Raw genomic sequence first — 187,601 nt, forward strand, 5'->3', positions numbered from 1 at the left:
AACCACCCAACATAATAACGCGGGGTGGAGCAGCCCGGTAGCTCGTCAGGCTCATAACCTGAAGGCCGCAGGTTCAAATCCTGCCCCCGCAACCAGTTCGAACCAAAGGCCCCAGCAAACTCAATGAGTTGCTGAGGTCTTGTTTTTTATGACTCATTGCGATCCAGCAAAATCAATCACTTAGCATCGCAGGTTCAAATCAGGTGGCTTGCCCCCCTGCAACCATTATGCGGTGAGGAAAGCCGCTACCGCCAAGTCGGGCCGATCTTATCCGAAAGCTCGAGGCGTTAGCCAAAAAGCCGACGGCCTCGTTTCCGGCCACTCCAATCGGATGGAAGGAACCACGACGTTTCGGAGCAGCCGTAGTGCTAATCGGAGTGCGATGCCGGACGTCTAGTAGGGATTTTCCTGCGGCCCGCTGGCAGAGAGCTGTTTCCGCTCCGCGCCGGCAGCGGACATTGGGCTTGCGCACTATCGCCTTGCAGTTCGTAGGCCTGCGGGGTACTGCATTATCTGCAATTGCGCACCGGCATCGCCACGGCGGGGCGGCCTGGACGATCTATCGGGAGTATCATCGCAGCTGCATGATGGCGCGGGAAGGCGCTCAGATCGCCGACAACGTCCAGGCGTATTGGTACTTCCCGTATTCGGTGCTGGTGACGCCGTTGCGCGTCGTGGCCGGGAAGCTTTCCGGCGGCGTCACTACAGTGACCCTGAGGACCTTCGTCTCGCCCGGCTTCAGGAGCCCGGCATGGACCGCCGCGGCGCCGATGATCGAATCGCTGCTATAGATGTCGGTGCCCCAGAGTTGGCCTTCGGTGACGCCGGTGACGCGGAAGTAGTAGGTCGCGCCGACGCTCTCGCAGAGACCGTGCATGTTGGCCGGTGCGTCGGAGGCGACGCAATTCTGCTCGAGCAGCTTCCTGAGCTGCCGGCGCGAGAGCTTCCCGCGCTGGTCGAAATAGGCGACGAGCTCCTGCACGACCTTCATGACGAGGCTCCCGTTTCGAGCGTGACGACGCGGCCATAAGGCGGCTGGAACGAGGGCGAGGCTTTCGGCAGCGCCCACAGCACCGCATAGGGCGGCGGCTCCTGCGGATAGTCGATCTCGCCGTCGGTGATATCACCGCCGCGGTGATGCGCGCATCCTCGGCAAGCGCGGCCATAGCCGCTGATCCCGTATCCGGCGAGCGCCGAGGGCGAGAGCGTCTCGCCGGAGGTCACCGTGGTGTCGCACTGGATCACCCGGATCTCGTCGACCCCGGCCATGTCGCAGAAATCGGCGATGGCACCAAGCGCCCGCGGCACCTCGTCGCTCATCGAGGCGCTTGTGTCGAGGATCACGCTGAGCCGCCAGGAATGGCGCTTGCGCCCGGGCATCACGACCTCGCCATGGCCGGCGCCGCGGCGCGAGGCGCGCTGGTAGGTCCGCTCGCCGGGCGCCGCGCCTTCGAGCCAGGCTTGCAGCGCGATCTGCCAGGGCGTGCGCGAGAGGCCGCGATCGGGCCGGACATGGCGCTGCTGCGAGCCGCTGCCGGTGCCCTGCCCCCTGAGCGCGCCCATCGCCTTGGCGAGGATCATGCCCTTCGCCGCAAGGTCCCGGATCGCGCGCTCGCGCGCGGCGTCGAGTGCATCGCCCGTGCTGCCGGCGGGCGCCTGCCGCGCCGCGCCCAGCACCTGCTCGACCGTGACGGGCCCTCCCAGACCTGGGTTCGGGTCTGCATGGAGGTGCCGTTGCGGCGCATCTCGAGGACGATCTCCTCGGCCGATTTCAGCCGGGCGCCTTGCATGTCGAGCCCGCCGGCCGGGATTGCGGTCAGTCCCAGTGCATGGCGCAGCATGTCGTTGATGATGTAGTCATGGGCGTAGTTGAATTCGAGCGTCGCGCTGCTGCGCGCCCGGTCATGGGTGCGCAGCGCCAGATGCAGCAGCTCGTGGGCGAGGACGAAGACGAGGTCCTCGGTCGAGAGCCGGGCGCTGAAGGCCGGATTGGCCGGCAGCCGGCCGGAGGCGAAGACACCCATGGTCGACACGCGCTCGTCGATCTCGAGCCGGACCGCGGCGGCGAGTCCGCTAAGATGCGGGAACGGGGCCGTGACGAGCCTCAGTCCGTTCAGGATCCGCGCCCGGATCTCCCTGTGATCGGAGCGGGTTCCGGGCGCCGTGCTCATGCAGCCGCGACCTTGCGCAGGAGCGCCAGCATCGCCGGCTCGGCCCCGAGCGCGCCCCAGATCCCGACCATGTCGGTGAGGACGAGAAGCTGGTGCTCATGCGAGAGCGCGCGCAGGAAACGGTTGACGGCCTGCGGCTTCAGGCCCGCCGCCTTGCCGTCGCGGACATGCTGGCGGATGCAGTCGAGCACGAACTAGCGGGCGGAATCGCCCTTGGGCAGCAGTTCGGGCCGCCGCAGATAGTCGTCGAGCGGGTGCAGGGCGCCGATCGCATCCTCGGCCAGCGCGCAGAACACGACCACATCCTCGGGCGAGAGCCGGCCGAAGGCGAGCGCCCGGCGGTTCTCGTTGGTAAGCAGGCCCGAGCGCTGGGCGAGATCGAGCGCGCGCGAAAGCAACGCCCGGGCGCGCGGCGTCGAGAACGGTACCGGATCGGCCGGGACCGGCCGCATCAGCGCATCGGGAATGGTCGAGACGAAGCTGCGGATCTCAGGCCGGATCCCTGCGCGCTCAGCCCAGGCGAGCCATTCGCCGGCATCGACCCGCAATTGCAGGATGGTGACGCGGTTGACCAGCGCCGAGCTCATCGCCCGGATAGCGCCCGGTCCTGGAGCCGGTTGCCGGCGGCGACGACCCAAGTGCCCTTCGGCAGGGCATGCTCGCCGAGGCGCCGCTCCAGCAGCAGCGAATAGAACGCCTTCTGCACGTCGGGCGCGCAGGCCGGCAATTCGTCGAGGAAGAGGCAGAAGGGCTCCGGCCTCTCCGGCAGGAGCACGCGCGGCGGGCAGAAGACCGAGCGCTCGCCGACGATGCGCGGAATGCCGCTGACATCCTCAGGCGCGATCTGGGTGCCGAGCAGCGAGCGGCAGGGCAGCCCGGCCTCGCGCGCCGCCTCGTAGACCAGCTCGGACTTGCCGAGGCCGGGCGGAGAGAGCAGCAGGAAGCTCTGCTCATGCGCCATGCACCGGATGAGCTGCTTGGCCTGCCGCAGCGTGACGATCTCGTCGAACGCCGAACCAACCCCTTCCATCGACCTCTCTCCCCGAGATGCAACAGCGCATGCCGTCGCGGGATCGATGTAAGATCGACGGGGAAAACCGCGCCAGACCCGGCGGGAATCATTATTTTTTCGTCATGAGCCGCCTGTTCCGGCGCGGTTCAGAAACGAGCTGCCAGAAGACAGGAAGTTGCAGGGCGTAGGCTCTCGTCTTCGCAGAAAATTGCGTCGGCGACAGGTGGCGTCAGACGAAAGTCTATGGCCAGATCAGCGCGATCAGCCTGATGAAGAAGACCAGCACGAAGGCGACGACCACCGTGGCCACGATCCTGTGCTCTCAATTTAATCGCGGAACTTGGTGTTCGGGACATGACGGGAGGGGCGCTATCGCTCGATCCAAGCCCAACAATCGCTGACACTCGGTCGAGGGGCCGGATTAATGGCCGAGCTGCCCGAAGCCGCACGTTCAGATCTACAGAACTCCACCTCCGCGCAGCGCCAGAGCCGGACTTTAAGGCCCTACCGCAAAGCGGACTTTCAGAGCCCAACGGTCTGACGCGCCGCTGCGCGACGGCATGATTAGACGCTCGCGAAATCGGCCCGAAACGACGCCACGGAGAGCCGGCAGCAGAGCCTTCTCCATCTCTCGTATAGGTCGATGCATAGACCCTAGGCGTCTAGATTTTCGCAGTCATAACAATGAGCGGCACACGAAATAGCTGCCAGACCGCCTGGGGGATTAATGAGCTTGTTCGAGGACTGGAAGGGGAGGCTCACGCTGCCGCCCCTACATGGACTTCGGGTAAAGATCGGCCGCAATGCCGTCCGGCAGCTCGTGTTCCGCGGGGCCACAACTCGCGCTCGCATCTTCCTTAACGACACGCCGGGTCACGATCTAATCAAGACAGAACTTAAACCGCCTTACGGCCAGCTTCATATCCGCCGCAAAGGCGCTAAGCGCCGCATGATGGATCTGCCGGCGCTAACGGCCAATCTAGCACGTGATGAAGCCCTTCCCGAGACACTGACCTTGCAATGGGATGTGGTCGAACCGCTCACCCAGCGCGTCGACACGCCGGAGAAGCTTCTGGCTACTTGGGAGAACCAATTCAGTTTTCGCTTAGAAGGTCAGAGTGACGAGCCAGGGCTACGTCTTCCGCAGATCGGCGCCCTCCATGCCATCGCAGCGCACTTCGCGGTGGGTGACAAGTACGAGCCAGCGACGGTCGTCCTGCCAACGGGCACCGGCAAGACCGAAACCATGCTTGCCGCCCAAGTCTACCTGCGTCCCGCACGCACACTCGTGCTGGTGTCGGGCGTGCCCCTTCGTGATCAGATCGAGGAGAAGTTCGCAACCCTCGGCTACCTGCCCGCGGCGCAGGCGATTCCAGGCGAATTATCGGGACCGAGAGTGGCGCTCATCTCGGGCGGCATCCGCAGCGTCGACGAGGCCGAAGAGCTTCTGAAAAATGCGAACATCATCATCGCGCTGCCGAATTCACTGGAGGCGTCCGACGCCGACGCCGTTGCGGAGCTCACCTCCGGATGCTCGCATCTCTTCGTCGATGAGGCGCACCACATCACCGCTCGGACCTGGCGTTCGGTCCGCGATCGATTCAGCGGCGGGAAAGTCATCCAGTTCACTGCGACGCCGTTCCGCCGGTACGACCAGCGCGTAGATGGCAAGATCATCTTCAACTACAAACTCGGGGACGCCCAGCGCGCCGGCTATTACATGAAGATCAACCTCAGGACGGTCGAGGAGTATGGCGACCAGGAGGCGCGCGACGAGGTCGTCGCGCGCGCGGCTGTCGAGGCCCTGCGTCGGGACGTCAATGAGCGGAAGCTCGACCACATCTTGATGGCGCGCACCGAAACGCAGGCGCGCGCCGACGCTCTCGCCGAGATTTACGAACGGCTCGGCCCCGAATTCGTGCCGGTGACGGTTTATTCCGACCGGCCGGACAGCCAGAACCGCGCGGCGTTGGCGGCGCTCCGCGACCGCAAGAGTACGGGCTCGCGCATCGTCATTTGCGTCAACATGCTCGGGGAAGGTTTCGACTTCGCGCAGCTTAAGCTCGCGGCGCTACATGATACGCACAAGTCTCTCGCCATCACGCTCCAATTCATCGGCCGCTTCACGCGCAAAGGCCCTGAGGACGTAGGTGAAGCGACCGTGGTCACGAATATCGCTGACCCTGAGGCCGAGAAGAAGCTCGCCACGCTATACGCCGAGGGCGCGGATTGGGGCCTACTGATCCGCCGTCTTAGCGAGGAGCGCATTGACGACGAGCTCCGGCTGCAGAACGTCATCGAACAACTAAAGCAGAACGGCACGCTCGCTGCGGAGCTCTCGCTCTGGAATCTCCGCCCGGCTATCTCGACCCAGTTCTATAGGACGAAGTGCAAAAACTGGACGCCGCTCGAATACGCCGGCGTCCTGCCGGCCGGTGCCGAGACTTGGTATGCTCTCGACGACAAGGACAAACTCCTGGTGGCGGTTGTCGCACAGACCGAAGAGGTCAATTGGGGCGATTACCAGAACGTCGTGAACACCCTCTACGACTTCGTCATCGTCCGTTGGGACGAGGCTGAAGACGTGCTGTCCATCTACGCCGGCGACTACGACCGGATGCGCACCGAGCGAATGGCGAAGGCGGTCGCTGGCGATGGCGTCGAGCTTTTCAGCGGCGACGCCATCTTCAACATTCTGAACGGCGTGGAGCTGCCGCTCGTGAAGAATCTCGGTTCACGCCGCGTTGGCGCGATCAGCTTCACGACCTACTTCGGGACGAACGTCACCGAAGGCCTGGGGCACATCGACAAGTCCGAAGCCGAGCTCAACAATATTGCCTGTGTCGGGTACGACGATGGCGACCGCGTCCTTTGGGGCGGTGCCAAACGTCGGGGCAAGGTGTGGCAGCAGCGCAAGTCGGGTTCGGTCGCTGATTGGGTGGCCTGGACGAAGTCGACTTGGGACAAGGTCACGTCCGACGACGACGTGAAGAACATCATCAAAGGCTTCCTTAAGCCTATCAAGCTGACGGCTCCCCACGCGTCCCATGCTATTTCTGCCGAATGGGGCGAGCAGGCACAGCAGAACCAAAGCGAAAGGCAATCCATCTTCTTCGGCGGGACCGAGAAGCTGCTTTACGAGGTCGATGTCGGCATCGACTCGATCGAGGCTGGCGGCACGATCAACATCAGCTTCGGAGCCGAGGATGCGCAGACAATCTATCAGCTCAAAATTTCGGAGAGCCTTCCCGGTGGGTACGCCTATGAGCGCAAATCCGGTCCTGCCGTTATGTTCAAGCGCGTGACCAGAGAAGCTGAACCGCTGGAAGTCTACCTCCAGCGCGATCCGGTCGTTATCCGCTACGCGGACGGCACGCACTCGTACAATTGCTATCACATCCCGACGAACCTTGAGGCGGGTGCCTATCCCAAGGACCAGTTGGAGGCCTGGGACTTCAAGGGCGTGCCGCTCAACAAGGAGTTGATTGGCAAGGCCGGTGACACGGCGACCATCCAGTACCGCGCCTTCCAGCATGTGCGTGACGAGTACGACCTGGTTTTCAACGATGACGGTATGGCTGAGGCCGGCGACCTCGTGTGCCTGAAGGACGTCGATGAGAACACCATCAAGTTAACGCTGGTCCACTGCAAAGGTGCCATCGGCGGCCGCATCTCCGCCCTCATTGATAACTTCTACTTCCTCTGCGGCCAGGCTCAGAAGTGCATCACTAAAAAGCACCGGGGAATCGAACGCCTCGTCAGGGATCTCAAGCGGCGCGAGGCGCAATGGACGGTGACAGAGCACACCCGTTTCCTCAAGGGCTGGCAGCGCGAACTCTCGTATTTCAAGGAGAAGGCTCGCAAATCGCGCGTCGAGTTCGAGGTCATCCTCGTGCAGCCAGGCGCCCACGCCGATACCGTGACTGTTCCCATTCTCCAGCTGCCGGCGACGACGGAACTCTTCTTGAAGAAGACCACGGACGCCAAATTCCGGGTCGTCCTAAATGCGGCTAGGGCCGAGTAATGGGGCGACAGGCCCCTGGTTCCAGTAGCCGCCATTGAGCTCCTGCCCGAGAGCGAACGTCCAATCAGGGCTTCATGATGGCTGCGCAGTCAGCTAAATTCCGAGCGCAGTTCCCGGGCTCGGCGCCGCCGCACCCGTGCGGATCAACCCGCTTAGCAGTGCCTCATGTTGTCGAAATGGCTGGCTCTCCGACCATCTTGCGTGCATCGAATTTCATCGTCCCCCAACGACCTCGGCTATCTGCCCTTCGCCCGATCCGGCGGACAACTGCTCCCACACTTCGTCAGCCGGCCCCGCGATTTGCATCTATGACCTAGCTTTGACCCCCTGTCACCGAGCCCTGAACCCCATCCGTTGAACGTTGCTGATCACGCATGCCTAGGCTCTTTCTGGACCTTGAAGCGCAGAGGCGTGAGGCGCGCCGCGTTTACATTGCGGCAAGAATGTTCAAGATGGACATCAAGAAAATCAAGCAATTCTTCAGCGATCTCTACGACTCGTGCTTGGGCGGGAACCGAGCGGTGATGATAAGCTTCGTTTCGAGCTAATCGAACTCGTTTGAATAGTTCTCCGAATTCTGTTTTAGTTAGGCGACCATGTGGCCGGTACATATGCCCGGAGTGAAAGGAGTCGATCATGTCGCCCCAGTGCTGCTCAATTAAACTGCCTACAGTTGCCATGGTTCCTGAAGAAATTACATCGTAGCCAGTATTCGGCGAAGGAGCACCTGCATCGCGAACGCTGCATAAAACGCGGCTAACGGTGCGCAGGGTGCTTCTCGCGACCGGTTGACCGTTAAGGGTCCGCAACAGCAGAGGATCAGACGAATTGCGAACCGCTCGATCGATAGGCCGCCACCAATCATCAGCACCGTAGATCGCTGCTAGGCGGCCGGCGACGAATGCTCGAAAGCTCGATTCAAAGACAAAGAATATGGGAAATAATCTCGAAATTTCTGCAAGCTTTCGTGCGTAAACTGCAAAAACTACCGATCTGAGATCAAGGCCTGTCTGGCCGCGAATTCCGGACCCTCTGATTTCCCGAAGAGAATCATAAATTAACTCTAAGCTCGATCTCGACAGATCCGCCTCAAATAGTTCGATCTGCGCCCTCGTCGGTTGAACGCCAAGCCCGTAGGCAAACAAGGCAGTTAGGTTTTGCCGATCGGGTATCGTCAATTTGCGTCTCCATGTTGGAGGTTGACAGAAAACTCGGCCAGCCCCAAAATTCCGGCACCTCGTCGGTGATGCCCCTTTCTGGGGCTGTGCTGCGCAGAGCAGACGCCGATGGGGTTCACTGCTTAGAGCGCGTGCGTACTGACCGTGAGGGCTTTGGAGGCTTCAGCACGAACCGCGCCACCATCGATTTGAACTCGTTTTCGACAAATGTCGGATCCGTGATTTTGACGCCGCGCTCTCGGCGCAGCGGGCGGTTCGGATCCCCCCTGAACGAAAGCCAGTTGAAGCTGGTAAGAACTGCAAAGTCCATGTCCTTAATGAGCACCTTCTCGTGGGTGTCGCCAATCCGCAAGAGTTGAAAATTCGGGTACCTGGTCGCGAGTTCTGCAAGACTTGGGGGGACTGTCTTTACGCTCTTGCTGTCATCGTCAAAACCATAGCCCAGATAGAAGGTCACTGGGACCTTCAGCATCGCCTCAATTGCGTTAAGCATTGGCGCATCGATAACCTGGGTCGTGATCCAAGGGCAGATGATTATCAGTGTTTCGCGAGCCGTTGCTATTGCTTCGCGCAAAAGGGGAGCGTGATCGAGCGGGCCGAGTACCGTCAAGGTGTCGGCCGGCGGTTCGGACAAGATCGTGCCAGGCAGCGAAAGACGGCGGCGGCCTGATTGAGGCTGCTCGGGCGTCGAGCGTCGTTCCAATTTGGCGACTCGTCTTGCGAACGAATTGGCGCCGAGGAGTTCGCTCTTCGAGAGCTCCGCGAGCAACCGAGTTTTCTTCGGTCCTTCTGCCAGTGCGAAAGCTTGGGTGTGCTCGTCCAGCAGCTTGGTTTGGTCTGCAAACAGCAGCTCGATCTCGTCGCCGCCCTTTGATCGGTAGACCAAAGCCGTGGCCGGCAAATGAAGGCGAAGCCGCCGATCAATCGACTTGATTGATAATAAGTCGCGACGAGGCTCGCTCGTGCGTTCGCTTCTAAACAGACGCGCCGCTGCGGTCACATCGATGTCTTCAACCTCGATGCGCATTGCCGGAAGCGCAGGAATTTCCTTCAAGCCCAAATCTGCAGCTCGCCGACCCGCAAGAAGCTGCGTCGTGGGAGGGGCGATCGGCTTACGCGTCAGCCCATCGAAATAGATGGGCAGCGTTTGCTGCTCAGGGAGAATCTGCTCAAGAGACTCAACGGTCCGCTTGCCTCGACGGGTCAGAGCAAAGCATAGCTCGTCACTTTGAGGCCGCGGTAAAAGAGTTAACTCCTCAGCGGCATGGAGCGAACGCAATACCTCCTCGACCATGCGGGCCGGAATGCCGAGGCAAGCCGAAATCTGGCTTGGAGTGTCAAGCTCCAAGCGCACGCAACGCAGCACGAACTCGTAGATTGGCGGGAGCGGCGTGTGCAGCAACAGAGATGCCACGATATAGACTTTATAGACAGGCAGCCCCACCTCGGCGAAATCAAGCAGATCAAAGCCCGGCCTGTCCGCGTGATACCGAGCAGTTTCTTCTGGAGTCATTCTCGAATCTCGACCGTAGTACAATCTGGATTATTATTAATTCGATTAATTACTTTTCTGAACGGATTATCCCCCTTAATTTCTCTACAGAACTTCTGATCGCCAACGATCAACAGCCCATCGCGCCCGCGAGAAAGCGCTACATTCAGGCGCGGAAATTCTGACAGGAATCCTAAATTGCCGTCAGGATTTGATCGAGTGACGGAGTAGACTGCCAGGTCAGCTTGCCGTCCCTGGAACGCATCGACAGTGTTGAGAATAATCTCGATATGAGACCATTTTGGCGAGCGAGGATTAAGGGTGCGCTCCAAGAGGCTCCTTTGACCCGCATAGCCTGTTAACACCGCCACTTTCAGACGCGGTTTGTCCGCTCGTTTCTTATCCCGACTGACCCTGCGGTTTATTTCCTTTAAGCGGTCCCGAATGATCTCGCACTCAAGGCGGTTTGAGACTGCATCGTCGCTTTCATCTTCCGAGCGTCGCGGGTGGCGCGATGTGTCGAGCCAAGTGACGGGCCGCGGCAGATTGGGCTCGAAATTGTACCCTCTATCGCTTCGCGCGCATTCTAACGCCTGATCTTCGTAGAAGCAGCTTTCGATGAGGTCGTTGATCGGCTGGATCATGCGGTGCTGAATGCTCAGATTCCACACGCATGCTTGCGGGAGACGGCGTTCCATGTAGGTGAACAGAGATTCTGCAACCTCCTCGCGTCGGAGATCATAGCGATCCAATAGTTCCCTGGACCTCAGAGCCTCGTCCTGGAACGGGGGCAACTGCTTGCTATCGCCGACGAGTAGCCAGCGCTTGGCGCGGGCTAACGGCACAAGGACTTCGGTTGGCGTTGCCTTCGAAGCTTCGTCAACGATGCAGAGGTCGTAATCGCTGGCCGCACGCGGACCAGCGATGCCGACGCAGGTCCCCGCTACGACGTCCGCCATTGAAAGAAACGGCCCTTCGAAGTGGTCCTGCCTACCAAAACGCGCCGTCCAGTCAGCACCTAGTGCAATCAGGTCCTTGAGTCGACGCGCCTCCTCCGAGTCCCCAAGGTAGTCGGCTATGAAGCCCTCTAGCTCCCTGCCTTCCATAAGCGCGAGCTCTTCGCACTCGCCGCCTAAAGCGGTCAATTGGCTCTTTATACTGTTCTGCTCGTCGCGAGCACTTCTACGGGCTTCCTGAAGGCGCGAGAGATCGAGTCTCCTTTGGTTAGCGCTGCCGGCGATGTCGAGATCAACGAGCGCATCAGCTACGTCTGCTTCAGGCTGCCCATCGCGCTTGAGGCTTGCTTCTAGCGCCGCCACGTCGATCGAAATTTTTCTCAGTAGCAACTGGGACGCGTGAAGCTGCTCCAGCGAGACCCCGATGACAACGTTGCGGTGATCGATACCCAGGCTGTGGGCCTGCGCGCGGGCGAACTCGTCGACCCGTGCTTTCACTTCCGAGGTCCATACTTCGAGTCGGCGCCCGAGCCGAAACTCCCCGACGGACGCTGCAATCCGCTCGTCACTGGTTCCAAGCCGCACGACCTCCAAAGAACGCGGAGCGACAGACCGCAGTTCGGCGAGGCGCTCGATGGCGTTATCGACGGCCACGTTAGTCTGGGAGGTCATGAGGATACGCGCGTCCGGTTTGCGCGCGATCGTCTGGAGAATGAGTTCGGCGATAAAGGTTGTTTTCCCCGTTCCCGGGGGGCCGCGCAGCAGCATCACTTCGGACGTTCCGAGCGCTGCCTGTACGGCCGCTCTTTTGTCCCCATCCAGCAGCTTATCGGGGTCGGCTCTATCGTGAAAGAAAAACGGGACCTCAACAGGTTCCGGGACAGTAGCTGAGCCGGGATCGATCAAAATGTCAGCCAAACGTACAGGGTTCACGGCTCTTTGTTGAAACGCATCGAGCGCCCGCTGCTGCCTTCGCAGCGACTCGCTTGTTGCGCCAACGCTGAACACGATCTCGCCGACGCGCCGCAGCCGTTCCGTGTCGCCAGCGCTGACGAGGAATGTCGCTCGGCGATCATCGATGGTTTCGAGGTGTCCCGTCAGCAACGAGCCGTCGTCAAGCCGAACCTGCCGCGGTTCCTCCAGCACATTTGGCGGAACTGGCCCGACATGGTGAAAAATGACGCGCCGTCCACTCCCATCGACGGCGTAGTCATTATACCGGATAGGCCGCTCCCGGGCCGCTTCAACATCCTGTTTGGCCTGCAAAATGCGAGTCCACGCGTCGAACAGTCGCCTGCCGGCATCCGCTCCAGCGTTGTCCTCAAGTTCTGCAATGTGGTTTCGGATCAGCAACTGGAGATCGGCAATTCCCTGCCGATCCGCCCGCTGCCCTAGCGAAGCGAAACGAAAAGATATTGGCAACACCAGCGCCGTCTCACGTTGCCGCTCCATCAAGCCATGGGGAAGTTGACGCGCGCCAAGGAGCACGAGGCGATCTTGGCCCCTCGCCTCCACCTTCGCATGATAGCTATTGCTCAGTCCAAGCAGCAGAAGGTTGGTCGAAGGATCGATCGACCCGGTCTGACTGTCCAAGCTCGGCATGAGCTTGAGCCCGCAAATGGTGCTCAGATCTTCAAGAACAGCCTCTTCAACCGCCGACCGTTCGGCGAGACCGAATGTGCGCGCAATCGAATCGAATTTGGTGGCCGCTAGCTCCAACTGGCAGGTTAGGAGAGCTTTTGCTGGCTTGCGGGCCGACCGGCGAGGAGTGAGCATGCGGAGCAATTCTTCCGCTGTCGCCGGTCTCTCATCGGGGTCGTCTGCCAAAGCGGCCAGAATTGCTTGACGAATCTCTGGCTCGAACATGTCTGAGGTGGATGCAAAAGCACCGACTTCCTCGTAGGTCGTAAGCGGCATCGGTGAAGCACACCACAAGAACGTGGTCGCCAATGCAAAGACGTCTCGGGTGAAGCTCCCCGAACCGTCGTCTACTTCTTTCGGAGTAAAGGGCGGACTGACAAACTGGCGAACAGTTTGCTCGGAGCGCAGGAACCGTCGTAGCTTAGAGATGCCGAAATCAGCAATTTTTGGAACGCCCGCTCCATCGAAAAGGATGTTGCGTGGAGCGATATCTCGATGAACAATATTCTTAGCGTGAGCTGCCGCCGTTGCCTCCGACAGCGGACGCCCGATCTCATCCCAATAGTCCGGCCAATAGAACGAGTTCGTCTTCGATTTCCAGGCCACCAGATCCGAAGCCATCCACTCCAAAACGATGTATTTCTCAGAGGCGGCCGTGACGCCGGACCCGAGCATCCGCACAATGTTGGGGTGCAGCAACTCGCCCAACGCCAGCGTTTCACGTCGAAACGCCTCGTCAATAAAGGTCGATGGCTGAACGGACGTATCCAGCAGCTTAATCGCAACCTTACTGCCGTCTCGCACGTCAACCGCTGGAAAAACCAGCGCTGTGCTCCCCTTGGCCGGCGGCTGTTGAAGGACGACGTAGCCGTCGACGGCAGGCATCAAGTCAGGCCTCTCATACTCGTGCTTCAACCGCCAGTAGCGGGCGCTTGAATTGTCGCAAAACAACCCGCGATTTGTACCCTGAGAACGTGATTCGCTTCAACGAAGAACCTCAACGCCTGGTTGAAAATTGCCGATGCGACCCATGCCTAGGAGCTTGGCGGGCATCAGCCACGGCCTCTGCGTAAACTGGTCATATCTGGCAGTAGAGGCTATGGCTGGACAAAGCCGGATCGGCACCAGCCTTGGGGCCTCGTGGATGATCATCAGGGAGTATGCAGCCTGCACCGAGTGCGAATCGCCGCATATGCTGCGCATCGGCATCGGACATGAGCCCGTCGAAGCTCACCAGTTTTCCTGCACGGGCTGCGGCCTTGAGATGGGCATCCGCCTTGAGACGGGCGTTGGCATGACCTTCGGGCCAAACGCCAAGAAAATCGAGTCGGACGACTCTGCCGCAGTCGTGAACCTCCATCCGTCATTCGTCTTCGCGAAGGAAGAGCTCGGAAGCGCTGACGCCTTTCCGAGCATAGATTTCGGGAGGGACATGATCCGGGCCCTCAAAGATGCGCGGGAAAAGGCCGGACTCCCTCACGATCTGCCCAAGCTCGCGGCCGACCAAATGCGCCCCGCGCCCATCACCGAGGAATGGGAGCATCTTCGCGCGGCATGGTCGTTAAGTCGAAACGAAAAGTACGATCTTGCCGGCAAGCGCCTCGCCGGATTCATCCCCAACGCTGGCTATCTCGAACCACCTGAGACGCTGGAGGATTGGGTATTCCAATTCGCCGGAATTCTGACACAGCCGCATTTTGAGCAACTCTTCGAGCGGCTCTTCCAGCCGCTGAAAATCGCCAAGGGCAAAGACGACTTCGGGCGCTTCGTTGCGCACTACGGAAAACTGATGAGCGCCGCGCACGCTCGGCGCTACTTCGAGGCATGCAAGGCCTATCTGAACGCGTTTACGGAATTCTCGCGGGTTCACCACCTCGTGACGACGAACATCCAAATCGGCGAAAACCACGCTGCAGCGTCGACCAACTTCGACGCGACCCGCATGATTTATGGCAACCTCTTCGAGGCCTTCGGCGACAACGTTGAAGTACTGGTGGCACTCAACAACCTGATCGAGGACCGGCCGTTCGATCAGCTTCGCAACATCACCTTGGCCGCGTACCAACACAGCGACAAAGCCGGGCGCTGCAAGGCGATTGCCGAAAACGCGGATATGGCGGCCGTCTGCATCGAGTTCGATAACCAGATGCGGAACGCCTCGCACCATGGGGGCATGGCTTTCGACCGAGCGACGGGCACCATCGAATATCGTTCCGGCAAAGGCGGCCAGGGCGACGTCCGGACGATGAGCTACGCGGTCTATCTCGCGCGCTCATCGCAGCTTTTCATTCAGCTCATGCTTCTGTTCCGACTGGAGATCCTGTTGGCGCGCGAATTTGGGGCTCGGCTGCCTCTCTGAGAGCTCGCGACCTGAGCGTTTGCCCTGAAGCGGATGTTCCAGACGTCGGGAAAGGGCCAACTTTCGACATTCGGCATCCAGCAAAGCGCGACCGGGAACACTGCTTCAAGCAATGAGGCGATGCCGCTACGCCGCCTCCCAAACGCGATTGAGGATTTGCGCGGCAAGCGCTGCCTTATCCTGCGGCAGGAAGCGACCATAGTGCTTGGCCACCATATCGGGCGTGTCTTGGATCGCGTAGCTCGCCTGCTCATAGGAGCCGGTCTGCTTCAGAATATGAGTGGCGAGCACGTCGCGGACATTGTGCGGCCCGTGCGGCAGAAGACCCTTGATGGCGCCGCGCCCCGTATAGGGGTTGTGGATGCCGTACCGCTGGATGGCGAGACGCCAAGCTTCATAGAAGGTGTTCTGGCAATAGGCCGCGTCCTTGCTGGTGAGCTTCACCGTCTTCACGAACAGCGTTCCAGGATCGGCGGCGTTCTTGAGCAGCGTTCTCCGGTGCCGGTCGATATAGGCATCGAGATAGTGGTAGAGCCCACCGAGATCCGGCAGGATCAGCCGGAATGGCTTGCTGCTGAAGAAGGATGAGTTGGCATTCTTGAACGCAACCGCGGGATGAATACCTCCCAGCCGTGGTCACGCTCGCTCCAGCGCAGTTCGCCGCGCTTCAGTTCCGTGAGGCGACGTTCCGAGCTCGGAATGTGTCCGCGAGGACAAACGAGAAGCTGGCGCAGATTCTTCTGGCGTAGCCCGAGATGCAGGCCGAGCCGGAGCATCAGGAACGCCCTCACGGTCTCGGCGGCAGCGCGCGAATAGCGCTTCTCGTCCGGCATGAGACGGATGATCTCCTCGGTGATCTTCCGGTACTCGCCCACGGGGCTGTCGGCCTCCAGCACCACCATGATCGGCTCGAACGGATCGCGGTGGATCCGGGCCACGCGCTGCACCTCGCGTGCACGGGAACGGCCATGCTTGTGCATCTGCTCGCAAGCGTCGGGCCAGTTGGCTCGGACAGTGGCGATGTCGCGCTCGGTGACAAGATTAGGGATCGGCCTGATCCGCTCGGCGAACTGCGGATTTTGGCGCAACCAGCCCGTATCCACGCGGGTCAGAGTGACGGCGACACGTAGCATGTCGACTTCCCAAGCCGTGTAGAAACCGCGCCGGCGTTCACGCCACTGGATGTACCAATCCCAGACGACCGGGAAGACCAGAAGGCCGAAGGTCAGGCATTCCAATGGAACGCCGAAGCCATGAACGGCCCCGCTCGGCGCCGCCGCCAGGGCGCCGAACATCAGGCCCAGATGCTCGATCCTCTGCGAGGCGGTTTCCTCGCCCCATACGCCGTTGCGTTGATAGCCGAACGCGGTCAGCGTCGAGGTCTTGAAGCGAACGAGATCGGCCATCTCTTGCGCAAGCTGAGGCGGTGTATCGACGGCGGCCGCCGCTAGGTCAGGATCGGGCAAGGCACTATCGTCATCGCGGCAAGGGCGGTAGAGACCGCGCGGACGCACGGGTTCGCAGAGCAGGCCAGGAAAGCGGATCGAATAACGCTGCTTCATCGCCGCCGCTTGAAAGCGGCGATATTCGGTGGAGCCCGAGATGACCGCCTTCCGCACCCATTCGAGGATCTCCTCGCGCTCCCGTAGCGTACGGCGGTCGAAATCCGCCGGCAGATGCCAGGCGAGCCGCCGCCGCTCGGCGCGGCTGACGCCGGAAATCATTCCCATCGAGGTGCAGCGATTCGTGAGGGGAAGCTTCGCCTGAAAATAGCCCACCGTGAGCCGATAGCGTTTCGCGATGTGATCGAGCACCTCCAGGCTATGCGCCGCTCGAGGCACCTTGAGACCACGCCTCCACATCCGGATCGTGGTCGCGTCCACATGACTCGTGACAGATGCAAGGGCCTTAGCCAGGTGTTTCGAACTGTCGCCATGCCGACGCATATGAAGATCGAGCGCATCAGCGAAGGACACGGGATCGGTCCACGGCTTGCCGTCATCTTCGGGAAACGCGACAATCGGTTTGGCGCGAGGGCCGCGCCTGCGCGGCGGCGGAGCAGGCTTTTCATCCACGAGAGCCGGCGCCGTACTGGAAACAATGTTGGGCGTCCGACGCGTCGCGACACGCTTCGGCTTTATCCGGGCCGAGCCACCTTGCCGGGCAACCTCTCGGCTGAGCGCATCTAGGCCAGGTTCAAGAACCCCAGTTGCCCGCTTCAGGCCAGCATGATCGATCCCACAGGTGCCAGCGATTGTGATCCAGTCATAGTCGCCTCCAGCCTTTGGTGGTGGGATGTGCGCGGCCAAGAGGCCGAGCAGATAGGTCTGAAAACGGTCGGTGTCGCGGGGCGACAGGACGGTAGTGGCGCGCTGCTGGCAGAACTTCACCGGCATGCGCGAGAAACTCGAACGAGGCATATTCGGCGGACTACACGCAATGAGAAGGAACGAATCGATCCTGGATCGGGGCAGCTTTTCTCAGACTAATAAGGTTAGGAGAAAAGCCCCTTATCGATGAAGCGGGATGGCATGTATTGCGTTTGGCGCTACGCAGACGCTACTTTGATCATAAAGAGATGAGGGGAACCTTTACCACCGAACGCGAGGAATACTCGATCTCAATGCTCCTGCCCGTTGCGGACGCAGCGATGATTGATCACGCGGCCACACTGTGCGGCTGGTCGCGAGCAGACTTCGTGCGTGACGCTGCCGTGCGTGCAGCCGAGGAAGTCGTAATGGGCCATCGTCCAATCTGCATGGGCCCCGAAGGCTTTGCCGATTTCGTGCAGATCTTGTCGGCGCAGGCTACTCCGGTCGCCGAAATGGTGGAAGTGGTCAAACCGTCTGCGCCGTGGGAGCCTGGCTATGTCCGAAAAGATGACATTGGACAGCAATAGCTTCTACGCAGCACTGCGAAACAGTCCCCAGCGGGACGCTGTAGGCATCTGCGACAAGAGGGGATAATCTCTTGAATAATAACGCAAGTAAAGATGGTTGCGCGCCCCCGCAACCAAAAAACACAATAATATCAAACTCTTAACCCGCCACACAGGCGGGTTTTTGCGTTTATAACCCCACTGCCACCCAATCCCAAATTCTCCGTTCAATACCGAACACTTACAAACAATCCCCCAAACCGTACCATTCCGTACAAATTCCTCCGTGGCACACGCGCGGCACATGAAACAGAACAAATAATCATAGAACATTCCTCGTATGAGCTCTCAGGATGACTTGATTTACGATGTCCTCGTGAGTGCAGGAGCAGTCATCGCTTTTGCCCGGTGCGACGCGATTGTGACCGCGCCGGCATCAGCATACGGGTTGTAATCGACACGCCATACAGGCGCGCAACGCCCGCGAGGCGGCGGACCTCCAATATCCGTTCGCTGCCGCACTCTCGCCCCACATCAAACCGCTTGACCTTGACGCCGAGTAACGGGCGGCACTGGTCGCATTCCTGAAAAGGCTCTGACTGTCGTCGGTGCTATGATCCGTTCATGCATCCAATGCGGCAGGCCAGTGAACCCTCTGCAATGTCGAGATTCCGGGCCGCTCCAGAGCCACACCACAGTTCGTCACCAGCTTAACAGGCTCGACTTGGAACTCGTGGCTGATTCAACGTTGCGTTCAAGCCATTTGCGATATGGTCTTGCGGAACCTCGACAAAGACAGCGCGAACAGAACACATCCGATGATCAGCAGCGCGAGGAACGAGGTCCAGACGACGTCCAACCCTGCGCCGCGAAAAAGGATGGCTTGACCGATGGTGACGAAATGCGTCGTCGGCGCCAGCAACATAACATCCTGCACAAATTCCGGCATGGACTCGCGTGGCGTCATACCGCCGGAGAGCATTTGCAGCGGCATCAGGGTGAGCATCAATAGCAGCCCGAATTGCGGCATGCTGCGCGCCAGCGTCGCCATGTAAATGCCGAAAGACGTCATCGCAAATATGCACAGTGCCGCGCCAGCCATGAATAACACGATGGAACCCTGGGTCGGCACCTGCAACAAACCTCGGACGACGAAGAAAAGCGACAACGCGGAAGCCAGCAATACAACCAAACCCATCGACAGGATCTTTGAGATCATGATTTCAGCCGGCGTCACGGGCATCACCAGCAGATGTTCGATGGTGCCGTGCTCACGCTCGCGTATAAGCGCAGCGCCAGTCAAAATAATCGCGAGCATCGCCACTGAATTGATGATTTCCGCGACGCTGCCGAACCACGATTGCTCCAGCGTGGGATTGAAACGCGACCGTAGCGACAGCTTGGCTGGCAGGTCTGTAGCGGCCCGGTTGCGATTCATGAACTCGTTGATTTCGTCCATGACGATCTGCTGAATATAACCGTTGCCCGTAAAGGCCTGGCTCATGCGCGTGGCGTCGATGTTGAGCTGAATTTCCGGTTGCCTGCCGGCCAGCACGTCACTCTGAAAATCGGGCGGAATATTGAGAGCGAAGGTGAACTCGCCGTTATCCATCCCGGAGTCCATTTCACTCCGGGTGATGATTTTCGGACGCGTGAAATAGGGCGGATAGAAAGCCGAAACGATACGCGCCGACAAAGGAGACTGGTCCTCGTCGACAATGCCGATGGGCGCATTGTGCAGCGTTTCCGGCATGGCCGTGGCCGCCGTATAGACCGAGGCCGTAAACACATACACAATCAACAGCAGCAGCATGGGATCGCGCGCCAGGCTCCACAGCTCCTTGCGCCCCAAACGCAGGATGTTCATAAGGCTGCGCATATCAGCTCTCCTGCTTCTTCAAAAACAAGATGGCAGCGCCAAGAATCACGGGTATCGCGATCACCAATGGCCAGATCGCGCCGTGCAGGTCGCTCATGGTCAACGCCTTGCTGAACACGCCGCGGCTGATCGAGAACATATAGGTCGCGGGGTATATTTCGCCGATCATACGGCCAGCCCCTTCCAGTGAGCTGACCGGATTTGTCAGCCCGGCGAACTGGCCCGCGGGCAGAAGCGTGCCGACCATTGCGAAGAACATGGCGGCCGTCTGGCTGCTGGTGACCGTGGAGGCCAGCAGCCCCATGCCCGTGGAGATGATGCAGAACAGCGCAGTAGCCAATAACAGGGTCGGAAAACTGCCGGTGACAGGCACACCAAAAACCGTAACCGCCAGCAGGCTCATGCAGAGAAAGTTGACCATGGCCAGTCCCACATAAGGCAGCTGCTTGCCGAGCAGGAACTCGGCACGGGTTACCGGAGTGACGTAAAGATTGATGATGGAACCGAGTTCTTTCTCACGCACCACTGACAGAGCGGTCAGCATCGCGGGCAGCATCAGCAACAGCATGGGTATCACGGCCGGCACCATGGCCTTGATGCTTTCGATATCCGGATTGTAACGGTATCGGCTTTGGATCGTGGCGTAAGCAACTGCGGGTGCATCCGCCTGCCGGCTCGCCTGCTGGTTCAGCCAGTGCTGATGAATGCCCTCGACATAGCCTCGCACGGTTTCCGCGCGTGTTGGCATGGAACCGTCGATCCACGCGCCGATCTCGACCGTGCGGCCACGCATCAGGTCACGTCCAAAGCCGGCGGGAATTTCCACCGCCAGCGCCAGTTCGCCGCTGCGCATGCGCCGGTCCAGATCATCGTAATCGGATATCGGAGGCTGCTCGATGAAATAGTGCGAGCCCGCCAGATCAAGCGCGTAGTTTCGGCTGAGGCTGCTCTGGTCACGGTCAAGTACCGCGAAACGCAAGTCCTCGACATCCAGTGTGATGCCAAACCCCATCACGAACATCAGGATAAGCGACCCTGCGAGCGCCAATGTCGCGCGCACCGGGTCACGCTGCAACTCCAGCGCCTCACGCCATGAATAGCTCAACAGGCGCTGCGGACTGAACCATCGATGCGCCGCAGCGGAATGGGGCTGCGTATCCGGCAGCGCCGCAGCTGTTTCCCCGTCGCTGGCCGCGGTGTCACCGCCAGCTTCGACCAGATAGCCAATGAACGCTTCCTCAAGGCTCGCCGCGCCGCGCTTTTCCACCAGCCTGGCAGGCGCATCACTATCGAGCACCTTGCCCGCATGCATCATCGACATGCGGTCGCAGCGCGCCGCCTCGTTCATGAAATGGGTGGAGATGAAGATGGTGACCCGATCCCGCCGCGACAGCTCCACCAGCAAGCGCCAGAAACCGTCACGCGCAACCGGGTCCACGCCCGACGTCGGCTCATCCAGAATCAGCAGGTCCGGCTTGTGCACCATCGCGACAGCCAGCGACAGGCGTTGGCGCATGCCAAGCGGAATGCTATCGGGCAGGCTTTCCAGCACATCCCCAAGGCCAAAGCGCTCGACCATCTCATTGACGCGTGCATCGACCTCGTCCGCGGGCACGTGGAAGAGCTGCGCATGCAACACCAGATTCTGGTGAACCGTCAGTTCGCTGTAGAGCGAAAACGCCTGCGACATGTATCCCACGCGGCGGCGGGTATCGATATCCTTCGGGTCGACCTCCTTGCCGAAAAGCCAAGCCTGCCCTTCCGTGGCGGGCAAAAGGCCGGTCAGCATCTTCATGGTGGTGGACTTGCCGCACCCGTTGGAGCCGAGAAAACCGAAGATTTCACCGCGACGGATACGAAAAGAAACATTGTCGACCGCGGTGAAATCACCAAACCGCATGGTGAGGTTCTGCGCCTCTATCGCGATATCATTCTCATCGCCATCCAGCGGCGGAATCTCAACAGATGCGTAGCCTTGCGTCTTGTCCTCCGGCAGCAGGCGGATGAAGGCATCTTCAAGGTTTGTGCTTCCCGTGCGCTCAAGCAGCTCCTGCGGCGTGCCCGTTGCCAGAACATGGCCGTCATCCATCGCGACGAGCCAGTCGAACCGTTGCGCCTCGTCCATATAGGCGGTGGCCACGATCACGCTCATACCGGGCCGGCCGGCGCGGATCTGGTCGACCAGATCCCAGAACTGCGCGCGCGCCAACGGGTCGACGCCGGTGGTCGGTTCGTCGAGGATCAGAAAGTCGGGATCGTGGATCAAGGCGCAGCAGAGACCGAGCTTCTGCTTCATTCCGCCAGAAAGTTTGCCCGCCGGCCGATCCAGAAACGGATGCAGCCCCGTGCTACGCGTGAGATGATCGATGCGCTGGCGCCGCTCGTCGGCACCCTGACCGAACAGGCGTGCAAAGAATTGCAGGTTTTCTTCCACGGAAAGGGTTGGATAGAGGTTTTTTCCCAGCCCCTGCGGCATATAGGCAATTCGCGGGCACGTCCTGTCCCGGTGGACGGAATCGGCCATGTCACCGCCGAGTACCTCAACCCTACCCTGCTGAATGTGACGAGCGCCCGCGACGAGGCTCAACAGGGTGGATTTGCCGACGCCATCGGGGCCGATAAGCCCAACGACAATGCCCGAGGGTATATCGAGATCGATAGAAGCAAGCGCACAGGTCTTGCCGTAATTGATGGTGACGCCCGCCAGACGAGCGACTGGAGAACGAGCGGCCGGAGACGCCTCGGGCTTTGTGCTCGTGTTCCCCGGCGATGCGTCGGTCATTGCGCCAGCCCCTGCGTCAGGCTCTCTGGCCACTCAACACCCGGCTGCGTCCGGACATAAGCCATGCCCGGCAGGCCGGTTTTCACGTGCTCGATATGACGGCGCAACAACTCCGGCACGATTTTCGCCTTGACCCGGAACACAAGCTTCTGGCGCTCTTCTTCGGTCTCAACGGTTTTCGGCGTGAACTGGGCAACATCCGCAATGAAAGTTGCCTTTGCCGGAATGACCAGCTCGGGGGCCGCATCAAGCACAAGGCGGACATCCGAACCAATCGGAACACGACCGGCTGCGGACGTCGGCAAAAAGAAAGTCATGTAAACATCGCTAAGATCGACAAGACTGAGGACACGGCCACCGGAGGCCAAAACCTCCCCCGGCTGCGAAATGCGGTATTGCACACGCCCATCCCGTGGAGACACCAGAACACTGTCATCGATATCCGCCGTGATGCTTTCGATGGCGGCCTGCTGTGCGACGACAGCCGCTTCGGCATCGATGATCTGCGCCTTGGCGGCGCTGATCGCCGCCTCAGACGCCGACAGCGATGCTTTGGCTGCTGAAACAGCCGCGCGGGCTCCGCGCGCCGATGCCCTGTCGTCGTCAAGCGTCTGTTGAGAGGTAGAGTTGCTCTTGATCAGATGTTCGGAGCGCGCAAGCTTGCGATCCGCCGCATCCAGTTCCGCCTCACGCTGTTCGATGATTGCAGCAGCAGTTTCACGTTCAGCCTCGCGTTGTGTGAGAACGCTTTTCGCCGTATCCACGCTGACAATTGCGCGCTGAAGCTGGGCCTCGGCCTGCCGGCGCTGCGCTTCAAGCTGCGCGGTATCGATGCGCGCCAGAACCTGCCCAGCAGTGATGAAGTCCCCCTCATCGACGAGGATTTCCTTGATCCGCCCGGCAGTCTTGGCCGAAACATCGATCTCGGTCGCCTCAATCCGCCCGTTTCCTCCAACAATCCCGTCCGGCAAGCCGGGGTTCTGATAGCGTTTCCACGCATAGTAACCGCCAACAGCGATGGCAAAGCCAATGCCGACAATGATCCAGCCTCTCATCGAACGTGCCATTTCTTTCACCGCTCTCGTTGCGATCGACAATGTCTTGATTCTATTGACCCAGAGCATCCACTCATGGGTGACTGCTTGTCGCTTGACTTGTCAGATGGATGTGCCGCGACTGTCTGTTCCGGTTTAGGATCCAGCGCTCTCATCGCCGGCTGCCGATGTCTTCTCCGCGTGCGCGGCGGCCACGTGAAATACGTCGATCATCTTGCCGAGGTTCATATTCCGCTCATCCAAGGACAGGCCATCAAGTGTGCCGATGAGAGAAATCACCTCAGCCGCCTTGCGAATTGCGGCTGGTTCGGCGCGGGAAAGCAGCACGGGCAAAGCGGCGATGGCCGCGTCCGCGTCAAGCTTCATCAGCGCGCTCTGGCGGCGGACAACGTCCCGGAATGCTTCCGGGGATAGGTGCGCGAGGCTCGGCGCAAGCTCCACAGCCAGATTAAACTGTCGTTCATCGACGCGTGGGTGAGAACGGGCGACATAGGCCAGCGCGCGAATGCCAGCTTCGAGCAAGCCGCCCTGCTCAAACTCGCCTCTCAAACGCAACAGCTCCTGCTCAACCAGCGCGCGGTGCTCCGGCGCCGTGCCGGGCAAGGGCCGGACCGGCTTTCCGGGATAAGCATCGAGACCCGACAGCGCCGATAACAATGAAGAGCTGTATGCCCATTCGAAATAGCGTTCATAGGCCGCATCGCGGACGTCACGCCAGGCATCCAGAGCCCACACGATCGCCCGTGACACATCTTCCTGAGCTTTCAAAAACGGGTTCTCGGAGGCAACGGGCATGCGCTGCTCTCGAATAACAGCGGCAGCGCCTTCAACGGCCGAAGCAAGCAGGCTGCCGCTGGACCAGTGCTCGTAGGATATCCGCAAAGGGTGGAGACGACGCAAGACATCGGCGGATTGGGGTGTCACCACAGCCCGCACCCAAGGCTGAACGAAATTGCGATAAAGCCCGACATGGATATCCGAGAGATGGGCCACGGCAGCAAAACGCCGGTCGCTTTCCGGCTCGTTCCGCACGATCTGACGGACATCGGCAAGTTCACGCCGCTCTATGGCCATGACATACTCGTCATTGACAAGATCAGCCCTGGCCATGCTGTCATCCTTGTCACTGATAACAGCTTGATAGAGCCCTGCCGGCATCAAGTTTATGAGTTCGATATTGGTTGCGAACTTGCGATGTTCCTTACGGCCGACGGCGCCCGAGACGAAAATGCCGAGATGACCGATGCTCTCGTGCATCGCATAAACGATTGTCTGATTATGGGTGAGAATTTCCGTATCGGATTGGTAAAGGTCGGAGATCCACCCAAGCGCCTGTGGCGGCGGTGTAATATTATCGCCGCGTGAGCAAAAGACGACAATCGGCGAACGGATATTCCTGAAATCAAGACGTATCCCATCCGAGGTGACAATCTCGGCGGATGAAAGGCGATTCCCGACAAAAAGCTCGTCAACGATGTATTGCATCTCCACATCGTTCAGAAGTACGTACCCACCCCAGTATTTCTCGAATCCAAGATAGCGCTCTGCCTCAGTGTCGATGTTGGCATACAGGTTGTAGCTTTTCTTCCATAAGGTATTGGCCGGATCGAGATTTTCGAAGTTCTGCACCAGCGTAGCACCGTCGAACTGACCATTCCCTAGATCGTTGGTCAGTGCTGTCATCCAGGTTCCACCGAGCAGCCCACCAGCGTAGCGCATCGGGTTCTTGCCCGGCCAGCCCGCCCAATACGACAGAGGCGCACCGGCGACGATAATCGGTCCGAACAACTCGGGGCGCAGCGCCGCCGTCATCAGAACCTGCCACCCAGCCTGGCAGTTTCCGATCACCGCAGGCTTCTCGCATTCGGGATGGAGCGCAATCACTCGCTCAAGAAAGGCAGCCTCCGCATGGATGACATCTTCCACTGTCTGCCCCGGCTCGGGATTTGGCGTAAAGCCGATGAAGTAGCACGGGTGCCCTGCCTCAAGAGCTGCGCCAATTTCACTATCAGCCTTAAATCCACCAATTCCCGGGCCATGACCCGCACGTGGGTCGACGATAACGAAAGGCCGCTTTTCCGGATCCACGGGGCGATTTTCAGGTGGAATGATGCGGAGCAGCCCATAATTCACGGGGCGTGGAAGATCGCGGCCATCCATGACGAATTCCGATGGGAAACTCAGCACGTTCGGAGCGGTTTCACTCATATGCGCGCGATATTGGTCGCCGCGCTGCCGCCTGACATCCGCGAAAAGCATCATCCGCTGCCACACATCTATTGTGTAATCGAATGCAGCTCCAAAACTGACAGTTGATTTTTTGATGATCTCGTCAGGTGTATATGGCGATAGATTACTCATGATAGCCGTTCCTATCAGTTGAGATATTTCAATGAGTTGAGTTTCTTGTCTTATGAGCTTTTGAAGCCAATACTCTGCGGAATATCAGCGCAAACTTCCTGTAACGCGACCAGCAACCGCGACACACGGCAAGGAGGAATTCCGGGACGCGCACGGTTCTTCAGGATGCGCGCCCCGGTGATGTCCGGTCGTGAGGGGCGATACCGGACATCTTCCCCTCCCTCACCCGTATAGCTCCGGGGAGGAATCGATAAATCTCTTACATTGAAGAAGCCGGACCGCCATCGATCATAATGAACGGTCTCTCAAATAATAAATCCAGCGTATACCCAACGAGTAAAACTTAAAATTTACTCGAGAGACGATACGCCATCTATATTATTTGAAACGGACTTCAACGCCACTGCTTACCAAACATCACGTCAACAGACCCGCTGGCTCGGACATTGCCCCCGCCCAACCATTGACAGGATGAAGAGGTCGAAAGTGCAAAAAGACAACACACGCCAACAAATCTGGTGATCGATTTCGACATGAATGGTCCTCGATTGACATTTCTCCTTATGCATATATACAATCACCCTGTTTGTAAATAGATGCGGGCACAAATTCCGTCATCCTCCGCAAGATGCTGTAAAGCGAGGAAAATACGGGAAAATGCCGACATCTTCCGGCGGGGGCACCGCGTTCAGGAGAGAAAAATGAAACGCATGAGCATTGTCAGAAAGATGCTGCTGGGAGGCGCCGCCTCTGTGGGTATCCTCGCATCAGGCGCGGCCTTCGCAGCAGACCTTCCCAGCCGCCAGATCGAGCCGGTTGCTCCGATCACGGCTCCCGTTTTCAGCTGGACCGGCTTTTACGTTGGTGTCAACGCTGGTTACGCGTGGAACACCAATGACGACAATGGCACCTTCGTCAACGGCGGCTATTACAAGTCGAACAATGATGATGGCGGGTTCACCGGCGGTGGTCAGATCGGCTATAACTATCAGATCGACCAGTTCGTCATCGGTGTTGAGGCCGATATCAACTACGCCGACCTGAAGGGCGACAGCAACAACGCATGGAGCTACACCGGCGCTGCTTCAACGTCGAATGGCATTGAATGGTTCGGCACAGTTCGCGCCCGTGTTGGTTTTGCCATTGACCGCGCGCTCATCTACGGCACCGGCGGTTTCGCTTATGGCGGCGGCGGAAACGACAACGGCTTCGTTTATAATGGCATCTACTACTCGCAAGACAGCGACACGCGGACCGGCTGGACGATCGGTGCCGGTGTCGAATATGCCTTTACGGATAACATCACGGCACGCGTCGAAGGTCTTTACGTCAACCTCGGCAAGGAAGATCAGAATTACTTCGTGCCGACCGTTTACAATAAGCGCAAGGACACCGAATTCGGCGTCATCCGTGCAGGCTTGAACTACAAGTTCAACACGTTCTGAGCCTACAGTAACACCAATCTGATCAGGAAACGCCCATGAACTCCCCCTCCGGCTCCACCGGAGGGGTTTTTAGGCGGTCATGATGATTTAAGGATTGAATAGCCAGCTGGGCGCTCCTGATGAATAGTTGCGCTTCTGGATTGTTTCAGGGGTGCTGGCCTTGTTTGCCTCTACCCTGGCAAACAACTTCTGGAACCGCGCCAGCCGTATTGCGCTGAACTGCGCCGGTGCGGCAATCGAGGCTCCCGTCCTCCAGCATGGGTCGCACAAAGATCTCCGCAAGACAGGCAATGCCGAGTCGGCCCGCAGCCGCCTCCGCCATCAATTCACTGTCGTCCAGAGTCAGGGCGCCGGGCACGTCGATTGCCATTTCCTCGCCATGGCGGGTGAATTCCCAGCGATAGCGTTTCCCACTCGGCAGGCGCTGGTGGATGCAGCGATGTCGGTAAAGATCCTGTGAGGCGTCTGCGGTGATCGCATCTGTCCAGATAGGCAGGGGAAGCAACCGCAAGAAAGCGGATGTCGCCACCCATCCTGACGACCAACATATCCTGCGGAATGGCTTCGGCGAGCCGCACGCCGGCATCGAAGCCCGCCTCGACGATATCGACAAACCTGCCATCGCAGACGATATCGAACTCGACATCCGGATATTGGGTCAGGAACCGGGGCGCGATCTCGCGAAGCATTAAGGATGCCGCGCCCTTGTTGGCATTGATCCGCAGCCTTCCCGCCGCAAGGTCGTTGAGGCTCGGACGATCCATTGGTGAATGTCTATCGCAATACTATGCAGTATTAAACCTATTATATCATCAATTTGTGCCTCCTACATTGATCATGTCAATTGCAGGAGAGTCTCATGAGCAAAACCTGGCTCATCACCGGCGCGTCTTTGGGATATAAACCCTGGTGTTTTGTATCGCCCTTTTTGCGATGGATCATTGACTTGCCAAGGCGGACATGAATTTTGATGTATAAAGATGCATTTCATGTTCATCTTTATAATAAGTCCAATATAACAAGGAGCTTGGCTGGCGATGACAGGAAGTAACAGGAGCTTGGTCAGGAGGGCGGCGCCTGTTGCGGCGGCGTTTTTGCTATCGACTGTCAGTCATGCGGCGCTGGCGCAATCGGCCTCTCCCGGCACGGTGCTGGAGCTGGATCCGGTCGTCGTTGAAGCGTCCCGTTCGGGTGCCGAGTTCGAAGCGCTGCAAGAGCGGCTCAATGCCATTGCCGGCGGTGTATCGCTTGTGGACGTCAACGCTATCGGGCCGACAGCCAACCTGACGATGGCGCGGGCGCTGGAGAGCGTGCCGGGTGTCATCGTGCAGAACTTCTTCGGCGGCAACGATCAGCCCCGCATTCAGATACGCGGTTCCGGGTTGCAGCAAAACCCCGTCGAGCGCGGCATCCTGATGTTGCAGGACGGGTTGCCCCTTAACCGCGCGGACGGGTCTTACATCGTTGGCTTCGCCGATCCGCAGCAGGCAAGCGCCATCGAGGTGTTTCGCGGGTATACGGCCAACCGGCTGGGCGCGACGGTGCTGGGCGGCGCTGTCAACTTCATCTCGCCCACTGGTATCAGCGCGCCGGGAACCAGCATTTCCGCCAGCGGCGGTAGCTTCGGCCAGGTGAATGTGGCGGGCCGCACCGGCTTCAGCGGCGAGAAGTATGACGGGCTGTTGCAGGCCGATTTCAGCAGCAGGGACGGTTTCCGCGATTACAACAGCTCACGCCGCGTAGTGGTTGGCGGCAATGTCGGTTTCTCGTGGTCGGAGAACGTCAAGACGCGCGTCTTCGCCAGCTATCGCGATCTCGCCTTCGACGTGGCCGGGCCATTGCCGTGGGATGCGCTGAAGGCGCGCCCGTCGCAGAACTGGAACGGCCCTATCGTGACGCCTTCCGGGGCCATCTATCCCGGCCCCAACGTTCATCGTGACAGGCCGCGCCGCGAAGCAAGTCAGTTCCTCGTCGGTTCGCGCACGACGGCGACATTCGGCTCTCACATCCTCGACGGCGCCATCGGCTATACCTACACGGACGATACGTTCCGATTCCCGATTTCGTCCGGCGTGCGTACCACCAAGGGCGGCGATGTGACGTTGCTGGGGCGTTATGCCTACAAGCCCGATGCCGCCCGGCCCCTGCCACTGTTCGAAACGACGGCGCTCTACACGATCGGCTCGGCTGATCGCGGCAATTATCTCAATATCGCCGGACAGCAGGGGCCTCAGTTCGGCCAGAGCGACCTTGACGCCTCGACGCTGTCGCTGCACGCCGGTTTTCATATTCCGCTGTGGGAGAAGTTCACGCTGTCGCCGGCGATTTCCTACTCCCATGCATCCCGCAAGAACACCGACAACTGGACGGCTGCGACGCGCCCGACGGTGGCTTTCGCGCCCGCGCGGCCATGGAACCTGCTGCCAAACGGGGCGGTGCCAACGCAGAGTACCAGCTATAACCGCTCCTATGACGGGTGGAGCCCGAGCCTCGGCCTGACCTATCAGCCGACCGAAAACCACACCCTGTTCGCCGCCGTCAGCCGCAGCTTCGAGCCGCCGAGCCATGAAGACCTGCTTGCCACCGTCAACGGCACGCCCAACAGCTCGCCCGGCCGGCCCAACCCCGCAAGCCCGCTGCTTGCGTCCGCCGCGTTCGTAACGCCCAATCTCGACGCGCAGACGGCAACCACCATCGAGGCCGGCTGGCGTGGCCGCTACGGCAATTTCTCCTGGGATGCCGCTACCTACTACTCGTGGGTGGACAACGAGCTTCTCAATCTCAGAGATGCGACCGGCGCGTCAATCGGCGCGATCAACGCCGACAAGACGACGCATTTCGGCGTTGAGTTGGGCGCGGGCGCAAAGCTGTGGGATCGCTGGTCCGGGCGGGTTGCCTACACTTATCAGGATTTCCGCTTCGACAACGATCCCCTGCGCGGCGACAATCAACTGGCCGGCGCGCCGCGTCATTTCGTAACCGCCGCGTTGCAGTTCCAGGCCACGGATGCGTGGACGCTTCAGGGTTCGGTGCGCTGGTCCCCGGCGCGCACGCCCGTAGATAACATGAACACCCTTTATGCCGACTCATGGGTGGTCGTCGATTTACGCACCGAATATCGCATCAACGACACCTTCACGGTGTTTGGCGAGGTCACGAACGTATTCGACGAAACCTATGCCGGTTCCACCGTCATCGTCGACCAGGCGCGTGCCGATCAGTCGGCATTCCTGCCTGGCGACGGGCGCGGATTCTATGCCGGCGTCAAGGCCAGCTTCTGACGGGCTTGCGCAGGATAAGGAGATAATCATGGTCAGTCGCCGCTCATTTGTTGCAGGTCTGGCGCTTGCGGGTTTGTCTGCGGGCACATCCTTCCGTCCGCTTGCGGCGCGCGCCGCTGCGCCGCTGGTACTCTGGGGGCCGCCTGCCGCGCCATCCATCGTGCTGGCTCAGGCTGTGGCCAGCGGCGCGCTGAAGCATATTGCGCCCGAGGCATCTTTCAGAACGTGGAAGAACCCCGATGAACTGCGGGCTGGCATCAGCTCCGGCACGTTCGGCGCCACCGTCGTCCCGACATATGTCGCTGCCAACCTCTACAACCGCGGGCTTGGTGTGCGGCTGGTCAACGTGCTCACGAACGGTCTGCTGTTCGTGGTCGCGCCCTCCGGCACGGTCACCGACATCGCCAGCCTGCGCGGGCGCAAGGTGGCGGTGCCATTCCGCAACGATATGCCGGATCTGATCTTCCGCCGCCTGCTCGTTTCGGCGAAACTCGCGACCTCCGATCTCGATATCGATTATTCGGGCTCGCCGTCTGAGGCCATGCAGATGCTGCTGACCGGGCGCGTCGATGCGGCCTTCCTGACGGAACCGCTGGCGACCGCCGCCATCCTTCGCGCCTCCGTGGCGGGAAAGAAGCTTGAGCGGGCCGTCAGCGCACAGGAGGTGTGGAAGACCATTACGGGCACGTCCGTCATCCCGCAGGCCGGGCTTGCGGTGACGGAAAAACTCAGCGCGGATCTTGGCGCCGATGGGCTGGCGGCGCTACAGACCGCGCTTGAGCAGGCTCTTGCGCAGGTGCAGAAAGATCCGGCGGCGGCGGCCGCTGCCGTGTCCCAGACGCTCGAACTGCCCGCACCTGTCATCGCGCAGGCGATTCCGTTCAGCAACCTCGTCGTCAACCGCGCAAGCGCGGAAAAGCCGGCATTGACCACGCTGTTCGAGGCGCTGGCGCAGGAAGATCCGCGCATTATCGGTGGAAAGTTGCCTGATGACGGTTTCTTCGCCCTCTGAGGGGGGAGGCGTTCCGGCATCTCGCCCGGATGCGCCCGGCAGGCTCGCGTCTGCCGGACGTATGCTTGTCGATGCCGCCGAATGGTTCGGTCGCTACATCTGGAGCGGATGGGTGGGACTTGCCGGCCTGCTCTGCCTCGCAGCCGCCTGGCAGGCCGGACACGAGATCTACGGCTCGTTCATTCTGCCTGCGCCGCTGGAAACAATTCAGGTGCTGCTCGGCCTGCTGCAAGGGCCGGAACTCGCGCGCGCGGCTTCCGAAACCGCATGGCGCGCGTTGACGGGGTTTCTGCTCGCGGCAGGCATCGGCACGCTGGCCGGGGCTATTGCGGGCTATTCGTTTGCGGCCATGCGCATCATGCGGCCCATCGTCACCGTCATCCTCGGTGTCCCGCCGATTGCGTGGATCGTGCTCGCCCTGATCTGGTTCGGGTCGAGCGGCGGTGCCGCCGTGCTGACGGTCGTGCTCGCCTCGTTCCCTATTTCGTTTGCGGGAGCGCTTGAGGGCGTCGCCACCCGTGACAGGGCTCTCGACGCGATGGCGCGTTCGTTCGGAGCCTCCGCGTTGACGCGCTTTCGCTCCGTCACCCTGCCGCATCTGCTGTCTTATCTGTTCCCGGCGTGGACGACCACCATCGGCAGTGCGTGGAAGGTAACGGTGATGGCGGAGTTGCTGTCCAACAGCGGCGGCATTGGCGGCGAACTCGCGACCGCACGGGCGCTGTTCGATATTCCGCTCGTCATGGCATGGATCGTTCTCGTGGTCGCCTTTGCGCTGATCAGCGAATACGGCGTGCTCAATCCGATACGCGAGATGACCGAGCGCTGGCGCAGCGCCGGGCTGCCGTGGGGTGTGAAAAGATGATGCCGCATGAAAAGGCGAAGCTCGTGTTGCAGGACGTCGGGCATTCGTGGCTGGGGCGCACGGTCTTCGAGGGGTTCGATCTCGTGCTGCGGCCGGGAGAAGTGGTGGCGCTCGTCGGGCCGTCCGGCTGCGGTAAGACCACGATCCTCCAGATTGCGGCCGGTCTCGTCGAGCCGTTGCGGGGCAGGGTATATCGCAACTATCGCCGCCACGCTGTTGTGTTTCAGGAGCCGCGGCTGCTGCCATGGCTCACAACGCGAGACAACATCGCCTACGGATTGAAGGTCTCCGGCTGCGCGGCCTCCCGCCGCCATGCCATCGCTGCGGCGCGGGCACTGGAGGTGGGGTTGGATCCGGAGGATCTGACCAAATACCCGGTTGAGCTGTCCGGCGGTATGCGCCAGCGGGCCGCCGTGGCGCGGGCGCTGGCGGTGGAGCCGGATGTCGTGTTCTTCGACGAACCGTTTACCGCCGTCGATGTCGGGCTGCGACGGGTGTTACAGGATCTCGTGATCGCAGCGGCGGCACGAGCGCATTTTTCAGCGTTGTTCGTCACGCACGATCTCGCGGAGGCCGTGCGGGTGGCGCATCGCCTCATCGTGCTGTCGGCCATTGACGGGCGCGTGGTTGACCAGCGCATCATCGCCGGAGAGCCGGGAACGCGCGACAATCGCGCCATATTCGATATCGTCGAGAGCTGGTCGCATGAGGCCGTCTTCGCGGAGTTGTTCGACGCCGACCGGCGGGTGAGCGCATGAGCGGCTGTCACCACGCGCCGTCGCCCGCCGATTTGCCTCCGGTGCTGTCGGAGGGGTTGCGGCTGTTCTTTCCGGTCACGGCGCTGCATGGCGCGTTGTGGCCGGTTGTGTGGGTCGTGCTTTACGGTCTCGACCTGCCTTTTTCAGGCAGCATTCCATCCAGTCAATGGCACGCGCACGAGATGATCTATGGCACGTATGCCATGGCTCTGGCGGGCTTTTTAACGTCCGCCATGCCGGAGTGGACGGATACGCCGCCTCGTCGCGGCAAGGCGCTGTTGCTGCTGCTGTTTCTCTGGTTGCCGGGTCGTCTAGTCGGCCTCGTCGGTGCGGATGTGCTTTCGCCGCTTGCCGGGGTGACCGACACGGCCTTTCTGTGCGTGCTCGGCTGGTATGTGGCGCGGCCATTGCTGCTTCGCCGCACCACGCGCAACAGCTCGTTTCTTGTCTGGACGGCGCTTTTCGCCATCACCGAAGTCGCCATCCGCACAGCGTGGTTTCTGGAGGATTTCGACCTGTCGCATAGCCTGCTGATCGCGGCGGTGTGCATCTTCATGATATTTTTCGCCCTGTCCGTGGCGCGGATCGGCGTGGTGGTCATCAATCGCACGCTCGACCCCACCCGCGAGACGACGCCGTATCGCCCCCATCCGGGGCGGCAAAATCTGGCGGCGGGACTAGTGGCTCTCTACGCGGTGTCCATGCTGGCTTTTCCGGAATCGCTCGCACCGGCCTTCCTGGCGCTCGCCGCCGGGGCGGCGTTCATGGACAGGCTGACCGAATGGTTCATCGGCCGGGCGCTGTTTCAAACGCAGGTGCTGGTGCTCGCTCTGGCCAATCTGTTCGCAGGCGCCGGCTTTTTCGTGCTGGGGCTTGGTTCGCTTGGCATCGCCGCCGGCGACGTGGTGTTCATGCCGTCCACAGGTCTGCATCTGTTGTCGCTTGGCGCGCTCGGCATGGCCATCATGGCGGTGTTCATTATAGCAGGGTTGTTTCACACGGGCCGCGATCTGCTGCTGCCGTGGCAGGCGCACGCCGCCGTTGCAACGATGGCCGCCGCCGCTCTCGTGCGGACACTGCCGGAACTCGGCATCGCGACGTTTCTGTTCGGCGTGCATTACGTGCTCGGCGCGTTGCTGTGGGCGGCGGCTTTCGCATTGTGGCTCCACGCCTTCTGGCCGATGATGAAAACGCCGTCTGTCAATTAGGTTGCAAAAAGGAACTCTGACGCAATTTCAATGACATCGGGGTGCTCCGATGATACGCGCTCTTCGCCCGAAGGGGCGTGCAGGCTGAAGCGCAGCCTGCACGCCAACGGCTTCATGACTTGGGTGTGATGCGGGTCACTGAGCCGGTCGGGTCTTTATCTCCTGCCGCGCCATAGAGTGTCACGACGTAGACCGCGCCATCGGGGCCGACTGCGACGTGGTTCGGCAGATCGCCCGCCGGCAGGTTGGCAACGAGTTTGCCGTCGGCATCCAGAACCGCCACGGTGCCGCCGGCGCGGGTCGCGGCGTAGGCCTGCTTGGTGACTGGATCCCAGGCAACGCTGACAGCGCCTGCACCGACGTAGGTATCTGCCAGAACCTTGCCTGCGTCGTCGAGCAGGATCACGTTGTTTGAATCCTGTCCTGACAGCCAGACGCGGCTGGTATCGGGATCGAGCGCGATACCCGATCCGCCTGAAAGCCCCGGTACGCGGATAGTGGTGTTCTTGCCGGTTTGAAGGTCGATCCAGCCGTACCAGGGTGTGTCACGGCTGACGGAGTAAAGCCGGTTTGCCTCTGGATCGAGCACGAGCGAGACGGTGCTGAAAAGCTCCCGGCCGCGATTGGCATCGTAAGCCAGCGTGCCGACATGTTCGAGCTTTTCGGTGTCATATACCTCGACCTTGTTGGTCAAAGCAGCATTGACGTAAGCGCGGTTGGTGGCCGGGTTGATTACCACGTCGCGCGGATGGACGACGCTACCTTCCTCGAAGACCTTGACCGGCTCCAGCGTTCCGGCATCGTAGACGGTGACAGTCTCGTTCAGCGTATTCGTGGTCCAGACGCGGTTGTGCTCATCATCGACCTGAACGCCGAACACGTCGATCACGCCATCCTTTTTATCGGCAGAAGCGGGGATATTGGCCTCGGCCTCGACCTGAAGCGTTTTGGCGTCGAGGCGCAGCAGGCGGCTTTCTTCCTTTGTGCCGCGCGCCGAGGCGACATAGAGCTTGCCGTCCTTCGATACCGCTGACTGATAGGCGCGTTCGCCCACCTTGGCGGATGTCTTGTCGAAGGCTTCGGCATTGGAGGCGGGAACGACCCTGGACAACTTGAGATTGACCAACTGCACGCCAGCAGGATTGTTCGAGATTACCGTGAGCGGATGATTACCCGTTTCCGCATTTGCTGGTACCTTGAACGGGATCGAAACCGTGCCCTTTTCGCTTACGGTGACTGGTTCCGTCGTCAGAACTTCCGTTCCGCGTAACACCGTGATCGTGGAGCCTGGCTTGGCATTGCGGACAAGAAGTTGGGTCTCATCACCCGGCTGCACCGGCGCTTCGCGTGAGCCTGCCCGCAGGGAGCCGCCGATTGCGTCGGGAGACGCAACCCATGCGCCTTGCGCATAAGCGATACTGGAACCTACAATCGCCAGCGAGGAACTGAGCAGTAAAGTTTTCAGCAGAGAATAACGCATTTCTAGCCCCATCATATGCAGTTTGAATCGTGCGCTTGGGAGTGCGGAGTCAATCATGCAAATTATTGAAATAAAATCAACTATTAATACTAATTGTCATGAAATATTCAATATATTATCAAATAAATTTATAATAAATACAATATATAATTATTAAATTTTTGATGAAACTGTTCGTATTATTTCTAATGATTATTTGATACTTATTCCGAACCTCGGCGGTGATCCGTTCCAACCGCGCGGTATCTTCGTAGAAGCCGCCGCGATCCTCCATGAACAGGTCGCGGATGGCCAGAACCAAGCGGAGGCCGGGCATATGGACTGGATCAGATATGCGAAACAGGACGATCAGCGATCGAGGCATCCTGACCGTGAAAGTTTTCGGCAAGATTCTCGCCGTCGGACACTGCCATTTATCGGTTGGCGAAATACCGCGCCGGAGTCTCGCCCAGCGCCTTTTTGAACATGACGATGAAGGAAGTGACGGTCTCATAGCCGAGCAGGTTTGAGACCTGCTGGACGCTCGCACCACCCGCGAGTTCGCGCAGCGCCACGACGAGGTGTAGTTGCTGGCGCCATCTTCCGAAGGGTAGGCCAGTTTCCTGAACCATCAGCCGCGCCAGCGAGCGTTCGCCAAGAGCCAGGCGTGCCGCCCATTCGGCCAGTGTGGAGCGATCGGCCGGATCGACGGTCAACGCCTCGGCAATGCGCAGGATTTTCGGATGATCCGATACCGGGAGCTTCAACTGCTCCTTGGGCATGAGGGCCAGTTCGTCGAGCAGAACGCAGACCAGCCGCCCCGTATGGCTGTTGCGGGCATAGTCGGCTGGCCTTGTAGCAAGATGGCCGATCATTTCGCGGACCATCGGCGAGATCGCCAAGGTGCAGCAATGCCGCGGCAACGCGGCTTCACCCGGCTCGACAAACAAGAATGCCAAGCGAGCGTTAACCGTTGCCCGGTTGCTGTGCATCACGCCTCCTGGCACCCAGACGCCGCAATGGGGCGGCACGATCCACATGCCGTTCGCCGCGGTGCAGGTCACGGCGCCGTGCAGAGCAAGGATGAGCTGACCCTTTCGATGCCGATGCGCCGGTATCTCCACCTCGTAGTTCGAGAAGTCGAGACGCAACGCAACCGCAGGGCTGCGGGAAGCATCGGGATCGAAGTCGTCTGTGGCGAGGCAGCTGTAATCCATGCGAGATGGCCTCCACTTTTGGCATGATGCAAATATTTTTTGTCAATATATTGAAATCCAAAGTCAAGGCGATCCGGTATGAACAGAGAACCCTCCATCGTTACCCATGGCATCTTATGAGAAAGCGTTCTTTCAGCCTGTCCCATCCACTTTGGCTCATTACCGGCATCCTGCTGATCGCCGCCTCTTTGCGTGCGCCTATCACCGGAATTGCGCCGCTGCTCGGCATGATTCGCGCTGATTTCGCCCTTGGAACGGTGGAAATAGGCGCTCTGACGACTTTGCCGCTGCTGGCCTTCGCCTTCGCATCGCCCTTCTGCGTATTGCTCGCCCGCGAATACGGCCTTGAACGAAGCCTGTTTCTTGCGCTGATAGTGATCGGAGGCGGTGTGCTTTTTCGATCCATGGGCGCGGTCTGGATGCTGTTCATCGGCTCCGCGATCATCGGCATCGGCATCGCCATCGCCAACGTCCTCCTGCCGGCGTTGCTCAAACGCGACTTTCCCGACCATATTGCCAGCCTGACCGGGGCCTATGCGCTGGTGGCCGGTCTGGTGGCGGCCCTGACTTCGGCTCTCGCGGTGCCGATCGCGAAGCTGCCGTCCTCGGGATGGAATTGGTCTCTTGCGGCCTTCATCGTCCTGCCTGTTGTCGCGATAATCGTCTGGATACCGCAGTTGCTGAACCGCAGCAGGCCGCCCGCCGAAACGGCGACGCCGCCGCACAGCGGGCCAATCTGGCATTCACCCTTGGCCTGGCAAGTCACGCTTTTCTTCGGCCTCAACTCGCTGATTTATTATTCAGTGGTAACCTGGTTGCCTGCAATGCTCACGGAAAGCGGCTATTCGGCGGAAGCCGCGGGGGCGCTTCATGGCGTCTCCCAGCTCGCCACCGCGGTTCCGGGTTTGGTGATTGCGCCTTTGATACAGCGCTTCAAGGATCAGCGTGGCATCGCCTGCGCTACCTCACTGATCGTGGCGATTTCCCTGCTCGGCTTGCTGGTCGCGCCCCGATGGGCATTGATCTGGGCGGCTTTGTTCGGTTTCGGAACCGGAGCAACCTTCATTCTGGCTCTGTCCTTTGTCAGCTTACGTGCGGCGACTGTGCGCCAGGCCGGCGCCTTGTCCGGCATGGCGCAGAGTGTCGGCTATACGATGGCCGCTGCCGCGCCGCCGCTGCTTGGGCTTGTCCACGACATGTCGAGTAGCTGGACGGTGCCACTCTGCCTTTGTGTGGCGCTATGCTGCGCGATGGCCGGCTTCGGCGCTTATGCGGGCCGGGCGGCTCATATCGATAACTTCAACAGTATAATTTGAGGAGCATCATTCATGTCTGAAAAAGTTGCACTCGTCACCGCAGGAGGAAGCGGTATCGGAGCCGCCACTGCCCGTCGTCTGTCCGCCGATGGATATAGGATCGCCATTCTGTCGTCTTCCGGCAAGGGAAAGGCGCTGGCGGAGGAACTGGGCGGCTTCGGCGTTACGGGGTCGAACCAGTCGAATGACGACAATCGCCGTCTTGTCGACGGTGCGATGGAACGCTGGGGGCGGATCGATGTGCTGGTGAACAGCGCCGGCCACGGCCCGAGAAAGCCGCTGATGGAGTTGACCGACGCGGATTGGCATACCGGCATCGATACCTATCTCATGAACGTTATCCGCCCGACCCGGTTTGTGACACCGCTGATGCAGGCGCGGAAGTCGGGCGTGATCGTCAATGTCTCATCCGCGTGGACATTCGAGCCGAGCCCGATGTTTCCCGTTTCGGCCGTGGCGCGGGCGGGCCTTGCGGCGTTCACCAAGATTTTCACGGATACCTATGCCGGCAACAACATCCGCATGAACAACGTTCTGCCCGGATGGATCGACAGCCTTCCGGCGACCGAAGAACGACGCCAGAGCGTGCCGTTGGAGCGTTACGGTACAGCCGATGAAGTGGCCGCCACCATTGCCTTTCTTACGTCGGAAGGAGCAGCCTACATCACCGGGCAGAATATCCGGATCGATGGAGGTTTGACACGTTCAGTCTGATTACGCGATCAAGCCTGTCCGTTGCCGCATGCTTTGAGCTGCTGCCGGTTTTGAGGACACCGGGTTATCCGCGGCCATCAAGCTGGTGCGACGCGCGCGGGCAACGGGCAGCACCGCACCGGCGAAGATCGGCGGATGCCGCAAGCCGCTGCTGGCCGATCATGGGGGTCTGTTGCGCGGACTGACCACGACGCGCAAAGAGATCACGTTGGCCGAGATCCGGGAGGAACTGGTCGCACGTGGCATCCCGCCAGTTTCGCTGTCGACGATCTGGTCGACGCTCAGGAGGCTCGGCCTGTCTCACAGAAAAGAGCATTTGGCACTGCTTTTCTTTATTCTGAATAATTTTAATCTTGCGCATTAAATAGTTTGATTGTCACCACATATTAGCCTTAGCCCAAGCTTCATGACAACTTGGTTCGGCTGGCATCACCTGCTTTGTGAAGCTCCCTTCCATGGTCAATATCGCATGATGAGATAGATCCGCTTCATGCAGATAAATATCAAATTTCAGCATATGATAGATGAAATGTATTTTTATAATTATTTTAAACAGGATGTTTTTTAAATGAAATAAATAGAATAGTATTTGTTTTCTTATGTTGCATTTAAACACTGTTATTCATCTATATCCGATGATAAAAATCCCCAATAATCTTATGATGGTGACGGAGGTGGGGATGAGTGGGGTCTCTGGATCGAGGTCGGATTTGCGCTTAGCATGGCAATTGCTTCTTACTGCAAGCATGGTCGCCTTCGCATCTCACGCCGCAGCACAGCAGACAGAACGCACGCAGCTTGATGCAAATGGATCTGTTGTGCTCGATACGATCGTCGTGGAGGACACGCGGGAAACGGCGACCGGCCCTGTCAACGGATATATCGCCGGGCGCTCCGCAACCGCGACGAAAACCGACACACCGCTGATCGAGACCCCGCGTTCCGTGAGCGTGATTCCGCGTGAGCAGATTGTCGATCAAGGCGCACAGAGCGTCGCGCAGGCGCTGCGCTATTCGGCCGGCGTCGTCTCGGAGACGCGGCCCACGAACGGGCGCTACGACAGTGTCTTCATGCGCGGCTTCGGCGGTGGCGGCACGCAGGCCGCCTACATCAACTATCTCGATGGGTTGAAATTGCAGCGCGGCATTTCCTATGCAATCCCCTCTACTGAGGTCTACGGGCTGGAGCGCATCGAAATCTTGCGCGGCCCTGCATCGGTTCTGTTCGGGCAAGTCAACCCCGGCGGCATCGTGAACCAGGTCAGCAAGCGCCCGCGTGCAACGCCGCACGGAGAAATCCAGGTTCAAGGCGGCACGTGGAACCGGGTACAGGGAGCCTTCGATATTGGCGGCCCGGTCGACCCGGAGAAAACACTGCTTTACCGCGTGGTGGGCCTTGCGCGGACATCGGATACGCAGGTTGACTTCACCAAGGAAGAGCGCATCTACATCGCGCCGTCAGTGACATGGCAGCCCACGGAAGCAACCTCGCTGACCATTCTGTCCAGCTATCAGCGCGACCCGGAAACCGGCTTCTATGGTGGCCTGCCTGCCGCCGGCACGCGGTTGCCCAATCCCAATGGGCGGATTCCGAGTTCCTTCTTCCCCGGCGACCCCATCTTCGAGGGCTTCAGCCGCAACACCGCCCAGATCGGGTATGAGTTCTCGCACCGCTTCAACGAGACCTGGGCAGTGCGCCAGAATGCCCGCTTCCAGCACATTGAATCCAAGTTCACGACTGTAGCGGCGGCGAGCCTCGCCAGCAATCTGCGCACCATCATGCGCCGGCCCGCATACTCACGCGAGCGCACGAACGGCTTTGTCCTCGACAACCAGGTCGAGGCGCGCTTCAACACTGGCGCCCTGCAGCATACGGCGATGGTTGGTTTCGATTATCAGTATAACTGGGCGAACAGGTCCCTCAGTTCGGGCGGAACGGCATCGCCGATCAACTTCACCAACCCAATTTACTTCCAGCCGGTTACAATAGCTGGCCTCAACTACACGGATCGCGAGCAGAATTTCGCCGGCCTCTATGCGCAGGACCAGATCCGGCTTGACAAGTGGGCTTTCCTGCTCGGCATACGGCAAGACTGGGTGGAAACGCGCCAGCGCACGCAGGCAAGCCCCGGCAGTTCCGTCTTCAACCACACGAAGGCAACCGACGATGCATTCAGCGGCAATGCCGGCGTCGTCTATCTGTTCGATAACGGACTTGCCCCCTATGCCAGCTTCTCGACCTCGTTCGAGCCTGTCAGCGGCACGGATTATTACGGCGGCACCTTCGATCCATCCGAAGGCGAGCAATACGAGATCGGTTTGAAGTACCAGCCGACCGGCTTCAACAGCTTTATCCAGTTTTCAGCCTTCAACCTGACGCAGACCAATGTCCTGACCTCCGATCCCATCAACCCCAACTTCAGCGTGCAGACCGGCGAAATCCGCTCGCGCGGGTTCGAGGCCGAGGCCCGCATCAACCTGTTCGACGGCCTCAACGTGATCGCCGCCTATACGTTCGTCGACGCCAAGGTCACCAAGGATAACAACCTCAACACCGTCGGCCGCACCCCTGTTGGCGTGCCCAAGCACTCGGCGTCACTCTGGGGGCACTACACCCTGTCCCAGGGGCCGCTGCGGGGCCTGTCGCTTGGCGCGGGCGTTCGTTACATCGGCGTGACGCCCGGTGACAGCACCGGATGGTTCTCGGTCACCGGCTATCCGCCCGTGCGCGCCACCGTGCCTGCTTACACGCTGGTCGATGCCATGCTCTCCTACGACCTTGGGGCGCGGTTCGATGAGTTGAAGGGCTTCAACGTCGCGGTGAACGCCAATAACCTGTTCGACAAGGAATACGTCTCGGGCTGCTACGCCGTGAACAACGGCTGCGTCTACGGCCCGCGCCGCACCATTCTCGGCACCTTGTCCTACCGCTGGTAGCGTGATCAATGATCGCTTCGGATGTCGTGCTGGTCATCGCGCTGGCGGTGTTTATCGTCGCGTGGTGGATACCGGCCATACCGGCGCGCAGATCCGTGCTTCTGATCTGCGCGCTGGCCGCTTTGGCCGCAGGCGTTTGGGGCTTCCTTGACCATCGATGGCAGGCGGCCGCGGGCGCAATAGCGGCGCTATCCTTCCTGCTGGCGCTTTTCCTGACGCGCGGACGCAAGCAAGGCGTTCCCTTTGTATCGGGGCCGCTGCTGACGCTTCTGGCTGCCGCCGCCGTGGCAGTGCTGGCGATATTCCCGGTTGCTCCCCTGCCAAAGCCCACCGGGCCGCATGCGGTCGGCGTGCGCACATTCGAGCTGGCCGATGCCAGTCGCCCCGGCCTCTTCTCGGCACAGCCGAAGGAACCTCGACGTTTGCTGGTGCGGGTCTGGTACCCCGCCACGCCGGCAGAGGACGCACGGCCGATGCGCTACTTCTCTCCCACAGAAGCGCGCACCACGGCGCACGGGCTGGGCGGGCTGATCAATTTCGGGCCGCTGCTGAGCCACCTCAAGCATGTTCGCACCAACGGCTATGAGGATGCGCCCCTGTTGCCGGCCCCGGACAAACGTTCCGTGGTGGTCTACAGCCACGGTTACATGTCCTTCCTTGGGCAGAATACCGCGCTGATGGAAGACCTCGCCAGCCATGGCTATATCGTCTATTCCATCCAGCATACCTACGATGCGTCCGACACCGTGTTTCCGAACGGCGACATCGCGCCAATGGACGCTCAACTCAAGCGCAGCCATGACGACGAGCGTCCGGCAGGCATGAGCGTCCTTCTCACCGGCAAAACCCTCGACGAGCGCCTCGCGGGGCATTTGCTTCTACCGCAACAAGATGCGCGGCTGGTTATGCAAAGCGGGCCGGCCTGGGTCGCGGATCGGCAATTCCTGCTCGACAGGCTGGCAGACGGGACCGTGCCGGAAGCCGTCGTCGAGATCGCCGCCGCAGGCGATGTCTCGAAAACCGGGCAGATCGGCATGTCCTTCGGCGGGTCGGCAACAGGCGGCTTTTGCGCGGTCGATACGCGTTGCGCCGCCGGCGTAAACCTCGATGGCCTCAGCTATCACCTGCAAACGCTCGGCACGCAAATGCCCGTCCCTTTCCTCATGCTGCATTCCGACTTAGAGAGGTTCCGCCGCGTTATCGGCGAAGATGCGCCCGAGGCAGCCCACAGCTTCAACCAGTTCTCCTACGAGCGCTTCGAGGAAACCGGGCAGTCGGATGAGGTTTATCGCTTCCAGGTCAAGGATGCGTTGCACATGGGGTTTTCAGACTTCACCCTGTTCATCCGGCAGCCTTTGGGCGACGTCTTCCTCGGCAAGGTGCCGGCCGAAACGATGATAGCCCTGCAGAACGATGTGGTGCGCGACTTCTTCGATCGGTATATCCGGGGCGAGGCCAACGGTTTTCCCGAGGAAGTGCAAACCGCCTATGGCGACCGGCTGATACCGATCGACAACGCCGATGTCCGCCTGTGGTGGACCGGCAAAACGCCTGAAGCACGCATGCAGATCCTGAAAGACATTGAGGCAGCTCGGACAGAGGCAGTCCCCTCAGGTGCCGGACGGAATTAGTCAGAGCGTTTTGAGAAATGCGACCAGCGCGGCCCGTTCTTCGGCGTCGAGATCAAGCGGTTTGATGTAGGGCGAGAGTGCGGCAGCGAACGGATATTGGGAGTCCGCCGCCTCGCGGGCGTTGCGCGCCCACACCTCTCCCCCGCCGCATGCGTAGAAGTGAACAATGCCTTCCAGCGTCTCGATGAGGCCGTTGTGCATACAGGGAGCCGTTTTGCCGACGTGGCGCAGGCTTGGCGTCTGGAAGCGGCCAATGTCCTCCGGTTTGCCGGTGATCCTGTAGCGACCGAGATTCTCTGCCGGTTCACGAAACGAGGACAGACGCAGGTTGTGGAAGAGATCGTCCGTCAGCCGGGGGCCTGAGTGACAATTCGCGCATTCGAAACATCAGAAGGGTAAGGTTTGCGAGCTGTCGTCATCTCGCAAAGTTCGGAAATATTGGTTTACAGATCCCTAACATCCTCTAGACGAATCCATGCGGCGGCGCGTCAAGCGCATGTTCTGGGGGCACCCTGTGATCGTGATGCCCCGCGTCGAGGGATCGAGCCTCAGCGATGCCAAGCGCGTGATGTCAATAATTGTTAATCGATAGAGTGGTTATTTTTTTTGATATAAAATCTATAATCATAATCACGAAAAATCATTGTGATGATGTCGAATATATTATGTTTGGGCGGTTGTTTTCAAATCTCTGTCACACCTGATGCATAGTAGATTTGCTGATCGAGAGCGGCTTGCTGCCGGATCGGATGTGTTTCCTAAAGTTCATCCGATATGCCGGCTCAATAAACTCGAATGAAAAATGACCGTGCGTGCGTCGGATATCCCTCGGGATCATGCCGCGTGCCCGGGGTTTTATTTTTTCTATGTGTGATCATACATCCTTTATTGGGAAATCGACACAGCATTCAGGTGAGGAGCGAGACACAATGACAGCATTCATGTTTTCGAAGCACAGCGCACTGCGCCATCTTCTTGCCGGAGTTGCATTCTCTGCGGCGATGGGCATGGCCGTTGCACAGGCGGATGACATCACGGTCTATACATCCTATGAAGAGGATGAAATCGCAGCTTTCCTCAAGCGCGCCAAAGAAGATCTGCCGGATCTGAACGTCAACGTGCTCCGCCTGTCGACCGGCGACCTGCATGCGCGCATCCTGGCTGAAGCCGACAACCCGCAGCACGATGTGATCTGGGGTTGGGCCGTCACCTCCATGATCGATCCGCGCATCGGTGAGTTGATCGAGGTCTACGAGCCGGCCAATATCGAGCGCGTTCCCGCCAAGTTTCGCGACAAGGATGGTAAGTGGTTTGCGACCACCGGCTACATGGCGGCCTTCTGCGTCAACAAGGAAGTGTTGGAGAAGAAGGGCTTGCCCATGCCGACTTCGTGGGAAGATCTGCTCAACCCCGTCTACAAGGGCGAGGTCGTGATGCCGAATCCGGCCAGCTCCGGCACGGGTTACCTGATGGTCTCCTCTATTCTTCAGGAAAAGGGTGAGGAAGAAGGCTGGAAGTTCCTCCAAGGCCTGGACAAGAACATCGCCCAGTACATCAAGAGCGGTTCGCGTCCCTGCAATGCGGCCAGCGAGGGTGAGTTCGCGATCGGCGCATCCTTCGCCCTGCGCGCGATCAAGAACATCCAGAGCGGCTATCCGGTCGCCATGGTGATCCCGGCTGAGGGCGCTGGCAACGAGCTTGAGGCCAATGCGCTCGTGGCCGCATCGAAAAACAAGGATGCCGCCAAGCGCTTCCTGGACTGGACCATCTCCGACAACGCCGTCAAAGGTTACTATGACTGGAAGGAGATCGTCACGGTGACCGGCGGCTCCATGCCGGAGAACTTCAAGGAAGCCGGCCTGCCGGAAGACATTTCGTCCGTATTGTGGGACATGGATTTTGCATGGTCGGCTGAAAATCGTCAGCGCATTCTCGAGCGCTGGCAGCGTGAACTGGAGCGCTGATAGCGCGCCTGACAGTCCCCCGCCCGGTGCCCGCACAGGGCGGGGGATACTCGACCATGTTCAGTTGATTTTTGAGTGAATTCTTGTCGATCGGATGGTTCCGTCTGGTCGGAAAACGCTCCAGGGATTTTCCGGTGACGCTCGTTATTTCTCATGTAACCAAGCGCTTCGGTCAGATGGTGGCGCTGGACGATATTTCGTTGAGCATCGACAGCGGGGAGTTCATTTGCTTCCTGGGACCGTCCGGCTGCGGCAAGACCACGCTTTTGCGGGTGATTGCGGGGCTTGAACAGGTAGAGCAGGGCTCCGTGCTGTTCGAGGGGCGTGACCTTGCCGAAATCCCGGCGCGCAAACGCAACTTTGGCGTGGTATTCCAATCGTATTCGCTTTTTCCCAATATGAGCGCTGCTCGCAACGTTGGCTATGGACTGGAATGTCATGGTTGGCCGCGCGCGGAGATCGATGCGCGCGTGCAGGAAATGCTGCGCGTTGTCGCGCTCTCCGAACATGCGCGCAAGCTGCCCTCGCAGCTTTCAGGCGGACAGCAGCAGCGTGTTGCGCTGGCTCGCGCGCTCGCCACCAACCCCCGGATGCTGCTGCTGGACGAGCCGCTTTCCGCTCTCGATGCCAAGGTGCGCAAAAATCTGCGCATCGAGATCCGCGAGTTGCAAAGGCGCCTCGGCATTACGACGATCATGGTCACCCACGATCAGGAGGAGGCGCTTGCGATGGCCGACCGTATCGTCGTCATCGAAGCAGGTCGCATCGTGCAGGTCGGCAACGCCCATCAGCTTTATGAGCGCCCGGCGTCGCGCTTCGTGGCGGAGTTCATCGGTCGCATGAACGTGCTGCCTGTTTCTGCCGCAGCCGGCAAAATTTTGCTTGCCGGATATCCCGTCGGTTGCGAGGAGCGCACGGCCGGTGAGGCGCCGCGCCTGATCGGTATCCGGCCTGAGAATGTATGCGTGGTGACCGAAGAGGCTACGGACGCAAATGGCGCCATCCCGGCGCGTATTCGCAGCACCGTTTATCTGGGTAATATCGCCGAGATCGTTCTGTCGGTTGGTAAGGGGCATGAGCAGGAAATCGTTGCCGAAGTGCCGGGTCACGCGTTGCGCGCGATTTCCGAAGCGCCGTCCATCGCTGTCCGGTTGCCGGCCGATGCCGTGAAAGTGCTTGAATGATGAGCGCGATCGTAACAACAGACCTGCCGCGCGGAAAAGTCAGCAACAGGATCAGGCTTGGTGTCCTTCTGCCGACGATCATCGTCGGCATCCCGCTGATTGTGTTTGTTCTCTACCCGCTGGTGCAGATACTTGGCCGTTCCTTTTCCACCCGCGATGGCTTTGGATTCGGCAATTACGCCGCAATGCTCGGCAACGAACGGTTCGTGCGCATCACCTATAATTCCGTCGACATGACGCTGACGAGCACGGTGCTGGCTGTCGTCCTGGCATACGTCTTTGCCTATGCGATCCAACGCTCGACGCTTCCGGCGCGGGGGCTTTTCCGAATGATCGCGGTGCTCCCCCTGTTTGCGCCCTCGCTGGTGCAGGCGCAGGGGCTCGTGCTGCTGTTCGGGCGCAACGGCATTATCAACCGCACTTTCGGGCTCGGCATTGATATTTACGGCTATTGGGGCATCGTGATCGCATCGGTGCTTTATGTCTTTCCCTATGCCTTCCTGATCCTCTCGGCCGCGCTGGCCGTCGCGGATGCACGGCTTTATGAAAGCGCGCAGATGCTGGGGGCGTCGAAATGGCGCGCGTTCCGCACGGTCACGCTGCCGGCGACGCGATATGGCATCGCGGCAGCGGTGTTCGTTTGTTTCACGCTGGTGATCACCGATTTCGGCAATCCGATGGTGATTGGCGGCGACTATACCGTGCTGGCGTCGGAGGTGTACAATCAGGTCATCGGGCAGGCGAACTTCGAGATGGGCAGCGTCATCGGCATGGTCCTGCTTATTCCGGCTGCCATCGCGGCGATCACGGAAAAGTACATCAGCGCCCGGCAGCATGCGCTCATCAGCGAACAGTCCAAACCGCTGATACCCCGGCCGGACCGCACCCGGGATACTCTGCTGGGGTTGGTTGTCGGTATGATTTCGGTGGCTATCGTTGCCGTGATGGCCGTGGTGGTGTTCGCCAGTTTCGTGCATCTGTGGCCGTATCGCATGGACTTTTCGCTGCGCCACTACGCCTTTGACGTGCAGAATGGCATCCAGCCGTTATGGAACTCCATCTGGATATCGCTCATGGCGGCTGGCGTCGGCGTTGTCGTGGTGACGGCTGCCGCCTATGTCGTCGAGAAATTTGCCTCGCCCGCGACGCGGCTTCTGTATTTCCTTGCCATCCTGCCAGCGGCTGTGCCGGGCATGGTGCTGGGACTTGGCTACATTCTGGCGTTCAACAATCCATCAAACCCTGTCTACGCCATCTATGGCACGCTGTTCATCATTGCGGTCGCCAATGTCTATTACTACCATGCACAGGGCTTTCTCATCTCCAGCACCAGTATGAAGCAGATCAGTAATCGCTTCGACGAGGCATCGGCGACACTCGGCGGCGGTCGTTTTCACACCTTTGTCAAGGTGACGTTGCCGCTGATGCTGCCTACGATCGTGGGCGTAGCGGTGTTTTTCTTCATGCGTTCGATGGTGACGCTCTCAGCCGTGATCTTCCTTGTCACACCTCATACGCAGGTGGCCGCTGTGTCCGTTCTTTATCTTCAGGATCGCGGAGCGACCAATCAGGCTGCGGCATTCTCGGTCTGCATCGTGGCTACCGTGGTGGTGGCTCTGCTTGCCGCCCGCTTGCTGCTGAACATCTTCGGCTATCGCAAGATGCCGCTGATCCGCTGAAACAGCCGGCGCGCGTCCGCCTGAGCCTACCTCACCTCCGACACCGTGTTCGGCGTCAAGGAAGCCTTCGTTGCACCTTTCCAGAAGGGAGCGCCCCTTGACGCTGTCGCTGGCCTGACCAGGGGATATGAATTTTGGTGTTCCATCCGCCTCTGGATTTGCCGATGGCCTACGGCCCTCTTTTTTGAGAGCCCCGTAGCGTCGGGGTGTACCTTGATGTGGGTGCTGTCCAGACCAGGGCACTCGACGCGGATGACAATCAGGCACTGGTGCTGAAGCGATTCAAAAATCCGGTCGAGAATTCCCTTTTCGGCCCATCGGCGAAGCCGCATCTAGATGGTGTGCCAATTGCCGTACTCTTTCGGCAGGCGGTGCCACTTGCAGCCATTCTCCGCAATATAGAGCAAGGCATCAAGCAAGCGCCTGCTATCGATTTTCACGTTGCAGCGCTGCAGCGGCAGGAACTGAGACAGCACCGCATATTGAGCATCCGTCAGTTTTGTTCAAAATGATAGCCGGCGCATTACGCTCACCATTGCCACAGGGCCGTGATCGGCAGGGCATATAGTTTTTCGCCGAAGGGGGTGATCCTGTCATGATCATGCAGCACGACCCCTCGCACGAACCTGTCGCCTGGCGCTTCCTGCAACTGGCGCAAGCCGCGGAAGTCCTGGGCGCGCACGGTGGCGGAGGTCTTGACTTCAACCCCGACCACACGTCCGCGGCGGTCTTCCAGAACGATATCAACCTCGTCCCGATCCTTGGTGCGATAGTGTGAGAATGCCGCCCGCGTTCCCGACCAGGAGGCCAGCTTGAGCAGTTCGGAAAAAATGAAGCTCTCCAGCAAAGCGCCGAAGTGCGTGCGATCGGCCCTGATATTGTCATTGTCTGTGCCGCGCAGAGCAGCGAGCAGGCCGCTATCCAGAAAATGCAGCTTCGGCGTCTTGATCAGCCGGCTCAGCCGGTTTGATGACCACGGGGGAAGGGTGTGCACCAAATAAAGCCGTTCGAGGATGGCACATATTTCTGTGCGGTCACATTCGACAGCCCGAGCGCCGCTCCGAATCTCGAATAGTTCACCAACTTGCCCGGCGTGCTCGGCCAGAACGTTGAGCAATTGTGGCATCCGCTCCAACTGGTCGATGTTGGCGATGTCCCTGACGTCGCGATTGAGAATGAGAGCCACGTAATCCTCAAGCCATCTCTGTCGCCGCGGCAAGCTGGCGCGGCGCAGGGCCTCGGGATAGCCACCGCTGAGAACGATGGAAATCAAATCCTCTCCGGTCTGCGCATCGCCTGAAAATATCGGAAGAGACGCTTCGAACAGGCGATCCAGAAATGCTCCCTTTCCTTGCCGGATTTCCGACTGCGCCAAAGGTAGCAGCGGGATGATGGCCATGCGCCCGGCGAGGGAATCGGCAATGACCGGAATGGTCGCCAGATTAGCGGAGCCGGTCAGCAGAAACCGCCCCGGCCGCTGATCCCGATCGATGCTTTCCTTGATGACCAGCATCAACTCCGGCACACGCTGGATCTCGTCAATGATCGCCGTATCGAAGCCGCGAACGAAGCCGACGGGATCTGTGTGCGCCGCTTCGAGTGTGCCGATGTCGTCGAGGGTCACATAAGGACGTCCCTCATGTGCAAGTTGCCTGGCAAGTGTTGTCTTGCCGGCCTGACGCGGCCCGGCGATCAGCACAACGCGCGTATCCGCCATCGCTCCGTCGACGTGCGGTCGGATTTTTCGCTCGATCAGTGGGTGGGCAGAAATCGTGGCCGTGCTTATCCGACGGTTATTAATAGATATACCATCTGATTTAAAGTTATACGTCGTCCAATTTATGCTTCATGCTCGATCCTCCTCACATTAAAGCGAGTTTGGTCTTCACGGAAAGCACAACGAGCCTCAATCTATATAATGGATGGGAGCGTCCTGTACGCAACTAGATAAAATTGTATCCAATATCTGGTCGGCACACAAATGGCACATGAGATAGTGTCGTTTATTGAAAAATAAGGGAAAAATATTCGTTTCCTTCAGGCTCATAACCTGAAGGCCGCAGGTTCAAATCCTGCTCCACAACCAAAAATATGCAATGATGTCAGTATGATAAAGCCTCCTCCGGGAGGATTTCCGCGTTCTACAACAAACCCGTGGAAGCGCACTGGAAGCACCAGAAAGAAAGCCATGGCGAAGTAAAGCCGGATAGGCACGGTTACACTTTGGCTCTGATTGTGATAAAAATGATACAACAATACAAGCGCGCCAAGCTGGAAGCACACTGAAATTGGGGCGGTAAGCTGTTCACGAAATAGACGGCGGCTTGACGTGCAGCGTGCTGGCGATATCAACCTGGGCCGCGCCGACGATCGGGCGTAGTTCGCGCAGGCTCTCGACCTCTTGCTTCAGTTCCTGATATCGTTCTTCGATCATTTCCTGACGTTCGGGCGGAAGGTCGGCGATAATCTCATTCAAAGTTCGGCCCATGTCACTACTCTCCGTATGATCGTGCTTTCTGGAAACCTTTCGAAGGAGGAGATTCCTTTGCAAGGCGTCAATGAGCCCAATAAGCCGTACAAGCTACATAGCCTCCATGTTATATTGCCGTCAACAGGCGGTCTGCCGTCTGCACTTATCGGCAGCCGTTAGGTACCCTTAGCCACAAGCTGAAACTGGTGATTGGCGACAAAGCGCCTCGAAACCCATATCGGTCCTGCTCGCCAAACATGCAGAGCGGTGCGCTCCGCGCTCCCAAATGCGTCGTCAGAAAAGCGGCTGTCCTTCGCAAAAAGCCGATATCTATTAGACGTATCTGAGGATCAACCAATTTCTTCGACGTACGTGTTCGAATCCCACCAGATCCGCCAAACCCGCCGATTTCCCTCTATGGCCCGATATTGCCGCCGATCACCGCACACCACCATGCGGCATAGCGAACCGCCGATTCCACGCTATTGCCCGATATTTCCATGCCCCAGGCCGGTAGTCCGGCAGCTTTGGGGCGCATTGCTGCCAAGCTCGTTGCCCCGATGGACGGCAGCTTTCCCAACGTAGTCGCCAAGACCTGTCAATCCGGTTTCCACCCCATCGCAGCCGTTGTCAGGCGAATTGCTCATGGGACATCTTGGCGCAATTGATTGGCTGTCACGTCACTGTCGGTTGATGCGCTCTTGTTCAACGGCCTGTTCGAGAATTCGCCGGTAGCCGATCTTCGTCATCCACTGCGCGCGCGCAAGATGGCTCTCCCAGCATCTGCGGGATCGCATTTCCTCGGCATCCGGGTCGCGGTGCAGGACGATCCGAGTCACCTCGGTCCAGTCCGCGCCTTCCGCATTGGTGTATCGACCCAGTGAAACTCTGCTCATGCTACAAGGGAGAAGGTAGCGATGAGTGTAACTATGGACGACAGCATCAAACGCTGGACGGCGAAGCGCAAAACCGCGCTGGTGATCGAAATCATTCAGGGCAAGACCACGGTGGCTGAGGCCAGCCGGTCCTTCGAGCTGTCGCCCGCCGAGATTGAGGGGTGGGTTGAAGACGCCAAGCGGGGAATGGAGAATTCTCTGCGGGCGAACCCGCTCGACATCCGCGAGCAATATGAGAAGCAGCTGAAGGATCTTCAGGAGGCCTATGGCGAAGCCATGCTGGAGCTGCGCGCACGAAAAAAATTCCAGGCCCTGATGGATGCTCTGGATCATTTGTCGTCCGCCGCATCCAGCAGGGCCTTCTCGCTGAGGGCATCAAGGTGCCCCTGACCAAGCTTTGTGCCTGGTTTGGGGTGTCGCGCCGGACGGTGTATTACCGGCCAACCAAGGCGGCTGCGAAGGTCGATCCGCGCTTTTCTGAGCCGATCAAGGCCATGATCGAGCAGGAACCGTCCTTTGGCTACAGGACCGTGGCCTAGCTTCTGGGGTTCAATAAAAACACGGTTCAACGGATCTTTCAGCTCAAGGGCTGGCAGGTGCGCAAATGACCCATCGGGATGCGGCCGCGGATTGAGGCGATCCCGTCCGTAGCCAAAGCTCCCAATGAGCGCTGGTCGACCGACATGTGCCGGATCTGGGCCGGGCGGGATGGCTGGACCACACTGGCCCTGGTCATCGATTGCCATACCCGCGAGTTGTTGGGGTGGCATCTGTCGCGCTCCGGCAAGGCCACGACCGCAGCCAGTGCGTTGGAGCATGCGCTGATTACCCGGTTCGGCACTTTGGGTCGGGTGCCGAAGGAGTTCCTGCTGAGGTCGGACAACGGGCTCGTTTTTACCAGCCGAAAGTTCACAGCGCTGGTCCGAAGCTACGGCCTGAAGCAGGAGTTTATCACACCCCACTGCCCGCAACAGAATGGCATGGTGGAGCGCGTGATCCGGACATTGAAAAAGCAATGCGTCCATCGCCAACGCTTCGACAGCATCCAGCATGCAACACGCGCTATCGGTGACTGGATCAGCTTTTACAACAACCGCCGCCCTCACCAGGCGCTTGCCATGCGCACACCTGCCGAGGCATTCAAATTAGCAGCTTAACCTGAGCAGATTCCGCTGGGTCATTACAATCATGCTTTTTTAAGAATCCGCAGTTCCAGCGCCTGTTCGGCGACGACTTCCTTGAGATCATGAGCCTCTCTGCGCAGCACTTTTACCTCGTCGCTGGTGGCGGCACGGGCCGTGTCGCCAGTCAGCCGCTTCTTGCCGGCTTCAAGGAATTCCTTCGACCAGTTGTAATAAAGGCTCTCGGCGATCCCCTCGCGCTGGCACAGCGCGGCGATCGATTCCTCGCCACGCAGGCCTTCCAGCACAATGCGGATCTTCTCCTCCGCGCCATACTGCTTGCGGGTCGCTCGGCGGATGTCCTTGATGACCTGTTCCGCAGGTGCTTTCCCTGTCCCGGATTTCTGTCTCATCTTTGCACCTTTGAAAGGCTACGATGAACCAGAAATCCTCCGTTCTCAGTTAAGCCACTTTGGTCCAATCAGAGCTGACGACGGACAAGCTACTATGAAGGCCCCTTATCCAATGGCGACCCCATTGCAGCCTGGGCTTCCTCTGCCTTTGCCGGCCCGCGCAGGAAACGTGCCACAAGGACGGCAACGACGACACCAATTGCCGATCCTAACGGGTACACCCAATAAGTCGAAAGATCCCCGCGGGCAAGATTGGGGCCGAAGGCTCGTGCCGGATTGAACGCGGCGCCGTCATAAGGCCCACCCATCGTTCCCGCGGCCATGACATAGGCCCCTACCGCGATCGGAATGGCGGAGCCGACCAGCTTTGGGCCATCGGCCATGCTGAGCACCACCAGCACCATGCCGAAAGTGAGGATCGCCTCCAGTATGACCGCTCCCCACAACTGCCCGGGCTGGGGGATTGTTGCGGCGAGATTGCCGCCATAGCCAAACAGCTCCGCCGCCGTGAGAGACCCGGCCGAAGCGGCAATGAACTGGACGACGAAATAGGCTAGAGTCATCGGCCAGGTCATATCGCCGCGCAGGGTAAACCCGAGCGTCATCGCCGGATTGAAATGCGCGGAGATATCTCCCAGGCAATAGACTGCCGCGACTAGCCACAGGGCGGACACCGCGGACAGGATGAAAGCAAACTGGTAGGGAGCCAATTCCGCTCCGCCGTTGGCAGCAAGAACCGCCGCTCCGCCAGAAAGAACGAAGGTCAAGCCGAAGCTGCCGATGAACTCGGCAACCAGCCGACGTGCCCGGTGATTGTCACTCTTCCAGTCGGCGGTAAACCGCGGCCCAACTTGCGAAGCGAGTGCGAAGCGGCCATAGGCCGCTTCATTGTCGTTATTGACGTTCATGTTGACAGACTCCTCGTCGCTGAGATTACGCCACGTAGGGAGAAACCATCTTCTTCGGATCGACGACCTTGTCGAATTCTGTCTCCGTGACGAAGCCAAGCTTGAGTGCGGCTTCCTTCAGCGTCAAATCGTTGTCCAGGGCGTAGTGGGCGATCTTCGAAGCCTTGTCATAGCCGATCACCGGCGACAGCGCCGTAACCAGCATCAGCGAACGCTCGACATATTCCTCGATCTTCTTGAGATTGGGCGTGGTGCCCTCGATGAGGAATTTTCGGAAATTGGTGGTGCTGTCCGTTATCAGCCGGATCGAATGCGTGATGTTGTAGATGATCAGCGGCTTGTACACGTTCATTTCGAGATAGCCGCTGGCGCCGCCAAAATTCACGGCAACGTCATTCGCGAACACCTGAGTGGCGACCATGGCCAGCGCCTCGCACTGGGTGGGATTGACCTTTCCGGGCATGATCGACGAGCCGGGCTCATTTGCCGGAATGGATAGCTCGGCGAAGCCGGCACGCGGTCCGCACGACATGAGGCGGATGTCGTTGGCGATCTTGAACAGCGAAACAGCCAGCGTCTTCAGGGCGCCGGAGAGGCTCACCAAGGCGTTGTGCGCGCTCTGCACAGTGAACTTGTTAGGCGCGGTGACGAAGGGCAAGCCGGTCAGCGTGGCGATTTCGGCCGCCGAAGCCTCCGCGAAGCCCGGTGCGGAATTCAGGCCGGTGCCGACCGCCGTGCCGCCGAGGGCAAGACGGTAGACCCCTTTGAGAGCGGCGTCGATGGTGTCGAGATCGTCGGTCAGCAGGCCGGCATAACCGGACCATTCCTGGCCGAGCGTCAGCGGCGTGGCGTCCTGCATGTGCGTACGGCCGATCTTGACGATGTCCTTCCATTCCTCGGCCTTGGCGGCAATGGCATCGCGCAGCGCGGTGACGGCTGGAACGAGATCCTTCGTCACACCGATGGCGGCCGCGATATACATGGCCGACGGGAAGGAATCGTTCGATGACTGTGCCATGTTGACGTCGTCATTGGGATGCACGGGCGTCTTGCTGCCGAGCGCCGTGCCGGCAAGCTGGCAACAGCGGTTGGAGATGACCTCGTTGACATTCATGTTGAACTGCGTACCGCTGCCCGTCATCCAGACGTGAAGCGGGAACATGTCGCGATGCTGTCCGGCAAGGATTTCGTCGCAGACAGTCACGATCAGCTTGAACTTCTCATCCGCGAGGCGACCATCCTTATGATTGGCGATCGCCGCCCCTTTTTTCAGGTAAGCATAGGAATCAATCATTTCACGCGGGATCAGATCTGGTCCGATCGAGAAATGCTCCAGAGAACGCTGTGTCTGCGCACCCCAAAGTTTATCCGCAGGAACATTCACCGTGCCGAGACTGTCAGACTCGGAGCGAAAATCTACCATTTCAGCTATCCTCATAGATTAGTCACCTCGCATTCATTAGAAATGCGAGGGTATTCGATTGATAAAAATGGACGCAAGCATCCATTGCGCGATAGAAAGTTTATTAGTCCAATGCTAATACAATTATATTACATTGCATAGCTAAGGAAATATATTGATAAACATCATATATATATTTGTAAAAAATACCGTGGCTGCGTTTCCGAAGAGATGCAGCCACAGCAACCGCTCATTGCTGGCGGATCAAACCGCTTCGACCGGCAGGTAAACCGGCCACCACTGGGTCTCGCGCACGGCCTCAACGGGATCGTCGATCTTGGCCTCGGCAATACCCTGGTTGATGGCAGTGCGCACGATTTCCACGGCCACGGCGCTTGACGTGGTGCGCAGGTCAGCGTTGGAGGGCAGCAGCGAAGCACCGAGCGTGTCATCTGTCGCCTGTCCGGCCACAGCCTTGGCTGCTGCGAACAGGATTTCGTCGGTGACGATCTTGGCGCGGGCGGTGATGACACCAAGGCCGACACCCGGATAGAGTGCGGCGTTGTTCGCCTGCGCGATCTTGTACGTCACGCCTTTGTACTCGACGTCATCGAATGGCGCGCCGGTAGCGACGAGCACCTTGCCGTCGGTCCACTCGATGAGGTGGGCAGGCGTCGCCTCATGCAGAGCGGTCGGGTTCGACAGCGGGAAGATGATCGGGCGCTCGACATGAGAGGCGAGGTTGCGCACGATCTCTTCCGTGAACGAGCCGGGCTTGGTGGAGGTGCCGATGAGAATTGTCGGCTTGATCGCATCGACCGTTGTGGCGAGGTCGATGATACCGTTCGTCAGCTTCTCGCGCAGGGCCGCCAGTTCGGGCCAGCGCGTCTCGGCGTTCGGATCGGTTTCCACCCGTGTGCGCTTGAGATCGGCCACTTCGGCATGCGGACGGGCGTAGGGCAGTTGATAATCCAGCAGGCCATCCTTGAGATCGTCGGTTAGCAGGCCGGGCTCATCGACGAGCCAGATGCGGCGGGTGGCTTCTTCCTTCGACAGGCCCTGGCTGGCGATGTGGTCGCGGATCTGGTCGGCGATGCCGGCACCGGCCGTGCCGGCACCGTAGACGACGACGCGCTGCTCAGCCCACGGTGTGCCGCTGCGCCGCACGGCATTGAGCAGCGCGGCAACCACGATGGCGCCGGTGCCCTGCTCATCGTCGTTGAACGTGGGGATGGTGCCGCGATAACGGTTGATGATGCGGCGTGCATTGGTCGAACCGAAGTCTTCCCAGTGCAGCAGCGCCTTCGGGAACAGTTTGCGCGCCGCCGTCACATAGGCATCGATGAAATCGTCATAGGCCTTGCCGCGAGTGCGTCCGTGACGATAGCCGAGATACAACGGATCGTTCAGCAATTTCTCGTTGTCGGTGCCGACATCCAGAATTACGGGAACGACGCGATATGGGCTTATGCCGGCCGCGGCCGTGTAAACCGCAAGCTTGCCGATCGCGATGTCGACGCCGTTGGTGCCCCAGTCGCCAATGCCGAGAATGGCTTCAGCGTCGGAAGCGACCAGAAGGTCGATATCGCCCGGTCCGGCACCGAAGTTCGCCAGCTTCTGCTCTACCGTCTCGGGCTCATTGATGGAGAGATAAATGCCGCGCGGCCGTGTGAACACTTCACTGTAATGCTCAATGGCTTCACCCACCACCGGATCGTAAACCACCGGCAGAATCTCGAGCAGGTGTTCCTGAAGCAGCGCATAGAACAGTGTCACGTTGTTGTCGTGCAGACGCCACAGGTAGATGTGCTTGTCGAGATCCGTCGGCGCTTCATGATAAGCAGCATAGGCCCGTTCAAGCTGCGGCGCGAGGTCTTCGGTCACGACCGGCGGCAGCAGGCCGTCGATCTGAAGGGCCTGGCGTTCAGCCTTCGTAAAAGCCGTGCCCTTGTTGAGCCCTGGGTCCCGAAGAACCTCATATCCCCGCGCAGTCGTCTGGATCTTGCGATCCGCACCAGCGCCCACAATCTGAAACTTTCTGGCAACCATCTGATTCTCCATCGATATTAACAGGGACAACATGCTCCTGAGCGGACAGGCTTTCGGAGCAGGGAATTGCGCGGATCGGAACCCGGCGCAATAAAACGAAATGAACGCTGTCAGGGCAGACGGGCCGGTCGATGCGGAGCCTGCCCCGGTTCAAGCGTCGGCCAGGCTCAACGAGCGGACCCGTTTGCACACACGACGAACTCGCTGGTCCACTGCGTGATCTACAGGCCAGCACGCGCATATCATCGAGCGACTTCCGCCACGCTGTCGTGACCGAAGCATTTCAACGCATTAGATCCGCCCTCACTGTTCCGCGGCCATGCGTTGGCGGCGGCAAGTTTCGAGACCTTGATCCAGCTGATTCAATCTGTCTCATAGCGCGAAACGACAATGTTCGTTTCACTGGATGATTTCTCGGAAATGCAACCATCACCTGCCATAAACATGCCACCAGCGATCTCGAAATAATTTAATGCATAAGGCAATATAAATAATAGTAATATTTCATGTAAAATTATATTTGATTGAAGTTTTTGTTAATAAAATTAATTCATTTTTTTATAAATTACTCAAATAAATTGCCGTTCAAGATAATGGGCGTCGCGGATAGTGGGTGAAATCAATGCTGTTGGCGTGAGGCATCATCCAGCTTGGGCTGTTACTCGTCAGTTTTTGAAGGAGCGGGGTCGTCTTTTACAGCCGCGATCTGCTTAGCGGCCCCCTTCAGGACCGAGATAAAAGCATCCACCGCTTCATCAGTGTCCTCCAGTCTACCGTCGAGAACGTAGTGAAGTTTACCGAGTAGAGGCAGCCCAAAGTCCTCGGATATTTCCGTGAGTCCGGGCGTACTAAAGCTGCGACCAATAGCCATAATGCCGAAACCTGCCTGTGCTCCAGCCAGCAGACCAAGCAGATTGCTGCTCTCTGCCACAGTCACCCAGCCACGCCCCGCCGCGCGGAGCGATCCTTCCGCAATACTCCTTGTAATACTGGGATTCAAATAGGAGACGAGTGGCACCAACTCCCCGTCCTTCAGAAGTTCAGCGGCCCAACCGACCCATATCAGCTCCTCTTCCCAGAGCAATTCGCTGTTAAGCTGGTCGCCATGGCTTTTGCCCAGAATGATATCGACTTCGTGCGAGCGAAGGATGTCATGAAGATGTTCATTACGGCCAGTGATCAATCGCATGCCGAAGTGGGGGAACTGCGCCCGGAACAGTCCCAGCACTTGCGGCAGTTTCGTTGTAGCGAATTCATCTTCCACACCTACCCTGAGCGTGCCTTTCATCGATGGGCGCATCAGAGAAAGACGTGCATTCTCGGCAATGGAAAGAATGGATCGAGCATATATCAGCATAGCCTCCCCATCAGGCGTGAGATTGACCTGACGTGTGGTGCGGAAAATAAGTCGGCGCCCAACTCGCTTTTCAAGACGAGCGATCCTCTGACTGATTGTAGACTGAGAACATTCGAGAACCTCGGATGCAACACTGAAACTGCGTTTTGTCGCAACAACATCAAACGTTTTGAGCTCATCTGTGTCGACTATGCTGAACTGCTCCAACATCTGTCTCTAAACCTCCGATAGAGCATCAATTTTTACGTTTATACCACAAGATCAAAATTTTTAAATGGCTTTCTGCGGAACTTATCTAATTATCTATGAGGAAAATAAATTAATTACAAAGTCAGATATCTAATTTTTGTGAAAAATAATTTTATTTCTATAATGCAACATTTTATGCTGACCATCTGTATTTTGTACCGTTAGATACTGTTCCAATTCTGTCGCAGCACGGGCAAAGGGCTTAGAACCCCTAACAAAACCATTTATTAACCATCTCTGAGCGATTTCTCCAGAATGGCCAAGAAAGTGCTTCCTGATGAATTTTGGGCGGAAATTGTATCGCTGATGCCGGTCGAGGTGGCGCGGCCGAAAGGCGGCGGGCCCCGCGTCGGCAACCGCGAGGCGTTGCTGGGTATACTGTTTGTGCTCTATACGGGCATCCCTTGGGAACGCTTGCCCTGTGAGGTTGCCGGGTGCTCGGGCATGACCTGCTGGCGCAATGGCAGGGTATCGGCCTTTGGGATCGCCAGCAGCGGCATATGCTCGACCGGCATTCCTCTCGCCGTTATCCTGACAGGGGCCAACCGGCATGACATCATTGCGCTGACTGATGTCGTCGATGCCGTCCATCCGGTTGAAGGCAAGCGAGGAAGACCTCGCAAACACCCCGGCAAGCTCCATGCTGACGAGGGGTATGAATTCGTCCGATGCCGGCGGGATCTGCGCAAGGGGGCATTGCGCCTCGCATCGCAAGGCGCGGCGTCGAAAGTTCGACCAAGCTGGGCAAACATCGTTGGGTGGTTGAACGCACATTCGCGTGGATCAACCAATTCCGCCGCTTGACCATCCGATACGAAAGCCATGCCGATCTCTACCGCGCATTCCTCGTCATCGCCGCAACAATCATATGTTTCAGGGCCATAAACAGGTTTTGTTAGCTGGGGTACGCTCGTCGCATCGTCGGCTGGCGGGTGAGCAGGACGGCGCATGCGAGCTTCGTCCTCGATGCTCTTGAACAAGCGCTGCATGAACGACGGCCCGCTCATCGCGGCGGTCTGGTTCATCATTCGGACCGTGGGTCGCAATATGTCAGCATCCGCTACACCAAGCGTCTGGCCGAGGCCGGCATCGAGCCCTCCATCGGCAGTGTCGGAGATGCCTACGACAACGCTCTCGCCGAGACGATCAACGGCCTCTACAAGGCTGAGGTTATTCATCGGCGCGGACCATGGCGAAACTTCGAGGCAGTCGAGTTCGCCACGCTGACCTGGGTCGACTGGTTCAACAATCGCCGGCTGCTCGAGCCCATCGGCAATATCCCGCCGGCCGAAGCCGAGGAACGACACTACGCCATGCTGGAGCAGCCAGACATGGCAGCGTGACTTAACCAAATGGCCTCCGGCAAACCCGGGGCGGCTCAAATTTGAAAAGTGGATGGTGACAAGCTCCCCCAGCATATTGGGCGAGCTGCGGTCCGAATGACGAGCGCAGCCGGGTGCGGCTTCCGGCGGCCGGACGCATGCAAGCAGTTGCCTAAGCGCTCAAGATTGGCCCTGGATGAAATTGAGTGCAGTACATTAATTTACAATATAAATATGGTTATCTTCGGGGTCAGGATCGGCGCTGATGTTGCCCCATCCGGAAATGAGAATTAATGAATAAAATAAGATACCTGAAGTAATTACTCCGTAGGGTCAACCTTGGGCGCTTATTCACAGCAGCCGCCTGAATCGCCTCGGCCATGTGGCCGACTTCAGCTCTGTCTCCGACATCGGTAGGGTGACGTGCATGGCGAGCATATGGTTGTCCTCTCGAAAGGGTTGCCTTTTAGTATCGAAATCGATACTGTTAAATCGAATTAAAGTACCTAAATGAGGTGTGCCAGATGAACGTCGTTACCGTCTCCGAGATCAAGCGTCGCGGCATGGCGGCCATCGAGGAGGGCTTGCAGCACGGCCCAGTGCGGATCATCAAGCGCAATAAATCGGCTGCGGTTGTGCTGTCTGAGGAAGAGTATCTGCGCCTGACCGGGGAGCAACCGCAAGTCCGTCCGGGCATGACGGCGATGCAATGGCTGCTGTCGCAGCGTGCCGCCGGCACGCGGGACAAGGCGGAAATCGATGCCTCGGTGGCCGACGAGCGCAACTGGTGATCGCATTCTTCGATGCCAACGCCCTGATCTATCTGATCGATGGCTGCGAACCGTTCGCCGGCCGCGTGCGAAGCCAACTCGCCGCGCTTTCGCAGGCACATCCCGATGTCGGAGCCGCGGTCAGCCGGCTCTCCTGGCTGGAATGTCGTGTGGGACCGATGAAGCACAATCACGCCGCCGCATTGGCCCTGTTCGATGCGTTCTTTGCCCGGCCAGACCTCGTATGGGTGGAACTGAACCGCGACGTTGTGGAACTGGCCACCGTCATCCGCGTGCGGCACGGCCTGCGCACACCGGACGCTCTGCAGGCCGCGAGTTGTCTGCAGTTAGGTCCCGATCACGTATTGCTGACGGGCGATGCCGCGTTCCAGCGCGTACAGGGACTCAACGTGTTGCTCCTCGCTTGAAACTGCGCGAGCCCAGTCGCATGGTGTCTTTTGCTGTCAGGAAGGCGCATTGGTGTAGGGTGGGAAGTATCAAATCGCCACCTCCAGCGAATGTCGGTCTCGGTGGTTGCGTGCCCCCGCAACCAAAAATCACAAACAAACACAATAGCTTAAAGCCTCCTTCGGGAGGCTTTCTGCGTTTATAACCCCACAGCCACCCAATCCAAAATTCTCCGTTCAATACCAGTAACTTACAAATAATCCGCCAAACCGTACCATTCCGTACAAATTCCTCCGTGGCACACGCACGGCACATGAAACAGAACAAATAATCATAAAACGTTCCTCGTATGAGCTCTCAGGATGACTTGATTTACGGCCTCCTCATGAGCAGGAGCGATCATCACCTTTGCCCGGCGCGACGCGATTGTGACCGCGCAGGCATCAGCATACGGGTTGTAATCGACACGCCATACACACAAGGGGAGGGTGCAGCCTCTCCGGCGGCTGACCTACTGCTCGCATACGACCAAAGCTGAAAATGATTTCGCTCGGTCCGCAATGTCTGGCGGCTTGAGCGTCGCGGCAACGGGGGGCGCCGATTTTAAGCTGAATGCCTTGGGCTTCCAGGAAGCCCTGTACGACACTTGCTTTGATGGCGAAGTTTACATTTTGCGCCAGATCATCTGTAGCCGCTGCTACTTTCAGGGCATTCAGCTTTGAAACTACCACACCCACCACATTACCGGCATCATCAAGCAGTGGCCCGCCGCTATTTCCGGGTTGAACTGGTGCAGAAATCTGAAGCATACGGTTGTCGTCTCGCAAGCCGGCAAGCGCCGTCACGCTGCCTTGCGTGAAGTTGCCGCTCGATGTGAGAATACCCGTCAAAGGGTAACCGAACACTGCCGCATATTCGCGCATCCTCACCCCCGGGGCGGAACGCAGCGACTGCGGGAGCGGGGTGATCTGTAGCGAGCAAGGCAAGATCGTTTATCGTATCACGGGACAGGATCCGGCCCTTTCGTGGAAGGTCTTGCGCGTAGCGCACGATTATCTTCTCGCATGCATCGCCGACATGCGCATTGGTGACCTGTTGTCCCTCTTCAGAAACGTAAAAACCTGTGCCGGTAGATGTTTGCCCCGGTGGGTCGGCGTATTGAGGCAACGCTGAAGAACAAATTCCTATCGCGCATTTCCGCCGGTCAGTCACCCTGAACTTGTTGACAGCCTTCAAATAGATGTGAATCTTACGTTGCGTAGAGATCACAATCTTGAAAGTAGTTCCTGATGCCCGGTCGCATGAAAACTGGCAAGTTTGTTGAACGTTCTGGCCTCACCCCACGCACCATCGATCATTATGAGAATCTGGGGCTCCTGAAACTCGCCGATCGCAAGGAGCATGCTCATCGCCACTATGATGAGGCTGTCCTTGAGCGGGTGAAGACGATTACCGCGTTGACGCAAATTGGCCTCAGTCTCTCGCAGGTCGGCGACGTCATCGATCTGTATTGCGAGGACCCCGCGACGATCGCGAGTCGGGACAAGATATTGGCAACCCTTGCGGAACATCTGGTCAAGGTCGATTCGCAGCTTGTCAATCTTTGCACATTCCGTGACAAGATTCAGTCCAGGATAACCGAGGTGGGGATGTTGAACCCGGCAGTGCCACAGGAAGGATGAGACGCGGCAGGAGCGCCCATGCTGCACTATCTCTTTGATTTCCGCATATTGTCAAACGGGCCATAGCGTGGTCGGCGGCCTGTTCCTCGCCGGTTGCAGCGGTGAGGTTGGCTTGATGCGCTATGTTTCTGTGAACCGCATGGAATGTAATAAGCAGTAGTAAAAGAAGATACATATTAAAATAAAAATATATTCAATAAACCACATAAAAAAATATAGAAATAAAAAACAAAAGTGTGAAACAAAACACAAAACCCCATAATAAAAAACAAGCAATAATACGGTAAAGGCAAGCGAGCAATCGACAGCGCTGTGCCGGCTGCCGGCCGTGGAAATCCGCGTGATGGGGCGCGGGACCGCGATAGCGGCGCGGCCGGCAGGCCGTGCGCCCCGGATATTCACCTGTACCGGGAGAGCAGGCGAGGGGAGAGCTCCTTCAATCCGGCGGTGTCTCCTGCTGCCCTGTCTCTCCCCTTCATCACCCAACCGCATTCGCGCTTTGCCGCGGCGATCGACACGATGCGTCCGTTTCCGTTTGCAGCGGAGGCGCCGCACTGCGCCATCGTCTGTAGCAAGGTCTTTTTTAGAGAGCTTCACATTGTCCATTCTTCCATCACTACTCAACACGCCCGCACCGCAGCCGCTGATTGACGGGCGTTCGCTCGCCGCCGATCCACTCGAATCCGGTCGGCCCGTTGTGCTGCCGCTCCATGCACTGTTGCAGCGCATGGATGGCGCCATACGCGCCATGACGGCCGACATTGATCCGGCCGGCGTCTGGATTACCGCCGAGGTCGCGAAACTGAACACGCGTCATGCAGGTGGCTTCTGGTTCGCCGAACTGGCCGATCCCGTGCCGGGAAAAAATCATCCGGCCTGCCTCTCCGTCCGGATCAGCCCCCAGCTCATTGAGAAGGTTTCGCTGTTGGCGGGAATCACGGTCACGCCGGATCTCATCGACGGTCAGGCCATGACCATGCGGATAGGCCTGCGCCTCCATCCGCGTCACGGACTTTCGGCGCAGGCCCTGGAGATCGATCCGGCTATGACGCCGAGCTTGCGCGCCGCGGCACAGGAAAAACTTCGACAGGAGTTGAGCGCGTGCGGCCTGTACGATCTTCAGCGGGCTCTGCCGACACCGGGCGACATCGTCCATCTTGCGGTCATCTGCCCCGATGGCTCCGCCGCGCGCGGTGATGTCGAGGCGGTACTGGCGCCACTCGTCGAGAAGCGGCTGCTGATGCTTGACTGGCACAAAATCAAATTCGAGGGTCCGGCCGCTCTGCCGGCAGCCTCGTCACGGCGCTTGAGGGTATCGCCCGACAGCATTGGCGTCCGCGCGCAGACGCAACTCTGATCGTGCGTGGTGGTGGCAGCGCAGCTGCCATTGCCACGATCGAAACGCGCGCTGTCGCCGAAGCAGTTGCTCGCATGCCGATGCCTGTAGTGCTCGGAATCGGTCACGCCGCGGACCGCGGTATCCTGGCCGAAATCGCCTGGCAGGCATGCAGTACACCCACGAGCGCGGCGACCGCCGTGCGGGATCTCATTGTCGGTGCGGCAATTGCGGCACGTAACCATGCCTGCTCCATCGCTGCCCTCTGCCGCCAGCGTATAGCGGCGCAGGAGATGGCGTGCCGGACTGCCGCCAATACGATCCGGAGAACCACGTACCGGACGCTCGGTGAGCAGACGACGCAGCTTGCCAGCCGCGATCACGACCTTGATACCGTGGTCGCCCGCGTTGACGAAAGGCTGTGCGGATTCGACGCCGATATCGCGCGAATGGTGGGCGACCTGCGCGCGCATGCCGACGGCGCGACAGGCGTATTCTCGCGGCATCTGAAAGAACTCGATCGGACGATGCAGGTCATCCGGGAGCAGGGCGCAATACAGCTTCTGACGGCGGAGCGTGATGTCGCCCGGTATGCAGCGGAGCTCGCACAGGCCCGGCTATCCCGGGCGCAACTGCCTGTGCCTCATGTTTTTCCTGCCGAGGATGTCCCGATCATTGTCAAGGCGCTGGACGGTGAGATCGTCACGAGCGCTTACCGGGCCCGTGATCGACCGCTGACGCTGCAATTCCACGATGGCCAGATCCCGGTCTGGCTCCATCCGGCGGCGACCATCCAGCCGATCGTCGAATCATCTGTCACTGCATCGTGATCCGTTTTCCCACATCCATCACCACCAACATCCACCCGATTGCATACCAACCTCAATAAGGATTTTCCATGTCATTCACCAACACTATCGAAGTCACTTCATCTCCGGACTTTTCCTCCTACGCTGCCGCCTATGCCGCTCTCGAACAGTGCCTTGCCCGCATGAGCCGTGCCGGGCCGCGTGACCTCGAGGAAATGGAGTGCATCATTCGCGACGCGGGCCGAGCCGTTGCATTCTGCCGCACGCGCATCGAGGAAATTCGCTCCGTTTGCAGCCAGAACCTCGCGGAGCTGCCGTGGCCATGATGACGAGTTTTTGGACGGTGCGTCACTTTCCCACCCGCCTGGAGGATGGTTTCGGCCCGGCCCCTGAGGGCTCGGTCAGAAGGTCCGGTGAACCCGCGCCAGTCACCCGGACGAAGCCGGATGAAGCAGACCCCGGGGCCGCCTTCGAACTGGCGGCACTCGAGGAGCCATCAGCGGAAGAGATGGAGGATATTCTCGACGCGATCCCTGTGTCCGACAAGGAACCGGAGGCGGGGCAGGAGCCATCTCCATCCATATTTCCGGAGCGGTCCGTCGCGGGACCTGCCATCAAGCTCTTCGACCCCGCCTCCGTGTACGTGGTCGGTGGCGGTGATGAGAATCCCTTCGAGGAAGGAGGGGGTGAGCGCGGCGCCTTGCTCAAGGCCATGGCGACGGACGCGGCAGCCGGATACAGGGCGCTCGTCGTGCCGCAGGCGCAGCAGGTGGCAGCCCTGCATGCGCTTGAGGCGACGGCGCCCCAGCTCGCATCGGTCATTTCGATTGTCGCGGATGCAGCCGAAGCCGCCCTGCGGCCGGCGGTCGGCTTTGCCTGCCCGCCGCTGTTCATCGCCGGACCGCCCGGCGTCGGAAAGACGCGTCTCATCAGAATGTCCGACGATTCTGTCCGACAGGAAACCCTGCAGTAGCCAGAAAATCCGTCAGCTCCTCTCGGACAACCTCCAGCCTCAAACGTCCAGAACAATCGTCCAGAATCGCCACGCCAGATGCCCCGCTATTCGGAAAAATATATACTGATAAATTACTTCAGGTAAAACTTTTCAAGTCGCTCATATGGCGGAAAATGCGCTTCTCACAAAATTTTACATGAAAAATTAAGTTTATGATAATATAAAAAATATATTGTTCGGATTGTTTTGTAATCATTTGCATGAAATACATATTCGGTCCCACGAGAGGGACTGTGGTCGCTGCCGGGGCACCAGCGCGCCGGCAGCCCAAAGGGCACCGTCGCACGACCCTGGCGGGCCGTGGCTGGAACAAAAGTGGCGACGGGTAAAACCACGCCGCCGGAGGGGTTCCGATCCCTTACTGGGTCCGGACAACCCCGTCCAACGAGGCAAAGTAAAAGGCATTATGTTCAGGGCTCTCCTTGCCGAGAGATCAGTCTGACAAAGTCGGTACCACCATGGCAGCGCCTTGGACGGACCGTAACGCAACAGGCGGTGACGTCACACGAGACACTTCCCGGACGAAGCCGAAACAGACCAGTGATCCTGACCGATGTTCATGTGTGAGATGCATAGATAAATGATCTGGCCGCCACATCATTCTATCGCTGACGCTTCCGCTCCGCTGTTTCTGCCCCCATTTCATCTGCACATTTTCGGCAAGAACCCGACTTTCAGGAACTGGCGGAATCGCATTTTCCGCCCGCTGTCGATCAGCCGAAACTGAGAAAGTTGTGCCGATTGCGATGACCATTTTACCCGCGATCAAGCGGCTTATTGTCGAGTCAGTGCGGCGGTACTTCATACATTTGAATCGATATTCCGCATTCTGAGCTTCAAAAATGACGTCGGAAAATATCATGATCCGGACAAAAAAGCGGATCCGACAGGCTGCATCAGAAAACGTAACTGGGGCCAATTTTGCGCAATGCAATCTCTTTCTCGTCTGTGATTCCGTCCTCCACCGAAAAGCCGAGATTCCAAAAAACGGAAACGTCCGATTCAAAATTTGAATCGAACTCGCTGCCACACCGAAAGTGGTGATTCCCCGATCCCCGAGCACACCCGATCCCATGCCGCAATCATGCCGCCACCACCACCAAGGCGATGCGGAAGGTCGCCAAAAAAGGCCGCGGTGACCACCTCCACGGATGAGAAAAAGCTGACAAACTGGGGAATTTTAATCCGGCACTTCTGGGGAAATTGTAAGCGGTATTGATAGATGTCGATTGCTTCTTAAGAAAAATCAAAGGCTTCAGATCCGTCGCAGCCCTATACCACAAGCGAGATGATAGATTTCTCGCTTCCGTACAACTCGCTTCAATCCGAATCTGGTTGCGAAATTATGAGTCGGTCGCCTAATCTATTCTGGAAGACACTATCCGTGGCACGTCAGATTGCATGCGGCAGAATAAGTGTGAGCTTTTTGGGATGGATCCTAATATCCAGGGGCAGATCCCCAAGCACTTCGCCGTCGATTTGCACGGGTACGAGTCCGTCTCCGCCAATCTTTACCCAGGCAGCGGTTTCCAGCGTTACACCCGGACCAAAACGCAGGCCGCCTATGGCAAGAGTGGAGAGTTGGGTGAGCCGCATCAGGGGGCCGCTGCCTTTCATGCTCAGGACCTGGAACCGCGCTTCGTTGAGATCGGCCGTTGGCGCCAGCATCAGGTTCGCCGCATAGCGCTTTGTTCTGGTGACGATGATCCAGCGCGCCTGCGTCAACCCCCGCTCGGTCTCCATCTGCAGCAGTCTGTCACGATGTGACACGAGCGCACGCAACGTTGGCCCCACCAGTCCCAGCCACCCTAGGCTCCGCATGCCTTTCAATTCGAACTGCCGCACAGCCTCGGCGTCGAATCCGATCCCCACTACGAAAAGGAATGGCCGCCCGTTGACTTCTCCAACCGGGATCGTCCGTTCGCAGCCTCGCAGAAGCGTACTGGCCAACGCCTCCGGCGAGCGCGGTAGACCGATCTCGCGAGAAAAGACGTTGGCCGTACCGACGGGAATGATGCCCATCGGTGTGCTCTGGCCCAGGACACCCTCGGCCACGTCGTGCACGGTCCCGTCGCCTCCCACCGCTACGATCGCATGAAAGCGCCCGCTTTTCGCTGCTGCTTCCGCCGCTATCATGCCTTCGCCGCGACGCGCTGTCTCCGTGACCTCGATGTCGCTGCAAGAGCGCTTGAGACGGGACAAAACGGCGTCGTAGAGACGGCGTGTCTGTGACCCGGCGTTGGGGTTGTGGATGATGCAGAACCGTGTGCGCATATGCTATTGGAAATTTAGCCGTCCTTGCGGGCAGGCGGTTTCAGCGGCAATTGGGGTCTGTTCCCTTCGGTAATGCCGAAACCGATCAGCAGCCAAAATCCGCCGACAAGAAATCCGCCCAGGACATCCGTGAGGTAGTGGACGCCGAGATACATCCGGCTAAAGCCAATCAACACTATCAGAACGGTTGCGCAATAGACAACCTCGAACCTTTCGCGGAACTCGGGCATGGCGCGGGCGATGGCATAGGCGATGAACCCATAGACTGCCATCGCCGCCGTTGCGTGCCCGCTTGGAAACGACCAGCCGGTCGCGTTGATGTCGAATATCATCTCGGGGCGGTGGCGTCCGCTGAGAAGCTTGCCGATCGTCGTCGTGGAAACGGCGCCAAGGCATGTCACCCAAAGGGAAACAATGATGTAGGTTCCTCTTTGCGGCCAGAGAAAGCCTGTCGCGACGATGACCGCTGCGACGACGGTCGGGGTGCTGCCAAGATTGGTGATCCAGAGAAAAATGGAAACAAGCGGCTCAACCCGCCACGGATTCAGCGCGGCATTGATCGTGTTGTCGCTGCGAATGATCCCCTGCGCCTCAAGAACGTCCTCAGTCAGCCCGCTGAAGAGTGCGAAGAGATAAAGCGCTGCAAGAACCATCAGGGTCAAGGGCAAGCCGGTGGGCCGACGGGGATCGACTCGCCGTGCAATCAATGCGAAGAGCGTCGGATAACGTTCGGCCAATCGTGAAAGAAGGAGCCGCAGCCGCGTCAATGCGTGCGAGCCGGCCAGAGCGGGCGGGATGTCCGGAGTCATGCCGGCGATGAAAAGTGCGGCCTTGCGTGCCATCGCGCGAAGTACAAAGATGGTGGTCAAGGCGAGGATGATTGTCACGATGATCATGACTGGCCCGGAATTAGAGGCGTGTATGTGCATCGTATATCCGCGCGGGACATCGATGAAGGATTAGTAATTCCGCCACAGCCGGCTGTGGCGGAGGCGCTGAGGCTGTCGTTTGCAAGCAAAGGAGTGGAGCATGTATTCGGTCCGTGAAGTGATGACATGCTCTATTCTCTTGCGATCAGGCGGTCGAGGCGCAGCCGGTGCCGCTCGTCGGTGATCGCGGCGATGCAGAGCTGGGTGGCGGCAATGACGCCGATGGTGCCCGCACCTGCCAGAAGAAACATAAGCAGGATCTGGTATTTCGCGGCATCCAGCGGGTCCATGCCCGCCAGGACCTGACCCGTCATGATGCCGGGCAGGATGATAATGCCGGCGCCGGCCATCTGGTTGATGACCGGAATAAGACCATTGCGTGTGGCCGAAACCCGTACTTCTCCGAGAGCCAGAAAGCGATCGGCTCCCAGTGACAGACGTGCTTCGATGGCGCGTTTCTCCCGCTGAATGGACGTCAGCATCGCGTTCAGGGCAAGGCTCGTACCGTTCATGACATTGCCCAGAATGATGCCCAGCAGCGGGATGGTATGTCGTGGATCGAGCCAGGCGGCCTCCCGCAAGGCTGTCGTCAACGCGAGTCCGGTGACGAATATGGTTGCGATGGTGATAGGCAGGCCGCCGAGTCCGAAACGTCTCCATCCCCTAAAGCGGAATTGTTGTCGCGAGTAGACCTCATAGGTTGCCGCGACGATCATCGCGGCCAGGATGAACAGGGTCACCGTCGGCGACGAAGCCGCAAACACGTAACGTAACATAAGCCCTACCAGAAGCAGTTGGGCAACCATTCGCAAGGCGGAGACCGCCAGCGAGCTATGAATGTTGAGCGCCAGGACGATCGAGAGTCCTGAAGCGATTATCAGACTGAGAGCAGCGAGCAGCAGGTCTGTGACGGAGAGGTTGACCGGCGTCACGGGTTGGCCTCGGCCAGTCCTGTGCGCGAGAGAACATAATGGCGATCCGCGATGCGCGCGACCTGTGCCGGATCGTGCGACACGATGAGCAACCCCGTTCCCTCCTGCTTCACGCGCATAAGAAGCTCTTCGACCTGAAGCGTGGATTCTGGATCAAGCGCTGATGTCGGCTCGTCGAGAAGCAGGAAACGCGGTCGCTGGATCAACGCTCGCACGAGCGACAGCCGCTGGCGCTCGCCGCTCGACACATTGTCGGGGACGGCCTTCATCAGCGATTCGGACATGCCGAGTTCCGCAAGCAGGCGCCGCGCGGCCTCGGGGTCCGCCATGTGGGCGGAAACAGGGGATGTCCACCACCCGGAATCGGCGGCGACATAGGTCACCAGCCGCCGCCAGCGGTTGGCCGGCATCGTCTCCCGCACCAGCTCCGCGATGCGGGCGGTTCCCGTTCCGGGATCGAGGTCCGCGATCAGGCGGAGCAGCGCGCTCTTGCCGCTGCCCGACGGGCCGGAGAGGGCAACGCAGCTTCCCGCCGCGACAGTCAGACTGAACGCAGGATGGCCGCTGCCGCGCGACAGGTTCTCTGCAACCAGAGGCTGCGCCGCAGCAAGCCTTTCCGGCGAATTCGGGACGTCTCGGCCCACCGCATGTAGCATTTGCTTATTATGTGCTCGTAATGCAGCAAACACTACCAGATGGCCCCGGGCCGCGCAAGCGGCCGGTTTTCATGCGGTGGGGGCGGCCGTCTCCCGCCGCTCTATCCGTCCCACCCGGGAGAGCACCACGACGGGCAATATGCCGATCGCCACGATCAGCAGGGCGGCAATCGATGCTTCCTCATAAGTGCCCCGCGCGGCCTCGCCGTAGAGATGCGTCGCCAGGGTCTCGAAGTTCAGCGGGCGCAGCAGCAGCGTCGCGGGCAGTTCCTTCATGCAGTCGACGAAGATCAGCAGTCCCGCGGAAACGAGCGCCGGCTTCGATAGCGGCAGGTGGATCCTGCGGAACACTCCTGCGGATGTCTGCCCGAGCATGCGGGCGGCATGATCCAGCGACGGCGAGATGCGGCTGAACCCCGCCTCGATGCCCCCTGTCGCGATTGCCATGAAGCGGACGCAGTAGGCCAGAACGATCGCGCTGCCGGAGCCAAGCAGCAGGAGGCCCACCGACACGCCCAGATACCGCTCCGCGCCCGAGGAGAGCAGGCGGTCGAACGCGCCGACCGGCATCAGCAGGCCGAGCGCGAGCACCGTTCCCGGAACCGCGTAGCCCACCGTGGAGATCCGTGCGGCGATTGCGGTCTGCCGTCCCGGACAGGTTCGCGCCGCATAGGCGACGACGAGGCCGCAAAGCAGGATCACAACGGTCGCGATGGTCGACACGGTGATGGTGTTGACGACCTCGCCGAGCAGCCTGTCCGAAAGCCCGGCGAACCGGTATCGCTTGTAGGCTTCCGCGCACAGATAGACGGCGGGCGCGACAAATCCCAGCACGATCGGCGTGATGCACAGCACGAACGCTCCCGCCGCGCGGTAGCCGGTCAGCCGGGAGGGCGTCATCGCGCGCGGGCGCTGCGCCGTCGCCGTGTAGCGCTGGTTGCGGCGCGCGTGGCGCTCGATCAGCACGAGGCCGATCACCAGAACCAGCATCGCCAGCGAGATCTGCGCCGCGCCCGGCATGTCAGAGCGGCTGACCCAGGACGTGTAGATGGAAACGGTGAGGGTCTTGACGCCCAGAAACTCGGAAGCGCCGATATCGTTCAATGTTTCCATCAGCGCCAGGCTGACGCCGACCGCGATGGCGGGGCGCGCCAGCGGCAGGGCCACGCGCCGGAACACGTCGTGACGGCGGTTGCCCAGGGTGCGCGACACCTCGACCAGATTGGCTGCCTGTGTCAGGAACATCGAGCGCGTGGTCAGATAGACGTAAGGATAGAGCACCAGCCCGAGCAGAAAGATGCACCCCCACATCGATCTGATGTCCGGAAGGCGGAACTCGCGGGGGCTGGAATAGCCGAGCAGATGCCGCAACGCGCCCTGAACCGCGCCGACGGGATGTAGAATATCGAGGTAGGCATAGGCGATGATGTAGGTGGGAACCGCAAGCGGCAGCAGCAGGCCCCATTCGAGAAATCGCCGGCCCGGAAACGTGTAGGCGGTCACGATCCACGCCGTGGTCGTGCCGATCAGCGTGGTCAGCATGCCGACGCCGAGCAGCAGAAGCAGCGTCTCCCTGAGCGCCGTCGGCAACACGTAGCGCAGCATGTGCGGCCACAGCCCGGCGCTGCCCTCGAACGCGGTCAGGATCAACGCCGCAACCGGAAGGCAGACGAAAGCGGCGATCGTCAATGCCGCAAGGCGCCACCGCAATCCGGAAAGGCGCCGCGAAACAGTTCTCATGGGATGGGAGACCAATGCGATTGTAACCGGCGGGAGCGGTTGCCGGCCGAGCCGGCCGGCAACCGCAACTTGTCCGTATCAGTTGTCGAATCCGACCTTCTCGGCCAGCTCGCTGGCCTTCTTGCGGAAGCTGACGCCCTTGGCCAGATCGATCGTGTCGGGCTTGAGCACGCCGTATTGTGCGATCAGGGGCGCGACGGTCGCCTTGGCGTTGACCGGGTACTCGAAGTTCGCCTCGGCATAGATCTTCTGCGCGTCGTCGGACACGAGGTATTCGAGCAGCTTGACGGCCTCGGCCTTGTTCGGCGCATGACGCGCGACCGCCGCGCCGGTGATGTTTACCTGCGTGCCGCCACCCTCGAAGGTGGGCAGGACCATCTTGATCGCCTTCGCCCATTCTTCCTGCTCGGGGCCGCCCTTGCCGCTGCCCATCAGGCCGATGTAGTAGGAATTGGCCACGCCGATGTCGCACAGACCGCCCAGGATGTCGCGCGCGACGTCGCGATCGCCGCCGCCGGCCTTGCGGGCCAGATTGGCCTTCAGCCCCTCAAGCCACTTCTCGGCCGCCTCCTCGCCGTGGTGGGCGATGTAGGACCCGATCAGGGCGATGTTGTAGGGGTGCTGGCCGGCGCGGATGCAGATCTCGCCCTTCCATTCCGGATCGGCGAGCTGTTCGTAGGTGATCTCCTTCAGATCGACGTTCTTGTCCGCGTAAACGGCGCGGGCGCGCAGCGACAGCGCGAACCAGTTGCCATTCGCGTCGCGCAGGGAGGCGGGGATCGTCTCCGTCAGCACGGCGGAGTCGACGCCCTGCGTCAGTCCCTTTTCCACGAGATCGATCAGATTGCCGGCATCGACCGTCATCAGCACGTCGGCGGGCGATTTGTCGCCTTCCGACGTGACGCGTTCGGTGAGGCCGTCCTTGAGGAAGATCGTGTTGACCTTGATGTCGGTCGCCTTGGTGAAGGCGTCGAGCAGCGGCTGGATCAGGCCCGGCTCGCGGGTGGTGTAGAGGTTGAGCTCCGCAGCCATGGCACCGGACGGGCCGGCCAGAACCGCAAGAAGCGAACCCGCCAGCACGGCCTTCAACGTCAACTTGTTTTTCATACTTGACTCCATCTCACGGGGCGTCTAAATAGAACTATAATGATTACAATCTAGATCGTCGATCTGATCGATGAGACGGAATAACGACATCCGGCCGTAGCAGTAAACGGCTTTGTTTGCTGTTGGCATGTGCGTGAGATTTACTGTATCAAATCACAGCGCAACCTGTTGCGTGTGCAGTGAATTTCCATCTATATTGCAATAGTTCAAAAAATTAGTACCTGCTCGGGAGCGACGGAGACGCGCGCCGTATCGCCTTTGCGCAGGCGGCTGCGGTCGGTGGAGCGGACCCTCAGCGGCTCCGCCAGCGCTGCTACAGTGATGGATGTTTGCTCGATCTCGCCGATCAGTTCGCAATCCACCACCGTACATTCCACACCGTCCCCCTCACAATTCACGCGCAGGCATTGGGGGCGGATGTAGACCGTGGCCTGCTCGCCGTCGGCGAAGCCGGGAGCCGCGAATCGCCCGAAAGGCGTTTCCGCGTAGCCGCTGCGGCAGGCGGTGCGTACCTTGTTGAAGGAGCAGAAGAATTCCGCGGCGTAAGGGCAGGACGGGCGCTCGTAGAGCTCGGCGCCGGCGCCGGACTGGACGATCCGGCCCGCCCGCATCAGCACGACCACGTCGCCGGCGGACAGCGCTTCCTCGGGATCATGCGTGACCATGATGACGGTCGTGCCGAGCTCCCGCAGCAGGTCGATGGTCTCGGAGCGGATAACGTGGCGCAACTCCCGGTCGAGGTTGGAGAACGGCTCGTCCATCAGCATGATCCCGGGCTGCGGCGCAAGGGCGCGGGCAAGCGCCACTCTCTGCTGCTCTCCGCCCGACAGCATGTGGGGGAACCGCTTCGCCAAGTGCCCCAGACCCAGCCGCTCGATGATTTCATCGCACCGCTCGCGCGCCACGCGCCGGCCGAGCCGCTTCAGGCCGAACAGGATATTATCCGTGACGCTCAGGTGCGGGAACAGCGCGTAGTCTTGAAACATGAAGCCGATATTGCGGTTTTCGGGCTCGACGTGGCTGGCGGCGCCGGAAACCTCCCGGCCGTCGAGCAGCACGCGGCCGTGGTCGGGCCACTCAATCCCCGCTATGACGCGCAGCAGGGACGACTTGCCGCATCCCGAATGCCCCACGAGGCAGACGACCGTGCCGCGCTCCACGGCGAGCGAAACGTCGTCGAGCGCCTGCACATTGCCGAAGCGGCGGGATATGCCGTCGAGTTCGAGATGACGGTCGCTTTTCATCAGCTGGATGTTCATCGGTTTTCGTCCGGGAGTTTTCTTTGGTGGGGTGATCGTTTCTGGGCGCGCGTTGCCTTGCGCAGGCGTTCAAGCTCGCTCAGCGTATATACGGCCGTCTCCGAATCCGAGGTCGCGAGGCCGAGCAAAAGCATTTCCAGACACAGGACGGTGACGCCGTGCAGCGCAATGCGCTCGCTCTGGCCGCGCGGAACGGCCAATACGACATCCGCGCGCCGGGCGAGGGGCGTTTCAGCCGCGTCCGAAACAAGCACCACCGGTATCCGCCGCCGGCGCGCCTCGGCAAGCGCGACTTCCGCTTCGAGGTAGGGTTCGCCGTAAGCCAGCATCAGCAGGGCGTCGCGCGATTTCAGATCGAGGAGCTGGTCGGCAAGTCCCGCGCCGGTGCGGTCGAGCACAGCCTGGCTCTTGCCCTTGCGCCGCAACCGGGCTGCGAAATAGGCGGCGATATGGGCCGTCGGCCCAATACCGAACAGCACGATACGGTCCGCCGTATGCAGGATGTTCAGCGCCGCCAGCACACTGGCCCGAAATGCGGGCTGGTTCAGCACGTCGAGCCCCGTGGCGAAAACGTCGAGCACCGTGTCCAGCGCCGTCTCGACGCTTTCCGACGTCTCGGCCAGCGTGCGCCGCAGGTTGTCGACGGGCGCGTTACGCTTGCCGTAAGATGCCGAGATCTCGTTCCGCAAATCGTGCAGCCCGTCGAATCCCAGAGCCTGTACGGCGCGGATGACCGTCGCGTCCGACGTACCGATTTCCCGCGCGAGATCAACGGCCGACGAGGTCAGCACCGTCAGCCGGTTGGCGTCGATAAATGCCGCTACGCGCTTGAACGTCGGCGAAAGGCTCTCGCGACGACGCGCAAGACGGTCGCTGAACACATCCCGTTTCCGGGCGCGTGAGGTACCTAGCCTTGAGGACATGAGCGCCTTCTGAGATGACCATCATTTTTGTAGTGTTTGTTACATTCAATCAGCCAGAAAGTAAACACTACGTGATCTCTATCGGGTGTTGCCGGTCGGTTCGTGCGTCGGTTGAGGATTGGCTTGATCGTCGTCGCCTGCGAGCATGTGATTATTTTCGAATAGATGACTTTAGAAATATAGGTATCTGGGGGCGCTCTACGTCGGCATGGCGCACTCGAGTAAGCATGTTTCTGAAGCTTTACTGCTACATCCAACTGTGTTGCCGTTTCCTTGGATAGGCATGCGGCATGATCATCACAAAAATCCAGGGAAGAGAATCAATATGAGGTTGAGGCGGGTCTCGATCGGACCAGCAATCGCCATGCTGGCGACGTTGCCGTTCGCGTCCGCAACAGGCGGATATTCCAATGAAAACGTGGAAATGGCCGGATCGGACACCCCAGCGTTGTGGCCCCATGGTTGAGGGGCACAAGTCTATTCATCATCGCGCCCACCTCCAATTGTGGAGAGCCTCATATGATCGAGGTGTCCCTCGATGGTTTCGACAAGGCGTTTGGGCGCGTGATTCAGCTCGATAGATGAACAGAGGAGGCGATATGAACTCACTTATCGAATCCACCGAGCAAGGACGAGGCGCCCGTACTGCCTCACGTCGACTGTTGCTTGTCCGCAGGCGCAAGCTGGCCAGCTTGCGCAAGGAAGTCGGCAAGCTTCATGATGCTGGCTATTCCACCTCGATGATTGCGCATGCTCTTGACATTTCTCCACGGGAGGCAATTGCCTTCTGCCCGAAGCCCTCGAAAAAAATTCTAGAGATTAAGCGCCTTCGCGACCAATCGGGCCAGTGGAAGAAACTTCCAGACCGCGCGATCAGGATTCTTATTCGAGGGCGGTATGCATATCTCGGAGGAAATACGGATGAGGCACGTGCCCGCGCACTTTCAAGGATCGCGGCGGCATACACGAAGGCTGAGTTGCTGGCGGAGCCGGGGATCGGGCATTCCTCCGCGACACAGATCGAGCTATGGCTTGAGCACATCGGGCTCCACCTGAAAACAGATACCCACGCTGATACTATGTCGACAACGTACACTTTCCGCTGATGAGTCAGTGCTTCGCGTCGCATCCGAACGATCGCCGTCCTGATCACTCTGGCCCTGCATACGGGCGGATTCGCTTGGATTTCGCATTGATGACAGCGGCAACATGCCCACGGCGCGCCTCGCTCTGTCGTCGGGTTTTCCCAAACTCGATGCCGAAGTGCCCAACATAAGTGCGTCGCGCAACGCCGGCTCCGGCGCTACATCGGATGCCAACAGGACGATCACAGCCCCGGGCAGTTCACCGGCAGGTGAACGCAGAGACGCGGGAAACAAGAGGTGAGAGGATCTGACTCGTATGAAAGCAGCCAGAATGCCGCGCAATATCATGCTCGCCGAGCCGCTATCAGCGGTTGTCGCCCTCGCTGCTCTGGCTCTACTGCCCGAGGTTGTTCCACCCATGCAGGAGCAACAAATGCCCTACAAAGCGGAGACCCTCGTGGCTGAAAGGTCCCTTCCGAACGGCGCCTCCTCTATCAACGAGACCTATGGTGACTGGATCGTCAACTGCAGCATCGTCGAGAACAAGAAGGTATGCGTTTTCAGCCAGACGCATACCAGCAACCAGAACGGAAAGCGTGTATTTGCGATCGAGTTGCAGCCTCCAGCCGACGGCAGGACGAACAGTGTCATCCTGTTGCCGTTCGGGCTCCGGCTCGATGACGGCGTGATGCTGAAGATAGACGAACAGACGCTGGAACTCGATGCACGCTTCTCGACCTGCATTCCGGTCGGCTGCCTTGTCCCCATCGCATTTCCTGCAGCTGATACGGAGGCGATGAAGAGGGGCGAAAAGCTGGTTGTCACCGCGAACAGCTCTGATGGGGGAGTATCCCGGACATTCACCATTTCGCTCAACGGATTTGCCGCCGCCGTGAACAGGATCACGGAATTGGCGAAATAACGGCTATATTAGCGAGCCGCACCTGGAGTAGGACAGGAGAACAGCAAGAAAAGATACGTCAGTAGAAAACGGGGGAAGGGGCCTGGTGGGAGAAACAATTGGAACTGCGCCAGCTTCGTTGCATCGTGGCAAGCGCCCGCAACCGCCGCTTCAGAGCAGACGTGAGCGGCATGCTTGCCGGCGAGGAAGTGACCTACCACTGAACTTTCATCCGGCAGCGATCAGAGTCTCGGCGGTTTTGGATACGCCAAATGGCGCGGTTGCGGCGATGATCCCGGCATAGTCTGCCGGGGTCTTGTATCCGAGCAACGAGTACGGTCGGAAATGGTTGTAATCGTCAGCCCATTCGGCAATGGCGCTGCGGGCATGATCGAGGCCGAAGAACAGGCTTTCGTTCAAGAGTTCGTCACGCATGCGGCCATTGAAGGATTCGACATAGCCGTTCTGCATCGGTTTTCCCGGCGCGATGTAGTGCCACTCGACCTTATGATCCTTCGACCAAGCCAGGATCGCGTTCGACGTGAACTCCGTGCCGTGGTCGGAGACGATCATGCCGGGCTTGCCTCGCCGCTCGAGGAGCGCGGTAAGTTCCCGCGCGACGCGACGCCTGGAGATCGAGGTATCAGGGATCGCCGCCTGGCATTCGCGCGTAACGTCATCGACGATGTTGAGCACGCGAAACCGTCTTCCACAGGCAAACTGGTCGTGGACGAAATCCAGCGACCATCGGGCATTGGCCTTAGCCTCATGGTGGTCGACGAGACCGGGTTTTTGAAGAAAGGCGAACAGTCTGTCGGGGTTGCGCGGCAGTATTCGGGCACGGCTGGCCGCATCGAGAACAGCCAGATCGGCGTGTTCCTGGCCTATGCGAGCCGGTTCGGTCAGACGCTGATCGACCGGCGGCTCTACCTGCCTCGGACCTGGGCCGATGACAACGACAGGCGCGTGAAGGCGCATGTTCCCGAAGACATCGCCTTTGCCACCAAGATCGCGCTTGCCCATGACATGATCTCTGCCGCGCTCGATGCGCGGGTTCCCTGCCGGTGGGTGCTGGCGGATGCGCTTTACGGTGGCGACTACGGTCTGCGGGGTATGCTGGAAGAGCGCCGCCAGCCCTACGTGCTGGCGGTGCGTTCCAACCATCATCTGCGCTTCCTCACCCGTGAGGGACTGGTCATGACCGATCCGAAGGCCATTGCCGATGAACTGCCGGCGCAGGAATGGGCGATGATTGCTGCCGGAGAGGGTGCCAAGGGGCTGCGGCTCTACGACTGGGCGCGTTTGCGATTGCCATGGATCACCGATGAGGGCTTCGAGCGTTGGCTGCTGATCCGCCGCAACCGGAAGGAGCCGGACAAGCGAGCCTATTATTTGGTCTTCGCGCCACAGGATACGTCGCTTGCGGAACTCGCCGGCGCGGCTGACTTGCGCTGGACGATCGAGGAATGCTTCGAGCGCGCCAAAGACGAGCTTGGCCTCGATCACTGCGAGGCGCGTTCCTGGCATGGCTGACACCGGCACATGAGCCTTGTCATGGCCGCGCAGGCCTTCCTGGCAAAGCTTTCCGCCGACCTGAGGCGTTCCGCTTCCGACGGCCGGGCTTCAGGCAAACCGAACGAAAAGAGTCCAATGGCCGCAACGACCGCCTGACGGCCATGGATGCTCTTCTGCCGAGCGTGCCTGAAATCCGCTACCTCCTGTCCAGACTGCTGCTCAGACCCCCAATCAGCAAGGCATTTGTCTTCGCATGGTCACTCTGGAGACGGCAACATCAGTGCTGTGCCGCCCTCGCTCACTATCGAAAACAGAATAATACGCAACTGTAGTAATAGGATACTATAGCGTAGAAAGGGATGGTCCGTAATTTTGGAGTTTATCGCCGGCTGGAGATGGACAGGGACAAGATCGATGACGTGATTCTCGCGCTGCTCTACCTGACGCTCGCCCGCGATGGCCGCGCGTGGAAGGGCTTCAACTGGAACTCCATGAACCGGCTGCACGAAAAGGGCTTCATCGGCGATCCGGTCAACAGGGTGAAATCCTTCTGGCTCAACGAAGAAGGCATCGCACCCTCGGAGAAGCTTTTCCGCGAGATGTTTTCTATTGACAGTGGAAGGCCGACCGCATCTGGATCGTGTGGGTGACATGATTCGACCCTCATTTCGGCCGTTGACCAGCAGCGATCACTTCAGCCCAGAGCTAACGTTATGCAGGCCTTTCGATAGCGCCAGTTCGATAGCGCCAGCTTGTCGAAGGCCTCGCCTATCCATCGTCGGGCACGATCATCTGAGCAACATCTCTGATGATGCCACGCCGTTCATCCGCCATGGCTTGCCGATGGACCTGTCGTGCCCGAAGGGATAAACTTCCATCGCTGCCAAACGCTTACGATTCCTGGTGTGCGTTCTTGATTACACCTCCTTTCATTGACTTTATCATCTGCCGCCCGTCACCTGATAGCTTCTGAACCACGTCCTCAATCGTTCCCCCTTCAGCCACTATCTCTTGTACACGGGGATGCTGCGCCACCAGTCTCGTCAGTTCGGGAGCAAGTTCAGGATATTTGGTTAGGTGCTTTACCAGCGCCTCGGTGAGCACGGCGCGATAGCCCGCTGAGTCTGGATTGGCTGACAACATCTGCAGTTGAACGGAAGGGTCGGTATTCTGGTCACGAGGTGATGTGAGGCAGGCCCATATCTTCTGGACTTGCTCCCAGGCACTCTCGCCGGCTTTCTCCGCAAATTTCTTCCCGCCCTCGACAAGATAAGGGGCGAAGGGCGCGGCAATGGTCACAATCGTTGCAGCCAGATGATCTACTGCTATTGCCATTTTCTTACTCCTGCAAATCAAGATTAGCACGATAGAGGTTAAGAGAGAAAAGTCGCGGCCAGCAGCTCTCTTCCTTCCTCTAACGGCCTCACCAACGCCTGTAAACTTCCAGAATTCGATCTACCGATAAAAGAGGCTGGATCATGCTGCTCAAGTCCGCAACCGTTAAACTTTGACAGCCTAGAGAAAACCGGATTGTTTCAATTTAAGAAAATAAAATTATAAAATAAATAAAAAAGATAGCGACATCCGCGTGATGAATCATTAAAAATTTAACAATTAAATGAAATTCATTTCAAAATTCAAAATAGATGCACTAAGTTGTTTTCTTCCTATGTGCACACTGGATGTCAATTTTCTTATTCTATTGATTTTTCGCAGAATCTTGGATCTTGGCTTTTTGTAAACTTGCAGTGCGTAGGATATTTCACTTATTAATTCATCCAATTCAGATCTCACACAAGAGTCCAATCCAGAGCAGAAAACCGATAAATTGTTAGATAAATTTAACAACGAATCCGATATGTCGTCGTATGTTTTATCTTCTTCCATCCTTATAATTTTTTGTCTTACTCCAGTAATGGATCCGAAAATCGCAATTATATATTGATTTATACTCTTGTTGCGCTCGTTCTCCTCTTGCGCCTTTTTTTCCTCAGCTAGACGTTTCTCCAGGATTTTGACAATATTACGACGGGAAACTGTTGATTCAACATAAGCCTCGATCTTTTGGATCTCTGCTGGCAGCATCATATCAACAGCCCGAGACGCCATCGAAGCAAGATCGACCCCTGAATGCCCGGCAGCGGTTATCTTTAGCGTAGCAAGACTGCGACCGTTTCGTGTTGCGTATTGAGTAAAACGATCAACATCGACCTCAATATCTATTGCATCGGCAAGGCGTGGGACCCGCCGCGCCATCACTCTAAATGCGGCTTGTAAACAGTGCGAGTTACTAAGATACATCCGCAGTGCCCGCGCCGTAATCTTCAAAGATCGGTCGGAGTTGGCTCTGACTATCAACCAAACAGAATAACTTTGACGACTCTGGCCAAAAAATAGCTGAAGCCCATCCATTTTAATCGGAACAGCGGTCATCTGCCGGGTGAGTTCGCCCGTCCGACCAGATTTCCCTTCGAGAATCAAAATCGGGCTGGAGCTAAATACCGCTGTACGATGCCCGTAACGGTGAAATATCTCTTTCGTAGTCCGCGATTGAATAATTCCACCAATTCTCTCTGATATCTCAACTAACGACGTCAATTCTCTGACTGGTTTTGTCTGCTCTATGCGACACGAGTCAAACACATCATCAATAAAATCAAGCGATAGAAAAGGCTGGGATGGAACTACGACGTTCAACTCAACGCGGCCAGTCACCGAGTCGATCTTGCAGTAACGGACAGCCTTCGTAGCGTAACCATCAGGACTCAAAAGCTTAATGATACGATGCAGAGAATAATAGTGTCCATCGCCGCCGGCTGGCATGTAATGACCCAGCCACCGTTTTCGTGCTAAGCCTGCCGACCTCAGATACGGTAATGAACGACCGCGAACGCTTTCTCCATGGAGCGTACTTAAGTCTACTTCAATCCTGCCGAGGCCACCATTCAAGAATGGTCGCATGTCGGAAACTGGAAGAATAAACGATGCTAGCAATGCGGGCGTCCTGACAAGCAACCAGGACGCCCAATGTGCCGTAGCAGACGCTCTGCCATTGAGCTACTCTCCCATATTGAGCGGGAGAGACAGGGATTGAACCTGCGGCCTTCTGCTCTCTCGGTACAATCGCGTTAGCGAGCCAGTCGTGGTCATTTGCCGCGATCTGACAGCAGCAATGTTGCTTTAAAGAAGAGACGCAGTCAACTGGCAAGTTGTGACTGAATGCCGGTTTGCTGGTAACCATCAATGCTTGATGTGGCCCTGGGTTGTGAGTTATCTTTCGGGTCGACAGCCACTGCCGGTCAAACACGCCGCCTAACGTCTGCTTTTCGGATGTTCACATAAAAGCAGTCAAACCGCTCACCACCCCTTAATAGCCAAAGTGTTCAAGAGACGCCGTGGTGCAACTGATTGGTGATCATGTCACTTTCGGTAGAGACGTTCTTCCTCTATGGCCTGTTCCAATATCCGCCGATAACCGACCTTCGTTATCCATTTTGCCCGGGCGAGGTGGCTTTCCCAGCAGCGACGCGTGCGCACGACATCTGAAACCGGATCGCAGTGTAAGACGATCCGCGCAACTTCAGTCCAGTCGGCATTATCGGCCTGGGCGTCGAGCAGGCGCAGATAGGTCACGAAATGCTCCTCGTCGTAGATGGTGATATCGGGGCCGCTCAACGCTTCGTCATCAACATCGGGATCGATGTTTGGGCCCGACACGCATCGGTTCATTCCCCTGTTGGTCGGGATGGTGCCGGCGGTACGCCCCCGCAAACCATCCTTGTTACCCTGGTGATCGGGGAGTTCGAAACCGCTGTTACACGGCCCCATGGCCTTTAGCTCGGAAAGCCTGTTGTATACGCCACAGGCTCCCCGACCACAGGTTAAGAACTTAGGGCTCCGCCCTCGGCGCACTTCAAGAGGCTTACGCCCGGCTTCCTCCACGCGCGAGCGCGCTCCGTGCAGCCGGTTCCCCGCGAAGCCTCCTTCCGTTTGCACACCCGCTGCTCGCCGCGAGGCAGGGTTTCAGACGCGTCCAGAAGGGCAGTCGAAACCCATGCCAGACGAAAGGAACGAGCCATGACCGGCAACGCAAACACCCCCCGCAACGTGATCCTCAACGCCGACTGCATCGAGGCGATGCGGTCTTTCGACCGGGGGGCGGTCGATTTCATCCTGACCGACCCGCCCTATGTGACAACTTCCGCGACCGGCAGGGCCGCACCGTTGCCAATGACGACAACGGCCGCTGGCTTCGCCCGGCCTTCAACCAGATGCACCGGGTTTTGAAGGATGGCGGCTTTGCCGTTTCCTTCTATGGCTGGAACAAGGTCGATCTGTTCATGGATGCATGGAAGGCGGCAGGCTTCAGGGTGACAGCCGGCCTCATCGTCTATCCAAGGTCCGCTTCAGTCATTAAAGCATTTCCAAACAAAGCGGATACCGCTTTGCTTGGAAGCGCGTAAAACCAGTAAGATAGAGCAATTCCCAATCTCACGCCGAGAACGGGTCTTTGTCGAGCGCCTTTTTGGTGGCATCGAGGTACGAGTTCATCCACGCCAACCACGTATTGGTCGCGAAGTCGTAGAGCGGCTCGACGGTCTCGGCACTTCGTGCGCGGAACTGGTAGTAGAATTTAACAAGCGTGCGCGGCCCCACAGGGCGGAACAAAAATTGGTTGACGGCTAAATCAGCCAGCTCATTTAGCTCCCATGAAAAGTCGGTGAGTTGGTAGTCGAAAACATATGGTCGTTGGAAGAAGTTAATTTGTTCGCGGGCACTCTTGTCACCAAAATGCACGGTCCTAAACGCGCCGGGTTGGCCCCACGGACCTTGATGCACCTCATAGCCGGTAACCGCCGGCTCTCCTTTCAAGAACTTGGTAATTACATCTTCCGCGACAGTAAAATCGAACACGCGCTCGATACTGTTCTCGACTGTCGCACTGACAGCGCATACAACATTGCGATTGACTCCTGCATCGACAAGTAGCTGACTCATATTTTCATCCTTTCTTCATTCCTGGTTCGGCTAGAGCATTTTGAGGCGACCCAGGTCGGAGTGCTTGGTGCCGCCCTCCTCGATGTCCTCGCTCAGCGCAGCCCATTCGTTGATCCAAACCAGACCCGCCTCGACCTTCGGCGCGATGCGGAGCGCTTTGCCGATGTCACGCGTCCAGATACTGGGTGCTGGCTGGTACTGGCTTTCATCAGTAGCTCTTTGGATTTCATGTTGAGAAATTGGGAGCGCCCTCGGGCAGCGCCGGGGGATTAGCGAGTGCGGTCAGGCGCGCAGCCGGGCTGAGATGCGCTCTGCGATCATGATCGTGGTCACGTTAGTCGGCACTGATGGCACGTCGGGGATGATCGACGCGTCGACAACGTGGAGCCCGGTGACACCGCGGACCTTGCCCCATGCATCGACGACTGCCGATGGATCGCCGTCGCGTCCCATCGGCACGGTCGAGGTCGGATGCGCGTAGGTCTGGACGTTGGCCCGCAGGAACTCTCGCAGCTGCGCTTCTGCGTTCGGAACCTTGGGCGTGATGTCGGCCGCGACCATGCCAGCGAAAGGCTCGCTCTCTCCGATCGCCTCCGCAAGCCGAACGACATCAACCATGCGATCAAGGTCGCGAGGATCGTCAAGGAAGTTGTAATGGATGCGCGGTGCGGCCCGTGGATCCTTCGATGAGAGCCGGAAAGAGCCCACTGAATGCGGCAGCACGACGGCTGAAGCGAGCACGATGGCGCCGCCAGTGGGGCTATTTCTTCCGTCGAAAAAGTGCGTCGCGGAGATCTGGAGGTCGAGATCCCCATCGGCGGCTGCCTTGGACCCGGTCCATGCAAGCGCTCCGGCGGCGGGCGTCATGGACTTATATTCGTCTTTGAGCGCGTAGACGTGATAGTAGATCGGGTGATCCTGAAGCCTCTCTCCGACAGGAAGATCCACTACCACCGGGATGTTCAGTTCGCGCAGGTGAGCCGATGGCCCGATCCCCGAGCGTATCAGGATCGCTGCACTGCCAAAAGTGCCGGAAGAAAGGATGACCTCGCCTCCCGATAAAACTTCGCCCGATACGAGCCGAACACCGGCGATGCGCTTGCCTTCGATCACCAGCCGATCAACCTCGGTGCCGGGTCGGATCTCCAGGTTGGGGCGCGCACGCACCTCGTCCGTGAGATAAACGATACCAGTGTTCATCCGCACGCCGTCCACGACGTTAAGGGAATAGGGTCCAGCTCCGTCTGCGGCGTCGCTATTGAAGTCCTCAACCGCAGCCAGACCATTGGTGCGGGATGCTTCCACGAAGGCCCGCGACGACGGCGAAAGTTCGTCCATCAATCGCTTGCGGATCGGAAGGGGTCCATTGCGCCCATGCCAGTGCGCGTCGCCCGTGGGCGTGTTCTCCAGTGCCTTGTAGGTCGACAGCACCTCGTCGAATGACCATCCTTGGATCCCGCGCGCGGTCCAGCGCGCGAAGTCGGACGGTCGGGCACGGATCGCGACCGTGCCGTTGACCGCAGAACTGCCGCCAATCACCTTACCGCGCGGGGTCGAGATATCGTGCCCGAGCTTCTGCTTGTCGTCGCTAACGTATTTCCAGTCGAAGTCGGGAGTGCCGACGATGCCAGCGTCGGTCAGGCTGGAGGGATAGGTATTCGGTGTGAAGTTTGAGCCTGCCTCAACGAGCAACACCCGCCGTGAAGGATCTTCGCTCAAGCGGGCGGCGAGAACGGCTCCGGCGGATCCCCCACCAACGATGATGACCGCCGGCCTCTGATTAGTGCTGCCTGCACGTGCGCTACTCAATGCCTCTGGCGTATCTTCAGCGGATAAATGCGTTTCCTTCGTCCAGCTCATGATGTCTCCCTGTCGAAGCAACCGGGCCGCATTCTAAAGAGTGACCGGAAGCCGCAGAGGCAAGATGCAGCTTTGCCATCATCCCAGAAAGACGGTCATTTTCAAACGTTGCGTCCAATGGTATGGACGAAGAACGACTATTCGGGATGGAAGGTTTGTTGCAGCCTTGGATGTTTAAGAAATCTGGCAAGGACAATGATCTCTAATTAACCGGATATGATACATGCGTAATTTAAACGACTTCCTTCTATTCGTGCAGGTTGTTGAAAGAGGTGGATTTACTGCTGCGAGTCGCGCTCTCAAAATCCCGAAGTCGACGCTCAGTCATCGGGTAATGCATCTCGAAACTGAACTTGGAGTACGCCTGCTAACGCGATCGTCTCGCTATGTTGGACTGACCGATGTTGGTCGGGATTTCTATCGTCATGCGGTTGCGATGCTGCGCGAGGCTGAAATGGCGGAGACTGTGGTTCGTCAACGAATTTCTGAACCAATTGGGGTGGTGCGGTGCACGGCATCTATCGCAACAACGCAGTTTGCGCTGGCCTCTATCATCACAGATTTTTTGTTGAAGTTTCCGAAAGTCGATATTGTCTGCCATTCAACAAACAGGGACGTCGACATCGTAAGCGAAAACTTCGATGTCGCTGTCCGGGCACACTCCGATCCGCTCCCAGATTCGAACCTGGTGCAGCGATCGCTCGTGACTATGGAGTGGCATCTGTTCGGTGGAACGACCTACCTTGAGCGCTATGGAGAGCCAACCACGCCGCACGATTTACAAGCACATTCTGCTTTGTTGATGTCGCGTTCTTCTGCCCCGGCGGCTTGGCACCTTCGTCATGTACGGGATGCACGTGCTGAGTACAGTGCTCCGATATCACCGAGAATCGCAAGCAACGACATGTTGAGCCTTCAGAGGGCCGCCATCATGGGCTTAGGCATCGTTGCGCTACCAAGCTACGTGTGCCATGAGGCGGTGCAGTCAGGAACACTGCGCCGCGTTTTACCTGAATGGACGGCCGGTGTCGGAAGTATGACCGCGCTTTTCCCTTCCCGCCAAGGATTACTGCCGTCTGTGCGCGCGTTTCTCGATCATCTGATTGCGGAGGTTCCGAAGCTTGCCTTAGATAATACGGGAGCCCAAAAATTCATTTCCAACGCAATGAGCACTAACTAGAGCACGCCCACTTAAAACCGTGGCGCTTGCGGCTTTTTAATCAGCCGCAACACTGGCAATTTGCGTATCGTTACTGGATGCGGAAGTTGGCTTTTAGCACGAGGGCTGCCGTTGTGTTATGAATTCATTGAAATCATAACTATCTTCTATTCAAATGGATGTTGCAGCAGCCTTGCGCGCTTTCGTGCGCACCGTCGAACGAGGTTCAGTTGCGGCAGCAGCCCGTGATTTGGCCATTTCTCAGCCGGCGGTGACCAAACTTCTTCGTAATCTGGAGCGTCATGTGAGCGCGCGCCCGTTGGAGCGCGCGTCGCGCATTGTCCGACCGACACCACAGGGTCTGGCGCTTTACGATGCCAGCCGTGAAGCGCCTGCACGGTGACCTGTCACTGACTTTTCATCCAGCGGCGATGAGAGTTTCGTCCGTTTTTGCTACGCCGTTGGGGGCCGGTTGCGGTGATCGTCTTGGCGAAGTCCGCCGGGAAACGTTGTTCTTGAGGCCGAGCATCGTGCGTCGATTTTTCTGGCGTGATTGCGGAGATGCTGATCATCGGCAAGTGTTGAATCATCGTCAAGTATTGAATTTCGAGTATTGCTTTCTTATAATGCAGGGAATAAGTATTTTCGCTGATTGTCATATTTGGGAAAGAGTTTTGCGCAAGGATACAGGCCGCCAATTCGGATGGAAACATGATTCAATTCTATTATGCCCATTCGGGTCAGAGGGCAGATAAAAGTGACTGGCAAAGTCTGAAGGACCATTCATTGGCTGTCGCTGACCTTGCCGCCCAACTGGCCAGACCCTTGGGGCTTGAGAACGCAGCCCGTTTGGCTGGCCTGCTGCACGATCTGGGCAAGTATACTTCCGCCTTCCAGCGGCGCCTTGAAGGCGAGGCGGAAAGGGTCGACCACTCGACGGCCGGAGCGCAGGCTGTCTTATCGCTTGTGTCCGGGCGGGAGCGAAGCATGGCAGAATTGGTCGCATACGCCATTGCCGGTCATCATGCGGGGCTGCCAGACCGGCGGGGTGACGCATATGGCACGTTGAACGATCGTCTCGAAAAAAACATGGCTCTCGTTGATGCGGTCTGGGAAGAGGAACTGGCTGCCAATCCTGTGGAGCTCGTTCCGGCGTTTTTCTCACGCGTCCGCAACCCGCATGCGGCGTTCCAGATTTCGGTCATGGGACGGATGATCTTTTCCTGCCTCGTCGATGCCGATTTCAAGGATACCGAAGCGTTTTACACGGTGCTGGAGGGCCGGCAGGTTGAACGCGATTGGGAGGATCTTCAAGCCCTGCTGCCCGATTTTCGTGATGCGTTCAACGTGTTCATGCAGGGCAAGAAACGTGATACGCCGCTCAATCAGTTGCGTGGCGATATTCTTGAGCATGTGCGCGGCCGGGCTGTCGAAGGGCCAGGGCTTTTCACTCTGACGGTGCCGACAGGTGGCGGCAAAACGCTGGCGTCACTTGCTTTCGCGCTCGACCATGCGCGGATCCATGGTCATACGCGTATTATCTACGCCATTCCCTTCACCTCGATCATCGACCAGACGGCGGCGATTTTTCGCGCCATTCTCGGCGCCGAGCATGTGCTGGAACATCATTCAGCCATTGACGAGGAAAGGTTTGCTATCGGCAGGCTGCCGCAGCAGCGGGACAAGCTAAAGCTCGCCATGGAGGACTGGGCCGCGCCGGTGGTGGTGACGACCAATGTCCAATTGTTCGAGAGCCTGTTCGCGGCGCGCCCGTCGCGAGCGCGGAAACTGCACAACATTGCCAACAGCGTCATCATCCTCGACGAGGCGCAGACGATTCCGCGCCATCTGCTCAAGCCCTGCATGCGGATGCTGAACGAACTGGCGCTGAATTACGGCTGTACCATCGTGCTTTGTACCGCAACGCAGCCTGCTCTCGATGGCCGCAGTCTTTCTGGGGGTCTGCCACTGGAGGGCAGGGAACTCGCGCCCGATCCCGAAGGGCTGGCGGGCAAACTCCGCCGGGCGCGTATCCGGCACGCAGGCGATATGGATAACGACGCCCTTGTTCGGGCTCTCCGGGACGAGCCGCAGGCGCTCGTCATCGTCAACAGCCGCAGGCACGCGCTGGAACTCTACAGGCAAGCCGGGTCAGCGGGGATCGCCGGGCTGATGCATCTGACAACGCGCCAGTGCGCCGCTCACCGCCGCCGCATTCTGGATGATGTGCGGGAGCGATTGAAGAGTGCAGAGCCGATAAGGGTCATTGCGACGAGCCTGATCGAGGCCGGTGTCGATGTTGATTTCCCCAGGGTATGGCGTGCCGAAGCGGGCCTCGACCAGATCGTTCAGGCAGCGGGGCGTTGCAACCGGGAGGGCAGGCGCCCGGCGGCGGAAAGTATCGTCACGGTGTTCCGTGCGCCCGATTATCCCCCGCCGGCGGAGATCGCAGGGCTGATCGGCGATATGCAGCGTATTCTGCCACAACATCCGGAGTTGCTTTCTCTCGATGCCATGCAAGCTTATTTCAGAGAAGTTTACTGGCGGATGGGGGAAGACGGGCTGGATGAAAAGAAAATCTGTGAGCGTTTCAGAATCGCGCGCAGCGGAACGGATTTTGCCTATCGTTCGGCAGCAGCGGATTTCCGTATGATCGAAAGCGGCATGGAGCCAGTCATCGTGCCGCTGGATGAAAAAGCGCGCGAGGCTGTCGCCCGGCTCGGTGTGGAGAAGATTTCCTCCGGCGCCATCGCGCGTCAGTTGCAGGGCTATGTCGTGCAGGTGCCGCCGAAGGCACGCGCATTGCTGATTGCCAACGGGCAGGCCGGTTTCGTCAATCCGGAGTTACGCGGGGATCAGTTCGCGGTGCTGCGCAATATGAGCCTTTACGAGGAAGACGTGGGCCTGATCTGGGAGGACGCCGATTATCTGGCGGTGGAGGATCTGATCGTTTGATCGCAAGTGAGCAGCGGCTTGCTTCGAGGTGCCGTCATGGCTTGCATGAAGATCGTTTACAAGGTGACTTGGCCCAACGGGAAAATTTACGTGGGCAGTGATCTGACAGATTCCATTGCGTATTTCGGCAGCCCGCAGGCGTTATTGATTGAGGCGGATTTCCCGACACGTGCGTCGCGCCGGAGGATGTCCGTTTGTCGAGAGATCCTGTGGGAGTCTGATAAAGCAACCGACGCCGAGGTTCGACGGAAGGAAAGGGAGTTCATCCGGCTTCTGGGGGGCCAATGATCCGTCTGTTGGATACAATAAATTGCCGAGATACGTTCTTGTTGACGATAAGGTAAAATAGCGGGGGAGGGGGTATTGGCATATGGCATCAGGCTTGCAGTATCAGGCGATCACGCTTGCTTTACCAGGCCAGAACTTAAAGTAGAGCGCGTCAGTTATGATCTTATAACTCCTTCCGCTGCCAGAGGAATTCTGGAGGCGGTTCACTGGAGGCCGTCAATAAGATGGGTCATTGACGCGATTCACATTCTCAGGCCCATCAAGTTTCAATCCATTCGCCGTAATGAAGTCGGGCATAAGGCGCCGGCGGGCAAGGTCAGGTCGGCCATGAATCGTGGCAGCCTCGATGGCCTGCAACTGCTGGTTGATGAAGATCGCCAGCAGCGGGCGTCAACCGTGCTGGTCGATGTTGCCTATGTCATTGAGGCGCATTTCGTGCTGACCGACAAGGCCGGGCCGGATGATACGGAAGGCAAACATCTCGATATCTTCAATCGGCGTGCGACGCGGGGGCAGTGCTTCAATCAGCCATGTCTCGGCACCCGTGAGTTCGCAGCCCGTTTTTCCCTGCTGCCTGCCGGCGACCCCTTGCCGAAGGCGATTGATGAAACCCGTGATCTCGGTCTCATGTTGTGGGACATTGATCATGAGGCGCCGGGCCGTCCATCGCTGTTCTTCCGGGCGAAGCTGGAAAACGGCATCGTCAGGGTGCCTGCACCCGGCTCGCCGGAGATTTTACGATGAGCGTCCTGACCTCTCTTGTCAAAGCTTATGACAGGCTGCCGGATGCGCCGCCCTACGGATTTTCGGCGGAAAAGATCGGCTTTCTGGTTTCTCTCAACAGCGATGGGTCAGTCGCCCATGTCATCGACCTTCGGGCTGGATCGGGCAGGAAGAGGCAGCCGCGTCAGCTTCTCGTGCCGCAACCCGTGAAGCGCACGGCCGGCATCGCGCCGAATTTCCTGTGGGACAAGACCTCCTACGTTCTGGGCATAACGGCCAGCGAAGGAAAGCGCACCGCCGACGAACACGCTGCTTTCGTCGCCAGACACCTTGAGGCGCTTGAAGGGACGGAAGATGAGGGCTTGAAGGCGTTCCGGCTTTTTCTGCAATCCTGGAATCCGGAACAGTTCAGCCTGCCACTCTGGCCGGAAGAGATGAAGGACCAGAATGTCGTCTTCGCGCTGGAAAGCGAGCGTCGGCGGGACATCCGCATTCACGACCGTCCGGCAGCGTGCGACCTCTGGCGGTCTTTGTCGGGAGCGAACGTCCGGGAAGCGAAAATCTGTCTCGTGAGCGGCAGTCCGGGGCCGGTGGCGCGGCTGCATCCATCCATCAAGGGCGTCTGGGGGGCACAGTCGTCCGGGGCGGCGCTCGTCTCCTTCAACCTTGACGCTTTTACCTCCTACGGGCACGAGCAAGGCGACAATGCCCCCGTGTCAGAGGCATCAGCCTTCGCCTATACGACGGTGCTCAATCGCTTTCTGGCGCGTGACAGCCGGCATCGGGTGCAGATCGGCGATGCTTCGACAGTCTTCTGGGCGACATCACCGGATGACGGCGAGGCGGCAGAGGCGGCGGCGGAGGAAGCGGAAAGCCTGTTCGCGCAATTCGTCAGCGCAGCCGACGATGCGGCTGTCCACACGGACACCATCGGCGATCACCTCAAGCGTATCCGCAACGGCGAACCGCTCGAAAACATCGAGCCAAAGTTGGCCAAGGGGGTGCGCTTCAATGTACTGGGCCTTGCCCCGAATGCCGCGCGCCTGTCCGTCCGTTTCCATTATGAGGACGATTTCGGCATGCTGACGAAGCACTATCAGCGATACCTTGCCGACATGCGCATCGTACCGCCCCCGCGTGAGCCCTACGCGGGCCTTTGGCGCTATCTGTCGGAACTCGCCGTGCAGCGCAAGCGCGAGAACGTGCCGCCCAATCTGGCAGGCGAGTGGATGCGCGCCATTCTGACGGGTGCGCCTTATCCGTTGACCCTTCTGTCCACCACGCTCATGCGCATCCGCGCCGACGGTGACATCAGTGCTTATCGCGTCAGCATGCTGAAAGCGGTTCTGGTGCGCAACTTCCCCAAGAAAGAGAAGGAGGCGCCAGTGGCGCTCGACCCGACAAACCAAAATCGAGGTTATCTGCTGGGACGGCTTTTCGCCACCTACGAGCAGATCCAGCGGGCGGCGCTTGGCAAGAACGTCAACGCCACCATCAAGGACAAATTTTACGGCTCGGCCTCTGCCCAGCCGCGCAAGGTGTTTCCCATTCTGGACAGCGGTTCCGCCAATCACCTGTCGAAGTTGGGCAAGCTGAAGCCGGGATGGCGGGTCAACCTGGAGCGAACGGTCGGTGACATCATGGGACAAATGAAGCCGGGCAACGACCCGTTTCCCACCTCATTGCCGCCCGAAGACCAAGCCCTGTTCGGCCTTGGTTACTACCACCAGCGCAATGAATTTTTCAGCAAAACCGGCGACGCCACCGAAACCGCCGCAGAATCCGCAGAGGCCGCGCAATGACCGTTATCGCCAACCGCTATGATTTCGCGCTCATCTTCGATGTCGTCAATGGCAACCCGAACGGCGATCCGGACGCCGGCAATCTGCCCCGCATCGATCCCGAAACCAGCAAGGGACTGGTCACGGATGTCAGCCTGAAACGCAAGATCCGCAACTACGTCGAACTGGCGAAGACCGGGGAGGACGGTTTCCATATCTATGTCGAGGAAGGCTCCATCCTCAACGACAAACACCGGCAAGCCTACCGGGCATTGCGGCCCGGTGATGCGAAGGTGGACAAGGACGCGAAGCTCAATCCAAAGGACGATGCGGAAGCGAAAAAGCTGCGCGATTTCATGTGCCTGAATTTTTTCGACGTGCGCACGTTCGGCGCAGTGATGTCCACCGGCGTCAACTGCGGGCAGGTGAAGGGGCCGGTGCAGATGACCTTCGCCCGCTCCGTGGAGCCGATCATGCCGCTGGAAATCTCTATCACCCGCATGGCCGCCACCACCCCGGCCGAACAGAAGCAGCGAGTGGAGGGCAGCGAGGAAGGCCCGGAGCGCGTCGACAACCGCACCATGGGCCGCAAATATGTCGTGCCTTACGGCCTGTATGTGGCGCATGGTTTCATCTCGGCCAAGTTCGCGGAACGCACCGGCTTTTCCGAGGCCGATCTCGATCTGCTGTTCGAGGCGCTTGCCAATATGTTCGAGCATGACCGCTCGGCCGCGCGCGGTGAAATGGCGACGCGCCGGCTCATCGTGTTCAAGCACGCCAATGCGCTCGGCAATGCGCCCGCGCACGCCTTGTTCGACCGTATCGAGATCGGCCGCAACGTGGATGGTGCGTTCAAGGCGATCGACAAGAAGCTGGACAACCAGCCGCCCGCCCGTGCGTTTTCCGACTATGTCGTCCGCATTGATCGCGATAATCTGCCGGCCGGAGTTGAAATCATCGAGAAACTGTGACTGCGGCCGTGCCCGTGGCGGCGCATGATGCGGGTGAGGGCGAGCCCATTCCGCTTTCCGCCCTCCAGCATGCGGTTTATTGTCTGCGGCAGGCGGCGCTCATTCATCTGGAGAGGCTGTGGGCCGACAACCGCTTCACGGCGGAGGGCGACATTCTGCACGCCGTGGCGGACAAGGGCGGCTCCCGCAAGCGAAGCAGGAGGGGACGCGCGTCTGCGCGCCGTGGCCAAGGCCTGTCGGGACTATGGACAGCGTGTACAATACTCTGTCTTCGAAATAGAGGTTGATCCTGCTCAATGGACAAAACTGAAAGCACGGCTTGAGAGCGTCATCAAACCGGAACTCGACAGTCTGCGCTACTATTATCTAGGTTCCAACTGGCGGCGAAAGGTGGAACACATCGGCGCAAAACCCGCGACCGACCTCGGCGGAACCCTGATTGTCTGAATAGGGGAACGGGCGCAGTGCGAACCCTAAGGGTGCCGCATAATGCCGGGATGTTCGCGCAGCATGCAACATATTGAAATTCTGTCTATTTTCAGATTCGGTATCGGCAATCCTTCATTGGACGCCAACAATAATGACAGGATCGCGCCACGGGCGACTGTTTCTTTGCGCAAACAATCTGCTAATGCATATGCCGTCGCTCCCCGCGTGGGAGCGTGGGTAGAAACCTCGATCCGCCGTATTGGGGCGTCGAGGATTACTAGTCGCTCCCCGCGTGGGAGCGTGGGTAGAAACCATGCGGACGGCGGCGGCAAACCGCCGGCGGTGTAGGTCGCTCCCCGCGTGGGAGCGTGGGTAGAAACTCTTTACCGACCATCTCGTCGGCATAGCCGTCCGAGGGTCGCTCCCCGCGTGGGAGCGTGGGTAGAAACATTGAGGAAGACGCCATCAATGTGGCTGAGCGTGAGTCGCTCCCCGCGTGGGCGTGTGTAGAAACAGAAACCACAATCGCTGGCGGAATGTATGACGACGAGGGGGGCTCCCCTGCGCTCGTATTCGGCGATAAACTTCCCGCCGATGCTCACGAGCATAACGGCGTCTGTTTCGCTAATGATACCGCAAGGATTCTGGCACTGCTGGCCGGCGCTTCGGCGTCGACCGGCGAGTGTTTGCCGGGAATGGAATTATTCCATCACGAGGCCGCCATCGACGTGCAGCGTCTGGCCGGTCACAAAACCACTCCATTCGCTGGCGAGGAACAGCACCGCGCCGGCGACATCGTTCGGGGTTGCCAGACGGCGCAGAGGTGTCTGGGCGATCAGGGTTTCACGCACGTCTTCCTTCGTTGCCGCACTCGAGTCTGTGGGATGCACGAGGCCGGGGGCGACGCAGTTCACCCGGATGCCCTGCGGGCCAAGTTCCCCCGCAAGATTGCGGCTGAACCCGATCAGCGCCGCCTTCGCCGTGGTATAGTCGTGGTACGGAATACTTGGCTGCGCAACCAGATCACTTACGATATTGACGATGCTCGCGCCTTGCCCCCGGTCGAGCAGCGGCAGCATCGCCCGGCACACGGCATAAGCCGCGCCGACCGCGCCGTCGAACTGCGCACGGTAAGCGCCCCATGAAATTTCGGGAAAACGCTGACGCTGTTCGGGATCGAAACGGTAGGGCGCGAAGGCATTGTTCACCACCACGTCCAGCCGCCCGATATCCTGCCCGATCCTCTCCGCCATCGCAGCAACGGCTTGCGAGTCGGTCACGTCGGCAGCGATAGCGATTGCCTCGCCACCGGCCTTCCGGCAGGCGTCCACAACGGACAGTGCGGCTGCTTCACTCGTCCTGTAATTGACGATGATCAGCCCGCCCTCAGCCGCGAAAGCCTTCGCAATCGCCGCGCCGATCCCACGGCTCGCCCCGGTGACGAGGATGACCTTGTCGCGGAACTTCAACTTCATTGCGCGCCATCTTTGGCAGGGATCAGGTCGGTTTTGACGATATCGTTCATGTCGAGGCTGCGCCCCATCAGCCCAAGCTCGTGGAAGGTGTCGGCACCCTTTTGGATGACATCCGGATCGAACGCACCCAGCCCCTCGCTGTCCGTCGTCGGCGAGACGCTGGCGAGATTGCGCAGTTTGATGATGTCGAGATTCACCGCCTCATCCCGGCCGTTGATCGCACGCGTCACGGCAAGGCGGGCCGCTTCCTCCGGAGACGCGATCATCCATGCCGCCGAGTCGCGGTATGCCGCAAGGAAACGGCGGAGCAACGGCTTTTTGGCCTCGTAAACCTCACGCGTGACGACGAAAATATCGCTCGGCAGGTTAAGGTGATCGCGCACCTCGATAACGTCGACGTCCGCCAGCCCTCTTTCGCGCGCGACGAGAAGCCCCGTATCCGTCGCGGCTGTCGCATCCACCTGGCCCTGAATCAGCGGGGCGAAGTTAAGCAGGCCGGTGACTTCGATGGTAACGTCATCCTCGCTCAGCCCGACCTGATGCAGCAGCACCTGCAAATTCTGCCGGGTACCGCTGGAAAGGCTGTAAACGCCGATCCGCTTGCCCTTGAGGTCTGCCGCCGTGCGGATGCCGGCGCTCTTGGGCGCAACGACGTTGAAGACATTCTGCGGATAGATATTGTAGATCGCCACCAGATCAGCGCCCTTGTCGAGCGCAAGATAGAGCGAGGCGGGATCGGTGAAGGCGATATCGGCCTGCCCGGCGAGCATGTTCTGGATCGCAGAGCCGCCCCCCGTGCCGGGCACATAATCGAGCGCGATGCCCTGCGCGGCGAAGAAGCCCTTGTCGGGTTCCGCAAGCAGGTTAGTGATCTCGCTTATCGGCTGGCTCCAGCCGGCGACAGTCACCTTATCGGCCGGTTGCGCCGATGCCGGCGTGGCGGCACCGAACGCCGCAGCCAGCAGAGCACAGCCAAGGGCGGCCATAACGGGGAATTGACGCAACATGACGACACTGCCTTTCGCGGTTGAGCCATTGATTGTCTAAGCTTGCGGATATCGCCTCAGAACGATCCGCTGCAGCAGGCACACGGCCTGATAAAGCACGATGCCGAGCGCCGTAATCACCACGAAGAGCGCAAAGATCAGGCTCGTATCCATGATGCTCTGCGCGGCCATGATACTGGCGCCGAGGCCAGCGCGCCCGCCGATGAATTCACCCACCACCGCGCCAACCAGCGCCAGAACCGCCGCAATACGCAGGCCCGCCATCATGACGGGAAGAGCGCCGGGCAGTTTCAGGCGCAGCAGCGTCTGTGCACGGCTTGCGCCCAGCATGCGGAACAGTTCCTTTTTCGATGGCTCGGTGCTCTCAAGGCCCGTCAGCGTGTTTTCGAGCAGCGGAAAGAAACAGATCAGCGCCGTGATGACGATGGTTGGCGTCAGGCCAAAGCCGAACCACACGATGAAGAGCGGCCCCAATGCCAGCTTCGGCACCACCTGACTGGCAAGGATATACGGCCCCAGAAGTTGCCGCAGAAAAGCGCTTTCACTGAGCAGGATGCCACCGGCAATGCCCACCAGCGCGCCAACGACAAGGCCCAGAACAGCCTCTATCGCAGTGACGCCAAGATGAGGCCACAGCCGCCCGGATACGATTTCGCTCCACAATGTCGCCAGCACGGATGACGGAGGCGGCAGCACGAGCGCCGGCACAGAACTCACCCGGCAGAAAACTTCCCAGACAGCGAGAAGCGCCGCGAAAAACAGCAGCGAGGATATCCGCGCCTTCATCCTGCGTGCCTCCGGGAGGCGTGTGGGCCGGCAGCCACGTCCATAACCTCGCGGACCTGACGGCAGAGTTCGCCGAACCCGGGCGCATAGCGCATATCGCGATGGCGCGGACGCGGCAGCGCAACATCGCGCGTATCGATCAGGCGGCCAGCCGACATCACCGAGATTTTGTCACCGAGATAGACGGCCTCCGCAATATCATGCGTGACGAACAGCACAGTCATGCCCGTGCGTGTGCAAAGCCGCAGCAGATCGTCCTGCAAGTCTTCGCGCGTGAGCGCATCAAGCGCCGCGAAAGGCTCATCGAGGAGCAGGAGCACAGGATCGCCAATCAGCGCCCGGGCCACGGCAACGCGGCTGCGCTGCCCGCCCGAAAGCTCGAAAGGCCGATGCCGTGCATAATCGGAAAGGCCAACCCGTTCCAGAAGATCAGCCGCGGCAGCGCGGTCCCCGGCGCCGGGTCGCCGCTTCAGCGTAATCGGCAGAAGAACGTTGTCGAGCACGGTCAGCCAGTCGAGCAGGGTCGGCGTCTGGAAGACGAAGCTGATATGCTGGCCGGGCTGCCGCAGCGCCTCGCCGCCGATACTGACGCTCCCGTCATCGGGAAGAACAAGTCCGGCTGCGAGCTTCAGCAGGGTTGTCTTGCCGCAGCCGCTGCGCCCCAACAGGCAATGGATCTCACCACGCTGTACGGTCAGGTCGACGCCATCGACGATCGCAGGACCGTCGCCGTAGCGATAATGGACGTCGTCGATTGCAACGAAGGGCCGCAAGGCCGGATCAGTCGACATAGGGCGCAAACCCTTCCGCCGCCAGTTCCGCCCCGCGTTCGATCTCCGTCATGGTGACGAGGTCGAGCAGGCTGAAGCGGCCGTCATGATGCCATCCGGCTTCCGGAGAGGTCATGCCGCCGAGGGCCGCGACACGCGTCACACCCACGGCACCAAGCAGCGCCGCCAGACGATGCAGCCGCTCCGGCGAGGCGGCGACACCGGCGGTTTGAAGGAAATGGCGGAACCGGCCCACCAACGCCGGCACCTCCTCAAGACTGTCCACCGCGACGAGTTTCAGCGTGCGATAAAGCCCGCTGGGATGCAGTGGCTCCGGACTTTCAACGTGAACGATGCTCCACGGATCGCCTGGCCCGCCGAGCACGGTAGCGGCTCCGTCCAGAGCTTGAAGCTCCTGCGCGTTGCGCCAGGCCGCGACCGCACCGGCGTCACCGGCGGATAGGCGGCGGCGCGGATGTCTGCTGGCCGCCGCCGCGAGTTCATGACCGAGATGACGCGCGAAACCGGCTGGCGAGACCGGCCCACCGCGCTCGACAAAAATCATCTGCGGTGAATAGCAACCTTGCTGCTCATAGCGGATAACATCACAGGCCGCGAGCCGCGCCACTGCCGCAGCCTTGCGGCTGTCCAGCGCCTCACGGCCGATCATGCCAAAGCCGATCTTGTGGCCATGCGGCAGGAAGCGGGTCGTGACGGGCAGCCTGGCGCGCAACCCGGCAAGCGTGGCGTTGCTGCCGTAAGCCATCACGGTGTCGGCTTCATGGAGAAAGATATCCGCTGCGGCGGCGTCCCCGCCCTTCCACCAGACGATGGCAAGGCACGCGCCGATTTCAGGGTCGATCTCCGCCAGAAGACTCGCGAACCAGCCAGCCATGAGCGGCTCTGCGGAGGCGAGCTTGCCAACGCTGCCGGCTTTGACGAGCAGCCCGCAGATCAGGCTCCACAGCGACAGGCCGGGCACGTTGCCGGCCCAGACATGCAGCAGCAATTCCGGGCCATATGCCCGCACGAAACCACCCTTGGGCGTTGGCTCAAACGCATCGAGCACACCCGGATTGCCGAAATCCTCGGCCAGAAAGCGCTTGAGCTGCGGCAGACGGAAGGTCTTGAGATAGCTGGTCAGCCCAAGTCTCACCGTTTCGGGATCGTAGCCTGTGACGACGGGCAGCAGCCTCTCGGCCTCGCGGCGCAATGGATGGTCCCGGTCGAGCAGGCGGGCGATTGCCGCGTCGATGGCGGCGGCGATGCGCGCCACCTCCATCGTCTTCAGACGGGCGCCGGCATGGGCGCGAATGTCTGCGCACAGTGCCCGTGCCTGCGCCTCGTGAAGCACCGGCAGCATGACCTTTACGCTTTCGCCCCAAGCCGAAAAGGTCGCCTCGCGCCACTCCACGTCATCACGGGACAAGCCCGGAAGGTGCCCGGCGAACACCTTCACGCGCCCTGTCCCTTCGCTGCGGCGATGAACTCGGCCACGGCCACGGAACAGCCGTGAGCGGCTGCCTCGTCGACCCGCCCCAGCAGGTGGAAGCCACCGGGCACGATGCGCCCGGCGTCCTCCGTCAGCAGAGCCGCGACCGCGTTGAAATGCGCGAGGTCGTGATGCACGATGACACCAATCTCACCTTCCGGCACATCTTCGCCGGACAGCGGATCGACGACCCGGGTGCGCATCCAGTGCGGGCCAGATTTCACGGAGGGGCAGACTGCGTTGCCGTCATCGTAGAGCTGCGAGCTGAGTTCGGTCATGCCATACATGTTGATGCACGCCGAGCGCGGAACGCCGAACGCGGCCGAAAGCCCATCATAGAAATCATCCAGCGCGAGAGCGCGCGACTGGCCCTTGTAGCCGCCGGTATCGAGAATCCGGCTGCCTTCCGGCAGCGAGAAACGCCGTCCCTGCGCCGCGAGGGCATCCAGAAGCGGGACAAAGGCGTAGCTTGCGCCAAGCAACGCATAGGGCTCGCCTTGCGCTTGCGCCCGCTCCAGAGCGGCAAAAAGGCGGTCGGTATCCAGCCCGTCCGCGCCGATGTAAATCGCGCTGTCCTGCGTGCCGCATTCGCGCAGCGCTAATGCCAGATAGTGCGCCAGCGACGAGTTCGGTATCGCGGTTTCATCGGGAAAGAGGATGCCCATGCGGATGCGCTCGCGACCACGCATGAAACGCTGGCGGAAATGCACCAGCATCGAGGCGTCGTACACGGCAAGCGTCGGATGATAGCTGCGGCCACTCACGCCCTGCGTTGTGCCGCTGGTCATGAAAACGCGCTCCGCCGCTTCTGCCGGACAGCAGCTCAGGGTCAGCTCCTTGAAGGCGTTGATAGGCACGGCCGGGATATCGCGCCAGCGCCGCACCGTCAGCGGGGTGCGTCCACGGCGCACGGCGAATTTGCGGTAGGGCTCATTCAACCGGAACTGGTAGGCGAAAATTTTCAGCGCCAACGCTTCGAAGGCCGCCTCATCGGCATCAGACAGGTCGATAAAGGCGAGAAGCTCCCTGATGATTTCATCCTGCATCCACGCGGTTCCTGTCCATTCGCTCGCCGGCGATGCCGGAAGAGAGGGGATCACGGATGCAAACGACGGGGGAAGGAACGAGGTGCGCGTGCCGCCTGTTGCCCATCCCTACGCCGGTACGATCCGGATCAGGTTCATAGGGTCACTGCGTTGTCGGACGGGTCCAGACCGGCAGAATCTCAGCCTCCTAGCGAGGCCCCCCTTGGGAGATGGCTATCCTTCGCAGACCCCGCTCGGCGTTGTCAAGCCATCCGCAACGCGCGCGTAAACGACCAGCCTGAGGTGCTGCCCTCCATCGACGGTGAGGGACGTGTGCTCGAACGTCACCGCCTGTCCATCGACGCACAGCACGCGGCTGCCCGTGCAAGGCGCATGCACATCCTGACTGCGCCACCAGCGCTTGAATTCCGGCGATATCCCCTCCAGTTCCGCGACCAGTGCCTTGGCGTCGGCATCGTCGCGGGCGGCGGCGAAATCGCGCCGGAAGCTTGCCAGCATGGCCGTGGCCTGATCCTCCCAACCGACGAGCGCCGCGCGGATGGCCGGATCGGTGAACAAAAGCCACAGCAGATTACGACGGCCTGAACCACGCCGCCCAAAGCCGAACAGCGCATCGGCCGGGCCGTTGAAGGCCAGCACATCCCAGCGCAGATTGATGATGTAGGCAGCGTGGGGGGCCAGATCCTCAACCAGCCGCGCGGCCAGCGATGGCACCGTGCAGAAAGTCTTGCCCGGCTCGGCTGGCAGGCGCTCGTGAGCCAGCAGGAACATATGCCGCCGTTCCGCCGCATCCAGCTTGAGAACGCGGGCGAGATTGTCGAGGAAGTCCGCTGAAACGCCGATCTCCCGCCCCTGCTCCAGCCAAGTGTACCAGGTGACGCCAACGCCCGCGAGCGCCGCTACTTCCTCACGCCGCAGGCCGGGGGTGCGCCGCCGCCGGCCGCTGGGCAAGCCGATATCTTCGGGTTTCAGGCGTTCACGGCGGCTGCGCAGAAAGTCAGCCAGTTCGGAGCGCGTGCGTTCGAGGGTGCGCATGGTTCAGCCTATGACAAAAAGCAATAGCATAAGAAGTTAAATTGTAACCGGATGAAGCTCATGGAAAACGTACTGCGTCGCCATCGAAGGACGCAAGATGAATTCCGAAACCTGCACCGCCGAAACGCTATCTCCCCCACCGTCGCAGGCCACCCGCCGCCCTCCGTGGCTGGGGCTGTCTGTCCTGCTGCTTGCGGGATTCGTGACGATTTTCGACCTTTTCGTGGTCAATGTCGCAATCCCCTCCATGCAGACCGAACTTGGGGCGAGCCTGTCGCAGATCGGCTTCATCGTGGCCGGTTATGAACTGGCTTTCGGCGTGCTGCTGGTCACGGGCGGGCGGCTCGGCGACCTTTATGGGCGGCGGCGTCTCTTCATTGTCGGCATGGCAGGTTTTACCATTGCCTCGCTTTTTTGCGGCATTGCACCGACCGTCGAGGTTCTGATCGGCGCGCGCGTGGCACAGGGGCTGGCGGCGGCGCTGCTGTTTCCACAGGTCTATGCGTCGATCCGTGTGAATTTCTCCGGCGACGACAGCCAGCGCGCTTTTGGCTTCCTCGGCATGACACTGGGGCTGGCGGCCATCGCGGGGCAGATCCTCGGCGGTTTTCTCGTGGAGGCAGACATTCTGGGTCTTGGCTGGCGAACGATCTTCCTCATCAATGTTCCGATCGGCCTTTTCGCGATTGCCGTCGCGCGGTTCATTCCGGAGACACTCGCGCCCGAGCGACCGGCGCTGGACTGGCCGGGGGTTGCGCTGGTCAGCCTTGGCCTCACCCTGTTGCTCGTGCCACTGGTCGAGGCACCAACCCACGGGTGGCAAATCTGGAGTTTTCTGGCGCTCGCCGGCGCAGCAATACTGCTCGTTGCCTTCTATCGCCAACAGGAACGTCGCCGCAAAACCGGCCACCAGCCGCTGGTTGATATGGCGCTGATGCGCCAGCCGCGCTTTGCGCAGGGCGGCTTGCTCGTGATGTTGATCTACTCGACGGCATCCTCCTTCTTTCTGTGTTTCGCGCTGCTGGCGCAGACAGGTTTTGGCCTCAGCCCGTTCGAGGCCGGCAGCGTCTTCGTGCCGTGCTCGGTCGCCTTCGTAATTTTCTCGCTCGCTGCGCCGCGCCTCGTCACGCGCTTTGGAACCCCTGCCATCGCTGTGGCGGCGTTGGTCTACGCAATCGCGTATGCCGCGCTGATCGGGCAGGTCTGGATTGCCGGAGCGGATCTGATCGTCGCGGGTCTCATCCCGGCGCTGATTGTCATCGGCGGCGCACAGGCGATGATCATGACACCGCTGCTCAACCTCGTGCTTGGCTTCGTGGCGGAACGGCAAGCCGGCATGGCGTCCGGGGTTATTTCCACGCTCCAGCAGATCGGCGCGGCGCTTGGCGTGGCGGCGGTCGGTATCCTGTTCGGCCTGGCGCTGGCGGCGGAAGCCGACGGACATGCCGCGCTTTACGCATGGGCGTTTGTCTCAGGGATGAGCTACAACGTCATCGCCGCCGTGATCGCGGCCATCCTGCTGCTCCGGCTGACGGTCTACGAACGCCGGATGAGCCCATGATGCGAGCCGGACAGCGCCCCTTCATGGGTGTGCTTCGCTACCACGCGTGGCTTCCTGCCGGCCAATCAATGAAGGCCCGCACGCTAATGCGCCACGATCTAAGCCTGAGCATCCAAAATAGTGGAAGCATAATTACAAAAATTAATAATATATAAAATAGTTAATAATTAGATAATATCGCACACGTCTCTCCAGTCATACTTTATCCTGCGCTTAACCAATCAGTAACCATACCTCTGGCAAAGATTAACCCGACAGAAACCATGTGACGCGAAATACCCGCCTTGTTCCCGAGGTTTCGGCTCTGCCGGTCCGGGGGCAGAAAGCGTCTCATCGGAGCTGTCGGTGAACATCAATGGCGCTTCCGCAACAGCAGCGCCTGAACAGCCGAGGCGATAGATGGACAAGGCCCGGATTGCCAATCTCTCCCACCAGTCCCTGCTGGCGAGGCTCTGGGTTACACTCCCTGCTGCAACACTGATGGCAGCGGTTTGCCTGTTGCCTGCGCCGGCCGGCGCACAGATGGATCAGGAAGCCGGACGGCAAAGGAATGGGACGGAAGTCCTTGATCTGCCACTTTCCGGCCCGGCTTATGCCATCGCGCGCGAGGCTTATGCGGCATACGATGCGAAAGATTATGCGACCGCTATTGCAAAGGTTCGCGAAGCTATCCGGCAGCGGCCTGATGTCGATAGCCTGAAGGTCCTGCTTCTGGAGGCCATTGAGGCATCCGGTCAATTGCAGGAGGCTGAGAGAGAGGCCCAAAAACTTCTCGCCGAGGGAAACAGGTCGCCGCAAATCATTCATCAGATGTCGCGCATCAAAAGTGCGCTCGCGCAGAAAGCGGCCGAAAGTGTATATGCCGCTCTCGAAAAGAACGATTTTGAGGTTGCGATCAGTCAAGCGCAGGAGGCCGTGCGCCTGAACCCGGATCAGAATACCTTCCGCCATCTGCTGATCCTGGCGCAATTACGTGCTCGCAGGTTCGCGGAGGCGGAAACATCCGCAAGCGATGCTCTGGCTTCCGATTCAGAGGATGCAATCGCCGCGACGTTCCGAGCCGTTTCACGTCTCAACGAATCCAATGGCCAGAACAAACAACAGGCCATCGCAGATTTTGAACGCGCGCTGGCGCAAGACAGGATCGCCGAAACCGAGAAAAATGAAATTCGGCTCATCGCTGCCGACTATCTGATAGCCATCGGAGAATTTGCACGCGCGGAAAACGTACTTTCCGACTTCAGCGGTGACAGGAAGCAAAAGGACGCGCGAATTGCGCGGATCGCCGAACACAAGCGGTCGCATTCATCACTTCCAAGCTCGGTATCTCGTGTGCCTGTGCCAAAGCTGGAGTGCCGCGAGACGCCATATGATAGCGTATGCTTCATCTTGCCCGGCCTGCCAGGCGCCGACGCAGGCTTTCCGGCCGCCGCGGAAGCATATCAGGCAGCCAGCACGGGCAATTATAGTCTTGCGATTGCGAAAATTCGGGAAGCCATACGGCTTTCCCCTGAAAATGAGGATTACAGGACAGCCGAAAAGAACATGCTCGCGGCGCAGAAAGCGGGAGTATCGTTCGGCGGGCCAGCGGCAGTCGCCGCCGGACAAGCTTATGATCTGCAGCGCCGAGGCGATTTCGCGGGAGCCATCAGGCATGCTCGCGAAGCAGTCGCGCTGGCTCCAAGGCAGCAGCAGCTTCGCGCCCTGCTTGTCAATCTGCTCATTTCAGCAGGGCGAGAAGCGGAAGCAATTCGTGAAATCAACACGACCTTCGCGCAGCTCGGCACTGACGCGCAGCTCCTGCAACAACGCGGCTACCTTTTATTACAGGCGAATGAGCCCGCGCGAGCGGTCGATGACTTTGCCAATGCTCTTCCTCTCGTAAAGTCTCCGAGTGAAAGGCGAACGTTGCTGCTCGCCATGGCGGATGCGGCAACCGCGGCAGATCAGCCGGAGCGGGCGCTTGACGCCCTGTCCCTGCTTGGGACCAGCGGCAGTTTCGATGTAGCCTACAGGCGCGGCAACATCCTGCGGGGGCTTGAAAGATACGACGAGGCGCTTGCCGCGTTCACGCAGGCCGTCACCTCCGCGCCCACGGCGGAAGACAGGGCGCGGGCGAAAGCTGCCCAGATCAGCGCCTATGTCAGCCTCGGACAGCAGTCCGTCGCCAGGCAGTTGTTCGAAACAGCGAAGCAAACCGGCGAGTTGAATGCGCTTCCGGCGCTCGATGTTGCCTATCTCGCTCTGCGGGTCGGCGATCCGGTGGCAGCCAGTCAGCAATTTACGCTGGTGCAGAAACGCGGAGAGTTGCGAGGACTTGCCTTGGTGGACGCAGCCTATGCAGCGCGGCAGGTTTTCGACAACGATCTGGCAGTCGAACTGCTGAAATCGGCCATCGATACCATTGGCCCGACGCTGGAACCGCAATATCTGTGGGGACTGCGCCGCGAGGTGGCCGATCTCACGCGCACCTGGGGGGCTTACACCAGCGTTACCTACGGCGCCGTAGGCAGCGGTGCTTTCTCGCCGCAAACATCGTCCGGTTCCACGACCCAGACCGGCACGGAGATTTATTGGCGGCCGCCCGTGATCGGCAACCGGAATGGCTCCACGCTGGACTTCTTCATGCGTAATTTCACGACACTGCACGATGATCTCGGCGGACCTGTCGGGTTTCGCACGATGCAAGGCTCCTTCGGCGTTCGCTGGAAGCCACTGCAGAATTATAATGTCATTGTAGAAGCGGCACGCCTGTTCCGGATTGGTAGTGACAGCCGTGAAGATACAATGGTCCGCGCGGCCTATTTCGACGGCCGGGGCGGTGACCTGCGAATGGACGTGCCTTCATGGTGGCTCTGGCAGGTATCGGGAGAAGTGGGGCATTATTTCGATATTGACCAGACCTTCGCCACACTCGACGCCAAGCTCGGGCGCAGCTTCCGGCTTGACAGCATCAGCGATCGGTTGATGATTACGCCGTTCGTTGGCGTAACCGCCAACTTCGACAACCTGCTCGATACGAAATGGGCAGCCGGGGCCGGACCCGGCATCAATGCCCGGTACTGGTTCCGCGAGGACAAGTACAATGCACCCAGATCTTACGTGGATCTCAATGTCCAGTACAGGTTCAAACTGCTGGAAGACGATCGCGCCCAAGGGTTGTTCGCCAGTCTCACCCTGGCCTACTGATCGCAGATGGCGGGTTGCCGCGACATCTTCCGCCACCGTGCATCGCAAGGGTAGGGTGGCGGCATGATAACAATATTTTGTACTTCCCCGGATCAGGAACGACTCCTGTTGCTATCGAGCGTGTAGCGGATAGTTCCATCATCCCTGACACGGGCGCTGAGGTGATTAGCTCGGATGGGGCAATCGAATCGGGCGCTCTATACGCCGTAGAAAGGGGCTTGATCTGCTATTTCAGGGCGCTTCAACGTCTGTTCACGCCTCAATTTCTATTGTCATCTGATTTTGCGCACTACACGCTTCGCGTCGAAAAATGTGGTTCGCCACCGCGCCATCCCTGTGAGAAAAGGGTGGGACAAAAGGCGCTTCCTGGCGCTAAAAAATCAATAAAATCAATCAGTTGTTTTGGCGGAAGAGGTGGGATTCGAACCCACGAACGAGTTGCCCCGTTGCTGGTTTTCAAGACCAGTGCCTTCAACCACTCGGCCACTCTTCCATATGTTCTCACAGCCAAGACTTTTTCGCTTCGTTGGGCGGATGAGCCTTAGCAGAGTTTTGCTCAATTAGCCTGCGCCAGCGGAAATGGCAAGTCGGCAATCTGGCTGTTTCTATTGCACGCCTTTCCATGAACAGAAAATACCGTCCGTCGCCATCGCAAACCCGATGCGGGACGTAGAGGTGCCTGTCATCAGGCGGACATTATATGGTCTGCTGGCGGCGGATGGTGCATCGCTAACTTGCGAAGATCGGCGCTGAGTTCATGGCGGGCTTCGGCCTGCTGTTGCGGGTTGCGGAGGCGGAGAATGTAGGCCGGGTGCCACGATATCAGAACCGGGCCGCCATGCAGGCCGGTCTCAATGGTTCCGCGCCGGGCGGCAAGGGCGCGGTCGTCGCCCGTCAATGCGAATGCGGCCGATGCTCCGAGGGCGATGGTCATACGTGGCCGGATGAAAGAGAGTTCCAGACCAAGCCACCATCGGCAGCGGTCGATCTCGCCCTTATCCGGGTTTTTGTGCAGGCGCTGCTTGCCTCTTGGGGTGAATTTAAAGTGCTTGACGGCATTCGTCATCCATACGCTGGCGGGCTCGTTGCCGGTCTCGGCCATGATCGTTCGCAGCAATTGTCCGGCGGGACCGATGAAAGGGCGCCCCTCCAGATCCTCACGGTCGCCGGGCTGTTCGCCAACGATCATAGATTGAGCATGCGGCGTGCCCTCTCCCCAAACGGTTTGCGTTGCCGCCTCGCACAGATTGCAACGGCGACATTGCAGGGCAGCTTCACGAGCTTCACCCAGCGTGGTGGGGATGTCGTCGGCCTGCGGCATGGCTGCGCGGTAACGGGCCGTAACGGTTGCAGCGCCGGTGCGAGGTTTGGTGGCGCCTGCCTCGCGCATGCGGGCGACACGCGCTTCAGCATCTGCAAGCATATCGGGAATCAGTCGGGTTTCAGGCAGATTCTTCCAATACTTCTTCGGCATTTCTGAACGCATGGCATTCAGCTTGATCCGGGCCGGGTTGAAAATGTTGGTGAAGTAAGTCGCCCATAAAGCTTCGGAGGCATCTTCCGGCAGGTCGGGTCGTGCACTTCCGGGAGCGAAACTCAGGCGGCCATCCTCGAAACGGGCCGTCAGCCGCGGCGTGGCGATGAGCCAGTCCATGTCGCCGAACCGCTTGACGAAAAAGGCGCTGCCCGGCTCCAGCGTATGATGCTCCGGCTCGAACCATGCGGCGAAACTGCGCCGTTGCCCTCCCGGCAATTCGCGAAATCGCACGAACGCGTGCATTTTATGGATATCGCGCCCAACCGATTTCGCCATGAGATACAACTTACGGCCCAGCGGATCGGCTTGCGATAGCGGATCTCCCTTCTGGCGGTCGAGACGCCACAATGCTTCATAGAGCATGGCGAAACGATCCGGCGAGGCATGCCAGATCACCGAGCCTGCCAATTTGAGAAAGGCCGGCGGCACACGCGCCTCATGCGGTCCGCTGCTGTCCGGCAAGGGGCCGGCAGCGAACAGACTGCCTTCGCCGTTCCAGTCGATGTCGCCGGGGGCGATGCGGTGGCTGATGGCGCGCCGGGCGGCGTCGCGCCATGCGCTCAAAGTATTCCGCTCCGGCAGGGTGATGCTGTAGGTCACAGCAAACTCAATTGCTCGGGCGGGGGCGCGAAGCGGGCGCGCAGGTTGGTGCTGTCGATGAGGCCGCGCGGCGTCCAGCCCGGCAGGCTGACGAACGGCCGAGCCTTTTTCATCAACGCCCCCATGTGCGTCAGATCCTCGAACCGCAAAGTCCGATCCCGGCGGGCGGCGATGATCTTGTCGACGATACGCACGCCGAAACCGGGCACCCGCAGCAGCATTTCACGCGACGCACGGTTCACATCCAGCGGAAACTGCCCCCGGTGCTGCAAGGCCCATGCGAGTTTCGGGTCAATGTCCAGATCGAGGTGGCCTTTCTGTGTGCCTGTGGCGATTTCAGCCGCGCTGAAGCCGTAAAAACGTAGCAGCCAGTCTGCCTGATAAAGCCTGTGCTCGCGCATCAACGGCGGTTTCACCAGCGGCAGCGCCGCGGAAGCGTCAGGTATGGGGCTGAACGCCGAATAATATACCCGACGCAGCCGGTAGCCGGTGTAAAGACGCGTCGCGCTGGAGAGAATGGCGACATCATCAGCGCCATCCGCGCCGACGATCATCTGCGTGCTCTGCCCCGCCGGGGCAAAGCGCTGGGCCTTGCGGCCGGTGTGGGTCTTGTCTTTCGCGGCCTCTCCCTCCAGCCGCACCTGGGCCATGACGGTGCGGATGGTTTCCGGCCGCTTCTCGGGGGCGAACTTGCGCACGCTGCCATCCAGCGGCAGCTCGACGTTGATCGACAGCCGATCCGCCCACAGACCTGCCTCGCGGATCAACTCCGGCGCGGCGTCGGGAATGGTCTTCAGATGAATATAGCCGCGAAAGTTGTGCGTCTCGCGCAGGGTTCTTGCGATGCGGACCATGTCGCTCATGGTCTGGTCCGGCGAACGAATAATGCCCGAGGACAGGAACAGGCCTTCGATATAGTTGCGCCGATAGAACTCCAGCGTCAGCGTCACCACCTCGTCGACGGAAAAGCGCGCCCGCTCGACGTTGCTGCTGACCCGATTGATGCAATAAGCGCAATCGAAGATGCAGAAATTCGTCATCAGGATTTTCAGCAGCGATATGCACCGCCCGTCTGGCGTATAAGCATGGCATATGCCGCTGCCGCCGGACGAGCCCAACCCGCCTTGCTTCGAATCCCGCTTTTCTCCCCCGCTGGAAGCGCAGGAGGCGTCATATTTCGCCGCGTCCGACAGGATGGCGAGCTTTTGCTGAAGTGTCATCCGGCTCATGGATGAAACTTACATGTTCATGATATGTTCGTCAACGGCGAGCCGCCGACACTCTATATTTCCATATCCGTGGCGGCGGCAATCTCGTGAATGCCGCCGCCACGATATAGGCGATTACGGCGCGAATCTCGCCTCGATGAGGTCGATGTCGTCCACCAGTTTGCGCGCGGCATCTTCCGGCAGTTCCTTGGCGCGGACGAGACGGAACACTTCCTCGCGCTCGGCCTTGACAGCGCTTGCCAGCAAAACGCGCATCAATTCGCGCGAGCCGGATCGCGGCTGGAACTCGCCGAAATCGCTGGTCTTCTCGTCGATGCGGTTTCGGTAGAAATCGAGGATCAGTCTGGTTTGGCGTTGCAGGGCCGTTTCGTCCACGTCCTCGCGGATCTCAAGCGCGCGTTTTTCCGTGGCGACGATCGCCGCCTGCGCCGAAAGCACCAGCGCCCGGTCGATCTGCTGTTCGTGGTCCTCGCCCTCGTCCATGCGCAGGCCCTTGAGGGCAACAGGCAGGCCAACGCTGGCCACGATCAGCGACACCAGAATAACCCCCGCCGCGAGCAGGATGGCGAGATCACGGGCGGGAAACTCCGAACCATCGGTCATGACCAGTGGCAACGTCATGATGCCGGCCAGCGTCACCGTGCCCCGGGCGCCGGCGAGCGTGATCACGGATGTCAGACGGAAGGTCTGCAACCGCGTATCGCCATGCATTTCCTTGCGGAAGGTGAGCAGCAGCGAGATCTTCACCCAGATGAACCGGGCTGCCGCGAGAAAGGCGCTGATCGCCAGCACGTAAACGACGATCCACAGCGGGTTACCGTGGCCGGTTTCGACGACGAGATCGGAAGCGCCGTCAATGAGCCGAGGCAACTGTTCACCGAGAATGACGAAGGTCGCGCCACTGGCGGCGAAGTAGATGGTTTCCCACACGGCCTTGCGGTCGATGCGCGTGACGGCAAGGTCGGTATCGTTCCGCTCGGCGACGCTCATCGCGATGCCCGACGCTACGGCGGCCAGAATGCCCGAGGCCTCGATGTGCTCGGCAATGATATAGGCCACGAAGGGCGTGAGAATGCTGGTCAGGATGCGCGCGGGGCCGTGGTATCCCAGCCGGCGGCTGATCTGGCTCTTCAGCGCGGTGATGACAAACGTCATGGCGACGCCAGTCACAATGCCGCCTAGCGCCAGCCAGCCGAAGGTTTCGGACGCGCTGAAAAACGAGAAGCTGCCCGTCAGCACCGCGGCGACGGCGAACTTCATCGCTACGAGGCCGGAAGCGTCGTTGAGCAGGGATTCGCCTTCCAGAATATGCATGATGCGCTTTGGCACCGGCGTTCTGGCGGCAATGGCGGATACCGCAACGGGATCGGTGGGGGAAATGATCGCCGCCAGCGCAAAGGCGACACCCAGCGGAATGGCCGGCACCATCCAGTGGATGAACAGCCCCGCACCGAGCACCGTCACGACCACAAGGCCGATGGCCAAAGACAGCACGGTTGGACTGTCCCGCAATAATTCATCGTTGGGAATGCGCCATCCGTCGAGAAACAGCAGGGGCGGAATGAAGATGATGAAGAAGATATGCGGCTCTATCTCGATGTCGTAGGACGTGGTCAGGCTGATCAGCACGCCCAGCGCCGTCTGGATGAGCGGCGCAGGAACGGGCAGCGGCAATATGCGCTCTATGACGGTGCCAAAGGCGATGGCCGCAAGAACGATGAGCGTTACGGTGAAAGTTTCCATCGGTGTGCCTGTTGTCGGTCGATCTCTCAGAAGGCGACAGACCCCGTCCGCGTTTCGTTCAGAACGCAGACGGGGTCCAGGTTTTTGATTGTGAGCCCGCGATCCGATTCCATCGGCGCGTGAACTTTCTTATTAGCGATGCGGAGCACTATCCAAAAGTCACGCGCCGGACGGGTGGCCGGCGCGTCATTATCGGCGATGATTGCAATCCGCTGCGGTTTTACGCGTTGTTGTGGGTCAACTCGAAGGTGTGATGTGCGATCATCAGTTCCTCGTTGGTCGGGATGACGAGCACTTTCACCTTGCTGTCGGGTGTCGATATCTCGATGTTGTTGGCGTTGTTGGCCGCGCTGTCAATCTTCAGACCAAGCCATTCCAGCTTTTCGACAACCGCCGCGCGGACAATCGACGAGTTTTCTCCGATGCCGGCGGTAAATACCAGCGCATCCAGCCCGCCGAGCAAGGCGGTGTAGGCGCCGATGGTCTTGACGAGGACATAGACGAAATAGTCCACGGCCAGCTTGGCATTCGGGTCCGCACTCGCCTGCAACTCCTGCATGTCGCCGGAAATGCCGGAGAGACCGAGAAGCCCGCCGTCGGCGTAGAGCGCCTTTTCAAGGCTCTCGATGTCGTAGGCGCCAGAGCGGACGAGGTAGAACAGCACGTCCGCCGGCACGTCGCCGGAGCGCGTGGACATGGGCAGGCCCGTGAGGCCGGCGAAAGCCATCGAGGTTTCGATGCTCTTGCCGTCCAAAATTGCGCAGACCGAAGCGCCGCCGCCCAGATGCCCGACGATCACCCGGCGCGCATCCGGGGCATGCTTCGGCACCTGCCGATGGATGTAGTCATAGGAGATGCCATGATAGCCCCAGTGGCGCACGCCGGTATCGCGGGCTTTCTTGGGCAGGGCATAGATCTGCGCCACTTCCGGCATGGTGCGGTGGAAGGACGAGTCGAACACCGCCACCTGCGGCAGGCCGGGAAAGACTTCCGCGACTGCGCGCGCGCCCAGCACTTCATAAGCCTGATGCGAAGGCTCCATGCGCTTGAGATCGTCGAGATAGTCGATGATCTCAGCCGTCAGCACGGTGGGCTGGGCAAAGCGCGTGCCGCCCAGCACCACACGGTGACCGGCAGCCTTCACCTCGATCTGCTTCTCGTGCCCTTTCAGCCAGTCGATGATGAAGGTCAGTGCCTTCTTGTGGTCCATCGGCTGGTGGTCGCCCCATTCCTTGGCGTCGATCGGCTTGCCGTCGGCGGTCTTGGCGATGAAGTGCGGCTGCGTCGACATGTTATCGATGCCGCCGGTAATGATGAGGGGCAGCGTCTTGTCGGCATCCAGCTCGTAGATGCCGAACTTCAGGCTGGTGGATCCGGAGTTGATAACGATAATGGCGTCGGTCATCACAGGCTCCATGCATTCCGGGCGCGCTCAGGTGGCGCTTGGCCCGGACAGGATTTCGGGAGGGAAGCCGGCGCACGATGACGGGCGCCGGCAGTCGTTGCTTGGTTTGCTGTCGTTGTTTGGTTTGGCGTGCGGTCAGCCTGCCGCGGTCGGCAGGATGGCTTCCGGATTACGGGCCAGCGCGTCGGCATAGAGCGCGGCTACCGCAGCGGAGAAGCGGCGGGCTACCGCCGTGTCGGCGCGGCTGGTCAGGATGATCGGCACGCGTGCGCCGACGACAAGGCCAGCCGTCTGCGAATCCGCCATGAAGACGAGGTTCTTGTAGACGAGGTTGCCGGCGTCGATGTTCGGCACCAGAATGATGTCCGCCTGCCCGGCGACCGGCGAGACGATGTGCTTGATCTTCGCCGCTTCGGCGTCGACGGCAGCGTCGAGATCGAGCGGACCATCGACGATGCCGCCGACGATCTGGCGACGATCGGACATCTTGGCCAGCACCGCTGCATCGACGGTGGTGGGCATGCGGGTGCGCACCAGTTCCACAGCGGCAACCACGGCCACCTTCGGCACCTCGACGCCCAGCGCGATGGCAAGGCCGATGGCGTTCTGGACGATATCGGCCTTCTGGTCGGTATCCGGCGTGATGTTGAGCGCCACATCGGTAACGATCACCCGCCGCGCATAGGTCGGCACGGAAACCACCGCCGCATGGCTCAACAGGCGGCCGGTGCGCAGGTTGCTCTCCTTCTGCAGCACGGCATGCAGCAGTACATCGGTGTGCAGGCTGCCCTTCATCAACGCGCCGACCTCACTCTTGCCGGCAGCCAGCGCCGCCTTGGCGGCAGAGTCGGCCTCGTCCTCGGTGGAGACGATCTTCGCGCCGGAGATGTCGAGTTTCGCATCGGCGGCGAGCTTGCGGATATCGGCTTCGGGGCCGAACAGCACCGGCACGATAAGGCCGGCAGCGGCGGCGTCCAGCGCGCCTTCGAGCGCATCGGCGCTCAACGGATGCACGACGGCGGTGGGAATGGGCTTGAGGCCCCGCGCGCGCTCCAGCAAAGCATCGAGGCGGTGGTCGGCGTAATCGACCTTGATGCTGGTCGCAGGCGCTGTGACCAGCACGGTGCCTTCGGCAATGACCTTGTCCCCGACCACGGCTTTGGCGTCGAGCAATGCGGTCTTGTCGGCGGGCTGCACCTCACGCACGGTCAGGGTGGCGACGAGCTCGCCTTCCGCCGGCAGGTCATCCTTCACGTCCAGCGAGAGCGAGCGGATCTGGCTGCCGGGGCCGGGCAGCGACGTGCCCACGAGGGCGGCGAATACGGATGTTATGATCCCCGTGGGGGCCTGCCCGGCGGGTTCGCCGGCTGCGAGGCTGGCGTCGCCGAAGGCGTTGGCCCATGCGCGGGCGTCTGCAGCCTGAAGGATACGGGTTGAAGAGGCGGTGTCTCCGGGCCGCAGTTCCTCAAGCGTTTTGTTCGCGATTGTCGGCATCGAACGTGTCTCCTTGGTCTATCGGTGGCGTGCGGACGCAATGCGGCATGCCACGCGGGCAGCCGATCAATGCGGAACGCAGTCCACGCCGAAAAAAAGGGAGGGCCGGAAAGGCCCTCCCTCGACTGTCACATCAGGAAGCCACGATCGGCTTGGTGATGCTGTTGGCCTCACGGCTGTCGGCGATCTTGAAGTACGCCAGCTTGATCCAGTCCAGAACCACCATCCAGACAAGGACGTAGATCCAGACGAGGCCGATGAACTGCCATGGCAGCGGCGGAACCAGGCCAACGCCGAAGAGGCAGATCAGGATAGCGACGATCTGCGTGCCCACGATGGCGAGGAACAGCGGCTTGCTCGGATACGGCGGGCGGAACAGCGAGTGACGCGTGCGCACGACGAAGAGCAGCAGGTGACCGCCAGCGGCGAGCTGCAGGAACAGCATCGTCTGCAGGTGCGGGAAGTCGAGATGCAGCCAGCTCTGAAGCCCGGCATCCTGAATCCAGTACTGGGCGATGACCACGAGGCCGAAGCTCTGGATCAGCGCGAAGAGACCCATGACCGACGAGAACACGACAATGCGGTGCATGTTCCATTTGACGGGTTTCTTCGATGGTTCGACGTTATCGTAGGCGATGGTCATGATCGGGATATCGTCCAGCAGCGCCAGAACGACGATCATGATGGCGGTGAGCGGCTGGAAGTCGAACACGATGTAGGCCAGCACCACGACGAACATGATGCAGATGGTCATCGCGATACGATAATAGACGTAGCTGGTGATGCGCTCGAAGATCGCACGCGACTCGTTGATCGCGTTGACGATGGTCGACAGGCCGGGCGCGGTGAGGATGAGCGCCGCAGCGCTGCGTGCCGCATCCGTGGCGCCGCTGACGGCCACGCCGCAGTCGGCCTGCTTGAGGGCCGGGGCGTCGTTCACGCCGTCGCCGGTCATGGCGACGATGTGGCCGCGCTCCTGAAGCGCCTTCACGATCTCGAACTTGTTCTCCGGGAACACACGGCCGAAACCGTCCGCCTGCTCCACGGCGCGAGCCGCGTCGATCGGGATGTGATCCGGATCGACATTCTTGCCGAACACGTCCGAAGCCACCAGCAGATGCGTACCAAGGCCAAGCTGCTGCGAGATCTCGCTGCCGATGGCGATATCGTCGCCAGTGACCATCTTCACGCTGAGGCCGAGTTCCTTGGCCTGGGCGATGGTGGTCTTGGCGTCCGGGCGCGGCGGATCGAGCAGGGTCAGGAGGCCCAGCAGCTTCCACGTCTTGCCCTCGTCATCAGAGCGGGCGACGCCCAGTGCACGGGTACCGTGGCGGGCAAGATCATCGACATCGCCGAAGTATGTCTTGGCATCGCCCTCAGTGGCCCCTTCCTGAAGACCTGCCAGCGCCGCGATCACCTGCGGAGCGCCCTTGGCAAACTGGATCTGCTTGCCGTCCGGGCCGGTGACGATGCCAACGGTCTTCTTGTTGACCGGGTCGAAGGGGATGAAGTCAACCTGCTTGTACTGGTCGAGAACCTTGCGATCCTTCAAGCCCTTGAACACCGCCTGATCGATGGCGTCGGTGCTCTGGCTCTGGGTCGCGAGAGCCGCGCCGACGATCAGCTCATCCGCCGTCGAGCCCGAGAAGAGGATCGGCTGCTGGAGCGCAAGCTGGTTCAGGGTGAGCGTGCCGGTCTTGTCCGAGCACAGAACGTCGACGCCAGCCAGCTCCTCGATAGCGGAGAGACGCGACACGATAGCCTTCTGACGCGACAGCGCCAGCGCGCCCAGCGCCATCGTGACCGACATGACCGCCGGCAGAGCGACGGGCACGGAGGCCACCAGAAGCACGAGCACGAACTGGGCGATCTCGCCCGCTTCCGACCAGTGCCAGCCGCCGGGGCCGGTGATGTCGCGGCCGACCTGCGTGCCGATCAGGATGATGGCGAGCAGAATGGCGAGCAGGATGAGGAAGTCGCCGATGCGGGTAACGGCCTGCTCCGCGTGTGACTTCGCGCCGGCGGATGCCACCAGATTGGCCGTGCGGCCGAAGAAGGTGTTGTTGCCTGTCGCGGTCACGACGCCGGTCATCGAACCCTGACGGGCGATGGAGCCGGAATAGCCGCTGTCGCCGATTTTTTTCGAGACAGGCAGGGACTCGCCGGTGAGCGCCGCCTGATCGACGGACAGATATTTTCCGTCGAAAAGAATGAGATCTGCCGGCAAAATTTCACCGCCGGAGACGGTCACGATATCGCCGGGGACGAGATCGGCGGCATCCGCCTCAACCCATTTCCCGTCTCGAAGCACATGGGCCTTGAGGGCGAGACCCTTCTTCAGTGCCGCGAGCGCGCTGGCCGCCTTGTTGTCCTGCCAGAAGCCGACCGCCGCATTATAAAGCAGCAGCGCGGTCACGACGATGAAGTCGGGCCAGTCCTGCCGCAGCAGCGAAATGATGGCCGCAGCCTCAATCATCCACGCGATCGGGCTCCAGAAGTAGCCGAGAAGCTTTTTCCAGCGGCTTTCCTCATGGGCCTGAATGGCATTGGGGCCATACTTCGTCAGACGCTGTTTGGCGTCAGCCGAGGTCAGGCCCTTGTCGGACGATTGCAGGGTCTTGAACGTGTTGGCAATACCTGCTGCGTCCAGCGTCGTGCTCTTCTTGGTCGCGGACGCATCCGTACTGGAAGCGGCCGCGGCCCCGGAGCCGGCTGGCAGTGTAGCTGATGTCGTAGACGACATTGAAAAGACCTCCAGTCTGTAAAATGGCGAGGCTGCCCGATCTTCCCCCACGCTGAAAAGTTGCCCGGCGCGGGGGTATCTCGAGACAGCTTCGCGGTGTCGGCGATTGCTTCAACGAAGCGGAAGAATGCGCCCGATGGTATTCAACCGGCGAGCGCATCGGATTTATTCGGCAACAGGCGTGCTCGTCGTAATGGCCTTGCGGGTGCCGTCAGTTACTTTGGCGGAGGCCTTGCCGGTCAGGGCCGGCACTGGTTTCGTCTGTTCGGCGGTATCCGGCTCGTCCGCGACCTTGAGCACCTGGGCGACATGGTCGAGGCGCTGTTCTTCCGGCCCGGTCAGCACGCCGTTGGCACCCACGATCTCGATCGTGTCCTTGATCAGGTTCTCGCGCGCGGCTGCGTCGGACACCAGCTCGGGAAGAGCATTGATTGCCTGATCGTGAGCCGGGTCCAGCATCAGCACGTCAAACTGCGCGCCGACGAGTTCCTTGTACTTGTCGAGGTTGAGATGCGTCAGGCTCCGGCCCAGTTCATTAAGGGCCAGCAGCGTCCTGTCGTTGAACCTGTGATGGGCCAGCGCCACGTAGAGCACCGAGCGCACCAGCGCCTCGTCGTAACCGCCGACCGATATACGGGCGGTGACGGCTTCGGCCTGACGCTTGCGCTGTTCCCGCTTCTCCGGGCTGACGGGCGGGAGCTGGCGAACCGGCTCGCCATCGTTCAGGCCCAGCAAGCCCTGCACCACCGGGTTGCCGTAGAAATTGAAGAACGATTGTTCGATCAGCTTGTCGCGCGCGTCGCCGATGGCTGACAATGTGGCGTTGATCTGGTCCGAGACGTGCTTTTGCAGAACGAGATAAGGGTTGGTCTCGCTGGCCGGCCGGCGGTTTGCGCGCGCTTCCTCGGCCAGTTTGGCCACCGGCTTCATCAGCGGGTTGCCATCGGCGAAGAAGGTATAGCTGAGGCGCAGCGGGTTCGACTTCAGGATGAAATCGGAAAGTTGCGGGGTCGACAGCGTTTGCACGAACGGGCGCAGGAAAGTGCGGTAAAGCGAGTGGTTGATCTCGCTCAGACGGCGCACGGCGGCGAAAGCCTTGTCATCCTCGGGGGTGTTGCGGCCGTACGCACGCAGGTTGTCGAAGGTGCGAAGCTCGAACGATGTGTTCCATGGCAGCTTGCCGGCCTTGACCTCTTCTTCGGACGTCGGCGTAATGACCATCTCGTAGAGACCGGGCGGCAGCAGCTCGATGACATCGACGAGGCGGATCATCTCCTCGTCTTCCTTGCCGCCGACCTTGGCGGAAACGAAGATGGCAAGATGCCCGACCGTGGGGTTGACGCAGTAGACAATGGTGCGGCCTTCCGCACGCAGTTCGTCGACATCCTTGTAGAGATCGAGAATCCAGCCCAACGTCTGCGGCGGCGGGCTGATGTTGTCGCCTTCGGAGGTGAGGACGAGGATCGGCGACGTGATGTTGCGCAGATCGAACACCGTGCCGTCGTTGCCGCGCAGCTCATTGCGCGTCAGGCGGTCACCGATGAACATTTCATCCACGAGATACTGAATTTCAGAGCCGTTCAACTGGATGAAGTCGCCCCACCACTTTTCAAAGCCGAGATAGCGCTGCTGGTCGGAGTCGACATCGGCATAAACTTCATACTGCTTGCTCCACAGCCAGTTGCCGAGGTTGAGCGTGTCGAAGTTCAGGATCAGCCACGTTCCGTCGAACTTGCCGCCGGAGAGGTCGCTGACCAGTTCGGTGAGCCATGAACCACCCAGCATGCCGCCAGCGTAGCGCATGGGGTTCTTGCCATGCACGCCCTGCCAGTAGGACATCGGCGAACCGGCAACCATGCCGACGCCAAACAGGTCGGGCCGCTGAACGGCGACGAGCAACGTCTGATAGCCCGCCTGACAGTTACCGATCGCAAGCGGCTTGGGAGCATCGGGATGACGTGCCACCACGTGCTCGAAGAACTTGACCTGGCCTTCGACCACGTCGAGGAAAGTCTGGCCGGGTTCCGGCTGGGCGGCAAAGCCGATGAAATACACTGCATGGCCATGCTCGAAAGCTTCGCCGATCTCGCTGACCGACTTGAAGCCGCCGATGCCCGGTCCCTGACCCGCGCGGGGATCGACAATCACAACCGGACGCTTCGCCGGATCGATGATAGTGCCTTCCGGCGGAATGATGCGCGACAACGAGAAGTTGATCGGGCGCTCAAGCGACCGGCCGCTCAGGATGATCTCATGATCGTAGATCAGCACTGTCGCAAGCGGGCTGGACGTGATCTTTTCCTGCTCGTTACCGCGCTCGCGCAGGGTTTCGAGGAAGAGAACGGTGCGCTGCCAGGCATCAACCAGGTACTCCGGCAACGGTGCGGAAGATGCGGACGGACCAGGCCACTGCGGCGCCTCGCTCCCCCACGATGCAAGCGGAGCGGGCAGAGGCCAGAGAGATTGATTGGTGAATGGAGATGACGTGGTATTGGCAGACATTACGATCTTCCTCGCGGTAAGGAGATGATAATTTTACTTGATATAGATCAAGTTATCATAGGTAGCTGACAAACGATGATCGATTATTAGTATTTTTGGGAATTTTAGGTTTTTACATCGCGTGTTGTCAACTCAATACATTGTATTAATTAAATGCTTTGCCGGAAAATAAAATGCAATTCAAGCTCAGTTCCGGCAAAAGAACAGATGAACGGGCTGGTAAAATTATTTTTTGGATAAAATATCTGTTTTATATCAATAGCATAAATCATTATGGCAGTCTCTCTGCCTGCCGCGACCATCAGGCGCGATACCTCATGAAATCAGTTTTCATTACAATAAAATAACTCAAGACAATGAAATTATATTTTCTTGATTTGAATATATCGTCGACCAAATAGACTTTAGATCATAAATCCAGCGCCAGCTCACGCTGCGCGCCTTGTCGGAACCGCCATAAAATAAAAAAGAGCATAATCCTTTTGAGTCGGATTATGCTCTTTGTGCTTGTTCAGTTTTCACGCAAGTATCGAAAGTCGACTCGGGTTTTGCCCTTCAGGTTCAGCCGACGCGGCCGAGGCGGTGGTAGAGGTGGGAGTATTTCGAGGCCTCGGGCGTATCCCGGATTTCCTTCAGGTAGTGGGCGATGGCCGTGCGGATCAGGTCGAAATCTTCCTGGGAGAACACCGCACGCGAGCGCTGGGGCTGCTGGATCGGGTGGAGTTGGTCTTCTTCCTGGTGATGCGGTTCGGTCATGATCGTTTTCCTCTCTCTCTGGTCTGGTGGAGTGGGCGTTGGCCGCCCACCCTTATATTATTAATAGCAAGTGATGTCTGTTTGTTTCAGGCCGAGAACTGGTTCATCGTGTTGTGTTTTCCGCCGGCCTTGAGAGCAGCTTCGCCGGAGAAGTATTCCTTGTGGTCGTCGCCGAGGTCGGAGCCAGCCATGTTCTGGTGCTTCACTGCGGCGATGCCCTGACGGATCTCCTTGCGCTGGACGTTGGCGACGTAGCCAAGCATGCCCTGTTCGCCGAAGTATTCCTTCGCGAGATTGTCGGTGGACAGAGCCGCCGTGTGGTAGGTCGGCAGGGTGATGAGATGGTGGAAGATGCCGGCGCGCTTTGAAGCGTCGCGCTGGAACGTCCTGATCTTCTCATCGGCTTCCGCCGCCAGTTCGCTGTCGTCGTAATCGGCGCTCATAAGCTTGGCCCGGTCGTAAGCGGACACGTCTTTGCCGGCTTCCTTCCAGGTGTCGAACACCTGCTGGCGGAAGTTGAGCGTCCAGTTGAACGACGGCGAGTTGTTGTACACCAGCTTGGCGTCCGGAATGACCTCGCGGATGCGGTCCACCATGCTGGCGATCTGCTCGACGTGCGGCTTTTCGGTCTCGATCCAGAGCAGGTCCGCGCCGTTGCGAAGGGCGTTGATGCAGTCCAGCACGCAACGATCCGCACCCGTGCCTTCACGGAACTGGAAGAGGTTGGAGCGCAGCCGCTTGGGGCGGAGCACCTTGTTTCCACGCGTGATCAGCACTTCGCCGTTGATGTGCTGGCCATCCGTCACTTCTTCCGCATCGAGGAAGGCGTTGTACTGGTCGCCGATGTCCCCTTCCGCAGCGCTGAAAGCGATCTGCTTGGTGAGACCCGCGCCGAGCGAGTCGGTGCGCGCCACGATGATGCCGTCATCCACCCCAAGTTCGAGGAAGGCGTGCCGCAGGGCGCGGATCTTCGCCACGAACTCTTCGTGCGGAACCGTGACCTTGCCGTCCTGATGGCCGCACTGCTTCTCGTCGGACACCTGGTTTTCGATCTGCAAGGCGCACGCGCCGGCTTCGATCATCTTCTTGGCGAGAAGGTAGGTCGCCTCCGGGTTGCCGAAACCGGCATCGATATCGGCGATGATCGGCACGACGTGCGTCTGATAGTTGTCCACCTGTGCGATCAGTTCACGCTCGCGGTTGTGGTCGCCGGCGTCGCGTGCCGCGTCGATCTCGCGGAACAGCATGCCGAGTTCACGGGCGTCTGCCTGACGCAGGAAGGTGTACAGCTCCTCGATCAGGGCCGGCACGCTGGTCTTCTCGTGCATGGACTGATCGGGAAGCGGGCCGAACTCGGACCGCAGGGCCGCGATCATCCAGCCCGACAGATAGAGGTAGCGGCGCTCGGTGGTGCCGAAGTGCTTCTTGATGGCGATCAGCTTCTGCTGACCGATGAAGCCGTGCCAGCAACCCAGGGACTGGGTGTACTTGGCCGGGTCGTTATCGTAAGCGGCAATATCCTTGCGCATGATTTCCGCCGTGTAGCGGGCGATGTCGAGGCCCGTACGGAAGCGGTTCTGGAGGCGGGTCCGTGCGACGGCCTCGGGCGTCACGCCGGTCCAGTTCGGGTGGGTTTCGATCAGCTTTGCAGCTTCCTGGATTGCGGTTTGGTATGACATTTTTCCCTGCCAGCGATGTTTGGTTGCGCTATGGGAATAGAGATACAGCGGCCCGAAGCCCTTGCTAAGAGGCTTCCGTGTCATATTGTCAAACTTTACAAAAATCCATTGTAATGTTGTAATGACTTATGGAGAAGCACGGCGTCTATCTGGGGCCACGGCTCCGCCGGCTGCGTCGGGATCTGGGTCTGACCCAGGCCAACATGGCGGCGGATCTCGATATATCCCCGTCCTACATCGCGCTGATGGAGCGCAACCAGCGGCCGGTCACGGCCGAAACGCTGCTGCGTCTGGCCAAAGCCTACAAGGTCGATTTTTCCGATTTCAGCGACGAATCAGGCCCGGATCTCATCGCCCGCGTTCAAGGGGTGATGCGCGATCCGATCTTTACCGACATCGATCTGCCGTCGATGGAGGTCGCGGATCTCGTGCACAGCTTCCCCGGCGTGGCGGAGGCCATATTGCGCCTGCACACGGCTTACAAGGAGGAGCAGTTCGCGCTTGCCGACCGCAGGCAGGATGCATCCGGGGACGGAATCGGCGCGTCGGCCGATCCGGTGGCGGCGGTGCGCGGTTATCTTTCGGCGCGGCGCAACTGTTTTCCGGTTCTGGATGCGGCGGCGGAAAAACTGTCGGCCAAAATCGCCGAGGCCGGCGGACTGGCGAACTTCTTCAACGACAAGCATGGGCTACGCGTCCGGCGGATGCCGTCCGAGGTGATGACGGGGTCTTTGCGTCGTCTGGACTGGCACCGCAAGGAAGTGTTGATCGACGATACGCTCGATCTGGCCAGCCAGAACTTTCAGCTTGCTCACCAGCTGGCCTATCTGGAATTCGATCAGGACATCCGCGCCGCAACGCAGGAAGGGCATTTCAAGACGGAGAACGCCCAGCGTCTGGCGCATCGCGCTCTCGCCGCCTATTGCGCGGCGGCGATCATCATGCCCTACGCCGCTTTTGCCAAGGCGGTGGAAAGCCGTCGCTACGACATCGAAGCGTTATCGCGCCAATTCGGCACCAGCTTCGAGCAAACGGCCCACCGTCTCACCACGCTGCAGAAGCCGGGGCATGAGCGCGTGCCTTTTTTCTTCATCCGCGTGGATGTCGCAGGCAATGTCTCGAAGCGGTTGAACAGCAGCGCGTTTCCGTTTGCCCGCCACGGCGGCGGATGCCCGTTGTGGAGCGTGCACCAGATTTTCTCCATGCCGCGCAAGATCGTCACCCAATGGCTGGAATTGCCCGACGGGCAACGATTCTTCTCTGTGGCCCGCACCGTGAGTTCCGGCGGAGGGGCCTATGGCGTGCCAACAATCGAGCGCGCCATCGCACTGGTCTGTGAGGCGCAGCATGCCGAGCGGCTGATATACACGCGCAACCAGCCGCAACACCCGACGCCGACACCGATCGGCATCACTTGCCGGCTGTGTCACCGGGCGTCCTGCACGGCGCGGTCGGAGCCGCCCATCGGCCGCCAGATTCTGCCGGATGATTATCGCCGCACGGGCGCGCCGTTCGGGTTTTCGGATACGTAACGGCCGCCTGCGTGTGGTCTCTACCGGGTGCTATGGGGGCTTGCTCCGGTGCGGACTAGTGCGCTTTTGTTATGGGTGTCGCCGTGGCGAATCGCGAGCACCAGCAGCAGGCCGAGCATGGTCGCGTTCAGGATATGCCACAGAAAATGCGTGCCCAGCGGCAGGCTTCCGCAGACGACGGGATCGACGGAGCGGAAAAACAGCGACAACGCGAACACAAGCCCCGCCGCGACGACCAGCCCCGTGCCCGCCCGGCCTGCCCATGCGAAGGCGGCGGCGAACACGGCCAGCGCCAGCACGGCGGGCAGGTATTGCGTTGCGTTGTTGGTGTAAGCCGCAACTTCGGGCGGTAGAAGCCGCATCACCAGCACGCTGGCGGCAATGCCGATGAGGAGGGCGAGAATGGTCCCCGGCCATCCCAACGCGAAAATCCGCCGCAGCGTGTAGACCACGTAGATCGCGACGAACGTCCAGATCGGAATAACATCGGCCAGCGCCGACCAGCGATTGGCGAAGGTGTGAAACAGAAACGAGCCGATCCCGATGGCCACCACCCACAGGCACAGAACGCGCGTCCACGTATCCGCGCCTCTCTGCCGTGCCCAAAGAAAGGCGGCAAGTCCGGCCAGCACGAAGGCGGCATTCGTGATGGCATTCACCGGCTCCGACCAGAAGCTGGGGTCTGTCCGTTCACAATAAATGTCGATGGGCTGGGTCCAGGACATATGCTCTTTCAGGTTCTCAGGCGGCGATGCCCCATGCGCCCGCGATGAGTTCGAGCGAGCGCAGGCGGGCGGCGTGGTCGAAGACGTCCGATACGATAATCAATTCATCCGCCCCTGTCTCTGTGACGAGAGCCTCTATTCCGTCCCGGATCGTTGCCGGGGAGCCAACGATGGAGCGGGCCAGCATGCGCCGTGCATGGTCCTTCTGCGCGCCGGACCAGTAGGTCTCGATATCGTCGATGGGCGGCTTGCTGAGTTCGCGTTGGCCGGTGACGAGATCGGCGAACGACATCTGCTGCGTCGTCGCGAGCCTGCGGGCTTCGGCATCGGTTTCAGCGGCGATGATGTTCACGCCCACCATGGCGTAGGGCTTTTCCAGTTGCTCAGACGGCTTGAACCGGCTGCGGTAGATCGCCAACGCCTGCAACAGATGTTCCGGCGCGAAGTGCGAGGCGAAGGCGTAGGGCAGGCCGAGTTCGCCAGCCAGCGCCGCCCCGAAGGCGCTTGAACCGAGAATCCATAGCGGCACTTCCGTACCTGCCGCCGGCACCGCGACGATGCGCTGGTCCGGGCCTGCGGGTGCAAACCAAGCCTGAAGTTCCAGTACATCCTGCGGAAACTGGTCGGATGCTTCCGGTGCGCGCCGCAGAGCGCGAAGGGTCAATTGGTCGGTGCCTGGCGCGCGACCAAGACCAAGATCGATGCGCCCCGGATAGAGCCGCGCCAGCGTGCCGAATTGTTCCGCGATGACATAAGGAGCATGGTTCGGCAGCATGATACCGCCCGCGCCGACGCGGATACGGCTCGTGCCTTCCGCAATATGGCCGATGACCAGCGATGTCGCCGCGCTGGCGATGCCGGCCATGTTATGATGTTCGGCGATCCAGATGCGATTGTAGCCCCACCGCTCGGCATGCCGGGCGACGTCGCGGGCATTGTTCAACGCGGTTCGCGCATCGCTTTGCTGCGTGACGCGGACGAGATCGAGAATGGACAGCGGGATCATGGGGCGCAACCTCACAGGAATATCTTTGTCCGATGTGAGGCTCTCTCTGTCCATCCGCAACCGGGTGGCAGCGAAAGGCGGGTGCCATATCGCACCGCCCGTGCCCATCAGTTGCCCAGCTTGCTGACGGCGAGGTATCCGGCTGATGCCGATATGCCGGTCAGGAAGGTGCCCCAGGCGATGTCCACCACCGATACCGCCACCGGCCAGTCGCGCAGGGTGGCGTGGTTGGTGAGGTCATAGGTGGCATAAGCGACCAGCCCCAGCGCCAGGCCGTTGATAGCCGCCTTCATTAACCCGCCGGATGCAAGTGCCGGCAAAACGGCGAAAAAGACGATGCCGCCAACATAAATCAGGTAAAAAACCACAGCGGGGGCGAGATTGAAGCCATCCATCAGCTTGTCGCCAAGCAGCGGGCGATAAAACCTGTCGGCCATACTGGAAAGCCATACGGAATCGACTGCCAGAAAGGCGATCCCCGCGGCGATATAAGCGATGAAAGCGTTTTTCATGCCTGTCGTTCTCCCGTTATCGTCTTCTCCTTCTACGGCTGCCGAAATACGGTGGATCACTGGCCGCGCGGGTAAACCGATAAGCCTGCCGGCCCGTAAAAGAGATGCAGCACCCCGCTGCCCTGTTGAAGCAGCCGCCACGGAAGCAGATAGTGAAGCCGACAACACTCGATAGCGAGCACCCCGTGCTGGTGCTGTTTCGTAACGACCGCCGCCTCGCCGACAATGCCGCGCTGGATGCCGCCGCGCGCAGCGGCAAGCCGGTGATCGCCGCTTTCGTGCTGGAGGAAGCGGCCTCCGGAGATTGGCAGCCGGGCGGTGCGTGGCGATGGTGGCTCCATTATTCGCTGGCCGCGCTCGAAAAGGCTTTGGCGGATCTTGGCGTGCGGCTCGTGTTGCGGCGCGGGGCGATGAGGGAGGTCGTTGATGCGCTGGTCCGCGAGAGCGGCGCGGACACTGTTTTCTGGAACCGCCGTTATGATCCTGCCGGCATCGCGGTGGACACACGGATGAAGGCCGATCTGCGGGATCGCGGCATGGTCGTGCAGAGTTTCTCAGGTCATCTGCTGCATGAGCCTTCACGCCTCGCGACATCGACGGGCGGCTATTACAAGGTCTATTCCCCATTCTGGAAGGCGCTCATGGCCGGCCCTGAACCGGGCGATGCCTTCGATGCCCCGCAGGTGCTGACGCCTTTTCAGGGATCGCTCGATTCCATGCCGCTTGCCGCTTTCGGCCTGCTGCCACAGAAGCCGGACTGGGCAGGCGGCCTGCGCGAAACATGGACCCCCGGAGAAGCCGGCGCGCATGAGCGGCTGGCGGACTTCCTGTCCGACGCGTTGAATGGCTATGCCGAGGGCAGGGACTATCCGGCGAAGGACGCGACATCGCTGCTGTCGCCGTATCTGGCACACGGTGAAATCACGCCTGCCCGCATTTTCGCCGCGCTCAGATCGTCCGGCGACGACGCCATCGGCGCCGATGCGATGAAATTTCGCAAGGAGGTCGGCTGGCGCGAGTTCTGCTATCACCTGTTGTTCCACAACCCTGATCTCGACAAAAAGAACTTTCAGCCGTCCTTCGATGCCTTTCCGTGGCATGAGGACGACGCGTCGTTGCGGGCGTGGCAGCGCGGCATGACGGGTTATCCCCTCGTGGATGCCGGCATGCGGGAGCTCTGGCAAACGGGCTACATGCAAAACCGTGTGCGCATGATCGCGGCGTCGTTCCTCACCAAGCACCTGCTCATCGACTGGCGCACGGGCGAGCGCTGGTTCCGGGATACGCTGGTGGACGCCGATCCCGCCAGCAACCCCGGCAACTGGCAATGGGTGGCCGGGTGCGGTGCGGATGCCGCGCCGTTCTTCCGCATTTTCAACCCTGTTCTTCAGGGGCAGAAATTCGATCCGGATGGAACATATGTCCGCGCCTGGGTGCCGGAGTTGGCGGGGCTGTCCACGCGCTACATTCACGAACCGTGGTCCGCTCCCGCTGCCGTGCTGGCGCAAGCGGGCGTCAAGCTGGGCGAAACCTATCCCCGCCCCGTGGTCGATCATCGGCTGGCGCGGGACAGGGCCTTGTCCGCCCATGCCGAGACGCGGAGCGAATCATGACGCCTGATCGCCTCGACCCGATGGCCGCCAATGGCCCACCGCCAGATGCCGCCGGAGTGCTCTATCCGGGCGAGGTCATGCACCAGCGGCTCAAGCCTTTCGGCCATCGCTTCACCTATAACGTTTTCTCGCTGCTGGTGGATATCGATCGGCTGCCGGAAATGGCGCAGGCCACTCGGCTGCTGTCAGTGGACGCGCCGGGGTTCGCATCCTTCCATCAGGCGGATCACGTCGCAAAACCCGGGCAGACACTGCGCCAGCATGTCGATGCGCTCTTGAGCGAGGCGGGGCTGGAACGGCCGGCGCGGCGGGTGCTGCTGCTGGCGTATCCGCGCATCCTTGGATACGTCTTCAATCCGCTGTCCGTCTATTTCGCTTACGATGAAAGCGACAGGCTGGTCGCGCTCATCTATGCCGTGCGCAACACGTTTGGCCAGCGCCACACTTATGTCGCGCCGCTGCGCGAGGGGGAGGCCGGCCCTGCGGGCATCAGCCAGACGCGCACGAAGATCTTCCACGTCTCGCCCTTCATTCCGATGGGGGCGCGCTATCGTTTCCGCATCCTGCCGCCCGGCCGCCGGGTGCGCCTTTATATCCACGAAACGGAGGCCGGGGAGGGACTGTTGACCGCCACGTTCGACGGCACGGCAAAACCGCTCACAGGGCGCAATCTGGCCGGGCTGCTGGCGCGCTTCCCGTTGATGACGTTCAAGATCATCGCCGCTATTCACTGGCAGGCGCTCAGGCTGTGGCTGAAAGGCGCGCGCTTCCACCCGGAACCACCGTTGCCGCCCCCGGCAAGCTTTCGCGATGAAGGCGAGGCCGACCCGCGCTGACGCGGCTCACTGGTCGCGTTGCGGCCCCGGCCAAAACGCGTTGACGCGGCGTTGATAGGCGCGATACGCGTCGCCGCGCTCGCGCAACATATGCGCCTCCAGTGGCGGAATTCCAGAGGCATAAACAAGTATCCAGTACATGAAAGCCGGACCCGCCAGCGCTGCCCACCCCCACGGGTAACCGCCTTCCGCGCCGATGGCGATCACGGCATAGCCTGTCCATCCAAGCCACTGAAAGAAATAGTTGGGATGCCGGGACAGGCCCCACAGGCCGGTGTCGCAGACGCTTCCCTTATTGTCGGGGTTGTCGCGAAAACGCTTGAGCTGCCCATCCGCGAGCGCTTCTCCGGCCACCGCGCCAAGCAGGATGAGTGCGCCGAGCGCATCCGTCCACGTCAGTCCGGCTGCGGGATTGCGCGCGGCAAGAAAAATCGTCACCGCCAGCAGCAATGCTGCCGCCGCCTGTATCTGCAAAAACTTGAACAGTTCGCTGCGCCAGCTATCGCCCCACTCCCGGCGCAGGGCGGCATAACGCGGATCGTCGCCGCCGCGTGCGGTGCGCACGGCGATATGCACCCCAAGCCGCAACGACCAAGCCGCCGCGAGCCCCGCCACCAGCCATTGCCGCGCGGGATCGGCAGGCCATGCGACGGGCGCGAGTGCTAGCATCACCCCGGCGCCGCCGGTCGCAAAAGACCATGTCGCATCGATCCAGCCGGATTTCGCACCCCGCGTCACCGCCAGCCAGGCAAGCGTCATGATGAGCGAGAGTGCGAGCGCTGCAAGCGCAATGGCAAGGATCGCGGGCATGTCAGATCCCCAATAGCGGCTGCATGATACGCTCGACGATCCCGCTCAGGCGCATCCGGCCTTCCAGCGCCACGAGGCAGATGCATTCCTCGCCGGTGTCGACCACGGGCTGATGCTCCACGTCGGCATCCACTTCCGCGATGTCGCCCGGCCCGAAGCGGCCGATGGCGTCGGAAAACGATCCAGAAACCACATAGGTAAACTCCAGTCCGGAATGGCCGTGCTCGGGCAGTTTACGTCCGGGACCGACCTTCAGCAGCATGACGCTGGCATCGGGATCGTGCGGCACACGGATGCGGCTCATGCGGATGCCAGGACCCATCCAGCGCCAGCGGCCGATATCGCAGCCCGCCAGCGCTTCCGGCAGCGGCGTGCCGTCACTGGCAACGGGCAGTGCTATGGGCTGCGGGCGTTCCTCGCGGCGCGCAGGTCCGGCATCGTCCGCCAATGCATCGATGCGCGCCAGCACGGCCGTCAGCGCCGTGGGGCTTGGCGGGGTGGCGGGCAAGTCGTCCAGCAGCGCGCCGCCCAGCGCCTCGAAGGCTCTGACGCGTTCGCGGCAAACGGAGCAGGCGGCCAGATGGGCGGACACCACGATTGCCGGACCTGCCGCGAGCGTGCCTGTGGCGTAGCGCAACAGGGTTTCGTCGGTTGGATGATGGGCAATGGTCATTGGTCGTCTTCCAGCAGGCTGCGCAGGCGGTTCATGGCGAGCCGGACACGCGATTTCACGGTGCCGAGCGGAATCCCGAGTTCCTCAGCAATCTGGGACTGGGACTTTTCGCTGTAGAACGATAGCCGGATGATGGTGGATTGTTCGGGCGACAGGCCGGAGAGCGCACTGCGCACGCGCAGCTCGCGCTCCGCCGTCAGAACGGCTTCTTCCAGCGTCGGTGGCTCCTCCGCCGGCTCTTGTACCAGCAGGGCGGGGTCGCGCTGGCGGCGCAGATGATCGATGCGCAGATTGCGCGCGATCGTGAACACCCATGTCGAGACGCCGGCGCGGGCACTGTCAAAGAACGATGCCTTGCGCCACAACGCCAGCATCGTCTCCTGCGCAAGATCCTCCGCCACACCGGCAGCAAGCCCGCCGCGCATGAAGAAAGTTTTCAGGCGCGGCCCGAAATAGCCGAAGAGCGCCGCAAAGGCCTGCCGGTCGCGCTCATGCGCGACGCGTTGCACCAGCCGCACCAGCTCATCCGCACCGGCAGCGGCGCGGCCTTCGTTCGCCGCGTTCACCAGTCGCACCCGGCAGGCAAGAGATTGCGCCGGGGCCGCTGATGCGAATTGTTCCAAAGCATCGTTCATGCGCCTTTCTACGTCGCGATGCGCGAACCGGATCACGGCGCGAAACACGCGTCATGAAAAATTCAGCGGCGAAATATCGACCGGGCCATTGTGCCGGGTGATCCATCCTGCCGCGATGCCCGTAGAAACTAACCGAACACCTTGGCTGAATCCACCTCCACATCAGGCACGAACGGACTGCAATGAAACACTTTCCCGATCCCCATCGTCGCCTGAACATCGCCGTCGTCGGCAGCGGCATCGCCGGATTGTCGGCTGCGTGGCTGCTGTCGCAACGCCATGCGGTGACGGTGTTCGAAGCCGACGACCGCATCGGCGGCCACAGCCACACCGTCGATCGGGGCGGCGTGGCGGTGGATACGGGCTTCATCGTGTATAATGAGGTGACGTATCCGAATCTCACCGCACTTTTCCGCCATCTCGACGTGCCAACTGTGGCCACGGACATGACCTTCGCCGTCTCCGTCGATGGCGGGCGGCTCGAATACGCCGGCTCGGATCTGGCGGGCCTGTTCGCGCAGCCGCGCAACATCGTCAGCCCGCGTTTCTGGTCCATGCTGCGCGATCTGGTGCGGTTCTATCGCGAGGCACCCGACGCCATTCGCGCACTGGGGCCGAAAGCCAGCCTGAGGCATTATCTCGACAAGGCCAATTACAGCCCGGCCTTCCGTGAGGATCATCTCTATCCCATGGCGGCGGCGATCTGGTCGACGCCGTCTCTCGACATTGGCGACTATCCTGCAGAAAGCTTCATCCGTTTCTGCGAAAATCATGGCCTGCTGAAATTCGTCGGGCGTCCCATCTGGCGCACCATCAGAGGCGGCAGCCGCAGTTACGTTAACCGGCTAACGGCGTCCTTTAAGGGCGATATCCGCATCGCGTCGCCGGTGTCGTCCATCCGGCGTGGGGCGGCCGGTGTGGAGGTGGCTGTCACCGGGCAGCCTGCGGAACGCTTCGACCATGTCGTCATTGCCGCCCACGCCGATCAGGCGCTGCGTATGCTCGCCGACCCTTCGGCTGATGAATGCGCCCATCTGGGCCCGTTTACCTACAGCCGCAACGAGGCGGTGCTGCATAGCGACCCGGCCCTGATGCCGTGCCGCCGTAAGGCATGGGCGGCCTGGAATTATCTTGCGGCGACCGCTCCGGCAGCGGGTCAGCCCATGCGGCCCGGCGTCACCTACTGGATGAACAAGTTGCAGGACATCGATGCAGCCACGCCTCGCTTCGTAAGCCTGAACCCGCCCATAGCGCCAGCAGCCGGAACCGTTCTATGGCAAGGTACTTATGAACACCCGCGTTTCAATATGGCCACCGGCGAAGCCCAGCCAAAGCTGTGGTCTTTGCAGGGCACGCGCAACACGTGGTTCTGCGGCGCGTATTTCGGCGCAGGGTTTCATGAGGACGCCTTGCAATCCGGCCTCGCCGTTGCCGAGGAGCTTGGCGGCGTCAGGCGGCCGTGGACTGTCGCCGGAGAGTCGGATCGCATCGTCATGACGCGACGTGCCGCCCCTGCCGGGATGCTGGCCGCCGTTTGACCGATCATGATATTAGAGCATTTCGGCATTTCGTTGAAACGCAGAAATGCTCTATCTCATTGGTTTTGCGCGTTTTCTTCACGCAAAGCGGTATCCACTTTGCTTGAAAACGCTTTACTATGGGGAAGACGATATTGTCCGTGATGATAGCCCCCACGGGGAGAGAGCCTGAACTGGAATTGCCGATGCCACAGACACCGGCCGGTCGCCCCTTGTCGGAACCCGTCCGCCTCGATCGCCAAAACTTTTCCGCTCTTGCGGGCCGTCTGCCGTTGCAGGCGCGGATGATGCTGGGCACCGTGCTGGATCTGCCGCACGGTTCGCTGACCCTGCACACGCCGGAAGGACAGGTGTTTCTCATCGGCGGCAACGCGCCGGGGCCGCATGGCGAGATCGTGCTGCGCAACTGGAGGCTCGCCATCCGGGCTTTCGCCAGCGCCACCGTGGGCGTTGCTGAATCCTACATCGACGGCGATTGGGACAGCCCGGATGTTACTGCGCTGCTGGAATTGTTCGCCGTGAACGAGGCCACGGGCCAGAAAGTGGCGCGCGGTGCAGGGCCGCTGTTCGACATGCTGCAACGCCTGCGTCATTGGCTGAACCGCAACACCCGCGCGGGCGCGCGGCGCAACATTTCGGCTCATTACGATCTCGGCAACGCGTTCTACCGGCAATGGCTGGACCCGTCCATGACCTATTCCTCGGCGCTGTATGCGGATGGGGCCAACGATCTGGAAAGTGCGCAGGCTGCGAAGTATCGGGCCCTTGCGCGCGATACCGGCATCGGGCCTTCCGATCACGTGCTGGAGATCGGTTGTGGCTGGGGAGGCTTTGCTGAATTTGCCGCGCGGGAAATCGGCTGCCGCGTCACCGCACTCACCATCAGCCGGGAACAGCACGCCTTTGCCAGCGAGCGGATCGCCCGCGCCGGGCTGGCCGAGAAGGTCGATATCCGCTTGCAGGACTACCGCGACGAACGCGGCCAATACGACCGTATCGCGTCCATCGAGATGTTCGAAGCCGTTGGCGAACGGTACTGGCTGGTGTTTTTCCGCCAACTCCACCAGTGCCTCAAGCCCGGCGGCACAGCTGGCATGCAGGTCATCACCATCCGCGACAGCGCCTACGCCCGCTACCGCGCCCAGCCCGATTTCATCCAGCGCTACATCTTCCCCGGCGGCATGCTCCCCACGCCATCGATCATGCAAAGCCTCTCGGCCACGCATGGCCTCACCGTGGCGCGCGAACGCATCTTCCCGCAGGACTATGCCCGGACACTGGCCGAATGGCGCAATCGCTTTCAAGAGGCATGGGAAACGATAGCGCCATTGGGATTTGACGAACGCTTCCGCAAACTATGGACGTTCTACCTCCACTATTGCGAAGCGGGCTTCCGCGCCAACTACATCGACGTGCGCCAAATCACGTTCCAGCGGTAAAAATTGGTGTCCCGGAAGGGATTCGAACCCCTGACCTACGGTTTAGGAAACCGTTGCTCTATCCTGCTGAGCTACCGGGACCAACGCGGACGACGTATAACGTCGTGGATCAGTGCCACAATCTGTAAGAGGCAGCACTTCACAACTGCGAGCGCATTCCATTAGCATAAGTACAATGCGCACGCACCGGTTCTTTTCGTGTTTTATGCCACTTTGCACAATGATCGCCGCCCTTCTGCTGCTGCCGGTTTTCCTGCCTGGCCATGCAGCGAAGGCAGGCGACGTGATCGCTGTTGCGCGCGTGGTCGATCATGAAGAACTCGTTCTTGCGGATGGCCGGATGCTGCGATTGGCAGGGCTGGCCTCAATTGACGATGCTGGGATGCTTGACGCTCTGCGCCGCCACTCAACGCGGGGCGTGCGCGTCGTTGCTTTGGCCGAAAAGCCAGATCGGTGGGGCCGGCTGGAGGCTGTGCTTGCCGTGCAGGGCAGCGCTGGCGAAGTTTTACTGGCGGAATTGCTGGTCGAGGATGGCGTCGCCATCTGGCGCGGGGACAGCGCGCTTACAATCCGGATGGCGGGCTCTGAGCTGGTTTCGGCGCTATCCGGATCCTACCGCGAGCGTCTTCTGGCGCTGGAGGGTGACGCCCGGCGCGCGCGGCGCGGAGGTTGGGGTGGTGCCTCGCCAATGCCGCTGGCGGCGGAAGATCGTGCCCGCCTGAAACAATATGAAGGCCGCTACGTTGTTATCGTGGGGCGGGTGACCTCGGTAGGCGAGCGTCGTAAGATGACATTTGTCAACTTTGGTGAGGTCTGGAGCCGCGACTTCTCGGTATTCATCACCCGCGATGACTGGGACAAAATGGCGAAGGAGAGCGTGTCGGGCGAATCTTTAAAAGGCCGACGCGTTATGGTGCGGGGCGATCTGCTGTTCAGAAAAACCACGCGTGGCTCGGTGGATGGCGGTTCGGATGGTTCGCTGCACGGCAACACTGGCCGTGCGCCTGTAATCAGGCTATCAGTGATTCATGGTATCTCCATTCAGGATTCGGATTAAATCGACGTGCGGGGCGGTCCGGTGCAAAGGTCTGCGGTGCAAAACAAGTCGGCATGCGACGTGCCCTCTTCAGGGGAGGCATTGACGTTCGCTGCCGATTCAAAATCGATGAGCCGTCATAGCGCCTTGATGTCAGGGGGCAACGACGGTCGGCCACGCGTTCGAGAGGCAAGATCTCCTGCCCGCGATTTTGACGGTGTTTCGTCAAGATGGCTGCGTGCTACGGTAGCCGTCTTTTCGTTGAGTGTTGCGCTTGGGCTTGGCGGCTGCGTCATCAATCCAAACAGTCGTGAAGGACCAGACACGACACCCGTCGTCTCTCCCGCGCCACCGGCTGCGACAACCGCGCGTCCCGGAGAGCGTGAGCATCGTCGTCTGGTTGCATCCTTCGGCGGTGTGTATCGCTCGCCCGCCGCGCAGAGGCTGGCAGAGGACGTTGTATCGCGCCTCGTTCCCGCCAGCGACAGGCCGGATATCAATTATCGCGTGACCATTCTGGATTCTCCGCTGGTCAACGCATTCGCCCTTCCGACAGGCAATATCTACGTCACGCGCGGTTTGCTGACGCTCGCCAACGATACGTCTGAGCTGGCGGGCGTGCTGGCGCATGAGATGGCGCATGTCACCGCCAATCACGCATTGGCGAGAGACGAACTGGAAAAGCGCTCGGATCTTATCAGCAAGGTCAACACGCACGTTTTGAAAGATCCCGAGGCCGACAAGACATTCCGCTCAAACGTTCAGGGGACGATTGCCGGCTTTTCGCGCGAACAGGAGCTTGAGGCGGATCGCATCGGCATTCGCACCAGTGCGCGCGCGGGTTACGACCCGTATGGGGCGGCGCGTTTTCTGGAGGCGCTGGACGCGAGCACGCGGCTGGGCCGCGCCGGCGGGCAGCAGCAGGGTACGGCGGCCAGTTTCATGGCCACGCACCCCGGCACGCAGCAGCGTGTGTCGCAGGCCGTTCGCGCGGCCAGGGAAATCGCCCCGCCGGGCACAGGCTCGCGCGACCGCCAGACTTATCTCGCTGCCATCGACGGCATAAGCTGGGGTGAGGATCCTGGTAACGGTCAGGTGCGGGGCCGTGTTTTCCGTCACCCGCTACTCGGAATCACGTTCACCGCGCCCGAAGGCTTTGCGCTCGACAACTCGGGGCAGGCTCTGCTCGGTGTAGCGAACGGCGGCGAACTGGCGCTGCGCCTTGATGCCGTGGAACTGGACACGGCGGCCCCGCTAGACAAATTCCTCGCATCGGGATGGATAAACGGCGTCACCACGGAAAGCACGACTCTCACCACGATCAACGGCCAGCCAGCCGCCGTGGGCGTTGCCCGCGGGCAGGAGTGGGTGTTCTATCTGGGCGCGATACGTATCGATAAAACGGTTTTCCGCCTCGTCATCGCAACGCGGCAGCCTGACCCGGCGATCCAGAACATGTTCCTGACGTCGCTGGAAAGTCTGCGGCGGATGACGCCGGCAGAAGTCCGCGCGATCCGGCCGCTGCGCATTCGCCTCGTAACGGCATCGCCGACAGATACACCGGAAACGCTGGCGGCGCAGATGGCGATATCGTCGATGGCCCTGGAACGCTTCCGAATCCTCAACGGGCTGCGCCAAGGCCAATCACTGACGCCCGGAGAGCGCTACAAGGTGGTGTCCGAATAAGGCTTGCTTGAATATAGGTGTCCGCAAACGACAATGGCCGATCCTGATGGATCGGCCATTGTCGTTTTACATCTTGCGTTTCGCCACGCACTGGTTTTCACCAGTGTACCTGCGAGGCGAGATGGTATCCATTTGCTCGAAGGCACTCACCCCAGTCTTGAACGAAAGCCTTTATAGCGTTCCTTGGCTTCAAGGACCGAATGGATAGCAAGATGTGATGTCGCAGGAAACGATAATCAGGCGGCTTCGTCTTCAAGCTCGTCTTCGGCCTGCTCCTCGTTGGCGGCTTTCTTCGCCGGACGGCCTTGTGACTGGCTGAGAGCGGTTTCGACGACGCGAAGCGCCTCGGAATCGGTAGCACCGTTAACCGCAGCGATTTCGCGCACGATCCGATCGATTGCCGCCTCGTAAAGCTGGCGCTCGCTGTAAGACTGTTCAGGCTGCGTGTCGGAGCGATGCAGATCGCGGACAACTTCAGCAATGGCGATCAGATCGCCGGAATTGATCTTTGCTTCATATTCCTGAGCACGACGCGACCACATGGTGCGCTTGACGCGCGCGCGCCCGGTGAGGGTCTCAAGAGCCTTGTCGACGAGCGAACCTTCCGCGATCTTGCGCATACCGACGCTGGCAGCCTTTGCGGTCGGCACACGCAGCGTCATCTTGTCCTTTTCGAAGGAGATCACGAAAAGTTCGAGCGTACAGCCCGCAACGACCTGCTCCTCGATGGCGATGATCTGGCCGACGCCATGAGCAGGGTAGACAATCGATTCACCGGTCTTGAAACCCAAACGATGGGCAGTCTTCTTGGCGTTGTTCATAGTTGTGATTGCCTCCTTTTCGCACCAGAACGGATGCGACATGCTCGTGGCGCGTGTCCACGTGGCGTATGTCATGCCGGATTGGCATGCGGGCAACAATCGACTGTTTGCGGCCTTGAAAAAGACACCGCAAGCAAATACGACAACAGGACGCAATGCGCGCTGACTTCCAACAGCCGCATCAGGCCGCTATGCCGATTATATCAGTCCTTTGATTGTTGAACCGCCACCTGATCCCCGGCAGCATTTCTCACCACGAAACCGATTTATAAAAGCCAGCATAACATATCAGTTGGCAAAAATCAAAATTGTTAACGCCCGCACGGCAGAAGCCGCGCCGAAAGCGCTTTTTAGGGGCAATTTGCTCAAAAATAACGTGAAAAAAGTATTAACGGGATCGGAATACGTGTGAGACGCACGGGAAAAGGTCCGAACGCCAATCAAAAAAGGCGAATCACTTTTCCATGAGACCGGATAACAATGCCCGATTACCGGAAGATGACAATGATGCAGGGCAAAAATCAACCTGTCGCTTCGGCATCGCAGCACATATCAGCACCTGAAATAAAACGAGGTACAAAACCCGAAAATAACGAGAGTCGGCAGGGATGTCCCCCGACTGATCCGATCAGGCTTTGTTGGCCGCCCAAATACGCACAGAGGGAGGCGCGCCGGGCGTTGATTTAGTCCCCGTCGCCGGGCTCAGGGGAAAAGTGTTCGTCCAGTTTGTCGGGAACGCCGTCGAATTCAGCCGCTTCGGGAAGGGCATCCTTTTTCTGGGTGATATTCGGCCAGACCTTGGCATAATCCGCGTTCAGCTTGAGCCACTTTTCGAGACCCGGCTCGGTATCGGGGAAAATGGCTTCGGCAGGACATTCCGGCTCGCACACGCCACAGTCGATACATTCGTCAGGATGGATGACGAGCATATTCTCGCCCTCGTAGAAGCAATCTACCGGGCAAACCTCAACGCAATCCGTGTACTTGCACCGAATGCAATTGTCGGTGACGACGTAGGGCATCCGCCTCTCCTGCCATCGACCCCTGCGCGCAGTCTATGGCGAGGTCGATATCACAACAAATCTCAACATGTCCGGCGAAACGCTAGTCCTCATTGAACGGCGAACGTCTCCCGCACTGGAAACGACGCCTGCATGAGACAGGTTTCGGAAACAGGTTATTTCTCAGAATTACGCGGCCACCAGCTCAAGGCAGGATGCAGCACGCAACCCAACGACAATAACCTATTTCATCCATAGAGCAAATAAAGCGCGAACCGCGACGATTGATGCGTTCGACCATCGCTTCCCTATTAGCTGCTATGTCTGGACTGTTTCCAAACTATCATCTAGCTATAATCATCGTCAGACGCAAGTGCGTCGCGACGCTCGACATCGTCATCTTCGCCAGGATCAGCGTCATAAGGAACCCCGCTTGTTCCGGATGAACCGTCCGCCGGGGGGCTCAGCAGTTTGTACAGGCGCTGCGCCTCTGGCGCGGAACCGCGCTTCTCGGCGAAATCAGTCACTTCGACAACAAGCGTTGCGTGGGGCAGGGCAAGCGTCAGAATGTCGCCGGCACGCACTTTTTTTGACGGGTCCGTCACACGGCGGCTGTCGATGCGCACATGACCACTGCTTACCAGCTTGGCGGCCAGTGTCCGCGTCCGCGCCATGCGGGCGTGCCAAAGCCACTTGTCGAGGCGTTGGCGCAGGAGGGGTGCATCGTCAGCCAAGAGCGCTCCTTAAGCCAAGCGCACTCCTGATCGAATCGCAGGCGCAGCCGGATCGAACCGGCATACGCTGCTTTATCAATTGGCACAGGTAAATTGCGCCCAACCGCATATTCCTTCGATCTGCCGGCTCACGCCGACATCAATCCTTGTCATTCTTGCGCGACTCGAGCGTTTGCTTGAGCGCTGCAAGCTTTGCGAAAGGCGAGTCCGGATCCGGCGCGCGGTCGTTGCGGGAAGGTGCGCCGCGGCGGTCTTGCCACGATTTACCCTGGCCACCCTTGCCTTGTCCGCCTCTGCCTTGATCGGCGTGCGACTGGCCATATCCGCCCTTGCTTGGCGGCCTGCCTTGTCCTCCGCGACCGCCCCTGCGGTCGGAGCGGTTGTCGCCTTCGCCGCCCTCCTGTCCGCCCCCGCGATTCCGGCTGGCATCGCTGTAGGCATCGAGACGACGGGTCCGCTCTGGCCGATCCCGGCGCTGCTGTTGGTCGGCATCCGTCCGCGATCCGCCCTCCGGACGGGCATCGCCACTTCCACCTTCGCCGGATGTCTGGCCGGCGCCTTGCTGTTGTGGGCGTCCACGTCCGCCGCCGCCCCTGCCGCGACGTTCGCCATGGCGTTGCTGATTGGGCTGATGCCGATGTGGCCGCCAGATTTCAATATCTGAGGTCTCCGCAACTGCCTCGTCGCCAGGCTGCGGTGCCTCGCCTTCGGCTGCCGTGGATTCCGTAGCAGAAGGCTCGGCGGACTCATTTGCGGCCGTAGGTTCGGCTGATGCGGAGTCTGTGGTGTCAGCAACGGTTTCGCCGGTCGTGGCTGATGCCTGTGTAGGCTCGACAGATGATGCTGCCGAGGCTTCATCGGCGGGCGACGCTGTCTCGACGCCAGCTTCTGCCGCCTCGGATTCTGCCGCCACAGCGACATCGGCCGTTTCTGCTACCGGCTGCTGCTCTTCGGTTTCCGCCGCCTCTGAAGACGTGGGCGCGTCGCCGTCCACAACACTCTCGCCAACGGGAGCCTGCGGTTCTTCCTGTGCCGTCTCGTCCGTCAGCACCGCCTCGTCGTCTGTCGCAACGGGTGCGGACACAAGACGCGGCGCTGCAACCAGCTCCACGGTGATCGCAGGGCCGGTCCGTTTTTCGACCACATAACCGAGCGAACGCAAAATCGAGGAGAAATCTTCCCCGGCGCATCCGGCAAGCGACGTCATGGCCACTGTCACGACGAAGCCATCGCCATCTGCCGCGCCTGCCGGCGGCTCGCCGGGCGTTACGCCGGGGCGATAGGCAATGGCAGGGCGGATGAGATCTGCCAGTCGCTCCAGAATATCCACGCGCAGAGCCCGTTCGCCGCACACACGGAAGCCCGCGGCCCTGTACAGACCCTTGGCGATTTCCGACTCAACCTTGAACGAGGTGCGGCCGGAGGAAGCCAGGTGGGCGATGTCGTCGATGCCCGGCTGGTCGAGACCGCCGTGCTTGAGCGCCCAGAGCTGCGTGGCCAGCGCACGCGGCGCGGGCTTCAGAAGCTGCGGAACGTAGATGTGGTAGGCGCCAAAACGTACACCGAACTTTCGCAGGACGGCCCGGCTTTCCTGATCGAGGCTTTTCACGTCCTGCGCTACACGGGCGCGCTCCAGCACGCCGAGCGACTCAGCAATCTGGAAAGCGACCCCACGGGCGAGGCCGGTGACTTCCTCGGCGTTTTCCAGGAGGTCCAGCGCGCCAAGCAACCGGGCGACGTAAGCCTTCAGCCAGGTGGTGAGTCGCGTCTCGACTTTTTCGCGCGCCCCGGCGGCGAGGGTATCGTCCGCGACGATGCGCAGGCCGGGGGACAGGAGCTTTTCGCCTTCCACGAGGCGGGCCACCGCATCGCCATTCCAGCGGATGATGCCGTCGTTGGAAAGCAGAAAGGTGTCATCGCCGCTGTTGGCGAGCCTTTCCGCTCTGGCTTCGATCTCGCCTGTCAGCGCTTTCTGGGCAGTGGCGCGCAGCGCCTTGGCCTCCTGGCCATTGACCTGTCCTTCGGCTTCGGCGTCCGGCGCAAACTGGAATCCCTGCAGGCGGCCAATATGTTGTCCTTCAACCAGGACATCGCCCGCAGTGGTGACTTCGGCTTCGAGCATCTTGTTCTCTCTCAGGCGGCGCATCAGAACGCTGGTGCGACGATCCACGAAACGGCTGGCAAGCCGCTCGTGCAACGCATCGGATAGTCTGTCCTCTACCTGACGCGTCACGTTCTGCCAATGGTCTGGATCACGTAACCAGTCAGGTCTGTTCGCTACGAATGTCCAGGTGCGCACCTGCGAGATGCGTCCGGACAGCGTATCGATGTCGCCGTCCATCCGGTCGACGAGCCGGATTTGACGGGCGAACCAGTCGTCGGCGATGGCGCCGTGGCGCATCAGCGACTCATAGATCGTGCCGACAAGCTCGGCATGGGCGGCGGAGGCAACCTTCCGATAATCCGGAACCTGACAGACCTCCCACAGTCTTTCAACCGCGCTTTTGCCGCGCGCGATGTCGCGGATGGTCTGATCGCGCGCCAGCACGTCCAGCGCGGCCACATCTTCCGCCACCGGAGCACGGGTCAGACCCGCCTCTCCGGGCGTCATCGCCAGGCTGGCCTGGAGGTTGCCGATGGTGTGAAAATTGAGGTCCGGATTGCGCCATTGCAGAATGCGCACGGGCTCGAACAGATGGTCCTGCACGGCCTCGACAGTCTCGGCGTCGAAAGCCTCCGCGCGGCCTGTGGTGCCGAAGGTGCCGTCGCGCATATGCCGCCCGGCGCGGCCCGCGATCTGGCCGATTTCAGCCGGATTGAGCGGGCGGAAGCCAAAGCCGTCAAACTTTCGCGTCGAGGCGAATGCGACGTGATCGACATCGAGGTTGAGGCCCATGCCGATGGCATCGGTGGCGACGATATAATCCACATCGCCATCCTGATAAAGCGCCACCTGTGCGTTGCGCGTGCGCGGGGACAGCGCCCCCAGCACCACCGCCGCCCCGCCATGCTGGCGGCGAATCAGTTCGGCGATGGCATAAACCTCCTCGGCGGAGAAGGCGACGATGGCGGAACGGCGCGGCAACCGCGTAATCTTTTTCTCGCCGGCGAATGACAGATTGGAGAGGCGCGGCCGCGACACGACATTGACGCCCGGCAGCAACTGCTCCACCAGCGGGCGCATGGTGGCCGCCCCGATCACCAGCGTTTCGGCCCGGCCGCGCTGGTTCAACAGCCGGTCAGTAAAAACATGCCCGCGGTCGAAATGGCTGGCCAGCTGGATTTCGTCGATGGCACAGAACGCCACATCGATATCGCGCGGCATGGCCTCGATGGTCGCAACCCAGTAACGGGCGTTGGGCGGCTTGATCTTTTCTTCGCCGGTGATCAGCGCCACGGCATCCGCGCCCGCACGCTCCACGACACGGTTGTAGACCTCGCGCGCCAGCAGCCGCAAAGGCAGGCCAATCATGCCGCTTTCGTGCGCCAGCATCCGCTCTATGGCGAGATGCGTCTTGCCGGTGTTCGTCGGTCCAAGAACGGCAGTGACGCCGCGTGCACGCACGCGCGCCGGCAGCGAGCGGGGAAGAGGACTAAGCGCCATGGGAAACGACGAACACTCCACAGGCAGGGAAACGCCGGGCGATGTCGTTCAGAACGACGCACCGCCCGTTGATGCCCGCGCCCTGCCTTTGCAGGGGGCAGGTGATCCACCGGGCGTCCCGCCAGAACATGACCATAAAAAACACCGGGCAACATGAAACACACGGCACGCGCAATGCATGCCGGAAAGGCGCACGCCTCTCGCATCTCTAGCACATCAACCGCCGGAGGCCAGAGCATCCTGCTGCGAACAGGTATTATTTCCGGTCGAAAAATGCGTAAAATCAGCAATATGCGGCCAAGCATCGGCTTTCAGCGATGCATCCGGCGCTTCAATGTGCCGACGGCGGGCACCGCCGATGCACGTGCGGCCAAAGCAGCGAATGCAAAGCCGAATCACTTTTGCGGCCGAAGCCGTTTTCAGTTGCTCGCCCGCAATTGCCGTTTCTCCGTGGCCGAGGTCGGCGTAACGAGATCAGGTTTCGGAGCGCCGCCCGGAAAGCGGGTTGCCTCGATCACCACCTGACCGATGGGTGAACGCACAGCAATGCGATAGGGCAGGAACAGGCGGCCATCGGGCGATGGCGCCAGCCACACCTCGATATCGCGGTTGTTTTCCATGAAGCGGATATCTTCACGGTTGGCCACGTGGCCGGAAATTGGCAGATAACGGCCCGAGCACACCGCGACGGTGCCGGAATAGGCGCGGCCGTTGATCTTCTGCGCCCGGGCGAAAGACAGTGGAATGTCAAAGCGTGCGGAGCCATCGAAGAGCGGCAGCGTGCGGTTGCAGGCGGCCGGATCGCCGGCGAGGGCCTTGCCGGCCACGGGCATCAGCAGCGCACTGACCGGATCGACGATGTTGCGGGTGTCGCCATCGCGCAGCGCGATGCGATCCTTGCGGTTCGGCACGGGGGGCGAGACCTTCAGTGCCCGCACCGAGCCATCGGCAAGCGCCATGCGGACGCTGACGGAACGGTTGCCCGACGCGGTCGTGACGGCGAAGCTGGCCGGCACCACGGCAGCACCCGACAAAGAGCCGGAGGCGCTGCCAGCGCCCTTGCCATCCGTCATGACCCCTGCAAGCCCCGTCAGGCGCGTCCAGACGTCGGCTTTGTAACGATTGCCGTCGACTGCGACGTTGAGCCGCGCCACGCCGATCTGCATGCCCATGAGCGTCACGTCATATCGGGTTTCGAGCTGGCTGTTTTCAGAAGCGGCGGCGCTATCCGCCGTCCGCGCTTCTGCCTGCTGCATCGGGGCAGTGAAAAACAACGGACTCAAGCAGCCCGCCGCGAGCATAAGGTGCCGCATCATGCGTCGATCACTCCCTTGACTGAGGCGTCTCCCGCCGCCGCGCACAACCGCGCGGCAAAGACGGGAAAAGGCGGGCCGATGGAATCACTGGTGCAGCCCACATCGGACAGAATCACCCACTATGGATAACGATGTGTAAACGTGACCGGGCTTTCTTCAGCTTTTGCCGCGAATCCGCCGTTTCCGGGCGCGCGGCGGGTCGTAGAACCATTCCGAACGCTTCTTTTGCGTCATCCGCATGACAAAGCGCCGTGTGCTCCTTGACGCCGGGGGCGCTGATACACTATACACCCGCATCTTTCATGGGACATGGGATGTCCGCATTCCCGGCGGTAACGTCGGGCTTTTGCCGTTTTGCGCTTAGTGCGCGACGGTGCGGGCACCCTCCAAGCACTAATTAAGGATGATCGTCATGGCGCGCCGCTGCGAACTGACGGGTAAGGCCGTTCTCGTCGGCCATCTCGTAAGCCACTCGAACCGCAAGACCAAGCGTCGGTTCCTCCCCAACCTCGTCAAGGTGACGTTGCAGTCGGAGGCGCTTGAGCGCTCCGTGCGCCTGCGCATCAGCGCGGCTGCCCTGCGTTCGGTCGAGCACCGCGGGGGTCTCGACGCGTTCCTCGTCAAGGCCGGTGAGGATGATCTGTCGCTCGGCGCTCGTGCGCTGAAGCGCGAGATCGCCCGCAAGCACGCCGAAGCGCTGGCAAGCTGATCGCCGACCCTCGACGGTTGTCGGCCAAGGGGCGTGCCATGCGTGATATCGGTCGCGGTATCGGTAACGAAGTGAAGCGGTTGTGGTGGCCAGTGGCTGCCATGGCCGCTGTCGTCGTTGTGTCGAACATTGCGGTTCAACACCCATTCACGCCGTGGGGCTTGCAGGATTATCTGACGTGGGGCGCGTTCACCTATCCGGCGGCGTTTCTCATTACAGATCTGACCAACCGCCGATTCGGCGTTCAGGCGGCGCGCCGCCTCGTGGCGGTGGGGTTCCTGATCGCTGTCGTGATGTCGGCTGTGCTGTCGGAGCCGCGCATTGCTGCGGCATCCGGCATCGCCTTTCTCGTCGGCCAGTTGCTGGATGTGTCGGTGTTCAACCGCCTGCGCCGTCTTGCATGGTGGCGGGCGCCGCTTGCTTCGGGCATCATCGGTTCAGCCATCGATACCGCGCTGTTCTTTTCACTGGCCTTTGCAGGCGTGGTGACCGACGTGGCAACTTATGGGGTTGCAGGTTGGCAGGTAACCGCGCCGGTGTGGGTGGTGTGGGGCGTCAGCGATTTTCTTGTCAAGGTGGGCATGGCCTTGCTCATGCTGGTGCCTTACGGCGCGCTGCTGCGTCTCATCGCACCCGTTGACGTGTCGCGGGCGCGTAGCTAAACCGCTTCCCTGAATCAAAATGATCTGAAAAAAGCCGGTCAGAATACTGACCGGCTTTTTGTATTGTTCTTTTGAATGGACGAGAGAATCAACCGGCCCGCTTGCGGCGGCGGCTGCCTTGTTGCGGTTGGCCGTGGCTTTCCTCGAACAGTTCCGCCAATTTATCGGTCATTGCACCACCGAGTTCCTCGGCATCGACGATCGTCACCGCGCGCTTGTAGTAGCGCGTCACATCGTGGCCGATACCGATGGCGATGAGTTCAACCGGCGACCGGCCTTCGATCTCCTCGATGACGCCGCGCAGATGGCGCTCCAGATAGTTGCCGGGGTTTACCGACAGCGTCGAATCATCGACCGGCGCACCATCGGAAATCACCATCAGGATGCGACGTTGTTCCGGCCGGCCAAGCAATCGCTTGTGTGCCCAGTCGAGCGCTTCACCGTCGATGTTTTCCTTCAACAGCCCTTCGCGCATCATCAGGCCAAGGTTACGGCGTGCGCGCCGCCATGGCGCGTCCGCAGACTTGTAGATGATATGGCGCAGATCGTTGAGACGTCCCGGCCCCTGCGGCTTTCCAGCTTGCAACCACGCCTCGCGTGACTGCCCGCCCTTCCAGGCCCGGGTGGTGAAGCCGAGGATTTCCACCTTCACGGCGCAACGTTCGAGCGTGCGCGCAAGAATATCGGCGCATGTTGCCGCCACGGTAATCGGCCTGCCACGCATGGAGCCCGAGTTATCGATCAGCAGCGTCACCACCGTATCGCGGAAGTCCATATCCTTCTCGAATTTGAACGACAGCGGCTGGAATGGATCGATGATGACGCGCGTTAGACGAGCCGGATCGAGGATGCCCTCTTCGAGGTCAAACTCCCATGCCCGGTTCTGCTGCGCCAGAAGGCGGCGTTGCAGCCTGTTGGCAAGTCGGGCGACAACGCCCTGAACATTGGCGATCTGTTTGTCGAGATAGGCACGCAGCCGTGTCAGTTCGTCGGCGTCGCAAAGATCCTCGGCGGCGATTTCCTCGTCGAAGCGCGTCGTGTACGCTTTGTATACGGGGCCGCGCCACTCCTCCGCATTCGCTTGCGGCGGGTTACGGGCCGTGCCGGACTCCTCGGCATCGGAGGATTCGCTCTCTTCCGGAATTTCTCCAGACGGAGCGTCGTCCGCTTCGGATGTGCCTTCCTCCATATCGTCGGAACTGGCATCCATGGCATCGATGCGAGCCTGTTCCGTGTCGGAGCTCTGCTGGGCCTCGCCGTCGCTGCTCTCTTCCTCGCCTTGCGCCTCGTCCTGATCACCGTCGTCGCTATCGTCCGGCTCAAGGTTGGCGTCGTCGGCCATATCAAGCGAGGCAAGCAACTCCCGGATGTTGCGCGCGAAGGCAAACTGGTCGTCGATATTGCCGGTAAGGCGGTCGAGATCCTTGCCTGCCCGCGCCTCGATCGCATCGCGCCACAGGGAGACGATCTTTTCGGCTGCCGCCGGCGGCTTCAGACCCGTCAGGCGCTCACGCACCATCAGCGCCAGCGCGTCTGCGACGGGCGCGTCGGCGCGGTCGGTGATTTCGGCATAGTTGCCGCGATGATAACGATCCTCAAGCATCGCGGCGATGTTCGCGCCCACGCCGCTCATGCGGCGTGCGCCAATGGCCTCGACACGCGCCTGCTCAATCGCGTTATAGGCTTCCAAAGCTGCCGCCCCCTCGGGCGCCAGCTTCTGATGCACGGCCTTGTTATGCACCGCGAGGCGTAACGCCATGGAATCGGCATTGCCACGGATCACGGCGATGTCCTGCGGCGAGGGCCGGCGCGGTGGTTCCGGCAACCGGGCGCGCTCATCGGTCAACGATGGCCGGTCGTTCGAGAACGTGACTTCAAGTTCCCGCGCGAGCGGACCGGCGATGCCGCGTAAGGTGCCGGCGACAGCTTGCTTGAGCGGCTCCGTCACGTTCGGCTGTACGCCCGTGGACCGCCTCTGGTTGGTGATCGTCATCGCATCCGTTACTTGCTTCGCCCGCCGCTGCCGACGTGCGGCCCTGTCAGGACAGCGCCACGTTGGCGGCGGATTCAGGCAGTTCCTGACCGAAGCAGCGCTGATAGAACTCGGCCACCAGCGGACGCTCGGTCTCGTCGCACTTGTTGAGGAACGTCAGGCGGAACGCAAAGGCTAGGTCGCCGAAAATGTCGGCGTTCTCGGCCCACGTCAGCACCGTTCGCGGGCTCATCACCGTCGACAGGTCGCCATTGATGAAGGCGTTACGCGTCAGCCCGGCAAGGCGCACCATGCGGTTGACGGTGTCGCGGCCCTGCGCGGTGCGGTAGCTGTGCACCTTGGCGGCGATGATCTCGACTTCCTTGTCATGCGGCAGATAGTTGAGCGTCGCGACGATTGACCAACGGTCCATCTGGCCCTGGTTGATCTGCTGCGTGCCGTGATACAGGCCCGACGTATCGCCAAGACCGACGGTGTTCGTGGTCGCGAACAGGCGGAAGGCCGGATGCGGGCGGATCACGCGGTTCTGATCGAGAAGCGTCAGACGACCGGAAACTTCCAGCACGCGCTGAATAACGAACATCACGTCCGGACGGCCGGCGTCGTACTCGTCGAAAACCAGCGCCACATTGTTCTGCAACGCCCACGGCAGAATACCGTCACGAAATTCGGTGACCTGATGCCCGTCCCGCACCACGATGGCATCCTTGCCCACGAGGTCCACGCGGCTGACGTGGCTATCGAGGTTGACGCGCACACACGGCCAGTTGAGGCGGGCTGCAACCTGCTCGATATGCGTCGATTTGCCGGTGCCGTGATAACCCGTGACCATCACGCGGCGGTTGCGCGCAAAGCCTGCCAGAATGGCAAGTGTGGTCTCGCGGTCAAACAGGTAATCGGGATCGGCGTCCGGCACATGTTCATCCGGTTCGGCGAACGCGGGAACCTCAAGATCGGAGTCGATGCCGAATGTCTCACGAACGGAAAGCTTCAGTGTCGGCAATTTCAGGTCGGCAGGCTCACCGGCCTGGATCGTTGTTGTCTGTTGCATAAGTCCTCGCTCCCGCGGGCGGAGAACGTGGGGACGGCGTTTCACGCACCACCCGACTCAACCGCTCACCGCACGGCTGGCTGAACGATAACGGACCAGAACAGGGTCGCCAAGCCCCCGAAACTGCATCATGTTCCCCGATGTCAGGCTAACGGGCACCTTCGCGGCCACATGAGAAAGCCGGCTCGGCTTCTTTTTACGGAATTTACGAGATTTTCTGTCGATATACAGGATTTTCCGGGTTTGGATCGTCAATTGACATGCTGTCACGTTTCGCTCACGACGCGCGGCAGATGAGTCTCACGCCAGTGCCTGCCAAAATCTCCTGTTGACAATTCAGCGTGGGCGGCTCTTGTCCCTGAGCCACCCGCGAAAAACATCAGCCGCCGAACAGACGCTCGAAGAAGTTCTTTTCGCGTTGCGGTGCCGGGCGCTGCACAGTCTGCGCGCCGCTCTCCGGGGCGGTGTTCATGGGTGGCATGGCTTCCGGCGGTGGCAGGGGGGCGTCTTCCGGCGCGGCCCACGGGCTGCCGGGCAGGGGCTTTGGCTCAACGCCCTTCAGCGCTTCCACCATAAAGGTATGCCATGCCTCTGCCGGAAGCGAGCCGCCGGTAACGTTCTTCATCGGGCTGTTATCGTCGTTCCCCAACCATACGCTGGTGACGAGCCCGCTGGTGTAACCGACGAACCATGCATCGCGCGTTTCCTGCGTCGTGCCCGTCTTGGCCGCCACTTCATAGCCGGGAAGCGCGCCGCGCCGGGCCGATCCGGAGGTAACGGCCTGATGCAGCATGTAATTCATCATGGAGACATTCGCCTCGTCGATCACCCGGCCCAGATCGAACGGCTGGCGCTGGTAAACGAGCCGGCCATCCACGGTTTTGACATCGCGAATGATCCACGGAACAATGCCAATACCGCCGTTGGCAAGGGCGGTGTAGGCGGTGGTCAACTCAAGCGCGCTCACTTCCGATGTTCCCAGCGCGATGGTGGCGTTGGCTGTCAGCGGCGAGGTAATTCCAAGGCGCTGGGCGGTTTGCGCCACGGCTTTCGGGCCAAGCTCGACTGCCAGCTTCACCACGATGGTATTGGTGGATTGCGCCAGCGCCGAGGCCAGCGTCATCGGGCCGCTGTATCTGCGGCTGAAGTTGCGTGGCTGCCACCCGCCGAAATTGACGGGCTCGTCGACACGCACGGTCGATGGCGTCATGCCACGCTCCAGCGCGGTCAGATAGACGAATGGCTTGAAGGCCGAACCCGGCTGCCGCCGCGCGGCGGTGGCGCGGTTGAACTGGCTGGTGGCGTAGTTGCGTCCGCCCACCAGCGCGCGAATGGCGCCATCGTTCGACAACGCAACCAGCGCCCCCTGCGACACGTGCGCCTCCGTACCCTTTTTGGCGATGATATCCGTGATTGCCCGCTCGGCAGCCGAGATCATCGCCGGTTCGATGGTGGTCCGCACAACGATGTCCGTGTCCGCCGCGCCGATGAAGTCATCCAGCACGTCCATCACGAAGTCGGCGGCGTAGTTTGCGGTGCCCGCGCCGCGGGGTTTCACGGCTTCGGCAGGGGTCATCAGGGCGTTTTTGGCTTGCTGCTCGGTGATGAAGCCCTGCTCCGCCATGCGGGTGAGCACGACTTGCGCGCGTGCCTGCGCCGCCGTCGGGTTGCGCGTGGGCGCCAGCCGCGAGGGGGCCTGTACGAGTCCGGCGAGCATGGCGGCTTCGGCCAGCGTGACATCCTTCGCCGGTTTGCCGAAATACCGCAGCGCCGCCGCTTCCACGCCATAAGCACCCGCGCCGAAATACACCCGGTTGAGGTAGAGCGCCAGAATCTCACCCTTGGTGTAATTCTGCTCCAGCCACAACGAGAGAATTGCTTCCTGGATCTTGCGCGAAACCGTGCGATCCTGTGTCAGGAACAGGTTCTTGGCGAGCTGCTGCGTCAATGTCGAACCGCCCTGCGCCACACTGCCCCGCGTGAGGTTGGCGGCGAGCGCGCGCGCCACGCCCTGCGGATCGATGCCCCAATGGTCGTAGAAGCGGTGATCCTCAATGGCGATGAAGGCTTCGGGCAAATAAGGCGGCAGATCCTTCAGCTTCACGGTCTGGCCGCCGGTGTCACCCTTGTTGGCAATGAGCGATCCATCCGCCGCCAGCACCGCGATATTCGGCGGGCGGCGCGGAACGGTCAGCGTATCAATGGGCGGCAGCTGCGAAAAGTGATAGATGACAACCGCGCCCACGGCGATTGCCCCCCAGATGCCCAGCATGAACAAGGTGGAAAACAGCGTGCCGATCAGCGAGCGTCTGCGGCGTGACTTGCGAGCCGGTGGCCGTGAGCGGCCAGAGCGCCCGCCGTTTCTGCCGCCGGCTTTGCCGGTCGATGCCTTGCCGGTCGAAGCCTTGCGCTGTCGGGGTGCCATCTCTTCATTCCTGTCGGTGTCGTCAACGTCGCCGGTGCGGGGGGCGAGACGGTCCTGCGCGGAGAGGCGCCAATCCTCTGCCCCATCATCATGCGCCGGGCCGCCCTCGCCAAAATCGAAGCGCGGTTCACGCCGCGATCCTGCGGGCCTGCGGCCCTGATCCCTGCGGCCCTGCCGGTCCTGATCGTTGTCTATCCCCATTGCATCCTTCGTGCGCTGCTGAACACCAGCAGCCTTTTGGCAGTGTAAATGTGGCGGATTAAGGGGGCGTTGCCACCCGCAGAGGCAGTGTGTTTATTTCTGCGTCTCGCCACATATGTCGCATTTTGTGCGCAAATGTCATAAAGTTGTTACCGTATTGGCCGATATGAATAACCTTTCTGGAGCCGGCAAACGTGCCTCTTGCATGAGAAGCATATCCGAAAAGCGCAAACCAGAGGTTTTGTCCGGGGTTCTTTCTCTATTGTCTATCCTAGACCATTTCGGCATTTCGTTGAAACGCCGAAATGGTCTATCTTCTTGGTTTGACGCGTTTTCTTCACGCAAAGCGGTATCCACTTTGCTTGAAAACGCTTTAATGGATGATTATAAACATTTCATACAGTTTCATGTCGGGTAATGCCAACAGACGGGGGAAGGTCGCGCAGCCATAATGAGTTGTTATCTGAAGCCTCCGGATATGGAAAAGAAAAAGTCCGGATACCGCCGCCAGTTCGGCGCGTTGCCATTGCGCATGGATGATGACGGACGCATGCAGGTGATGATGATCACTTCGCGTGAAACGCGCCGCTGGATCGTGCCGAAGGGGTGGCCGATCAAGGGGCTGTCCGGTTCACAGACGGCCGCACGCGAAGCGCGTGAGGAAGCGGGCGTCATCGGCGTCACGGGCAAGAACCCGGTCGGCGCGTATTTGTATGACAAGCGCCTGAAGGATGGTGGCAGCACGCGCTGCTATGTGGAGCTTTACCCGCTGTGGGTCATGGATTCCGCGCCGGAATGGCTGGAGGCGTCGCAGCGTGAAATAGAGTGGCTGCCGGTGGACAGGGCTGCCGAGCGTGCGGGCGATGCCTCGCTGGGCCATCTGCTGCGGGCTGTCAGCGACAGGGGGCTGCCGCGCTCCTCACACAAGCTCTATCGCAAGGCGCAAAAGGCGCGGCGATGATGCTCGCCGCCTGACAGCCTGAATTATGAGAAACGATGAAACGCAGGTGATGTCTTTCCGTTAACATCGCGTGTATGATCATTGTGGCGTGTTTTATTCCGCCCTGTAAATTTCATTGGTTATTATCAGCCGTGGGTGTCGTCATGCGTTATTACAATCCCGATTTTGCCGATCAGGCTGTGGCTGCCGTAAAACGCAGTGCGGAGGCGCTCAGGAAGAAAACACTTGAAGAAAAAATAGAATTTCTGATGAATGCCGGCATTCTTGGCTCTGATGGTAAGTTATTGCCGCAGTTTCTTGCTGAAAAAAAGGAAAAGGGCACTCGCAAGAAGCATAAATAAAATTTATGCTGACGAGATATTTCTGTTATGCAGGATTTTGATTGTATATTATTTCAGTTTTTATGGTTATTGATCCATGCCATTCAACAGATTGAATCCAAATCTGACTTTAGGTTATCATGGATGCGACGAAGAGGTCGGAGAGGCTGTCTTGCGTGGCGATGCTTTTTTGCAGCAGAGCAATAATGATTTTGACTGGCTTGGCCCCGGTATTTATTTTTGGGAAAACGATCCTCACCGTGCCCGGTCTTTTGCCGGGGAGCAAAAGAAGCGCGGTAAGCTAAAACGGCCATTTGTCATCGGTGCGGTCCTGACATTGGGAAATTGCATCGATACGCTCAACCAGCGCAGCCTTGAAGCCATAGCCGATGCCCACGCTTCTCTGGTGCGGGAGTTGGCTGCCGTGAAGGGCTCTTTGCCTAAAAACGCCGGAGGCAAGGATCTGTTGCAGCGTAATCTCGATTGCGCCGTTATCCGGACTCTGCATGGATTGTTGAAGGAAGAGGGGCAATCCGCGGATACGCTTCGCGGATTGTATCATGAAGGCGGGATGCTTTATGAAGACGGCGGCTTCTACAAGAAGTCGCATATCCAGATTGCCGTTCGCAATCCGGCCTGTATCCTTGGCGTATTCCGGTTGACCGAAGGCATGCAACTGCCCCTGGAATGATCCGGGCAATCCCTGTCGGCTTCAGGCGTGCGGAGGTGTGCCTAGAAATTCTGCTGTTGCTTCAGGGTAGAGGCCGGTCAGGCGGTTGAATGCGGCATCTCTCTGCTCTTCACCCTTGTTGCCCAGCAGCCAGAGGGCTTTGTCGAGAACGCGGCGGGGATATTTGTATCGAACTCCCGTTATCTCTTCGGCAGGCTTTATTGCAGAATTGATCAAGGCTTCATGGCGTTTGAATATGTCTTCAAAGCTGTGCAGGAAGGCGGCGGCCGCTGTTTCAGATTTAATTTCACGCGGATGCTTGGTGTCGGCCAAGCTTTTCAATCCCCGAACAGCAAAACTATCCCACATCGTTGCGTGCTCGGGTTGATACAGCCAGAGCGCCTTCATGCTGAAAGAACGAAGGTTTGCGGCTGCTCCATATCTGGCCAGCGTTGCGTGGACATCCCCGATTGTTTTGAACCATCTTTGGGCCAGTTCGGCAGTATGATCATTGTCATTGATTTTTGGGGAGTAATTTATTTCAAGTACTTCTGCGATTGCTTGCAGGCGCTCCGTGCGGCGATCATGTAAGTTCAGTGGAAAACGGAATACCTGGTATTCTAGGGCAAACTTATGGATAAGCTTTCCATTGAGATTTTTAGTTCTGGCGGCCTCAACCAATGCTTCATCTGAAATATGGCGAGACTTTTTCCATTGCTCAATCGCAGAAAGAGCGCCCCACCAGATCGCATGCTTTATATCAATAGACATTATTGGTATCCTTAATAAAATAAATATGAATTATAAATCATTTTACATTGGTGAAAAAAGATAATTCTTAAATAATTTCATATAAAATATTTGCATGGTATTCATGATAAGCTTATGACATTTAGCTGTTTACATAAATTATCAGTATTTTCTTGCCTTGACGCAAGCCTCGCGCAAGCTTCGGGCGGCATTGTGCGTGTGCTGTTGGTGGGGCGAATGATGGCGCTGATTATGAGCCGGAACATTCGCAGACATGATGTCACGTCCTGCCGCGCCGGAGTTTATCCGGTATGTCCCTTTCAAATATCAGTCTCATTGTTTTGCGTTATCTGATTAAGGGATATTGATTATGGCCAGCTTGTTTACGAATGCTTCCGCACAAACCGCTCTCAAGACGCTGACGGCAGCTTCCAAGAGCCTCGCCAGCACGCAGACCCGCGTTGCTACAGGTTACCGCATCAACACGGCTGAAGACAACGCCGCTTACTGGTCCATCGCCACGACGCTGCGTTCGGACGTGAATGCTCTCGGCGCTGTGAAGGACGCTCTGGGCCTCGGCGCTGCAACAGTCGACACGGTTTACACCGGTATCAGCGACACCAAGGATCTGCTCGATCAGGTCAAGTCCAAGCTCGTTGCCGCCAGCCAGTCGGGCGTGCCGAAGGCTCAGGTGCAGGCTGAAATCACCCAGCTCCAGAACCGCCTGAAGGACACCTCGAAGTCCACCGTTATCAACAGCGAAAGCTGGCTGACGCAGGACACGTCGGTTGCTGGTTACACGTCCCAGAAGGACGTTGTCGGTTCCTTCACCCGCGCTGCCGGCGTGGTTACGATCGAAAACATCACGATCGACATCACCAAGACCAAGCTGTACGAGAACAGCACGTCTGCACAGGACGCTGTGACGGCCTCGCTTGATAGCGCAACGGCTACCACTGCTCGGGGTGTCTATGCAAAGGCTATGGATGACATCAAGGCTGTCACCAACGCTACCAATGCCGCTTGGAACAACTCGCTGAAGAAGACTTATAATCCTGCCACGACAACCAGCATTGCAGGTGTTGCTACTCCTGCTGCTGGCAGGACTTCATTTGGTGCCGCCGCAACAACCGGTACAGACTTCGGAACTGCTGTTACCGCCATTTCTACAGCCCTTACTGAAGCTCAGCTGAACACGGCGCTTGGACTCGGCCCGACGGCTGACTTCGGCGGCGCTGGTGGCGCTGGTAGCAAGTTCCTTAGCTCGTTGTCAGCCGATGACAAAACTGCTCTGCTCAATGAACTCAACGCCAATGCAACGGCGCTGAAGACCACTCTGACCGACATTAACAATGGTGCTGTTGGTGATGCAGTTGGTGCAGAGCGCGTTGCTGCTGCAACAGCTGCTCTTGCCACCTATGACGCTGCCGTGGCTGAATCCGTCAACAAGTACGTCGGTGTGGCAGCTCGCGATGCCTTCGTCACCAAGACCGCTGAAAATGCAATCGCCACCTACTCGGCTTCAGCCAAGGGTGACGTCAACAACCAGCAGCTCGGTATCTTTGATAAGGTTCGCTCGGTCATCTCCGACAACAACGGCGGCAATGCCAAGGCTGTGCGCGTGTCGGACATCGACATCTCGAACCTTTCGGACACGGGTTTCGACAAGGCTGTGCTCTCGTCCTACATCAGCGCCGTCGATGACGCGCTGCAGGAACTGACCCTGTCGGCTTCGATCGTCGGCGCTGCAAAGGCCCGTATCGAAGGTAACAAGACCTTCGTGCAGAACCTCGTGGACGCCAACAACCGCGGTATCGGCCAGCTCGTCGACGCCGATCTGAACGAAGAGTCCACCAAGCTGAAGGCTTTGCAGGTGCAGGAACAGCTCGCTGTTCAGGCTCTCGGCATCGCCAACAGCTCCACGCAGAGCATCCTGTCGCTCTTCCAGTAAGACGCAGCAAAAAGCAAAAAGGCGCGGGGGTTCATTCCCGCGCCCACCCTATCCAGCTCAACGCCCCGGCCCCACAAGGCCGGGGCGTTTCTTCAAGTATAAAGCGTTTTCAAACAAAGTGGATACCACTTTGTGTGAAGAAAACGCGTCAAACCAAAAAGATAGAGCCTTTCGGCGTTTCAACGAAATGCCGAAAGGCTCCAGGCCGTCATATTGACTTGCTTTTGTATATACATTTGTATAGGGTGTTCATGATAGAGATTGAAGGTTTTGAGTGGGACGGTGGCAATTGGCCTAAATGTGGCAAGCATGGGTTATCGAAAGCGGACATTGAACATGCGGTGCAGAGCGCGACTTTCCGCATACCCGATCCAAACCCGTCAGAGCCGCGTTTCAGAACCGCTTCGAGAGCGCCGAACGGTCGTCCCGTATTCATTGTTTACGTGCTTCGGGAGCGGAAAGGGCTGTTTTATCTGCGCCCGCTCAGTGCCCGTTACATGCATGGAAAGGAAGTAAGGCGATATGAGCAGTTCGAACAAAAACTGGCCTGAAAAACCTTGGCCAACCCTGCCCGATGATAAGGCAGCCGAAGATTTCGTCGACAATGCCGACCTCTCTGAATATGACTGGAATGCCGCAGAACCAATCAGTTATGAGTTCAAAAAGAAGTCGTCGGCGCTGACCATGCGCATTCCTCAATCATTGTTGGATGCGGTCAAGACAAAGGCGAAGTCGAAGGGCATTCCCTTCACGCGCTACGTGCGAATGCTCATCGAACAGGATCTCGCCCGCCCGTGAACACCCGTCCCGCCGGCCATCACCCCAGTCCGCGCAGCACCGCGGCAGTGTCCGGCATCATGGCCAGGCTGGCCTTGATATGCTCGCGCCAGCGTGGGCCGCGCGCGAGTGCATCCGTGTAAGCGTCCTGCAGGTCGTCCGGGCGGTCCTCGGCGAGGATCGAGATCAGGAAAGCAGCCTGACCGCGATCCTTGCGCGCCTTCGCCTGATCCGGTCCCCCCCAACGGCGGTCGGCAACGATCAGCTTGTGGATCGCGTAGCGCTCCGGACGCGGCACCTGCACCAGCACGCCGGACCTGTAAAGCCCGATGGCCGGAATAGGCTCGGCGATCAGGTAATTCAGATAGTTGAGCGCCTGCGCGCTCACCCTCAGTGCGGGGAGGGGCTTGATGCGCTCGTCGCCGAAAGCGGGGGTCAGGAACTCGACCATCGCCTCGCCACGGCTCTGCCGCCATCGCCATACCTGCCGGTCCTGAATGCCCGGTACGGGGTCGAACTTCATGGCCCGCAGAATATCGTCGGGATTTTCCTCGACCACATCCCCCAGCGCGACCGATAGCCGCTCGAAACTGGCGAAGTCGATGTCGCCGGTCTGCGCCAGTTCCTCGGAACCGAACCGCACGCCAAGTTCCCCCTGATAAAAGCCATAGGCCGCCGTGCCGACGAGCGTGCCGCCAAGCCGGAAAACTCCGGTGCGCGCAAACGCCAGCAACAGCGATCCCGTGTCGCGATCGAGTCCGATGAAGCCCTCGGCACGCAACACCCGCGCCAGCCGCATCATCACCCGCCGACGTTCTTCACTCTCCGCCTTCAGCGCCGCGGCGCGCGCAAGACGGGCGCGAAGCTCTGGCGTGCCCTCGCCAAGGTAGCGGCTCCGCATCTCCGTGCCGAGACGGAACCTGTCGTACAGATAGATGCGCCCGTTGCGCGACCGCTCCTCAATGCTGCCGATCAGCTCCGAAGCCGCCTCGTCGAGATGAAGCCGCAGCAATTCCTGATAAGCCACCTGCGCCGAACGTGAATGCGATGCGAACAATCCCGGCCTCCCCTGCCACGTGCATCAAGCCATGTGCATCAAAGATATTTTCGATGCACACAAAAGCAAGTGTGCATCGAAAATATCTTTGATGCACATGCGGATCATCATGTCGTGCTGTCGGAGGACACCGCAAAATTTCCCGTTTCCCCGCCCGGAAAAAACGGCTACACAGCACAGGCGCGGGGTTGGCGGCGCGAGTGGATGAATGCATTATGGAGCAAGGTGGCGTGGAGCCGGACAAGACCGATACCGCCGTGACGAATAGCAGGAAAACCCGGCCCGCGCCAAAGGAAGGCGGCTTTCTTGATACGGTCAAGATTGTCGCGCAGGCGCTGCTGATCGCGCTTGTGGTGCGCTCGCTGCTGTTTCAGCCGTTCAATATCCCTTCCGGGTCGCTCATACCCACGCTGCTGATCGGCGATTACCTGTTCGTCTCGAAATATGCGTATGGCTATTCGCGTTTTTCGTTTCCCTTCGGGCTGATCCCGTTCGAGGGCCGTATTCTCGGCGCGGAGCCGAAGCGCGGCGATGTCGCCGTCTTCAAACTGCCGAAAGACGAAAGCACCGATTATATCAAGCGCGTTATCGGCCTGCCCGGCGAAACCGTGCAGATGATCGATGGCCGCCTGTATATCAACGGCAAGATCGTTGACCGCGAACTGGCCGGTACGTATCGCGACGACGAGGATTCGCCCGGCACGGGGCCAGAGGTCGCGAAGTATACGGAAATGCTGCCCGGCGGCACCAGCCACACCATCATCGAGCGTTATGGCGACCGGGGTCCGTGGGACAACACCCCGCTCTACAAGGTGCCGGAAGGCCACTACTTCATGATGGGCGATAACCGCGACAACTCGGCCGACTCCCGCGATCTCAGTGCGGTCGGTTTTGTGCCGCTGGATAATTTCGTCGGCCGCGCGGAAGTGCTGTTCTTCTCCATCGACGGCGCGCCGGCGTGGCAATTGTGGCGGTGGCCGGATGCCGTGCGCTGGGATCGCATCTTTAAACGGGTTCGCTGATGGGGCTTTCGGATCTCGAAGAACGGCTGGCATATCGTTTTGCCGACCGCAGCTTGCTGGAAATGGCGGTCACGCATGTCAGCGCCATTCCGGCACAGAAAGTAAAATCCTACCAGCGGCTGGAGTTCCTCGGCGATCGCGTACTGGGGCTGGCAGTCAGCGATATGCTGTATACCACCTTCCCGCAGGCGGAGGAGGGCGAGCTGTCGCGCCGTCTGGCGGAACTGGTGCGTAAGGAAAGCTGTACTGAAGTGGCGCGCGGCTGGAACGTGGGGCCGCACCTGCGCCTTGGTGAAGGTGAAATCGCCGCCGGCGCGCGCGACAACGCTGCCATCTGCGCCGACGTCTGCGAGGCCATCGTCGGGGCGGTGTTTCTGGATGGCGGGTTTGCCGCCGCAAAGACGCTGGTGCAGTCTGCTTTCGCCGCCCGCATGCATGCGCCGCGCCGTCCGCTGCGCGATGCCAAGACAGCACTTCAGGAATGGGCGCAGGGCAGGGGGCTGCCCGCGCCGACCTACGAGATCACCGAGCGCAGCGGGCCGGATCACGCGCCGCATTTTCGCGTTGCCGTCCGCGTTGAGGGCAAGCCTCTGGCCGAAGGGCGCGGCGCATCCAAACGCAATGCCGAGCAGGGGGCCGCAGGTGCGTTCCTTGCCCGAGAAGGAATTCGGGTTGACCAGTCATGACGCATGAGTTTCCGCAGAATACATCAGAGGAAGCTGGCACCCGTTGCGGCTTTATCGCGCTGATCGGCGCGCCGAACGCGGGCAAATCCACCCTGCTGAATGCGCTTGTGGGCGGCAAGGTCTCCATCGTGTCGCATAAGGTGCAGACCACGCGTGCGCTCGTGCGTGGCATCACCATCGAGGGTGACGCGCAACTTATTTTCGTCGATACGCCCGGCATTTTCCGCCCCAAGCGGCGGCTTGACAGGGCGATGGTGACATCGGCGTGGGGCGGTGCGGGCGACGCTGACGCTCTGTGCCTGTTGATTGATGCCCGTAAGGGGCTGGATGAGGAAAACGAGGCGATCCTCGCCAAACTGCCGGACGTGCATCGGCCCAAGATCCTGATCCTCAACAAGATCGACCTCGTGCCGCGTCCGGCGCTGCTTGAGCTGTCGCAGTCGATCAACGCGAAGCTGGCTTTCGACGAGACCTTCATGATCGCCGCCCTCAAGGGCGATGGCGTGGCCAGTCTGCGCGCCCGTCTCGCAAACTACGCCAAACCGGGGCCGTGGCTGTATCCCGAAGATCAGATGTCCGATGCGCCGATGCGTCAGCTTGCAGCGGAAATCACGCGCGAAAAGCTGTTCGAGCGCCTGCACGACGAACTGCCATATGCCTCAACGGTGGAAACGGACCAGTGGCAGGTGCAAAAGGATGGCTCGGTGCGTATCGAGCAAACGATTTTCGTCGAGCGTGACAGCCAGCGCAAGATTGTGCTCGGCCATCAGGGGCAGACGATCAAGGCCATCGGCTCCCGCGCGCGTATCGAGATCGGCGAGATCGCCGAAACGAAGGTGCACCTGTTCCTGTTCGTGAAGGTCCGCGAAAACTGGGCTGACGATCCCGCCCGCTACCGGGAGATGGGACTGGAATTTCCGCGCGGTGGATAAACAAAAGCCCGGTCAGATGACCGGGCTTTTTCTATCGTCTGAAGCGTTTTCAAGCAAAGTGGATGCCGCTTTGCGTGAAGAGAACGCGTAAAACCAATAATCTAGGCTTCCGCTGCCGGCTTCTTGCGGCTGCGGGTGGTTTTAGCCGGGGCGGCTTCGGTGGTCGCGCTACCATCCGCCGCAGATTCCGCGTCCGTTGCCTTGGCGGTGGCGGCTTTCTTCGCCGCTGGCTTCTTCACCGCTGGCTTCTTGGCAGCGGGCTTTTTTGCCGCAGCTTTCTTTTCGGTTGTTTTCGCTGCCGCCGGCTTTTTGGTTGCAGCCTTTTTGGCCGGTGCCTTCTTGCCGGTGAGGCGCTTGGCGCGGATCAGGATGATCGCTTCTTCCAGCGTGTACGATTCGCTTTCGACGCCCTTCGGCAAGGTGGCGTTTGTGGTGCCGTCGGTCACGTAGGGGCCGTAGCGTCCAGCTTTCAGTGACAACGTCTTGCCGGTTTCCGGCTCTTCGCCCAGCACCTTGCCGGGGTCGGACGAGCCGCCACGACGGCCGCCGCCCTGCTCCTTGGTGACGATGAGGTCGATGGCGCGGTTGGCGCCGATGTCCAGCACGTCATCATCTTTCGACAGGCTGGCGTAGGTTTTCTCATGCTGCACATAGGGGCCGAAACGACCGATGCCGGCCCTGATCGGCTTGCCGCTTTCCGGGTGCGTCGCGACCTCGCGCGGCAATGACAGCAGCTTGAGCGCAATGTCCAGATCGACAATGTCGGGCGCAAGACCGCGCGGCAGGGTCTGCCGCTTGGGCTTTTCCTTGGGTTTCTCCTTGGCCTTGTCTTTGGTCTTTTCAGGAACGCTTTCCTGGGCTTGTTCTTTGTCCTTCGTGTCCTCTTCCGGCGCATCGCCGCCCAGTTGCACGTAGGGACCGAAGCGGCCATCGCGCAGCGACACTTCCAGCCCGGTCGCGGGATCGGTGCCCAGCACCTTCGGGCCGCCGTCGCCGCCCGCGCCGTCACCATCGCCGGCGAGCTGGCGCGTAAAGCGGCACTCTGGATAGTTTGAGCAGCCGACGAAAGAGCCGAACTTGCCGATCTTCAAGGACAGCTTGCCGTTGCCGCACGCCGGGCAGGCGCGTGGATCGCCTCCGTCCTCGCGGGCCGGGAAGATATAAGGACCGAGCACATCGTTCAGCGAGTCGATCACCTGCGTCATGCGCAATTCGCGCGTGCCGTCGATGGCGGCGATGAAATCACGCCAGAAGTCGCGCAGGACCTCTTTCCAGTCGATCTCGTGGTTTGAAACCCGGTCGAGCTTTTCTTCAAGGCTGGCGGTGAAGTCGTATTCGACATAACGCTGGAAGAAACTTTCCAGAAAGGCCGTCACGATGCGGCCCTTGTCCTCCGGCACGAGGCGTTTTTTGTCGAGCCGCACGTATTCGCGCTCGCGCAGCACGGCCAGCACAGCAGCGTAGGTAGAGGGGCGGCCGATGCCAAGCTCTTCCATGCGCTTGACGAGGCTTGCCTCGGTGAAACGCGGCGGCGGCTCCGTAAAGTGCTGGGTGGCGCGGATTTCGCGCTTTTCCAGCGGGTCGCCGGCCTTCATCGGGGGCAGCCGGCCGCCATCCTCGTCGGTCTCGTCGTCGCGGCCTTCCTGATAGAGCTTGAGGAAGCCGTCGAACACCACGACCTGCCCGGTGGCGCGCAGATCCAGCACCCGCTCGCCTACCTTCGCCGCGATGTCGACGGTGGTGCGTTCGAGCTGTGCGGACTCCATCTGGCTGGCGACGGTGCGCGTCCAGATCAGCTCATAGAGCCGCGCCTGTTCGGGCTCCAGATAACGGGTGACGGATTTCGGCAGGCGGCCGGGATCGGTGGGGCGGATGGCCTCGTGCGCTTCCTGGGCGTTCTTGGCTTTCGAGGTGTATTTGCGCGGCGCGCCCGGCACGTAGGCATCACCGAAAGTGCGACCGATCACGGCGCGCGTGGCGAAAACCGCCTCGGGAGCCATGTCGACGCCGTCCGTTCGCATGTAGGTGATGAGGCCCACCGTTTCGCCGCCGATCTCGATGCCCTCATACAGCCGCTGGGCGAGTTGCATGGTGCGCGCCGGGGCGAGGCCGAGCTTGCGCGATGCTTCCTGTTGCAGCGTGGAGGTGGTGAACGGCGGTTGCGGATGCCGCCTTGCAGGCTTGGCCTCGACATTCGTCACCCGGAACGCCGATGTTTCCAGCGCGCGCTTGAAGGCCTCCGCCTCTTCGCCGTTACCGATGTCGAGGCGGGTGATCTTCTTGCCGTCCGCGCCGACGAGGCGTGCCTCGAAGGTTGCGCCCTCAGCGGTTGCAAGCAGCGCGACCAGCGACCAGTACTCGCGCGAGACGAAGGTCTCGATCTCGCGTTCACGGTCGCAGACGAGGCGCAGCGCCACGGATTGTACGCGCCCGGCAGACCGCGCACCCGGCAGTTTGCGCCACAGCACCGGCGACAGGTTGAAGCCCACGAGATAATCGAGCGCGCGGCGCGCCAGATAGGCATCCACCAGCGCCTGATCGATCTGACGCGGATGGGCCATGGCCTCAGCGATGGAATCGCGGGTGATGGCGTTGAAGGTGACGCGCTCGACGGGCACATCCTTGAGCAGCTTCTTCTGCGCCAGCGCCTCGACAACGTGCCATGAGATGGCTTCGCCCTCGCGATCAGGGTCGGTTGCGAGAATGAGCTTTTCGGCGCCCTTCACGGCGCGGGCGATTTCGGCCACGCGTTTCGCGCCGCGATCCTCCACCTGCCAGACCATGGCAAAGTCGGCGTCCGGATCAACAGAGCCATCCTTGGGCGGCAGATCGCGGATGTGGCCGAAGGAAGCCAACACCTCGTAGTCCGGTCCCAGGTACTTGTTGATCGTCTTCGCTTTGGCGGGCGATTCGACGACAACGACTTTCATGATTCAATCCCCGATGGCTGGCGCAACGATTGCACTTGAGTTTTGTGCAACGGGCGGGATAAGTGGGGGCAAAAGGTGGTACAAGTCAAATCCTGCTGCGCAACTTTGTGGCGAAAGAGGCCGGAAAATCGCCCCGGCGGGCGGGAGACTGGCTTTTTCCGATCGTTATGACAACCCGGGACGTAGCCGATTCGACCATGCTCCCCCGTATGCTCCAGACGACCAGAAGACTCAACCCGATCCGTTTGCTGCGGGTGGGGATAGCATGGTTCTGCGCCTACGCCATGTTTGCCCATCTGATGTTGACGCTCGCCGCTACGGCGGCGGGTGCATCTGGACACATCCTGCCCGTGGTGGCGGGGACGGGTGATGCACGCACGATTTTGGCGCTGGATATGCCACTCTGCCGGCCCGGCGCGGCGATTCAGGATGCATCCGAAACGGACGGCGGCTCCGGCCCGCAAACGCCGCATCCGCGCCTGTGCTGCGGTCTTTGCGCCTTGCAGGGCATGGCGCTGCAGGTTTTTCCGGATGCCGACGGCCTGCCGGTGCCCGAGTGGCGGTTTGCCCGGGCCATCGTTCCGAAGCATCAGCCGCCATTCCCTGCCTTTCCCAGACTGTCTCCTCCGGCCCGTGCTCCGCCAGTGGCGTGATCGTCCGTTTCCGGATTGCCACGTCATGCCGCTTCCAGAAACGTGCGGAAGCGACTTCGCGTGAACACAGTACGCAATATCAATCACAGTGAGCGTTCCGGCAGTCAGAGGATTTTGCGCGTGCCGTGGGCAGCGCCAGCCTTCCGTCAAGCTCGGGATGCGCTCAGGAGTTGAGACATGATGATGAAAACCGCTTTTTCCATTCGCCCGGCTGCGCTGCTGCGGGCTTCCGTGCTGGCGCTTGTGCTGCCGGTCGCCGGTCTATCTGCCGCACAGGCGCATGAGCCGCGCGCCGGACATGACGCGCAACACGCTCACGCCGCCGAGGCAGTCGCCACCGCGAACGGTCTGACGATCAACGCGCCGTGGTCACGCGCCACGGCCAAGGGCGCGCGGGTCGCCGCCGGTTATCTGGTTCTCGATAACAAGGGCGACGCCGACGATGTCCTGGTCTCCGGCAAAACCGATATTGCCGAGAAGGTCGAGATCCATGAAATGGCTGTCGTCGATGACGTCATGCGCATGCGCAAGCTCGATGACGGCCTGCCGGTGAAGGCTGGAGAGTCTGTCGAGCTGAAGCCCGGTAGCTATCACCTCATGTTCATGGGCCTGAAAGAGCCGCTGAAGGAAGGCGATACCTTCACCGCCGATCTGGTTTTCGAAAAGGGCGGGGAGGTGCCGGTCAGCTTCACGGTGCGCGGGCTGGGCGCGCGTGATTCCGGGCACGGTGATCATGGTCATGGTGCGCACGATGGCGATGCGCAGGGATCGCATGATGCCGAAAAGAAAGCGCCCGCCCATTAAATATCCCGGCAATTGAAGGCGATCACGCTTTCTGCCGGAATGAGATGAGCAGAAGAACGCACGCTCCGATGTAATCGGGCCGTGCGTTCGGCGACATAGAACATTTACGGAGAATTGATGCAGCAAGTGGAACGCAAACGACCCCGATACACGTTCCGACACTGCGTGCCGGGGCATGCTGTGATACCATCGCATGCCCCGAGCGCCATTTCGGCCCTGTGCAAGAAAGGTAGCGTCCATGAGCATTCAAGCGTCCGGCACTCAAGCTGCGAGTACTCCGGCTTCGGTAGCCGTCTTCGTGGGAAGTCTGCGTAAAGAATCCTTCAATCGGAAAATCGCCGATATTCTGGCCGAACTCGCGGGGGATAGCCTGCGTTTCGAACAGATCGAAATTGGCAACCTGCCGCATTACAATCAGGATCTGGATGACGAGGGGACGCCGCCGGCCCAGTGGACGGCTTTCCGCGAAAAAGTGGCGCCGTTCGACGCCGTGCTGTTCGTGACGCCGGAATACAACCGGTCGGTGCCAGCGGTGCTGAAAAATGCTCTCGACGTCGGTTCGCGGCCATATGGCAAGAGCGTCTGGGATGGCAAGCCGGGAGCGGTGGTCAGCGTTTCGCCCGGCGCTATCGGCGGCTTCGGCGCGAACCATCACCTGCGGCAAGCGCTGGTGTTTCTCAACGTGCCGACCCTGCAACAGCCGGAAGCCTATCTGGGCGGCGTTTCCAAGCTGCTTGGCGATGACGGCAAGTTGCAGAATGAAGGCACGAAAGAATTTCTCGGAAAATTCGTGAAGGCTTTTGCGGACTGGATTGCCAGCAACAAAAAGAGCTGAGACCGCTACCAGGCCACTGCCGCATTTCCATGAAGCGCGGCAGTGGCCTGATGAACTTCAGCGCACTAAATGCTGCGGACGGAGGGAATGAAGCGCAAGGTGAAAATACGCCCGGCGACGGATTGACCGAAGGACGGCGTGAAGCTCAACGGCGTGCAGTCGATGAACGTATCGGCTATGGATTGCAGGAATGCCCGCGCGCGGGCGTCATTGACCCCCAGCCGCGAAAATGTAATGCGCGGCGGTCCCATCAGGCTGCCATCGCGCCGAAAACTGAAACGGGCTGTCGCCGTCAGGCCCTCGGTGCCGCTCGGCGGCTTCCAGCAGGCGATCAGCGCAGGGCCGATTTCCGGCGGCGTGTTGATGGCGCGGTCTTCGGCCGCCCCTGCGATGGGCGCAGCCCATATCAGGCCCAGCACCAGCCCGCAAACGACCGGATAAACGGCGGGGAGGGCTCCCCGCTTGCTGCGCTCGATCCGTTGTATCGTCATCGGCTTTTCCCTTTCCGGCCTGTCCCTGTCCGCCGGATGTTCTGATTCCATTACAACATCCGGCGCTTTAACATGCTCCGAAAATGGCCAGAAGTTCCTTTTGAGGGGGCGTTATCAGCAGGCAGCGCGGGGGCAGTGATATCGAATTGCGACAGGATGTCATGAGTGGCCATGTCTTTTGTAACATCTTGAGGCATCTGTTTCTTGTGGCTTGTCATTTCTGCCGTCTCCCTGTCATGACCGTGATGGCATCATAACGCGCTGGCTGGCAAGCGAACAGGCAAGTGAACAAGCAAGTGAACAGGGAGGTCCGCCATGCCTGGCGGGCAGGAGACAGGTATGGGTTTGAGTGCGCGTTCAATCGCCATCCGGTCAGCGCTGGTGGTTTCCGTCGTCTTCATCGCGCTCTGGTTCGTCGGCGGCTCCACCCTGTGGTCCCTGCCGGCTGGCGTCTTCATCAGCGTTTTTGCCGCCGCCGCCCTGTTCCGGGACCGGCGAAACCTGCGCAGCCGCTTGCAGCCGGAGCGGCTGAAACCTGCGGCATCCGGTCCCTATGATACAGCCGGTCTGCTGGCGGCTTTACCCGATCCGGTGGTTCTGATCGATCGGCGTGGCATCGTTCTGAACATCAATCCCGCCGCGCGGGCGCTCTTTCCGCTGCTCGTCGAGGCGCGACCGCTGGCTTTCATCGTCCGCGCTCCGGCGGTGCTGGAAGGCATCGAGACGGTTCTGCGAGGTGGGCAGGCGGTCAATGCCGAATTTCGCGAGCACGGCGCGGTCGAGCGCACGCTGGAGGCGCACATTGCTCCCGTCCATGCTCCCGTCCATGCCACTACCACCGGCGCCTCTGTTCAGAATCAACCGCAAGGCGCGGTTCTGCTGATTCGCGATTTGACCAGCGCGCGCCGTCTGGAGCATATGCGGGTAGACTTCGTCGCCAACGCCAGCCATGAGCTGCGCACGCCGCTGGCCTCGGTGATCGGCTTCATCGAGACGCTGCAAGGTCCGGCGCGCAACGACGAGAACGCACGTGAGCGCTTCCTCGGCATCATGCGCGATCAGGCGCAGCGGATGTCGCGGCTGATCGACGATCTGCTTTCGCTATCCCGCATCGAGATGAACCTGCACGTACCGCCGAACCGGGTGGTGGAGGTCGGCCTGCTGGTGCGCCACATGATCGAGACGCTTGCCCCGCTGGCGCAGGAACGCGGCGTCACTCTGGCGCTGGAGCAAACCCCCGCGCCGCTCTTCGTCACCGGCGACAGGGACGAGTTGCTGCGCGTGGTGGAAAATCTGGTCGAGAACGGCATTAAATACGGCCAGCAGGGACGCAGGGTGGATGTGACTGTGCAGGCCGTCAACGGCCCTCGCCGTGGCGAGCAGGAGGTGATGGTCGAGGTGCGCGACTACGGCCCCGGCGTCGCGCCGGAGCATCTGCCGAGGCTGACGGAGCGTTTCTATCGTGCCGATGTGGCCGAGAGCCGCGAAAAGGGCGGCACGGGTCTGGGGCTCGCCATCGTCAAGCACATCGTCAACCGGCATCGCGGACGCCTCGACATTGCCAGCCGCCCGGGCGAGGGCGCGACTTTCACTGTCTATCTGCCGGCGGCGGCGGACCCCGGCGCGGCCGATTGATCTGCGCGCTCTGGACATTTTCATCCAGTCTGCTGCGAGATTTATGACATCTCCGACGGTTTATCGCGACAAAAAAGGCGCAACACCGCGTGCTGCGAGAGCGCGTGATTGCATGGACGTGATTGCATGGAGTTGCCACGGGTGCGCCTTGTACTGTGCTGACCATGCGCGCCAGTAGACTGTTATTGTCAGACTTTATATGCGGCCTGCCCGCCAGTTATCGTGACGTTCTGGCATGGCAATGCGTCATCGCGCGGTGGGATCGCGATGTTCCGGAGGCGCTGCCATCAGTGTCATTCAAGCGTCATTCTGGCGTCATAAACAGGTCTGGTTCGAGCATTCAGGCTTGTCAGAAATTCGTGGGCGAGGGCTTCAGAGCACAGCATCCGGCTGTGCATAGCTCGGTCCATATCCTGCTTTTGGAGGTGTTCCGTGAAGTTTTCCAACCTCTATGCCGTCGCCGGCCTGGCTGCCGCAGCGTTCGTTGCTCCCGCTTCCGCGCAGACCATCACCGGCGCTGGTGCGAGCTTTCCTGCGCCGGTTTATGTGAAGTGGGCCGAGGTCTACAACAAGGAAACCGGCGTCCAGATCAACTACCAGTCCAGCGGTTCGGGTAACGGCATCAAGGCGATCAAGGGCAACACGGTCATCTTCGGCGCAACCGATGCGCCGCTTTCCGGCGAGGATCTGGAAGCTTCCGGTCTGGTTCAGTTCCCCACGGTCATCGGCGGCGTTGTGCCGATCATCAACGTCGAAGGCATCAAGCCCGGTGAACTATCGCTCGACGGCGACACGCTGGCCAAGATTTTCCTCGGCGAGATCAAGCAATGGGACGACGCCGCCATCGCGGCGCTGAATCCTGACGTGAAGCTGCCTTCCACGGCCATCGCCGTTGTCCGCCGCGCCGATTCCTCGGGCACGACATTTGCGTTCACCAGCTACCTGACGCGCGTTTCTGCTGACTGGAAGGACAGGCTCGGCGTCGGTACCACCGTGCAGTGGCCCGTGGGACTTGGCGCTCCGGGCAACGACGGCGTTGCGAACAACGTCGCCAAGATCGGCGGTTCCATCGGCTATGTCGAATACATCTACGCCAAGAAAAACAACCTGTCCTACACCCGGCTCAAGAACAAGGCCGGCAAGGTCGTGCGTCCCGAGACAGCCTCCTTCCAGGCTGCCGCAGCCAACGCCGACTGGAAGTCTGCTCCGGGCTTCGGCGTGATTCTGGTCGATGAGGACGGCGACGCATCGTGGCCGATCACTGCCGCTACCTTCGTGCTGGTTCACAAGGCTCCCAAGGACAAAGCGCAGACCGCCGCTGCCCTCAAGTTCTTCGACTGGGCATATTCCAACGGGGCGCCCTATGCCGAGGAACTCGCCTACATCCCGCTGCCCGAGAGCCTGACGAACGAGATCCGCGCCGTGTGGGCGGCTGAGGTGAAGACAAACTAAGCCGGTGTTCGCTTCGGCAACTGGCGCGAACTCGACACGCCGTTGACATCTGGGGGCGCCCCCGGGCGGCCCCTTTCATACAGGGCGTACAGGCAGTCAATTATGGTCGACGTTGCAATCAAGAACGCAGCTCACGGCAGGGATGAAGCAGAGAACAGGTTGCGGGTTCTGGAGAGATTCAGGCGCGGAGACAAATTCTTCTTTCATCTGACGCGAAGCGCGGCATTTCTGGTGCTGGTGCTGCTGTTCGCCATCGTCGCATCGCTGACCTACGGCGCCTGGCCCGCACTGAGCCATTTCGGCTTCGACTTCTTGATCTCGCAGTCGTGGAACGCGAACACCGAACAGTTCGGCGCGCTGGCGACGATCTACGGAACGCTGGTAACGTCGCTGATCGCCATGCTGATCGCCGTGCCGGTGGGGATCGGTATCGCCATCTTCCTCACCGAGCTGTGTCCCGCCGTCCTGCGCCGGCCTATCGGCATCGCCGTCGAGCTTCTCGCGGGCATTCCCTCCATTATCTACGGCATCTGGGGCTTCTTCGTTTTCGCCCCGGTGCTCCAGCAAACCTTGCAGCCGTTTCTCATTTCGCTGTTTGCGCCGGTGCCGGTGCTGAACGCACTTTTCGCTGGCCCGCCCTATGGCCTTGGCATCCTTACCGCCGGCCTCATTCTGGCGATCATGGTGCTGCCCTTCATCGCTTCCGTGTCGCGCGACGTGTTCGAGACGGTTCCGGCTGTCATGAAGGAAGCCGCCTACGGCCTCGGCTGCACGACGTGGGAAGTGGTGCGCAATGTCGTCATCCCGCACACGCGGGCAGGGCTGGTTGGCGGCGTGATGCTCGCACTGGGCCGCGCGTTGGGCGAAACCATGGCGGTGACGTTCGTCATCGGTAACGCCAGGCAGATCTCGGCGTCCATCCTTCAGCCCGGCACGACGATTTCGGCGACCATCGCGCTGGAATATGCGGAAGCGTCCGAGGGCCTTTACAGATCGTCGCTCGTGGCGCTCGGTCTGATCCTCTTCGTCATCAGCTTCATCGTTCTGGCCGTCGCGCGGCTGATGTTGGCGCGCCTCAACAAGCAGGAAGCCTGACGATGTCGCTGTACGCCGCGCGCAAGCGCTCGAACCGCATCGCCATGGGCCTCTGCACGGTTGCTGCGGTGTTCGGTATCGTCTGGCTTGTGCTGATCCTGGCCGTTCTCGTCTGGGAAGGCGTTTCCGGTCTGTCGTGGCGGGTTTTCACCGAAATTACTCCCAGCATGGGCAGCACCACCGGCGGCCTGCTGAACGCCATCGTCGGTTCGCTCATGATGGTGTTCTTCGCCGTGCTCATCGGCACGCCGCTTGGCCTGCTGGCCGGTACATACATGGCGGAGTATGGGCGTTATGAGAAGCTGACCCATGTCGTGCGCTTCATCAACGACATCCTGCTCTCCGCCCCGTCCATCGTGATCGGCCTGTTCATCTACGAGATCCTCGTTGCCCCGTTCGGTGGATTTTCTGGGTGGGCCGGCTCGGCGGCACTTGCCGTGATCGTGATTCCCGTGGTCGTGCGCACGACCGAGGACATGCTGCTGCTCGTGCCGGGCCAGTTGCGCGAGGCCGCGGCGGCGCTCGGTCTGCCACGGTCGGTCATCATCAAGCAGGTGGCTTACAAGGCGGCGCTTGCCGGCATCGTCACCGGCATTCTGCTGGCCGTGGCGCGCATCAGCGGTGAAACGGCCCCGCTGCTGTTCACGGCATTGAGCAACAACTTCTTCTCGACGTCGATGACGCAGCCGATCGCCAGCCTGCCGGTCGTGATCTACAACTTCACGAAGACGCCGGACGAAAACATGCAGCAACTCGCCTGGACGGGCGCCCTTCTGATCACCTTCGCTGTCCTCGTCATGAGTATTATCGCGCGCGCCCTGTCGACAAGGATGAAGAAATGAGTACCGGCACCAACAGGCAACCGGCATCCCCGGCCATTCCCGCCGGGCCGCTTACCGAAAAGGTCTCGGTTCGCAATCTCAAGTTCTATTATGGCAACAATCTTGCGCTGAAGAGCATTGATCTGCCGCTGTATGACCGTATCGTCACGGCGTTCATCGGGCCGTCCGGCTGTGGCAAATCCACGCTGCTGCGCGTTCTCAACCGCATGTACGATCTTTATCCCGGCCAGCACGCGGAAGGTGAGGTGCTGATCGACGGGCGCAACGTGCTCGGCCCGGATCAGGACGTGAATGCCCTGCGCGCGAAGGTCGGCATGGTTTTCCAGAAGCCGACGCCGTTCCCGATGTCGATTTATGATAACATTGCGTTCGGCGTTCGGCTGTATGAGAAACTCGGCAAGAGCGAGATGGACGAGCGCGTCGAATCCTCGCTCCGCCGCGCCGCGTTGTGGAACGAGGTGAAAGACAAGCTTAACGCCTCGGGCCAAAGCCTGTCGGGCGGCCAGCAGCAGCGCCTTTGCATCGCGCGCACAGTTGCCGTGAAACCGGAAGTCATTCTGTTCGACGAACCATGCTCCGCGCTTGATCCGATTTCGACATCGAAGGTCGAGGAGCTGATCGATGAATTACGGGCGGATTACACGATTGCTATCGTGACGCACAACATGCAGCAGGCGGCGCGCGTATCGCAGTTCACGGCGTTCATGTATCTTGGCGAACTGGTGGAGTTCGCGGAAACGGCGAAGATCTTCACAGCGCCAAGCGATAAACGGACGCAGGATTATATCACTGGCCGTTTCGGCTGATCGCGGTATGGGGCAGCCCTCGATGGCCTGTTCCGACTTATTGAGCAGGAGAGCGTCATGCCCGAACATATTGTAACCTCGTTCGATGCCGAACTCGAACTCTTGCGCAGCAAGATCGCGGAGATGGGCGGTGTTGCCGAGAAGATGCTGGACGATTCCACGCGCGCTCTTGTGCGCCGCGATAGCGCGCTGGCGCGGCAGGTGATCGAGGCGGACTCGCGGCTGGATAATCTCCAGCGCGAAGTCGAGGAAAATGCAGTCGCCACGATTGCCCGGCGTCAGCCAGTGGCCGTGGATCTGCGCGACATCGTGTCCGCCATCCGCGTGGCTGGCGATGTCGAGCGCATTGGTGATCTGGCGAAAAACACCTCCAAACGCGTTCTTGCTATCAGCAGCGAGGCGCATCCGGCCAAAATCGTCGTTGGAGTTCAGCATATGAGCGATCTCGTTCAGGCCCAGCTCAAGGACGTTCTTGATGCCTACGCCGAGCGGAACGAGCAGAAAGCGCTTGATGTCTGGAGCCGGGATGACCGGATCGACGCGCTTTATAATTCAGTATTCCGTGAGTTGTTGACCTATATGATGGAAGATACGCGGAACATTACTTATTGCACGCATCTTCTGTTTCTCGCCAAGAATATTGAACGCATTGGCGATCACACGACAAACATTGCCGAAACGATTTATTATGTCACCACGGGTGAGGCTGTGGCGGGTGAGCGGCCAAAAGGTGACACCACAAGTTTTACCACCACTGGTGAGATTTAATATTGCAGTTTGAATATGGCACGCAGCAAATCTGTGTTAATGGAACCTGAAACTACGTGACGTCTCTTTCCTGTGTGATTGGTATAATGAGGCTCTTATGGTAGGACCACGCATATTGATCGTTGAGGACGAAGAGCCGTTGGCGCTATTGCTGCGTTATAACCTGGAGGCGGAAGGGTATTCTGTCGACAGCGTCGCGCGCGGCGACGAGGCGGAAATCCGGCTCCGGGAACAAGTGCCGGATCTTGTCCTGCTCGACTGGATGTTGCCCGGCCTGTCAGGCATCGAACTGTGCCGCAGGGTGCGTGCGCGGGGCGAGACGGAGCGCCTGCCCATCATCATGCTGACGGCGCGCGGGGATGAGGGCGAGCGGGTGCGCGGCCTTGCCACCGGCGCGGACGATTATGTCGTCAAGCCATTTTCAGTGCCGGAACTGCTTGCGCGCGTGCGGGCTCTGCTTCGCCGCACAAAGCCGGGGCATGTCGCCACACTGCTGCTTGCAGGCGATATCGAGCTGGACCGTGAGACCCGCCGCGTGCGCCGTAGCGGACGTGAGCTGCATCTGGGGCCGACGGAGTTCAAGTTGCTTGAAGTCCTGATGCAGAGTCCCGGACGCGTGTTCACGCGCGAACAGCTGCTCGATGGCGTCTGGGGGCATGACGTCTATATCGACGAGCGCACCGTGGACGTGCATGTCGGCCGCTTGCGCAAGGCCATCAACCGTCCGCGCAGCCCTGACCCGATCCGCACGGTTCGCGGCGCAGGTTATGCTTTCGACGAAACGTTCGCGCGAGCTGAATAGCCCCGCAAGCGTGCCCCAAGCATCTTGAGGTTCACTTCCGCATTACGGCAATAAAAATGGCTCCCGATCATCATCGGGAGCCATTGATTTTTAGGCAGTGAATGGCCTGAGCAGATCAGGCGCGCTTGCGGTCACGACGGCGATCAATGACTGGCTGATAAGCGATGCTCGCGTGATGGGCGCAGTACGGCAGCCCGGTCACGGCGCGCGCGCCGCAGAAACGGAAGCCCGGCGAAGTGGGGTCGCCCACCGGCCAGCGGCACATGTATTCGCGCAGATCCATGATCGTGACACGCTCGGAAATCGGCACGACAACGCTTTCACGCGCCGCGGGAGCCTGCGGCGGCAGGGGCCGGGGAGCAACGCTCGGCGCGGTATCGGCGATGATATCGTCTTCCGGTTCGATAGCGGGCGCCGACGCAGAAGCAAGTACGGCGTTGCTGAACGTATCATCCTGATGCTGCTCGGCTTCTTCCTGCGCCGCAACCGGAGCGCGGACGGAAGGTGCGGCAACCGGAGCGGTGGCGGGCGCCTTGCGAGCAGCCGGACGGGGCGTTGCGCTGGCGGGAGCTTTGGCGCGACCCGACAGACCCAGACGATGAACCTTGCCGATAACCGCGTTGCGGCTGACGCCGCCAATTTCCGTCGCGATCTGGCTTGCGCTCAGGCCATCGCCCCAGAGTTTCCGCAACAGTTCGACACGTTCGTCAGTCCAGGTATTCCCGGGATCGCTCATCATAATGCTCCATTCAGCCTCGCGCCGCGAGGAATCCTCCATCCTGCCCCATGCCGTATAACGACCGGGCTCAACGTTCACCTGTCAGGAGACGCTGGGTAGGAGGCGGCCAAGCGACATATCGTGGCCGTCACCCGGGAAACTACAATATAGCCCGACTCTACCGCAAGAGTCGGGCATACGCCGATATCCATTTTCCCACAGGAGAAGTCGTAAACAAATTCTTGACGCTTCAGAAAATGATGTGAATCCCGGCAATTTCAAGGCCCGACAGGAATTTTTGGCTGCAACGGAACGTTGAGAACGGTCCTGAAAGCGGTCGTGGGGCAGATTCAACTTGAATATGTCGTCTGTGGTAGCTAAACTTGAGAATATGCCGCCCCGATGGGCGGCTTTTTCAATTGCATTGCCGCCCATCGCCGTTCCGGATCGGCCGCCTGCCTTCCGGCGTCTTCTTCGTTCCCCGGCGTGGCTGACAGATGCATGCCGTGCCGGAACCGCCGCGCACGGCACTTCCGTTCTGGAGTGAAAAGCTGTGACGTCGCCGATTTTGCCGACCTATGCACGGGCCGAAGTTGAATTCGAAAAGGGCGAGGGCCTCTGGCTCGAAGCCCGCGACGGCAAGCGATATCTGGACCTCGGCTCCGGCATCGGCGTCAACTCGCTTGGCCATGCCCATCCGCATCTCGTCGCGGCGCTGGCCGAGCAAGCGGACAAGCTCTGGCATGTCTCGAACCTTTTCCGCATCCCTTCCGCCGAGCGGCTGGCCCAGCGTCTCGTTGACGCGAGCTTTGCCGATACGGTGTTCTTCACCAATTCGGGGGCGGAGGCGCTTGAGGCCGCGATTAAGACGGCGCGCAAGCATCATGCAGTGAACGGTCACCCGGAACGCTTCCGCATCATTACGTTTGAGGGCGCCTTCCACGGCAGGACGCTCGCGACCATCGCCGCCGGCGGTCAGCAGAAGTATCTCGATGGCTTTGGCCCCAAGGTCGATGGCTTCGATCAGGTGCCCTTCGGCGACTGGGACGCGCTTGCCGCAGCCATTACGCCGGAAACGGGCGCGCTCCTGATCGAGCCGGTTCAGGGCGAGGGCGGCATCCGTCCGGTGCCGCCTGCAGACCTGCGCCGGCTGCGTCAGATTGCGGACGACAACGGCCTGCTGCTGTTGCTCGATGAAGTGCAATGCGGCACGGGCCGCACAGGCAAGCTCTTCGCGCATGAGTGGGCCGGCATTCAGCCCGATATCGTCGCCATCGCCAAGGGCATCGGCGGCGGCTTCCCGCTGGGGGCAATGTTGGCCACGGCGGAAGCGGCGAAGGGCATGACGCTTGGCACACACGGCACCACCTTCGGCGGTAATCCGCTGGCGACGACGGTCGGCAACGCGGTGCTCGACGTTATCCTCGCGCCCGGCTTCCTGGAGGACGTGCAGCGCAGGGCGGGATTGCTGCGGCAGCGGCTGGCGGAACTCAAGGACAGCCACCCCGATGTCATCGAGGAGGTGCGTGGCGAGGGCCTGATGCTGGGCTTGAAGCTACGCGTGCCGAACGGTGACTTCGTGAAGCGTGCGCTCGATCATCAGTTGGTGCTGATCGCGGCGGGTGACAATGTCGTGCGCCTGTTGCCGGCACTGACCATTGACGAAAATGAGATAGCGACAGCCTTTGACGGGCTCGACGCAGTGGCCGCGTCGTTCAAGGCGCAGGATGTGGCGGAGCAGGCGTAAAGCCGGGCTGGAAGCCAAGCAGAAAGTAAAGTGTGATGACGCAGAGCAGCGCAGCATTGACCACCAGGGTATCGGATGCAGCCGCTTCGGTCGAAGGCGTAAGGCATTTTCTCGACCTGACGGATTTCACGGGCGCACAGTTGCGTGAGGTGCTGGAAATCGGCAAGGCGCTCAAGGCGCGCCGCGTTCGGGGTGGAGCGCAGAAATACCGGCCGCTGGACGGCAAGGTGCTGGCGATGATTTTCGACAAGCCGTCGACGCGGACGCGCGTGTCGTTCGATGTCGGCATTCGCGAGCTTGGCGGCGAACCGATCATGCTTACCGGCGCGGAGATGCAGCTCGGGCGCGGCGAGTCCATTCCTGACACGGCCCGCGTGCTGTCGCGCTTCGTCGACGCGATCATGATCCGTATCCTTGACCACACGGCCATGCGCGAGCTGGCGGAATATGCCTCGGTTCCGGTTATCAATGGCCTCACCAAGCAGTCGCATCCCTGCCAGATCATGGCGGACCTGCTCACTTTCGAAGAGCATTGCGGGCCGATTACCGGACGCACGGTTGCGTGGACGGGTGATGCCAACAACGTGCTGACTTCGTGGATTCACGCTGCGGTGAAGTTTGGCTTCAATATCTCCATAGCCACGCCAGCCGCACTTGCTCCGCGCGCGGATATCATCGAATGGGCGAAGGCGGGCGGGGCCAATGTCCTGCTGACGCGCGATCCGTTTGAGGCCGTGCACGGGGCTGATGCCATCATTACCGATTGCTGGGTGTCGATGGGCGATGATGACGAGCGGTATCGCCAGAACCTCCTGCGCCCCTATCAGGTCAACCAGAAGTTGATGTCTGCCGCCAACAAGGGCGCGGTTTTCATGCATTGCCTCCCTGCCCATCGCGGCGAGGAGGTGACGGATGAAGTGATGGACGGGCCGCAGTCTGTCGTGTTCGACGAGGCTGAAAACCGTCTTCACGCCCAGAAGGGCGTGCTGGCCTGGTGCCTTGGTGTCGGTCTTGCCGATGTGACCGCGACCGCCGATGTCACCCGTCTTGCAACAGGTGGCACGAAGGGTGCGGCGGAATGAGTGTAGCGCCCGATATTGAAATCGCCGGCGAGGGCGACGACGACACCGTGCTGCCGTTCGCCGTCGAAGGGCTGGACGTGCGCGGGCGTATCGTGCGGCTCGGACCTTCCATCGATCTCATCCTGTCGCGGCATGATTATCCGCCGGCGGTGTCGCGCGTTGTCGGTGAGGCGGCCGCATTGACAACCCTGCTCGGATCGGCGCTCAAGTTCGAGGGCCAGTTCCAGTTGCAGACCCGCTCCGACGGGCCGATCGAGATGATCGTGGTCGATTTCGATGCACCGGACAAACTGCGGGCCGTCGCCCGTTTCGATGCCGAGCGTCTGAATGCCGCGCTTGAAAACGGCGATGTCACCACAGGCGCGCTTTTGGGCAACGGACACCTCGGCCTCACCGTGGATCAGGGTGCGGACATGACCCGCTATCAGGGCATTGTCGCGCTGGAGGGCGAGGGGCTGGAGGAAGCGGCGCACGCCTATTTCCGCCAATCCGAGCAGATCCCGACGCGTGTGAGGCTTGCTGTGGGCGAGGAAACGCTGGGTTCCGGTGACACGCGGCGCAACACCTATCGCGCCGGCGGGTTGATGATCCAGTTCCTGCCCCAGGCGGCGGATGTTGCATCGGCCTCGGTTGCGGACGAGGACGATCGTTGGCGCGAGGCGCGGCTGTTGGTGGATACGGTTGAGGATCATGAGTTGATCGACTCGACGGTATCGAGCCAGCGTCTGCTTTTCCGGTTGTTTCATGAGCGCGGCGTGCGCGTATACGACCCGCAGGCGGTGCATGAAGCGTGCCGGTGCAGCCGGGAGCGGATCGTTGCAACCATCAAAACGTTCGGCGACGATGATCGTCAGCATATGGTGGGTGACGACGGGCGCATCACTGTGACGTGCGAGTTCTGCTCGCGGGTTTATGACATCGATCCCGCCGAAATCGAGAGTGGCGGTGGCAAGCCGGAAGGAGATGCGGCATGAGCGACGACGAGGATATTGTCAGGGATAGCAACGGCGCGGCGTTGGCCGACGGCGATTCCGTGACCCTGATCAAGGATCTCAAGGTGAAGGGAACCTCGGAAACGCTCAAGCGTGGTACGCTGGTGAAGAACATCAGGCTGACCGGCAAGCCGGGCGAGGTTGAGGCCAACACCAAGCAGGTGAAGGGGCTCGTGCTCAAGACCGAGTTTGTCAAGAAAGCATGATGCTGAAGCAGTTTGCGTTTCAATCGATCCATGAGCTGAACGCAAGTTGCTGTAAAATATGGAGTACATCGCGGCTGCCGTTGCATCGGCAGTCGTGCCAAGTGATAGAGCGCAAGCGATAGAGCGGTGGATGGTGCGCCTGCTTATCCGCCAGTTTGCGTGTGCGGATCACCTTTTTCACCCGGCAGCGCGTAGAACTCCACGACGAACCGCACTGGCCCCTGCGCCGACACGTTATGCTCCTGCTCGGGGCGAACGAGACCGGGAGCTTCCGGGGTCAGGATGTGGGCACTTGCCGGCTCTTCAATGCGATAGTGCAGGGCACCTTCCAGAATATGAATGACAGCCCACACACCGGCTTTGGTGCTGTGGTTGCGCTTCAGAGCCTCCGGGATCGTATCCTGCGTGAAAACCGGCGATTGGCGATATGCAACCAGCCCGGTTGGCAGATCGTCTGGCAAGGGCCGATTGCGCGTATCCACTGGCGGCGTTCTGGTCATTGGCGTCGGCTTTCCTGCTGGTCCTGGGGCGGGCTGCTTGTTTTTTCAGCCGCTTCATGGCGCGCCAGCGGAGTGACGGGCGGCAGGCCCGGGTTAAGAAAACGCTGGCCGCGCGTGAGTTCGGCGCCGTTGGTCACGGCCACCCCATATTCCAGGTTGGACGCGATACGCCGCGCGCGCTCCAGAAAATAAGCAGCGGCGACCGGGGGGCAGACTTCCTGCGCAACGGTTTCGAACAGAACCAGCCAGCGATCGAAATGACGTCCGTCGATTGGTAAATTCAGGTGCTTGGGCATGGGCCGGCCGTGATAGCGGCCGCTCATCAGCGCGACGGACGACCAGAACAGCCGCATCTGGGACAGATGCTCGTCCCAATCCGTGACGTGTCCTTCGAAAATCGGTCCCAGAACGGCATCTGCACGCACGCGGGCATAAAACGTATCGACGAGCACGGCGATCATCGCATCGTCGATCCCGGTCTCGGCAGTGATATCTGCCGAGGCTTGCGCCCTGCGCTCCGCCATTTCGTCCATTTGTTTGCTTTCCATCTGTCCGGCTATGCTTGTTCAGGTCATTACATGTCATTTCCACGACACGTGATGACAGCCCCGCTTGTGATTGCGGATGTCTGTAAACCGGAAAAGTATAGATTTATTGTGCGCCGACGAAAAGTCGAAATGGCACACTCTGCGCAAGATGGTGGCCGCTGTGGGACTCGAACCCACACGGGCGAAGCCCGAGGCATTTTAAGCGACGCCTTATGGCCTATCCTTTGTTTATCCGGGGGTATCCGATTTCCCGATAACCGACTGTAGGCACTAGCTTTTTTCAGTTATCGATACATCCTTGCCTAACCGGATGCACGCTACGGCTGGCTTTCGCGGTGCTCCTATTCTGCACCTGAAATCCGGCCTCAACGGAGGTTAGGAATGCCCAAGATCAAACTCACCAAGACGGCGGTGGACGCCGCAAACCCGCAGGAACGCGATTACGAACTCCGCGATACGACGATACCCGGCTTTCTCGTGAAGGTCACGCCCGCCGGCCGGAAAACCTTCATGATCGCGTATGTCACCAACAGCGGCCAGCGCCGGAAGCCCGCGATCGGCCGCTACGGCGAGATCACCGTCGAACAGGCGCGCGGCATCGCACAGGACTGGCTCGCCGAAGTCCGGCGCGGAGGAGACCCCAGCGCCGAGCGGACGGCGAGCCGTCAGGCCCCGACGGTCAAGGAACTCTTCGATCGCTTCATCACCGACTATTCCGAAGGCCGCAACAAGCCCTCGACCGTCAAGTCGAATCGGGACCGGGCCAAGCGCCACCTCATTCCGAAGCTCGGGCATCTGAAGGTGCCGGAAGTGACGCGCGCCGACATCGCCGATCTCATGAAGAAGATGGCGAAATCGCCCGTCAGCGCGAACCGGATGCTCGCGATGTGCCGGAAGATGTTCAACGTCGCCGAGGTCTGGGGGCTACGTCCGGACGGTTCCAATCCTTGCCGCCATGTCCCGAAATATCCCGAACGCGGCAAGACCCGCCTCATCACGGATGCGGAAATGCGCAAGCTCTTCGAGTATCTCGATCGCGCTGACGCGGAAGGGCTGGAGCATCCCTTCATCCTTCTCGCGATCAGGCTTCAGTTCGAGTTCGCCGCGCGCATGTCGGAGATCGCCGAGCTTGAATGGTCGTGGATCGATTTCGACAACCGCCGTGTCGTCTGGCCGGACAGCAAGACCGGCGGAATGTCGAAGCCTATGAGTGCCGAAGCGCTGCGCCTCTTCGAGACCGCGCCTCGACTCGAAAGCTCGCCCTTCGTCTGCCCTTCGATCTTCGATCCGGAAAAGCCAATGTCTTCCTATACCTACTACCAGGGCTGGAAGCGCATCTTGAAGCGCGCGGGGCTTCCTCATGTCGGTACGCATGGCATCCGTCATCGCTCCGCGACCGACATCGCCAACTCCGGCGTGCCGGTAAAGGTCGGCATGGCGCTCACCGCTCATAAGACGGTGACGATGTTCATGCGCTACGTCCACACCGAGGACGATCCCGTCAGGGCTGCGGCGGAAGCCGTCACGCAGCGCCGTATGACCGTCATCGGTGCCGAGCATCAGCCGCCCGCACCACCGCCGGCTCCCGTCATGGAGCTGCCCTCCATCGCCCCGGTGGTGGCCACCGCTCCGGCCACCCTTGGTCCGGACGGCAAGCCGCTCGGCTTCGAGGATGGCAAATACACCTCGCGCACGCGCCTCGGGAACTATCGTCCGTTCCGTCACCGTAGCGGCGAGAACAGGACCGCACCGTCCGGCAGCAAGCGAGCCGAGGCGCAGGAGGCAAGCCATGCGTGAGGAAGCCAAAGCCCAACGCCGCTGGCCGACGCCCGATATCCTGCGACGCGCCCAGTTCGTCGCAGATGCCGGCCCGATCCGGTTCGTCGATACCGAAGCCGCAGCGCGATACCTCGCGCTGTCGGCGCACACCCTCGAATGCTACCGCTCCCTCGGGGGCGGTCCCGCCTACCATAAGTTCGGCAAGTGGGTCCGCTACGCCGTGGACGATCTCGACGCCTGGGCCGCGAGCTGCCGCCGATCGACAGCAGCCTCGCCAGAGGCGCCGCGCGTCCTTTCCATTGACCGGACATAGCTTGGAGGCTATATGGAGTGGGAAGTCCAATTCCATGGAGCCTTCGAGGCCGAGGTTCTGGCCTTTGAGCGCGAGGTCCGTATCGCATTGATCGCAGCCACCCGGCTACTGTCGGACTACGGACCTCAACTTGGTCGGCCCCATGCCGACACGCTCAAAGGCTCGAAACACGCCAACATGAAGGAACTGCGATTCGAAGCGGCCGACGGCGAATGGCGTGCAGCCTTCGCCTTCGACCCGGAACGGCGAGCCATCGTGCTCGTAGCGGGCGATAAATCCGGCGGGAGCCAGAAGCGCTTCTACCGGCAGCTCATCGCAAAAGCGGATCTCCGATTTTCCGAACATCTGGAAAGCCTGAAATCCGCAAAGAAGGGACGTTGAGATGGCACGGAGCCTGAACGACATGATTGCCGCGCTTCCCGTGGACGAGCAGGAAGCCATCGAAGCGCGTTATCAGGAATTGAAGCAGGAAGTGGAGAGCCTTCGCGAGCTTCGCCAGATCGCGGGCAAGGCGCAGGAGGACATCGCCACAGCCCTCAATATCAAACAGCCTTCCGTCTCCAAGATCGAGAAGCAGGCGGATATGTATCTGTCCACCTTGCGCGGTTATGTCGAGGCCATCGGCGGCGAGCTGGAGTTGACCGTGAAACTGCCTTCCCGGCCTGTGCTGCATCTGCGCAGTCTCGGGGACATAGAGGGACAAACCGGGGCCACGGTCGGAAAGAGGCGTAAGCGATCCGCGATTGGAGGACGCGCATGACCGAGCCGCAGCCTGCTGAAAGCTACGTTTAGGCTTCGTCTTCTAACAGAAGCACACAAACATCATCACGCGGAGTCAGAATCGTCGTCCGGCTCTTCGCGCGAGTTACGCTCACACGGAAATTCTGGCGAGCCTGCGTCATAGCCCCGTCGCGAATATTTCCGGTGACTATCCGATCCGGATTGGCGACGATCTCGCGCTTGGCGCGCCTCGGCCATCCTTCAAATATGATTACCTCATCGAATTGCTTACCTTTGGCCTTGTGCATGTTCATCACGATGACGCCAGTTTCCGGTTTGTGGGCCGTAGCGAAATGTTCCTGAACGAAAGCTCGGCGCGTGATTTCCAGGGCGTTGCGATAACTTCCGGCATCGCGCCAGTCTTGCATGAGTCCTTGCCGAAGCTGGGTCCCGCGTTCCAATAGGCGAACGTTTCGGACCTGGGTAGCGACCTCTTTCAGCCGCGAGCAAGCGCTCCCTTCAAGAGCCGCGCGAACGGCGCGCCAGTCTTTATCCGGGTCTCCGGTCAATACCAATGCAATAGCCGCCTGATGGACCGTCGCGGTCGCCTTCAGCACGCTGTTTCCTGGCGGCGGCTTTCCTGCCGCCGCACTTGCATTCCATTTAGCCAGGGCGGCGCGCAACCGGGCCGCTTCCTCCAGGTCGCCTTTGTTGGGGGTTGAGCCACCGCGGCCGTGATAGTAGCTGCAGAGCAATTCAACGAGGTCATCGAACGCCCCGGCCTGTCGACCCTGCTGCAGGAGAAAGGCGACGATCTCGGCAGCCAGAATTGGCCCCTCCATATCAACGGCGGCGCTGTGACCGATCGGCGGGACATTGCCGAACGGCTCACGGAGCGTATCCGAGACCAATCGCGTCATCTTCTTGGTCGGCACGAGGATCGCCAGTGACCAATCCCGTTTTTCTCCATCGATCAGCCGCTTCCGTCCCTGAAGCACTTGCGTCGTGAGCGTTGTAAACGCTTGGTTGGGATTTGACTCGAAAACCTCGAAATGCACGCCCTCATAATTCGACTTCCGAAACTGGCCGGCGAGGATGTCGTTTCCGAAGAGTGCGATCTCCGTGCCCTTACTGCGGTGGTTGTCGCCAGCGAGATCATGTTCAGACGGGTGGAATGTTGCTCTGAAGTGGTTCAACCGTTCAGGATCGGCACCTATAAAATCGAAAATCCGCTGTTCCGGGTCGGCGAGCGCAATGAGTGTGCTCCCCATCCCAAGTGCCTCGACCACACGCCACTGCTCCGCGCTCGTGTCCTGAAACTCATCCAGGACGATGAACGGATACATCGTAGAAATCAGCGTCCGAACCTTCTGCGATCCATGGAGAATGTCGCCGACCTTGGTCGCGAAGAGGTCAAAGCAGACCTTTCCCTCGTCGCGTGCCAAGCGCTCCCGCTCGGCTTCTTCTCGCTCTTTTTTCTCGGCTTTCTCCTCATCCGTCAGCTTCGAGGCAGCTTTATACCCACTACGCAAGCCTGATAGCGCTATCGCCTCGTTCGGTGGCGTGAGGATCGTCATGCGGCGTGGGAAGCCGACCAGATACCCGTGCGTTTTCAGAATGCGCCAGAAGAAGGCGTGATAAGTATCGACCTCGATCACCGCCTTTTCCTTACGGGTGATCTGCTTCTCCTCATCGATCGCCTCAAGCACGCGCGAGACGGTCGCGCGGGCAAAGCTCAGAAACAGTATCCGCTGGCCCGGCTTGAGCGCTTCCCGTCCGATCTTAGCTGCTTTTAGAATGGAGACAGTGGTCTTGCCCGAGCCCGGACCGCCCGTGACAAGCTGATGGCCTTCTGCCTCTAAGACGCCCTTCTGTGCCTCGGTGAGATCGACCACGATCGCCTTCCTCTACCCCAGAATGTCCGCGAAAACGTTCTCTTCTTCCGGCTCCGGCGGTGGAGCCGACGCCGCGGCGGGCGGGTCGCATAGGTTCTTCAATTCAAGGCAAGCGTCGCGCAAGAACTGAGGGATCTCCACCTCGTTACATTGCGCCAGAAAATCGGCGATCCCCCAATTTCCCTTCGACCAGCCGAAATACTCCTTCAAAGCTGCCTGCGCCTGCGCTTTTGGATCGGGGTACTTCGCCGCAAGGTGCGGCGGCCAGTCGAGCACGTCGGCAAAACGTTCCAGGGCAGCCGGCGTCGTATTTTTGAGGATCAGGTCCTCGATGCCCTTCTCTGCGTGCATGAACAACCGCTCGACCTGGGCCTCGATCGCCGCCTGTGCCACGGCCGTCTGCTTATCGCAGATGGCGAACGTCCGCTTGCCGAGCCCCTTGTAGAGCGCTGCCAGATCGGCGATCTGGCTCTCGGTTCCAGCGTCGATCACGCAAATGCCCAATGCCTCCACCGAGGCGTAGGTCGCCGGGTTCAATTCGGCAAGCCGTCGTGCTGCAACCGGGAAGGATGCGGCTTCGGTCGCCCCTTCGGCTATAAGTACGCGGCGCGACAGCAGCCCCTCGCAAAAGCGTGTTCGAAACTCTTGACGATAACGCTTGTGCTTGACGCTTTCCGGGAGCGCAATCTTTGACTGCATCAACTCGCCATCGTCGGAGCGCGACAGGATCACCGTCTCGTTAAGCGTGAACTCTTCCAGCACATACGGCGAATGCGAGGTGAAGATCGACTGCGCCGACAGCTTGCGGAGCTCGTGGACGATCCGCTTTTGTGCATAGGGCGGAATCGCCGTTTCTGCCTCTTCCATCGCAAAAATGACGTTCTGCTTATCTTCAGCAATTTGCGACAGCAGGGCCAGCACCAGCATGTTGATCGTGCCCGTACCCTGACGGAAAAAAGGAGCCGCGTGATCGCCTCCACCCGTCGCAATAAATGCCGTCACGATCTTGCGCAGATGCTCGCGCGTCAAATTCGAGACTTTGAGATGCGGCTGCGCGCCCCATTCGCGGGGAACGTACTTCTTCAGCGACTTGTTGATGCTTTCCAGCACGCCGGAAATCCCGAGTTCTGGCTTGCTCGCCACGTCAAAACCCGCCAGCGTCTTTATCGTCTCCTCCCACATCTGGGGACGGATCTCCTTCAGACGCAGGATGATGTCGAGCAAGCTGCCGTGTTCCAGACTCAGCGCCCGCGATCCTGTCCGCAGTGAACGCAGGAAAAGGAAGCCGCAATGCTGCTTGTCCTTCTTCGAGAAGGGCGTTGGCGTTGCCTCTTCGGCGATGCTACGGGTGAAATACGTGTTGCCGGAGAAATCGTCCTCATCTGGATCGTATTCTCCGATGAACGTCACTCGGAGCGCCGCAACGATATTCGCTGCATCGACCCCGGCTGGCTCCGCTTCGTCGTAAAAGTCACCGGTGTCCGTTGCGAGCCATTCGATCTGCCCACCAAAGCGGGCTTGCTGCTCCAGTGACAGGTCAATGATCGTCACCTCGATGGTGATTTTTGGTCCCTCCGCCGGTTCCGCTTCAGCGCCCTCCGCCGGCACAATCGGAAGATCTTCATCTTCGGCGACTACCAACGGCGGCTCAGCCAAATAGCGTCCCTGATAGAAATCGTGCTCGTCGACCGGCGGACGCCGGTTCAATCTGTCGGGGCCAAGCACTAGGTCGATGGCTTCAAGCACCGAAGACTTGCCGGTGTTGTTGTCTCCGATAAGCACCGCATGATCCGGAAAAACCAAACGCGCCGAGCGGATGCCCCTGAAATTCTCGATTGCGACAGAGTATATTTTCATTGCCCACCCTGTAAGTCAGATCCCCAAGATCTTTCTATTCGTCTACGTGTCTAATAGCGGAAAAGCTTTGCAAGAGTCTCATCAGCTTATTGGAAAATAACAAAATATTCTTAAAACGTCGTTTTGCTTTGCGAAGCGAGAGGGAACGAGGGAACGCAGGCTACGAGGAGAAAACGACGGCCACCTTCCTCGATGGCACTGATGGCTTGCAAGACGACCGAACAAACGCTGCGGGTCTGAGGCTAGTGTGGCGCCGGGCGCTGTCAATGAAGATGGGTGAGCTACAAGTTTCTCTGCTACCGAAACCCTTATCTACGGCTTACGCATTTGCTGTTTTCCGCCGGGGGAAAGTCTTCCCCCTAGCCGGCGCCACGGTCGCCGGCACACCCCCTTCTGCGGGGAGACCCCGCAACGCCCCCTTAGAGTGAGAGTGCGGACGGGTTTTGCCGTGACGGGTTGAGGGCCGGAGGAGAGTCTTCTGGCGCCCGTCGCGGAGAACCGCGATGTCCAGACATGATCGCAGCGTTCGCACCGGCTCGGACCGGACGAACCTTTATGACGAAATCACCACCAAAATCATCGCCGAACTGGAGGCCGGCCGGGTGCCATGGGTGCAGCCTTGGGGTACATCGACCGCCAAGGCGCCGCTCGGCCTACCGAAAAACGCCGCCACCTCCCGCAGCTACAGCGGCATCAACGTGCTCATCCTTTGGGGCGCGGTCATCGAGCACGGCTTTCCCTGCCAGGGCTGGCTTACATTCCGGCAGGCGCTTTCGCTCGGCGGCCATGTCCGCAAGGGCGAGCACGGCACCACGGTCGTCTATGCCGACCGTTTTACGCCGGAAGACGAGAAGCGCCGCGCCCGCGAAGCCGGCGAGGAAGCGCATGCCATCCCGTTCCTGAAGCGCTTTACGGTCTTCAACGTGGTGCAATGCGACGGGCTGCCCGACGACATCGCCATGGTCACGCCGCCGCCACCGCCCGGCTTGATCGAGCCGAGGGTCGAGGCGCTCATCAAGGCGACCGGCGTCGATTTCCGCATCGGCGGCAACAGGGCCTTCTACGCTCCGTCCCAGGACTATGTGAGGGTCCCGCCGCCCCAGGCGTATTTCGAGCCCATCAACTGGCACCGGACGGCTCTGCACGAACTCGGTCATTATGCCGTAAGTCGGATTATGCCGCATGGCCGAGCTTTTCGGCTGTCACGCCGGCTTTCGGCCATGCGGCAGTTCGGCATAATCAGAGCGCT

General features: G+C 60.2%; 161 protein-coding genes, 4 tRNA genes, 9 pseudogenes and 1 riboswitch. Of the genes and pseudogenes, 86 read left to right on the top strand and 88 right to left on the bottom strand.

Annotated features, from left to right (window positions below; all coding sequences use genetic code 11):
- Positions 1-18 precede the first annotated feature (18 nt).
- Positions 19-95: transfer RNA gene (locus FHS81_RS13115), tRNA-Met, on the top strand.
- 509 nt (positions 96-604) lie between these two features.
- On the opposite strand, the gene FHS81_RS13120 is transcribed toward FHS81_RS13115, so the two are convergent.
- The 6 genes from FHS81_RS13120 to FHS81_RS18720 are packed head-to-tail and all read right to left on the bottom strand — an operon-like array spanning position 605 to position 3,201.
- Positions 605-991, bottom strand: a complete 387-nt coding sequence (locus FHS81_RS13120) for an LCCL domain-containing protein (protein WP_183753675.1) — start codon at positions 989-991, stop codon at positions 605-607.
- On the bottom strand, positions 988-1,581 hold the full coding sequence (locus FHS81_RS13125; RefSeq protein ID WP_183753677.1) for a VWA-like domain-containing protein: 594 nt from the start codon (positions 1,579-1,581) through the stop codon (positions 988-990). Before FHS81_RS13125 ends, FHS81_RS13120 begins: the two co-directional genes overlap by 4 nt.
- Entirely contained in the window at positions 1,578-2,171 is a 594-nt protein-coding gene (locus tag FHS81_RS13130) for a DUF2201 family putative metallopeptidase (RefSeq protein ID WP_183753679.1), read from the bottom strand. The genes FHS81_RS13125 and FHS81_RS13130 overlap by 4 nt, the downstream gene beginning before the upstream one ends.
- A complete protein-coding gene (locus FHS81_RS18710) occupies positions 2,168-2,362 on the bottom strand; it encodes a hypothetical protein (protein ID WP_210281687.1) in 195 nt (64 codons plus the stop codon). Before FHS81_RS18710 ends, FHS81_RS13130 begins: the two co-directional genes overlap by 4 nt.
- A gap of 3 nt (positions 2,363-2,365) precedes the next feature.
- Positions 2,366-2,758, bottom strand: a complete 393-nt coding sequence (locus FHS81_RS18715) for a hypothetical protein (RefSeq protein WP_210281688.1) — start codon at positions 2,756-2,758, stop codon at positions 2,366-2,368.
- Positions 2,755-3,201 (bottom strand): AAA family ATPase, encoded by a 447-nt coding sequence (locus FHS81_RS18720; protein WP_210281689.1) that lies wholly within the window; start codon positions 3,199-3,201, stop codon positions 2,755-2,757. Before FHS81_RS18720 ends, FHS81_RS18715 begins: the two co-directional genes overlap by 4 nt.
- A gap of 709 nt (positions 3,202-3,910) precedes the next feature.
- Here FHS81_RS18720 and FHS81_RS13140 point away from each other — a divergent pair.
- Positions 3,911-7,207 (top strand): DEAD/DEAH box helicase, encoded by a 3,297-nt coding sequence (locus FHS81_RS13140; RefSeq protein ID WP_183753682.1) that lies wholly within the window; start codon positions 3,911-3,913, stop codon positions 7,205-7,207.
- A gap of 368 nt (positions 7,208-7,575) precedes the next feature.
- On the opposite strand, the gene FHS81_RS13145 is transcribed toward FHS81_RS13140, so the two are convergent.
- The 3 genes from FHS81_RS13145 to FHS81_RS13155 all read right to left on the bottom strand — a co-directional run bounded on the left by FHS81_RS13145 (position 7,576) and on the right by FHS81_RS13155 (position 13,359).
- A complete protein-coding gene (locus FHS81_RS13145; RefSeq protein ID WP_183753684.1) occupies positions 7,576-8,385 on the bottom strand; it encodes a hypothetical protein in 810 nt (269 codons plus the stop codon).
- 115 nt (positions 8,386-8,500) lie between these two features.
- Positions 8,501-9,898: a phospholipase D-like domain-containing protein gene (locus FHS81_RS13150; RefSeq protein WP_183753686.1), complete on the bottom strand. Its 1,398-nt coding sequence runs from the start codon at positions 9,896-9,898 to the stop codon at positions 8,501-8,503.
- Positions 9,895-13,359 (bottom strand): AAA domain-containing protein, encoded by a 3,465-nt coding sequence (locus FHS81_RS13155; RefSeq protein ID WP_210281690.1) that lies wholly within the window; start codon positions 13,357-13,359, stop codon positions 9,895-9,897. The genes FHS81_RS13150 and FHS81_RS13155 overlap by 4 nt, the downstream gene beginning before the upstream one ends.
- Positions 13,360-13,573: 214 nt before the next feature.
- On the opposite strand from FHS81_RS13155, the gene FHS81_RS13160 reads away from it, so the two are divergent.
- The gene (locus tag FHS81_RS13160) at positions 13,574-14,833 is read left to right on the top strand and encodes a hypothetical protein (RefSeq protein ID WP_183753690.1); all 1,260 of its coding nucleotides are present in this window, start codon (positions 13,574-13,576) and stop codon (positions 14,831-14,833) included.
- Positions 14,834-14,959: 126 nt separating this feature from the next.
- On the opposite strand, the pseudogene FHS81_RS13165 reads toward FHS81_RS13160, so the two are convergent.
- A pseudogene (locus FHS81_RS13165) lies at positions 14,960-17,229 on the bottom strand (hypothetical protein).
- Between the two features lie 146 nt (positions 17,230-17,375).
- On the opposite strand from FHS81_RS13165, the gene FHS81_RS13170 reads away from it, so the two are divergent.
- Positions 17,376-17,732 (top strand): type II toxin-antitoxin system TacA family antitoxin, encoded by a 357-nt coding sequence (locus FHS81_RS13170; RefSeq protein WP_428982454.1) that lies wholly within the window; start codon positions 17,376-17,378, stop codon positions 17,730-17,732.
- A 733-nt stretch (positions 17,733-18,465) separates the two neighbouring features.
- Here the strand turns inward: FHS81_RS13170 and FHS81_RS13175 are convergent.
- The 4 genes from FHS81_RS13175 to FHS81_RS13190 all read right to left on the bottom strand — a co-directional run bounded on the left by FHS81_RS13175 (position 18,466) and on the right by FHS81_RS13190 (position 25,788).
- Complete coding sequence (locus tag FHS81_RS13175) at positions 18,466-19,590, bottom strand: ABC transporter permease (RefSeq protein ID WP_183753692.1); 1,125 nt, start codon at positions 19,588-19,590, stop codon at positions 18,466-18,468.
- Position 19,591: 1 nt separating this feature from the next.
- The gene (gene rbbA / locus FHS81_RS13180) at positions 19,592-22,372 is read right to left on the bottom strand and encodes a ribosome-associated ATPase/putative transporter RbbA (protein ID WP_183753694.1); all 2,781 of its coding nucleotides are present in this window, start codon (positions 22,370-22,372) and stop codon (positions 19,592-19,594) included.
- Positions 22,369-23,439: an HlyD family secretion protein gene (locus tag FHS81_RS13185; protein WP_183753696.1), complete on the bottom strand. Its 1,071-nt coding sequence runs from the start codon at positions 23,437-23,439 to the stop codon at positions 22,369-22,371. The genes rbbA and FHS81_RS13185 overlap by 4 nt, the downstream gene beginning before the upstream one ends.
- Before the next feature lie 123 nt (positions 23,440-23,562).
- Positions 23,563-25,788, bottom strand: coding sequence for a DUF3141 domain-containing protein (locus FHS81_RS13190; protein ID WP_183753698.1), 2,226 nt, complete (start codon positions 25,786-25,788; stop codon positions 23,563-23,565).
- A 710-nt stretch (positions 25,789-26,498) separates the two neighbouring features.
- On the opposite strand from FHS81_RS13190, the gene FHS81_RS13195 reads away from it, so the two are divergent.
- Complete coding sequence (locus tag FHS81_RS13195; RefSeq protein ID WP_183753700.1) at positions 26,499-27,233, top strand: outer membrane protein; 735 nt, start codon at positions 26,499-26,501, stop codon at positions 27,231-27,233.
- 145 nt (positions 27,234-27,378) lie between these two features.
- On the opposite strand, the gene FHS81_RS19195 is transcribed toward FHS81_RS13195, so the two are convergent.
- Complete coding sequence (locus tag FHS81_RS19195) at positions 27,379-27,666, bottom strand: LysR substrate-binding domain-containing protein (protein ID WP_343052493.1); 288 nt, start codon at positions 27,664-27,666, stop codon at positions 27,379-27,381.
- Positions 27,560-27,997, bottom strand: coding sequence for a LysR substrate-binding domain-containing protein (locus FHS81_RS13200; protein WP_343052487.1), 438 nt, complete (start codon positions 27,995-27,997; stop codon positions 27,560-27,562). Before FHS81_RS13200 ends, FHS81_RS19195 begins: the two co-directional genes overlap by 107 nt.
- Before the next feature lie 294 nt (positions 27,998-28,291).
- On the opposite strand from FHS81_RS13200, the gene FHS81_RS13205 reads away from it, so the two are divergent.
- The 5 genes from FHS81_RS13205 to FHS81_RS13225 are packed head-to-tail and all read left to right on the top strand — an operon-like array spanning position 28,292 to position 34,357.
- On the top strand, positions 28,292-30,514 hold the full coding sequence (locus FHS81_RS13205; RefSeq protein ID WP_246375012.1) for a TonB-dependent receptor family protein: 2,223 nt from the start codon (positions 28,292-28,294) through the stop codon (positions 30,512-30,514).
- 28 nt (positions 30,515-30,542) lie between these two features.
- Positions 30,543-31,526 carry an ABC transporter substrate-binding protein gene (locus FHS81_RS13210; protein WP_210281692.1) on the top strand — a complete coding sequence of 328 codons (984 nt, stop codon included), beginning with the start codon at positions 30,543-30,545 and terminating at the stop codon, positions 31,524-31,526.
- Positions 31,504-32,391 carry an ABC transporter permease gene (locus FHS81_RS13215; protein ID WP_246375013.1) on the top strand — a complete coding sequence of 296 codons (888 nt, stop codon included), beginning with the start codon at positions 31,504-31,506 and terminating at the stop codon, positions 32,389-32,391. Before FHS81_RS13210 ends, FHS81_RS13215 begins: the two co-directional genes overlap by 23 nt.
- Positions 32,388-33,149 (top strand): ABC transporter ATP-binding protein, encoded by a 762-nt coding sequence (locus tag FHS81_RS13220; RefSeq protein WP_246375014.1) that lies wholly within the window; start codon positions 32,388-32,390, stop codon positions 33,147-33,149. Before FHS81_RS13215 ends, FHS81_RS13220 begins: the two co-directional genes overlap by 4 nt.
- Positions 33,146-34,357 (top strand): NnrS family protein, encoded by a 1,212-nt coding sequence (locus FHS81_RS13225; RefSeq protein ID WP_183753704.1) that lies wholly within the window; start codon positions 33,146-33,148, stop codon positions 34,355-34,357. The genes FHS81_RS13220 and FHS81_RS13225 overlap by 4 nt, the downstream gene beginning before the upstream one ends.
- A gap of 112 nt (positions 34,358-34,469) precedes the next feature.
- On the opposite strand, the gene FHS81_RS13230 is transcribed toward FHS81_RS13225, so the two are convergent.
- Both FHS81_RS13230 and FHS81_RS13235 read right to left on the bottom strand, forming a co-directional pair.
- Positions 34,470-35,837 carry a YncE family protein gene (locus FHS81_RS13230; RefSeq protein WP_183753706.1) on the bottom strand — a complete coding sequence of 456 codons (1,368 nt, stop codon included), beginning with the start codon at positions 35,835-35,837 and terminating at the stop codon, positions 34,470-34,472.
- A gap of 413 nt (positions 35,838-36,250) precedes the next feature.
- Entirely contained in the window at positions 36,251-37,033 is a 783-nt protein-coding gene (locus FHS81_RS13235) for an AraC family transcriptional regulator (RefSeq protein WP_183753708.1), read from the bottom strand.
- Between the two features lie 116 nt (positions 37,034-37,149).
- Between FHS81_RS13235 and FHS81_RS13240 the strand changes: the two genes are divergently transcribed.
- From FHS81_RS13240 to FHS81_RS13260, 5 genes are all read left to right on the top strand, one after another.
- Positions 37,150-38,349: an MFS transporter gene (locus FHS81_RS13240; protein ID WP_183753710.1), complete on the top strand. Its 1,200-nt coding sequence runs from the start codon at positions 37,150-37,152 to the stop codon at positions 38,347-38,349.
- Between the two features lie 12 nt (positions 38,350-38,361).
- The gene (locus FHS81_RS13245) at positions 38,362-39,063 is read left to right on the top strand and encodes an SDR family oxidoreductase (RefSeq protein ID WP_183753712.1); all 702 of its coding nucleotides are present in this window, start codon (positions 38,362-38,364) and stop codon (positions 39,061-39,063) included.
- An 85-nt stretch (positions 39,064-39,148) separates the two neighbouring features.
- Positions 39,149-39,427, top strand: coding sequence for a COG3415 family protein (locus FHS81_RS13250; RefSeq protein ID WP_183753714.1), 279 nt, complete (start codon positions 39,149-39,151; stop codon positions 39,425-39,427).
- Positions 39,428-39,809: 382 nt separating this feature from the next.
- Complete coding sequence (locus tag FHS81_RS13255; RefSeq protein WP_183753716.1) at positions 39,810-41,999, top strand: TonB-dependent siderophore receptor; 2,190 nt, start codon at positions 39,810-39,812, stop codon at positions 41,997-41,999.
- Between the two features lie 8 nt (positions 42,000-42,007).
- Positions 42,008-43,630 carry an alpha/beta hydrolase family protein gene (locus FHS81_RS13260; RefSeq protein WP_183753718.1) on the top strand — a complete coding sequence of 541 codons (1,623 nt, stop codon included), beginning with the start codon at positions 42,008-42,010 and terminating at the stop codon, positions 43,628-43,630.
- Here the strand turns inward: FHS81_RS13260 and FHS81_RS13265 are convergent, their stop codons facing one another.
- On the bottom strand, positions 43,631-43,831 hold the full coding sequence (locus FHS81_RS13265; protein ID WP_183753720.1) for a hypothetical protein: 201 nt from the start codon (positions 43,829-43,831) through the stop codon (positions 43,631-43,633).
- On the opposite strand from FHS81_RS13265, the gene FHS81_RS13270 reads away from it, so the two are divergent.
- From FHS81_RS13270 to FHS81_RS19355, 5 genes are all read left to right on the top strand, one after another.
- A complete protein-coding gene (locus FHS81_RS13270; RefSeq protein ID WP_183753722.1) occupies positions 43,826-43,993 on the top strand; it encodes a hypothetical protein in 168 nt (55 codons plus the stop codon). The genes FHS81_RS13265 and FHS81_RS13270 overlap by 6 nt on opposite strands.
- A 578-nt stretch (positions 43,994-44,571) precedes the next feature.
- Entirely contained in the window at positions 44,572-45,594 is a 1,023-nt protein-coding gene (locus FHS81_RS13275) for an ABC transporter substrate-binding protein (RefSeq protein ID WP_183753724.1), read from the top strand.
- A 134-nt stretch (positions 45,595-45,728) separates the two neighbouring features.
- Complete coding sequence (locus FHS81_RS13280; RefSeq protein ID WP_183753726.1) at positions 45,729-46,778, top strand: ATP-binding cassette domain-containing protein; 1,050 nt, start codon at positions 45,729-45,731, stop codon at positions 46,776-46,778.
- Positions 46,775-48,457, top strand: a complete 1,683-nt coding sequence (locus tag FHS81_RS13285) for an ABC transporter permease subunit (RefSeq protein WP_183753728.1) — start codon at positions 46,775-46,777, stop codon at positions 48,455-48,457. Before FHS81_RS13280 ends, FHS81_RS13285 begins: the two co-directional genes overlap by 4 nt.
- A 218-nt stretch (positions 48,458-48,675) precedes the next feature.
- Positions 48,676-48,969, top strand: coding sequence for a hypothetical protein (locus FHS81_RS19355; protein WP_428982456.1), 294 nt, complete (start codon positions 48,676-48,678; stop codon positions 48,967-48,969).
- A 17-nt stretch (positions 48,970-48,986) separates the two neighbouring features.
- Here FHS81_RS19355 and FHS81_RS13295 read toward each other — a convergent pair whose 3' ends face one another.
- Entirely contained in the window at positions 48,987-50,174 is a 1,188-nt protein-coding gene (locus FHS81_RS13295) for an ATP-binding protein (RefSeq protein WP_246375015.1), read from the bottom strand.
- A 270-nt stretch (positions 50,175-50,444) separates the two neighbouring features.
- On the opposite strand from FHS81_RS13295, the gene FHS81_RS13300 reads away from it, so the two are divergent.
- A tRNA-Met gene (locus FHS81_RS13300) sits at positions 50,445-50,543 on the top strand.
- Positions 50,544-50,762: 219 nt separating this feature from the next.
- Here the strand turns inward: FHS81_RS13300 and FHS81_RS13305 are convergent.
- From FHS81_RS13305 to FHS81_RS13315, 3 genes and pseudogenes are all read right to left on the bottom strand, one after another.
- Positions 50,763-50,945: a hypothetical protein gene (locus tag FHS81_RS13305; RefSeq protein ID WP_183753732.1), complete on the bottom strand. Its 183-nt coding sequence runs from the start codon at positions 50,943-50,945 to the stop codon at positions 50,763-50,765.
- Positions 50,946-51,342: 397 nt separating this feature from the next.
- The gene (locus FHS81_RS13310; protein WP_183753734.1) at positions 51,343-51,519 is read right to left on the bottom strand and encodes a hypothetical protein; all 177 of its coding nucleotides are present in this window, start codon (positions 51,517-51,519) and stop codon (positions 51,343-51,345) included.
- An 88-nt stretch (positions 51,520-51,607) separates the two neighbouring features.
- Positions 51,608-51,787: pseudogene (locus FHS81_RS13315) on the bottom strand (DUF2285 domain-containing protein); the annotation flags it as partial.
- 57 nt (positions 51,788-51,844) lie between these two features.
- On the opposite strand from FHS81_RS13315, the gene FHS81_RS13320 reads away from it, so the two are divergent.
- From FHS81_RS13320 to FHS81_RS18730, 3 genes are all read left to right on the top strand, one after another.
- Complete coding sequence (locus tag FHS81_RS13320; RefSeq protein WP_183753739.1) at positions 51,845-52,213, top strand: DUF1153 domain-containing protein; 369 nt, start codon at positions 51,845-51,847, stop codon at positions 52,211-52,213.
- Complete coding sequence (locus tag FHS81_RS18725) at positions 52,204-52,362, top strand: hypothetical protein (RefSeq protein ID WP_210281693.1); 159 nt, start codon at positions 52,204-52,206, stop codon at positions 52,360-52,362. The genes FHS81_RS13320 and FHS81_RS18725 overlap by 10 nt, the downstream gene beginning before the upstream one ends.
- Positions 52,363-52,440: 78 nt before the next feature.
- Positions 52,441-52,980 (top strand): IS3 family transposase, encoded by a 540-nt coding sequence (locus tag FHS81_RS18730; protein WP_210281694.1) that lies wholly within the window; start codon positions 52,441-52,443, stop codon positions 52,978-52,980.
- A 35-nt stretch (positions 52,981-53,015) separates the two neighbouring features.
- On the opposite strand, the pseudogene FHS81_RS13330 reads toward FHS81_RS18730, so the two are convergent.
- The 5 genes and pseudogenes from FHS81_RS13330 to FHS81_RS13350 form a co-directional block, all read right to left on the bottom strand.
- A pseudogene (locus FHS81_RS13330) lies at positions 53,016-53,357 on the bottom strand (transposase); the annotation flags it as partial.
- 92 nt (positions 53,358-53,449) lie between these two features.
- A complete protein-coding gene (locus tag FHS81_RS13335; RefSeq protein WP_183753741.1) occupies positions 53,450-54,265 on the bottom strand; it encodes an MIP/aquaporin family protein in 816 nt (271 codons plus the stop codon).
- 25 nt (positions 54,266-54,290) lie between these two features.
- Positions 54,291-55,688 (bottom strand): class II fumarate hydratase, encoded by a 1,398-nt coding sequence (fumC, locus tag FHS81_RS13340; protein WP_183753743.1) that lies wholly within the window; start codon positions 55,686-55,688, stop codon positions 54,291-54,293.
- Between the two features lie 243 nt (positions 55,689-55,931).
- On the bottom strand, positions 55,932-57,716 hold the full coding sequence (locus FHS81_RS13345; RefSeq protein WP_183753745.1) for an NAD-dependent malic enzyme: 1,785 nt from the start codon (positions 57,714-57,716) through the stop codon (positions 55,932-55,934).
- A gap of 658 nt (positions 57,717-58,374) precedes the next feature.
- The gene (locus FHS81_RS13350; RefSeq protein WP_183753747.1) at positions 58,375-59,283 is read right to left on the bottom strand and encodes a LysR substrate-binding domain-containing protein; all 909 of its coding nucleotides are present in this window, start codon (positions 59,281-59,283) and stop codon (positions 58,375-58,377) included.
- A gap of 294 nt (positions 59,284-59,577) precedes the next feature.
- Here FHS81_RS13350 and FHS81_RS13355 point away from each other — a divergent pair.
- The 4 genes and pseudogenes from FHS81_RS13355 to FHS81_RS13370 all read left to right on the top strand — a co-directional run bounded on the left by FHS81_RS13355 (position 59,578) and on the right by FHS81_RS13370 (position 61,842).
- Positions 59,578-60,221, top strand: a pseudogene (locus FHS81_RS13355) (IS5 family transposase).
- A 6-nt stretch (positions 60,222-60,227) separates the two neighbouring features.
- Positions 60,228-60,665, top strand: a pseudogene (locus tag FHS81_RS13360) (DDE-type integrase/transposase/recombinase); the annotation flags it as partial.
- A 503-nt stretch (positions 60,666-61,168) separates the two neighbouring features.
- Entirely contained in the window at positions 61,169-61,435 is a 267-nt protein-coding gene (locus tag FHS81_RS13365; RefSeq protein WP_183753749.1) for a type II toxin-antitoxin system Phd/YefM family antitoxin, read from the top strand.
- On the top strand, positions 61,432-61,842 hold the full coding sequence (locus FHS81_RS13370; RefSeq protein WP_183753751.1) for a PIN domain-containing protein: 411 nt from the start codon (positions 61,432-61,434) through the stop codon (positions 61,840-61,842). Before FHS81_RS13365 ends, FHS81_RS13370 begins: the two co-directional genes overlap by 4 nt.
- 423 nt (positions 61,843-62,265) lie before the next feature.
- Here FHS81_RS13370 and FHS81_RS13375 read toward each other — a convergent pair.
- A pseudogene (locus tag FHS81_RS13375) lies at positions 62,266-63,091 on the bottom strand (S1 family peptidase).
- Positions 63,092-63,123: 32 nt separating this feature from the next.
- On the opposite strand from FHS81_RS13375, the gene FHS81_RS13380 reads away from it, so the two are divergent.
- Positions 63,124-63,504: a helix-turn-helix domain-containing protein gene (locus tag FHS81_RS13380; protein WP_183753755.1), complete on the top strand. Its 381-nt coding sequence runs from the start codon at positions 63,124-63,126 to the stop codon at positions 63,502-63,504.
- Between the two features lie 120 nt (positions 63,505-63,624).
- Here FHS81_RS13380 and FHS81_RS13385 read toward each other — a convergent pair whose 3' ends face one another.
- Positions 63,625-64,110, bottom strand: a complete 486-nt coding sequence (locus tag FHS81_RS13385) for a hypothetical protein (protein WP_183753757.1) — start codon at positions 64,108-64,110, stop codon at positions 63,625-63,627.
- Between FHS81_RS13385 and FHS81_RS13390 the strand changes: the two genes are divergently transcribed.
- The 4 genes from FHS81_RS13390 (at position 64,103) to FHS81_RS13405 (ending at position 66,622) form a co-directional block, all read left to right on the top strand.
- Positions 64,103-64,861, top strand: coding sequence for a single stranded DNA-binding domain-containing protein (locus tag FHS81_RS13390; RefSeq protein WP_183753759.1), 759 nt, complete (start codon positions 64,103-64,105; stop codon positions 64,859-64,861). The two genes, FHS81_RS13385 and FHS81_RS13390, sit on opposite strands and share 8 nt — an antisense overlap.
- Positions 64,819-65,670, top strand: a complete 852-nt coding sequence (locus FHS81_RS13395) for an exodeoxyribonuclease VII large subunit (RefSeq protein ID WP_343052494.1) — start codon at positions 64,819-64,821, stop codon at positions 65,668-65,670. The genes FHS81_RS13390 and FHS81_RS13395 overlap by 43 nt, the downstream gene beginning before the upstream one ends.
- A gap of 68 nt (positions 65,671-65,738) precedes the next feature.
- Positions 65,739-65,975 (top strand): hypothetical protein, encoded by a 237-nt coding sequence (locus FHS81_RS13400; RefSeq protein ID WP_183753768.1) that lies wholly within the window; start codon positions 65,739-65,741, stop codon positions 65,973-65,975.
- On the top strand, positions 65,972-66,622 hold the full coding sequence (locus tag FHS81_RS13405) for an ATP-binding protein (RefSeq protein ID WP_183753770.1): 651 nt from the start codon (positions 65,972-65,974) through the stop codon (positions 66,620-66,622). Before FHS81_RS13400 ends, FHS81_RS13405 begins: the two co-directional genes overlap by 4 nt.
- Before the next feature lie 1,434 nt (positions 66,623-68,056).
- Here the strand turns inward: FHS81_RS13405 and FHS81_RS13410 are convergent.
- The 8 genes from FHS81_RS13410 to FHS81_RS13445 all read right to left on the bottom strand — a co-directional run bounded on the left by FHS81_RS13410 (position 68,057) and on the right by FHS81_RS13445 (position 76,442).
- Complete coding sequence (locus FHS81_RS13410) at positions 68,057-68,938, bottom strand: diacylglycerol/lipid kinase family protein (RefSeq protein ID WP_183753780.1); 882 nt, start codon at positions 68,936-68,938, stop codon at positions 68,057-68,059.
- Positions 68,939-68,952: 14 nt separating this feature from the next.
- Positions 68,953-69,834 carry a phosphatase PAP2 family protein gene (locus tag FHS81_RS13415; protein ID WP_183753783.1) on the bottom strand — a complete coding sequence of 294 codons (882 nt, stop codon included), beginning with the start codon at positions 69,832-69,834 and terminating at the stop codon, positions 68,953-68,955.
- A gap of 164 nt (positions 69,835-69,998) precedes the next feature.
- Entirely contained in the window at positions 69,999-70,799 is an 801-nt protein-coding gene (locus FHS81_RS13420) for an ABC transporter permease (protein ID WP_183753785.1), read from the bottom strand.
- Positions 70,796-71,443 carry an ABC transporter ATP-binding protein gene (locus tag FHS81_RS13425; RefSeq protein WP_343052488.1) on the bottom strand — a complete coding sequence of 216 codons (648 nt, stop codon included), beginning with the start codon at positions 71,441-71,443 and terminating at the stop codon, positions 70,796-70,798. Before FHS81_RS13425 ends, FHS81_RS13420 begins: the two co-directional genes overlap by 4 nt.
- Before the next feature lie 81 nt (positions 71,444-71,524).
- A complete protein-coding gene (locus FHS81_RS13430) occupies positions 71,525-73,195 on the bottom strand; it encodes an ABC transporter permease (RefSeq protein WP_183753789.1) in 1,671 nt (556 codons plus the stop codon).
- A gap of 78 nt (positions 73,196-73,273) precedes the next feature.
- The gene (locus tag FHS81_RS13435) at positions 73,274-74,290 is read right to left on the bottom strand and encodes an extracellular solute-binding protein (RefSeq protein WP_183753978.1); all 1,017 of its coding nucleotides are present in this window, start codon (positions 74,288-74,290) and stop codon (positions 73,274-73,276) included.
- 218 nt (positions 74,291-74,508) lie between these two features.
- Positions 74,509-75,561: an ABC transporter ATP-binding protein gene (locus FHS81_RS13440; protein WP_246375017.1), complete on the bottom strand. Its 1,053-nt coding sequence runs from the start codon at positions 75,559-75,561 to the stop codon at positions 74,509-74,511.
- Positions 75,558-76,442, bottom strand: a complete 885-nt coding sequence (locus FHS81_RS13445; RefSeq protein WP_210281695.1) for an SIS domain-containing protein — start codon at positions 76,440-76,442, stop codon at positions 75,558-75,560. The genes FHS81_RS13440 and FHS81_RS13445 overlap by 4 nt, the downstream gene beginning before the upstream one ends.
- Positions 76,443-77,083: 641 nt before the next feature.
- On the opposite strand from FHS81_RS13445, the gene FHS81_RS13450 reads away from it, so the two are divergent.
- Positions 77,084-77,590, top strand: coding sequence for a hypothetical protein (locus FHS81_RS13450; RefSeq protein WP_183753793.1), 507 nt, complete (start codon positions 77,084-77,086; stop codon positions 77,588-77,590).
- Between the two features lie 310 nt (positions 77,591-77,900).
- A complete protein-coding gene (locus FHS81_RS13455) occupies positions 77,901-78,491 on the top strand; it encodes an invasion associated locus B family protein (protein ID WP_183753795.1) in 591 nt (196 codons plus the stop codon).
- A 207-nt stretch (positions 78,492-78,698) separates the two neighbouring features.
- On the opposite strand, the pseudogene FHS81_RS13460 reads toward FHS81_RS13455, so the two are convergent.
- Positions 78,699-79,238 (bottom strand): annotated as a pseudogene (locus FHS81_RS13460) (integrase core domain-containing protein); the annotation flags it as partial.
- Here FHS81_RS13460 and FHS81_RS13465 point away from each other — a divergent pair.
- Positions 79,194-80,141 (top strand): annotated as a pseudogene (locus tag FHS81_RS13465) (IS701 family transposase); the annotation flags it as partial. The pseudogenes FHS81_RS13460 and FHS81_RS13465 sit on opposite strands and share 45 nt — an antisense overlap.
- 233 nt (positions 80,142-80,374) lie before the next feature.
- The gene (locus FHS81_RS13470) at positions 80,375-80,635 is read left to right on the top strand and encodes a DUF6429 family protein (RefSeq protein ID WP_183753982.1); all 261 of its coding nucleotides are present in this window, start codon (positions 80,375-80,377) and stop codon (positions 80,633-80,635) included.
- Between the two features lie 241 nt (positions 80,636-80,876).
- Here the strand turns inward: FHS81_RS13470 and FHS81_RS13475 are convergent, their stop codons facing one another.
- The 3 genes from FHS81_RS13475 to FHS81_RS13485 form a co-directional block, all read right to left on the bottom strand.
- Positions 80,877-81,320, bottom strand: coding sequence for a hypothetical protein (locus FHS81_RS13475; protein ID WP_183753797.1), 444 nt, complete (start codon positions 81,318-81,320; stop codon positions 80,877-80,879).
- A gap of 279 nt (positions 81,321-81,599) precedes the next feature.
- The gene (locus FHS81_RS13480) at positions 81,600-82,934 is read right to left on the bottom strand and encodes a hypothetical protein (protein WP_183753799.1); all 1,335 of its coding nucleotides are present in this window, start codon (positions 82,932-82,934) and stop codon (positions 81,600-81,602) included.
- 471 nt (positions 82,935-83,405) lie between these two features.
- Positions 83,406-83,702 (bottom strand): DUF2285 domain-containing protein, encoded by a 297-nt coding sequence (locus tag FHS81_RS13485; RefSeq protein ID WP_343052489.1) that lies wholly within the window; start codon positions 83,700-83,702, stop codon positions 83,406-83,408.
- A 360-nt stretch (positions 83,703-84,062) separates the two neighbouring features.
- Here FHS81_RS13485 and FHS81_RS19290 point away from each other — a divergent pair, with 360 nt between their 5' ends.
- Positions 84,063-84,272, top strand: coding sequence for a hypothetical protein (locus FHS81_RS19290; RefSeq protein WP_210281697.1), 210 nt, complete (start codon positions 84,063-84,065; stop codon positions 84,270-84,272).
- Positions 84,269-84,448: a class I SAM-dependent methyltransferase gene (locus FHS81_RS19295; RefSeq protein WP_210281698.1), complete on the top strand. Its 180-nt coding sequence runs from the start codon at positions 84,269-84,271 to the stop codon at positions 84,446-84,448. Before FHS81_RS19290 ends, FHS81_RS19295 begins: the two co-directional genes overlap by 4 nt.
- Positions 84,449-84,476: 28 nt before the next feature.
- Here the strand turns inward: FHS81_RS19295 and FHS81_RS13495 are convergent, their stop codons facing one another.
- Genes FHS81_RS13495 through FHS81_RS13505 form a run of 3 tightly spaced genes read right to left on the bottom strand, consistent with a single transcriptional unit; the run spans position 84,477 to position 86,843 of the window.
- Positions 84,477-84,983: an SRPBCC family protein gene (locus tag FHS81_RS13495; protein WP_183753801.1), complete on the bottom strand. Its 507-nt coding sequence runs from the start codon at positions 84,981-84,983 to the stop codon at positions 84,477-84,479.
- Between the two features lie 30 nt (positions 84,984-85,013).
- A complete protein-coding gene (locus FHS81_RS19360) occupies positions 85,014-85,253 on the bottom strand; it encodes an aldehyde dehydrogenase family protein (protein ID WP_183753986.1) in 240 nt (79 codons plus the stop codon).
- Between the two features lie 12 nt (positions 85,254-85,265).
- Positions 85,266-86,843 carry a GMC family oxidoreductase gene (locus FHS81_RS13505; RefSeq protein WP_183753803.1) on the bottom strand — a complete coding sequence of 526 codons (1,578 nt, stop codon included), beginning with the start codon at positions 86,841-86,843 and terminating at the stop codon, positions 85,266-85,268.
- A gap of 223 nt (positions 86,844-87,066) precedes the next feature.
- Between FHS81_RS13505 and FHS81_RS13510 the strand changes: the two genes are divergently transcribed.
- Both FHS81_RS13510 and FHS81_RS13515 read left to right on the top strand, forming a co-directional pair.
- On the top strand, positions 87,067-88,023 hold the full coding sequence (locus FHS81_RS13510) for a LysR substrate-binding domain-containing protein (RefSeq protein ID WP_183753805.1): 957 nt from the start codon (positions 87,067-87,069) through the stop codon (positions 88,021-88,023).
- Between the two features lie 154 nt (positions 88,024-88,177).
- Positions 88,178-88,399: pseudogene (locus FHS81_RS13515) on the top strand (helix-turn-helix domain-containing protein); the annotation flags it as partial.
- Between the two features lie 10 nt (positions 88,400-88,409).
- Here the strand turns inward: FHS81_RS13515 and FHS81_RS13520 are convergent.
- Positions 88,410-88,715, bottom strand: coding sequence for a hypothetical protein (locus FHS81_RS13520; protein ID WP_183753807.1), 306 nt, complete (start codon positions 88,713-88,715; stop codon positions 88,410-88,412).
- Here FHS81_RS13520 and cas3 point away from each other — a divergent pair.
- The 6 genes from cas3 to cas2 all read left to right on the top strand — a co-directional run bounded on the left by cas3 (position 88,714) and on the right by cas2 (position 95,167).
- Complete coding sequence (gene cas3 / locus FHS81_RS13525; RefSeq protein WP_183753809.1) at positions 88,714-90,957, top strand: CRISPR-associated helicase Cas3'; 2,244 nt, start codon at positions 88,714-88,716, stop codon at positions 90,955-90,957. The genes FHS81_RS13520 and cas3 overlap by 2 nt on opposite strands.
- 45 nt (positions 90,958-91,002) lie before the next feature.
- The gene (locus FHS81_RS13530; RefSeq protein ID WP_210281699.1) at positions 91,003-91,245 is read left to right on the top strand and encodes a GIY-YIG nuclease family protein; all 243 of its coding nucleotides are present in this window, start codon (positions 91,003-91,005) and stop codon (positions 91,243-91,245) included.
- A 75-nt stretch (positions 91,246-91,320) separates the two neighbouring features.
- The gene (gene cas5c / locus FHS81_RS13535; protein ID WP_183753811.1) at positions 91,321-91,989 is read left to right on the top strand and encodes a type I-C CRISPR-associated protein Cas5c; all 669 of its coding nucleotides are present in this window, start codon (positions 91,321-91,323) and stop codon (positions 91,987-91,989) included.
- Positions 91,986-93,770: a type I-C CRISPR-associated protein Cas8c/Csd1 gene (cas8c, locus tag FHS81_RS13540; RefSeq protein WP_183753813.1), complete on the top strand. Its 1,785-nt coding sequence runs from the start codon at positions 91,986-91,988 to the stop codon at positions 93,768-93,770. The genes cas5c and cas8c overlap by 4 nt, the downstream gene beginning before the upstream one ends.
- A complete protein-coding gene (cas7c, locus tag FHS81_RS13545; RefSeq protein ID WP_183753815.1) occupies positions 93,767-94,720 on the top strand; it encodes a type I-C CRISPR-associated protein Cas7/Csd2 in 954 nt (317 codons plus the stop codon). The genes cas8c and cas7c overlap by 4 nt, the downstream gene beginning before the upstream one ends.
- Positions 94,721-94,933: 213 nt before the next feature.
- The gene (cas2, locus tag FHS81_RS19010; protein ID WP_246375026.1) at positions 94,934-95,167 is read left to right on the top strand and encodes a CRISPR-associated endonuclease Cas2; all 234 of its coding nucleotides are present in this window, start codon (positions 94,934-94,936) and stop codon (positions 95,165-95,167) included.
- Between the two features lie 683 nt (positions 95,168-95,850).
- Here cas2 and FHS81_RS13555 read toward each other — a convergent pair.
- The 7 genes from FHS81_RS13555 to FHS81_RS13585 form a co-directional block, all read right to left on the bottom strand.
- Positions 95,851-96,624, bottom strand: a complete 774-nt coding sequence (locus FHS81_RS13555; RefSeq protein ID WP_183753826.1) for an SDR family oxidoreductase — start codon at positions 96,622-96,624, stop codon at positions 95,851-95,853.
- On the bottom strand, positions 96,621-97,631 hold the full coding sequence (locus tag FHS81_RS13560) for an ABC transporter substrate-binding protein (protein WP_183753828.1): 1,011 nt from the start codon (positions 97,629-97,631) through the stop codon (positions 96,621-96,623). The genes FHS81_RS13555 and FHS81_RS13560 overlap by 4 nt, the downstream gene beginning before the upstream one ends.
- A 36-nt stretch (positions 97,632-97,667) precedes the next feature.
- On the bottom strand, positions 97,668-98,417 hold the full coding sequence (locus FHS81_RS13565; protein ID WP_183753830.1) for an ABC transporter permease: 750 nt from the start codon (positions 98,415-98,417) through the stop codon (positions 97,668-97,670).
- A complete protein-coding gene (locus FHS81_RS13570; RefSeq protein WP_183753832.1) occupies positions 98,414-99,208 on the bottom strand; it encodes an ABC transporter ATP-binding protein in 795 nt (264 codons plus the stop codon). The genes FHS81_RS13565 and FHS81_RS13570 overlap by 4 nt, the downstream gene beginning before the upstream one ends.
- Complete coding sequence (locus FHS81_RS13575) at positions 99,198-100,646, bottom strand: acyl-CoA reductase (RefSeq protein WP_183753834.1); 1,449 nt, start codon at positions 100,644-100,646, stop codon at positions 99,198-99,200. Before FHS81_RS13575 ends, FHS81_RS13570 begins: the two co-directional genes overlap by 11 nt.
- Complete coding sequence (locus tag FHS81_RS13580; protein WP_183753836.1) at positions 100,643-101,725, bottom strand: LuxE/PaaK family acyltransferase; 1,083 nt, start codon at positions 101,723-101,725, stop codon at positions 100,643-100,645. The genes FHS81_RS13575 and FHS81_RS13580 overlap by 4 nt, the downstream gene beginning before the upstream one ends.
- An 88-nt stretch (positions 101,726-101,813) precedes the next feature.
- A riboswitch (TPP riboswitch) is annotated at positions 101,814-101,938 on the bottom strand.
- On the bottom strand, positions 101,939-102,760 hold the full coding sequence (locus tag FHS81_RS13585) for a helix-turn-helix transcriptional regulator (protein ID WP_183753838.1): 822 nt from the start codon (positions 102,758-102,760) through the stop codon (positions 101,939-101,941).
- A 97-nt stretch (positions 102,761-102,857) separates the two neighbouring features.
- On the opposite strand from FHS81_RS13585, the gene FHS81_RS13590 reads away from it, so the two are divergent.
- Both FHS81_RS13590 and FHS81_RS13595 read left to right on the top strand, forming a co-directional pair.
- Entirely contained in the window at positions 102,858-104,321 is a 1,464-nt protein-coding gene (locus tag FHS81_RS13590; RefSeq protein WP_183753840.1) for an MFS transporter, read from the top strand.
- Positions 104,322-104,720: 399 nt separating this feature from the next.
- Positions 104,721-107,510: a bacteriophage N4 adsorption protein A gene (locus FHS81_RS13595; protein ID WP_183753842.1), complete on the top strand. Its 2,790-nt coding sequence runs from the start codon at positions 104,721-104,723 to the stop codon at positions 107,508-107,510.
- Between the two features lie 403 nt (positions 107,511-107,913).
- Here the strand turns inward: FHS81_RS13595 and FHS81_RS13600 are convergent.
- The 10 genes from FHS81_RS13600 to FHS81_RS13645 form a co-directional block, all read right to left on the bottom strand.
- A tRNA-Ser gene (locus tag FHS81_RS13600) sits at positions 107,914-108,003 on the bottom strand.
- A 192-nt stretch (positions 108,004-108,195) separates the two neighbouring features.
- Positions 108,196-109,647: a UdgX family uracil-DNA binding protein gene (locus tag FHS81_RS13605; RefSeq protein ID WP_183753844.1), complete on the bottom strand. Its 1,452-nt coding sequence runs from the start codon at positions 109,645-109,647 to the stop codon at positions 108,196-108,198.
- Positions 109,644-110,876 (bottom strand): putative DNA modification/repair radical SAM protein, encoded by a 1,233-nt coding sequence (locus tag FHS81_RS13610; RefSeq protein ID WP_210281700.1) that lies wholly within the window; start codon positions 110,874-110,876, stop codon positions 109,644-109,646. The genes FHS81_RS13605 and FHS81_RS13610 overlap by 4 nt, the downstream gene beginning before the upstream one ends.
- Before the next feature lie 114 nt (positions 110,877-110,990).
- The gene (locus FHS81_RS13615) at positions 110,991-112,619 is read right to left on the bottom strand and encodes a Na+/H+ antiporter (protein ID WP_183753846.1); all 1,629 of its coding nucleotides are present in this window, start codon (positions 112,617-112,619) and stop codon (positions 110,991-110,993) included.
- A 220-nt stretch (positions 112,620-112,839) separates the two neighbouring features.
- Complete coding sequence (locus FHS81_RS13620; protein WP_183753848.1) at positions 112,840-114,024, bottom strand: acetate/propionate family kinase; 1,185 nt, start codon at positions 114,022-114,024, stop codon at positions 112,840-112,842.
- 135 nt (positions 114,025-114,159) lie between these two features.
- Entirely contained in the window at positions 114,160-115,518 is a 1,359-nt protein-coding gene (locus FHS81_RS13625) for a bifunctional enoyl-CoA hydratase/phosphate acetyltransferase (protein ID WP_183753850.1), read from the bottom strand.
- 133 nt (positions 115,519-115,651) lie between these two features.
- Complete coding sequence (locus tag FHS81_RS13630; RefSeq protein WP_183753852.1) at positions 115,652-118,261, bottom strand: plasma-membrane proton-efflux P-type ATPase; 2,610 nt, start codon at positions 118,259-118,261, stop codon at positions 115,652-115,654.
- A gap of 165 nt (positions 118,262-118,426) precedes the next feature.
- Positions 118,427-120,763 carry a DUF3141 domain-containing protein gene (locus tag FHS81_RS13635; protein WP_183753854.1) on the bottom strand — a complete coding sequence of 779 codons (2,337 nt, stop codon included), beginning with the start codon at positions 120,761-120,763 and terminating at the stop codon, positions 118,427-118,429.
- Positions 120,764-121,324: 561 nt separating this feature from the next.
- On the bottom strand, positions 121,325-121,519 hold the full coding sequence (locus FHS81_RS13640) for a hypothetical protein (protein WP_183753856.1): 195 nt from the start codon (positions 121,517-121,519) through the stop codon (positions 121,325-121,327).
- A gap of 86 nt (positions 121,520-121,605) precedes the next feature.
- Positions 121,606-123,198, bottom strand: a complete 1,593-nt coding sequence (locus FHS81_RS13645) for an isocitrate lyase (RefSeq protein ID WP_183753858.1) — start codon at positions 123,196-123,198, stop codon at positions 121,606-121,608.
- Between the two features lie 128 nt (positions 123,199-123,326).
- Between FHS81_RS13645 and FHS81_RS13650 the strand changes: the two genes are divergently transcribed.
- Positions 123,327-124,730, top strand: a complete 1,404-nt coding sequence (locus FHS81_RS13650; protein ID WP_183753860.1) for a helix-turn-helix domain-containing protein — start codon at positions 123,327-123,329, stop codon at positions 124,728-124,730.
- Positions 124,731-124,750: 20 nt separating this feature from the next.
- Here FHS81_RS13650 and FHS81_RS13655 read toward each other — a convergent pair whose 3' ends face one another.
- The 3 genes from FHS81_RS13655 to FHS81_RS13665 all read right to left on the bottom strand — a co-directional run bounded on the left by FHS81_RS13655 (position 124,751) and on the right by FHS81_RS13665 (position 126,973).
- On the bottom strand, positions 124,751-125,455 hold the full coding sequence (locus tag FHS81_RS13655) for a ceramidase domain-containing protein (RefSeq protein ID WP_183753862.1): 705 nt from the start codon (positions 125,453-125,455) through the stop codon (positions 124,751-124,753).
- A gap of 16 nt (positions 125,456-125,471) precedes the next feature.
- On the bottom strand, positions 125,472-126,461 hold the full coding sequence (locus FHS81_RS13660; protein ID WP_183753864.1) for an LLM class flavin-dependent oxidoreductase: 990 nt from the start codon (positions 126,459-126,461) through the stop codon (positions 125,472-125,474).
- Positions 126,462-126,568: 107 nt separating this feature from the next.
- A complete protein-coding gene (locus FHS81_RS13665) occupies positions 126,569-126,973 on the bottom strand; it encodes a DUF2177 family protein (RefSeq protein WP_183753866.1) in 405 nt (134 codons plus the stop codon).
- 152 nt (positions 126,974-127,125) lie between these two features.
- Here FHS81_RS13665 and FHS81_RS13670 point away from each other — a divergent pair, with 152 nt between their 5' ends.
- A complete protein-coding gene (locus tag FHS81_RS13670; RefSeq protein WP_343052490.1) occupies positions 127,126-128,586 on the top strand; it encodes a cryptochrome/photolyase family protein in 1,461 nt (486 codons plus the stop codon).
- Positions 128,583-129,422: a DUF1365 domain-containing protein gene (locus FHS81_RS13675; protein WP_183753870.1), complete on the top strand. Its 840-nt coding sequence runs from the start codon at positions 128,583-128,585 to the stop codon at positions 129,420-129,422. The genes FHS81_RS13670 and FHS81_RS13675 overlap by 4 nt, the downstream gene beginning before the upstream one ends.
- A gap of 6 nt (positions 129,423-129,428) precedes the next feature.
- Here the strand turns inward: FHS81_RS13675 and FHS81_RS13680 are convergent, their stop codons facing one another.
- The 3 genes from FHS81_RS13680 to FHS81_RS13690 are packed head-to-tail and all read right to left on the bottom strand — an operon-like array spanning position 129,429 to position 131,540.
- The gene (locus FHS81_RS13680; RefSeq protein ID WP_183753872.1) at positions 129,429-130,232 is read right to left on the bottom strand and encodes a DUF1295 domain-containing protein; all 804 of its coding nucleotides are present in this window, start codon (positions 130,230-130,232) and stop codon (positions 129,429-129,431) included.
- Between the two features lies 1 nt (position 130,233).
- Positions 130,234-130,905, bottom strand: coding sequence for a ChrR family anti-sigma-E factor (locus tag FHS81_RS13685; protein ID WP_183753874.1), 672 nt, complete (start codon positions 130,903-130,905; stop codon positions 130,234-130,236).
- Positions 130,902-131,540 carry a sigma-70 family RNA polymerase sigma factor gene (locus FHS81_RS13690; protein WP_183753876.1) on the bottom strand — a complete coding sequence of 213 codons (639 nt, stop codon included), beginning with the start codon at positions 131,538-131,540 and terminating at the stop codon, positions 130,902-130,904. Before FHS81_RS13690 ends, FHS81_RS13685 begins: the two co-directional genes overlap by 4 nt.
- Before the next feature lie 182 nt (positions 131,541-131,722).
- Between FHS81_RS13690 and FHS81_RS13695 the strand changes: the two genes are divergently transcribed.
- Both FHS81_RS13695 and FHS81_RS13700 read left to right on the top strand, forming a co-directional pair.
- Positions 131,723-133,078 (top strand): NAD(P)/FAD-dependent oxidoreductase, encoded by a 1,356-nt coding sequence (locus tag FHS81_RS13695; protein ID WP_183753878.1) that lies wholly within the window; start codon positions 131,723-131,725, stop codon positions 133,076-133,078.
- A gap of 185 nt (positions 133,079-133,263) precedes the next feature.
- A complete protein-coding gene (locus tag FHS81_RS13700) occupies positions 133,264-134,517 on the top strand; it encodes an SAM-dependent methyltransferase (RefSeq protein WP_183753880.1) in 1,254 nt (417 codons plus the stop codon).
- Between the two features lie 4 nt (positions 134,518-134,521).
- On the opposite strand, the gene FHS81_RS13705 is transcribed toward FHS81_RS13700, so the two are convergent.
- Positions 134,522-134,598 (bottom strand) — tRNA-Arg (locus FHS81_RS13705).
- A 139-nt stretch (positions 134,599-134,737) separates the two neighbouring features.
- On the opposite strand from FHS81_RS13705, the gene FHS81_RS13710 reads away from it, so the two are divergent.
- Positions 134,738-135,574 (top strand): hypothetical protein, encoded by an 837-nt coding sequence (locus tag FHS81_RS13710; protein WP_183753882.1) that lies wholly within the window; start codon positions 134,738-134,740, stop codon positions 135,572-135,574.
- 240 nt (positions 135,575-135,814) lie between these two features.
- Positions 135,815-137,239, top strand: a complete 1,425-nt coding sequence (locus FHS81_RS13715; protein WP_183753884.1) for a M48 family metalloprotease — start codon at positions 135,815-135,817, stop codon at positions 137,237-137,239.
- A gap of 236 nt (positions 137,240-137,475) precedes the next feature.
- On the opposite strand, the gene FHS81_RS13720 is transcribed toward FHS81_RS13715, so the two are convergent.
- The 5 genes from FHS81_RS13720 to FHS81_RS13740 all read right to left on the bottom strand — a co-directional run bounded on the left by FHS81_RS13720 (position 137,476) and on the right by FHS81_RS13740 (position 144,715).
- Positions 137,476-138,060 carry a CarD family transcriptional regulator gene (locus FHS81_RS13720; protein WP_183753886.1) on the bottom strand — a complete coding sequence of 195 codons (585 nt, stop codon included), beginning with the start codon at positions 138,058-138,060 and terminating at the stop codon, positions 137,476-137,478.
- A 683-nt stretch (positions 138,061-138,743) separates the two neighbouring features.
- Complete coding sequence (gene fdxA / locus FHS81_RS13725) at positions 138,744-139,082, bottom strand: ferredoxin FdxA (protein WP_183753888.1); 339 nt, start codon at positions 139,080-139,082, stop codon at positions 138,744-138,746.
- A 326-nt stretch (positions 139,083-139,408) separates the two neighbouring features.
- Complete coding sequence (locus FHS81_RS19300) at positions 139,409-139,795, bottom strand: RNA-binding S4 domain-containing protein (protein WP_343052491.1); 387 nt, start codon at positions 139,793-139,795, stop codon at positions 139,409-139,411.
- Positions 139,796-139,934: 139 nt separating this feature from the next.
- Complete coding sequence (locus FHS81_RS13735) at positions 139,935-143,399, bottom strand: helicase-related protein (protein ID WP_183753890.1); 3,465 nt, start codon at positions 143,397-143,399, stop codon at positions 139,935-139,937.
- A gap of 419 nt (positions 143,400-143,818) precedes the next feature.
- Complete coding sequence (locus FHS81_RS13740; RefSeq protein ID WP_183753892.1) at positions 143,819-144,715, bottom strand: DUF3108 domain-containing protein; 897 nt, start codon at positions 144,713-144,715, stop codon at positions 143,819-143,821.
- 412 nt (positions 144,716-145,127) lie between these two features.
- Between FHS81_RS13740 and rpmB the strand changes: the two genes are divergently transcribed.
- Together rpmB and FHS81_RS13750 are read left to right on the top strand one after the other, a co-directional pair.
- The gene (rpmB, locus tag FHS81_RS13745) at positions 145,128-145,424 is read left to right on the top strand and encodes a 50S ribosomal protein L28 (RefSeq protein WP_183753894.1); all 297 of its coding nucleotides are present in this window, start codon (positions 145,128-145,130) and stop codon (positions 145,422-145,424) included.
- Positions 145,425-145,462: 38 nt separating this feature from the next.
- A complete protein-coding gene (locus FHS81_RS13750; RefSeq protein ID WP_183753896.1) occupies positions 145,463-146,086 on the top strand; it encodes a queuosine precursor transporter in 624 nt (207 codons plus the stop codon).
- A gap of 88 nt (positions 146,087-146,174) precedes the next feature.
- On the opposite strand, the gene cobT is transcribed toward FHS81_RS13750, so the two are convergent.
- The 4 genes from cobT to FHS81_RS13765 form a co-directional block, all read right to left on the bottom strand.
- The gene (gene cobT / locus FHS81_RS13755) at positions 146,175-148,079 is read right to left on the bottom strand and encodes a cobaltochelatase subunit CobT (RefSeq protein ID WP_183753898.1); all 1,905 of its coding nucleotides are present in this window, start codon (positions 148,077-148,079) and stop codon (positions 146,175-146,177) included.
- 46 nt (positions 148,080-148,125) lie between these two features.
- Complete coding sequence (gene cobS, locus FHS81_RS13760) at positions 148,126-149,130, bottom strand: cobaltochelatase subunit CobS (RefSeq protein WP_183753900.1); 1,005 nt, start codon at positions 149,128-149,130, stop codon at positions 148,126-148,128.
- 57 nt (positions 149,131-149,187) lie between these two features.
- On the bottom strand, positions 149,188-149,385 hold the full coding sequence (locus tag FHS81_RS18740) for a hypothetical protein (protein WP_210281701.1): 198 nt from the start codon (positions 149,383-149,385) through the stop codon (positions 149,188-149,190).
- A gap of 124 nt (positions 149,386-149,509) precedes the next feature.
- Positions 149,510-151,756: a transglycosylase domain-containing protein gene (locus tag FHS81_RS13765; RefSeq protein ID WP_183753902.1), complete on the bottom strand. Its 2,247-nt coding sequence runs from the start codon at positions 151,754-151,756 to the stop codon at positions 149,510-149,512.
- Between the two features lie 478 nt (positions 151,757-152,234).
- On the opposite strand from FHS81_RS13765, the gene FHS81_RS13770 reads away from it, so the two are divergent.
- The 3 genes from FHS81_RS13770 (at position 152,235) to FHS81_RS18745 (ending at position 153,728) form a co-directional block, all read left to right on the top strand.
- Entirely contained in the window at positions 152,235-152,717 is a 483-nt protein-coding gene (locus FHS81_RS13770) for an NUDIX hydrolase (protein ID WP_246375019.1), read from the top strand.
- Between the two features lie 131 nt (positions 152,718-152,848).
- Positions 152,849-153,058, top strand: coding sequence for a hypothetical protein (locus tag FHS81_RS13775; RefSeq protein WP_210281702.1), 210 nt, complete (start codon positions 152,849-152,851; stop codon positions 153,056-153,058).
- A 151-nt stretch (positions 153,059-153,209) separates the two neighbouring features.
- Positions 153,210-153,728 (top strand): hypothetical protein, encoded by a 519-nt coding sequence (locus FHS81_RS18745; RefSeq protein WP_246375020.1) that lies wholly within the window; start codon positions 153,210-153,212, stop codon positions 153,726-153,728.
- 21 nt (positions 153,729-153,749) lie between these two features.
- Here FHS81_RS18745 and FHS81_RS13785 read toward each other — a convergent pair whose 3' ends face one another.
- Positions 153,750-154,478 (bottom strand): hypothetical protein, encoded by a 729-nt coding sequence (locus FHS81_RS13785; RefSeq protein ID WP_183753910.1) that lies wholly within the window; start codon positions 154,476-154,478, stop codon positions 153,750-153,752.
- 349 nt (positions 154,479-154,827) lie between these two features.
- On the opposite strand from FHS81_RS13785, the gene FHS81_RS13790 reads away from it, so the two are divergent.
- The 3 genes from FHS81_RS13790 to FHS81_RS13800 all read left to right on the top strand — a co-directional run bounded on the left by FHS81_RS13790 (position 154,828) and on the right by FHS81_RS13800 (position 157,206).
- Positions 154,828-156,408, top strand: coding sequence for a flagellin N-terminal helical domain-containing protein (locus FHS81_RS13790; protein WP_183753913.1), 1,581 nt, complete (start codon positions 154,828-154,830; stop codon positions 156,406-156,408).
- Between the two features lie 134 nt (positions 156,409-156,542).
- Entirely contained in the window at positions 156,543-156,959 is a 417-nt protein-coding gene (locus tag FHS81_RS13795; protein ID WP_246375021.1) for a BrnT family toxin, read from the top strand.
- Positions 156,931-157,206, top strand: coding sequence for a CopG family antitoxin (locus FHS81_RS13800; RefSeq protein WP_183753915.1), 276 nt, complete (start codon positions 156,931-156,933; stop codon positions 157,204-157,206). Before FHS81_RS13795 ends, FHS81_RS13800 begins: the two co-directional genes overlap by 29 nt.
- A gap of 19 nt (positions 157,207-157,225) precedes the next feature.
- Here FHS81_RS13800 and FHS81_RS13805 read toward each other — a convergent pair whose 3' ends face one another.
- Complete coding sequence (locus tag FHS81_RS13805) at positions 157,226-158,242, bottom strand: nucleotidyltransferase family protein (protein ID WP_183753917.1); 1,017 nt, start codon at positions 158,240-158,242, stop codon at positions 157,226-157,228.
- Between the two features lie 215 nt (positions 158,243-158,457).
- Here FHS81_RS13805 and lepB point away from each other — a divergent pair, with 215 nt between their 5' ends.
- From lepB to era, 3 genes are read left to right on the top strand one after another with little or no spacing between them, the layout of a single operon-like run.
- Positions 158,458-159,264, top strand: coding sequence for a signal peptidase I (gene lepB / locus FHS81_RS13810; protein ID WP_183753919.1), 807 nt, complete (start codon positions 158,458-158,460; stop codon positions 159,262-159,264).
- Positions 159,264-159,950, top strand: a complete 687-nt coding sequence (gene rnc / locus FHS81_RS13815) for a ribonuclease III (RefSeq protein WP_183753921.1) — start codon at positions 159,264-159,266, stop codon at positions 159,948-159,950. The genes lepB and rnc overlap by 1 nt, the downstream gene beginning before the upstream one ends.
- Positions 159,947-160,882, top strand: coding sequence for a GTPase Era (era, locus tag FHS81_RS13820; RefSeq protein WP_183753923.1), 936 nt, complete (start codon positions 159,947-159,949; stop codon positions 160,880-160,882). The genes rnc and era overlap by 4 nt, the downstream gene beginning before the upstream one ends.
- 101 nt (positions 160,883-160,983) lie before the next feature.
- On the opposite strand, the gene topA is transcribed toward era, so the two are convergent.
- Positions 160,984-163,812: a type I DNA topoisomerase gene (topA, locus tag FHS81_RS13825; RefSeq protein WP_183753925.1), complete on the bottom strand. Its 2,829-nt coding sequence runs from the start codon at positions 163,810-163,812 to the stop codon at positions 160,984-160,986.
- Positions 163,813-164,009: 197 nt separating this feature from the next.
- Here topA and FHS81_RS13830 point away from each other — a divergent pair, with 197 nt between their 5' ends.
- From FHS81_RS13830 to FHS81_RS13840, 3 genes are all read left to right on the top strand, one after another.
- Entirely contained in the window at positions 164,010-164,465 is a 456-nt protein-coding gene (locus tag FHS81_RS13830; RefSeq protein WP_210281703.1) for a DUF2946 family protein, read from the top strand.
- A gap of 177 nt (positions 164,466-164,642) precedes the next feature.
- A complete protein-coding gene (locus FHS81_RS13835; protein WP_183753927.1) occupies positions 164,643-165,269 on the top strand; it encodes a copper chaperone PCu(A)C in 627 nt (208 codons plus the stop codon).
- 238 nt (positions 165,270-165,507) lie between these two features.
- Positions 165,508-166,104 carry an NADPH-dependent FMN reductase gene (locus FHS81_RS13840; protein WP_183753929.1) on the top strand — a complete coding sequence of 199 codons (597 nt, stop codon included), beginning with the start codon at positions 165,508-165,510 and terminating at the stop codon, positions 166,102-166,104.
- Positions 166,105-166,169: 65 nt separating this feature from the next.
- Here FHS81_RS13840 and FHS81_RS13845 read toward each other — a convergent pair whose 3' ends face one another.
- Complete coding sequence (locus FHS81_RS13845) at positions 166,170-166,595, bottom strand: hypothetical protein (RefSeq protein WP_183753931.1); 426 nt, start codon at positions 166,593-166,595, stop codon at positions 166,170-166,172.
- A gap of 339 nt (positions 166,596-166,934) precedes the next feature.
- On the opposite strand from FHS81_RS13845, the gene FHS81_RS13850 reads away from it, so the two are divergent.
- The 7 genes from FHS81_RS13850 (at position 166,935) to phoB (ending at position 173,995) form a co-directional block, all read left to right on the top strand.
- Positions 166,935-168,230, top strand: a complete 1,296-nt coding sequence (locus tag FHS81_RS13850) for an ATP-binding protein (RefSeq protein WP_183753934.1) — start codon at positions 166,935-166,937, stop codon at positions 168,228-168,230.
- A 432-nt stretch (positions 168,231-168,662) separates the two neighbouring features.
- Positions 168,663-169,682 carry a phosphate ABC transporter substrate-binding protein PstS gene (gene pstS / locus FHS81_RS13855; RefSeq protein WP_183753935.1) on the top strand — a complete coding sequence of 340 codons (1,020 nt, stop codon included), beginning with the start codon at positions 168,663-168,665 and terminating at the stop codon, positions 169,680-169,682.
- Between the two features lie 102 nt (positions 169,683-169,784).
- On the top strand, positions 169,785-170,777 hold the full coding sequence (gene pstC, locus FHS81_RS13860) for a phosphate ABC transporter permease subunit PstC (RefSeq protein ID WP_183753936.1): 993 nt from the start codon (positions 169,785-169,787) through the stop codon (positions 170,775-170,777).
- A 2-nt stretch (positions 170,778-170,779) separates the two neighbouring features.
- Entirely contained in the window at positions 170,780-171,619 is an 840-nt protein-coding gene (pstA, locus tag FHS81_RS13865; RefSeq protein ID WP_183753937.1) for a phosphate ABC transporter permease PstA, read from the top strand.
- A complete protein-coding gene (pstB, locus tag FHS81_RS13870; RefSeq protein WP_183753938.1) occupies positions 171,616-172,425 on the top strand; it encodes a phosphate ABC transporter ATP-binding protein PstB in 810 nt (269 codons plus the stop codon). Before pstA ends, pstB begins: the two co-directional genes overlap by 4 nt.
- Before the next feature lie 57 nt (positions 172,426-172,482).
- Entirely contained in the window at positions 172,483-173,193 is a 711-nt protein-coding gene (phoU, locus tag FHS81_RS13875; RefSeq protein ID WP_183753939.1) for a phosphate signaling complex protein PhoU, read from the top strand.
- A 97-nt stretch (positions 173,194-173,290) separates the two neighbouring features.
- Positions 173,291-173,995 carry a phosphate regulon transcriptional regulator PhoB gene (phoB, locus tag FHS81_RS13880; RefSeq protein WP_183753941.1) on the top strand — a complete coding sequence of 235 codons (705 nt, stop codon included), beginning with the start codon at positions 173,291-173,293 and terminating at the stop codon, positions 173,993-173,995.
- A gap of 115 nt (positions 173,996-174,110) precedes the next feature.
- Here phoB and FHS81_RS13885 read toward each other — a convergent pair whose 3' ends face one another.
- Complete coding sequence (locus FHS81_RS13885; protein ID WP_183753993.1) at positions 174,111-174,731, bottom strand: GcrA family cell cycle regulator; 621 nt, start codon at positions 174,729-174,731, stop codon at positions 174,111-174,113.
- A gap of 535 nt (positions 174,732-175,266) precedes the next feature.
- Here FHS81_RS13885 and FHS81_RS13890 point away from each other — a divergent pair.
- From FHS81_RS13890 to FHS81_RS13905, 4 genes are read left to right on the top strand one after another with little or no spacing between them, the layout of a single operon-like run.
- Positions 175,267-176,460 (top strand): acetylornithine transaminase, encoded by a 1,194-nt coding sequence (locus tag FHS81_RS13890; protein WP_183753943.1) that lies wholly within the window; start codon positions 175,267-175,269, stop codon positions 176,458-176,460.
- 35 nt (positions 176,461-176,495) lie between these two features.
- Positions 176,496-177,542: an ornithine carbamoyltransferase gene (argF, locus tag FHS81_RS13895; RefSeq protein WP_183753945.1), complete on the top strand. Its 1,047-nt coding sequence runs from the start codon at positions 176,496-176,498 to the stop codon at positions 177,540-177,542.
- Complete coding sequence (locus FHS81_RS13900) at positions 177,539-178,516, top strand: Hsp33 family molecular chaperone (protein ID WP_183753947.1); 978 nt, start codon at positions 177,539-177,541, stop codon at positions 178,514-178,516. Before argF ends, FHS81_RS13900 begins: the two co-directional genes overlap by 4 nt.
- Positions 178,513-178,740, top strand: a complete 228-nt coding sequence (locus tag FHS81_RS13905; protein ID WP_183753949.1) for an alkylphosphonate utilization protein — start codon at positions 178,513-178,515, stop codon at positions 178,738-178,740. The genes FHS81_RS13900 and FHS81_RS13905 overlap by 4 nt, the downstream gene beginning before the upstream one ends.
- Before the next feature lie 143 nt (positions 178,741-178,883).
- On the opposite strand, the gene FHS81_RS13910 is transcribed toward FHS81_RS13905, so the two are convergent.
- Complete coding sequence (locus FHS81_RS13910; protein ID WP_183753952.1) at positions 178,884-179,240, bottom strand: TehB family protein; 357 nt, start codon at positions 179,238-179,240, stop codon at positions 178,884-178,886.
- A complete protein-coding gene (locus tag FHS81_RS13915; protein ID WP_183753954.1) occupies positions 179,237-179,788 on the bottom strand; it encodes a group III truncated hemoglobin in 552 nt (183 codons plus the stop codon). The genes FHS81_RS13910 and FHS81_RS13915 overlap by 4 nt, the downstream gene beginning before the upstream one ends.
- Positions 179,789-180,169: 381 nt before the next feature.
- On the opposite strand from FHS81_RS13915, the gene FHS81_RS13920 reads away from it, so the two are divergent.
- Genes FHS81_RS13920 through FHS81_RS13935 form a run of 4 tightly spaced genes read left to right on the top strand, consistent with a single transcriptional unit; the run spans position 180,170 to position 182,640 of the window.
- Entirely contained in the window at positions 180,170-181,585 is a 1,416-nt protein-coding gene (locus tag FHS81_RS13920; protein ID WP_183753956.1) for a tyrosine-type recombinase/integrase, read from the top strand.
- Positions 181,578-181,880: a helix-turn-helix domain-containing protein gene (locus tag FHS81_RS13925; protein WP_183753958.1), complete on the top strand. Its 303-nt coding sequence runs from the start codon at positions 181,578-181,580 to the stop codon at positions 181,878-181,880. The genes FHS81_RS13920 and FHS81_RS13925 overlap by 8 nt, the downstream gene beginning before the upstream one ends.
- A 12-nt stretch (positions 181,881-181,892) precedes the next feature.
- Positions 181,893-182,261, top strand: a complete 369-nt coding sequence (locus tag FHS81_RS13930) for a type II toxin-antitoxin system RelE/ParE family toxin (protein WP_183753960.1) — start codon at positions 181,893-181,895, stop codon at positions 182,259-182,261.
- Position 182,262: 1 nt separating this feature from the next.
- On the top strand, positions 182,263-182,640 hold the full coding sequence (locus FHS81_RS13935; protein WP_183753962.1) for an XRE family transcriptional regulator: 378 nt from the start codon (positions 182,263-182,265) through the stop codon (positions 182,638-182,640).
- A 28-nt stretch (positions 182,641-182,668) separates the two neighbouring features.
- Here the strand turns inward: FHS81_RS13935 and FHS81_RS13940 are convergent, their stop codons facing one another.
- Both FHS81_RS13940 and FHS81_RS13945 read right to left on the bottom strand, forming a co-directional pair.
- Positions 182,669-184,495 carry a UvrD-helicase domain-containing protein gene (locus FHS81_RS13940; RefSeq protein WP_183753964.1) on the bottom strand — a complete coding sequence of 609 codons (1,827 nt, stop codon included), beginning with the start codon at positions 184,493-184,495 and terminating at the stop codon, positions 182,669-182,671.
- Between the two features lie 12 nt (positions 184,496-184,507).
- Positions 184,508-186,352 carry an ATP-dependent nuclease gene (locus tag FHS81_RS13945; protein ID WP_183753966.1) on the bottom strand — a complete coding sequence of 615 codons (1,845 nt, stop codon included), beginning with the start codon at positions 186,350-186,352 and terminating at the stop codon, positions 184,508-184,510.
- A gap of 503 nt (positions 186,353-186,855) precedes the next feature.
- On the opposite strand from FHS81_RS13945, the gene FHS81_RS13950 reads away from it, so the two are divergent.
- Positions 186,856-187,601, top strand: a 746-nt coding sequence (locus FHS81_RS13950; RefSeq protein WP_246375022.1) for an ArdC family protein, incomplete at its 3' end; no start/stop codon positions are given.

It is taken from the genome of Pseudochelatococcus contaminans (assembly GCF_014195635.1).
In the GTDB taxonomy this organism is placed as follows: Bacteria; Pseudomonadota; Alphaproteobacteria; order Rhizobiales; family Beijerinckiaceae; genus Pseudochelatococcus; species Pseudochelatococcus contaminans.

What these genes read in the sequence shown, in the direction of transcription:
- FHS81_RS13120 (WP_183753675.1), bottom strand. Translation starts at nt 991, where the DNA reads ATGAAGGTCGTGCAGGAGCTCGTCGCCTATTTCGACCAGCGCGGGAAG.
- FHS81_RS13125 (WP_183753677.1), bottom strand. Translation starts at nt 1,581, where the DNA reads ATGATCCTCGCCAAGGCGATGGGCGCGCTCAGGGGGCAGGGCACCGGC.
- FHS81_RS13130 (WP_183753679.1), bottom strand. Translation starts at nt 2,171, where the DNA reads ATGAGCACGGCGCCCGGAACCCGCTCCGATCACAGGGAGATCCGGGCG.
- FHS81_RS18715 (WP_210281688.1), bottom strand. Translation starts at nt 2,758, where the DNA reads ATGAGCTCGGCGCTGGTCAACCGCGTCACCATCCTGCAATTGCGGGTC.
- FHS81_RS18720 (WP_210281689.1), bottom strand. Translation starts at nt 3,201, where the DNA reads ATGGAAGGGGTTGGTTCGGCGTTCGACGAGATCGTCACGCTGCGGCAG.
- FHS81_RS13140 (WP_183753682.1), top strand. Translation starts at nt 3,911, where the DNA reads ATGAGCTTGTTCGAGGACTGGAAGGGGAGGCTCACGCTGCCGCCCCTA.
- FHS81_RS13150 (WP_183753686.1), bottom strand. Translation starts at nt 9,898, where the DNA reads ATGACTCCAGAAGAAACTGCTCGGTATCACGCGGACAGGCCGGGCTTT.
- FHS81_RS13155 (WP_210281690.1), bottom strand. Translation starts at nt 13,359, where the DNA reads ATGCCTGCCGTCGACGGCTACGTCGTCCTTCAACAGCCGCCGGCCAAG.
- FHS81_RS13160 (WP_183753690.1), top strand. Translation starts at nt 13,574, where the DNA reads ATGGCTGGACAAAGCCGGATCGGCACCAGCCTTGGGGCCTCGTGGATG.
- FHS81_RS13175 (WP_183753692.1), bottom strand. Translation starts at nt 19,590, where the DNA reads ATGCGCAGCCTTATGAACATCCTGCGTTTGGGGCGCAAGGAGCTGTGG.
- rbbA (WP_183753694.1), bottom strand. Translation starts at nt 22,372, where the DNA reads ATGACCGACGCATCGCCGGGGAACACGAGCACAAAGCCCGAGGCGTCT.
- FHS81_RS13185 (WP_183753696.1), bottom strand. Translation starts at nt 23,439, where the DNA reads ATGGCACGTTCGATGAGAGGCTGGATCATTGTCGGCATTGGCTTTGCC.
- FHS81_RS13190 (WP_183753698.1), bottom strand. Translation starts at nt 25,788, where the DNA reads ATGAGTAATCTATCGCCATATACACCTGACGAGATCATCAAAAAATCA.
- FHS81_RS13195 (WP_183753700.1), top strand. Translation starts at nt 26,499, where the DNA reads ATGAGCATTGTCAGAAAGATGCTGCTGGGAGGCGCCGCCTCTGTGGGT.
- FHS81_RS13200 (WP_343052487.1), bottom strand. Translation starts at nt 27,997, where the DNA reads ATGGATCGTCCGAGCCTCAACGACCTTGCGGCGGGAAGGCTGCGGATC.
- FHS81_RS13210 (WP_210281692.1), top strand. Translation starts at nt 30,543, where the DNA reads ATGGTCAGTCGCCGCTCATTTGTTGCAGGTCTGGCGCTTGCGGGTTTG.
- FHS81_RS13215 (WP_246375013.1), top strand. Translation starts at nt 31,504, where the DNA reads ATGACGGTTTCTTCGCCCTCTGAGGGGGGAGGCGTTCCGGCATCTCGC.
- FHS81_RS13220 (WP_246375014.1), top strand. Translation starts at nt 32,388, where the DNA reads ATGATGCCGCATGAAAAGGCGAAGCTCGTGTTGCAGGACGTCGGGCAT.
- FHS81_RS13225 (WP_183753704.1), top strand. Translation starts at nt 33,146, where the DNA reads ATGAGCGGCTGTCACCACGCGCCGTCGCCCGCCGATTTGCCTCCGGTG.
- FHS81_RS13230 (WP_183753706.1), bottom strand. Translation starts at nt 35,837, where the DNA reads ATGCGTTATTCTCTGCTGAAAACTTTACTGCTCAGTTCCTCGCTGGCG.
- FHS81_RS13235 (WP_183753708.1), bottom strand. Translation starts at nt 37,033, where the DNA reads ATGGATTACAGCTGCCTCGCCACAGACGACTTCGATCCCGATGCTTCC.
- FHS81_RS13240 (WP_183753710.1), top strand. Translation starts at nt 37,150, where the DNA reads ATGAGAAAGCGTTCTTTCAGCCTGTCCCATCCACTTTGGCTCATTACC.
- FHS81_RS13245 (WP_183753712.1), top strand. Translation starts at nt 38,362, where the DNA reads ATGTCTGAAAAAGTTGCACTCGTCACCGCAGGAGGAAGCGGTATCGGA.
- FHS81_RS13255 (WP_183753716.1), top strand. Translation starts at nt 39,810, where the DNA reads ATGGTCGCCTTCGCATCTCACGCCGCAGCACAGCAGACAGAACGCACG.
- FHS81_RS13260 (WP_183753718.1), top strand. Translation starts at nt 42,008, where the DNA reads ATGATCGCTTCGGATGTCGTGCTGGTCATCGCGCTGGCGGTGTTTATC.
- FHS81_RS13265 (WP_183753720.1), bottom strand. Translation starts at nt 43,831, where the DNA reads ATGCACAACGGCCTCATCGAGACGCTGGAAGGCATTGTTCACTTCTAC.
- FHS81_RS13275 (WP_183753724.1), top strand. Translation starts at nt 44,572, where the DNA reads ATGTTTTCGAAGCACAGCGCACTGCGCCATCTTCTTGCCGGAGTTGCA.
- FHS81_RS13285 (WP_183753728.1), top strand. Translation starts at nt 46,775, where the DNA reads ATGATGAGCGCGATCGTAACAACAGACCTGCCGCGCGGAAAAGTCAGC.
- FHS81_RS13295 (WP_246375015.1), bottom strand. Translation starts at nt 50,174, where the DNA reads ATGGCGGATACGCGCGTTGTGCTGATCGCCGGGCCGCGTCAGGCCGGC.
- FHS81_RS13305 (WP_183753732.1), bottom strand. Translation starts at nt 50,945, where the DNA reads ATGGGCCGAACTTTGAATGAGATTATCGCCGACCTTCCGCCCGAACGT.
- FHS81_RS13320 (WP_183753739.1), top strand. Translation starts at nt 51,845, where the DNA reads ATGAGTGTAACTATGGACGACAGCATCAAACGCTGGACGGCGAAGCGC.
- FHS81_RS18730 (WP_210281694.1), top strand. Translation starts at nt 52,441, where the DNA reads ATGCGGCCGCGGATTGAGGCGATCCCGTCCGTAGCCAAAGCTCCCAAT.
- FHS81_RS13335 (WP_183753741.1), bottom strand. Translation starts at nt 54,265, where the DNA reads ATGAACGTCAATAACGACAATGAAGCGGCCTATGGCCGCTTCGCACTC.
- fumC (WP_183753743.1), bottom strand. Translation starts at nt 55,688, where the DNA reads ATGGTAGATTTTCGCTCCGAGTCTGACAGTCTCGGCACGGTGAATGTT.
- FHS81_RS13345 (WP_183753745.1), bottom strand. Translation starts at nt 57,716, where the DNA reads ATGGTTGCCAGAAAGTTTCAGATTGTGGGCGCTGGTGCGGATCGCAAG.
- FHS81_RS13350 (WP_183753747.1), bottom strand. Translation starts at nt 59,283, where the DNA reads ATGTTGGAGCAGTTCAGCATAGTCGACACAGATGAGCTCAAAACGTTT.
- FHS81_RS13365 (WP_183753749.1), top strand. Translation starts at nt 61,169, where the DNA reads ATGAACGTCGTTACCGTCTCCGAGATCAAGCGTCGCGGCATGGCGGCC.
- FHS81_RS13380 (WP_183753755.1), top strand. Translation starts at nt 63,124, where the DNA reads ATGAAAACTGGCAAGTTTGTTGAACGTTCTGGCCTCACCCCACGCACC.
- FHS81_RS13385 (WP_183753757.1), bottom strand. Translation starts at nt 64,110, where the DNA reads ATGGACAATGTGAAGCTCTCTAAAAAAGACCTTGCTACAGACGATGGC.
- FHS81_RS13400 (WP_183753768.1), top strand. Translation starts at nt 65,739, where the DNA reads ATGTCATTCACCAACACTATCGAAGTCACTTCATCTCCGGACTTTTCC.
- FHS81_RS13405 (WP_183753770.1), top strand. Translation starts at nt 65,972, where the DNA reads ATGATGACGAGTTTTTGGACGGTGCGTCACTTTCCCACCCGCCTGGAG.
- FHS81_RS13410 (WP_183753780.1), bottom strand. Translation starts at nt 68,938, where the DNA reads ATGCGCACACGGTTCTGCATCATCCACAACCCCAACGCCGGGTCACAG.
- FHS81_RS13415 (WP_183753783.1), bottom strand. Translation starts at nt 69,834, where the DNA reads ATGATCATCGTGACAATCATCCTCGCCTTGACCACCATCTTTGTACTT.
- FHS81_RS13430 (WP_183753789.1), bottom strand. Translation starts at nt 73,195, where the DNA reads ATGAGAACTGTTTCGCGGCGCCTTTCCGGATTGCGGTGGCGCCTTGCG.
- FHS81_RS13440 (WP_246375017.1), bottom strand. Translation starts at nt 75,561, where the DNA reads ATGAACATCCAGCTGATGAAAAGCGACCGTCATCTCGAACTCGACGGC.
- FHS81_RS13450 (WP_183753793.1), top strand. Translation starts at nt 77,084, where the DNA reads ATGAACTCACTTATCGAATCCACCGAGCAAGGACGAGGCGCCCGTACT.
- FHS81_RS13455 (WP_183753795.1), top strand. Translation starts at nt 77,901, where the DNA reads ATGCCGCGCAATATCATGCTCGCCGAGCCGCTATCAGCGGTTGTCGCC.
- FHS81_RS13475 (WP_183753797.1), bottom strand. Translation starts at nt 81,320, where the DNA reads ATGGCAATAGCAGTAGATCATCTGGCTGCAACGATTGTGACCATTGCC.
- FHS81_RS19290 (WP_210281697.1), top strand. Translation starts at nt 84,063, where the DNA reads ATGACCGGCAACGCAAACACCCCCCGCAACGTGATCCTCAACGCCGAC.
- FHS81_RS13495 (WP_183753801.1), bottom strand. Translation starts at nt 84,983, where the DNA reads ATGAGTCAGCTACTTGTCGATGCAGGAGTCAATCGCAATGTTGTATGC.
- FHS81_RS13505 (WP_183753803.1), bottom strand. Translation starts at nt 86,843, where the DNA reads ATGAGCTGGACGAAGGAAACGCATTTATCCGCTGAAGATACGCCAGAG.
- FHS81_RS13510 (WP_183753805.1), top strand. Translation starts at nt 87,067, where the DNA reads ATGCGTAATTTAAACGACTTCCTTCTATTCGTGCAGGTTGTTGAAAGA.
- cas3 (WP_183753809.1), top strand. Translation starts at nt 88,714, where the DNA reads ATGATTCAATTCTATTATGCCCATTCGGGTCAGAGGGCAGATAAAAGT.
- FHS81_RS13520 (WP_183753807.1), bottom strand. Translation starts at nt 88,715, where the DNA reads ATGTTTCCATCCGAATTGGCGGCCTGTATCCTTGCGCAAAACTCTTTC.
- FHS81_RS13530 (WP_210281699.1), top strand. Translation starts at nt 91,003, where the DNA reads ATGAAGATCGTTTACAAGGTGACTTGGCCCAACGGGAAAATTTACGTG.
- cas8c (WP_183753813.1), top strand. Translation starts at nt 91,986, where the DNA reads ATGAGCGTCCTGACCTCTCTTGTCAAAGCTTATGACAGGCTGCCGGAT.
- cas7c (WP_183753815.1), top strand. Translation starts at nt 93,767, where the DNA reads ATGACCGTTATCGCCAACCGCTATGATTTCGCGCTCATCTTCGATGTC.
- FHS81_RS13555 (WP_183753826.1), bottom strand. Translation starts at nt 96,624, where the DNA reads ATGAAGTTGAAGTTCCGCGACAAGGTCATCCTCGTCACCGGGGCGAGC.
- FHS81_RS13560 (WP_183753828.1), bottom strand. Translation starts at nt 97,631, where the DNA reads ATGTTGCGTCAATTCCCCGTTATGGCCGCCCTTGGCTGTGCTCTGCTG.
- FHS81_RS13565 (WP_183753830.1), bottom strand. Translation starts at nt 98,417, where the DNA reads ATGAAGGCGCGGATATCCTCGCTGCTGTTTTTCGCGGCGCTTCTCGCT.
- FHS81_RS13570 (WP_183753832.1), bottom strand. Translation starts at nt 99,208, where the DNA reads ATGTCGACTGATCCGGCCTTGCGGCCCTTCGTTGCAATCGACGACGTC.
- FHS81_RS13580 (WP_183753836.1), bottom strand. Translation starts at nt 101,725, where the DNA reads ATGCAGGATGAAATCATCAGGGAGCTTCTCGCCTTTATCGACCTGTCT.
- FHS81_RS13585 (WP_183753838.1), bottom strand. Translation starts at nt 102,760, where the DNA reads ATGCGCACCCTCGAACGCACGCGCTCCGAACTGGCTGACTTTCTGCGC.
- FHS81_RS13590 (WP_183753840.1), top strand. Translation starts at nt 102,858, where the DNA reads ATGAATTCCGAAACCTGCACCGCCGAAACGCTATCTCCCCCACCGTCG.
- FHS81_RS13595 (WP_183753842.1), top strand. Translation starts at nt 104,721, where the DNA reads ATGGACAAGGCCCGGATTGCCAATCTCTCCCACCAGTCCCTGCTGGCG.
- FHS81_RS13610 (WP_210281700.1), bottom strand. Translation starts at nt 110,876, where the DNA reads ATGAGCCGGATGACACTTCAGCAAAAGCTCGCCATCCTGTCGGACGCG.
- FHS81_RS13615 (WP_183753846.1), bottom strand. Translation starts at nt 112,619, where the DNA reads ATGGAAACTTTCACCGTAACGCTCATCGTTCTTGCGGCCATCGCCTTT.
- FHS81_RS13620 (WP_183753848.1), bottom strand. Translation starts at nt 114,024, where the DNA reads ATGACCGACGCCATTATCGTTATCAACTCCGGATCCACCAGCCTGAAG.
- FHS81_RS13625 (WP_183753850.1), bottom strand. Translation starts at nt 115,518, where the DNA reads ATGCCGACAATCGCGAACAAAACGCTTGAGGAACTGCGGCCCGGAGAC.
- FHS81_RS13630 (WP_183753852.1), bottom strand. Translation starts at nt 118,261, where the DNA reads ATGTCGTCTACGACATCAGCTACACTGCCAGCCGGCTCCGGGGCCGCG.
- FHS81_RS13635 (WP_183753854.1), bottom strand. Translation starts at nt 120,763, where the DNA reads ATGTCTGCCAATACCACGTCATCTCCATTCACCAATCAATCTCTCTGG.
- FHS81_RS13640 (WP_183753856.1), bottom strand. Translation starts at nt 121,519, where the DNA reads ATGACCGAACCGCATCACCAGGAAGAAGACCAACTCCACCCGATCCAG.
- FHS81_RS13645 (WP_183753858.1), bottom strand. Translation starts at nt 123,198, where the DNA reads ATGTCATACCAAACCGCAATCCAGGAAGCTGCAAAGCTGATCGAAACC.
- FHS81_RS13650 (WP_183753860.1), top strand. Translation starts at nt 123,327, where the DNA reads ATGGAGAAGCACGGCGTCTATCTGGGGCCACGGCTCCGCCGGCTGCGT.
- FHS81_RS13655 (WP_183753862.1), bottom strand. Translation starts at nt 125,455, where the DNA reads ATGTCCTGGACCCAGCCCATCGACATTTATTGTGAACGGACAGACCCC.
- FHS81_RS13660 (WP_183753864.1), bottom strand. Translation starts at nt 126,461, where the DNA reads ATGATCCCGCTGTCCATTCTCGATCTCGTCCGCGTCACGCAGCAAAGC.
- FHS81_RS13665 (WP_183753866.1), bottom strand. Translation starts at nt 126,973, where the DNA reads ATGAAAAACGCTTTCATCGCTTATATCGCCGCGGGGATCGCCTTTCTG.
- FHS81_RS13675 (WP_183753870.1), top strand. Translation starts at nt 128,583, where the DNA reads ATGACGCCTGATCGCCTCGACCCGATGGCCGCCAATGGCCCACCGCCA.
- FHS81_RS13680 (WP_183753872.1), bottom strand. Translation starts at nt 130,232, where the DNA reads ATGCCCGCGATCCTTGCCATTGCGCTTGCAGCGCTCGCACTCTCGCTC.
- FHS81_RS13685 (WP_183753874.1), bottom strand. Translation starts at nt 130,905, where the DNA reads ATGACCATTGCCCATCATCCAACCGACGAAACCCTGTTGCGCTACGCC.
- FHS81_RS13690 (WP_183753876.1), bottom strand. Translation starts at nt 131,540, where the DNA reads ATGAACGATGCTTTGGAACAATTCGCATCAGCGGCCCCGGCGCAATCT.
- FHS81_RS13695 (WP_183753878.1), top strand. Translation starts at nt 131,723, where the DNA reads ATGAAACACTTTCCCGATCCCCATCGTCGCCTGAACATCGCCGTCGTC.
- FHS81_RS13700 (WP_183753880.1), top strand. Translation starts at nt 133,264, where the DNA reads ATGCCACAGACACCGGCCGGTCGCCCCTTGTCGGAACCCGTCCGCCTC.
- FHS81_RS13710 (WP_183753882.1), top strand. Translation starts at nt 134,738, where the DNA reads ATGATCGCCGCCCTTCTGCTGCTGCCGGTTTTCCTGCCTGGCCATGCA.
- FHS81_RS13720 (WP_183753886.1), bottom strand. Translation starts at nt 138,060, where the DNA reads ATGAACAACGCCAAGAAGACTGCCCATCGTTTGGGTTTCAAGACCGGT.
- fdxA (WP_183753888.1), bottom strand. Translation starts at nt 139,082, where the DNA reads ATGCCCTACGTCGTCACCGACAATTGCATTCGGTGCAAGTACACGGAT.
- FHS81_RS13735 (WP_183753890.1), bottom strand. Translation starts at nt 143,399, where the DNA reads ATGGCGCTTAGTCCTCTTCCCCGCTCGCTGCCGGCGCGCGTGCGTGCA.
- FHS81_RS13740 (WP_183753892.1), bottom strand. Translation starts at nt 144,715, where the DNA reads ATGATGCGGCACCTTATGCTCGCGGCGGGCTGCTTGAGTCCGTTGTTT.
- rpmB (WP_183753894.1), top strand. Translation starts at nt 145,128, where the DNA reads ATGGCGCGCCGCTGCGAACTGACGGGTAAGGCCGTTCTCGTCGGCCAT.
- FHS81_RS13750 (WP_183753896.1), top strand. Translation starts at nt 145,463, where the DNA reads ATGCGTGATATCGGTCGCGGTATCGGTAACGAAGTGAAGCGGTTGTGG.
- cobT (WP_183753898.1), bottom strand. Translation starts at nt 148,079, where the DNA reads ATGACGATCACCAACCAGAGGCGGTCCACGGGCGTACAGCCGAACGTG.
- cobS (WP_183753900.1), bottom strand. Translation starts at nt 149,130, where the DNA reads ATGCAACAGACAACAACGATCCAGGCCGGTGAGCCTGCCGACCTGAAA.
- FHS81_RS13765 (WP_183753902.1), bottom strand. Translation starts at nt 151,756, where the DNA reads ATGGGGATAGACAACGATCAGGACCGGCAGGGCCGCAGGGATCAGGGC.
- FHS81_RS13770 (WP_246375019.1), top strand. Translation starts at nt 152,235, where the DNA reads ATGGAAAAGAAAAAGTCCGGATACCGCCGCCAGTTCGGCGCGTTGCCA.
- FHS81_RS13785 (WP_183753910.1), bottom strand. Translation starts at nt 154,478, where the DNA reads ATGTCTATTGATATAAAGCATGCGATCTGGTGGGGCGCTCTTTCTGCG.
- FHS81_RS13790 (WP_183753913.1), top strand. Translation starts at nt 154,828, where the DNA reads ATGGCCAGCTTGTTTACGAATGCTTCCGCACAAACCGCTCTCAAGACG.
- FHS81_RS13800 (WP_183753915.1), top strand. Translation starts at nt 156,931, where the DNA reads ATGAGCAGTTCGAACAAAAACTGGCCTGAAAAACCTTGGCCAACCCTG.
- lepB (WP_183753919.1), top strand. Translation starts at nt 158,458, where the DNA reads ATGGAGCAAGGTGGCGTGGAGCCGGACAAGACCGATACCGCCGTGACG.
- rnc (WP_183753921.1), top strand. Translation starts at nt 159,264, where the DNA reads ATGGGGCTTTCGGATCTCGAAGAACGGCTGGCATATCGTTTTGCCGAC.
- era (WP_183753923.1), top strand. Translation starts at nt 159,947, where the DNA reads ATGACGCATGAGTTTCCGCAGAATACATCAGAGGAAGCTGGCACCCGT.
- topA (WP_183753925.1), bottom strand. Translation starts at nt 163,812, where the DNA reads ATGAAAGTCGTTGTCGTCGAATCGCCCGCCAAAGCGAAGACGATCAAC.
- FHS81_RS13830 (WP_210281703.1), top strand. Translation starts at nt 164,010, where the DNA reads ATGCTCCCCCGTATGCTCCAGACGACCAGAAGACTCAACCCGATCCGT.
- FHS81_RS13835 (WP_183753927.1), top strand. Translation starts at nt 164,643, where the DNA reads ATGATGATGAAAACCGCTTTTTCCATTCGCCCGGCTGCGCTGCTGCGG.
- FHS81_RS13840 (WP_183753929.1), top strand. Translation starts at nt 165,508, where the DNA reads ATGAGCATTCAAGCGTCCGGCACTCAAGCTGCGAGTACTCCGGCTTCG.
- FHS81_RS13845 (WP_183753931.1), bottom strand. Translation starts at nt 166,595, where the DNA reads ATGACGATACAACGGATCGAGCGCAGCAAGCGGGGAGCCCTCCCCGCC.
- FHS81_RS13850 (WP_183753934.1), top strand. Translation starts at nt 166,935, where the DNA reads ATGGGTTTGAGTGCGCGTTCAATCGCCATCCGGTCAGCGCTGGTGGTT.
- pstC (WP_183753936.1), top strand. Translation starts at nt 169,785, where the DNA reads ATGGTCGACGTTGCAATCAAGAACGCAGCTCACGGCAGGGATGAAGCA.
- pstA (WP_183753937.1), top strand. Translation starts at nt 170,780, where the DNA reads ATGTCGCTGTACGCCGCGCGCAAGCGCTCGAACCGCATCGCCATGGGC.
- pstB (WP_183753938.1), top strand. Translation starts at nt 171,616, where the DNA reads ATGAGTACCGGCACCAACAGGCAACCGGCATCCCCGGCCATTCCCGCC.
- phoU (WP_183753939.1), top strand. Translation starts at nt 172,483, where the DNA reads ATGCCCGAACATATTGTAACCTCGTTCGATGCCGAACTCGAACTCTTG.
- phoB (WP_183753941.1), top strand. Translation starts at nt 173,291, where the DNA reads ATGGTAGGACCACGCATATTGATCGTTGAGGACGAAGAGCCGTTGGCG.
- FHS81_RS13885 (WP_183753993.1), bottom strand. Translation starts at nt 174,731, where the DNA reads ATGAGCGATCCCGGGAATACCTGGACTGACGAACGTGTCGAACTGTTG.
- argF (WP_183753945.1), top strand. Translation starts at nt 176,496, where the DNA reads ATGACGCAGAGCAGCGCAGCATTGACCACCAGGGTATCGGATGCAGCC.
- FHS81_RS13900 (WP_183753947.1), top strand. Translation starts at nt 177,539, where the DNA reads ATGAGTGTAGCGCCCGATATTGAAATCGCCGGCGAGGGCGACGACGAC.
- FHS81_RS13905 (WP_183753949.1), top strand. Translation starts at nt 178,513, where the DNA reads ATGAGCGACGACGAGGATATTGTCAGGGATAGCAACGGCGCGGCGTTG.
- FHS81_RS13910 (WP_183753952.1), bottom strand. Translation starts at nt 179,240, where the DNA reads ATGACCAGAACGCCGCCAGTGGATACGCGCAATCGGCCCTTGCCAGAC.
- FHS81_RS13915 (WP_183753954.1), bottom strand. Translation starts at nt 179,788, where the DNA reads ATGGAAAGCAAACAAATGGACGAAATGGCGGAGCGCAGGGCGCAAGCC.
- FHS81_RS13920 (WP_183753956.1), top strand. Translation starts at nt 180,170, where the DNA reads ATGCCCAAGATCAAACTCACCAAGACGGCGGTGGACGCCGCAAACCCG.
- FHS81_RS13925 (WP_183753958.1), top strand. Translation starts at nt 181,578, where the DNA reads ATGCGTGAGGAAGCCAAAGCCCAACGCCGCTGGCCGACGCCCGATATC.
- FHS81_RS13930 (WP_183753960.1), top strand. Translation starts at nt 181,893, where the DNA reads ATGGAGTGGGAAGTCCAATTCCATGGAGCCTTCGAGGCCGAGGTTCTG.
- FHS81_RS13935 (WP_183753962.1), top strand. Translation starts at nt 182,263, where the DNA reads ATGGCACGGAGCCTGAACGACATGATTGCCGCGCTTCCCGTGGACGAG.
- FHS81_RS13945 (WP_183753966.1), bottom strand. Translation starts at nt 186,352, where the DNA reads ATGAAAATATACTCTGTCGCAATCGAGAATTTCAGGGGCATCCGCTCG.